Below are 230,686 nucleotides of genomic sequence, written 5' to 3' on the forward strand. Positions count from 1 at the left end.
ATTGCTGAATATCATAAATGGATATCATTTTATCACCCTCTATGCTCACTTACTATAAAAAAATTATAATAAGAAAACGTTCACATATTTTATTATAATCAAGAAGAAAAAGTCTCGTCAATTTTTATTTGTCTATACAAGCCCATTTATAACCATTGTTCCTTTTTCTGTAATAATTTTCTCTACATTTTTATCAAATGGCTCGACCGGAATATGTTTTACAATTTGAAAATCATAAGCTAATGATAGCGTTTTCCCTTTATAGTGCACGAGATAACGATCATAGTAGCCACCGCCATATCCAATCCGTTCTCCTCGCTGTGTATAAGCTACTCCTGGCACGATAAGAAGATCAATTTCACACGCATTTACTTCTTCCGTAAGCCCTGGAATCGGTTCACGTAAATTCATATATACTGTTTCTAATTGGTTAAAATCACTAATTCGTCGGAAAGACATCGTTCTTGCCCCTTTATTACACTTCGGAACAACAATTTTCTTTCCTTCTTCCCAAGCTTTTTCGATAATAGGATATGTATTCACTTCTTGCTCCATCGAGAGAGTGATTCCAATTGTTTTAGCTTCAACCCACTCTTTTTGTCCATACGCCGAAACGGCAATTTGTTCCGATAAAGTTGTATACTGTTCTTCAGATAAAGAATTCATGTGTTCTATTATTTGTTTGCGTAAACGTATTTTCTCTTCTTTCACACACTTCTCCCCCTTGCAGTGACACTTTACTCTACGAGGATAGTGTATCACTTTTACGTAGGAATCGCCTAAAAAAAAAAGAAACAGTAGGAAAATATTCCTACTGCTTACTTTGTTTCACGGTGTAACGTAGACTTCTTGTCACGCTTGCAATACTTTTTAAGCTCGATACGCTCAGCGTTGTTACGTTTATTTTTCTTTGAGATATAGTTACGATCTCCGCATTCTGTACATGCTAGAGTAATATTCACACGCATTCTTATTTCCCTCCAGTCACTAATAACTTAAATCAGACTATACTATAATACCACTTTTAAAATAAAAATTCTACACCTTTTGATATTGTCTAATTTTTTCTATAAGATTTTTCATGTTTTCCCTTGCTATCACTGGGTTTCTAGCATGTGAATACACCAAAAATTTTGGTTGTTTTGTATCAGAAACGATATAAGACCACTCTTTTTCTGTATATTTGAACTGTATCCCTTCAAATATACCTTCTTCTTTTATTTCCATATCGGCCAATAATTTCCTCATTACTTTCCCTTTTTCCTTCCATGAACATACAACTTCATCATAAAGTAGATACAGTGGAGGTGATTGCTCTGCTATGCTAAGTAATGTTTTTCCTTGCAACGCTATTAATTCAAATAATTTTCCAATTCGATATAAAATATCTCGCTTCCATCTTATTTGAAAAGAGTTTTTTTCATTATGCATATAAAAGAGGAGATAACATTCCCCTAATTTCAAAGACATCGGGTAAACATTATCTGCTGATTCGAGTAATAAATCCGGAATATCTACTTCTTCAAAATCAGTTCCTTGGTAAATATTGCTGTGAGTGTCATATAATTCGAAGCGATTTCCATGTTCAGAAAACATAAGCGCCATATTTGCTTTACTCGATTTCATCAGAGCTTTCACATGATCTTTTTGTTCACTCGCATAAATCCATGTAACTGTACATCCAAGCCTTTGTAGAAAGAGCATAAGTAAATATTGTAACATATCATTTCTCTTATTAATAAGGAGATGAAACTTCTGTTTTTGTATCGTTTCAATATCAATACGCTCTAACACAGCTTCTACATAATTATTTACAGAAACGTGAACTAGCTTATTTCGTCCCATTTCTTTCTCACAAGCGTAATAAAACGACTCAGACATATATACTTGTTCTATCGCTTTTTGCTGCTTATACGTTAAAAGCGAGCCCTCCTTACCATATAGTTGTATAACAATCCCTCTTTCGCTTTCCACTTGAACGAAAACTCCACCTGCACATTGCAAATTATGAATCGCATACTGAAAAAGCGACTCATTCATTTCTTTACATTCCATCGTATGAATCCCGCTGCCATGAATGGCATGGAGGAATAAATTTTTAAAGGAAGTTGTTTCTATATTTTCCTGACTTCCAATCAATATACTCTCTCCTTTGGCAAAAAGAGATCCATAAGCCATTGCAACTTTCACAATAAATTGAGGAGTAATTTCAACATTACCCCTTCCTACAATCCGGCTTTTTTGTAACCACCCTGCACTCTTTTCACTCTCTTTAACACCGGCAGAACCTACTATCGAATGACTATCTATCTCCTTATATGGCCATATTTTTCCTTTTTGCTTAATTACTGTACTTTTCCCTATATGACAATGGTCCGCTACAATACTTTTTTGAAAAAGTGTAACATCATCTTCGACCATTGTATGATCTCCTATTGTTGTTTCTAACAACTCACAATTTTTTCCTATATGAGCGTTTGCAAAAATGATGCTTTTTTGAAGATGAGAATAACTTGAAACGATACTATTTTTCCCGATAATAGAGTACGGTTCAATTACAGCCCCCGCACCAATCATTACTCCTTCTCCAATAAAAGAAGGACCATGAATTTTCGTTCCTTTTCCTATCGTTACACCTTCTCCCATCCACACCATTGGTAATACTTCTGTATATGGAATAGGCACCTTCAATTTTTTCGTCAACAAATCGAATTGAGCTTGCCGATATTGATCAAATGTACCAATATCTAGCCAATAGTCTTCTGATAAATATGCAAATAAAGCATTTTTATTAGCTAATAACGGAAACACATCATGACTGAAATCCGAAAATTCCATGGATGGTATGTAAGAAAAGATTTCTGGCTCCATTATATAAATACCTGTATTCACAATATTAGAAACTACCTCATTCCAGCTCGGTTTTTCTATATATCGTATAATTTCTTGTTCTTTATTCATTACAACTAACCCAAATGAGAGTGGGTTTTCTACTTCTTTCGCAAACATCGTTACCATTCTCTTCTTCTGTTCATGAAATGCAATTCCTTCTGATAATTGAAAGTCAGTTAATGCATCCCCACTAATAACAACAAATGTTTCATCTAAAAAACTTTCCGCTTGCTTAATGCTCCCTGCTGTTCCAAGCGGAGGAGAATCTTCAAAATAATACAAGTTAACTCCCCACTTACTACCATCACCAAAGTATTGCTTAATGGCAGTACTCATATATTGAACTGTAATCGCAATTTCACGAATACCATGCTGACGTAATAATTCAATATTATATTCAAGAACTGGTTTTTCTAACAATGGTAACATCGGTTTTGGAGTATTACATGTTAATGGTCTAAGACGTCTCCCTTTTCCTCCAGCTAAAATAACCCCCTTCATATACTTCAGCCTCCACTTATATAATGTTCAAGAACTCCGTATATCATTTATCCCACATTAACTGCAGGAAAAGTCCGTTTTGGTAAATCTAACAATCAGTGAGAGACAGCCCCACTAATTAAAGCCTCACTTTATGAATAAATGTACCTTTTAACTCCCGATAAAAAAAGAAAGCGCTTACCATTAACTTAGTAAAATAATTAATAAGACGTAATTAACACATATGTACTTATTTTCCCATTAATTATGATACATCTTATCATCATAGACTAAAGGAAACAACGAGCTTTTTTTGTCATGTTTTGACTAAAAAAAGCAGGTGATTTCTCATCACCTACTTTTCCCCCTACTCATTCAATAAATAATGCTTTCCTTTTACTAAATAAAATACATTCTCAGCAATATTTGTAACATGGTCTGCTACACGCTCAATATATCTTGCAACAAAGGATAGTTGTGTAATTTGTGTAATCGCTTCTGGTTGTCCAGGGACAGAGGAAATAAATTCACGAATCGCCTTCCCATAAATTTCATCAACTGAATCATCCATTTCAGCAATTTGTTTAGCAAAAGTTAAATTTTCTTGCTCATATGCTTCTAATGCTAAATTTAACATCTTATGAGCAATCTCAAACATTTCCTCAAGATTACGCAAGCTAACGACCACTTCTTTTTCACCAAGACGAATTGTTGATTTCGCAATATTAACAGCATGGTCTGCAATACGTTCTAAATCTGTCGCTGTTTTAATTGAAATGAAAATCCTTCTTAAATCACTTGCTACAGGCTGCTGCTTTGTAATAAGCATAAGCGCAAGGTCATTTATTTCCTCTTCTAAATTATCCATGCGATAATCCCCATCAATGACTTCTAACGCTTTCTCTATATCCCTGTTGTGAAGACCTTCCATAGCAATCAATAAAGCTTCCCTTGCTAACTCACCAAGCTCGATCACCTTTTGCTGTAACGTTTTTAAATCATATTGAAACTGTTCTCTTACCATCGTTTCTTCCCCCTCAATATTATGTGCCATTTTATATAAATCCCCTACCCAGCCTCTTGTATGTTTATTAAGCCTTGAGAAAAGAGAAATATTACTCCCCTATTAGAATGAGGTGAAAGTGAGAAATGCCCTCTGTTAAGAGAGCATTTACTCTTAGCCTTACAGCAATATCAACCAAATCGTCCTGTAATGTAGTCTTCTGTACGCTTATCTGTAGGTGTTGTAAATAACTTGTTCGTATCTGTATATTCCACAACTTCTCCACTTAAGAAGAAAGCGGTTTTATCTGAAATACGTGCTGCTTGTTGCATATTGTGCGTCACGATAACAATACTAAAATCTTTCTTTAATTCCTGAATTAGCTCTTCTACTTTTGATGTTGAAATTGGATCTAGCGCCGACGTTGGCTCATCCATTAAAATTACGTCTGGCTCAATCGCTAAGCAGCGTGCAATACATAGGCGCTGTTGCTGTCCACCAGATAAACCGTATGCATTATCGTGCAAACGATCTTTTAACTCATCCCAAATAGCTGCTCCGCGTAAACTGTTCTCAACGATTTCATCAAGTGTTTTTTTGTCACGAACACCATGTATTTTCGGGCCATATGCTACATTTTCATAAATAGATTTTGGGAATGGATTTGGCTTTTGGAACACCATTCCCACATGCGTACGCAATTCTTCAACCGGATATGACTTTTCGAATATGTTTCGTTCTCTATATTCGATAACGCCCGTAGTTCGAACGATAGGCACTAACTCTACCATACGATTTAGTGTTTTTAAGTACGTTGATTTACCACAACCACTTGGACCGATAATCGCTGTTACTTCATTCTCATGAATACTTAAGTTGATATCTTTTAAAGCGTGGTCTTCTCCGTACCATAAATTTAAATTTTTCGTATCAAATACCACTTTTTTTGGTGCTGTCTCAATCTTTTTCTCGTTTTTCACCTGTACATTTACTACTGTTGCTACCATTTGAATTCCCCTTTCATCCACTTCCAACTTATTTTCGATTTCGTAACCATAAGACAAATATATTTATAAAGAGCAGTAACCCTAGCAAAACAATCATCCCAGCTGCTGCTACATGCTGAAATTCTTCTTGTGGTCTACTCATCCAATTAAAAATTTGAATTGGTAAAACCGTAAATCTATCAAACATACTGAACGGAACATAATTTGCAAAGGCAAGAGCCCCAATGACTAATAATGGTGCTGCCTCACCAATTGCTCTCGATACCGCTAACGTACATCCCGTTACAATCCCTGGTAAAGCTACTGGCAATACAATGTGATACATCGTTTGCCACTTCGTAGCACCTAATCCGTAAGAAGCCTCTAGTAATGAGCTCGGCACAGTTCGAATCGCTTCTTGACTAGCTACAACAACAGTTGGTAAGACGAGTAAACTCATCGTCAGTGCCGCTGCAATTATGCTCTCTCCTAAATGGAGAGCGTATACGAAAATAGTTAACCCGAGTAAACCAAACACAACGGAAGGTACCCCTGCTAATGTTTGATTATTTAATTCAATTAACTTTTTAAAAATGGACTCCTTCGCATAATGCTCTAAATAAAGAGCTGTTCCGACTCCAAATATAAAAGAGACCGGTATAACAATGCTCATAAATAGTATTGTTCCTGACAAAGCAGCAACAATCCCAGCTTCTCTCGGATTACGTGAGGCGAAGTTTGTAAAGAAATCTATTGAAAGATAACTTATACCTTTTTCAAAAATTTGAAAAAGCAATATAAAAAGTATTACTACCGAAAACAAAATTGCTATATAAAACAAACACTTGTAAATCCGATCCTTTAAAAAACGCGATGCCATATTTTCTTGTATTTTTTTATGGTTTAACATTCGCATATTATGTCACCCTCCTAAAACGGCGCATAATATATTGCGAAATGATATTCATAATAAAAGTAAACATAAATAACGTTGCACCTACAGCATACATGCTGTAATAAGTAATCGTTCCGTGCGGAGCATCACCTAAACTCACTTGTACAATATAGGCTGTTAATGTTTGAATAGAATGAGTCGGATCTATCGATACATTAGGTGTTGATCCAGCTGCAATAACAACAATCATCGTTTCACCAATTGCTCGAGAAGCTGCTAATATAATCGCTGCCATTATGCCCGTAAAAGCCGATGGAAACACCACTTGTTTTACCATCTCAAAACGAGTCGCTCCTAGCGCTAATGAGGCTTCTTTAATTCCTTTTTCTACAGCTCTCATCGCATCTTCAGAGAGAGACGCAATCGTCGGGATCATCATGAACCCTATAACAATACCCGGACTAATAGCATTAAAAAACTGCAAATCTGGTATAACGCGTTGTAAAAGTGGCGTGACAACTGTTAACGCGAAAAAACCATATACAATTGTCGGGATGCCTGCTAGTAGCTCTAACAACGGTTTTAATATTTTCCGAGCGCCATTCGAAGCGTATTCGCTTAAAAACACGGCACAACCTAAACCAATAGGAATTGCTACGAACATGGCAATTGCTGTTACAAGGATTGTTCCACATATAAGTGGTAATATACCGAATTTCGGATCTTCAAAAAAAGGTAACCATTCTTTCTCTGTCAAAAAAGAATACAATGATATCTTTTGAAAAAACATGATTGTTTCATTTGCCAACGTAATAATAATTCCAAGTGTCGTTACAATGGACACGCTAGCAATGACTTTTAGTATTAACGGAACAATTCGATTGATTCGCTGCGTTTTTTTTCTTCTATTTGTATTTCTCCCAATCAAATGTTGTACAGAAAATGTAATTTGACTTTTGTCATTATGAGCCAAAGATGAAAACCCCTTTCCACCCTGACATTACCTTTTTATTTCTGTTAACATTCGCAGCTGTTCATTATATTTTTCTTTTGGTAATTTTACATATCCGACCTCTTCAGCAAGGCTTCCAACATGCTTAATCATAAACTCAACATAATTTGCTACATTAATTTTATTTCTGATAGATGCATGATTCACATACGTAAATAGCGGCCTAGATAATGGCTTATACGTACCCGATTGAATGGTCTCTTTCGTTGGAAATACACCATCCACCTGTATTGCTTTTACCTTATCTCGATTGGCCATATAATAAGCATATCCTACAAAAGCAATGGCATTTTTATCATTCATTACCCCTTGCATAATAACTTGATCGTCTTCAGACAAAGAAACCGTTTTTACAAGGCGATTATTTTGTAAGACAACATTTTGGAAATAATCATAAGTACCAGAGTCTACGCCTGGCGCATAAAATTCAACTTGTTCACGTGGCCATGATGAATGAATTTGTGACCATCGTTTCAATCTTCCATTTTCACTCCATAATAGACGTAACTCGTCTATCGTCATATTGTTTATCCACGTATTTTGACGATTCACAACAATCGTTAGACCATCATAAGCAACCTCAAATGGTGTAAATTGAATGGAGTTTTTCTGCATTGCATTTTCTTCTACCGGTTTCATCAATCTCGAAGCATTGTTTATATCTACTTCTCCTTTACTGAAACGATTAAATCCTCCTCCTGTCCCAGAAATACTAATAGAAATTTTCACGTTTGGATGGGCCTTTGTATATTCCTCTGCCACTGCCTCTATAATAGGAAAAACCGTTGAGGATCCATCAACTCTCACTTCTCCCATTTCATTTGTAGCGAATGCAGTAGACATATTAAAACAAAGGAAACATGTCGATAATGTCCAAACTTTAATCGATGCGCTCATCCATTTCACGTGTTCTTCCTCCTAGAAGTAACCGGAAATAACAGGATTACAGATATAAGAATACTGCTAAACTATTAATTCGGTTTTAATTGTTTGTAAAAGTTTTGTAAAGTTCCACAAAAACAACTGTATACACAAACTTAATTGTCAATTTTGTACTTTAGATGCAGAAAATTTTCTAATCATCCATAAAGTGAAACTTTAATCAGTGGGGGTTTTGTTCATCCCCCACTGATTATTAGCCCTCACCAATCGGGCAGCATGGCTCCCCCCTAACTTCTTTGCTCCAGCTGAATTTTGAGGTGGGAGTTTTACTGCCCTCAAATAGCGGGATAAAACTGCTATCACCTATCACACAAGACAAACTTAGAGCGTATGCACTCATCTTGTTATGTTCATCGTTTTTGAAACTACATGTTTTTTTCAACATTTTACGCTTGTCCACATTTACTAAACCATATGCATAAAGCATAAAAAAAAGCACACTATCTTTTCAGATAGTGTGCTTTTTTTACAACTTTTTTATTCATCATCTTGTGCATTACTTTTTTTCTCTTTTTCATCTTTTGGAGCTTCACCAGTTAATGCTTGTTTTTTCAAATCAAAGTAAGCGTCCATTATTTCACGACCAATATATCCATTAATCCCTGTTTTATCATCATGTACCCATGGCACAACAACAGAAAATGCTACTTCTGGATCTTCAAGTGGCGCATAACCTACTAATGTTAAGTTATATGTTTCTTTACGCTCACCTTTTGCATTTCTACCAATCTCTTTATCTCCGCCATATACAGTTTGAGCTGTACCTGTTTTCCCAGCTGCTTTATATGGTGCACCTGCAAAGTATTTTGTAGCTGTACCACCTGTATCGTTAAACACTTGTCTAAATCCTTCTTGAACACGTTTAATTTGTGATTCAGGCATATCAACACGATTTAATACTTTCGGTTCCATGGATTGAACAACTTTTCCAACTTCCTCGGGCTTCGCCGATGGCTGACGAATTTCCTTTACAACTTGAGGTTGCATACGATATCCACCATTTGCAATCGTCGAAATATATTGCGCTAATTGAAGCGGTGTATACGTATCATACTGTCCGATTGATAAATCTAATAAGAAACCTGGTATCTGATCTGTTCTACCTCTTTGTCCAGCCGTTTCATTCGGTAAATCAATGCCAGTTTTTACACCAAGTCCAAATTGACCGAAATAGTAACGCATAGTATCATATGATTTTTGTGGTATATCTAACGTACCGCCTCGCACATATGGAACCCCAGCGATATTCATCGCTGTTTTAAACATATAAACGTTTGAAGACATTTTTAACGCTGTCAGGTCATTAATGTATCCCATCGTTTTCCATGATGATTTTGTTTGTGTACCTTTTAATTTAATTGGTTCATCTAACTGTACAGATCCAGGTTGAATCGCGCCAGTTTGATATCCCGTAAGTACTGTCGCACCTTTTACAGTTGAACCCATCGGATAAGAACTCGTCATCGTTCCTAATGCAAAATCTTCTACTTTCGTTTCGCCGTCTTTATCCACTAATTGTTTCCCCGCCATAGATAAAACTTCACCATTTTTCGGGTTCATCATTACAACGAATGCACGGTCTAAAAGAGGTTCGCTCCCTTTAAATCTCATTAAGTTTTTCGTAAGAATTTCTTCTACGCGCTTTTGTAATTCCATATCGATTGTTAAATTCAGATCGTTACCTCGTTGTCCTTGTGACACATTAATAGTTTCTAAAATATTACCATCTTTATCTGTAACATTTCTAACTTCAGCTTTTGTGCCGTGTAAACTATCTTCGTACTGTTGCTCAAGGTAACTTTTTCCTACGCGATCATTACGATTATAATCACGAACAAGATAGTAATCTAATCTTTCTCTCGGCAGCCCTTCATCAGAAGAAGTTACACCACCAAGTACACTTCGGAACATATCGTCATACTTATATTTTCGCTCCCAGTCAACATTTGTATCTACACCTGGTAATTTCGCTAAATTTTCACTAATAATCGCGTATTCTTCCGGTGTTGCATTTTTTTTAACGATTTGCGGCGTCATTGCATATCCGCTTTCCATCTTACTTTTGATCGCCAATATTTCTAAATCTTTTGCTGACAGTTGATTAATCTCTTCTTCTGTTACACGATTTCGTTGACGTTCATCCAGTTCTTTATCGTCAATTTTATTTGTTTTAAGCTCTTCACGATCTTTTTTTGTGATTTTTGTTTCTGCTTCTTCTTTATGTAAAGCAAGCCAATAATCTTTTTTATCGCGATCTGTTAACTTATCTGTTGGGACTTCAATTAAATCTGCTAACTTTTTCGCCGTTTCTAAGCGATCTGCTGCAGTTGATCCCTTCATTTTTGTAAATGTAATTGTACGAATAGGCTCATTATCTACGACTGCTTCTCCATTACGATCAAATATTTTCCCGCGTGGTACAGGATTACTTATCGTTGAATTTTCTTTTTTCTCAACTTCATTTTTATATTCCTCGCCACGAACAATTTGTACGTATCCAAGCCTTACAATAACCGCGGAGAACATTAAAAACACGCAAAAAAACAACACGTTTAACCGAAAGGGAACGTGGGTTTTTGTCTTTGTCTGGTTCTTTTTCTGCTTCTTGCTCATACAAACCCCCTCTACCAACAGCTATGTAATGTGAAAGGGACACCTTCATACAGGTGCCCTCACTGCTGTCTTACATCTTTTTCTATTCTAGCATAAAACAAACGATAAGTTAACCTTCTGGTTCAGTTTGATTCTGCGTGGTTCCTTGCGCTACAACGCTGGTTTTGTTCACATTCCCCTCATCATATTTGACATTTTTAACTGCAAAATAAATAAGAAAATGTCCAGCTCCTAAAATACATAGTAAGAAAGGTAAACTTTTTTCAGGAGGAAAGAATATGACAGCACATAAAAAACTTAAAATGGAACAAATTCTTCCGGCATTTAACCATAATTCCCTGACAACTACATATTCTACACGCCATTCTCTCGCCTGTTTTGCTCTACCAATTACATCGTATGTCATGGATCCGTACGGAACGAGTAAAATGGGATATGCAACCGCAATACATGCTGCATAAATAAGTAATTTCGTATATGTAACATTGAAAATAACTAAAAATACGACCGCATATAAAATAATGCCACCAAGTAAAATTGCTTTTTTTCGCCATTCTTTCTTTAACAGACGAGTAACTAAATAATAGCATACAAATGATACTGCAGAATTCACTAAACTATACTTCCCTAGTGCTAACTCGCTACCAGATGCTAAATAGACGTATACCGAAATAACGAAAATAAACGTTCCCTCTCTCAAGCCTTGGAAGAAATGAGCACGCGTAATTCTTCCCCAGTTTTCATCAACTTGCCGCTCTTTCAATACTTGCACAATTTCATAGCGTCCTTCACATTCCCTCTTCGATAAAAAAAAGCTTAGAACGACTGCAACCGCAAATAGCATTAACGAGAGGAAGAAAACGACAGTATAACCGCTCCATTTTTCCATACGTGAAATTGTATATCCTGCAGCTATCGGTCCAATCATTCCAGAGAAAGATGTAAGAAGTCCGAGAAAACCGTTAAAAAAATCTCTTGTTTCTGGTTCTGTAATCTCAAATGTCAACAAGTTAAAAGCGAGCCAATAGAAACCATAACCAACTCCTAAAAGGGCTCCCATTAGTAAAATATAGTGAGATGCACTTTTTCCCGCTACTAAAACGACGATAAAAAAAACAGCTAACGTGCCTACACCGATTCGCAATAAAATCGAGCGATCAATACGTTTCGCTAATTTCCCGCCCACAAGAAATGTTAGAGGCTGCAATACAACGCTGGCCAAATTATACAAGCCCAGATTTACATAATTTTGTGTTTGCTTCCATAAATAAATGTTTACAAACGTATTCGATAAAGAAATTGCGAGCGTGTATAAACCTCCTATAACGAGCAATAATACTAAATCCCGATTCACTTCAACATCACCAATTACATGTTTCCACTTCATACACAACTCTCCTTTACTTCATGTTCTAGTCTTCCAAAGACAAGCTCAATTATGTAAAAGGAGAGCATAGAAAAAAGCTAGGAGAAAACTCCTAGCTTTTTTCTAGCTGTATTAACTTCAATTATTTTGCTTCTTGGTAAAGTTTTTCAGCAACGTTCCAATCTACAACGTTCCAGAATGCACCGATGTAGTCAGGACGACGATTTTGGTAATTTAAGTAGTAAGCATGCTCCCAAACATCTAAACCGATAACTGGAGTTTTACCTTCAGTTAGAGGAGAATCTTGGTTTGGAGTGCTTGTTACTTCTAACTCACCATTGTTTACTACTAACCAAGCCCAACCAGAACCGAAGCGAGTTGCGCCAGCTTTTGCGAATTCTGCTTTGAATGCATCGAAGCTACCGAATTTCGCTTCAATCGCAGTTGCAAGTTCGCCTACTGGTTGTCCCCCGCCGTTTGGAGATAGGATTGTCCAGAAGAATGTATGGTTAGCATGTCCGCCACCATTGTTACGTACTGCTGTACGGATTGCTTCAGGTACTTCGTTTAAGTTTGCAACTAATTCTTCAACGCTTTTGTCTGCTAATTCTGCATGACCTTCTAAAGCAGCGTTTAAGTTTGTAATATACGTGTTGTGATGTTTTGTATGATGGATGTTCATTGTTTCTTTATCAAAGTGAGGTTCTAAAGCATCATACGCATAAGGTAAATTTGGTAATTCGTGTTTTGCCATTGTTATATTCCTCCCGGTTTATGTATTGTCACTACATATGTGACCTACAACTTCATTCTACCCTAATTGCCATAGGGTGCAAACAAATAAATCGCTTTGTCTTGCTATCATTAAAGTAGCAAAATTCCCACTTCTTTTCAATTAAAATGCTCATATATTCCGAAAAAAAGCTTCCTTCTACAAGGAAGCTTCCTGCTGACATAATAAACATATGAAATGGATATGGACCCTGTAGGACTCGAACCTACGACCGGACGGTTATGAGCCGTCTGCTCTAACCAACTGAGCTAAGGGTCCACGATTATGTATGTACCATTAAAAACAACTACATTCCCATCGGATATATCGTTTGAAAAATGTAAGATAAATTTACCATATACAAAAGAAAAGTGTCAATTGTATTTTTCTCTACTAAAAGAAGTAAATTAATAAAAAGAAATTTAGTCCTTTCTACTATATGTAAATATAATATATCTTGAGCTTCTCTAGATTCGTACGTTACAATGATTTTACACATACATAAAGGAAGTGAATCTATGTCCATTTTTACACAGCTAGCAAAAAGCGTATATTCGCCTAAAGATATGGCGCTTTTCCGTTTTCAAAAAATCGGTAAAACCATTTTGTATATTATGCTTCTTTGCCTAATCACTACTATTCCAAGAACTTTCTTGTACGGTAGCGTTATTCAAGATGGTGTTAACATGGTAAATAAAGTAATCGAAAAAGATTTACCTGATTTTAAAATTGAAAATGGTGAGCTAACAGCTGATATTGATCAACCTATCGAAAAAGAAGATGGAAATGCCCTTTTCGTATTTGATCCAAATTCAACAGACTTAGAAAAATATCAAAATAAAACAGGTTTATTTGTTTTAAAAGATAAAGTAGTCTCCATGGGGAATGGTCAAACACAAACATACTCCTATAATGACTTATTAGGCGCATCTCTTGAGAAAAAGGATTTACAAGATTTCATTTCGTTATTTGACAGTATTTATCCAATCTTATTATTCGTTATTGGGTTCTTACTGTACTTGTTCCAATTATTTATTACCTTTGTAGGAGTTACATTGCTTGCCTTCATCGGTTCTGCGATGAGCGGTCAACGCAAATTATCTTATAAACAAGTTTGGACATTAACTGCTTACAGCTACACAATTCCAACAATCTTCTTTATGATTATGGATTTATTCAAAATAAACGTACCTGGCGCAACATTCATTTACATTGCAGTTGTTTTAATCGTTCTATACTTAACAATTAAAGAAGTTCCAAAACCGAAAGAAAAACAAGAACTATAAAAAAATGCCTAAATAGGCATTTTTTTTTTGGACAAGCATATATTCCTAGCAAAGGAGTGAAGGATATGAAGAGATTAGGTGTACTCTTATTGGTGCTTGTCCTCGGTTATATATTTTATTACGACATAAAAATCGGTACTTTACCGATGTTAAGTTCATACAAAAAAACCTCTGCTGCCCAAACGATAAAACAAGAAAATACAGATACAAAACAAAATAAAGAGAAAGAAGCAGAAAAAGAAACGGATACAGCTTATAAAGCAATCGAAGTAAAAACTGGCGATACAGTTCTTTCTATTACAGAAGCGATTAATAAGAAAAAAATTCCTTCTATTGAAAAAGTAATTGATGATTTTAAGCAATTAAATAAAAATACATCTGCTACAAAAATCCAAGTTGGAAAGTCTTATAAATTCCCGTTATATCAATAAGCAATCACTTAATCCTTGTCAATTACATAAAGGCGCTGATACAATAGTAAAAGTGAAACCGAGTACTTTGGTTTCCATAGCCCTTTCTCACACATACTATCATTGATGTAAGGGACTAAAATAAGAAACTTCTTTTATAAGGAGAGCGATCAATTCGTGAATGAAATGACTCAACGTACAAAAACACGTCCAGTTAAAGTCGGTAATTTAACAATTGGCGGTAACAATGAATTAATTATACAAAGTATGACGACAACAAAAACACATGATGTTGAGGCTACAGTTGCTGAAATTAAACGTTTAGAAGAAGCTGGCTGTCAAGTTGTTCGTGTTGCTGTTCCAGACGAACGCGCAGCAAATGCTATTGCTGATATTAAAAAACAAATCAACATTCCACTTGTTGCTGATATTCATTTTGATTATCGCCTTGCTTTAAAAGCAATCGAAGGCGGCATTGATAAAGTACGTATCAATCCAGGTAACATTGGACGTCGCCATAAAGTAGAAGCTGTTGTAAATGCAGCGAAAGAGCGTGGCATTCCAATCCGTATCGGTGTAAATGCCGGTTCATTAGAACGTCATATTTTAGAAAAGTATGGATATCCAACTGCTGATGGTATGGTCGAGAGCGCACTGCACCATATTAAAATTTTAGAGGACTTAGATTTCCACGATATTATCGTATCAATGAAAGCCTCTGATGTTAACTTAGCAATTGAAGCATACGAAAAAGCTGCTCGCGCTTTTGATTATCCATTACATTTAGGTATTACAGAATCAGGAACATTGTTTGCTGGAACTGTAAAAAGCGCCGCTGGTCTTGGAGCAATTTTAAGTAAAGGTATCGGAAATACACTTCGTATTTCTTTAAGTGCTGATCCAGTTGAAGAAGTAAAGGTTGCACGTGAACTATTAAAGTCATTCGGTCTTGCATCTAATGCCGCAACACTTATTTCTTGTCCAACTTGTGGTCGTATTGAAATCGACCTAATTAGCATTGCTAATGAAGTCGAAGAATACATCTCTACACTTAAAGTTCCAATTAAGGTTGCAGTACTCGGCTGCGCCGTAAACGGTCCTGGTGAAGCTCGTGAAGCTGACATCGGTATTGCTGGTGCACGCGGAGAAGGTTTATTATTCCGTAAAGGGCAAGTCGTTCGTAAAGTACCAGAAGAAACAATGGTAGAAGAACTGAAAAAAGAAATTGATGTAATCGCTGCTGAAATGGCTGCCGAACGAGAAAAAGAAAAAGAAAAACAAGAACAATAAAAAAAGGTTGCCCACAATTTTTGTGAGCAACCTTTTTTACATTTAAATTAAAAACTCGTCAGTTATATAACCGACGAGTTCTCTTATTTTGCACATTTTGGACAACGACCATATATTTCGAACTTATGTCCCGTTACCTCATAACCTTTAAAATCTTTATTCATAAAATCCATTGGGCAAGAAGTGATTTCTTTCGTACCACCACAATCTAAACAAATGAAATGATGATGATGTTCCATAATAGAGCACATAAAACGAAAATGTTTTTCACCATTTAATTCCGTTTGCTCTAAAACACCAATTTCAGCAAAAACCGTTAAGTTACGATAAATCGTATCGAAACTAAGTCCTGGATAATCATCCTTCATATGTTCTAAAACATCTTTTGCGGTTAAATAACGATTATGCGCCGCAAATAATCTTAGCATCTCTTCCCTTTTCCCCGTATGTTTATATCCTTTTTCCTTCATTAGGCGTAAAGCTTCTGTTAGATTCATACCTATCCCTACTTTATGCAGTTTTTTTCTTCTTCCATAAAATCGCACCGATTAAAATAAGAACCGCTATCATAACAATTGTACCACCTGGTGCTAGATCAAGTTGATACGAAGCAAACATTCCACCAATTACTGCAATTTCACCAAATAAAATGGAAAAGAAAATTGTTTGTTTAAATCCTTTTGCAATACGAATACTTGCTGCAACTGGTAACGTCATTAAAGATGATACGAGAAGAACACCTACAACACGCATTGATACCGCAATTACAAGAGCAACTAATATAATGAAAATAAAGTGAATCCACTTTGCACTCAAACCGGTTGATACAGCGTATTCCTCATCAAATGATAGTAAAAACAACTCTTTGTATAATAAAACAATCGTTATAATAACTACAATTGCTACTATACCAATAATAATTAAATCTGCACTTGTCACAGCACTTACACTACCAAATAAATAACTAAATAAATCCGTATTAAATCCATTAGCAAGTGAAATGAAGATAACTCCAATCCCCATCCCTGCTGAAAGTATAATCGGAATTGCTAACTCTTGATAATGTTTATATACAGTACGTAATTTTTCAATTAGCAATGCTCCACCGATTGAAAAAAACATTCCCATATATAAAGGGTTTAAAAACCCTCCAGTAAAGATTGTCTTTTCAAGTAATAAACTGGCTGCAATTCCTGATAACGTCACATGACTTAATGCATCCGCAATAAGCGACATGCGGCGAATTACAACGAACACGCCGATAAGTGGTCCGACAAGCCCAATTAAAACACCAGCGTATAAAGAATTACGTAAAAAATCATATTGTAAAAAATCCTGTATCATTATATCCTCCCGTGATGCCCATGTTCATGTTCTAAGCGATGAACATGATGCCCATATAAAATCGACATTTCTGCATCTTCTAACTCTCGGAATTTCTCTACATTCCCATGGAAATGTAGATGCTGATTTAAACATGCAACATGCGTCACCTTCTCTGTTACAGCACCCATATCGTGCGTAACAAGAATTAACGTGATCCCTAGCCTTTTGTTTAAATCCTCTAGTATCTCATAGAAGCTTTCCACATTTTTCACATCGATTCCAACAGTAGGTTCGTCCAAAATAAGCAATTCCGGATTACTTACAAGTGCACGAGCAATAAATACACGCTGTTGTTGTCCACCAGAAAGTTCTCCAATGTTGCGACCTTGAAACTCACTCATACCTACATCAGCAATCGCTTTTTCTACTTTCGCATTATCGTCTTTCGTAAAAAAGCGAAAAAGCCCCTTTTTCGAAACGAGCCCCATTGAAACAACTTCAAAAACAGTTGCTGGGAAACCTGAGTTAAAACTACTTGCCTTTTGGGATACATAACCAACTTTATTCCACTCTTTAAATTTCTTACTATCAATGCCAAACAATCTAATACTTCCTTGCTTTGGTTTTAAAACACCCAATAAACATTTAAGTAAAGTCGATTTCCCTGAACCATTTGGTCCAACTAAACCTAAAAAAGCTCCCTTCGGAACTTGCAAATTAATATCTTCTAACACGTTGCGATCTTCATATCGAAACGTTAATCCTTCTATTTCCAATATATTATTCATATCATCTCACCTATTTTAATTCAGAATGATTCCGATTTATCTCTATTTGAATTATAGTACAGCTTATTATAGTTGTAAACCAATCTGCCTAAAATATATTCTTTATTTCAAGAAACCTTATTATTATAACAAAAAGCAGAGAAGAATTCTCTGCTTTCAAAAGATATTACAATTAACTTTTTAGTGAATTGCTGATTTAAACTTACCACCATTTGTCTCTTGTGTATTCATAATCGTAACAAATGCGTTTTCATCAATTTCATGCACAATTGATTTTAACTTCGTCACTTCCAGACGTGTTACAACTGCATAAATAACTTCTTTTTCTTTATCTGTATAGCCACCTTTAGCAACAAGTTTTGTTGTTCCACGACCAAGGCGGTGTAAAATTGCATTTGATACTTCCTCATATTGATCCGATACGATTAAAACTGCTTTCGTTTCGTCTAATCCTTGAATTACCGTATCAATTGTTTTGAATGCGATATAGTACGTCATAACAGAATACATCGCTTGTTCAACACCAAAAACAAATGCTGCCCATGCAAAAATGAATAAGTTCACAAACATTACGAATTCACCAACAGAAAATGGTAATTTCTTTGTTAATAGAATTCCCATAATCTCCGTCCCGTCTAACGATCCACCATGACGAATAACAAGTCCTACACCAATCCCTAAAATAAGACCGCCGAAAACTGTTGCTAAAATCGGCTCTGTTGTAAATGGCGGGATAGCGTGCAACGTTGATTCAATAAATGCTAAAGCTACAATTCCAAATGCTGAAGATAACATGAATGTTTTTCCAATTTGCTTATATCCGGAGTACATAAAAGGAATGTTGAGGATAACAACTAAAGTAGAAAAACTTAACCACCAAATATTAGGAGTAAGATAATCTAATATAAGAGAAATACCAATAATTCCACCATCAATAATTTTATTTGGCATTAAAAATAGTTCAATCGCTACCGCCGCACACGCTGCCCCAAAGACAATCATAACTAAACGATATACAAGATGAATAACACTTTCTTTTCGATGTTGCTTTTTCTCCATAAGTCCTCCTTATACTCTTTATCTATAGTTTCGTTCTTATATTATAACATAAGCTTCTTTTCCCCATTGAAAAAATGCACCTTGATACGAATATGTACAAGCTATGCTTACATATATTTCGATAGAAGAACGTGTGAAGGAGGACAACACGATGAACCTCATTAAACAAATTGTGAACAAAAAATTAAATCATATTTCTACAAAAGAGTTATTGAAATATAGTAAAGAATATGAAGTTTCAATTACGACTGCGCAAGCTGATCAAATTGTTTTACTTATGAAGGGAAAAAATATTAACATTTACGACAATAACGAACGACTAGAGCTCTTAAAACAAATAGCAAAAGTAACCTCCCCTGCTACTGCCCAACAAGTAAATACTTTATTTCAACAACTACTAAAATAAGGAGGGGAAAATCCCCTCCTTATTGCGCTTTAATTTTTTCAAGAATTCCTTCATCAAAAGTACCATTTTTCAGCATTTCAATTTCTAATTTATATGGTGGCTTCTTATCTTTTTTATCTTCACCTACATACGGCGTTTCAAGAATTTTTGGTACGTGCGTAAGTTGTGGGTGATGCACAATGTGATGCAATGCCTTATAGCCAATATGACCAAAACCAATATTCTCATGACGGTCTTTTCCAGCTCCGCGTACATTTTTGCTATCGTTAATATGAAGTACTTGTAAACGATTTATCCCAACAATTTTATCAAATTCGTTTAACACACCGTCAAAATCATTTACAAGGTCATAACCTGCATCATGCGTATGACACGTATCAAAACATACAGATAGTTTTTCATTATATTTCACACCATCAATAATTTTCGCAATTTCTTCAAAACTACGACCGCATTCTGTTCCCTTTCCTGCCATCGTTTCTAGCGCAATATTAACCGTCTGTTCTGGCGTTATTACTTCATTAAGCCCTTTAATAATTTGTTGAATACCAGCATCTGCTCCTGCACCAACGTGAGCTCCTGGGTGAAGAACAATTTGTGTTGCTACCCCTAACGCTGCCGTTCTTTCAATTTCCATACGCAGAAAATCAACACCTAATTGGAACGTCTCAGGTTTCGTCGTATTCCCAACATTAATAATATACGGAGCATGGACGATAATTTCCTCAATACCGTTTAGTTCCATATGTTTTCTTCCTGCTTCTATATTCAATTCTTCAATTGGTTTTCTTCGTGTATTTTGTGGCGCACCTGTATAAATCATAAACGTTGTTGCACCGTATGAAACAGCCTCTTCACTTGCTGCTAATAACATCTTCTTACCACTCATTGAAACATGAGATCCTATCTTTAACATACAATCACCTCTTCAATATACAATAGATATAATGATAGCATAATTTGTAGAAATATGTAGCGAATTGTTTGTTCACACAAAAGGCACTACATAAATTAAACTGACTATTTAAACAGTCTGCACTCTATACTTAAATTAACCCAATAAAGTGAAGCTTTAGTCAACGTTTTTTCTACCCCTCACTAATTATTAGTCTGCATTAATCGACTTTCTCTCAAGTAGTGAGATAAAAAAAAATAAGGGAAATCCCTTATCTTTTTTTATTGCTATATTTTTTCTTCACTTTGTCACGTTCTGTTGCAAGTTTTCGTTTATAGTTTGGTTTTACTTTTTTCGGCTTTTTAACAACTTTTGTTGCCATAACATCTAGTCCATCATTTGGTTTTTTACGGCTCTTACGACGACGACGGTCACCTAAATCCGCCCATTCATCTCCGCGTAAATCTACATGCTTAAACTCGATATGACGTTGTTTTTCCAAACTATCTAACGCTTCTTCATTTGCTGGATCATAAATCGTTACCGCAATACCTGAATGACCCGCACGTGCAGTTCTTCCAACGCGGTGAACGAAGAAGTCTAAATCTGATGGAAGTTCATAGTTAATAACATGGCTAATTCCTTCAATATCAATACCGCGTGCCGCCAAATCTGTTGCGACAATGTATTGGAACTCTAAATCACGAACTTGTTTCATCATTTTTCTACGATCACGTGGTGATAAATCACCGTGTATACGTCCTACTTTTAACCCACGTTCTGCTAATCCATCGGCTACTTCGTCAGCCTTCTTCTTTGTGTTTGTAAAGACAATTGCTAAATATGGTTTAAATTGAAGTAGCATATTTTTCACTAATTCAGTTTTATTACGGTGTCTTGAAGGCACAAGGTAATGATCAATATTTCCTGCTGCAACTTGCTTCGGATTAATATGAATATGTTCTGGATTCTCCATATATTTCTTCAAAAATGGTTTTAATTTTTGAGGAATTGTTGCAGAGAAAACTAACATTTGCAGATTTTTAGGCATACGTGCCGCAATTTTATCTACATCTTGAATGAATCCCATATCAAGCATTAAGTCCGCTTCATCGACAATAATAGTATCCGCTTTATAAACAAATAGCGCCTTTTCTTCTACTAAGTCTTTAATACGTCCTGGCGTTCCAACTACAATATGAGGTTGTTTTTTCAACTTTTCAATTGATCGTTGTTTATCAGTTCCACCAATTAAACAGCGTGCTGTAATCATTTGATCTTCTGCACAGAACTTTGTTAGTTTCACAATTTCTTCGTAAATTTGTTGTGCTAACTCACGAGTAGGCGCTGTAATAACAAGTTGTACTTCTTCACGACTTGCATCAATTCTGTTTAATGTAGGAAGTAAGTATGCATGTGTTTTCCCAGAACCAGTTTGGGATTGTCCAATTATACTCACACCTTTTTTCACGACCGGGAAAATTTTCTTTTGAATTCCTGTTGGCTCTGTAAAGCGTAGTTCACGAACTGCATCTATTAAAAATGGTTTAAAATCATACTGTGTAAAAGTTTGTAGTGTCATAAGTTACACCTTCTTTCTAAAATTTCTACTGCGCACAAATCAGTCAAGTCTACATTATATCGAAATCTACAAGTAAAATCCATCTTTAGTTTAGGTTTTTATCTCAAAAACTAACCTTCTTTCCTTCCATTGCATATTGTATGTGTATATACCTAACTGAAGAAAGGAGGATTTCTCATATGTATCCGAAATCCCCAATAGGGCAAATGCATCCTAATCAAGGACATCATTCTTATACACCATACCCAATTCCACAACTACCACCGATGGCACAAAAAAAGAAAAGTTTTCTTTCTAAACTCTTTAAAAAACACGATCCTACGGAGCCTTTCATGCAAATGGTCCCTCCCTATCGGCAAACAGATGGGCCACCGATGATGTACCAGCAACCGCAATACCAACAGCAATACTCACAGCAATATCAACCGTATATGCAGCAACATCCTCAACAAATGATACCACCTCAAATGTATGAATCCAATGACACGCGCGGCGTCGCAACAACTGCAGCTGCGGCAACATCTAGCAGCGGCATCGGAAGCTTTCTTTCGAATCTAATTTCGAATCCAACTAATATGATAAATAATATCGAAAAAGTATCCCAAGTTGTTCAATCTGTAGGACCTGTCGTCGAGCAATACGGTCCAATTATGCGTAGTCTACCAAATATCGTCAAAATCCTCACCTCTGGAAAAAGCACGGAGGAAAAACAAATTGAAGACCAACCTAGAGAAGTTGAAGTAGCCACTCCAACTCCTCCACCAAAAAAGAGAAAAAGAAAAAAAATTGTGATTGAACCCATAATAGAAAAAGAATTACCAGAAGAGCCTGTTCAACAAATAGCAACAAAACCAAAACTATATGTGTAACAATCCTTTGTTTTCTATCTCCTCCTCCTTTATAATGTAATGGACTATGCACAAAAGTATCCCTTGTTTAGAAGGAGAGGATTACTCACATGAAGATTGTTAAAATTTCCCCTCGTGGTTATTGCTACGGCGTTGTTGACGCGATGGTTATTGCACGTAACGCCGCATTAGATAAATCATTACCGAGACCCATTTATATTTTAGGTATGATTGTTCACAATAAGCATGTAACAGATGCTTTCGAAGAGGATGGCATCATTACATTAGACGGTCCAAGTCGATTAGAAATTTTAGATAAAATCGATTCTGGTACTGTTATTTTCACTGCACACGGTGTTTCTCCAGAAGTTAAACAACGTGCAAAAGCAAAAGGTTTAACGACAATTGATGCAACTTGCCCAGATGTTACAAAAACACATGACCTTATTGAAGCAAAGAAAGCTGAAGGATACCATGTCATTTATATCGGCAAAAAAAATCATCCAGAACCAGAAGGCGCAGTTGGTATTGCACCTGATATCGTTCATCTTATCGAAAGAGCTGACGATTTAAAAACATTAGAAATCCCAACGGATAAAATTTTAGTTACGAATCAAACGACAATGAGTCAATGGGATGTTCAACATTTAATGGAGGACATTCAGAAAAAATTCCCAACAGCAGAATTCCACAAGGAAATTTGTTTAGCAACTCAAGTTCGCCAAGAAGCTGTTGCTAAACAAGCTGATGTTGCAGATTTAACAATTGTTGTCGGCGATCCGAAAAGTAACAACTCAAACCGTTTAGCACAAGTATCACAAGAAATCGCTGGTACGAAAGCATACCGCGTTGCAGACGTAAGTGAAATCCAATTAGAGTGGCTACAAGGTATCGAAAACGTTGCAGTTACAGCGGGTGCTTCTACTCCAACGCCAATCACAAAAGAAGTTATTGCTTTCTTAGACCAATATGACCCGATGAATCCAGCTACATGGGATAGAACTCGAAATGTACCACTTCAAAAGATATTGCCACGTGTAAAAGTAAAAAAACAACAATAACAAAAAACCGTTGCCTACATGAGCAACGGTTTTTATTTTTCTTATACAAACGTGAATGGATCTGTATGTAACTGCGAAGCATGAATTTGTACATTGAATTTCTTTGCATCTACTTTTTCTTGCAATTGTTTTTGTACACCTTGCTTCATTACTTTTTCAACGTTATGCCCTGGATCGACTATATTTAAACCAAGCATCATCGCATCATGAGCAACATGATAATACATATCACCTGTTACATATACATCTGCCCCTTTAAATTTCGCTTGGTTTATATATTTATTACCGTCACCACCAAGTACAGCTACTTTACGCACTTTATCATCTAACTTTCCAACAACTCTTGCACCCTTCACATGTAATGATTGTTTCACATGCTCAGCAAACTGACCAAGTGTCATTTCCTCTTGTAAATACCCTATTTTACCAAGACCTAAAGTTTCCCCTTTATTATCAAGCGGATATACATCATATGCCACTTCTTCATATGGGTGGGCTGCCAACATCGCTTTAATAACTTTTCTTTGTAATGAAGCTGGAACAATCGTTTCGACACGTACCTCTTCCACACGTTCTAACTGTCCAGTTTCTCCGATATAAGGGTTTGTACCTTCTTTAGGGATAAACGTACCTACCCCTTCGCTACCGAACGTACAGTGGCTATAATTACCGATATGACCTGCATCCGCATCTCCAAGAGCTTTGCGCACTTCTTCTGCATGGGTTACTGGAACAAATACAACAATTTTTTTCATTTCTTCTGCATATGTAGGAGCTAATACTTCTGTATTTTGTAACCCTAACGCATCAGCAAGTAAATCATTTACCCCGCCCTTAGCAATATCTACATTTGTATGCGCTGCATACACCGCAATATCATTTTTAATACACGTTTCAATAATTCTTCCGTACACCTTATCCGTATGAATCGCTTTTAATGGATTAAAGATTAAAGGATGGTGCGCTATAATGATATTCGCTCCTAATTGGATCGCCTCGTTCACAACTTCCTCAGTTACATCTAACGCGATTAATACGTGCTGCACAGGTTTATTAAGCGCTCCAATCTGTAAGCCAACCTTATCCCCTTCCATCGCTAAATGCTTCGGATACATACCTTCAAACAAAGAAATAATTTCATGGCCATTCGGAATTTTACTCATGATAAAACCTCTCCTATCATTTTCATTTTCGCATCTATTTCTGCACGCTTCGCTTTTGTCTCTTCAGACTCTGCTGCACGCTCTAACTGTTTTAAAATATTTTGGAAGTTTTTCAATTCTCCTTCCCACTTTTCAACAAAAGCTTCACTTTTTTCTTTTATTAGAAATGGACCCATAAACAATTCAGCTTGTTTATTTTCAGAGTAAGGTACTGCTGTATCTCCTCGCTCTCCGACTAAAATCTCGTAAATCTTTCCGTCTTCTATTACAATTTTCTCACGGATAAGCTCCCATCCATTTTCAATAAACCATTCACGAATATGGTGTGCTGCAATATTCGGCTGTAAGATTAAACGTGTTACACCTTCTAATTTTTCTTTACCACTTTCTAAAATGTCACGAATTAACGCTCCACCCATACCAGCAATCGTAATAACATCTACTTCTCCTGGTGTAATAACAGCTAATCCATTCCCTTTACGAACGTCTACTTTATCTTGTAAGCCACTTTCAGCTACAGTTGCTTGTGCAGAGCGAAACGGTCCATCTACAACCTCTCCTGCAACTGCTTTTGTAGCAATATTATTTATAATTGTATAACACGGTAAATACGCATGATCCGATCCAATATCAGCTACTGTAGAGCCTACCGGAATCTCCCTCACAACTTCTTCTAATCGTTTCGAAAGCTTTACTTCATTCATGTATTTCCATTACTCCTTCTCTTGTCAGTCTGTCTCCATGATAATGAATTTATAGTAGTTGTTGCAAGTCCATAACAATACTTCAATTCTCTATTACTAATCGTATTTTAGATAGTATAGAAAAACAAGCCTTTTGCTTTTTGCAAAAGGCTTGTTTTTCTATACTTTATCCCGCATTAACGGGCAGTAAGACTCCCACCTCAAAATTCGGCTAGAACAAAGAAGTTAGGTGGGAGACCAACTGCCCGTAAACGCCCGATTGGTGAAGGCTAATAATCAATGGGGATGAACCCCCCACTGATTAAAGTTTCACTTTATTTTTTCTTCGATAACCAATCAGCTACTTTTGCCGCTTGATCAGCTGGAACTATATTTGGCGGCATATTTCCTTTTCCTTTTGAAATAACTTCTTTAATTTCATCTTTCGAAAGTTTCCCACCAATTTTTTGTAAATTAGGTCCTACCGCCCCTTGTAACTGATCACCATGACAGCTCGTACAGCTTTGCTTTACAATATCCTCTGGCTTTGATGCTGTTTGTGCTGGTTTCCCGCCATTTTTTGCATCAGCTAACTCTTTAGATTTATTTATCCCCTGAAATGAAAATACAAACATAACGATAATACCTAATGCTGCAATAAGAGCGAACGGAATCAACGGATTACGTTTCATATCTCTTCTCCCCCCTCTATAACCCTAAATAGTTAGATGATTCAGTCATTTATATTGTACTTGAAAACACTCTAGCAGAAAAGAGTAAACTACCATTTATTAAAAATATTCCGTAAATTCATTTTATTGATTTTCACTATTTTATCGCATATTATTTCGATAATTACTAACGTTTCTCATCATATTTTTTACTTTTCTACATATTATTTTGTAAAGAATAAACAAAATTAATCGAAAAATCGAAAAATGAGCATTTGCAAATCAAAAGACAATTCTGTAAAATAAATTACAAGAAATTGTAATCGTTGCCGATAGATAAAGTTTAACAAAAATTAACAAAAGAAAAAAGTTTACTTCACAATCGTGAAGTAAACTTAAAATAACCTATTCTAAGAAATCCTTAAGACGTTTACTACGGCTCGGATGTCTTAATTTGCGAAGTGCTTTCGCTTCAATTTGACGAATACGTTCTCTCGTTACGCCGAATACTTTCCCAACTTCTTCAAGTGTACGAGTTCGTCCATCATCTAAACCAAAACGAAGACGTAGAACATTTTCTTCACGATCTGTTAGTGTATCTAACACATCTTCTAATTGTTCTTTTAGCAATTCATACGCTGCATGGTCCGCAGGCGATGTTGCTTCTTGGTCTTCAATAAAGTCACCTAAATGGGAGTCGTCTTCTTCACCAATTGGTGTTTCAAGAGAAACTGGCTCCTGTGCAATCTTTAAGATTTCGCGTACTTTTTCTGGAGCAAGATCCATTTCTTCACCAATCTCTTCAGGAGATGGTTCGCGTCCTAAATCTTGTAATAATTGACGTTGTACACGAATTAACTTATTAATGGTTTCAACCATATGAACTGGAATACGAATTGTTCGCGCTTGGTCTGCAATCGCACGTGTAATAGCTTGGCGAATCCACCAAGTTGCATACGTACTAAATTTAAAACCTTTACGATAGTCGAACTTTTCAACCGCTTTAATTAGACCCATATTTCCTTCTTGGATTAAGTCTAAGAAAAGCATACCGCGGCCCACGTAGCGCTTTGCAATACTTACTACAAGACGTAAGTTTGCTTCTGCAAGACGGCGTTTCGCTTCTTCATCGCCTTCTTCAATACGCGTTGCAAGTCGAATTTCTTCTTCAGCGGATAGTAAGTCAACTCGACCAATTTCTTTTAAGTACATACGAACAGGGTCATTGATTTTCACACCTGGTGGCACACTTAAATCATTAAGGTCAAACTCTTCTTCCGTTTTTGTAATTTGGCGATTATTAGGACCTTCGTCGTTGTCATTGTCACCAACTAAGTCAATCCCTTGTTCACCTAAATATTCATAGTATTCATCCATTTGATCGGATTCAATTTCAAATCCATTCATGCGTTCTGCAATCTCTTCATATGTAAGAACGCCACGTTTTTTTCCAAGCTCAGTGAGTTGTTCTTTCACTTGCTCAAGGGTCATTTCAGTTTCAATTTGTTTAGAACGAGCTGGTTTATCAGCCATCTGTTCCCCTCCTTACGCGAGATACAAACATTCATTATACTAAAATTTTATCGAAAAAGCTATTTTCTTGCTTTTTGACTTTGTAAATATGCCACATAATATTTAGCAGCCTCTACAGGATCTGTTTTTTCCATTTGTTTTACTTTAAAGATAATTTCCATCTTTTCAAGTTTCTCTTTATGGCGTCTTAACGCCTCCAAATGACCTTGTAACGCTTCTTCTGTGTACTCTGGATTAATAAATTCATCCGTCGAAATATCAGTGATAATATTTTTCAACTTTTCATCAGAGAGCCAACTTAAAAATGTTCCGACTGAAGGTTCATTTCCCTTTTCATAATATGCGTATAGTTCATATAAAATCCCTTTATGTTCTTCTGTATAAAAATCTTCTATATGAGGTTCCATACGTACTGTCACTTCTGCACTTTGCAACATATGGTAGATAATTTCTCTTTCTGCCCTTTCAAAACCTGTTAACTTCGGCTTCGTTTGAACAATTTGAGATGGCTTAGAAACCTGCTTTATTTGTTTTTGCTGTACCTTTTGTTCTTTGCGATATTGGTGCAATTGATTCAAAAGTGTTTCCATTGAATACGAAAATTCTTGCGATAATGATTTTAAATATGATTCCGCCTGCATCGCATCCTGTAGCAATGATAACTCTTTTAAAACACTTTTTACATATTCTTCTTTGCCAGACTCATCTTGCAAATTTTTCCCTAAACGCAAATGATTTATTTTGAAACCAACAAAACTTATACTTGATTTCACAAGATTTTCAAAAGCGGTTGTCCCATATTGTTGCACATATTCATCAGGGTCAAGCTTATCTGGCAAGGATGTAACTTTCACTTGGCAACCAACTTGCAATAGTAATTGCCCTGCTTTCATCGTCGCTTCTCGCCCTGCTTTATCACCATCATAGCAAAGAACAACAGTTTCAACGTTACGTCGCAGAAGTTTCGCTTGTTCTTCAGTTAAGGCTGTTCCCATTGTCGCAACAGCTTCTTCCACACCACTTTTCACCGCAGCTAGTACATCGGCATAGCCTTCAAAAAGGACAACCTGCCCACGTTTTCTAATAAACGGCCTTGCTTGGTGGAAATTATACAACAGCTTACTTTTGTAAAAAATCGGTGTTTCAGGACTATTTAAATATTTCGGAGTGTCATCTCCTAACGCCCTTCCACTAAACGCTATCACCTTACCTTGTAAAGTATAAATCGGAAACATAACTCTTCCGCGGAAGCGGTCATAATGACTGCCATCCTTCTCACTTCTTACAAGAAGGCCAGCTTGTTCCATACTAGATAGCGACAAACCTCTTTTTTGTAAAATTTTCGTTGCTGCATCCCAAGCTTGTGATGCATAACCAATTTCAAATTTCTCAATCATCTCTTTTGTAATACCACGTTTTAATAAATATGAAAGTGCTTCATTTCCTTCTTCTGTATTTACTAATAAATGATGATAATACTTTTTCAAAAGTTCATGAGCCTGTTGCATGATGACAGTGTCATCAGATATGTCTTCTTGTTGTTGTTGTCCTTGCCCTGATGTATATTCTGCAACTGCAATTCCATTTCTTTCGCCAAGCTTTTGAACAGCCTCGGTGAAAGCAAGTCCTTCCATTTTCATAAGAAAAGAAAATACATTTCCACCTTCTCCACATCCGAAGCAATGAAAAATTTGCTTATCAGATGAAACAGAGAACGAAGGAGAATTCTCACCATGAAATGGACAAAGACCGAAATAGTTACGTCCCTGCTTTCTAAGTTGAACATACTCACCAATCACTTCTACAATATCAGATGATGTCCGAATCTGTTCAACAACTTCTTCGGGAATTCTGTTCCCCATAAATCCATCTCCGTGTCGTATTTTGTATTCGATATAAATTAAAAGATTCCTTTATAATTCGACAATATTTTTCTGAATTTGTTAGAAAGTACTGTCGATCACATTGTGTAAACGATTTTGGACCTTTCGTATAAGTCCCCAGTCTGCGTAAATTCGCAGATACATACTACTATATAAAATTGTATCCATTTGCTCATCTGTTACAAATGTATCTCTTGGAGACAATACATATACTCCTTTTTCACAAGAAGACTAGCAAGCACTATAACCTGTATGATCATGAGATCTGTAGCTTTTGCATGTTGATAAATATAACAATCCACTTCATCTTGCTCAGAATCTACATAGACCCAATTGCCTTGCTGTTTTCTTGAACGATGAGCATAGGATGCGACAAACAAAATTTCGACATAAAATTTTGTTCCAACTTGCACAATTACATTCTTCACGGGATACGCATCTGCATCAAATAATATCTTACTGATGTTTTGCATATTTCTGTATTCTACATCCCTTCTGTGAATCCTTCCATAATGTGCGTTTTCTTGTCTAGATTTTGTCGATTTAACGTAAATACATGTCTTTTTCGAAAATCCTATCCCTAGTTTATTCTGAAAAATTAAAGTCTAAACGTAAAATATAGGTTTTTATCACAATTTTTTATTATAATATATTTTCTTCAACTACGCTACATATCCCTTTAATTTTCATCTTACATTTAAAGATAACGAAATCGTTCCTTTAGCATAATAAAAAAAACAGAAGAATATAAGTATAACCATTCCGCTATATTCTATTACTAAGCCGAAAGTCCATGCTCTACTTCGCATCTTCCTCTACCGCCTTCTCACGAGCGAAAAAAGCACATTCACCTTTGGTAAATGTGCTAAAACATTTTTTGGTTTTGCACTGCATTCACAATAATATTTGCTGTTTCTTCAATCGCCTTATTTGATACATCAATCACTTGACAATTTATTTTATTAATTACTTCCTCAAAATGACCAAGTTCTTCTTGAATACGATTAATATTTGCATATGTTGCTCCATCACTTAATCCAAGTGATTTCAATCGTTCTTTTCGAATATGATTTAACTTATCCGGTATGATTTTCAAACCGAAACATTTCTCTTTTGCCACTTGATATAATTCCTCAGGTGGATCCACTTCCGGTACAAGTGGTACATTGGCAACTTTCAAACGTTTGTTATGCGCTAAATATTGTGAAAGTGGTGTTTTTGATGTACGTGAAATTCCAATCAACACGATATCAGCTTTTAAAATACCACGTGCATCTCTACCATCATCATACTTAACTGCAAATTCAATCGCTTCAATTTTTTTAAAGTACTCTTCATCTAATCTTCGAACGACACCTGGCTCATACCTTGGTACTTGCCCTGTAATTCCTTCAATTTGATCGATAAGAGGTCCGATAATATCGTATGCCTCTACTCCTTCTTTTGCCGCTTCTGTCAATAAATATTGACGCATATCAGGCTTTACTAACGTAAAACAAATAAGCGCTTGATTGCTCTTGGCAATCGAGATTACTTCTTTTAATGTCCCTGTATCTTCTACATACGGTACACGTCTAATATCAGGAGCGAATGGGAACTGTCCCATTGCCGCTCTAACAACCAAATCAGCCGTTTCTCCTACAGAGTCAGATACGACATATACGATTTTATTATCCATTACATTACCTCACTTTAAACAAATTACACTTATTCGTTATTTACTAAATTTACAAACGCACGTGTAATATTTGTTTTTGTAATTCGCCCAATCACTTCTAAACCTTGTTTCGTATCCTTCACAACCGGCATCGCATCAATCTGTCTTTCTATTAATTCCATCGCAATATCATATAAAGAATCCTCCCTGCGACACATCGCAATGTTTGGCATCCTTGTCATGATAATATTAACCGGAAGAGAGGTTAAATCCTGCTTTCCTAAGCTAGCTCGTAATAAATCTTTACGAGATACAACGCCAACTAATAAAGTAGATTGATCTACAACAAATAATGTACCAACGTCCTCTAGAAACATAGTACAGATTGCATCGTATACTGATACATTTTTATCAATTACAGCCGGTCTAGATTGATAATCTTGCACTTTAATTTTCTTAACAGCTTCAGATAATAGCTGTCCCCCGGTTTTACCCGTATAAAAATAACCTACACGTGGACGCGCTTCTAAATAACCAGCCATCGTTAAAATTGCTAAGTCTGGTCTTAGCGTTGCACGTGTTAAACCCAATTGCCCAGCAATTGACTCCCCTGTAATAGGACCGTGATCTTTTACAATCTGAATGATATGCTCTTGCCGTTTATTCAGCTCTATGATAATCACCACCTTTAATGCACAACGAAAAAAGTTATACTATCTCTTAAATATTATATACTAAATATGCTATTCGAAAAAGAAAGTATGTAAAAAGGACCGTATACGGCCCTTTTTATATTTGAAACTTATCAAGTTGTTCCAAGAAACGCCTTGTTTTCAAATAAATCCCACAATATTCATCATAATATGTATTCAATACTGTGCGCATTTGTTTTTTTGTACTATCCTTCACCGATACATTACCGAGCCGGTGTAGATCGAAGTGAAGAAAGAGACGTAATAATTTATGAACAGCCTCTCCCACCGGAATACGATACGGATCTTGTTCCGCATGACGCGAGCACAGAAAACCGCCTTCCCTGACAGAGAAGGCGACAAAATCTGTTTCTTGATGACAAATAGCACATGTATCAAAGTACGGGTGCATCCCTAATACCGGAAGCATTTTCGTTTGATAAATTAATGATAATGCTTCTGGGTCAACACCCTCACACATATAATGCAACGTTTGATATAACATTTCAAATAAATACGGATTATGCTTCTTATCTTCTGTTGCTTTATCAGTTAATTCGATAATAAATGATGCATAAGCAGTTAAAAATATATCCTCGCGAATTTCTTTCATAGATGAAATAATCTCGCCTTGTTGCAAAGTTCCAAGTCCAGATCCAATTTGAATAAGAAAATGACCATGTGTCATAAGTTGCGAAATAGCCGCTAACCGACTCTTCGGTTTTTTCGCCCCTCTTGCCATTGCACTTATCTTACCAAATTCCCGTGAGTATATTGTAACAATCTTATTTGTTTCTCCGTAATCTGTTGTACGGATGACAATGCCCTCAACTTTTTGAAACATGTTCGTCACCATCCAAGGTTTGAACAAAACGGGTCAAGAAATTGGAGAGTCTAGATGCGCTAACTCCTCTTCATGTTGATCCATCTCATCGTTTACGTCTTTTTCCATTTCTTTCAAAAGCAAATACGTTTCAATGCTTCCTGTTTTGGAGAAAAACTTCCAGGTAAAATCTAGCATAAGAATCCACCTTTCTCAATAAGCGTAGCCTATAAAGCAATTTCTTTTGTTGTTATTAAATTGACCCATTTTGTTCATTTTCATGTGAGAAAAATTTTTCCTAATTTATCAAGGTTCATAAAAACCAATAATCAGTGGATGAACAAAACACCCACTGATCACAACTTTACTTCATATTAATACTCGTCTTCACGGAAACCAAGGTCACGAAGCTGTGACATCTTATTACGCCAATCTTTTTGCACTTTCACCCATACTTCTAAAAATACTTTAGAACCAAGAAGTGCTTCAATGTCAAAGCGAGCTCGCTTACCGACTTCTTTTAACATCTTCCCTTGCTTACCTATAATAATTCCTTTTTGTGATGCACGTTCAACAACAATCGTTGCGTTTATATAAACAGCTCCGCCCTCACGCTTTTGAATTGCATCAATAACAACCGCTACAGAATGCGGTACTTCTTCACGTGTTAAATGTAATACTTTTTCACGAATAAGCTCTGAAATAATAAATCGCTCTGGATGATCCGTTACTTGATTATCCGGGTAATATTGCGGTCCTTCTGGTAAATACTTTTTAATTGCTCCGATTAACGCTTCAACGTTATTACCGTCCAATGCAGAAATTGGCACAATCTCCGCGAACTCATATAGTTTACGGTATTGATCAATTAACGCTAATAATTGCTCTGGATGAACTTGGTCAATTTTATTAATTACTAAAAATACCGGTTGTTTCGTTTCTTGTAATTTCTCAATAATAAATTCCTCACCACGACCATATCCTTCAGTTGCATTGACCATAAACAGAACAATATCAACTTCTTTTAATGTCGTTTGAGCCATCTTCACCATGAAATCGCCTAGTTTATGTTTAGGTTTATGTATTCCTGGTGTATCAATGAAAACTACTTGTGAATCATTTTCTGTATATACACCTTGAATTTTATTACGAGTTGTTTGTGGCTTATCGCTCATAATAGCAATTTTTTGGCCAATAATACGATTTAAAAATGTAGATTTCCCAACATTCGGTCTGCCAATAATAGAGACAAAACCTGATTTATAACCTTTTCTATTCATGTAAATCCTCCGCTAAAAATGCTCCTGGTAACAATTCTCCGACTGTTGTCTCTTGAACATCACCATGTAAGTTTGATAGGTATACTTTCGTATCCTGTTTACATAATTCTACCATAACTTGTCGACATGCTCCACAAGGAGGTACTGGACGCTTTGTATCTGCTACGACTGCAATAGCTACAAACTCGTTATCTCCTTCAGAAATCGCCTTAAATAACGCTGTTCTTTCTGCACAGTTACATAAACCATATGATGCATTTTCAACATTACATCCACGATATATTTTTCCATCCTGAGTTAGTAAAGCTGCACCTACTTGAAATTTAGAATATGGTACGTACGCGCGTTTACGCGCTTCGGTTGCTTCTTGAATTAATTGTTTACTATTCATATTCCCGCATCCTTTCCGTTCACAGATGTGAATAGATACACTCTTTCATTAAAGGCCTTCACGGCGCTCCCAAAGCTTAATAAAAGCTTCGGAATGCAACTATACCATATACGGTAAAAAGATAATAGCACCAATTACAACAGCTATAATTGCAAACAATAAAACTGCCCCCGCCGCAACATCCTTTGCAATTTTCGCAAACGGATGAATATCGGCGGTCGCTAAGTCTACTGTTTTTTCAATAGCCGTATTCACCATCTCTAAACCCATTACACTCCCTATCACAATAAGTAATACAATCCATTCCGTTGTTGTAATATGGAAATAAAAGCCGCAGCACATAACAATGACTGCGGCTAAAGAATGAATTTTCATATTTCGTTCATGACGAAGACAAAAGTATATACCAGCTATAGCATATCCAAAACTGTCTAAAAGTTTTCCTTTTTTCATCGCCCTAATCCAAAGGCCTCTAAAATTTCTTTTTGTCTTCCAAACATTTCTTTTTCATCTTCTTCTGTCATATGATCATAACCAAGCAAATGCAAAAAGCCATGTAGTGCTAAAAACCCAAGTTCTCGATCAAAAGAATGTCCATATTCTTCAGCTTGTTCTTTTGCTCTTGGAATAGAAATAATAAGATCTCCTAACATACGCGGCATCTCCGCACCGACAATTTCCATTTCGCCTTCTCCCATTTCTTCCATAGCGAAAGAAATAACGTCCGTAGGCTGATCCTTATCTCGGTAATCACGGTTTATTTCACGAATACGTTCATTATCTACAAACGTAACCGATAATTCTGCTCCTTCTTCTATCTTTTCCATTTGGGCTGCTTTCTCTACCAACCCTCGAATCAAGCTTATATACTCGTCTTTCACTTCTTCTGTTTCATCAATAAAATCAATTAATAAACTCATTCTTTCTCCTTTTCTTCCGGCGGTTCCGGATATGTAATACGGGAATGGAAAATACCATTTAACGTTTCACATAACGTTTTTCCAACGATTTGTAGTTCCTTAAATGTCAAATCACATTCACTAAATTGACCATCTTGTAAACGATCTCTAATGATACTTTGCACTAAATTATTGATTTGATCTGGCGTTGGATGATTCATTGAACGTACCGCCGCTTCTACACTATCAGCAATACCAACGATTGCCGACTCTTTAGAAGTTGCTTTTGACCCTGGATAGCGGAACATTTCCTCAGTATATTTCTCTTTATCTTCTTTAATCGCCTTATAGTAAAAATATTTAAGTAACGTTGTACCATGATGCTGTCCAGCAATATCAATAATTTCTTGAGGAATATGATATTCCTCTAACATCCTCACCCCATCAGTTACGTGAGCGATTATAATATCTTTACTCGTTACAGGGTCTAATCTATCATGCGGGTTTTCAATCCCCATCTGGTTTTCAATAAAAAACTGTGGTTGTACTGTTTTTCCCACATCATGATAATACGCCCCTACACGAGCCAACACTCCATTTGCTCCAACCGCTTCACAAGCAGCTTCAGAAAGATTCGCTACCATTACACTATGGTGATACGTACCCGGTGCTTCTAATAAGATTTTGCGCAAGAGCGGGTGATTCGGACTTGAAAGTTCCATTAATTTCATACTCGATACAATTCCGAGCCCACTTTCTAAATACGGTAAAATCCCCATAGCTAGAACAGAAGAGATAATCCCCGAAACTGCTGCCATTAATAATTGCGTACCAATTTCAAGAGGTGAAAAGTTCCCATTTCGTAATAGTAGCAATGCCGCCAATACGACTACATTTAATACGGAAACGAGTATACCAGCTTGCAAAATCATCGTACGACGATTTTTTTCTCTCAAGAAGATGCTAACCGATAATGAACTTAACAAAACATAAATCCCTACACTATAATTCAGTGTACTCGTTACACCTTCATTAAACATAATACTTCCGCAAACAGAAAAAATCATACTTGTTAAAAATACAAATCGGTCACCAATCATTAATTTCACAAGTATTGTCCCCATCGCGACCGGAACAACATACGCAATTCCTGCATATTCAAGCTTTTGGAATAAACTAATGATTTTCATTAAAACAATCGTGATAGACAGAATTGTGATGTATGCTAAAACATACGGCCTATCTTCTCTTTTTCGCTGTAAAAATACTTCAAACTGCTTATGCATAAAGTATAGCAACACACAAATGAGCACCGCCAAACCAACATAAGGTTGGAAGCTATTACCTTTCTCTAGCAACCCAACTAATTTCAACTGATTATACATATCACTTGAAATCGTTTCTCCTTCTCTCACAAGAACTTGCCCTTGAAGGATATAAACAGGCGGCACTAAATCTTCCTCTGCTTTTCTCTTCTCTTTTGTTAAAGTCGGATCATAAAAATAATTTGCTGAAATTGCATATTTCCCTAGTGCCTTAATAGCTTCTTTTAAACCACTATCGACATTAACATTATTCATCTCACTTACATACCGCTCTTTAGCGTCCTTCAATTCGTCCATTTTAATATGCATAGCCATTATACTATTAACGGCTGTGACTGCTGCATCTTTTGCTAATACCAATTGGCTTGAATCCGCGTTAATCAAGTTTAGTAAGTTTGAATCCGATAAATCTTTTGTTAAATCGACAGGTAGTTTCTTTTTCAACTTGTCCACTTTATCAGCATCGGTAATCTTTTTTTGCTCATCTGGTCCAACAGCTTTAATCTCTTGCACCACTTCATCTACCTTAGCAAAAACATCATTAACAATATCCACTTTATTTTGTTTAAGCTCACTTCTATATGTATACTGATCTTCAACTTTGGTAGCGGCTTCTTTTTTCTTTTTTTCCGTTGTAACTTTATCTTCAATTTTAATAGGAGAGTGGATTGTTTTTTTAGCAATAGAGTATATTTCAACATCTAATTGCTCTGGTTTTACATTATTCATAAGTGCAAAAAACAGTACTGCTCCTAATAAAACGTAAGAAATCCAACTTAGTTTTTTCGAATGTTGTAAATTACGAAACCACTTAGAAATTTCTTGAGATCTTGACATGATTTCAATACCTTCTCCTCTCCAGAAATAAAGTGAAACTATTTATAGCTTTCATTTCTTCCAGCCAACGATGCTTTTTAGGACCATATTTTTATAGACCATCACCTATAGTTTATTTCCCTCGTCTTTAATGATAGTAAAAAATATGTCCTTCGCCAACCTTATCATACAAAAAGAAATGATCCTGACAAATAGGATCATTCCATTTTATCATATGCCTCAATAATACGTTGCACTAACTGGTGTCTCACAACGTCCGTTTGTTCCAATGTAATGAACGAAAGACCTGATACACCAGATAAAATATTAGCAGCAATAGAAAGACCTGACTTTACCCCTTTTGGCAAGTCTACCTGTGAGGGATCCCCCGTAATAACCATTTTAGAACTAAAACCTAATCGTGTTAAAAACATTTTTATTTGAACACCAGTTGTATTTTGCGCCTCATCTAATATAACAAATGAATCATCAAGAGTACGCCCTCTCATATAAGCAAGAGGTGCAATTTCAATTACACCACGTTCCATCATACGTTGTGTATATTCTTGTCCAAGAATATCATGTAACGCATCATATAGTGGACGTAAATACGGATCTACTTTTTCTTTCAAATCACCTGGTAAAAACCCTAAGCTCTCTCCAGCTTCTACAGCAGGTCTTGTTAAAATAATTTTCTTTACATACCCTTGCTTTAAAGCTCTCACAGCCATTACTACGGCTAAGTATGTTTTTCCTGTCCCAGCAGGCCCTATCCCAAATACAATATCATTCTTTTTCATTGCATGAATATATCGTCTTTGCCCCATCGTTTTCACACGAATGGATTTACCTTTTGCCGTTTTAAAAATTTCCTCTTCATATAACTCTTCGAATTGAGCAATTTTCCCTTGTTGCCCAAGCTGAATCGCATACGCAACATCTCTTTCCGAAATTGATACACCTTTACGGATAACAACAAGTAACTGTTGTAAGATTTTTTCTACGAGCACCACAGTTTCATCTGCCCCAGATACACGAACAGATTCTCCTCTAGTCACAATCGATACACTAAGTTCTCGTTCAATTACTTTTAAATGAGCATCATTTACCCCAAAAAGAGCGATTGCTTCGTTAGGGTTTTCCAATTGTTGGTTCATTTCTACTAATTGTTCTGCCATTACTCAGTCTCCTTGAATATCGAATTCAGATATTGGTTGTGGCTCTGCAATATTTTCAATCACTGTATAATGTAATGTGACCTTTAGGTGATCCGCCTCAACCTCTTTACTCAAAATGTTATCACTTACAATCATAGCATGTTCATCCAATTTTTTCTTCAGTTCTTTTTCTGCCATCTCTTTCGCTACTTTCATCGCTTGTTTTTCGGTATATTCTCGGTTCGCTTCTTCCTCTTCTCGTACAATATCTTTTTCATATGCAACTGGTAATGTGAATCCAAATAATTTCACATCATGTTTTACACTTTCAGTACGAGAGCGTTTATACTTATCCTGTTGAAATCCCCATATTTTTATTTTAGCACTCCCAAATTTAAGAAAATATTCATTATACGAATTACCAGTATACACTTGAAATTGCGTCTTTAACGGAACATCCACCTCAGATTTGTACCACGTTTCTCCATATACAATCCCTTTAGCCGAAACAATTGTCGGATTCTCCTCATTACCATACATCCCCGAGACGAGAAGTTGCCCCTTTTCTACATGGTCATTTTTCATGACAACAGGCTTCCCAACTTCCACAAATGTTTTTGTAATAATCCCTTCTTTTTTCGCTACTAAGTTTTGTGGCTGTTGTTCACTTTCTTTTTTCGGTTCATTTTTTTCAACAATCTTAAAATGATATGTTGTCCCTCTTATTTCTAATCCCGCCCAAGTAATCGCATTAATATTGTCTGTCAAATGACGTTGAACATCTTCTACACTCGGCATTTGGAACTGTAATTTCCCTTTTTTTATACCCATTTTGTCCAATTCTTTCATCAAGATATATTCCGTTTCAGGTTTTGCTCCTGTAATTTCAATTTTCCACACCATATTTGACAATGCGATCATTCCGAAAAAAAATATTAAAAACCCAATTAAAAATCCACTATTTTTAATTAAACGCTTATTCCAAAACGGAAAACCGTAACGTCCAATAAAATATAATTTACATTCATTTTTTCTATAAATTGGTTTTATCTTTTTCACATCTCGTAATAACATACAAAAAACTAACGTTTCATCAGCTATCTTCTTTACATCCCAAACGAGTAATTTCCTCCGCACACACTCGTTAACAAAGCGTTCCGCTCCTCTACCTTCAATTCGCACCTTTACATACCCAAGCCATTTTATAAACCATTTATTTTTCATCGACTATCTCCACTACCTTTCTAAAAGTAGATACACTACTTTTCAATTCGATTATCAAACTAGCTCGTACTAAATTAGCAGATTCCTTGATCCTCACTAATTATTAACCTTCACGAGCCAGTTTTTTTACGTGGAACTCAATTCCCACCTATCCTCTTTGTACGAACCGAATATTGAGGCCAGAACGTTATCACCTGTTAATACAAGGTAACGAAGAAAAACTTCACAAACGGAAGTTTCTCCTCACTCCTCTTTCTTTTCATTTTCTAAAAACGTCACTTGTTCAATAATCCCTTCAAGTAACAGTTCTTCTGGAAGGATTGTTTTAATAACAAAGGATTGACCTTTAATTAATAATTGACCATGTTTCAATAGCAATCTTACCTCTTTATCTGAAAACACTAATAATCCTCGATGATTTTCTATATAGATATGTACTTGCCCAACAAGCGTGATCCGAGGTAGATCCATTAACACATCCACTGGCAGGTCTATTTGCTTCGTTAACCAATTCTTCATTTGTTCTAATTTCTTCATCTCAAAAGACCCCCTCTCATCCCATATGTATGAAAAAAGAGCTTGTAATATCACGTCCAAACTGAAAAAAGCATAAAAAAACGTCTCATACGAAATGAGACGCTTTTTTATGCTAATAGCTGGATAACCAGCTTATTCACAAGTGATCCGTCTGTTTTACCTTTTACTTTCGGCATAACAGCAGTCATCACTTTACCCATATCTGCTTTAGATGTAGCACCAACTTCAGAAATAACTTGCTTAATTATATCCGCTAGTTCTTCTTCTGTTAATTGCTCCGGCAAATATGCGCTTAAAATCTGAATTTCACTTTGCAGTTTATCAACAAGGTCTTCACGACCAGCTTTTTTAAATTCAAGGAGGGAGTCCTTATACTGTTTTACTTCACGAGCTAAAACTGTTAATTCCTCTTCTTCAGTAAGAGTATGTTGCAGTTTAATACCTTCATTTTGTAAAGCAGCCTTAACCATACGAATAACGGTTAATTTTTCTTTTTGTTTATTCTTCATCGCTTGTTTCATATCATCGTTTAAACGACCGAGAAGACTCATAACTTACACCCTCTCTTAGAACTTACGCTTTCTTGCCGCTTCAGACTTCTTCTTACGTTTTACACTTGGCTTTTCATAAAACTCGCGCTTTCTTGCTTCAGCAAGTGTACCAGTTTTAGAAACCGACTTTTTAAAACGGCGAAGTGCATCCTCCAAAGACTCGTTTTTACGAACGACTGTTTTTGACATTCTCTTTCCCTCCCTCCGAAACATCACACTTACATACTAACTTCAGCATGCAAAAAGAAACACTTCTTCAGCATGTCTTTTACGATTATAATACATTTTATCACTTCAGGTCAACTATTTGGCAGAATAAAAGAAGAATTGATGCTCTTCCTTTTTCAAAAACTATGTTGATAGCCTTTATCTCTTCCCCTCAAAATAAATATATTTTTATTACTGGATCTTTTTTATACAAGGATACGCTCAAAAATCACTCATTTAACGAACAACCCACTGCATCTTCTTTCAATACTTAACTTCTCCATGAACGAAAAAAAAGCATTAACGGGCAGTAAAACTCCCATCTCAAAATTCGGCTGAAGCAAAGAAGTTAGGTGGGAGATCAACTGCCCGTAAACGCCCGATTGGTGAGGGCTAATAATCAGTGGGGATGAACAAACCCCCCCACTAATTAAAGTTTCACTTTATTATGCGCTTGCTGATTCTTTTTTTACATCATCTTCAAGAACACGAACAAACTGCGCTTCATTATATGGATAACCAGCTTTTGTAATTTTCACTTTTACTAGCTTACCAATCAATTCTTCAGATCCTTCAAACACAATTTTTAAGTAGTTATCTGTATAACCTACATATAAACCTTCACGGTCACCATCTTTAAATGTCTCTTCCGGAATGATTTCAAGTACTTCACCTTCAAATCCAGAAGCATACTCTTTCGCTAATTGATTTGATAGCTCAATTAAACGGTGAACACGATCGTTCTTCACGTCTTCAGGAATTTGATCTTCCATACGTGCTGCTGGAGTACCTGTACGTTTTGAATAAGGGAAAACGTGTAATTCAGAGAAACGATTCTCTTTAATGAAATTGTACGTTTCCATGAATTCTTCTTCTGTTTCACCTGGGAATCCAACAATTACGTCTGATGTAATCGCAAGACCTGGTAACGCTTCTTTCAAACGATCTAAACGCTCTTGGAAAAATTCCATCGTATACTTACGGCGCATACGTTTCAATACAGTATTAGATCCTGACTGTAATGGAATATGCAAGTGACGTACAACTACTTCTGATTTATCTAACACTTCAATTACTTCATCAGAAATTTGACTCGCCTCAATAGAAGAAATACGAAGGCGTTTCAATCCGCCTACTTTCGCTTCCATATCGCGCAGTAATCCCGCTAAGTTATACTCTTTTATATCTTCACCGTACCCACCTGTATGAATACCTGTTAATACGATTTCTTTATAGCCCGCATCTACTAATTGCTGCGCTTGTTTAATAACTTCTTTTCCATCACGAGAACGCATTAAACCACGCGCCCAAGGAATGATGCAAAATGTACAGAAGTTATTGCAACCTTCTTGTATTTTTAAAGATGCACGTGTACGGTCCGTGAAATATGGTACATCGAGCTCTTCATATACACGTGTTTTCATAATATTGCGGACAGCATTAATTGGTTGACGCTCTTTACGGAATTCTTCGATGTATCCTAACATCTTCTCACGATCTTGCGTACCAACAACAATATCTACACCTGGAATTGCCATAATTTCTGCTGGAGATGTTTGTGCATAACACCCAGTTACACAAATTACCGCATCTGGATTTTGACGTACAGCACGCCTAATTACTTGACGGCTTTTTTTATCTCCAGTATTTGTTACTGTACATGTGTTAATAACATATACATCAGATTTTTTTTCATATTCAGTTCTTTCATAACCACCTTGTTTAAACAATTGCCAAATCGCTTCTGTTTCATAGTGGTTTACTTTACAACCTAACGTGTGGAACGCAACAGTTGCCATTGATTATCACCCCATCAATTCAAAATGATAAGAAGCGGCACTTAACGCATAAAGCGGAGCCGTTTCTGTTCTTAAAATTCTTGGTCCTAAACTACATGGTACAAATTTATGTTCACGAAGTGCGGTTATCTCTTCCTCCGCTAAACCGCCTTCCGGCCCAAATACAATCAGCAGCTTTTGGCCTCGTTTAATCGTCGATAAAGCTTTCGCAAAATTAGATTTCTCACCTTGTTTCGCTTCTTCTTCATACGCAACAAGACAAACATCATACTCGCTACTCATCGACAGCAGTTGTTTAAATGATGAGGGAACGTGTACTTCTGGAATTTCACTTCTATGCGATTGTTCCGCAGCTTCTTTTACAATTTTTTTCAAACGCTCAACTTTTTTATCTGCTTTTTTCGCATCCCACTTTACAATAGATCGAGATGCTTGAAATGGTAAAAATGCAGCTGCCCCAAGCTCAGTTCCTTTTTGAAAAATTAACTCTAGCTTGTCTCCTTTCGGCAGTCCACTTGCAATCGTCACGAACACAGGAAGTTCGCTTGACGCCTCTACCCATTCTACAATAGTGGTATCCACAAATTCACTGGTAATTTCAGCAATTGAACACTCTGCTGTTTGACCATTTACACAGCAATAAATGTGGTCACCAGCTGACATACGCATCACTCTTGCGATGTGATGAACATCATCACCCATTATACGAATACTTGTCTCATTTACATATTTCTCTTCTACAAAATAACGTTGCATATAATCACCTTAGTAGAGTTTCGTTCCTTTCGTAAGTCAACACTTACGAAAAGAACGAAACGTTATCATTTTCATATAACAAACGGCAAGTCCCTCACCTTATACGGTGAGAGACTCCCCTGTTCTTTATAGACTAAAATCTATATTACGCATTTCGTGCAATAATTGCTACCCAATCTTCCATTCGAAGCACTTCTTCAATTGTAAATCCAGCTTTTTCTAACGCTTCAGAAATTACTTTTTCTTTCGCCCCAATAATACCAGATGTAATAAATAATCCACCTGGCTTCACAACTCTCGCTGCATCTTCAGGGAATAGAAGAATAATTTCCGCTAGTAAATTTGCTACGATTAAATCAACTGGACCTTCAATACCTTCTAATAGACTATTCTGTCCAACATTGACAATGTCATCTGTTTTATTTAAGCGCACATTCATTTCTGCACTTTCAACTGCAACTGGGTCTAAATCATACGCTTGAACAGAAGCCGCACCTAATTTTGCCGCAGCAATACTAAGTACCCCTGAACCTGTCCCCACATCAATCACAGTATCACCTGGCTGAACCGTTTTTTCTAACGCACGAATACACATCGTTGTTGTTGGATGTGTCCCTGTACCAAACGCCATACCTGGATCTAATTCAATAATTTTTTCATCTGGAGAAGACGGTGTATACTCTTCCCACGTCGGCACAATTGTGAATGTATCAGAAATTTGAACTGGATGATAATACTTCTTCCAAGCAGTAGCCCAATCTTCCTCATCGACTTCATTAATTGTAATATTTCCTGTACCAATTTCGATGTCGAAAGATGGTAGTGCATCAATAGATGATTTTACACCTGCAACCGTTTCGTGTAAAGAATCCGTTTGTGGGAAATATGCTTTTACCAAAACACCCTCACTTGGATATTCATCTGGGTTAAGTGCATAAATCTCACCGTATTGTTGCTCGCGCTCTTTCGTCAACTCCGCTGGGTCCTCAATCACAATCCCGCTAGCGCCTGCTTCATGCAAAATATGAGAGACAGCTTCTACTGCTTCTTCTGTTGTATGAATACTAATTTCTGACCATTTCACAATTTACCAACTCCATTTTTTATTTCCATTATTCCCCTTTGAAAGCACGTTTAAGCTTTCTGAATAAGCTATCATCCTGCTCTTCTTGCCCTGCAAATTCACGCAATAAATCTTTTTGATGTGAAGTTAATTTCGTCGGCACAACAACACGAACGACTACATATTGATCTCCTTGACCATATCCACGTACGTTCGGAGCACCTTTTCCTTTTAAGCGGAATTCTGTTCCTGTTTGTGTTCCTGCTGGAATTTTCAGCTTCACTTTGCCATGAACGGTAGGAACTTCTACTTCCGCACCAAGTGCCATTTGCGCAAATGTTAATGGCATTTCGCAAATAATGTGATCCCCTTCGCGCTCAAAGAATTCATGATTTCTCACATGAACAACAACATATAAGTCACCTGCCGGTCCGCCATTTACGCCTGCTTCACCTTTTCCAGATACACGAATTTGTTGACCATTATCGATACCCGCTGGAATTTTAACATTGATTTTTTTGCGTTTACGAACTTTACCAGAACCATGGCATGTCGTACATTTCTCTTTAATCATTTGACCTGTTCCTGAACAATGCCCACAAGCTTGACGGTTTACAATACGCCCAAATGGTGTATTTTGTTCTACACTTACTTGCCCTGATCCTGAACAATGTTTACATGTTTCTTTTGAAGTCCCTGGTTTTGCTCCGCTACCCTTACAAGTATCACATGGATCCTCCACTGGAATCTCAACATTTAATTCTTTACCAAAAATAGCTTCTTCAAACTCTAAAGTAACTTGATATTGTAAATCAGCACCTTGACGCGGAGCATTCGGATCACGACGTCTGCCGCCACCGCCACCAAAGAATGAACTGAAGATATCTTCAAATCCGAAACCACCGCCGAAGTCGCCTCCACCGAAACCTTGATTCGGACCCGCGTGACCAAACTGATCATACTGCGCGCGTTTTTGATCGTCACTTAATACTTCGTATGCTTCTTGTACTTCTTTAAACTTTTCAATTGCATTTTCTTCTTTACTTACGTCTGGATGGTACTTTTTAGCCAAACCACGATACGCTTTTTTTATTTCATCTTTAGAAGCACCCTTGCTAAGTCCAAGGACCTCATAATAGTCTCGTTTATTCATAAATTTGCAACCCCCGAATCTTTCACATAAACGTAATTTTAACACCGAAAGAAAGTGCTTTGCAACAAAGTTTCCTCACTTACAGTATGCAAAATAAAAAACTTAAGATCCTCACACATTTCTTCTTATTCGTGAAAAAAGCCAAAGCCAAGGCACGCTTGACTTTGACTTTTTGTCATCTTACTTATTTTATTTCACTGTATTACTTGTCTTCTTTTACTTCTTCAAACTCAGCGTCTACTACATTATCTTTTTTCGCGCCAGCGTCTTGTGCTCCTTGTGCACCTTCTGCTTGCCCTGCAGCTGCTTGAGCTTGCTCGTATAATTTAACAGTTAATTGTTGTACGATTTCTTGAAGAGCATCTTTTTTCACACGGATTTCTTCAAGTTCGTTTTTCTCGATTGCCGCTTGTAATGCTTCTTTCGCTTCCGTTGCTTTCGCTACTTCAGCTGCATCTACTTTACCTTCTAAATCTTTTACAACTTTGTCTGTTTGGAATACAAGTTGGTCAGCTTCGTTACGAAGTTCAACTTCTTCCTTACGTTTTTGGTCAGCGTCAGCATTTGATTCCGCTTCTTGTACCATACGATCTACTTCTTCATCAGAAAGACCTGAAGAAGATTGGATTGTAATAGTTTGCTCTTTACTTGTTCCTAAGTCTTTTGCACGTACGTTAACGATACCGTTCGCATCAATATCGAATGTTACTTCGATTTGTGGAATTCCACGTGGTGCTGGCGGAAGGTCTGTTAATTGGAAACGACCTAATGTTTTGTTGTCAGCTGACATTGGACGCTCACCTTGTAGTACGTGAATGTCTACCGCTGGTTGGTTATCAGCAGCTGTTGAGAATACTTGTGACTTACTTGTTGGAATTGTAGTGTTACGCTCGATTAATTTCGTGAACACACCACCCATAGTTTCGATACCTAAAGAAAGTGGAGTTACGTCTAATAATAGAACGCCCTCTACATCACCAGTAAGTACGCCACCTTGAACTGCAGCACCTAATGCTACAACTTCATCTGGGTTTACACCTTTGTATGGCTCTTTACCAGTTTCACGTTTAATTGCTTCTTGTACAGCTGGGATACGAGTAGAACCACCAACAAGGATAACTTTATCTAATTCGCTTGGAGAAAAACCAGCGTCTTTTAATGCACGACGAGTTGGCTCTAATGTTCTTTCAACAAGACCAGCTGAAATTTCTTCGAATTTAGCTCTTGTTAACGTTAATTCTAAGTGTAATGGACCAGCAGCTCCAGCACTAATGAATGGTAATGAAATTTGTGTTTGTGTTACACCAGAAAGATCTTTCTTCGCTTTTTCAGCTGCATCTTTCAAACGTTGAAGTGCCATTTTATCTTGGCTTAAATCAATGCTATTTTCTTTTTTGAATTCAGCTACTAAATGATCGATGATAACTTGGTCAAAGTCATCTCCACCAAGACGGTTGTCACCAGCAGTTGAAATAACTTCAAATGTTCCATCTGCTAACTCAAGGATAGATACGTCAAACGTACCGCCACCTAAGTCATATACTAGAATTTTTTGTTCTTCATCTTGTTTTTCTAAACCGTAAGCAAGTGCTGCTGCTGTTGGTTCGTTAATGATACGCTCTACTTCTAAACCAGCAATACGACCAGCATCTTTTGTCGCTTGGCGTTCTGCATCGTTGAAGTATGCTGGTACTGTAATAACAGCTTTCGTCACTGTTTCACCTAAGTACGCTTCAGCAGAAGCTTTTAAGTTTTGTAAAATGATTGCAGAAATTTCTTGAGGTGTATAATCTTTACCTTCAACTTCTACTTTATAGTCTGTACCCATATGACGTTTAACAGACATGATTGTATTTGGGTTTGTAATTGCTTGACGTTTCGCAACTTCCCCAACTTGACGCTCTTCATTTTTGAAAGCTACAACAGAAGGTGTTGTACGATTTCCTTCTGGATTTGGGATAACCTTTGGTTCTCCACCTTCCATAACAGCTACACAAGAGTTTGTTGTACCTAAGTCAATACCGATAATTTTACTCATAGCGAATCCTCCTACATTTATGTAAATTATTGATTTACTTTTACCATTGATGGGCGAATCACACGGTCTTTTAGTTTATAGCCTTTTTGGAATTCCTCCACAACCGCGTTTGATTCAAACTCACTGTCTTCTACTTGCATAACAGCTTGGTGCTCATGAGGATCGAACTGTTTACCAACAGCTTCAATCGCTTCAACACCTTCTTTAGTCAGCGCTTCTAACAATTGACGATGCACCATTTCCATACCTTGTAATAAGGACTTCATTTGATCATCAGTTGCTTCCACTTGCATTGCTCTTTCAAAATTATCAAGAGCTGGCAGAATATCTGACACAAGACTTTGTGCTCTATATTTTTCAGCAGCCTGTTTATCCATTTGAACGCGGCGCTTATGATTTTCAAAATCAGCTTGTAGACGTAGTGTGCGACCTTCCGTTTCCGTTAGTTTCGCTTGTAACTCATCCACTGTTTCTTGTAAAAGAGCAGCTTCACTTTTCTCTTCTACAGCTTCTTCACTGTTGTCTGTCGTGACAGCTTCTTCAACTTGCGCTTCTTTCACTTCTTCTACCACTTGTTCGTTACGCTCTTCCACAATTTTCACCTCCTTAAAAGGTATTAGGTATCACGCTTAGCACGATTACCTAAGCATTATATATTACACACAGCAATGAAATTTCCATCACTTGAGCGAATGTATTACTCTCATTTATTTTTTAAGTCCATCAGTAAATTGCCTTGTAAATAACTGCAACAAACTAATTACACGAGAGTATTGCATTCTCGTTGGACCTAAAATCGCAATTGTTCCAAGTTGCTCTTCTCCAATCGAATACGTTGCAGAAATTAAACTACAATCTTCCATAGCTATCGAAGAATTTTCCCTGCCAATTTTCACTTGAATACCTACTTGTTTATGACGCAAAATATCATAAAACTCAGCTTCGTTATCAATCATTGTCAGCAAGGATCTTACTTTTTGAATGTCATGGAACTCTGGCTGCGAAAGCATATTTGCTTTTCCTCCAAAGTATATCTTTTCCGATAAAGGAACTTGAAATGTACCATCCAACATTTTTATTGCACTATCGTAATTATGAACATACCCACGCAAGACTGTAACAATCTCTTTAAAGATTTTATTATGAAGTTCTGCCATAGGTATACCAGATAGCTTTTCATTTAAAATATTAACCATTTTTTCTAAATCTGATAAATCAACAGATTCCGGAACGGTAATCGTTTTACTTTGCACATGCCCTGTATCTGTTACAATAATAGCGACTGCTGTTTGACGATCAAGCGGTACAATCTGTACATTTTTAAGTTTATTTGTGCTCAATTTCGGACCAAGAACAATGGCCGTATAATTCGTAAGCTCTGATAAAATTTGAGCGGATTGTTGTGCAATTTTTTCTGCTTCAAAAATTCTTTCAGCAAATAAATCTTTAATTTGTACAATTTCATCAGTTGGTAAGTTTTGTGGCGCTAAAAGATGGTCTACATAAAAACGATACCCTTTTTCAGAAGGAACACGCCCAGAAGAACTATGCGTTTTTTCAATAAATCCTAGTTCCTCTAAATCAGCCATTTCATTTCGAATAGTAGCTGAACTAAACGTAATTTCATCTTTCTTAGCCAACGTCCTCGAACCAACTGGTTGCGCTGATCCAATAAAGTCATCAACAATTGTTTGTAAAATTAAGAGCTGACGTTCCGTAAGCATCTCATCATCACCTCTGTTAGCACTCTTTGTCTTTGAGTGCTAAATCTATTAATAACTTACCAAAATTGACATTCAATTGTCAACGGAAACGTCACGAAATAACGAAACTTTTTCACGCTTATGGCACATTTAATTAATCAATCAAAAATGACTGGAATACTTCATTCCCTAATAGTTTCCCTTTCCTCGTTAAACAAACATGTCCATCTCTGTTTTCAAGTAATCCTTGTTCTTGATTACTTTGTAACTGCTTTGCAAAAACATGATCCATCTCCACATTAAATTTCTTTTGGAATTCTAACTTAGAAACACCTTTTGTTTTTCGAAGTCCTAAGAACAACTCTTCTTCCATTTTTTCTTTCTCTGTCACTGCGTGAACATCTAAATATGGAAATCCTGTCTCATCAATTTTAGTGAAATATTGCTTGAGCGGACCTACATTTTGAATTCGTTCCCCGTTCACATAGCTATGCGCTCCAGCTCCAAATCCATAATACTCTTCATTATTCCAGTATGTGAGATTGTGTCTACTTTCATTATCACCTTTTGAGAAGTTACTAATCTCATACTGGTTATAACCATTTTTCTCCATTTCATCCATTACCATTTCGTACATTTTCGCTTCATGGTCTTCACCTGGAAGTCTTAATTTCCCTTTATTCATTAAGTTATAAAATACGGTTTTCGGTTCCACAATTAAGGAATATGCTGAGAAATGTTGTACACCAAGCGTAAAGGCAATGTCTAATGTTTCCTTTACATCTTCTATCGTCTGTCCTGGCAGAGCATAAATTAAATCTACATTAATATTTGTAAAACCGACTTCCTGCGCTTCTCGAATTGCTACGAATGCATCTTCTCTCGTATGCCTGCGTCCAATCTTCTCAAGTAGCTCATCACGAAACGTTTGCACACCAAAACTAATTCGGTTTACTCCACCTTCTAGCAATAAGTTCAACTTCTCTTTCGGTAAATCACCTGGATTCGCTTCAAATGTTAATTCACAATTCGGCGCAAATGGACGCAAACGACGGTTAATGATGTCGAGTAGCTGTTTTGTTTGCTCCATATTTAAAGCTGTCGGAGTTCCTCCGCCAACAAAAATCGTTTTCATACTTTCAAACGGTACTTTTTGAACCGTATTTATTATTTCTTTCTCTAAATATTGTAAGTATTGATCAACCGGTTGGCGTTCAATAAATACTTTATTAAAATCACAATAGTGACAAATATGCTGACAAAATGGAATATGAATATATGCAGCTTGTACCAAATATAACTCCTACCTTTCTAAAAAGAAAACCTCCGCGTTCCGGAGGGTCCTTTACTTTTATAAAGTGTTACGAATTTGTTCCATTCGCATTTTTCCCCAATCATACATCATTTCAACGATCGGTAAAAGCGACATACCTAATTCCGTCATATAGTACTCAACTCGCGGAGGAATTTCCGGGTATACTGTTCGATCAATAATCCCGTCCTCCATTAACTCTTTCAATTGATTTGACAACACTTTATGAGAAATGCTCGGGAACAGACGTTGTAATTCACTAAAACGATGCGGACCTTCCACACCTAAGTGCCACAATATCACAACTTTCCACTTCCCACTAATAATAGAAAGCGTCAGTTCCTTTTCGCAATTAAAATTACCTTTTTGTATTTTCTCTCGAATATCTTTTCGAATATTTTCGGACATTAATAGTCTCCTAACTCTATATCAATCACTAAAAAGCTCTCTCACTATTGTAAATGAGAGATGCTAAGATGTCTAAAAAGTAGCATATAAAAAAAGAAGCCGAACGAACGGCTTCTACTTTTATCACAATTGGTGCGGGCTAATAATTAGCGAAGAATAGAAAAATCCCCACTAATTATAGTTCACTCTATTAGTTATCATCCATTTTCAGTACAGCCATGAATGCTTCTTGCGGCACTTCTACAGAACCAACAGACTTCATACGTTTTTTACCTTCTTTTTGCTTATCAAGAAGTTTACGCTTACGAGAAATGTCACCACCGTAACATTTTGCAAGTACGTTTTTACGCATCGCCTTAATTGTAGAACGAGATACAACTTTATTTCCGATAGTCGCCTGAATTGGCACTTCAAACTGTTGTCTTGGAATTAATTTCTTTAATTTCTCTACAATTACTTTACCACGGTCATACGCTGAATCACGATGTACAATAAATGATAAAGCATCCACTTGTTCATTATTTAAAAGAATATCCATTTTCACAAGCTTAGATGGTTTATAACCAATTAACTCGTAGTCAAATGATGCATATCCTTTCGTATTTGATTTCAATTGATCGAAGAAATCATATACGATTTCTGATAACGGGATTTCATATGTCAATGTAACACGTGTTTCATCTAAATATTGCATATCAATAAACGTTCCACGTTTCCCTTGGCAAATTTCCATTACAGCTCCAACATAGTCATTCGGAACCATAATTGCAGCCTTCACAAACGGCTCTTCTACACGATCGATAGCCTGTGGATCTGGCATATTAGATGGATTATCAACAATAAGATCTTCACCGTTTGTTAAATACACTTTATAAATAACGCTTGGCGCTGTTGTAATTAAGTCAATCTTGAATTCACGTTCAATACGTTCTTGAATAATCTCCATGTGAAGCAGCCCTAAGAAGCCACAACGGAAACCAAAACCTAAAGCTTGAGATGTTTCAGGCTCAAATTCAAGAGCAGAATCATTCAATTCTAGTTTTTCTAAAGCATCACGTAAGTCGTTATAACGTGCAGAATCGATTGGATATAAACCACAGAATACCATTGGATTTAATTTACGATACCCTTTTAACGGCTCTACAGCCTGACGTTTCGCATGTGTAATCGTATCACCTACGCGTGTATCGCCTACGTTTTTAATAGATGCTGCTAAGAAACCTACATCACCTACTGTTAACTCGTCACGTTGCGTTGTTTTCGGTGTAAACACACCTACTTCTGTTACTTCAAATTCTTTTCCAGTTGCCATCATACGTACTTTATCGCCAACTTTTACCGTTCCATTTACAACACGGATATATGCAATTACACCACGGTACGGATCATATAAAGAATCAAAAATCATACATTGTAACGGCTCTTCTGAATCACCTGTTGGAGCTGGTACCTTTTCAACGATTTGTTCTAAAATATCTTCAATACCAATGCCAGCTTTCGCTGAAGCAAGTACAGCTTCCGATGCATCTAAACCAATTACATCTTCTACCTCTTGACGTACGCGTTCTGGGTCTGCACTTGGTAAGTCGATTTTATTAATAACTGGTAAGATTTCTAAATTATTATCAAGCGCTAAATATACGTTCGCTAATGTTTGCGCCTCAATTCCTTGCGCTGCATCCACAACAAGAATTGCACCTTCACAAGCCGCTAAACTACGAGATACTTCGTACGTAAAGTCGACGTGTCCTGGAGTATCGATTAAGTGAAGAATATACTCTTCACCGTCTTTCGCTTTATACGTTAGTTGTACTGCATTTAATTTAATTGTAATACCACGCTCACGCTCCAACTCCATAGAGTCAAGCAATTGCGCCTTCATTTCGCGCTGTGCCAACGCGTTTGTTTTCTCCAAAATACGGTCTGCCAACGTTGATTTCCCGTGGTCAATGTGAGCAATGATGGAGAAGTTACGAATTTTGGACTGTCTTTTTGCTCTTTCTTCTTTATTCATCTATGTTCTCAACTCCTAATAGTCTCGCCAATATACACTAGCACTGATTATATCAATAGAGCAGCAAAGATTCAATGAAAACTCGTGCTGCTTACAATACAAATCACTCTATCTATATCTTATGCGAACAAACCATAAGAGACAAACCTTTTTCAAATTAAAGGACGACTCTCTTACAAACCAATAAGACAACCGTCCTTCCTGCTATCCTTAACTAAAAATCCCTTTTATTGCCCCAACCACTATATCCGTCCCAAACTTTGTCATATCACGAGCAACACTTGCTATCGCCATACCGATACCTTCTACAACATTAAAACTTTTTAAACTTTCTAACTGTTTTTGTTTTTCAATAGCCGAAAACGTATCTCTCGAAATTTCTGATTCAGCCCCAGCGCCTTCTGTTCCTGTCATATGAGCAATTTGTTCATATGACAGCTGACGATACCCCTTCATACTTTTCAGACCATGATTAGCGAGTGCCACTCCAGCTATCATCATAAGCAAGCATAAGACTGTACCGCATATACATAACAGCGCAAATCGACTCAAACTATTTCTGCCTCTTTCCATCAATGTGTATAGGCCCCTGTGTTATCTTGATCAATCTGATGATGCAGTGCTGCATTTAAACCACTTGCTATTACATTTGCCATATCCTCAATAAACGCATCTACTTCTTTTGGGGTTACCATTAAATTATGACCAAGAGGAGATAACACTTCATAAATCAACTTTCTCTTTTCTTCTTCTTCTAACGTACCAATAGCCCCTAAAAACATATTTCGACTCTTTTCATCTGGCATATCTTCTTCTGTTAATTTTTTCTTTTCTCCAAATGTAAAACCAGCTGGTAATAAAGAGCGTGATGGTTTGTTTCCTTCTTTCAGTTCCCGGCCAAAATGTTTCAAAATAAAATCAATTGTATCACTCGTAATCGAAACAGCGTCTACCACAGTTGGCACACCAATTGCGATAACAGGAATACCTAATGTTTCTTTACTTAGTTCCTTACGCTTATTCCCAACACCAGATCCTGGATGAATTCCTGTATCAGAAATTTGTATCGTACTATTTACTCGTTCAATAGAACGCGCAGCTAATGCATCAATTGCGATGACAAAGTCTGGTTTTGTCTTTTCAATAATTCCGTAAATGACATCGCTCGTTTCGATTCCTGTAATCCCCATTACCCCTGGACGAATCGCACTAACAGGTCTAAAACCCTCTTCCACACTTTCAGGCTGCAATTTAAACAAATGTCTCGTCACCAGTACGTTCTCTACAACTATCGGTCCGAGTGCATCCGGCGTTACATTCCAATTCCCAAGCCCGACGATTAAACAACTCGCTTCTTTTGAAACACCAACCTCTTCTAAGAAATAAGAAAATTCTTTTGCAAAAATACGCTCTACTTTTTGCTGAAGTTCCGTATCTTGTTGTCGTATACCTTGCACCTCAAGAGTTAAATAATTCCCAGGTTTTTTCCCCATCGACTCCGATGCAATTTCATCAATAGTTACTTTTGTAATTGTAACGCCCTCTTCTTCCCTCTCTTTTACAATAACTCCCTGTATCCCTTTTTGTTCTTCTTGGCGCTCTTGCAGCATTTGGTGCGCCTCTACAGCAAGGTCAGTTCTAACACTATATTTACTTAAATCTAATGGTTCTTTCATCGTATCTCCTCCGTAATTCATAGTAAATATCGTTAGATTTCCCCAAGTTATATTAGGTCATTCTTTCCTTTACGTGAAATTTCATTGATATACTATTGCAATTCTCTTCACCGTTTGATAAAATATCACTTGTTCTATGTAAGAATCGAGTCATTCGATTGCACCAGGGAGGTGAAAAGTATGGCAAACATCAAATCTGCTATCAAACGCGCTAAACTTAGCGAAGAGCGTCGTTCACATAACGCTTCTATCAAGTCTGACATGCGTACTGCTGTTAAAACTGTAGAAACTTTAGTTACTAATAACGATCTTGAAAATGCTAAAGAAGCTTTCAAAACTGCTTCTAAAAAACTTGACAAAGCAGCTCGTAAAGGTCTTATCCACCAAAACGCTGCAGCTCGTCAAAAATCTCGCTTAGCGAAACAAGTAAACGCGTAAGGCGTTTAAAAAACGATCCATTCGGATCGTTTTTTATATACACAAAAAAGTTCACGTATTTAGTACGTGAACTTTTTTGTGTTACTACATATGATTTAACCGCATTAAGAAAAACTCAAGCACAAGTTTCTTATCCATCTTTCCAGTCTTCATACTATAATCAGCTTCCGCTAATTCTATAATAACTTTTTTTAATTCTTCAAAAGAGAAAAACTTTGTTTGATTCATCGCCAACTTTACCCGGTACGGGTGCACACCAATATGGGAAGCAATTTGATTTTGTCCGTAACCACGCTGTTGTAATTCTTTCACTTGATGGAGCAAGCGGAATTGACTTACTAATAACGCGAGCAGTTTAATTGGTTCTTCCTGCTGTGTAAATAATCCGTCTAAAATTTGCATCGCACCAGCGATATCTTTTTTCACCACTTTTTCTGTTAAAGCAAACACATTTTGCTCAACAGATTTCGGCACAAGTTCCGTGACAAGTTTTGGCGTAATTTCTCCGCCCATACCGACGTATAACGTTAACTTGTCCATTTCCTTCGCCAACATTGTTACATTACTTCCCACAAGCTCTAACAACAAACTAACAGCTGCATTATCAATATGCACATGCACCTCATCCGCACGAGAAACAATCCACTTCTGAACATCCTGCACTTGCATCGCATTTGCCTCTATTACATCCGCTGTTTTCTTTAATAGTTTTGTAATTTTTTTTCGTTCGTCTAATTTTTCATAAGGCGCAACAAAAACAAGAATAGAAAAAGGAGATGGCTCCCCAATATATTCTTCTAAAATTTTTATATTTTGTTCTAATTTTTCTTTTTGTGCCGTTAAAAATAGTGGTGATTTTATTAATATAACTTTACGCTCTCCAAAAAAAGGAAGCGTATGCGCATCCTCAACTACATCTTCTAAATACGCTTCTTCCAAATCGTATGTCACAACATTAAACTCTCGATCTTCCTCTTCAAGCGCTTCCGTTGTAATAAGCTTTATCGTTTCATTTATAAAATAGGCTTCCGTTCCATACAGTACATACAACGGAGCGAACTGTTTCTTTTTAATCTTCTTATGTATATCACTCATATTTTTTCCTACTCCCTAACTTGGCAATATATATTTATACTAATGCCCTAGCTTTTGTTTTACAAGTACAAAGGGACGGGCTTTATAACCCGCCCCTTTATTTATATAAAACGCCACGCAATAAGCCCCGGATTTCTTATTGGTGTGCGGTAATCACCTTCCCTTTATTATTTACAATAATAATCTTAGTATAAGTGCCAACTGTTAACATGATTGGAAATGAAAAATTCACGCTACTTAACTAACTAGAAAAGTATACAAATACTCTATTTCGCTTCATATGGAAATTGTAGATTTTTTTCTGACAATATTCTATACTAAAATGGAATGTTGGGGAGGGATTCTAAATGAATGATTTTGAACAAAACGTTCAAAGTAAACGCAATGACGCTATTGATTCAGGGGTAGGATTTATCGTCTCATTTGGTTTTTTCGCAACACTTTTCATTATTGCAACTGTTATTAAATTCATCGGTTCTTAAAGGCTGCTGCTTAACGGCAGTCTTCTTTTTTTCATCTTCTATGTGTTTCATCATATGTGATTTTACTTTGAAAGGTTCCTTTTTCTCCATTAAAAACATAGGAAATAGCACCTTGCTTATCCGTACGCCATATATCAATACCCATCTTCTTAAAACGCTCTATAACTTCCTTATGCGGGTGCCCATACCTATATTACGCTCTCCCACAGAAATAATCGCTACAGTAGGCTGTACAAGGCTTAAAAAAGGATCTGTAGACGATGTTTTACTCCCATGGTGGGCAACTTTTAAAATATTAGCCCGCAAATCAGGATATGTCGATACTATAAACTTTTCTCCTCCTTCTTCTTCTAAATCACCCGTAAATAGCCATGTTAGTCCCCCTAGTCTGGCCCATAGTACAATCGAAGAGTCATTTTCTCCCTTTTCTTTCCCCTTTGGAGCTAATACGAAAAATTCCGCTTCATTTACCCTCCAACCTTCCCCTTCTCCTACTACACTTATCTTCATGCTCTTTTCTAACGCCTTTTTCTTCACCACTTTTTCCAATACAGCATCTTGTTCCTTTCTCCCAAATACAACTTCTTTTACAATAATAGATGACAGCAAATCCAGCGCAGCACCTATATGATCCGCATCTCCATGCGTTACAATTAATTTATCAATCGTTTTTATACCTTCTTTTTGTAAGAAAGGAACCAGAATATCATGCCCGACAGAAAATTCATGCTTTTTCTGTTGCCACACTTCCTTCTTGACGGGAAGGGCTCCACCTGTATCAATAAGATAAACCTCTTTATCGTACGGAAGACGAATTAATATTGCATCTCCCTGTCCAACATCAAGAAATGTAACACTCCCACTTTCGCGAAAATATGGATATACATAATGACAAGTACTAATAAAAAGAAACACACCCACAACTATGCACAAAATTTTTTTCGTTATTACTCTTTCCCAAATCACAAATATACTAACGATACTAAAACAATATATAGCCACAAGAAATAAAGGAGTTTGACCAAAAGTAAGTCGGATGAAAGGGAAACTTTCACAGTAACTTAGAAAGTCATTAGAAATGGTTAAACATAATGAAAGTACATATGCAATTCCTTTTGCGAAAAATGGAATAACCGGCATACATATAAGAATAATAATGCTACACGGCAATACAATAATGGATAGAAAAGGAACATATATAAGATTGAGGAAAATGCTATAAGGAGAAAAATAACCAAAATGATATAACAAGATGGGGGTACTAGCGAGCTGTGATATTATAGAAATGTAAATAGAATTTCGAACTACTCCATTACTACGCCCTAATAATATCGGCGCAGATAGTAGTAAAGCAAAACTACCTACAAATGAGAATTGAAATCCAATGTTGAAAATAAGATATGGATCGTATATAAGCATACATATAGCTGTTATACTTAAGGCGTCTAGACTAGATAAGCGAATAGAGCACATGAAAGCTACCAACAATAAAACTCCTGTTATAGAAGCCCTCACAACAGATGGCGACGCCCCAGCTACGATCATATATAGAGGAATGCAAACTATAAGGCATACTGTTGCTGTCTCTTTCGTCACACCACTTCTTAGTAAAACAAAATACATTATAACCATTAATAATACGATATGCGATCCTGAAATTGCCAACAAATGTATAAGACCAAATTGTTGATATTGCTCTTCTACTTCAAACGTCATTTGTTGTCGATCTCCAAATAATAATGCGTTCATAAATGCACCTGATTGTTCTGGGAACATTTCTGTAACTTTCGAGATTGTTTGTTGCCTGAGAAGAAAAATCCATTGCACGAGTGACAACGATGTTTTTTGGCATTCAGAAATGTATGTCACATCAAATATAAAATGTATTTTTTGCTGATATAAATAATTACGATAATCAAAAACATGAAAATTCCGGGCAGTTTGTGGTTCTTTCACCTCCCCTTTAAATGTACACGATATACCTGCATGTAATTGTTGCAACTGCTTCTTTTCCGAAGCAGATTGTATTTTATAATTTAACTGCACTAAGTTTTTATTCTGATCCTCAATTTGAAAAGAGAGACGATCTCCATTAATTAGAGGTGTATTTTGCACGACCCCTCGTGTAACTTCGTAGGGCTCCCCTAGCGGCTTATTTAGACTCTGAACATATGTGGTGTACATAGCGCCAATAAAACACGCTATCATACAAAATATGAAGGTTTTACGCGAAGTACGATATAAACAAAATAAAACATAACAAACGAAACAACAAGCAGTCAACAAATGCGACGTGGAAAAGGTAATTGCAATCCCAATTATAAACGAGATTGCAACATAGCCCCATTGTCCATTCAACTCATACTCACTCCTTATAGCATCATTTTCGCTTTAGTGAATACACGCTGTAATTCTTCCATTGATAAATTATCTTTTTCTAAAGCTGCGAATAATTCCTTTAGCTGCAAATGACGCTCTTGTTCCTCTAGCGATGTAATATCATATTCTAGCGGAACGTGCTTCACTGTTACACTCGCCTGTTCAAATAACTCTACGGCGTACGGATGATTTTTATAATCCTGTGCATAATAAACTGCTGTAACACCACTTTGAATAATCGCCTTACAGCACTGCAAACAAGGAAAATGTGTGACATAAATTTCCGCTTCCTCTGTTTTTGCACCAAACTTCGCACATTGCAATAAAGCATTCATTTCCGCATGAATTGTACGAACACAATGATTATCAATGACATAGCAACCATCGTCTATACAATGCACACCACCTTTAATTGAACCGTTATATCCACCAGCAATAATTCGTTTATCACGAACGATTGTCGCTCCTACTGCAAGTCTTGTACATGTACTACGCAATGATAACAGATGGCTTTGCGTCATAAAATATTGATCCCATGAAATTCGTTCCATATTTTTCACCTACTTTTTTGTCTACTTGTAGTGTAGCGAAAAAAGAAAAACTTCGTCAATCTTTTATGGAATAATAATTTGATCTTTTATTTTTTCAAGTGACTTCGCACCAATCCCATCAATTTCTAATAAATCTTCTATTTTCTGAAACGGACCATGTTCTTCTCGGTATTTCAAAATACTTTCTGCCTTCCGAGAACCAATGCCTGTAATTTTTTCAAGTTGCTCTTTAGAAGCTGCGTTTATTTGAATCTTTGCCTCGCCCTTTGAAAAAGTGGCCACCTCTTGTACTTGCTCATTTTTATTCGGTACATAAAGGATCATTTGGTCTTGTACAATTTGCGCTAAATTCACCTTCTTCACATCTGCTTCTAGTAAAAAACCACCCGCCTTTTCAACGGCATCCTTCGCTCGGTCCCCCTCTTTCATTTCATACACACCTTCTCTTACAACCGCCCCTTTCACATCAATTATAATTATTTTTTTCTGTTCCTTTGTATCCAATACTTTCGGTTTACTTTTTTTCTCCACATCTTTCGCTTGAACTTCCGTTGTAATGAGCGATGGCTCCGTTTGCTGATTCGTTTTCCAGAAAAAAAGAAAAATCAAAGTGCCAATAATAACCACTAATCCCAACCATTTTTTCGGAAAATCCCACATCATTTTACACCTCTAATCATAAATTTATAACATCATTCATATTGTTTAGGAGAAAGCTGTTACGAAGGAGGGATGAAACATTGAACATAGGAATTATAGGGACAGGGAACATGGGGAATATACTAATCGATGCATTTTTAGAAACCCGTGCTGTCAAACCTTCGTGCCTTACTATTATTAATCGGACGCCTGCCAAAGCATATCATATAAAAGAAAAATACCCTTCTGTTCATATAGCCAAAACAATCCAAGAGGTAATCGAACAATCCCAGCTTATTTTCATTTGCGTAAAACCGATAGATATATACCCTATTCTAAAAAAATACGCTGACCATTTTTCAGACGAAGATTGCTTAGTTTCTATCACAAGCCCCATATCTCCATCACAATTAGAAACACTTATACCTTGCCACGTCGCTCGTATCATTCCAAGCATCACAAACCGCGCCTTATCCGGCGCATCACTATTTACATTTGGAAATAACTGCTCTGAAGAATGGCAACAAAAACTATTTCGTCTATTCAAAAACATTTCTACTCCCCTTGTTATAGAAGAAGATATAACGCGCGTTTCATCTGATATAGCAAGCTGCGGCCCTGCTTTTTTTAGTTATTTATTACAATGTTTCATTAACGCTGCTGTAGATAAAACAAATATTACACATGAAGAAGCCACTACTTTAGTAAGTGAAATGGTCATTGGAATGGGGAAATTACTTGAAAAAGAAATTTTCACATTACCTACTTTACAAGAAAAGGTATGCGTTAAAGGCGGTGTTACAGGAGAAGGTATTCGTATTTTAGAAGAGCATGTTGGGGATATGTTTCATAAATTAATCGAACGGACACATGAGAAATTCGATGAAGATTTAAAATGCGTTGAGCAGCAATTCAATAAACACACATAATAAATACGCCATCGTAATCCCAAACCCTTTTTATTAATACTTATCTTTTTCATGCTACATTTTCACTAAAACTAGCATTTTTACACTTTACACATATCATCTTTTTATTTTTCTAGAACTAAAACTACATCTTTTCTATAAAACAAAAGCAACCTTATCGGTTGCTTTTCTTTTATCCATTCTTCTTCGCCATAAAAAAGATGCGCTCTGTTTGTTCTGTCACTTCGATTCGTTCAAAGTCACCTGTGACGCGAAGTACTGTAAATCCAGCTTCTTCAAGCCATTTTGTTAACACTTCAACCGAATATGCACGCTGCACGTGACATTCGTCAAAACGATGGTACACATCTTCTTCTGAATCTTGTACAAAGAATGTCAAATCATGTTCCACACTATCTGATTCTTCTCCAGGGAAGCAGTTCCAAATAAGTGATATTTCTTCGCCGTTCACTGTATATGTTTCATTTTGAAATACGTGATGTATTTTATATAAAGAGTGTACATCGAATAAAAACAAGCCATCCTGACGTAAATGGTGGAAAACTCTTCTAAATGTTTCTTGCACTCCATCTTCTTGCAATACGTAATTTAATGAGTCACAAAAGATTGTCACACAATCAAATTCACCAGGAACATCGAGCTCTCTCATGTCTTGTTGGTAAAAAGGAATAAAATAACCTTCTCCCCCCAATTTTTGCTGTGCGACAGTTAACATTTCTTCCGAAAGATCTACACCAATTAAATCATAACCTTTTCGTACAAGCGGAAGTGTTACGTTACCAGTTCCACATGCTACGTCAAGAATTTTTGCCTCTTTCATAGATGCCTGTTGCAAACTTTCCTCTGTGAATTCCACCCATTTATCATAAGGGACATCATTCATCAGTTCGTCATACAGCAAAGCAAATTGTTCGTATTTCATTGATCTAGCTCATCTGCAATATCTTCACGCGGCACATCGCCCCATAGACGCTCTAAATTATAGTGATTACGCTCATCTTTATGGAATACATGAGCAACCACATCACCAAGGTCTACTAAAACCCAACGTGCTTCATCAAAGCCTTCCATACGTTGTACGTTAATTTCGAACTCATGTGCCTTCGCTTTAATTTCACGTGCAATTGCTTGTACTTGCTTGTCTGAATTTCCGTGACAAATAATAAAATAGTCTGCAATCGGTGAAATACCTTGCATATTTAGTACAACCATATCTTCTGCTCTCTTATCATCAGCTGCTTTTGCCGCTAATACTAATAACTCTTTATCTTTCATTTATTAATTTCCTCCTTGATAATTGCATTGTATGTTTGGAATGTTAATGGATAAATCGTTTGATCTTTTTCCATTAAAAATTGAATTGTTCGCTTTAAAGCAAACAGTAAAGCTTGATTTATATCTTTATATGCGAGTTTCCTCGCTTCTTCCACACCAGGAAACTTACGTCCTGGTTCAATGTAATCTGCTACATAAATAACTTTATCTAACATTGTCATTTTTTCATGACCACTTGTATGATATGTAATAGCTTGTAGAATTTCAAGATCAGTAATGCCTACTTCTTTTTCTACTAAGTATGCCCCAACAGGTGCATGCCATAACTCTTTGTTATAGTGCAATAAATCCTTTGGCAAAGCTTCTCTCTTAATAATCTCTTCCATTTCTGGAATCGCTCTACATTTTGCATAATCGTGAAATATAGCAGCCGTCTCTGCCTTTTTTTCATCTACACCATATAACCGGGCAAGTTCAATCGCTGTTTCCATTACACCAATCGTGTGTATATAACGTTTTTCATGCATTTGCTGTTTGACAATACTAAGTGCTTCCTCACGATTCATACAACCCATTCCTCTCGACATATACCTGTACTTTTTCGGGGAGTAAATATTTGCACGTTTTCTTCGTCATATATCTCTCCCGTAACAGAGAAGAAGAAACTGCAAACTCCGGAATTTCCACTTTTACGATATCATAAGGCGTATGTAATGTATAACCTGGTCTTGCAACTCCAACGAAAGTCACAAGCTTAAGTAACTTTTCAATGTTATACCACTTCGGCAAATACTCAACCATGTCTCCGCCAATAATAAAGTGAAACTGCACATCCGGATACTTCTCCGTTAATTGTACCATAGTGTCGTACGTATAAGATGGGCCTTCTCTGTCTAGCTCTTCTAAACAAATTGAAAAGTATGCTTCTTCCTCAGTCGCTATTTGCAGCATGTTTAATCGACTTTTCACACTCGTAATGTTACGTCCTTGCTTGTGCGGTGGAATCTGATTCGGCAAAAACCATACCTCTTCCAACCCTAAAGCATGATACACTTCATTTGCAATTAACAAATGCCCATTATGAGGCGGGTCAAACGTGCCACCAATAATGCCAATTTTTCTCAAAAGAAACGCTCCTTCCTTTTACATACAGCAACTCTCCCCATACACATTCGAAGAGAGCCACTGTTAATAAAAGTTCAATTGGTTTCGCTTTCTACATATCAAGCGTCCACTACGAAATAACTCACGTATATCTTTTATCGAGGAAGCTTAATCTGCTTATTTTCTCTTGATTCTTTGTATAAAACAATTGTGCTTCCGATTACTTGAACGATTTCAGCTCGTGCACCTTGTGCAAGCTCTTCTGCAACTTCACGACGATCAAATTCACAGTTTTGTAATACACTCACTTTAAATAGTTCACGAACTTCTAATGCTTCTCCAATTTGTTTCACCATATTTTCATTTACGCCACCTTTTCCAACTTGAAAAATCGGTGTTAAATGATGTACCTTTGCACGTAAAAATCTTTTTTGTTTTCCTGTTAACATATAATTAGCCTCCAAGCTCTCTCATTACTAATTGTTTCATTCTATCAATATTCGGCACACAACCTGTCCACATTTCAAATGCAAGTGCACCTTGATAAACGAACATATCGATTCCATTTTGAATTATTGCACCTTGTTCTTTCGCATCGCCTAAAATTTTCGTCTCAAATGGATTATAAATAATATCAGAAACAATCGTTCCTTGTTTCAATGAACGAATTTCCAGCGGCGTATACGCAACATGTGGATGCATACCTATCGTTGTTGTTTGGATGATAATATCATATTCCCCTTGATTTTCTGCTGCACATTCTAACGATAGAGCATGCGAATTAACATTTGCCATGCACCCAGCGATAAGATTTTCCGCCTTATCTCTCGTACGATTAGCAATATCAATTTCTTTCACACCTACATCTGCAAGCGAGAAGTAAATAGCTCGGCTAGCACCACCTGCACCGATTAATAAAATACGTTTCTCTTGAAGTGGATCTTCACTAATTGACTGCAGGGCACGAACAAAACCAATTCCATCTGTATTATACCCAATCAATTTTCCATTTCGATGAACTACTGTATTTACCGCACCGATTTGCCTTGCTAGCGGGGCAACCTCATCCAAGTACTCCATAACTGCAACTTTATGCGGAGTCGTTACATTAAATCCTGAAATACCTAATGCTTTCAAACCTTTTACTGCTTCCCCTAGCGCTTCTTCTTCTACAAGAAACGCATGATAATGGGCATCCATATTCAAGTGTTCAAATGCATCGTTATGCATAACGGGTGATAATGAATGTCCAATTGGATTTCCGATTACACCATATAATTGTTTCATAAATCCCTCTCCATATTAAATTAAAGATTTACGTAATGAAACACTTACTCCCTTTGGTACATGAGCAACAATTTTCGCTCCTGATTCATTTACAGTAACCCAGCCTAATCCAGAGAATACAACGTCCGTTTTTGGCTCACGAATATTAAATTCATATTTCACAAAATCCGGCATATTTTCTAATTCTTCTGGTGTCGGTGGATTCAACATTTCTCCAGCGTGTCTTTCGTACAATTCATCAGCCTTTTCAAGCTTTGTACGATGGATTGTTAAACTGTTTGAGAAATGACAAGTAAATGCACGACGACCTCCACTTACATAATCAAATCGTGCTAATCCACCAAAGAATAATGTTTGTTCTTCATTTAATTGGAATACCATCGGCTTAACCTCTGTAGTCGGTGTAATAAGCTTTAAGCTTTGTTTCCCAACATAATGCGCCATTTGATGATGATTAATAATACCTGGTGTATCGTATAAAGATGATGTTTCGTCTAATGGGATATCAATTAAATCAAGCGTTGTTCCTGGGAAATGTGATGTTGTAATTACATTCTCAGTCTCATCACTAAACTCTTTAATCATACGATTAATAAATGTTGATTTACCAACATTCGTACATCCAACAACATAAACATCTTTACCTTCGCGGTAATGCTCAATTGCATCAGCAAGTTCAGTGATTCCTTGTCCTTTAGCTGCACTAATCAAAAAGACATCTTCTGGTTTTAAACCAAGTTGCTTTGCACTATAGCGCATCCAATGTTTTACTTTATCATGCTTAACTGACTTTGGAATTAAGTCAGCCTTATTCCCTACAAGTAATACTTTATTGTTCCCTACAAAACGATGTAAACCCGGTAACCAACTACCATTGAAATCGAAAATATCTACGATTTTAACTACTAGTGCGTCTGATTGTCCAATTCCGTTCAAAATACGAAGGAAATCATCATCTGTTAAAGATACATCTTGAATTTCGTTATAATGTTTCAAACGAAAACAACGTTGGCAAATTACTTGTTCTTTTTCTAAAGATGATACAGGAGCGTATCCTACTTCATTTTTATTTTCTGTTTGAATTTCTACACCGCAACCAATACATTTAATTGTTTCAGTCAAACTTTATTCCTCCCAGTTAATTAAGCCTTTTTTCTTCATGTTTCTCATAATTCTTCGTTCAATTTTTCGATTAAAACGTGTCACCAATCCGTCCGTTTGCGCTACCGGTACAACTAAAATTGTATGAAGTCCCACACGATTCCCACCGAGCACATCCGTTAGTAACTGATCTCCAATTACTACAACTTCATCTGGCTGTAAATGCATCTCGTGTATCGCACGCTTAAATGCGCGGACAAACGGTTTGCGCGCACTATGAATAAACGGAATACCTAATGGATCAGCGAATTCTTTAACGCGTTGCTCGTTATTATTTGAAACAACCGTTACTTGAATATCATTTTCTTTCATTTTCAAAAACCACTCTTCAAGCTGTGGTGTTGCGTTCGGACGATCCCATTCAATTAAAGTGTTATCTAAATCGGTAATAACTCCTTTAATTCCACGTTTTTTCAAATCTTCCGGTTGAACATGATATACATTTTTCACATATTCATTTGGTAAAAATAACTTCAATTTCTTTCACCTCTTTGAGGATTTTTCATAAAATTTTTCGACAACATTTTTCGATAGATAACCTGTGGATAAACTTGTACACACTTTCCACATTAACTTTTCAGTTAATTCGGAATTTACTAACACTCTATGCACACTTTATCCACTGAGGTATGTGGATAACCTCTTGTTTGTGACTGTCATATTTTTTTGGTACATTAAATGCAACAACGAATCAATCCTTATATTATTAGGAGGTGACTCCCCTTGAAAACAAAACATATGGAACAGTTATCTACTGATTTACTCACTGAGTCTTATTATAAAGCAAAAGAACTAAAATTAAATCCCGACTTCATTTTACTTATAAAACAAGAAATTATTAGACGCTCGTTAGAGGACAAGCTCGTCAAATCTTCTTGAGTACATATAGATTGCTGATTGACCTGTAAAAAGAGCCATCCTGCGATGGCTCTCGAATAAACAAGTACTCCCATCTAGGGGATTTCTTCATTAAGCATCTTTGTCCACATTTCTTAATTAGAGCTTCATAAGTATATTATAAAATCTTTTCTTTACTTATGAGATACTCGGGTTGCAATTTTTTCACCAAGACGTAGCTCTTGCCCACTTGTCAATTCCTGCACTGCTTCAATCATATCTTTTTCAAATAATAAAACAACTGTTGAGCCAAATGTAAAGTATGCCATCTCTTCACCTTTTTGAACAGTACTTCTTTCATGAAGGAGCTCAATACTATTAACAAACATAGCACCTACTTTTACAAGCGCCATACGTTCACCTTCACTATTTACTTCTGTAACAGAGCGATAATTTTTTGACAATGGTTCTTTCCCATACTCCATACCCGCTGCATTTACCGGATATGATTTTCTGCCGAGTACAAATCTTTCAGTCACAGAGCCAGAGAGCGGACTATGAATACGATGATAATGACTTGGACTCAAATAAATTACCATATATGTACCGCCTGCATATCGCTTTGCACGCTCTTCATTACCTAGCATATCCACAATTGAATAACGCTTTCCTTTTATATCGAATGTTTTTGTATCCTCAATAGGACCTTGATCAGCAAAAACACCATCAACAGGACTAACGATACTCGATGCATCAGTATCAATACTACGCTTTCCTTCTTTTAGCCTACGTGTAAATAAATCATGCAATGTTCGATATTCCTTCAAACCCTTTTCCATCTCATCTTGATTAATTTGAAAAACTTTCGCATACGATGGAATAATGATAGAGCTCAAACGAGATTGTGCAAATTTACGTAATATATAAGAAGTAAAACGACCATTTGTAAGTTCGATCATAAGTCGATATAATGTCCGTCGCAAATTACGAAACCTCCTAATCAGCCTATAACTTTAGTTTCCCCTTCTTTTCTCTCTATATCATATGTAAAATTGGTTCTTATTCCCACATATAGAATGGAGCCGTCTCGTTATACACGATGAAAAACTAAGTATAATTTTTATTCTTAAATTGTTTAGCACCTTCTAATATTACAGATAGAATCCGCCATTTTCAACAGTGAACATGTATTTCTTCTTAGAACAGCTCGTTTTCTTTCCGTTTTCCCGAAAGAAAAGCAGCCACTTTTAAAGTGTAGCTGCCTACAATATACATTATTCTTTTGCTTTTTTCTCTTTCTCAGCCCGCACAAATTCGTGGAACATTTTCATTAAAGCACGCTTTTCAATTCGCGATACGTAGCTTCTTGAAATACCGAGTGCCTTCGCAATCTCCCTCTGTGTTTTCTCTTTATCAAGCCCAAGTCCAAAACGCTTCACAATTACTTCTTTCTCTCGTTCGTCTAAAATATCGATATACTCTTTAATTTTTTCTAACTCCATACTAAGCTGAATCATATCAATTACATCTTCTGATTCTGATTTTAATATATCAATAAGCGATATTTCATTACCCTCTTTATCTTGCCCGATTGGATCATGAAGTGAAACGTCTTTTTTCGTTTTCTTCAGCACACGTAAATGCATCAAAATTTCATTTTCGATACAGCGTGCTGCATATGTTGCAAGCTTAGTTCCTTTCCCTGCTGAATAGCTTTCAATCGCTTTAATAAGCCCAATGGTACCAATTGAAATTAAATCTTCTGCATCTTCACCAGTGTTTTCGAATTTCTTAACAATATGAGCTACAAGCCGTAAATTATGTTCAATTAAAAGATTTCTCGCTTGAGCATCACCTTGCTCCATTAACTCTAAGTACTTTCTCTCATCGTCTGATGATAACGGCTGCGGAAACGCATTATTCTTCACATAAGAAACAAAGACAAACACTTCTCGAACCATATATCCAATTGCGGCGAATAGACTCAAACCTTTCACCTCCGCCAAAATAGTGGTCTTTACTATGTGTATGTGGGCGTGAGGTTGTTTGTGTCTGTACGATATAAATATGGAATCCTTAGCTTTTTGTCGAACGAAATAAGTCTTTCATACCTTGAATATTTTTTCCAATTTATTACAATATGTTAAGTTCCAAAATTTTGAAAGAGGTGTTTTCATGCAATACTTTACTTCACAAATAACAAAACTAGTAGTACTCACACTATCTTTTTTCTTACTGTCAGCTTGCGGACAACAAACTTCGCCCACAAAAACTGAAACGACTAAACAGGATACTGCAGCATCAAAAGACAGCACAAAAAATGAGGATAGCCAAAAGACCGAAGACAGTGTAAAAACTGAGGACAATGAAAACAACATAAAAACTGAGAACAACTCAACAACTAAAAACGACACAAAAACTGAGAACAACTCAACAACTAAAAACAATACAAACGCTGAGAACAACTCAACAACTAAAAATAATACAAAAGCTGAGAACAACTCAACAACTAAAAACGACACAAAAGCTGAGAACAACACAAAAACTACAAACAATACAAAAGCTGAGAACAACTCAACAGCTACAAACAATACAAAAACTGAAGCAGAATCTAAAAACACACAGAAAGATCAACAACCAGCTAAGCAACCAAATAAACAAACCGATACGATTAAATTCACAAGTGACGATGCTGTGAGGATTCTAGAAAAAAGAATGGGTGCTCGATCAGATCAAATTCATTACGGATCTGGGGAAGACCAACTAATCGGCACAATAAATGGTGTTAAGCTATATGACGTTTTATACGCACGTGGTGACGGTGAAAACCAACGCGCTCTAAATTTCGCAGTAGGATCAGATGGTAATGTATATGACTGGTCGAAAGCTCAAGATGGTATTCTTCAACCTCTTAACAGCAATTAATAAATTATTCTATGAACATAGTAAAAGCCAATCGAAACGAATCGATTGGCTTTTACTAATACTCACTCCAAATTTTCTCGCCAGTATACGCATCTATGTAACGAATTTCTCGACTACATTCGAAGGATTCTTTATGATTTTCATTCATCGTTTGTTTATACAGTAGTTCGTATTTCGTTTCCTCTGCATCAACATCTATATGCCATTCTAATTTAACTCGGATGGCCTCTTTGTATATTTCTAGCGCTTTTTCTTTTGTCACTTTTGGTGTTGTTTCATATGTGAGCAATTCTTTTATAATGCTGCTAGATTCTCCTGAGTAGTGCATCACAGCACCATTTTCTGTATTGATGTTAATCGCATATAGTCTATTGGAATCCCATTCACATATACAGAAAAGGTAAATCTTTCAATCCCATCTTCTGCTTCTTCACGTTCTTCCCAAAGACGAAGATATTGTGTGCTATCTGGAATAACTCGTTCTAAAAATTGAAGTGCTTTTTGTAAACATTCCTCTCTAGACAGTATTTGTTTTACTTCTTTATCGTCTGTCAGTTTTATAAAACCAATTAATTCATTGGTTGATTTATCAATCGTAATGCAAACTAAATTATTATATTTTAACATCGGTAAATGCTTTTTAAAGAATTCATTCATTATCTTTTGGATTCATCATACTCTCTCCTTTATTACAATTTAAGGTAATTATAATAAACAAAACCAAAAGTCATTAGCAAAAAGACAAAAAGCTGAAACAATTAGTTCATACGAATTTCACATGAATCTATTACTATAAGAATTGTACATAGTGAAATTACTAACAATGACGTTTATTCATATATAATTTCATTTGAAAGGGGTTGAAAAGATGAAAACTAAATATCGCTTTATGATCTCATCATTTGCTGCTTGCGCCTACATGATTTGGTGTTTAGTATAATAACAACTTCACTTGTAAATAAGAAAAGGTGTGTATATAAATGGAATATAACCAATCAACCGTTAACTACTGGAAAGCTTTTGTATTACCTTATACATTTGCTTTAGAAGAGTTAAAAACTAAATTTGAAATTATGAACCGGGAAGCTCAATTTTTAGAAGACTACAACCCGTTTGAACATATAAAAACAAGACTTAAACAACCCGAAAGTATCATTAGGAAGCTTGAGCGTAAAAATTTATCACCAACAGTTGAAAATGCTCAAACACAATTACAAGATATTATTGGCATCCGTATTACATGTTGCTTTGTAGAAGATATTTACCATTTAAAAGGGGTTATTGAAAATCGTGGAGACATGGAAATTGTAGAAGTAAAAGATTATATTGCCAATCCAAAAGGAAATGGCTATAAAAGTTTGCATATGATTATTAAATATCCATTGTTACTAAATTCTGGTACGAAAGATGTATTTGCAGAAATTCAATTACGTACACTTGCGATGGACTTTTGGGCAAGTTTAGAACATAAACTTTACTACAAATATGAAGGAAATATACCTGATTATTTGAAGGATGAACTACATGACGCTGCTATGAAAGCTGAAGATCTCGATAATAAGATGGCAACAATCCGTCAAGATATTGATGACATTGAAGCATGTTCAAATCAAATTTTATTACCACTTTAAAAAGGTTCTCTCCTATGAGAACCTTTTTTTATTCCGCTATTTGCGGGCAGTAAGACTCCCACTGATTAAAGTTTCACTTTATTTCTTCTCTATCGTACGAACTTCTTCAATCTTCCACCCTTCGTCTTCTTTTCCAAGTGCATACTGCATTTTCTTTTGAAGAGTAACCCCTCCGTCTACTTCTTTTTCCTCCGTTTCAACAATAACAAGCCCACCTTTAAGAGCTTTCATATTCATATGTTCCAATTCTATTTTCTTATTTCCCTTTTGAAATGCCGCTTCCTTTTGTGTTTTTAAGTCTTCAGCACTAGGCATCTTCTTTGAAAATAACTCCATATGCTCAGCAAGATTTTTTTCATTCGTCGTCCGTACAAATGCCTCAATAACATCTTGAATGGATTTCTCTTCTTCTTTCGTTATATGTACCTTTTCCTCAGTTTTTCCAGCAGATTTTTGTTCTATATTATTCTCTTGAGATTGACATCCAACTAGCAATAATACAAATACTAGAAGGAATCTTAATTTCCCTAAAAAAACTCTCATCTTTCCATCTCCTAAAAAGAAAAGTGAGGCATTTCGCCTCACTTTCATTTATAATTAGCGTCTTCCTTTATTCGGGTCGCCGCCGCCAACAATGTCAAAGACACGTTTAGCTATATTTGTATTCTCTTGAACGCCAGAGAATAAGTATTTACCCGGTCCGAATGCATATACGTTTACATCTTCACCTGTATGTCCACCCGTTGTCCAACCTGTAACCGAACGCTTATTGAAGATATCTTCAATTGCATTATCAATCTTTGTTACATCTTTTGATGGAGCTATATCATTTACAGCTTTAATTTCTTCTGGTGTTAATTGTAGATCAATATACTTTTTCAATGTTTCTTCTACATTTGCACCTTTTACAATCTCACTTGCCATAAAGTCTGGCGTACGTTTCGCAGCTTTAATCGGATCTACTTTAAAGTTATACTCACCATTCGCACCTAAAGATAATCCGCCAGTAGCATGGTCTGCAGTTGCAACAACTAATGTGTTCTTATCTTTTTTCGCAAACTCAATTGCTGCTTTAAACGCTTTTTCGAAGTCTTCCATTTCACTCATTGCACCGACAATATCATTATCATGTCCAGCCCAATCAATTTGACTACCTTCGACCATTAAGAAGAAACCATTTTTATTTTTGTTCAAGCGCTCAATCGCGGTATTTGTCATCTCTTCTAATGAAGGTGTTTTGTCAGTACGGTCAATCATTTTGTCTAAACCACCTGGTGCAAATAAGCCAAGAACTTGATCGCTTTTATCATTTAATAATTGATTACGATCTGTTACATAACTATAACCAGACTTCTTAAATTCTTCTGTAAGATTGCGGTCTTTTCTAACAAAGTTATTTACGCCGCCGCCAAGCATAACATCTATTTTATGCTTACCTTTAATTTTCTCATCAAAGTAATCATTTGCAATTGCGTCCATATTTTTACGACTAATATCATGTGCACCGAATGCAGCTGGTGTTGCATGCGTAATTTCAGACGTTGCAACGAGTCCCGTTGACTTCCCTTTTTCTTTCGCTTGCTCAAGCACTGTTTTCACTTCAGCTTTATCATTATCTACTGCAATAGCTGCATTATATGTTTTTATACCTGCTGACATCGCAGTAGCTGCCGATGCAGAGTCTGTAATATTTTCATGTTCATCTTCTGGATATGTTTTTTGTGTTCCTACAAGATGCTTATCAAATTCTGTAGATTCCATCTCAAATGTTTTTGGATTATCTTTCATATAACGATGAGCTGTCATATATGAAGGCCCCATACCATCCCCAATTAATACAATGACATTTTTAATTTTTGCATTGTTTCCGTTCTCATCCGCATTAACCTCACTAGAACGCGTAAAATTCCATGTTGCTACCGAAGTAACTGCTAACGACGCCACAACTGCAAATGGCCATGCTTTTTTTACAAACTTTTTCACTGTCTTGTCCCCCTAATTAGGTTATTCATTTCCCACTATCAAATTTAATAGAAGACTGTTAAGAGAAAATGAGTTATATGTAAATTTTTTGTTAACTTATGTAAATTTCAGTTATAATTTGTATAAGTTTGTCTTGTCATATCAAACATACTTCCCTTTACAAAGAAAAATATAAACATGTTGGATTTTTTTAATACGAACCTATTATTTTACATTTCGTAATATTATTCTTATTTTTTCTAATTTAAATAGAAATATGGTGAACTTTATGAAAACAGTAAAACTAGACGAATCTTCCATTCCAGATTTACTCTCTCTTTGCAAATCAGTCGGGTGGTTACAGCATGAGATTTTTATGAAAGAGCAATTCCATATGTACCTTTCCATTGGCACAATTTTTGGCTATGTACATGAGAATAAACTTATTGCAGCGGGCGGGGTCTTTTCGTTTGCCCCTGGATTTTCTTCTATCGGTATGTTAATCGTGCATCCTGATTTTCAAAGAAAAGGAATTGGCCGTATTTTGTTAAACACTAGCTTAAAAGTAACTCATCCATCGCTCCCTATTACGCTCATTGCAACAAAAGCTGGCGAATCCTTATATGAATCTTATGGATTTCAATCAATAACAACAATTCATCGTTTCGAAAAACAAGCGGCTCATATAAGTACAAATTCTTTTCCCATAAAACAAATTCAGCAAGCCGATCTTCAATCTCTCATTTTTCTTGATCAAACTGCGACTGGTGCATATCGTTCTAAGCTTTTTTCATCGCTACTATCGAGAGCAACTTACTCCTTTAAAATAGAACGGGATAATCAAATAGATGCTTTTGCTTTATGCATACAAAAAGGAGATGTACTATGTATCACTCCGCTTATTTCAAAAAAAGAAAAAGACGCTATTCAGTTATTAAAAATGATTTGTAAATCGTGGAGTGGGACGATACGCATTGATGTTCCGCACTCACAATTCATATTCCGCCAATTTCTTCAAACAGCAGATTTCCAGGAAACGCTCCTTTCACCTCTTATGATAAAGAATGGTAATCAACTTCCTGGAAATCGTAATATGCTATTTGCTATGATAGATGCAGCGTTATGTTAGAAAGGGGACACCTAATTGAAGCGATTTAGCTATTTTATGGTAGGTTGTCTTACTCTTACACTATTAGTAGGATGTAGTGCAGCAGAAAAGCCAGTAGAACAAGTAAAACAAGTTAAAAATACAATTACAGCGAAACTAGCTACCGAGGAAAAAATGGTAGAGATAGATGGTCAAACGATTTACTTTAAAAAGATTGGTGATGAAAAACCACCTTTACTTATGATCCATGGATTTGGAGGATTATCCGATGGTTTTCAAAAGATTTACTCAGATTTAGCAAAAGATCATACGATTATTTCTGTTGATGCTTTAGGATTCGGACGTTCCTCTAAGCCGATGGATTTTTATTATTCTTTTCCAACTCATGCAAATTTGTATTATAAGTTAATGAAAAAACTAGGGTATGACTCATTCGCAATACTGGGACATTCGATGGGCGGAGAAATTTCTCTTAATTTAACATATTTATACCCTGAAGCGGTTACTCACCTTATTTTAACTGATGCTACAGGCGGCCCTCATACACTCGTTAATAAACAAGGTTCACCAAAACCAAAGGTGTCGACTGATTTAAGTGCCGTTTCTTCTATTGCAGATTATGATGAGAGCAAAGTTAAATTCAAGCGTAATGATGAAGAGCATTATAATAAAATGAAATTATGGCCTAGGCGTCTTCAAATCAATGCAAATGAAATTAAGCAACCAACTTTAATTATATGGGGAAGAAATGATAGTAGCGTTTCTTGGAAAGAAGGAGAAACTTATCATCAATTCTTAAAAAATAGCACTTTCCATATTATTGAAAAAGGTTATCATGCTCCATTTCGTCAAGAGCCACAAGAATTTGTAGGGTATGTAAAAGATTTCTTCGAGAAAAATCCTATAAGTGCTGAAAAATAAACGGGTATCTCATTTTGAGACACCCGTTTTCATATATTAAGCAGCTTGTCTTTGGCGTTTTTGAGTTTTTGATCCTAATACTTTCGGTATAACGAAGCCATCAATTCCAAGTTTTCCAGCATTCATACCAGAAACAAGAACGAACATGGATAAGATAACCATTTCAGGATTTACACCAATTGACCCACTAAACATATAGGAAAAGTTCATTACAAGACCGAAAAAGACCGCTGTTTTTGTTAAACAGCCCACAATTAAACCAATTCCGACTAAAATTTCTCCCCACGTCACAAGTGTATTAAATAAATCAACGTTTGGAATTGCAAAATCTTGTAAGAATGATGCCCACCAGGATTGAACAGCTGGTTGTGCTCCTTTAGATTTTTCAATTGCACCTTGTAAATAACCAGTTGCATCGAAGCCTTTTCCTTGTAGTTTACCGATTCCAGCCATTACCCATGTGTAACCAAGATACACTCGAATTATCGCTAATACAAAAGAAACTGTTTTGTTTTCTCTTAAAAATTGAATAATCATATCTTCCTCCTAAAGTTGTAATTAAGTCAGTTACAGATAATATAATAACATTAGTTACTTACTTTTAAAATGTTAATTGTGAATAATTCTTGACATACATACAAAACATTAAATACTAACGTATATATAGTAACTTTTATTACCTGTAAAAACTTGAACATATCATACCACAGGTGATAATCATTTTCATTGAAAAAGTGTAAAAAAAATGTGAGTTAAATGTGAAACACGTTTATTCGAATATAGAATAAACGTGTTTCACACTATTTATATAATCGAAATGTATGTGTCTCCTCATCGATTAATCTCGCTTCTTGAACACCTTCTTCTAACATTTTATCACGGTTAATAAGCCTGTAAAATACAGCGTATTGTAAACATAAGTGCTACATTTCCATCTACATAAGCTATCGATTTAACATGTGATTTTGTATCACTATGTAAAAAGGATTCTACTAGTTTCCCCCCCAAACTCATACCAACCATTTAAAATATGTGTAATATGCAATTTTGCATATTACTTAATTTCCGCTACGCCAAAGTATACTCTCTGCTCATTTAAGTCGTACACATTTCCCCCTAACTCTTCCATTACAAATCCCCCTCCTATAAGTCCATTTCATACATACCCGTTTCTTTCAAAAAATCAGCTCTAGTTAAAGCGACTTTCTGTAAATATTGCCTATACGCTGTAATTGTTCCATCATGTGAAACGATACAAACTTTTTCTGCTCTTAACTGATAGCACCAGTGCAGAAATTCATCTACTATTTGCTGAAATTCCTTCTCCGAGATAATATTGACTCCCTCATTCCATAACAATTCATTTCTACTTTCTTCTAATGAAAAATGTGGAAATAAATTTTCTATTATCTTTCGATCTAACAATTGATCGCACGGTAATGTTTTGGCGGATTCCCGATAAGGGAAAATACGCGGGGATATATATGGATGAACAATTTTTTGACAAGCAACTTCCGCACTCCATATTGTCGCAGTTTGTAAAGTTCGAAGTGTAGGACTAGCGATTAATATATCCTTTTCTTGTAATGGTACATCGCACTGAAGCAATTTAGCCTGCTTCTTTCCCACGCCCGTCAATGGCGGATTCACTGCTTGTAAACTTAATGGTAAATCTTTCGTATGCTCACCTTCACCATGCCGAACAAAGACAAGTTTCATTCTCCTCTTCCTCTCACTAGGAAATAGTCTCACATATTTCTTCCCTATTTTTTTCTTTACTCCTGCTATTTTAAAAAGCAGAATATAAAAAGCATTTGACATCAATATTTGGAAAACATTACAATTATATATGTAAAATACTTTTTACAAGAGGAGGAGGATTATACATATGAAATGGATTATCTTCTTTATCGGAATGATCATATGGGGATACATAAATGGCTTTTTTAGTAGTGATAAAACTGCTAATCCTTGGATTACAGATGATGAGCGTGAAACAAAAATTAAGCAAAAAGCAATTATCGCAAGCTGGTCTGGTGTTTTTATATTTTGTATCATTAACCTCTTAAACAAATGGTTAGGTTTAGGAACAGGTGGTACATCACCTTACTTACCAGATCCTGTCGCAACTATTTTAAAAGAAAATATAGAGTTACAAGTTTTACTTATGTTATTCATTACGTATGGACTATTTTACGTATACTACCGAAGAAAACTAAGCGCTTAACTTTTATCTCATGATTATCCTCCTAAATGGTTATAGTAACTAGGACGCAATGAAAAAAGGAGAGATATAAAAATGAGTAACTCAAATGACTTTTTAGATACATTACATGAAAAACAAGCAAAAGATGAACAAAATAGAAAGCGCCAAGGGAACGGAAACCCTGCGAAAAAAAAGCCAAATAAAACACATAAATAACATTGAAAAACCTGCCTAACAATTATATTTTAGGCAGGTTTTTTTACTCGTCTTTAACCGAAACGACATCTTCCCAATTCCATTTCTCATAATACCACTCTGGCACATCTATATTTTCAATCCACTTCTTTTCATATTTCCCATCGCTATGAGCAAGCCATACATCAGCTTTCTTACGATTTGAACGGATCCATAACAATTGGTTGCTCGTCTTAATAAAAATAGGATTATAATCGCCTTGGCTATTTGATGGCTTTGTAATTTGATGTTGTTCATCGCTTATACTATTTACTTCATATAAAGATGGTAGTGGTCTTTTTTCTGGCGGAGTTTCTATCCCTGCTTCTTTTGCTCGTGAAACGATAATTACATTATCGTTCTTCCATGTGAAATCCCAATCCACATAGCCTTTTGGAGTAAATGTATTTTGCTGGAGAACCGGCAATTCTTTTATTTTTAAATGTTTATTCTCTAAGGCAACTCTCCCGCTCCCTTCAATATAGGCTAATATATTTTTGGATGGCGCCCATTTGAACCATTGTGTGTTTAATAACATTTGATCTACTGTTTCAAAACGACTGCCATCTGATCGAATTAAGCACAGTGTATTACTATCCGCTGACAAAGAAGCTGTTGGTACTGCCAAAAACGAAATCCATTTTTGATCTGGTGACCACTTAAATCCACTTGCGACGAACGCTAAAAAATCATCGTGTTCATTTGGTAATGCATATATATGTTTCATTTTGTTCGGGTTCATATTTGCATCCTTTTGTATTTCATATAACTGAGCACCTGTCCATCCTGTTGGAAGCAAGAACGCTTCTGATGATACAAGAAACTTCTTACCATCAGGATGCCATGCATAGTCACCTACACCACTGGCTACATTGTCAAAATCTACTTTCTTTTTTTCAACATCAAATATATTTAATGTACGTGCAAATACAAATGCAATTATATTCTCTGTTGGTGACCATTGATAATTCGATGCTTCTGATTGAGATGGTGTAACTTTCTTTCCATCTTTCAGCCGATACAGTTCAAAATGATTTTGCTTCTTTCCTTTTGCATATGCAAGCCATTCTCCATTATGTGACCATTTCGGCCCTGTTATGTACTCTCCTTTTGTAATTTGTTTTTCTTTCTCACCGACTTTAATCCATAGATTATGATTACGAATAAAGGCAACTTTCACTCCATTGTTTTCTGCGCTAGTAATAGAACCTGAACAGAAAAAAAGGCACAGAATCACGATTCCACTTACTATAAACCTTTTCATATAGCACCCCCATTTCCCTCATAGCATTCCTCACTTTCCACTTACAATATGTGAAAAATATCCATTCGACATAATCCCAAAAAATTTCCCAAGAAATTTTCAATTCAAAGAGGATTGGTAGGAATTATGTCGAATGTATAGTTTAGCCAACATATGTTCCTATAATTAACGACAAAAATGTAATATTTATTTTCGGAAAATTGGCACTTTTTATTAGGGGGAGTTTCAATGAAGAAAACTACATCTACACTATTAAGTATGGCGCTCGTCTTTTCGAGTTTTGGAGCTTTAAGCGCCCATGCTGAGTCACTGCAAAAAGAGAAGCAATTTAGTCCACAGTTAAAAGCGAATATTGAACAATGGGGAGAAAACAAAATCGCGCAAAATGTTGAAACAAAAACATCAAAAGAAATTTCAGTCATTGTAGAATTGCAGCATGCTCCACTCGCTTCACAAAGTAACATTCAGCATGCTCCGGATCTAAAAAATAGCAATGTGCAATCATACCATGCGCAACTAAAAAAGGCACAAGAGGATACAACAAAGAAAATTAAAGAAAAAGCACCGAAGGCAACGATAAAAGAAACATATAGTACATTATTTTCTGGGTTTTCTATTTCTATCCCAGGAGATCAAATTGCTGCTTTAGCTTCTTTACCTGAAGTAAAAGCAATTTATCCGAACTTAACATATAAGTTACATGAAACATCAAAAAGCCCAGCAGATCAAGAAACACCAAATGTTGGCGGCCCTACAGTTGGTGCACCTGAAGCTTGGGATTTAAAAGATCCAACTGGCAAACCCCTTGATGGAAAAGGAATGAAAGTCGCTATTATCGATTCAGGTGTCGACTATACCCACCCTGATTTACAAGCAAATTATATCGGCGGCTATGATACAGTCGATGAAGATAATGATCCGATGGATGGAAACGTCCACGGTACCCATGTTGCTGGAATTATTGCTGGTAACGGAAAAATAAAGGGGATTGCTCCGAATGCTTCTATACTCGCTTACCGTGTCATGAATGATGGTGGTACTGGTACGACCGATGATATTATTCAAGGTATTGAGCGCGCTATTCAAGATGGTGCCGATGTTTTAAATCTATCTCTTGGTCAAGATTTGAATGTACCTGATCAGCCTGTAACATTAACGTTAGAACGTGCAGCAAAGCTTGGGGTTACTGCGGTCGTCTCAAATGGAAATGATGGACCAAAACCTTGGTCTGTTGACGCTCCTGGTAACGCAAGTAGTGTCATCTCTGTTGGAGCATCTACAGTTTCTATTCCATTTCCAACATTCCAAGTAGCTGGTTCCAATAAATCTTACCAAGGATTACCGTTATCAAAAGCAGATTTCCAAGTAGGAAACGATGCTCAGCTTGTATATGTTGGCTACGGTAATCCAAGCGATTACGCTAAACAAGATGTGAAAGGGAAGTTCGCCCTTGTTTTACAAGGAACTTCGAGCACGTTAGTAAAAGCAGAACAAGCGAAACAAGCTGGCGCTCTCGGCGTGCTACTAATTTCTAACGAAAAAGAAATTAATATTATGCCCGAATATTTTGGACGTGAAGATGTAGCTCTTCCAGTTATGCAACTATCAAATACAAATGGTGAAGAGTTGAAAAATTCAATTACAAAACGAAAGAAAAATATAAAAATTGGACAACCAAGCCAAACCGAACTTATTGGTAACTTCAGTTCAAGAGGACCATCACAAGGAAGTTGGCTCATAAAGCCTGATATAGTTGCACCTGGCGTGAAAATTACTAGTACAGTACCAAGAGGTGGCTATGAATCTCACAACGGAACAAGTATGGCTGCGCCACAAGTAGCGGGAGCCGTTGCTCTGCTGCGTCAAATGCATCCTGATTGGACGACAGAACAATTGAAAGCAGCTCTTGCCAACACTGCAAAAACATTAAAGGATGTCAATGAAAATACATATCCTGTCATGGCACAAGGTTCTGGTTTAATTAACATTCCAAAAGCAGCAAAAGCAGATGCATTAGTGAAACCAAACAATGTAAGTTTCGGTCTCATTAAACCTAATAGTGGCAAAGTGAAGTTAACACAAAATATTACGTTACAAAATCTTTCTAACAAAAAGAAAAACTTCTCAACTCGCATTGAATTACTAGATACAAAAACAAAAGTCCAGACTTCTTTCCCTTCTTCTATTAGCATTAAACCGAATAGTAACATCGAAAAGCCTTTTACTATTACTGTTGATAGCTCCTTACCACAAGGTGTATATACGGGAAATCTATATGTAAAAGAGCAAGGGAAGACTGAAGAAATGCGTATTCCATTTACATTTAGCATCGATCCGAAAGAATACAAGCGTATTGATGGCCTTGAAATCGTTAATTCTACTTTCAGTCCAAATAATGACAGAATACTAGATGACAACCTTATCAATTACTATTTAGTTACACCTGTTGAGGATGTAACGTTTCATGCTAATTTAATTACGAAAGACCGAGTAACATATAAAGGAATCGTTCATCAAGGTAAGAATGAAACACCAGGTTATAAATCTTTCAAATGGAATGGTACGAAAACTGATGGATCACCTCTACCTGATGGCTTATACCAAATTGAAGCTGTTGCTTCTAATTCTGGAGGAGAAACGAAACAAACAGGAGCTGTATTTGTCGACCGTACTGCACCGAAATTATCGCCTGAAGTAGATCAAGAAAACCTCGTAATTAGAGGGAAAGTAGATGATATACTTTTAGATTGGATGACAGAATCCGGATGGGTTGCTCCAGGACATCCAGTAACAATACAGTATGAAATTAATGGAAATGGCGTATGGGGAAATGCATTCTTGAACCATTGGGAGAAAAACTTTGAAATTTATTTCGATCGCAATCAATTACAACAAGGGAAAAATACAATCCACATTGCAGCAACTGATGCAGCCGGAAATACATCTAATTTAAACGTCGATTTAGAAATGAAATAATAAAATTATTGTTGACAATCTTTTAAATATAGTTTTATAATACAAAACATAGTTTAGTTGAACGAATTATATATCGGCTTTGAAGGAATACTAGTAGCGACTTATATCCCTGTCTCAGAGAACTGATGGTTGGTGCGAATCAGTACATATACAAGCGTGAATTACAATTCTGGAGCTTCTTTCCCGTAATGCTTTTTATGCATGAAGAGAAAGACGGATCTTTCCGTTATCTTAAAGTAAGTGGTAAACAATTAATTGTTTACAAATAGGGTGGTACCGCGATTTTTATCGTCCCTATCGGATTTTCCGATAGGGGCTTTTTTGCGTCCTTCCCTTTTAAATAACTTCATATTATACGCGTTGAAAGAATCGCAGTAGTATCTTATATCCCTGTTTCAGAGAGCTAATGGTCGGTGGAAATTAGCACATATATAAGTACGAATTACAATTCTGGAGCTTCTTTTTCGTAGTGCTTTTATGCATGAAGGAAAAGACGGAGTTTTTCCGTTATCATTAGTTGAGATGTAAGTACCTTTTCACTTACAAATAGGGTGGTACCGCGATTTTTTCGCCCCTATCGGATTTTCCGATAGGGGCTTTTTCTATTTCTCACACAAACAGTTGTTAAATAATTCCGAATCTTATGATAAGATTTTATAAGCGCTTACATTATTTAAGGGAGGTGGTGCAATCTATACGAACCGGTATTCATTTTTATAGAAAAAAAGGAGGATGTCTAAATGACAAAGAAAACAGAAATTCCATCACATTTAAAACCATTCGTATCCACACAGCATTATGATCAATACACACCGGTGAATCACGCTGTTTGGCGTTACATTATGAAACAAAACCATAACTTCTTAAAAGATGTTGCTCATCCCGCCTATGTTAATGGACTACAATCATCTGGTATTAATATAGATGCGATTCCAAAAGTAGAAGAAATGAATGACTGTTTAGCACCAAGCGGCTGGGGCGCCGTAACGATTGACGGACTTATTCCCGGCGTAGCATTCTTTGATTTTCAGGGGCACGGATTACTACCAATCGCAACAGATATTCGTAAAGTAGAAAATATCGAGTATACACCAGCTCCTGATATCGTTCATGAAGCAGCAGGACACGCACCGATTTTACTTGATTCTACATATGCAAAATATGTGAAACGCTTTGGGCAAATTGGAGCGAAAGCTTTCTCCACAAAAGAAGAACATGAGGCTTTTGAAGCTGTTCGTACATTAACGATCGTAAAAGAAAGCCCGACTTCTACACCTGAAGAAGTTGCAGCTGCTGAAAATGCTGTAATCGAAAAACAAAACTTAGTTTCTGGTTTATCAGAAGCAGAACAAATTTCACGTCTATTCTGGTGGACAGTGGAATACGGCTTAATCGGTAATATAGATGACCCAAAAATTTACGGTGCTGGTCTCCTTTCCTCTGTCGGTGAAAGTAAGCATTGCTTAACAGATGCTGTAAAGAAAGTTCCATTCTCAATTGAAGCTTGCACCGGGACAACTTATGACGTAACAAAAATGCAGCCACAGCTATTTGTTTGTGAATCATTTGAAGAGTTGACTGAGGCACTTGAGCAGTTCTCTACAACGATGGCATTTAAAACAGGTGGCACAGAAGGATTAGAAAAAGCAATCCGCTCCGAAAATCATGCTACAACTGAGCTAAGTAGTGGATTACAAATTACGGGTACATTTACAGAGACAATTAAAAATGATACTGGTGAAGTTATTTACACACGAACAAGCTCACCAACTGCATTAGCAATTCATAATAAACAACTAGCAAATCATTCTACATCTGTGCACAGCGATGGATTCGGGACACCAATCGGATTACTAGATGGTGATATTGCATTAGAAAATTGTACAGAAGAACAATTACAATCATTAGGCATTACAATTGGACATAGTGCAGAGTTTACTTTTGCAAGCGGCATTCATGTAAAAGGAACAGTAACAGACATTGTAAAGAATGATAAAAAAATTGCTCTTATCTCCTTTATAAATTGTACAGTTACTCATAAAGATCGCTTATTATTTGATCCTTCATGGGGAGCATTTGATATGGCTGTCGGCTCACAAATCACTTCTGTATTCCCAGGAGCGGCAGATGCGGCTGCATTTTTCCCGATGAATGAAGAAGTACAAGAAACTCCTGATCCACTTGTACTGAATGAGCTTGAACGTATGTATCAAACAGTTCGGGATATACGTAACGATAGTATTTTACACGATACTCATACTGATCAATTAATAGCTATTCAAGAAGTATTAAATAAATTTCATCCGAAAGAATGGTTGCTTCGTCTTGAAATTTTAGAATTGCTTTTAGAACATAATAAAGGCCACGAAGCATCAGCGGCATTATTGCAACAACTTTCTACTTTCACAACTGACGAATCTGTAACACGTCTTATTAACAACGGTCTTGCGTTACTACAGGTAAAGGATGTGAAAAATGATGCTACGACTAACTAATGAAGAGGTACAAGAAGAATTAGTTAAGCTGGATAAATGGACAGTGAAAGATGAAAAATGGATTGAAAGAAAATATATGTTTTCCGACTACTTAAAAGGAGTCGAATTTGTCTCTGAAGCCGCCAAACTATCAGAAGAACATAATCACCACCCATTTATCCTTATCCAGTATAAAGCAGTCATTATTACTTTGTCATCATGGAATGCAAAAGGTTTAACCAAACTAGATTTTGACCTTGCAAAGCAATTTGATGAACTGTTTTTACAAAATGAAAAAGCGATTATAAGAAAGTAAAAAAGAGAAGCCTTTAATTAGGCTTCTCCTTTTACTTTAAAATGTATACAATGTCCAAACGGATCCTTGGCCTGTAATATTCCATCTTTGTACGTAGCAACTACGCCAATATATTTTAAGCTTTCACACACTTGCTCTTTTTGTTTTTCATCTGCTAGTACAATGGTGAAATATTTCAAGCCGACGGAATTTGGCATTTGTGGTGGTATCCCTTCACCTTGCCACGTATTTAAACCGATATGATGATGATAACCACCTGCGGATACGAACAACGCTCCATTACGAGCTGGGATTGTTACTTCAAAACCAAGACCATCAACGTAGAAACGTTTCGCTTCTTCTAAGTCAGCTACATGTAAATGAATATGCCCCATCACAGTACCAGCCGGGAACCCATTCCATGCACTTCCTTGCTGCAATAATTCTTCACCGGCTAATGGGTTACTAACAAATGGTAGCTCTCCATTCTCATCACGCCAAACTTCTTTTTGGCGATCATGATAAATTTCAATCCCGTTTCCATCTGGATCAGCTAAATAAAGAGCTTCACTAAAGTAATGATCGGCTCCACCGTGCAGTGGATATACCATCTCTACAAGATGACGAAGAATGTTCGCTAAGTCCTGTCTGGTTGGTAATAAAATTGCGTAATGATATAACCCTGTTCTCCCTCTTTGCTTTGGTAAAGCTTCTTTCTTTTCTTCAATGATAAGGAGTGGTTCTTCATTTTCATTCCCAAATGTAACGACTGTTTTCTCTTCTTTTAGCACTTTCATACTTAATACTTCTGTATAAAACTCTAGTGATTTCTTTATATTTGATACGTATAGATGAACAACACCAAGTGTTGTTTCGGGATGAAGTTGAAAGCTCATCTTGTTATACCCCCATTTAAATTAGTTCTTCTTTGACATTTTCTCTTTTAAGAAATTATCTACAAAACCATCAGCTTTCGCAACAAATAAATAAGCACCCATTGCTAATAATGCAAGTTCTAATTCGAAGCCAGGATTTTTCCCATCTCCTAATAAACCAGCTGACCATTTTACTTTTACAATCGCCCCAACCATAACAAGTGCGAATAATAAACCAATATATCTTACACCTAAACCTAGAATTAACAATAGACCTCCAACTAATTCAACTGTTGCTACACCGTATGCAAGTCCTCCTGGTAAACCAATGCTTGTAAACCACCCTGCGATATTGTCAATTCCTGATTGGAATTTTGTTAAACCATGCATAAAGAATGTTACCCCTAACACGATACGAATAATTAAGTTACCAATATGTTGATTCATTTCATTCTCTCCTTTATAGTTTTCTTATACAAAACTTTTATTCACATTACAAAACATACACTAATTATTTTTATTCGTCAATTCATTTTTTATGAGAAAAAATATATTTTTTTTGCTATGATACAAATAGTTGTTTACAAAAAGGAGCTTGATTTTATGAATATCGGTTCTGCAATTCGTGAAATTCGTCAACGCAGAGGTATTACGATTGCCCAAATTTGTGAAGGAACAGGTCTTTCTAAAGGCTTTATGAGTCAGGTTGAAAACAATAAAACATCACCATCTATCTCAACTTTAGAAATGATCGCTAATTTTTTAAATGTTCCCCTTCCATATCTATTGTTAGAACAAAAAGATCGTTTGAAAATTATAAAAAAAGAAGAGCGTAAATACAGTGTGTATGGAAAAGATGAACAAAGAATTGAGCATGTTGCGGAGCAAGGTGGCCTTCGCCTAAATCTCGTAGAAATTTCTGCCGGATTCCCGAAAGAAAACTCGCCAAATGCTCATGAAGGCGAAGAGTGTCATCTTGTATTACGCGGAAAACTGGAAGTTCAACATGGTGAAGATATTGCAATTGTAGAAGAAGGTGATTCTTTCTCCTGGAATGCATGCGTTCCCCATATTGTTCGTAATATAGGTGAAGAATCTGCATTATTACTTATCTCTAGTCATGCGGAAAATCGAAAACGAGTTTACTAATTGATAAAAAAGAAGCCTGTTTCGTAACAGGCTTCTTTTTTATTCCCTTATAATTCCATAACTTGTCCCAACTAGTACGGTCTTTTCATGTTGATTGCGATAAACTGACTCAATTGAAACTTTTTTATATCCTTCCATTTGCTCAATATTTGTTAATGTTAATTCACAAGTAATCGTATCACCTGTAAAAACTGGTCTAATGAACTCACTTACTAATTCCCTCGCTATGTAATGTAACTCTTCTCCTACTTTCGTACCAATGCTAGCAGTCAATAGACCATGAACCATTAATCGTCCATTCTCATCATATTCCATATGATGTCTACCTTTATCGCCTGTAATATTTGCAAATTCAAAAACTTCTTCCTCAGTAAACCTTCTTTCGTATTTAAATACATCCCCAACTTTTACATTCATTTTTATCCCCCGTTTAATAAACTGAATTTTCTTTTATTTTATCACAAAATAAGTCTCAGTTCAGTTTATATTATTAAAATAGCGATCCTTTTTCTTCACTACCTTATAATTTTATCGATGCCCATCCTTTTTTGCCACTTGATACCCATAATACGCACATGTTCCATTTCTTGATAACTCTCTTACTTCAAAACCACAACTTCTATAAAAATCAAAATTGCTAGCGGATGTATGCGCAAACCAATCGCCATGCGGAAGCTTTTGTAAACAAAGAGCTACAAGTTTCTTACCTAATCCTTTTCCCCTATACTCACACTTCACAACTAAATTTACTATGTTAGCAACCATGATTTGATCAGAAATCACTCTAACCATCGCGACCATTTCTTCTTCATCCCAAATTGTGAAAGCCCATGTGGAATTTTCAAATGCTATCGTAAATTTTTCAATTTGCCAAGAAGGGATATTATCATTACTCCAACCGACATCTTCAAATAAAGTTTTAATTGCATATGCTGGTACACCGTTCGTTCCCTCACGAATAATAAGTCCATTATGGTAAATATACATGTAATCCCCCCTTTATTTTTATATACCATTCTCCAAAAAATGCAATTCACCTTTTTTCATCCAACCCGCTTAATGGAATAAACGAGAACATCCATCTCATGAAATGAAGTTGTTTTCTCATAACTAAGCCCTGTTTTTCTAGCAACAAATATTGAAGCTGGGTGGTTCGGATTAATAAGTGAAATTAATTTATTCATTTGTAATGCTTGAAAACCATAGTCTCGAAATGCTGCCGCAGCCTCTTTCGCATACCCTTTCCCCCAATACTTAGGAAGTAGCCAATAGCCAATCTCAATTTCCTCTTTTCCATCTACCTTCTGCTTGACAAGCCCTGCATGACCAATTCGTATCCCTGTTTCCTTTTCAATCATTACAAATAAACCGAGACCATTTTTATAATTTGGAAGTACCCACTCCTCCAAACTTTTTTTACATTGCATATATGTTTTTAACGTTCCATTTCCAATATAGCGCATTACCTTCTCATCCCCCCATAAAGAAGCATAAAACGGTAAATCATCCATTGTATATTTACGAAATTGTAAACGATCTGTATGAAACACTCTTTTATTCACTCCCATCATTTTGAACCTCATTACATAACAGCATATTTCAAACTACGTAAGTGTTGAATAATTCATATCAAGAAAGTTGCCGAAAAGAAAGAAAATTCAATCTTATAAAAGTGTATTATATTAAAAAAAAGCAGTAGACAAAAGAGTGTCTACTGCATCCATATCATAACTAGTATTAAGAAAACTACAATTGAGGGGGTGTAGGATTTTCAAATATACTAGATACTTATCCCGTTCTAACGGGCGGTAAACCTTCCAATCTTTTGAGTGGAAAGTTTACCGCACATAAGAACTTTGCGGTCATTAAGAAAGCACTGTTAAGTATTCAAATACACGCTGAGCTTTTTCTCCACCCATTCGTGCATGTTGAAGTAGCGAAATGCCATGCGGGCCAGGTGCAAATAATGCTTCTGGTTGTACTACTAAAATAGCTTGTACGACTTCAAGTTCACCAAGCATAGCCGCTGCAAAAATATCCATCCGAGCGCCCTTTGCCAGTAAATAAAGTGCAATATCTTTACGTCCTACATGGGCCGCTGCTCCTAAGGCACTTTCCCAATCTGAGCCGCCCCAATTATAAGAGGCATGAAGTAAGCTTGGCGATTCTGCCAATAGTTCCTGTACTTTTTCTAAATCTCCGTGAGCTGCCATAACAAATTCTCTTACTAATTCAATGGTAATACGTTCTTCTGTTTGCATCGCTCTGCTCCTTTTTTAGAAATTCGTTTCGGTGTAAAAAATGGCTTGTCGCTTCCTTGAAAAATATCTACTTCTATGCCAAATACATGTTGAAACATTTGTTGACATAATACTTCTTCTGGTACACCGTCATACTGAATCTTTCCTCGCTTTAATACGAGTAAACGATCACTATATTGAGCCGCTTGGTTAATGTCATGTAAGACCATTATAATTGTCATACCAAACTCCTCGTTTAATCGTTTCACAAGTTCCATTACTTCCAACTGGTGAACGATATCCAAAAAGGTTGTTGGTTCATCTAATAATAAGACATTTGTACGTTGTGCTAGCGTCATCGCAATCCAAGCACGTTGTCTTTCTCCTCCTGACAAAGACTGTAAAAGACGATATTCATACCCTTCAAGATTTGTAACAGACAATGCCCAATCAACAATTTCTTCATCTTCTTTATTTAAGCGACTACTCCATGATTTATGGGGACCTCTTCCGAACTGTATTAGTTCTTTCACTGTTAAATCTAATTGATGATCATGCATTTGTGGTAACATCGCTAATTGCTTCGCTACATCCGCACTCTTCATCGTATGAATATTTGTCCCATCTAAAATGATATCTCCTTCGCTTTGTTTAAGTAGCCGTGCTATTAAACGCAGCAAAGTAGATTTCCCAGATCCATTCGGACCGATTAAACTAACGATTTCTCCAGCTTTAATATGTACATTCATATTTTGCATTTGAAATCTTTCAGAATGTGCGTAAAACACTTTGTTAACCGAAATCACGTTGTTTTCCTCCTCTATGAATTAAATATAAGAAGAACGGACCACCTAAGAAGGACAATAAAATACCAACAGGCAATTCGATTGGGTCGAACCAACTTCGAGCTATCGCATCCGCGAAAACAAGTAATATCCCTCCGCCAAGGCATGATAATGGCAGTAAATACTTATAGTCATTTCCAACTAATAAACGTAACATATGCGGTACGACAAGACCTACAAATCCAATTAGACCAGAAACACTAACCGCAATTCCAGCTAACATTGTGCTTACTACTATTAAATAAAACCGACTTCTTTCCACGTTATGCCCTAATAATTTCGCCATTTCATCTCCAAGCATTAATACTCGAATATGTTTAATACCGAAGAAAGCTAATATAATAGCGAATATTGCATAGTAAATAATCATATTTAAATGTGCCCAGCTCACACCACCAATACCGCCAGCTAACCACGGTAACACGGATTGTACTTTGTCACTATGTAATAACATTAATGCTGACGTTGCTGCACCAATTAATGCATTGATTGACACACCTACTAAGACGATTCTTGAAGGCGGTGCCCCTTTTTGCCATGATAAAGCATAAATGACCATCGCTGTTATGAAAGCTCCTAAAAACGCTCCTAGCGGTAAAAAAGCCATGTGCTGAGGAAATAGAATCATAATTACAATTGCTACAAGACCCGCTCCAGATGAAACCCCGATAATTCCAGGGTCTGCAAGAGGGTTTCTCATAACCCCTTGCAGTAATGCTCCAGATGTAGCTAAACACGTTCCTACTATAAACCCAACGAGCACTCTCGGTATGCGAAGATCCCATACAATCCGATGAACTGTCGAACTTTCATCTTGTATCCCTGTTAGAATGTCTCGTAAAGAAAAAGATAAACTTCCTGCGAAAAGACCGTAAAAAAGACTTAGGAATGTTAATACGACTAAAGTAACTGCTATTATCCATCTTTTCTTTGCAAAAGGATGTTCCTTTTCTCTTACTATTTCACTACTCTCCATACTTATCATTTCCTTACATCTTGTATACTTTTATACATGAATTCCATCGCTTCTGTAACTTTTGTCCCAGGATTTGATCCAAATAAATCTGGTGGCAAAATAACTACGCGATTTTGTTTTACTGCATCTAAATTTTTCCATGCTTCATTTTTCATCATTTCGCCTTCAAATGCTTTTTTCACACTATTGGGATCTCCATGTGTAATTAAATAAATTACATCTGGATTCGCTTCAATAATACGTTCTACGCTTAGCTGTGCATATTGCGGATATTCTTTCATTTCTGGAAAACCAGCTGCGATATTTTTCCCGCCCGTTTTTTCTAAAATATCCCCTGATAGAGATGTTGGTAATGCTGCTAAATAAGTGCCTGGTGCCCCATACACTAGCAATGCTTTAACGTCACTCTTTTTCTCATATTTCTTCATTTGATCATTAATTTTTTGGTTAAGCTCTTTTGCTTTATCTTCTTTCTTCATTACTGTTCCATACATTTCAATACTCTTTTGAATATCTTTTACAGAGTTGGCTGAAGAAATGATTACTTTTGTTCCTTGCCCTTCAACCGTTGGAATATTTTTTTGGAATCCATTATTAGCAACAAGTACGTCTGGCTTTAAACTAGCAATTTGTTCAAAGTTTGGCTGATGTGCATTTCCAATTACTTGTGTTTTTTGCAAATCTTCTGGAAGGGGAATTTTTGCATCTGGACGCCCGACGATTTTTCCTCCTAAAGCGTGGATAACATTCATGTCACCCATACTTAACGTCGCAAAACTTTCAGGAACTTTATTGAATGTTATCTTTCTGTCTGAGAAATCGGTAATTTCGATTTTGTCTGTTCCTTTGTCTGTTTTTGTGGCGGATGCTTTTTCGTTTTCTTTTGCACTGCAACCTATTAATAAGAAAAAAATAGATAAGATCGCTGTGAACAGCGTAATGGATTTTTTCATTCTTTCACCTCTAATTGATAATGATAATCATTAACTACTATTCTACTTTAATTGATATAGATTATCATTGTCAATATAAACCGCATACATTTTCTTCAAAAACGAAAAAAACGCTACAAAAAGATTTCTTCTTCTCGTAGCGCCCTATTTAACAATTTTCTTCATATTCGCTCTCCTCTAATTGGTCACGCATCATTCTAACACGCTTAAAGAAGAAAAAAGCAAGAACTAAAAATACAATAATACTCCCCATCATAACAAAAGACTGCACCATATCTTTGACTCCACTTGGAATTAATAAACCGATCATTAAAAATGTACTTATAGACAAAAGCACTTGTCCGAAACGGGTATAATCTGCTATTTTTTCTTGTAATTCTTTCATCTCTTTATCACTCCCATCCTCACTTTATCACATTCTATCAATCTTAAAGACAAGTAAATAGAACCAAACTGGGAGATGTTTTCCAAAGTAAAAAAAAGCCGCTAAATGCGGCTCTTTTTTATCTATTATACGCCTTTATACGCTTCCATATAGACTTCTTTTAGCTCTGAAATGAGCGGCAATTTTGGATTAGCTGTTGTACACTGATCTTCAAACGCTCTTTCTGCTAATATTCCAACAACCGCTTCAAATTGTTCTTTAGCGACTCCTTGTCCTGCAATACTCATATTAATATTCAATTTTTTCCCAAGCGCAATAATTGATTGGATAAGTGATTCTACACCTTCTTCTGTTGAACTCGCTGGAAGCCCGAGCATTCTTGCAATATGTGCATAGCGTTCATCTGCCACAAAATGCTCGTATTTTGGGAACAATGCGTGTTTCCTTGGCTTAATCGCGTTATAGCGAACTACATGCGGCATAAGAATTGCATTTGCACGTCCGTGTGGAATATGGAATTCCGGTCCAATTTTATGTGCTAAACTATGATTAATACCAAGGAAAGCATTAGCAAATGCCATCCCTGCAATCGCAGAAGCGTTATGCATTTTTTCTCGGGCCTCTTCATCATTTCCATCTTTATATGCTCTCGGTAAATATTTAAACACGAGATCAATTGCTTTTAACGCTAAACCGTCAGTATAGTCATTTGCCATAACAGACACATATGCCTCAATTGCATGCGTTAATACGTCCATGCCAGTATCTGCTGTTACATGAGGTGGTACTGTCATTACAAATTGTGGATCAACAATCGCTACATCTGGTGTTAATTCATAATCCGCAAGCGGATATTTTATATTATTTTTCTTATCTGTAATAACCGCAAATGGCGTCACTTCTGAACCCGTCCCTGATGTTGTTGGAATGGCAACAAATTGCGCTTTATTTCCCAATTTCGGATACTTACATGTACGTTTTCTTATATCTAAAAACTTCTGTTTTATTCCATAGAATGTTGTTTCTGGGTGCTCATAGAAAAGCCACATCCCTTTTGCTGCATCCATAGCTGAACCACCACCAAGTGCGATAATTACATCTGGCTTAAAACTTTTCATCATGTCCGCACCTTTAAAAACAGTTTCATCTGATGGATCTGGCTCAACCTCGAAGAAAACTTCAACTTTCACATCATTTGCATGTTTACGTAAATAGTGCGTGACCGTATCTACATATCCATGCTCAACCATCCCTGGATCCGTTACAATAAATGCACGTGAAATATTAGGCATGTTTGCTAAATATGCTGTTGCATGTTTTTCAAAATAAATTTTTGGTGGTAATTTGAACCACTGCATATTCTTTTTTCTATTTGCCAGCCTTTTTATATTTAGTAAATGAGTAGCTGTTACATTTTGGGAAACTGAGTTTTTTCCGTAGGAACCACATCCAAGCGTAAGGGATGGAATAAATCCGTTATATATATCACCAATTCCCCCTTGTGATGAAGGTGCATTTACAATGAGACGGCAAGCTTTCATACGTAATCCAAATTGTTTTTGTACTTCTTTATTTGTAGAATGGATGACTGCTGAATGCCCTAAACCGCCAAGGTCTAGCATTTCTTCGCAATATGTAAATCCTTCTTCTAATGAATTTGCTTTTAAACAAGCTAATACTGGACTCAGTTTTTCACGCGATAGTGGATACGCCGATCCAATCCCTTTAATTTCAGCTACAAGCATTTTTGTATCTTCAGGCACAGTAATTCCTACTAATTCGGCAATATACTGTGCTGATTTCCCAACAATATCACTATTTACTGCACATGTATTTTCATTAATAACAAGCTTTTCTAATTTTTCTCTCTCTTCTTCTGTTACAAAATAACAATTATTTGCAATCATTTCTGTTTTAACATCATTATAGATTTCCTTATCTACAATGATAGCTTGTTCTGACGCACAAATCATACCGTTATCAAATGTTTTCGATAAAATCAAATCATTAACAGCTCGTTTTACATGTGCCGATTTCTCTATATAACATGGTACATTACCTGGACCTACACCTAACGCTGGTTTGCCAGTAGAATACGCTGATTTCACCATACCAGCTCCTCCAGTTGCTAGAACGAGCGCAACACCTTCATGATTCATTAATTGTTTCGTTGCTTCGACAGAAGGTCTGTCAATCCATTGAATGCAGTGCTTTGGTGCACCAGCCTTCACTGCAGCATCGTATACTGTTTTCGCTGCTGCAATAGAACATTTTTGTGCAGAAGGATGGAATGCGAAAATAATTGGATTTCTCGTTTTTATCGCGATTAATGCTTTAAACATCGTTGTCGACGTTGGGTTGGTTACTGGCGTTACTCCAGCTACTACACCAACCGGTTCCGCAATTTCTATTACTTCTTCATGAGGATCTTCATGAATAATTCCTACCGTCTTGTCTTTCTTTATACTATGCCAAATGTATTCAGTGGCAAAAATATTTTTAATGCATTTATCTTCATATACACCACGACCCGTTTCTTCAACAGCCAATTTTGCCAGTGGCATATGTTGATCAACACCTGCTAGTGCCATTTCATGAACAATGTTGTCAATCTGCTCTTGTGTAAAACTTTCTAATGCTTGTAAAGCTTCTTGACCGTTATTCACTAACGTATCAATCATCTCTTTTACCTCTTGCATTTCATTTACAACTTTCTCTTTGACTACCATGTGAATTTCCTCCTATTCTACTATTCCGGTCCTTATATGTCCCTATAGGTCAAAATAAGTCCCAATTATCGCAAAAAAAATAGAGTTGCCTGCCTACATGAATTTCATTGTTTGTGAAACATTTCACAAGTTTGTTCGTGAGTAACATTTCATGAATTCAATATACATGAAATTATTTCATTTGTGTATGTCTATTTTGTGAAACATTTCACAAAATGATGTAATAAAAATGCACTGCTCTATATTAGCAGTGCATTTTTATTATGCTAGCGCTTGTGCTAAATCTTCAATTAAATCTTCACCATCTTCAATACCGACTGAAATACGAATTAATGTATCTGTAATTCCTAACTCTTTGCGGCGATCTGCTGGGATTGATGCATGTGTCATTTGAGATGGGATAGAAATTAAACTTTCTACTGCTCCTAAGCTTTCAGCAAGTGTAAAGTATTGTAATTTCTCAAGTACTTTATTTAATGTTTCTTCACTATCTACATCAAATGAAATAATAGCCCCAAATCCATTTGCTTGTTCTGTTGCTAATTCATGATTTTGATGTGATGCAAGACCTGGGTAATATACTTTATTTACTTTTGGATGGTTATTTAAAAACTCAGCAATGGCGCGTGAATTCGTTTCATGTTCTTCCATACGAATTCCTAATGTTTTTAAACCGCGAAGTAGTAAGAAGCTATCTTGTGGGCCAAGAATACCTCCTGTTGAGTTTTGTACAAAGTGAAGGTCTTCTGCTAATTGCGGGCTATTTACAACTACTAGGCCTGCAACTACGTCACTATGTCCTCCTAAATATTTCGTTGCACTATGAAGTACAATATCTGCTCCTAAAGAGATTGGCGACTGCCAATATGGCGTCATGAATGTGTTATCAATAATTGTTAATACATCTTTCTCTTTAGCGAGAGTAGATATTTTCTTAATATCAGTAATTTTTAGTAATGGGTTCGTTGGTGTTTCCACATAAATCGCTTTCGTATTTGGACGAATCGCTTCTACAACTTCCTCTAGGTTTGTTGTATCTACAAATGTATGCTCAATACCGAAGCGGTTTAATACTTTCGTAATAACACGGTACGTTCCGCCATAAACATCATCTGTTAAAATGACATGATCACCTTTTGAGAACAACATAATTGTCGCTGTAATAGCAGCCATTCCTGAACCAAATGCAAATCCAGCATGACCATTTTCTAATACGGCAATCATTTCTTCTAAAGCTGCACGTGTTGGGTTACCTGTACGTGAATATTCATATCCTTGATGCTTACCAACTGCTTCTTGTTTGTACGTACTCGTTTGATAGATCGGTACGTTTACAGATCCAGTTGAAGGTTCTCCTATGTGAATACCATGAATTAACTTTGTCTTTGCTCTCATTTTTTATTCCCATCCTTTGTATATGTCTTTACTTAAATAGCGCTCACTACTATCAGGAAAAATCGTTACAATATTTGTACCTGGTGCTGCTTTCTCTGCCTCAAGTAAGCTTGCATGAAATGCTGCTCCTGAAGAGCTCCCAACGAGAAGGCCTTCCTTTTTCGCTAATTCTTTCACTCGTAAAAATGCATTTCGATCAGAAATTGTATGAATTTCATCAAAATAAGATGTTTTTAAAAATGGTGGGATGAATTCAAGACCAATACCTTCTGTTTCATGTGAACCAGCTTTGCCGCCATTTAAAATAGATCCTTCTGGTTCTACAATAACCGTTTTAATATCAATATTTTTTTCTTTTAAATAAGACGCAGTTCCCATAAACGTACCGCCAGTTCCTGCACCCGCAACAAATATGTTAATCTCTCCATTCAGTGCGTCCCAAAGTTCAGGACCTAGTGTTTTGAAATAAGCACGAGGGTTTGCTTCATTAGCAAACTGACTTGGAGAGTATGAATTTGGTATTTCCTTTACTAATTCTTTTGCCTTTGCAATTGCGCCGGTCATTCCTTGCTCAGTCGGTGTATGCACAACCTTTGCACCTAGCGCTTTCATTAATTCTTGTTTTTCAATACTAAATTTCTCTGGTACACAAACAATGACGCGTAAATCATGTTCTAACGCTGCAAGTGCCAGTCCAATGCCGGTATTTCCAGCCGTCGGTTCAATGATTGTTCCGCCCTCTGCAACAAGCCCTTTTTCTAACGCATCTTCGATTAATTCTCTTCCTAAACGATCCTTAACGCTTCCGCCTGGGTTGTAAAATTCAAGCTTTGCAAATAAACGGACTCCTTTCGGAAGTGAAAAACGAGTAATTTCTACGATTGGTGTATGGCCAATCAACTCATGAACTCCACGATATACATTCATCGTGTTCTCCCCCTTATTTGCCAATAAAGAAAAGGCAACTGTATGTATTTTCTTTATATGAGACAGTTGCCTTTTTGTTACATTACTTTAACTCTTCTAGTACTTTTACGATAAAGTTTGTAGAATGAAGAGCTGCTTGATCTAAAAATTGATCAAATGAAACATTTGATTCTTTACCAGCAATATCAGAAAGTGCACGAATAATAACAAATGGAACTTCATATTGGTGGCATACTTGCGCAACAGCTGCTGCTTCCATTTCTACTGCATAAAGATCTTCAAATTTATCACGAATTGCTGCAACACGGTTCGGATCACTCATAAATGAATCACCTGTTGCAATCATACCTTTTACAACTTGAATATTTTCTTCTGCCTGCATACATTTCTCAGCTAATGCAACTAATGCCTCATCAGCTTTAAATCCAGGTGGCATTCCTGGCACTTGACCATATTCGTAGTTAAATGCTGTTACATCTACGTCATGGTGACGAACTTCTGTTGAAATAACTACATCACCAACATTTAGAGAGTGATGGAATCCACCAGCTGAACCAGTATTAATTACTTTTTCAGGCTTATATTTTTCTAATAAAATTGTCGTTGACATCGCTGCATTTACTTTACCAATACCAGACTTTAGCAAGATTACTTCATGTCCTGCCAATAGCCCTTTCGTAAATTCACAACCTGCAACAGTTTCTGTTTCTGCTTGTTCTAGTTTGTCACGTAAAATACGTACTTCTTCTTCCATTGCTCCAATTACAGCAATTCTCAATCTAATCCCTCTTTCTATTGCTTAGTTGCCTCCATTACCCACACGAAATGATTTAATCTCGTAAACGTTACATGGAAGCCATTGTTTTCAAAAATAGATTGCATGATCGGAATACGTGTATAGTATTCTGTTTGCAAATCGTTTGCTAACTGATGAAAACCTCTTTGTTTTGCTACTTCGACAGTTTTATCATATGCCTCCTGATCTGCAAATATCGTATCAGCAAACACTATTTTACCACCTTTGTTTAGCAATTGACTATACTTCGCAATTGCTACGTCTTTTTCTTCATCTGTTAAATGATGAAATGCGTAAGTGCTCACGATAGTATCGATTGAATTCGGGACTTCAAATGATAGAAAATCACCTTCTGTAATTGAAAATTCTTTTGGTAATTTCTCTTTTGCAATTGTACGCATTTCGCGTGACGGTTCTATACCGTAAACTGTGCGACCAGCAAGTAATAATTTATTTGTTAAATTGCCAGTACCAACACCGAATTCTAATACGTTGCCAAATGACTTGTTAACTACATCCTCTAAAATGTCCTCATAATGGGCGAAAACTTCTTTATATTGTATATCTTCGCCTTGTACAAATGAGTCGTACGTATGAGCCCATTCATCAAATAAACCATTAAATTCTGTTCCCATAAAAATTCCCCTTTTTCTTATCGGTTTTATCAGTATGATATTCTCTCTTTCTAAAAATGTCAATTGAAATGTACGTAGTATTTCCTTCTTTTCTTTGTTACACTATAGGTGATTACATAGGAGAGGGGTCGTCTTCGTGTCATTTACCTTTGAAATGTTAGAAGATAAAGTAGAGTTTTTTGAAGCGGCGGACTTAGCTTCTTTAGAAAGAAAAATTAGTGAGCAAATTGATAATAATAAAGCACTTATGCTCGAAGTACATCACATCTCGCATCAAATGGTTATGGATCCTGAAAGCAAAAGACCTTATTATAGTGCGGTTGTTCATTTTAAATTAAAGAAATTACGCTAACTAAAAAAGAGAGGCTCATAAGAGCCTCTCTTTTTTAGTTTAGAGTTTGAACAAGTACTGGTTTCCAGCCCTCATTTTCTATCCAATCAATATTTACATAATATTTTTTACCTGATTGCTTATCTTGGACATTACCGTACGCTTTATTCTTACCGTTATTTCCGATTCTATGAATAACTAATTGCTCTACTGGAACGTCAATTGCAGTGGAAATCGCTTGATTCATTTCATTCCAATCTGCTGTACCTTTTTTAAACGTCATCGCAGGTGTTCCACCTTGTTCTGTACCTACTGGCTTCCAAGAGGATTTTGTATACGCATCTGTTGCCTTTGGCTGTGTTTTTTCAGCTGGTTCTTTCTCGTTAGCTTTCGCTTCTTCTTCAGCTTTTTTCTTTTCTTCTTCAGCCTTTAGCTTCTCTTCTTCCTTCTTCTTAGCCTCTGCTTTCTCTTGCTCGTTCTTCTTCGTCTCTTCTTTACCTTTAGCTTTCTCAACTTTATTCTCTTTCGTTGTTTGCTGAGTTACTTTTTTATCACTAGAAGACGCTTGCTCTTTTGTACCAGGAACAAACAATTGATATGCTACAATAGCTACTGCTACTAATACAATAGCAATCGCAATATTTAAAACACCGTTTTGACGACGTTTTTGTTGTTTCTGTTGAAATCTAGATCCTCCTGCCATTCTTCAAACCTCCATGCAGTTTTTCATACTTGCTATTGTAACATTAAATCTAGAAAGGTTGAACATTTACAATAATATTTTCACGAAATGAAAACATTTCATAAATAATTGCAAGATTACTTTTCAATTTCTAATTGATGAATTGCTTCTACCATTTCTGCAAAAGCTGGTGTAACTACATTTACGTTATCTGTTTCTATATCAACTACAACTAAAGCATATCTTGGGTTTTCATATGGAAAATAACCTGCAAACCAGCGATTCACCTTCTCTCCTTTTCCTGTTTGTGCCGTCCCAGATTTTCCAGCGACAGTTAGTGGCAACGAACGGAATGCGGTTCCCGTTCCTTTCTCCATCGTTACAACGCCTCTTAACAACTGTTGTAATTTTTTCATCGTTTCATAAGAAAGCTGTTTCCCATTTAATTTATGATTTTCAAATGTAAAAAAGTCGGTTCCATTTTTATACACTATTTTTTTCACAGCTTTCACTTCCATCTTCTCTCCACCTCTAGCAATTGTCGCCATCATATTCGCTATAGCTAGAGGTGACACACGTACATCTTTTTGTCCGACCATCGTTTGAGCAATCGCTTTTCTACTATCTTTATTTTCTTCGCTCCCCCAAATAACAGCACTGTTTTCTTCTGGCAATTGCTCAAATTCTGGTGTATGAAATACCGAACCTTTCCACCCTACCTTCTTACTTGCTCCTAAGGCCTCTAAATACGTTTCTAATACTTCCCTATCCTTTTGCATTAGTTCATCACCTAATACGGCAAACGTTCGATTACAGCTTCTAGCAAAGCTTTCCTTAAAGTTTAATGACCCCATCATAACTTGTGGAAGATTTTCACCGTATAAATCCGTATTACAGTTAAATGTACGATTAAACCGCACCAAATTCTCATCAATTACTGCTGCTGCAACTACTGTTTTAAAAACAGACCCCGGAAAATGAGGAGTTAACATTTGATTTTCAAGTGTAGCTTTATATATCCTCCTATCATTCATCTGTAAAGAAGGCCTACTTACCATTGCTAAAACTTCACTATTCTTTATGTCTAGTAATACTAACCCACCTTTTTTTATTCCATTTTCATCTATAATCTTTTCTGCTCGTCGTTGCAACGTTTTATGTATTGTTGTTTGAATAGTAACTGGATAAAACGGATTTCCTGGTGAAGTGTATTTCGCCTGTTTCCCGAAAATCGGTTCTCCCTGTCGATCCACTTGATATAGTACTTTCGCTTCTCCATCAGTCAGTAAAAATTCATCAAATGATTGTTGCAATCCAGAAATACCAATTGGCGTTTGTTTCGAAGTTTTTTTCATTTCTCCATAACGCTTTTGAAATTCCTGCTCATTCTCTCCCACATCACCAATTAAATGACTTGCCTCTCCTGTTTGCTTCAGTCGAACTTCTGCTGCTACAATACCTAAAATATCTAATTGATTTACCTTCTCCATCTGCTCGAGCGTTAATTGAAATGGGATATTCCCCCTTCGTAATATAAATGCTTGATTCTTATTTTTCATTTGCAGTCTTATTTCTTGTCTCGACACACCAATGATATGCGCAATTTTCTCTAACATGTCATTTTTTATTTGTAAAAATGGAAAAACAATTAAGACTGGATATTTCTCTTCACCAATTTCCTTACCATTTCGATCTGTAAAATGCCCTCTTCCATTATCTACTGTAAGTGATTGTGTTCGTTGCGTAACACTTTTTTCAATCAAATTGATATTTCGATCAGTAAAGGATTCCGTATCAATAATCTGTATTTGGATTAAACGACAAAGTAATAAAAAAATCACACCCATAAAACAAATTAAAACAATTATAATTCTCCGTTTCATTTTCATAAAAAACACCTCGTCTATTGTAGTTTAGACGAGGTGTTTCACCTTTTATACAAATAAAAAATCACTCGTTTTCACACGAGTGATTTTTACGTTATTTTACAGAGATAATCTCTACTTGCATTTCTCCACCTGGTGTTTGGATTGCTACCTTCTCACCAATTTGCTTACCTAATAAGCTTTTTGCGATTGGAGAATCGTTAGAAATTCTTCCTTCAAATGGATCAGCTTCTGCGCTACCTACGATTGTGTACGATTCTTCGTCTCCACCTGGTAACTCTTTAAATGTTACTGTTTTACCTAATGTTACAACTGTAGACTCTTCACCATTGTCTTCAATGATAACCGCATTACGGATCATATTTTCAAGTTGTGTAATGCGTCCTTCTACGAATGCTTGCTCATCTTTCGCTGCATCATACTCAGAGTTCTCAGAAAGATCTCCGAAGCTACGTGCGATCTTAATACGCTCTACAACTTCTTTACGTCTTACTGTTTTTAATTGTTCAACTTCGTTCTCTAGTTTTTGCTTACCCTCTTGCGTCATAGGATATGTTTTTTCTGTTGCCATGTTTTCCACTCCTTTTATATACCAATCCCCCGAAAAAAAGAGGAGTTCCATATGAAAACTCCTCCGCTTATATATAGCGGAGGTTTCTAGCACACATGGCACTAGTGGAGTTGTCACATACAACCCCTTATTCTCCAATTCTTCCTTATATAAAGAAGGTATGTATGGAAAGTTGATATAAATATGCCCTCACCTATTGGTAGGTGAGGTTTCATGTTTCATTGTATTCGATAAGAAGGGAAAAAATCCCTTCCTAACGTATATCTTTTACTATGCTATTACAAATTTACTTTTTGTTCAAGAATTGTTGCAATTTTTGTCACCATAATATCAATTGCAACATGGTTTTGTCCACCTTCAGGGATAATAATATCCGCAAATTTCTTAGAAGGCTCAATAAATTGATTATGCATTGGTCGTACAACGTTTACGTATTGGTCAATAACTGAATCCATTGTACGACCGCGCTCTTCAATATCGCGCTGCATGCGGCGTAAAATACGAAGGTCCGCATCTGTATCAACGAACACCTTAATATCCATTAACTCACAAAGACGTGGGTCTTCTAAAATAAGAATTCCTTCTAAAATAATTACATCTTTCGGCTCAACTGGAATAATTTTTTCTGAACGCGTATGCAATGTATAGTCATATATAGGCTTTTCCACTTGCTCATATGCAAGCAACTGCTGCAAATGGTCAATTAACAAATCATTATCAAACGCTAACGGATGATCGTAATTTGTTTTTAAACGTTCTTCCATTGGTAAATGGCTTTGATCTTTGTAATAATAATCTTGCTCCAAGATTAAAATGGAATGACCTTTAAAATGGTCAAAAATCGCTTTCGTTACACTTGTTTTTCCTGATCCTGAACCACCAGCGATTCCAATTACAACAGGCTTATTCGTCCCCATTCGACTACCACTCTTTCTTATTGAAGTATGTTTTTGCGCATCATATTATTCACATACACTGGTTGATCCACTTTGAATTTCACGATTTGCAACGGATGTCTCGCTGCATCTAATTCGTTTCCATCCTCATCCCAAATTTTCTCCACCGTCTGCGTAAAGTTTTCTATTTCTGGCCCAAAGAACTCCACTTCATGTCCTGGTTTGAAGTGATTACGTTGCTCAAGCGTTACGATGCCCGTTTCTTCATTATAATCTAACACTAAACCAGCAAAATCATACGTTGTTTTCTTACTATGATTTCCAAACATTTGCTCTTGATGTCCTGGAACCCCTTCAAAGAATGCAGGAGCTGTATCACGATTTGCACATTTATCAAGTTCATCTAACCATTCTTGTTTAAACTCAAAGTTATCCGGATCCGCACAATACGCATCAATTACTTTACGATATACAGTTGCTACAGTCGCTACGTAATGGATAGATTTCATACGTCCTTCAACTTTTAAGCTATCAATTCCAATTTCAATCATTTTCGGAATGGATAAGATTAAATTTAAATCTTTTGGGCTCATCGCAAAGTGAGCATCTTCTTCTTGGAATAGAGGAAGCTCTTTTGCATCTTTATGTTGTGATACCGTTTGAACTAAATCATAATCCCAGCGGCAAGATTGACAACAACCACCACGGTTAGAGTCACGCGCTGTCATATGGTTACTTAATGTACATCTCCCTGAATACGCGATACACATTGCACCATGGACGAATGCTTCAATTTCAATATCAACTTTTTCTTTAATTTCTTTCATTTCTTCATAGCTTGCTTCACGAGCTAATACAAGACGATGTAAACCTTCTTCTTTCCAATACTGTGCTGCTTTCCAGTTGGATAGTGATTGTTGTGTACTTAAATGCACCTCAACAGAAGGCGCTACACGTTTACATGTCTCAATAATAAGCGGATCGGCAACGATAATTCCCGTTACGCCAGCTTTTTCAATCCCTTTTAAATATTCCTCTAGCCCATCCATATTTTCATTATGTGCAAAAATATTTGTTGTTACGTATATTTTTGCTCCATATTTCTTTGCAAATTCAACGCCTTCTGCCATGTCTTCCAGCGTAAAGTTACCTGCATTAGAACGAAGACCAAATTCTTGTCCACCTAAATATACAGCATCTGCCCCATAATGGATAGCTACTTTTAATTTTTCTAAGTTACCCGCAGGGATTAACAGTTCAGGTTTTTTCACAATAACGCGTTTGCCATCGATCACCCGTGAAATTTCTTGTACAGTCATTTCCTACACCCTCCTCGTTTAGTAAACCGTTTCTTTAAAGAAGAATCCTGTATCTAACGGACGATTTACCGGTTGTATTTCTTCTATCTCTTTCAATAAATCATCTTTCACGTCATAATACGCATCACGATCTTCTACACATAAATCAATCGCCTTACGATATTTCTTCGTTACTTCAATAATGTATTCAGAACTTTTTAGGACACCATCAATTTTTAAGCTATCGACTTCAGCATCGATTAGTTCCTCTAACTCATCGATGAAACAAATATCATTTGGACTCATAATGTGAGTACCGTTTTCATCTTCATAAATTGGATATTTGTTATTACGTTCTGGGTCGTATAAGAACATATTCTCTTCATACTTTTTCTTTTCGATGTCGAGATTACGCCCTTGATACTCAAAGTAGTTTCCTACTAGTGAACGCTTCGATTGGAACATGCAAGTCATACCGTGAATTTGTACTTCAAGTTCCACTTCAGCATTTTCTTTTAATTCAGCAATTTCATCTAAGCTAAGCTCACGAGCTAATACAGCGCGTTTCGCGCCTCTTTGCCCCCAATAGTTACAAGTAAACCAGTTTGTCGCTGTCGTTTCTGTATTCCAGTGCAGTTGCATGTTTGGTGCAACTTCACGAACAGCCATTAATACCGCTGGATCTCCGAAAACAATCGCATCTACATTTACCTCATTTAAAAAGGCAACGTAGTCCGTTAATTCTTCCACTTTATCATTGTGGAACATCGCATTCATTGCAACGTATACTTTCACACCATTTTCATGTGCAATGTTTACAGCTTGTTTCACATCTTCACGTGAAAACTCTCCTGCCAAACGTAAACCAAACTTTTGTTCACCAACCATTACTGCATCTGCCCCTGCTTTCACAAGAGGTTCAATATCCGCCACCGCTCTAGGCGTTACTAACAATTCAGGTTTCTTCATACTTTTGTCACCCTCTCTTTTTACTTACAGCCACTCCATCGCCAATTGGGAAAATCGTTGTATCATATCCTTCATGGTTCATAAGCCATTCATTGTACGTCTTAATACGACGAATCAAACCACGCGTACGTCTATTTTCAATTTTCTCTTTTGTCGTCACAAGACCATGGTACATAACGTTATCTGAAATAATAACGCCACCAGGATTTAATAACGGTTCGTATAAGTCAAAAAAGCGACGATACTGCCCTTTCGCTGCATCAATAAAAATAACATCAAATGTTCCATGTTCTTTCACTTGTTCGCCCGTTTCTAAAGCATCACCGTAAATAACAGAAATACGGTCTGTTACTGAGGAACATTCTATATATTCAAGTGCCTTTTCATATCGTTCACGATTGCGCTCTACTGTCACAATGCGAGAGTTCGGAATAGCTTGCATCATACGAATACTAGAATAACCGATTGCTGTTCCAAGTTCTAAAATACTTTCCGGTCCAATTAAACGTAAAAATTGCAGCATAAATTCCATTCCAAGTCGATCCATAATCGGCACATGGTTTTCAGTTGCATACTCTTCCATTTCAAGAATTAATTTATCTTTTGGATCAATAAATGATAATAGGTACTCGTTAACTGCGTCCTCCATAATTGGTCCTCCTTATTTACATGGAGAAGTGCCTCTATGACGCGTCAACCTTTGTCTTTTCACACATAGAATGCAATAAAAATACAAGCCAGTTTCACCCTTAGCTTGTACGTCCCGTTTTGATATTAAAAACGATTCTTCTGCCAGTTTTTAACCCGATATATTTTACCACAAAAAAGAGGGATGTGCGACCTTTTTCGCTACCCCTCCCGATTTCATTGTTTTTTCGTAATGTATTTTTGCTTTAATGCATTATGTTCTTCTAATGTTTTCGCATAATACACTTCACCACTTGGTGCAGCTAAGAAATAATAATAATCTGTTTGCGCAGGATCTAACGCTGCTTCCACTGAATGTTTACCAGAGTTTGCAATCGGTCCAACTGGCAACCCTTTCACAACATACGTATTGTACGGTGAGTTTACTTTCAAGTCTTCGTATAATACACGTTGTTTATGCTTTCCAAGCGCGTATAGTACCGTCGGATCCGTTTGAAGCGGCATACCTTTCGCTAAACGATTATAGAAAACACTAGAGATTTTCTGGCGATTTGTAAAGCCAGTGGCCTCTTCTTCAATAAGTGAAGACAACGTGAGCAGTTGATGCACATCCCAGTTCTTCGCTTTCATTTTTGCCTCATTTTGAACAATGATTGCATTCGTTTTCTCAAGCATCGGAATTACGATTTCTTCTAATGTCGTATCTTTCTTATAGAACGAATACGTCGCAGGATATAAATAACCTTCTAATGGATATTTAATATTACTATCAAAAATTTTATCCGTTAATAGCTTCGGATACTTTTGCTGCATTTTTTGAATAAATGCTTTATCGTTTAATTGACGCACAACATCATCTTTATTCCACTTTAATTCTGTCGCAATCACTTCAGCAATTTCAGTTACTTGCGCTCCTTCTTTAATCGTCACTTTATAAAGAGCCGGACGATGTACGTTGCCAGATGACATTTGTTCAATGACATCGTTAGCATTCATCGAAGGATTTAATAAATATGTACCTGCTTGTAAGCTTTTCGACTTAACTTTCGTATAAAAACTAAAAACTGTACCGCTGTTCACAGCACCTTTTTCTTCTAAAATCTCACCGATTTTACTTGTAGATGACCCCTTTGGAATCTCTACTTCAATCTCTTTTTTATTTCCACTATCAACTGGTCCTAATGCAGATGAAATATACGCATAGACTGATCCACAAACTAAAAGCAGTGCGATAATCGAAAATAAAAAAATGCGTCTACGCTTCTTCTTCACTTGATTCTCTACCAAAATTCTTCCTCCTTATTTAATTGTAGACCATATACACTTCCTCTATACAATGCCCTACAAACATAAAGCAAAACCAATCATTTCTAAATAATTGGTGACAGCTACTCATTTAAAGCCTCATTTCATACAACCCGTCTTATTATACTATAAACAATTAAGTAGTTTCGACAAAAAATCTGTCATTTTGCATTTGAATAAAAAAAAGGCGAACTGTGTACACAGTCCACCTTTTTATACATTACTACTCTTCGTCTTGCTCATCAGCAAGAGTGTTAAACATTTCTTGTACCATTTCCCACTCTTCTTCAGATTCAATTGAAAGTAATGTTCCGCCCTCTTCTTCACTTTGCTCGTATGCCATTGCATCGAAGATTTGGTCTCCATCTTCGTCTACTTCACCGATTGGCGAGAAGACTACGTAAGATTTTTTGCCGAATTTTTCAGCATCAAAAGTGAAAATAATTTCACATAAATGTTCGTTTCCTTTTTCGTCTACAATTGTAATTTGATTTTCTTCCATTTTGGTCACCTCTTATTTACTATCTAGAAATCCTTGTAAGATTACGACTGCAGCCATCTTATCGATTACTTGCTTTCGCTTCTTACGGCTCACATCAGCTGAAATGAGCAGACGTTCCGCTGCCATCGTCGACAAACGCTCGTCCCACATTACAACTTCTAATTGTAACAGATTTCGCAGGTTTTCTGCAAATTGTTGGCACGCTTCACCACGCGGGCCAATTGTACCATTCATATTTTTAGGTAAACCTACTACTATTTTGTCCACATTGTACTGTTTTACCAACTCAGAAATACGGTCAAAACCAAAGTTGCCTCGTTCTTCGTTAATCCTGATTGTTTCCAGTCCTTGTGCTGTCCAGCCCATTTCATCGCTCATTGCAACACCGACTGTTTTAGTACCAACATCTAAACCTAATATCCGCATAAACTACTCCTCACGATGATGTTTCAAGTAAGACTTCACAAGCTCTTCAATTAACTCATCACGTTCAAGCTTGCGAATAATGCTTCGTGCATCTTTATGGCGAGGTATGTATGCTGGATCTCCACTTAATAAATAACCGACGATTTGGTTAATCGGATTATAACCTTTTTCTTGAAGTGCATTATACACAGTTAAAAGTACATCATTCACATGGACACTCTGCTTTTCATCTTGAATGCTAAACTTCATTGTTTTATCAAAACCGTCCATTTCAAGCACCTCACTTGTAAGTAGTAAGTATAGGGAGAAGAACTTCTCCTCTCCCTACCATTGTACACTACTATCTCTTTATTTTGAAACAGATTTAACGTACTCTTGTACAAATGCTAAAGCTTCCTCAACTTGCGCTGGGTTTTTACCACCTGCTTGAGCCATGTCAGGACGGCCACCACCACCGCCTCCACAACGAGAAGCTACTTCTTTCACAAGTTTACCTGCATGGTAACCTTGACTAATTAAATCTTTCGTTACGCCAGCTAAAATATTTACTTTATCGTCATTTACAGACACTAATACAACAACTGCAGACTCTAATTTATTTTTAAGATCATCCATCATTGTACGTAAATTGTTCATATCTGCAACATTTACTTTCGCCGCTAATACGTTCACACCATCAACTGTCATTACTGAATCAGTTAAGTTTCCAGCTTCGATATTGCTTAATTTCGCAGCAAGAGATTCGTTTTCTTTTTGAAGTTGTTTTACTTCAGCAAATAAACCATCAACTCTTGTTAAAATATCTTTCGGATTTGTTTTCATTTTCCCTGCTGCTTCTTTTAATAAACCTACTTGATCGTTCATTAATTCGTATGCAGATTTACCAGTTACCGCCTCAATACGACGTGTTCCTGCACCGATACCAGATTCAGCAACGATTTTGAAAATACCGATAGAAGCTGTGTTATCAACGTGACAACCACCGCAAAGCTCTAAGCTGTAATCGCCTACTTGTACAACGCGTACAACATCACCGTATTTTTCACCGAATAATGCCATTGCGCCCATTTCTTTCGCTTCTTCGATTGCTTTTTGAGAAATCGCAACATCAATACTTTGCCAAATTTTTTCGTTTACGATACGCTCAATTTTTTCTAATTCGTCAGCTTGCACTTGACCGAAGTGAGAGAAGTCAAAACGTAAACGTTCAGATGTTACAAGAGAACCCGCTTGGTTAACATGCGTTCCAAGTACATCTTTTAATGCTTGGTGCAGTAAGTGAGTTGCTGTATGGTTTTTCACAACGCTACTACGGTTTTTCGTATCGATAAGAGCTTTTACAGCCGCTTCTTTCGTTAATGTACCTTCTTCAACAACAACTTTGTGTAAGTTTTGACCATTTGGGGCTTTTTGTACGTCTTTTACAAGAACTTTCACGCCGTCAGCAAGAAGATAACCACGGTCTGCAATTTGCCCACCGCTCTCAGCGTAGAATGGCGTTACATCAAGCATTAATTGTCCTTCTTCACCTGCTTGTAGGCTATCTGTGTACTCGCCATTTTTTACAAGTGCAACAACGTTACTTTCTGTTGCAACTGTACCGTAACCAACGAATTCGCTCGCTACTTTAACTTCACCAAGTACACCGCCTTGAACTTGCATAGAATCAACGTCTTGACGAGCAGCACGTGCACGCTCACGTTGTTTCTCCATTTCATTCTCAAAGCCTGCTTGATCAACTGTCATACCAGCTTCTTCTGCATATTCTTCTGTTAATTCAATCGGGAAACCGTACGTGTCGTATAGACGGAAAGCATCTACGCCAGAAATAACAGTTATTTTTTCTTCTTTCGCTTTTGCAATTACTTCAGCTAAAATTGATTCACCATCATGAAGTGTTTCATGGAAACGCTCTTCTTCATTCTTCACAACTTTTGCGATGAAATCTTTCTTTTCAAGTACTTCTGGATAGAAGTCTTTCATTACTTCTCCAACAACCGGTACTAATTCAAACATGAATGGACGGTTGATATTTAATTTTTTCGAGTAACGAACAGCGCGGCGTAATAAACGACGTAATACATAACCACGGCCTTCGTTAGAAGGAAGTGCTCCATCACCAACCGCAAATGTTACTGTACGAATATGGTCAGCAATTACTTTAAATGCCATATCTTTTTCTAAGTCACCCTTACGATACTTCTCGCCAGAAATTGATTCTGTCGCCCCAATCATCGGCATGAATAGGTCTGTATCAAAATTCGTAGGTACATCTTGAACGATAGATGTCATACGCTCTAGACCCATCCCTGTATCGATGTTTTTCTTAGGAAGCGGCGTATATGAACCGTCTGGATTATGGTTAAATTGAGAGAATACAAGGTTCCATACTTCTAAGTAACGCTCGTTTTCTCCGCCCGGATATAATTCTGGGTCACTAAAGTCATTACCGTAAGCTTCACCGCGGTCATAGAAAATCTCTGTATTCGGTCCACTTGGTCCTTCACCGATATCCCAGAAGTTTTCTTCTAAACGGATGATGCGTTCTTTTGGAACACCCATTTTCTCATTCCAAATTGTGAATGCTTCTTCATCTTCCGGATGAATTGTAACAGATAGTAATTCTTTATCGAATCCGATCCACTTGTCGCTCGTTAGAAATTCCCAAGCCCAAGTAATTGCTTCTTCTTTGAAGTAATCACCGATTGAGAAGTTCCCTAACATTTCAAAGAATGTATGGTGACGAGCTGTTTTCCCAACGTTTTCAATATCGTTTGTACGAATTGATTTTTGTGCATTTGTAATACGTGGGTTTTGCGGGATTACACGTCCGTCAAAATATTTCTTTAATGTCGCTACACCACTATTAATCCATAGAAGAGATGGATCCTCGTGCGGAACTAGTGATGCACTTGGTTCTACTGCATGTCCTTTTTCTTGGAAAAAGTCTAAAAACATTTGACGAATTTGTGCGCCTGTTAGTTGTTTCATTGTATTTTCCTCCTTAAATATAAAAAACTCCCGCCCCTAATAAAAGGGACGAGAGTTAACTCGCGATACCACCCTAATTATGAATTGATTATTATAACAATCAATTCATCACCTCATGGTGCCGTAACGTGGCAAGACGGCAGTGATTAGCTGCTCTCAGGATTAGCTTTCTGTTACCCTTCATTTAAAGCTTCTTTCAGCCATTGGAAGCTTCTCTCTATAAATGGACTGTAACATACTTGTTCCGTCATTGATTTAATGTATTATATGACTAAATATAATAGAATTCTCTTAAGTTTGTCAATGTAGATAATAATAATTATATTGTACTACACACATTTTCGTTAGCTACATAAGCATCTACTTTTCATTTTAAATATCTTCTCTTTTCCAAAGAGGCCTCACATGAACGACCACTGTCCGAATGACCGCTAAAATAGGAACCGATATTAGTAATCCTACAATCCCCGCAACTTCTCCCCCTACTAGTAACGCAAACATAATAATCACAGGATGCATACGAAGCGACTTACCAACGATGTAAGGCGATAAAATGTTACTTTCCAAAAATTGCAAAATAGCAATCGTAATCCCCGCCTTAATGAGTAAACTCGTTGATACCGTTGCCGCAATCATCAACGTCGGAATCGCCCCTAAAATAGGACCAAAGTACGGGATTATATCCGTTACCCCAATAATAATACCGAGTAATAACGGATATTTCATACCGATAAACCAAAAAGAAAGAACAGATACTCCCCCTAATACTAAGCAAACAAATAACTGTCCTCGAATATAACTTCCGAGTGACTTATCAATTTCTTTCGCAAGCATTTGACCCGTACTACGCCACTTACTCGGAACTAGTTTCCAAAAAATATGATAAAACTCACCGTAATCTTTTAATATGTAAAATACAATGAACGGAATTAAGAAAATAATGAGCAATGAATCCAGTACACCACGTGCTGTGCTCATAACTTTATTTAAAAGCGTTTGTATCTTCATTTCTACACCAACGAAAATTTGCTTTACCTTTTCATGAATAAATGATGGGAAATTCGCTGTTTGTTCTGTAACTCCATCCATCCAAGAATCGTACATTTTTGTAAACTGCGGAAATTGTTCATTAATTTCTTGTAACTGTTTAATAACAACTGGCGTTCCTTTATAAATCCCATAGCCAATTCCGCCAAAGAAAAGAATATAAATGAGCAAAATAGCAAGTGTGCGTGGCATTCCTTCCTTATGGATTTTTTCAATTAAAGGGTGTAATAAATAAGCAATAAAACAAGCAATAAGAAACGGTGTGATCGCCACTTTAAATACAAAAATAATCGGTGCCCATAGTGGCTTAATTTTTAAAAAGACAAGCAAACAAAGAAAAACGAGTAACAATAATCCTAAACGATATATCCAAATGATTTTAAGATTCTTCACACGAAAAACCTCCTCCACCTTTATTTTGAAAATAAATAGGTTAGGTTATGTGCAAAAGTTTTAAAATCTTTTTATACAGACCATACTGTTTTTTAAAGACGTACATATATTTAACATAATAAGGACAACCACCCATGAAAATACAAAATGTCAAAATATAATCAGGAGGGCTCATAATGATCTTATTTATGCTTGCATTATCCGCACTTTTTATGCTTCTTGAATGGATTTGTATCGGGTTTGGTATTTGGAAAGGCTTCTTTATTCGTTCCTCGCGAAAAGAAAGAGCGAAGCACTTATGGCATTATGGAATGCTTGGCGTTGGATGTTACGGTTTATCTTATCTCTTCTCTGAAATCGGACTTTTATATTTGCATACAAGCACATAAAAAAACTCCCTTATCATGAAGGGAGTTTTTACGCCTTATAAATAAGACTTAATCATCTTACGTGCTTTTTTCACATTGCGTTTTGAGAATACATCTTGTTTGCGAGCATATTGATATGCTGCAGCTCCAACACCTAATGCGATTAATGAATTGCGTAGATTCAAAGTAAATCCCCCTTTTCGTTATCCGATCGTTCTTTCATTATCATCAAATAAATCATCAAGAGAGCTTAATGAACCATCTTCCTCTACTTGATGTGTATGGATTTTCCCCTTTGAAACCGATAATTCGATATAACAATTCCAGCAATAAAATTGGTTGACACCTATTTTTCCGATGTCTTTCCCTTTGCAATTTGGACAACTGAACATATGGCTTTCATCTCCTTACAGTCTCCCAGATTCTATTCGCCATTATGTCCAAACTGCATTCATTTATACATTGCTAAAGCCTTTCAACGTTATACGTTTGAAAGTTTCACTATATAATTTCACCTTGTTACATGAAATCATACGGTGAAATGTTTTCCACATCCATTTCTTCACCATTAACCGTCACCATTTGCACTTCGCCTTGTGATTCTTGCAATCGGCCAGCTAAAGTCGTTTGACGCATTGCATCATCAAGGCGATTCACACCGGATTGAAAAGCTGCTTCCTCCCCGCAAATAATAAGGAATTTCTTACTTCTTGTAATACCCGTGTAAATTAAATTACGACGTAACATACGGTTATAGCTTTTTACAATCGGCATAATAACAATCGGAAATTCACTACCTTGTGATTTATGAATCGAGCAGCAATATGCATGTGTAATTTGATTTAAATCTGGCTTTGTATACGTTACTTCAATCCCATCAAATGAAACGATAATCATATCTTGTTGCTCAACGTTTTCTTTCGCATAAAACACCGAAACGATTTCTCCGATATCACCATTAAATACTTGGCTTTCCGGCTGATTGACGAGTTGCAGTACTTTATCTCCTCTGCGGTATACAACGTCACCGTATGCAATTTCTTTACTTTTTTCCCTTTTCGGATTAAACACTTCTTGGAGAGCTTCATTTAACACATTAATACCTGCTGGTCCGCGGTACATAGGTGCCAACACTTGTACATCTCTTGCGCTAAATCCTTTTGTCTTGGCATTTTCACATACTTTTTTTACAACTTCAACGATTTGAGCGCCTGTACAAGAAATAAAGGAACGATCCTTTTTATTTTGTGCTAAATCTGGCGGAAGCGCACCACCTTTTATCGCATGGGCAAGCTGAATAACAGATGACCCTTCCGCTTGACGATAAATTTCTGTAAGCTTGACCGTTGGAACTGCACCTGCATTCAATAAGTCTTTTAGCACTTGTCCAGGTCCTACAGATGGCAACTGATCTTCATCACCTACAACGATAACTTGAATATTTGTCGGAAGCGACTTAAACAGCTGATTTGCAAGCCAAATGTCTACCATTGAAAACTCATCAATAATGAGTAACTTTCCTTGTACTGGATCGGTTTCATTACGCTGGAAAGATCCTTCTGGCGTCCAACCGAGTAGACGATGAATTGTGCACGCCGGAAGCCCCGTCGATTCACTCATTCGCTTCGCTGCTCTTCCAGTTGGAGCCGTTAATAAAATCGGAAATGGATTATCATCACTATATTCATTCGGATTTAATGATACTCCGTGAAGTGATGCATACATTTCAACAATCCCTTTAATAACTGTTGTTTTCCCTGTTCCTGGTCCACCTGTTAATAGCATCATCGGCTTATGAAGTGCAGTTTGAACTGCTTCTTGCTGAAGCGGCGCATACTGCACCTTTAGCTGTTCTTCAATTTCTCCTAATGTTTTTAACACTTCTGCTTCAGGGAATGCAGGGGTTTCTTCTTGATTCATAAGACGACGGATCGACTTTACAACGCCTTTCTCAGAATAGAATAAAGAAGCTAAATACACTCGCTCTTCTTCTATAATGACTTTCCCTTCGCTTTGCATCATTTCAACGCAGCCTACAATATCTTCCTCAGTCACTCTGCCTTCTTGATTATTTAAAAGTGACATCGTTTCTCTTACAAGCTGACCTTTTTCCATATACACGTGACCCAATTGTAATGAAATATTCTCTAACGTATAAAAACACCCTGCACGTACACGGTCGTTGTGATTGCCCGTTATTCCGATTGCACGCCCTATATCATCTGCTCTTCCAAATCCAATTCCGTCCACTTCTTCAATAAGTTTATACGGATTATTACGAATCACTTCTAATGTCATCTCTTTATATTGCTGATAAATTTTAATAGAAAGTTTTGTTCCAAAACCGTAACCATTTAAAAAACTCATCACTTTCTCGAGCCCTTGATGCTCAATAATCGTCTCATATATTTCCTGCGCTTTTTGCTTGTTTACAACACCACTTAACGCATCCGGATCATCCATAATTTTAGAAATCGCATGCTCACCAAGATGGTCCACGATTTTTTCGGCTGTACGCTTTCCAATCCCTTTAAATAAATCGCTCGCTAAATATTGCACCATACCTGCTTTTGTTTGTGGCAGTTCTTTTTTAAACGTTTCAACTAAATATTGTTTTCCATACTTTGGGTGGTCTTTAAAATGACCTGTTAATGTAAACACTTCATCTTCATGCATACGGGGAAAATGACCGTTTATCATTACTTTTTTTTCGTCGTATGTTTCATTCGTTTCAATGACTTTCATACTGACAACGGAATAGAGGTTTTCTTCGTTGTGGAAAATGGTATGAAGAACTTGCGCTTTTATAAATTTTTTCTCTTCCTCAAACAAATCCATTGCATGTTGATTTCCCATATTTCCTCTCCTTTCCGAGTTCTTTTCACTTTAATGAGCAGTACATCCCCCACCTCTTTCACAATCTTTAGATGAGGGGTAACTGCGCATTAAACTATAATTTCACTTTATTCAGCTTCTTGCTCTAATAAACGAATACCATTACCAGCTAAAAAGTGGTCTGCTTGAATTTCAGTCGCTTTCTTAAATAAAGTAAGAGCTTTCTCGTTATTTTCTTCGAATACGTACGCAACACCTAAATTATAATACGCATCCGCATGCTCTTCATCCATTTCTAATACCTTTTCAAAATAAGGTTTTGCCTCTTGAATATGTTCTAGTCGCGCGAAGCAAAGTCCGCATTGGAAAACAGCTTCTACATCATTTTCATCTAATTCAGTTGCTCTTTGTAAAAATGGCAGCGCAAGACGATCATTTCCAAGTTGCACATGTGTGATACCTAACATAAATGTTACGTCAGCTGATTGTAATCCCGCTTGCATCGCTTGTTCAAATACAGCCTTCGCCTCTGCAAATTGCTCTTGACCGTAATATACGTTTCCTAAGCCATAATAAGCAGCCGCAGATTTACCATCTAATTCTACTGCACGTTTATAAAATAAAATTGCTCGCTCACTATCACCTAATACATCTAATAAATTCGCAAAGTTAATGTATCCAAGCGCATCTTTCGGATTTTCTTCGATTGCTTCTGTGAAATTTTCAGCTGCTTCTTCCCAGTTTCCTTCTTGCATATATTTAATACCTGTTTCAAGTTTGTTTGACATATCCTTCACCTCTACAACAAATTATAACAAAGAATGTATTTTCCAAGCGAACAAAAATTCGCTTTATGTAAAAGAAACCTCTAACCGCTAATCGGCAGAGGCTTCTCGTGTTATCCTAAATAATCTAATTTCTTACCACTATGATATACTTCATCAATTGTAGCGCCGCCTAAGCACTCATCTCCATCATAGAAAACAACTGCTTGGCCTGGCGTAATCGCACGAATTGGCTCATCACAAAGAATACGAACTGTATTTTCATCAACGATTTGAACCGTTACTTTATTGTCTGCTTGACGATAACGGAATTTCGCTGTACACGTAAATTCTTTTTCCTTCTCTTTATTACTTACCCAGCCTACATTCGTAGCAATAACTTCATCACCATATAGAAGTTCGTTATGGAATCCTTGGTCAACATATAAAATGTTTTCTTTCAAGTTTTTCCCAACAGCAAACCATGGATCACCATTACCACCAATACCAAGGCCATGACGTTGTCCAATTGTATAGTACATTAAACCATCATGTTTCCCTTTCACTTCACCAGATAATGTTTGCATCACACCTGGTTGCGCCGGTAAATAGTTACTTAAGAAATCTTTAAAGTTACGCTCACCGATGAAGCAAATACCAGTACTATCTTTCTTCGCCGCTGTCGCTAAACCAGCTTCTGTCGCCATTTCGCGAATTTGTGGTTTCTTTAATTCACCTAATGGGAACATTGTTTTTGATAGTTGCTCTTGGCTTAATTGATTTAAGAAATATGTTTGATCTTTATTGTCATCAACGCCGCGAAGCATTTTATATTCGCCGTCCATATAAGCAACGCGTGCATAATGACCTGTTGCTACATAATCGGCACCAAGTGCAATTGCATGCTCTAAAAATGCTTTAAATTTAATTTCTTTGTTACACATTACATCTGGGTTTGGTGTACGACCAGCTCGGTACTCATCTAAAAAGTACGTAAATACTTTATCCCAGTATTGTTTTTCAAAGTTTACTGCATAATACGGAATGCCGATTTGGTTACACACTTCAATTACATCATTGTAATCTTCTGTTGCTGTGCAGACACCATTTGCATCTGTATCATCCCAGTTTTTCATAAAAATTCCGATTACATCATAACCTTGCTCTTTTAATAAAAGAGCTGCTACAGATGAATCGACGCCACCGGACATCCCGATGACAACGCGTGTTTCGTGAGGTAGTTTGTTCATCATGTCACCTCCCATGCTAATTTTGTGTTAATCGCTTCACGATTTTCACTGTTTCGTACGCCGCTTTTTCAATTTGCTCTTTCGTATTTCCAAGACCGAAACTAAAGCGTACGGATGAACGTATTTGATCGGAATCTTTTCCGAACATCGCCACTAATACATGTGATGGGTCAATCGAACCAGCTGTACAAGCAGAACCACTTGATACTGCAATGCCAGCTAAGTCTAAGTTTACAAGAAATGGTTCAATATTCATTCCTGTAAAACTTACATTAAACACATGTGGTAAGCGATATTCCAAGTTTCCGTTTACCTCGAAAGTAATGTCTTCATTCTTGAAGACAGATACCATTATATCTTTAAACTCTTCATATTGGGCATTTTTTTGCTCACGAGTTTTTTCAGCTAGCAAAATTGCTTGCTGAAGTCCAGCAATACTAGGTACATTTTCAGTACCCGCACGGCGTTTTCTTTCTTGCTCTCCGCCTATTAATAACGGTTCAAACTTCACATTTGCACCAGCATATAGGAAACCGACACCTTTTGGTCCGTTAATTTTGTGAGCTGAAATTGATAATAAATCAATTCCAAATTCTTTCACATCAATCGATAATAAACCGTAGGCTTGTACAGCATCTGTGTGGAAATAAGCTTGATGTTCTTTTAACAGCTTACCTATTTCCGCAATTGGTTGCATTGTCCCTACTTCATTATTCCCGAACATAATAGATACAAGAATCGTCTCTTCCGTTAGTGCCTTTTGTATGTCAGAAACTTGAACACGCCCTGTTTCATCAACAGGTAAATACGTCACTTCAAATCCTTCACGCTCTAACAATTCACACGTATGCAAAATCGCATGATGTTCAATTTGCGTTGTAATAATGTGGTTACCTTTGTGACGATTCGCGCGCGCTACACCTATAAGTGCTAAATTATCAGCTTCTGTACCACCGCTCGTGAATATAATTTCATTTGGACTCGCGTGAATGCTACGTGCACATACACGTCTCGCCTCATCTACCGCATGGCGCGTTTGACGCCCATAAAAGTGAATACTAGACGGGTTTCCAAATGTTTCTGTCATATATGGAATCATCTTTTCGACCACTTCTGGGTGAGTCGGAGATGTCGCAGCATGATCTAAGTAAATGCGTTCCATTAAATCTCCTTCTTTCCAAATCGTTTCACAAGGAATTAAATGTAAAACATATAGCCCCCGTGATTTTCTTCCTCATAACGTACTAAATCTTCTAAAGTTGTACTATCTAATACTTCTTGCACCGCATCACGAACACGCATCCATAATTGGCGTTGTGCTGGTTCTTCTTCTTCTATCATTTCTACAACACTAATTGGACCCTCTAGTACACGGATTACATCTCCAGCTGTAATGTTGACTGGCTGATCAGATAATACATATCCGCCATATGCACCTCGCGTACTCTTTACAAGACGAGCGTTACGAAGTGGTGAAATTAATTGCTCTAAATAATGCTCAGATAGGTCATGTGCCTGCGCAATTGATTTTAATGAAATTGGGCCTTCACCAAATTTTTTTGCAAGGTCGATCATAATTGTTAAGCCGTAGCGGCCTTTCGTTGAAATCTTCATCTATTTGCACCTCATTTCAAATTTTCACTTCTATTGGTTATATCTTATTTATAAAAGAACACAATTTAAAATCCTATGAAATTATAGCATAATATAGTATTATAAGAAATTTCAACTTGTGTATCAAAATGATAACATAAAATCACATTGAAAAACTCGGAAATTATTACAATTGAAAGAAAAATGAAAATATTCTCCTTCATTTTTCCCATAAAACAGCATCCTATTTCAAATTTCATAAAAAAAAATGATACGATAGAATGAGATTATACATTAAGGGAGAGGGTCAAATGAAACAACCACTCGCACATCGAATGCGCCCTACAAATATTCAAGAAATTATCGGACAACAGCATTTAGTTGGTGAAGGCAAGATTTTATGGCGAATGGTCCAAGCAAATCATTTTCAATCAATGATTTTATATGGTCCTCCAGGCACAGGAAAAACATCAATCGCTAGCGCAATTGCAGGAAGCACTGGAACCCCGTTTCGCCTCTTAAACGCTGTTACTCATAATAAAAAAGATATGGAAGTTGTCGTACAAGAAGCGAAGATGCATCGGCACCTCGTTTTAATTTTGGATGAAGTTCATAGGCTAGATAAAGCGAAGCAAGACTTTCTATTACCCCATTTAGAAAGCGGACTTCTTACTTTAATTGGTGCAACGACAAGCAATCCGTTCCATGCTATTAATTCTGCTATTCGAAGTCGTTGTCAAATCTTCGAATTACACGCATTAACAGAAGAGGATATTTTAATTGGCTTAAAACGAGCGCTTGAAGATAAAGAAAAAGGGCTTGGGGAATATGATGTAACTGTTACGGATGAAGCATTACATCACTTTGCAAATGCGTCAGGCGGAGATATGCGCTCAGCTTATAATGCACTTGAACTAGCTGTTTTATCTAGCTTTACAACTGACGACAAAGCCGCGGAAATTACACTTGAAATCGCAGAAGAATGCTTACAAAAAAAGAGTTTCGTTCACGACAAAGGTGGCGATGCTCACTATGACGTTTTATCTGCTTTTCAAAAATCAGTACGCGGAAGTGATGTGAACGCCGCACTTCATTATTTAGCACGTCTTATTGAAGCTGGTGACTTACAAAGCATCGGTAGACGTCTGCTTATTATGGCATATGAAGATATCGGACTTGCTAGCCCACAAGCTGGACAACGTACACTTGCAGCGATTGAATCAGCTGAACGGGTCGGCTTCCCAGAGGCACGCATACCACTTGCAAATGCTGTTATTGAACTTTGTCTATCACCGAAATCAAATTCGGCCTATAAAGCACTCGATGCCGCACTACACGATTTACGTAATGGCCAAACAGGCGATATTCCAAGTCATTTAAAAGATAGTCATTATAAAGGAGCCGAATCATTAGGAAGAGGCATCGGATACTTATATCCACACGATCACCCAAACGGTTGGGTACAACAACAATACTTACCTGATAAAATTAAAAACAAGCAATATTATAAACCGAAAACGACAGGGAAATTTGAACAAGCACTTTCTACTGTTTATGAAAGATTACAAAGTTCGCATAAAATGAAGAATAAAGGGTAATATAAGCGAAAACGTCACCATTACGGAGGCTTCGCTTATGAAAACACGTCAAGATGCATGGACAAAAGAAGACGATCTCCTTTTAGCAGAAACTGTTTTACGACATATTCGCAGCGGCAGTACACAAATAAAAGCATTCGATGAAGTTGGTGATACATTAAACCGAACTTCAGCAGCTTGTGGCTTTAGATGGAATGCTGAAGTAAGACCATATTATGAAGATGCGGTGCAAATTGCAAAAAAACAACGTAAAGAATTAAAGCGTTCGGAAGCTAAAATAGAAAAAGAGCAGTTCACACAAACTCGGCAGCTCGTAATCGATGCCGAGTTTTCAGAAGATATTGCCCCAAATAAACAAGATCTTACAATGCAAAATGTCATCTCATTTTTGCAAAACTTGGAGCACAATAACCCTTCACTCGCAAAGTTACAAACTGAAAATGACGTATTACAAGATCAGCTCACTTCCCTGCAAAAAACGAATAATGAACTTGAAGTAAAATTAGCTGTTCTCACAAAAAAACAACAAGCAATCGAAGAAGATTATGCAATGCTTGTTAGAATTATGGATCGTGCTCGAAAACTTGTTTCGGTCGAAGAACAAGAAGAGCAAATTGCTCCGATTTTCAAAACCGATCAAAATGGAAATTTAGATATTATATATTCAGCAGAAAATTGAAAATGGGGATGTCACTTTTTCAACTTAGTGACATCCCTGTTTATTACTACGGCAAACATCGCCTCGGTAAGTGAAATTATATTAACGATTTTCCGAATATATCTATCACAACTCGAAATATATCAACCATTTGACATAGAATATCGATTTACCGACAAAAATTGACATTAATAATATTTCTTTAAAACATACAAAAAGCATATACCCTAGGCGGATATATGCTTCCTTTTTATTCTTGCCCTACACGCTTCACTTCTACGTTTTTAATACGTTCACGTACAACGTGACTTGCCATAATTAAGCCTGCCACAGATGGTACGAATGCATTTGAAGAAGGTGGTAATTTCGCTTTACGAATTTTTGCATTTTCGTCTGGTACGATTTCTTTACGTACTTCTTCACGAATTACGATTGGGTTTTCGTCAGAGAAGACAACTTTTACACCTTTTTTAATACCATCTTTACGAAGCTTCGTACGAATTACTTTCGCAATTGGATCTGTATGTGTTTTTGAAATGTCCGCAATACGGAAACGAGTTGGGTCCATTTTATTTGCCGCACCCATACATGAGATAATTTTAATTTTACGACGTAAACATTGTTTAATTAAATGAATTTTGAACGTAATCGTATCAGATGCATCTACTACGAAATCTAAACCGTGTTTAAAGAACTCTTCATATGTTTCATCTGTATAAAACATCTCTAGTCCAATTACTTCACATTCCGGATTAATATCCGCAATACGCTCTTTCATTAATTCTACTTTTGAACGTCCTACAGTAGATACTAACGCGTGAATTTGACGGTTTACGTTTGTAATATCTACAACGTCTTTATCAACTAATACAAGACGTCCTACGCCAGAACGTGCTAGCGCTTCTGCCGAAAATGACCCTACGCCGCCAATTCCTAAAATACCGACTGTACTATTTTTTAATATTTCAAGGCCTTCTTTTCCAAAGGCTAATTCATTACGTGAAAATTGATGTAACATTCAGCTCTACACTCCTATTACAAAAATGGTCTACCATGTATTCTAGCGTTTTTCCGACTATTTGTATAGAAAAAGTTATAGAATTCCTAAAAATACGTACTTCAAACAAGGAAAACATAATGTAAACCGGACTTTTTAAACTTCCTCTTCAATATACGTTTAAAAAGGAGGATTTAGAGAACCGAGCAGATCGAGGCACTTATGCTAGGAGGAGCACAGTGTAGGGATACTACTCGAGCACCGGACTAGCATACGTAACGATGAGATGCGACGGTTATCTAAACCGGACTTTTTAAACAACCTCTATAAAAAAAGCCTAGACAGCTATAGTATAACCATCTAGACTCTATTCTTACTTCTCTTCTTTCACTTTCACGCTCAATTTTAAGCTTAGCTCTTCAAGCTGCGCTTCTGCAACTGGGCTTGGAGCTTCTGTTAATAAGCAGCTTGCGCTTGCTGTTTTCGGGAATGCAATTGTATCACGAAGGTTCGTACGACCTGCAAGTAACATAACAAGACGGTCTAAACCTAATGCGATTCCGCCATGTGGTGGTGTACCGTATTCGAATGCTTCTAATAAGAATCCGAATTGTTCTTGTGCTTCTTCTTGTGAGAATCCAAGTGCTTTGAACATTTTTTCTTGTACGTCACGCTCGTAAATACGAAGTGATCCACCACCAAGCTCATAACCGTTTAATACAAGGTCATATGCTTGTGCACGTGCTTTTTCTGGTGCTGTTTCTAATAGTTCAACATCTTCACGGAATGGCATTGTGAATGGATGATGAGCTGCGAAGTAACGATCTGCATCTTCATCGTACTCAAGAAGTGGCCAATCAGTTACCCATAGGAAGTTAAATTTTCTTTCGTCAATTAGCTCAAGTTCTTTACCTAAACGTAAACGAAGTGCACCTAAACTATCTGCAACAACGCTCTTCTTATCTGCTACGAATAGTAATAAGTCACCAGCATCCGCTTCTAATGTACTCATTAACACGTTTGCATCTTCTTCACCGAAGAATTTCGCAATCGGTCCTTTTAAGCCGTCTTCTTCAACTTTAAGCCAAGCTAGACCTTTTGCACCGTATACTTTTGCGAATTCAGTTAATGCATCGATGTCTTTACGAGAGTATTTGCTCGCTGCACCTTTTGCGTTAATCGCTTTTACTTGTCCGCCGTTTTCTACAGCACTTGTAAATACTTTAAATCCACAACCTACTGCAAATTCAGATAGGTCTTTTAGTTCCATTTCAAAGCGTGTATCCGGCTTATCAGAACCAAAGCGAGCCATTGCATCAGCATATTTCATACGAGGGAATGGTGCACTAACTTCTACACCTTTTGCATCCTTCATGACTTTCGTCATCATACGCTCCATCATTTCTAAAATTTCATCTTGTGTTAAGAATGATGCCTCGATATCAATTTGCGTGAATTCCGGTTGACGGTCCGCACGTAAATCTTCGTCACGGAAACAACGTGCTACTTGATAGTAACGCTCAAATCCACCGACCATAAGAAGCTGTTTAAATAGCTGCGGAGATTGAGGTAATGCATAAAATTCACCATCATGCACACGGCTTGGTACTAAATAGTCGCGAGCTCCTTCTGGCGTGCTCTTCGTTAAAATTGGTGTTTCAACTTCTAAGAACTCTTCTGTATCTAAGAAGTTACGAATTGTTTTCGTTACGTCATGACGCATTTTGAATGTGTTGAACATTGCAGGACGACGTAAGTCTAAGTAACGATATTTTAAACGCACATCTTCTGATGCATCTGTATCATCAGCAATAATGATTGGCGTTGTTTTCGCTGCGTTTAATACGTTTACTTTCGATGCTTGTACTTCAATACGACCAGTTGCCATATTATCATTAATTGCGCCTTCACCACGTTCAACAACTGTACCTTCTACGTGTAATACGTATTCGCTACGAATCGTTTCTGCTACTTCTAACGCTTCTTTTGATGTTTCTGGGTTAAATACAACTTGTACGATACCTGTACGGTCACGTAAGTCGATAAAGATTAATCCACCTAAATCACGGCGTTTTTGTACCCAACCTTTTAATTGAACTGTTTGTCCAACCGCTTCTACTGTTACTTTTCCGCATGCATGTGTTCTTTCAGCCACTTTAAGTTCCCCCTATATTAATTTCTCTGCTACATATGAAGCAAATACATCTAACGCTACTTCTTCTTGTCCGCCTGTTGCCATATCTTTTAAGTTAATGATGCCTTTATCTAGCTCATCTTCCCCTAATACAGCTACGTATTTCGCATTTAAACGATCTGCAGATTTAAATTGTGCTTTCATTTTGCGATCTAAATAATCTTTTTCAACTGCTAGTCCAGCTTTACGAAGATCAAACGCAATTTTCGCAGCTTGGTCTTTCGCTTTTTCACCAAGTGCTACAACGTAACAATCAATACTATGTTCAATTGGTAACTCAATATTTTCAGCCTTCAGCGCCATAATTAAACGCTCAATACTCATCGCAAAACCGATACCTGGCATTTCCGGTCCACCGATTTCTTGTACAAGTCCGTTATAACGGCCACCGCCACTTAATGTTGTGATAGCACCGAAACCTTCTGCCTCACTCATAATTTCAAAAACAGTGTGTTGGTAGTAGTCTAAACCACGTACTAAATTCGGATCTTTCTCAAATGGAACATCCATCATCGTTAGTAGTTCTTGTACTTTGTCGTAGTATACTGCTGAATCTTCGTTTAAGTATTCTGTAATAGATGGTGCCGTGCTCATTAATTCATGATTACGGTCCTTCTTACAGTCTAAAATACGAAGAGGGTTTTTTTCTAAGCGAGATTGGCAATCAGAACAGAATTCTCCGATGCGCGGCTCAAAGTGAGCAATTAACGCATCACGGTGTGCTTGACGACTCGCTGCATCACCTAAGCTATTTAATACAACTTTAATATTTTTCAAGCCCATACCGCGGTAAAACTCTACAGCAAGTGCAATTACTTCTGCATCAATTGCTGGATCGTTACTACCAATTGCTTCAATACCGAATTGTACGAATTGACGATAGCGACCTGCTTGTGGTCTTTCATAACGGAACATTTGGCCGATATAGTATAATTTTGTTGGTTGCGTTGCATCACCGAACATTTTGTTTTCAACATAAGAACGTACAACAGGTGCAGTACCTTCTGGACGTAATGTTAAACTACGCTCTCCACGGTCTTGGAATGAATACATTTCTTTTTGTACGATATCTGTCGTATCACCAACACCACGTAAAAATAGCTCTGTGTGCTCAAAAATTGGTGTACGAATTTCTTTATAATTGTAACGACGGCAAATGTCGCGCGCTTGCCCTTCGATATACTGCCATAACTCAACACTACCTGGAAGAATATCTTGCGTTCCGCGTGGGATTTGAATAGACATATTCAGTTCCTCCTCAAATTGTTTTAATCTTAATAAAAATAAAAAAACTCCCGCCTCTACTGTTTGAACAGTAGGGACGAGAGTATTATACCCGTGGTGCCACCCTAATTGAAGCACGTATGCTTCCACTTTTTTAATAACGCTTAAATTTGCGTTCATCTCTACTAAGCGTATAAGCCTTTCAAGTTGAAACCTACAGAGTGTCATTCAATCAGTCATCATGTAGAAATGTTTTCAGCCTAGGACATTTCTTCTCTTTCCATGTGTATCTCATTTACTCTCCTCTATCAACGGCTATATTCATATGTAAATATAAAATTACTATACGTTTGTTGAGTAGGATTGTCAAGTGCTCTAAGAGCGCTCAATTTGCTTCTTTAGGCGCTTTACATCTTGTAGTGAAATTCCAAACTCAGAAGCAAGCTCCATTGAAGTATTGTTTTGTTCTTTTGAAATAAAATCATGTAAATTTACGTTAAACAGTTGATTTGCACCATTTGTAACAGAATGCCCTTTTTCATTCATACGCATACGTATATCCCTCACATTCAATATGGATGTTTTACTTTTTATTGTTCCATATTGATGAGATAGTTATACATAGCCGAAACAGCTATTGATTCCAAATAACTAAACAAAACATACCACAATGTATGAAAAAAAGAGAGGATCCTATAATCCTCTCTTCCCCGGCAACACTATTTACTTTCTACAATTAAGGTCACCGGACCATCATTGATTAAAGAAACATCCATCATTGCTCCGAACTGCCCTGTCTCCACATGTAGTCCTTGTTTACGAACTTCTTCATTAAAGAAATCATATAAATGCTCTGCATAATCAGGTTTCGCAGCATCCATAAAGTTTGGACGTCTTCCTTTACGGCAATCTCCGTATAATGTAAATTGCGAAATAGATAGAACTTGTCCCTTCATATCAAGTACAGAGTGGTTCATCTTTCCGCTCTCATCTTCAAAAATACGTAGGTTTGCAATTTTTTCTGCGATATAAGTTGCATCTTTTTCTGTATCTTCATGCGTAATGCCAACTAGTAATGTTAAACCGAATGGAATTTGTCCTACAATCTCACCATCTACTGTGACAGACGCTTCCTTTGATCGTTGTAAAACAACTCTCATCTTTTCTACACTCCCTATTAATGCATCATGCGTCGTACGGCATAAATTTCTGGAACACGTTTAATGCGCTCCACTACTTTTTTCAAGTGTTGTAAGTTTCGAATAGAAATCGACATGTTAATCGTTGCCATCTTATTACGATCACTTCTACCAGAAACAGCTGAGATATACGTCTTCGTTTCTGTAACAGCTTGTAATACTTCATTCAATAAACCACGACGATCATAGCCTGAAATTTCAATATCAACATTGTATTCAATTTCTTTTTCAGGACTACCTTCCCAATCTACTTCTAGTAAACGCTCTACCGCTTCTTCTGTATGCACATTGACGCAATCACAACGATGAATTGATACGCCTCGACCTTTCGTAATATACCCAACGATATCATCGCCTGGAACTGGGTTACAGCATTTTGATAAACGAATTAACAAATTATCTGCACCACTTACCTTTACACCAGAATCCCATTTTCGAATTTTCATCGGTTTACGAACTTCTTTAACTTCAACGATTTCTTCTTCACGTTGTTTACGGAACTTGTCCGTTAGTCGCGTAACAATTTGTGCAGCTGTAATTCCGTTGTATCCAACTGCTGCAAACATATCTTCTTCATTTGCAAAGTTAAACTTCTCAGCAACACGTTTTAAATTATCAAGTGCTAATACTTCTTTCATTTCATACTCTAAGCCACGCACTTCTTTTTCAACAAGTTCACGGCCTTTTTCAATATTTTCATCTCTACGTTGCTTCTTAAAGAATTGACGTATTTTATTTTTCGCATGAGATGTTTGAGCTAGCTTTACCCAATCTTGACTTGGGCCATACGAATGTTTCGATGTTAAAATTTCAATGATGTCACCAGTTTTTAATTTATAATCAAGGGTCACCATTTTCCCATTTACTTTTGCACCAATTGTTTTATTCCCGATCTCTGAATGGACACGATACGAAAAGTCAATTGGAACAGATCCAAGTGGTAATTCCATTACATCGCCTTTGGGTGTGAAGACGAATACCATGTCAGAGAACAAATCAATTTTTAATGATTCCATAAACTCTTCTGCATTAGAAGCTTCATTTTGCCATTCTAATATTTGACGGAACCAAGTTAGTTTCTTCTCTAATGTACCAGTTGTTTCTGCTGTTTTCCCTTCTTTATACGCCCAGTGTGCCGCGATACCGAATTCTGCAATTTCGTGCATTTCTTTCGTACGAATTTGCACTTCTAGCGGGTCACCTTTCGGCCCAATTACAGTTGTATGAAGAGATTGATATAGATTTGCTTTTGGCATTGCAATATAATCTTTAAAACGACCCGGCATTGGCTTCCAGCACGTATGAATAATTCCAAGCACCGCGTAACAATCTTTAATACTATTTACAACGACACGTACAGCTAATAAATCGTAAATTTCATTGAACTGTTTATTTTGCAATGCCATTTTACGATAAATACTGTAAATATGTTTTGGTCTTCCAGAAATCTCAGGTTGAATTGAAACCTCTTTTAATTTCTCACGAATGCCAGTCATTACTTCATCTAAATATTCTTCACGCTCTGCACGTTTACGCTTCATTAAATTTACAATACGATAATATTGCTGCGGGTTTAAATAGCGAAGTGACGTATCCTCTAACTCCCATTTAATAGTACTAATTCCGAGTCTATGTGCTAAAGGTGCAAAGATTTCTAACGTTTCATTCGCAATGCGACGCTGCTTCTCTTGAGGCAAATGTTTCAATGTACGCATGTTATGAAGACGATCAGCTAGTTTAATTAAAATAACTCGAATATCTTGAGCCATTGCGATAAACATTTTGCGATGGTTTTCTGCTTGTTGCTGCTCATGGGATTTATATTTAATCTTTCCAAGCTTTGTAACACCATCGACAAGCATAGCGATTTCTTTATTAAATTCCCGTTCAATGTCTTCTAATGTAATTTCTGTATCTTCCACTACATCATGCAAGAAACCTGCCGATACTGTAGCCGGATCCATGTGTAAATCAACTAAAATACCTGCAACTTGAATTGGGTGAATAATATATGGTTCACCCGATTTTCTATATTGTTCGCTATGTGCATCACGCGCATATTCATAGGCACGTGCCACTAGCTCAATATCTTCATCCGCTAAATATTGACTTGCTTTCTCGAGTACCTGTTCAGCTGTTAGTACTTGCTCATTTGCCATCGAATCACCTTTTATTGAAAATTGACTTTATCTTTATTGAATAGAATAATTTATATTCTATCATTATAACCCAATGATTGTGAATTGTGAAAAGGAAAAGATTTTACTGACATTTCACCATGTTTTTTTGTGCAATTATACAAAAGTACCCGCTCCTCTCCAAGAGATTCACGGGTACTTTTTTATCACCGTAGTTTCACCTATATAATGATTAGTATTTTTCTAATACTAATACATCGTAACCATCTAACATTTTACGACCATCTAAGTAAGTAAGCTCTACTAAGAATGCAATTCCTGCTACAACTCCGCCAAGTTCTTCAACTAGTTTAATTGTCGCTTCGATTGTTCCACCTGTAGCTAATAGGTCATCTGTAATTAATACACGTTGACCTGGCTTAATTGCATCTTTATGGATTGTTAAAACATCTGTTCCATATTCTTTACCGTAGTCAACTGTAATTACTTCACGTGGTAATTTCCCTAATTTACGAACTGGTGCGAACCCTAATTCTAATGCATAAGAAACTGGGCAACCAATAATAAAACCACGCGCTTCTGGCCCTACTACAACATCAATGTCTCTTTTTTTTGCATAAGCAACGATTTCATCTGTTGCTGCTTTATATGCTTTTCCGTCGTTCATTAAAGGTGTAATGTCTTTAAACACAATACCTTCTTTCGGATAGTCTGGTACAATTGCGATATGTTGCTTGAAATCCATATTTCTGAATCCTCCTCAGATATAAAAGGTTTGTAAATACAAATCCTTTACCCTAACTGTTCTACTTATTTATGATTACGAATCGTTTCAAACCATGTATATAGTTGCTGATATGTGCTATAAACCAATTCTTTCTCTAATTGTAAGTGGTTCATTTTCTCACGATATGTGTTCGATTCAATTAAATCACGCTTTTGTTTTTTGTCTGCCATAAAAATGACACCGTCTTTTATTGTAACAAATTCTAACTCAAAAAACACCTGTGTCATGAAATTTACTGTATCTTTTGACCAACCTTTATGACGACACAGTTGTTCCCCATATTGCTTTAAAGAAAATGGTGTTTTTTGGTTTAAGAAAGAATAGTACCATTTAAAATGTTCCCTCGTTGGGACCGTACTAAATAAATGATTGTTCTCTTGATAAAATAGCGTGTAAATTCGAGATGGAAATCCTACTTTAAATAAATCACGCAATTCATCTGTTCCTTTCGGCAAATCGAGTAACACAATATATTGATCATCTAAATGTGTTACCTCTGATGCATGCACGAGCTGTTCTTTATAGCCTTCTAAAGAAAACTTATTCAATACCTCTTCAGAAAAATACACCATGGTTATTTTTTCTTTCGGAAGTTCTGCTAAATTTGCTTCTACATTACGCATACTACGCCAGTCAAATAATTGCCATGCCTCTACAGCAATATCTTGCACCATTAATTGCGGCTTTTTAAAGTTATTCCATTCATTAATGGACACTTCTCCTACTACAGAAACCTTCGCAACTGGAGAGATTTCTTTCGCATAAGCACCAAATCCAAATCCAATTGTATCCAGTGTTGCTTGTCCCTCACGAAGAGCCATTTTCAAATGAGATCCATCAGATCCAATTGCACGGATACTTTCTAAGTCAGCATCTTTCACCGCAATACGCGGTTTCGGATTTCCTACGCCAAATGGCGCTAACTTTTGCATCTCCTCAATCGCGGCAAGCGTTACATCCTCTACTTTACAAAATGCATCCACTGCTGTAATCGGAATAAAATCTTCTTCTGTTAAAACTACATCTGCTTGCTCATTTAACCTGCGTCTTAATTCATCCACATCATTCATATTAAGCGTCATTCCCGCCGCCATCGGATGACCTCCGAAATGCGGTAACAATTCACGGCAATCTGAAAGGTTTGCAAACAAATCAAATCCTGCAATACTACGAGCCGATCCCTTTGCTGTTTCTTTATGAGGATCAATGCTTAATACAATCGTCGGACGATAAAAACGTTCAACTAACTTAGAAGCGACAATTCCAATTACCCCTGGATTCCAACCTTCTTTTGCAAGGACTAATACTTTATTTTCTTCCGGCGGGAATTTATTTTCGACTTCAGCGATAGCTTCTTCTGTAATTTGCTTTACAATATCTTTTCGAAGTGTGTTCAGCTCATCAATTTCTTCAGCTAGCTCTTTCGCTTCCTCTGGATTTTCTGATAATAAAAGGTGTACAGCAGGTGTTGCATCTTCCAAACGACCAACTGCATTAATACGAGGTGCGAGTGAGAATCCGATGCTTTCTTCTGTAATTTCGCTTTGCGAAACGTTAGCAACTTTAAATAACGCCTTTAAACCGATATTTCGAGTCATTCGCATATGCTTCAGTCCACGCTGTACTAACAATCTATTTTCACCATGAAGCGATACTAAATCGGCTACCGTACCGATTACTGCAATTTCTAATAAATGCTCTGGTACACGGCCCAAAAGTGCATGTGCAACTTTAAATGCAACACCAACACCCGCTAAATAATGAAACGGATAAACACCGCCTTCTAATTTCGGATGAATAATCGCAAGTGCCTCTGGTAACTCTGGTGGCGGCTCATGATGATCTGTAATAATAAGATCTATCCCAAGTTCCTTCGCTACCTTCGCTTCATGTACCGCTGCGATACCAGTATCGACAGTAATAATTAGTGAGAACCCTGCACTGTGCGCCCAACGAAACGCTTCTTCATTTGGCCCATAGCCTTCAGTAAAACGATTTGGAATATAAAACTCTACTTCTGCACCTAATTCTTTGAGAGCAAGATATAACACAGTCGTACTACTTACTCCGTCCGCATCATAATCGCCAAATATTAATATTTGTTCTCCATTTTCAATGGCCTTTTTCACACGTTCTACAGTCCGATCCATTCCTTCAAGTAAAAATGGATCATGAAATTCTTGATCTGCTGTATTTAAAAAGTCTACAATCTTATCTTCTGTATTTAAGCCTCTACCGAGAAATAATGAAGTCACAAGAGGTGATAGTTGCAATTTATTTGCTAATTCACTCACTAGTTCCTCATTATATTCTTTTTCTTTCCAACGCGTCTTCGGTTGTAACACGAAATCACCCCTTAACCTATCCATTATACAAGACAGATTAAGGGGTGACAATATAATGCAAACTACGATTCGATATCTATATAATTAAATATCCGTTATGTTTAATTTGGAGAATACGGATTAATATGTACAAAAACATTTTGTACGTTATCTTGTTTCATAAGTTTTTCTTTTACATGTTTTCCGATGCGGTGACCTTCTTCTACAGTGATATATGGATCTACAGATACTTTAATATCAACAATAACATAGTGGCCATGTTCTCTTGCATATAAAGAGCCGATTTTTTTCACACCTTCCACTTGAAAAACTGCCTCCCTAAGCGGAACAACATCTTCTTCATGCAAAACATGATCAAGCGTTGCATGAATAGCTTCTGCTCCAATACTCCACGCCATCTTAGCAACGAGAATTGAGACAAATAATCCCGCAATTGGATCGGCATATACAAGCCAATCTATACCTAACTTACCGCCGATAATAGCTGCACAAATGCCGATTAAAGCTGCAATTGAAGAAAACACATCCGAACGATGTTCATATGCATTTGCAATAATTGCATCACTATTTATCCTCTTCCCTAATCGATATTTATACTGAAACATCCCTTCTTTCACTACAATCGAAAGAATAACTGCAAAAATCGTAATTCCTTTTGGTGGTTCTAAATCTTGTGAAAAAGCTTTTATAGACGAAATCGCTATCTCTAGTCCAACAATAAATAATAATACCGCAACAATAATCGCTGAAATCGATTCCGCTTTACCATGACCATACGGATGATCTTCATCAGGCGGTTGCTTTGCTGCCCGTAATCCAAAAAGTACAGCTAACGAGCCAATTACATCTGATCCAGAATGCACCGCATCCGCTAAAAGTGCCTTACTGTTTCCAATATAACCGATTACCGCTTTTACAATCGCTAATATAATATTACCAACGATTCCGACAATAGCACCAAACTCGGCCTGTTTAAAACGTTCATCTTTTTCCATAATTGAAATCCCTTCTTTTCTTAACCTCTCTTTTTATCCCGCTTTAACGAGCAGTAAGACTCCCACTCATTAAAGTTTCACTTTATTGTAACAAAAATAAAGATAACATCACCACTTTCTTCCATTTATCTCCCCTTTAAAAAGGCGCTACTTTATTGTGTCCGCAAACGAAAAAGAGATGCCTCATATAGAGACATCATCTTTTTATATGTTTTATTTTTTATACTTGTGGTTCAGATACTTCTTTCTCAACCTTCTTCTTGTTTTTGCCCCTTTTCAAACGACGGTTTTCAAGCATTAACCAAATTTGAGAAGCCACGAAAATAGAAGAGTACGTACCTACAACTAATCCAATTAATAATGCAAGTGAGAAGTTACGCAGTGATTCACTACCGAAAATAAGTAGTGTGATTACTGGGAATAACACTGTTAACACTGTATTAATTGAACGACCAATTGTTTGACGAATACTTGAGTTTACGATTTCTTCTAGGTCTTTTATGTCGCGAACTCGTTTTTTCTGTTTGTATAACTCACGGTTTCTATCAAACGTAACGATTGAGTCATTGATAGAGTAACCAATAATCGTTAATACCGCAGCGATAAACGTTAAGTCTACCTCTATCTGGAAAAGACTAAACACAACAATCATAACGAACGCATCATGTAACAATGCGATTACCGCAGATAATGCATATGTAAAGCGGAAACGAATACTTACGTATAAGATGATAACCAATGAAGCTATCAGAACTGCGATAAATGCATTTCGTGCAATCTCTTTACCGATTGTCGGCGAAACTGTACTTACGTTTGGATCTGTACCATATTTATCGTGGAAGAATGTTTTTGTTTTCGCAATTTCATCTTTCGATAGAACACCTACTGTACGAACTGCGAAACCTTTATTGTCATCTCCGGTCGGTACAATATCTTCTTCCTTCACATCGATGTTCAATTCTTTCAAATCTTTATGAACATTAGAAACAGTAGTTGCTTGTTTTGATTGCAAGTCGATACGTGTACCACTTGCAAAGTCAATACCAAGATTCATTTTGAAGATCGGTAATATAATTGCCCCAGCAATTACAACTACAATTGAGAATAAGAAGAATTTATGACCGATATTTACGAAATTAATACGATCAAATCTCGTCGGTGGATGTACTACACCTTTTGTTAATGGAATAATATCCTTTTCCTTAACACCAAAGTAAGATAGTTTCTTATCAAAGTAACGGCTCTTTACAAGTAAACCTAGTAAGAAACGAGTACCGAATACGTTCGTAATGAAACCAACTAAAATACTTACGATTAAACTTGTTGCGAATCCTTTTACAGAGCTATTACCGTAAGCGAATAATACACCAGCTGCTGCAATTGTTGTAACGTTCGCATCTAAAATTGTCGCTAATGAACGATGGTTACCAGCACGGAATGCTGACATCATCGACTTACCAATTTTAAGCTCTTCCTTCAATCTCTCGTACGTAATGATATTCGCATCAACTGCGATACCTACCCCGAGCACTAATGCCGCAATACCTGGTAACGTAAGAACTGCATGCATCCAGTTAAAGACAAGCAGTGTAACGAAAATGTATAACCCTAACATAATAACCGCTACAAGTCCTGGTAAACGGTAGAATACAAGCATGAATAAGAAGATAATAGCAATACCGATCGCACTAGCGAAAATCGTTTGCTCTAATGCTTGTTGACCAAATTTTGCTCCAACAGATGTTGAATACATTTCTTTTAAATCAACAGGGAGTGCACCTGCATTTAATAACGATGAAAGTTCTTTCGCACTTTCAACTGTAAAGTTTCCACCTACGATAGATACTTCAGCTTGGTTAAATACTTGGCTTACTGTTGCTGCTGATAAAAACTTCGGATTCGGTTTTGCAGATTCTGCTTTATATGAATCTTTTCCTTCTTCAAAATCAAGCCAAATTACCATTAAATTCGTTGGTGGTGGCATTTTTGAAATCTTTTCAGTTACTTCACGGAATTTTTCAGCGCTTTTTAGTGTAAGACCTACGCTCGCACGGCCTTGCTCATCAAATGTTTGCTTCGCTCCGCCGCCTTTTAAATCCGTTCCGTCCATAAGAAGGTTATCATCCACATCACGGAATGTTAATTTCGCTTGTGTTGATAACATTTCACGTGCTTTTTGCTGATCTTGTACACCAGCAAGCTGTACACGAATTCGATCTTCCCCTTCGATTTGAATGTTCGGCTCACTTACACCAAGAACATTGACACGATTTTCAAGAGCACCTACTGTACTTACAAGTGCATCACGATCGATTTTATCACCTTTTTTGGCTGGTTTTACTTCATACAGAATTTCAAAACCACCGCGAAGGTCTAGTCCTAGACTAATTCCTTTTGCTATGTCTTTTCCTGCCGCACCAATTACTCCACCAATTAATAAAACGATGAGGAAAAAGGCGGCAATTCTTGTACCACGCTTTGCCATATGTACCCTCTTTCTGCTACTAACACTTTCAATAAATCTCTTACGATTCATTTTTGCACGTGTGCATACGCCTAGTTAGTAGACTTACTTTCTATAAAATACATGTATTTCCGCTAGTTCATCACTAGCTGTGTCGGTAAGCTTTTCACAATACCTACACTTTCATTATTTATTTTTCCTCTTCACTACCTCCTTTATATATAATCTTAGACATAATTAATTCCTCTTTATCAATACCTATCATTATACTGCAAAAGGAAGAACAAACCAATTACAGTCGGTTATTTATTTTCATATTCATCAAACGACCAAAGTGGTGCTTGATATGCTTCAACAGTTAAATAATTCATATATTCATTAGTACTTACTCTTAATACATCATTTACTAATTCATATAACCTAACATCACTGTCTATCTTTTTCCACTTTTTCGCCTTGAGAAACTTCCAAATATCATTATCTGTCACTCGGTCGTAACCGAACAACTGAAACTCTTCTACTTTACTTTCTAAAACGACTTGTAACTGTCCGCGGTATGATTCTACCAAAGCCTCTTTATCCAACATATATAAACATCTCCTTCTTATTTCAGCACGAAAAGTCGCTTTTAATCCCGCTCTAATGGACAGTAATAACTTCTTTCAAGAGTACCATTCATACTTTACTCTCTTAAATGCTTGTCATTCTTGTCTCATACGTGCATATAAATTATTGTAAATCATTCCATTGATTTTGAGAAGGTAGGAGAAGAGTATGACGAGACAAAGCTTTTTAAAAGGTGCATTTATTTTAATGATAGCTGGCTTTATTACAAAAATTCTTGGATTTATTAACCGCATTGTAATGGCACGTATTTTAGGCGAAGAAGGCGTTGGCCTTTATATGATGGCTGTCCCCACCTTCATTTTAGCAATTACATTAACACAAATTGGTCTTCCTGTGGCAATCGCAAAATTTGTAGCAGAAGCGGAAGCAGTGAACGATAAACAAAGAGTTAAAAAAATATTAACTGTCTCGCTAGCCGTTACATCCATTATTAGTATCATTTTAACAATTGGGATTATGCTACTCACACCTATTTTAGCAAAAACATTATTAACAGATGAAAGAACTTACTATCCATTAATGGCTATTTTACCTGTCGTCCCTGTTATTGCAGTTTCTTCCGTTTTACGTGGTTATTTCCAAGGGAAACAAAATATGAAGCCGAGCGCTTACGCTCAAGTCATAGAACAAGTTGTCCGCATTACAATTATCGCTGTATGCATTCGGTTATTTTTACCTTACGGCGTAGAATATGCTGCAGCCGGTGCCATGCTATCAGCTGTTCTTGGTGAAGTTGCATCTTTATTATTTTTACTTACTTTATTCCAACGCGAAAAACATTTATCTATACGCTCTGAATTTTTCACTACTGTAAAGGAGAGCAAAAATACATTTTATTCCCTTATGGACATTGCTTTACCAACTACAGGAAGCCGTTTAATTGGTTCCGTTTCTTATTTCTTTGAACCTATCGTCGTTATGCAAAGCTTAGCGATCGCCGGCGTTGCTGCTTCTGTCGCCACTCAGCAATACGGTATATTAAACGGATATGCGTTCCCGCTTCTATCACTGCCAGCCTTTATTACATATGCCCTTTCTACAGCACTCGTCCCATCAATTAGCGAGGCAATGGCAAAGAGACAACACAAATTAGTGGAACACCGATTACAACAAGCGCTTCGAATTTCCTTAATAACCGGCGGATGGTCAGTCGTTATATTATATGTATTTGCTTCTCCAGTTTTAACTCTCATGTACGGATCAGACAACGCGGCCGCGTTCATCCAACTTCTTGCACCTTGCTTTTTATTTCATTATTTCCAAAGTCCCCTTACATCTGTGTTGCAAGCTTTAAACTTAGCACGCGCTGCTATGATGAACACCTTTATTGGCGCTATCGTAAAATTAATCGTTATTTTTGCACTCGCTTCACGCCCAGAGTTCCAAATGATGGGGGTTGCCCTCGCCATCGCAGCAAATATAGTAACCGTAACATTCCTTCACTACGCCACTGTTTTAAAGAAAATTGCATTTACCATTTACGCAAAAGACTATATTTTCGGCGGAATTGCTATCGGGATTGCTGGTACCTTCGGTTTTTATCTTCATAAGCATATCGTTTTTTCTCATTCACTTGGCGTACAAACATTATGGGAAATCACCTTAACAACAATCGTTTATATCGTTCTCCTCTTCGTTTTCAAACTCATTCGAAAAGAAGAATTAAGTCGTCTCCCTATCATTCGGAAACTTTCATTTTTGAAGTAAGCGGGCTTGCCATTCAAAATGGTAAGCCTCTAATTTTCTTTCAAATCAACAAAAAATTGTCCATTTTGAAAACTACAATATACAATCTGTTTCACATCTTTATAACCTAAGTTATTCAATTTCTCAACGAGCCACTCATTTGTATGCTCAATCATTTGCAAATGATTGTATTGAATTTCTCCATCAATAATTAGTGGGAGTGTAAAAATTGGTGTATCATTTTTGCTCTTTTTACTTTTTTGTTTTTGAAAGACAGATAACTTTCCAGATGGTTCTAAAATAGCGTATTCTACATCACGCACATCTCCGATTCCTTGCTCACGTAGTTGCATCAATAAATCATCTATGTTATATCGCTGCTTCCGCATCTTTTTTTCATCAATTTTACCTGCATTCACAAGAATCGCAGGCTCTCCTTCTATTAAATGCCGAAAACGCTGGAACTTTAAAGAAATGACCGACAAAATGATTTGTATACACATTAGAAAAATCATTGGAACTAATTGATGCCAAAGTGATTTATCTGTATTTTCAATTGCCACTACAGCCATTTCACCTAGCATAATGAATACAACCAAATCTAATACACTCAATTCTCCAATTTCACGTTTACCCATAAGACGAAAAATAATTAAAATGATTGTATACAAAAGCATTGTTCGTCCGATTATTGATACCCATTCCATTGCTACATCCCCTTTTTTTACTTATAGGCTCCCCTACAAAAAAGAAACTAGTCTAACTTAAACAAAATGAAAATATGCTTGTATTAAAAAGGGGGAATGCATAATGGATGGAACGAAAAAATTATCGGGTGCAATCGGCTTCGGTATTATTACCCTATTAATCCTCGCATCTATTACAAGTATGATCATGGCTCTTTTATTAAAATTTACGAATATTAATGAAGGGACATTAGTAATTACTATTTTTATACTAGCCCTTCTATCTATGCTTATGTCTGGATTTATTGCTGGTAAAAAGGCACAAGGAAAAGGTTGGTTAGTAGGTTTCACTACAGGGCTCACATTCACTCTTCTCGTCTTTCTCGTTAACTATTTAGGCTTCTCTCAAACTTTATCGAACTCACAGTTACTCTACCAATTAGCATTAATGGGCGCGAGTACACTCGGAGGTATTTTCGGTGTAAATATGTCAAAACAAAATAATTAAAAAAAGGCCCTGCACATTTCATGCAGGGCCTTCATCATTAGTTTTTCACAACTTCACGAATCGCATTGCGATCGAAAGTTAAGTGTGAACCACCAGATTTAACAACGATTTTCGTTTCGTCTACTGATTCGATTGTAGCGTGTAAACCACCGATTGTTACGATAGCATCACCTTTTTTGATTTCATTTTGCATTTGAGCAACTGCTTTTTGACGCTTTTGTTGCGGGCGAATTAATAAGAAATAGAAAATCGCAAACATCGCAACAATCATAACGATATTCATCATACCTGCATTCATCTTTTGTTCCTCCTTTTAAATTATGTATTAGAAGTTTTTAGCATTCGGTTTATTAAAGCCATACTGTTCAAAGAACTCTTCGCGGAAATCGCCAAGACGGTCTTCACGAATAGCTTGTCTCACCTGCTCCATTAAGTTTAACAGAAAATGAAGGTTGTGATAAGACGTTAAACGAATTCCGAACGTTTCATCGCATTTCATTAAGTGACGAATGTACGCACGAGAATAGTTTTTACATGTGTAGCAATCACAGTTCGGATCAAGCGGTCCGAAGTCTCTAGCAAATTTCGCATTTTTCACAACTAGACGCCCTTCACTTGTCATACATGTACCATTTCGAGCGATACGAGTTGGAAGTACACAGTCAAACATATCAACACCGCGAATCGCACCATCAATTAACGAGTCAGGAGAACCTACACCCATTAAGTAACGTGGCTTATCATCAGGAAGAAGTGGTGTTGTAAACTCAAGAACACGATTCATAATATCCTTCGGTTCACCAACAGATAGACCGCCTATAGCATAGCCAGGGAAGTCCATTGAAACAAGATCTTTCGCACTTTGGCGACGAAGTTCTTCAAACTCTCCGCCCTGTACTATACCGAATAAACCTTGATCCTGTGGACGTTCATGCGCCTTTAGACAACGCTCTGCCCAGCGGCTCGTACGCTCTACAGACTTCTTCATGTATTCAAAAGTAGCTGGGAACGGTGGGCACTCATCAAATGCCATCATGATATCTGAACCTAATGCATTTTGAATTTCCATCGCTTTTTCTGGTGATAAGAATAATTTATCTCCATTTAAGTGATTACGGAAATGAACACCTTCCTCTTCAATGCGGCGGAAGTCACTTAAGCTAAATACTTGGAATCCACCTGAATCCGTTAAAATTGCACGATCCCAGTTCATAAACTTATGCAAGCCACCTGCTTCACGAATAATTTCGTGGCCTGGACGTAGCCATAAATGATACGTATTGCTTAAAATAATGCCAGAATCCATTGCTTTTAATTCTTCTGGTGACATCGTTTTAACTGTTGCAAGTGTACCAACTGGCATAAATGTTGGTGTATCAAATGAACCGTGTGGCGTATGTACTCGACCTAAACGCGCACCCGTTTGTTTACAAGTTTTAATAAATTCATAACGAATTGCTGTCATAATTTACTCCTTTTATTTGTTTCTCATTTTAGCGTGAGATGCAACGAACATCGCATCACCGAAGCTAAAGAAACGATATTTTTCTTTTACTGCTTCATTATAAGCATGAAGTACATTATCTCTATTTGCAAATGCACTTACAAGCATAATTAATGTTGATTTCGGCAAATGGAAGTTTGTAATTAAACCATCAATTGCTTTAAATTCGTATCCTGGGTACATAAAAATATCTGTCCAGCCAGAAGCGGCGCAAAGCTTACCACTATGATCTGTCGCAATCGTCTCTAACGTACGAGTTGATGTCGTACCTACTGTAATAATACGTCCGCCATTCTCTTTCACGCGGTTTAATAACGCAGCTGTCTCTTCAGACATATGGTAATACTCTGCGTGCATATGATGCTCTTCAATCGTATCTGCAGAAACTGGTCTAAATGTTCCAAGTCCTACATGGAGTGTAATGAACGCTAACCCGACGCCTTTTTGCTTCAATTTCTCGAGTAACTCTTCTGTAAAATGAAGCCCAGCTGTCGGTGCTGCTGCTGAACCTATTTCCTTCGCATATACCGTTTGATAACGATCGCGATCTTCTAGCGTCTCTTTAATATATGGAGGAAGTGGCATTTCTCCAAGCTCGTCTAAAATTTCATAAAAGATGCCGTCATATGAAAACTCAAGTTGACGCCCACCTTGATCTGCTGTTCCAATGCAAGTTGCTTTTAACTTTCCTTCACCAAAAGAGATAACAGTTCCTTCTTTTACACGCTTCGCTGGCTTTATAAGCGTTTCCCACTTATCGCCCTCTTCTTGTTTTAAAAGAAGTACTTCAATGTGTGCACCTGTATCTTCTTTCACACCGTGCAAGCGAGCAGGCATAACTTTCGTTTCATTTAAAACTAAGCAATCCCCCTCATGTAAGTAAGAAAGAATGTCCGTAAAATGTTTGTGCTCAATATCTCCTGTTTCACGGTCTAACATCATCAATCTTGATGTTTCACGCTCTTCAAGCGGAATTTGTGCAATGAGCTCTTCTGGTAAATGAAAATCAAACAAATTAATATCCATAACTGTATCCACCTATTTCTTATTTGAATCGATTTATTATATACATAATAAAAGATAATACAATACTTAACACAATACATGTAATGATAGGAAAATAAAAGGTAACGTTACCTTTTTTCACAAAAATATCGCCTGGAAGCCTTCCTATGAACTTCCAAGCTAATCCAGCAACAATGAGCAAAATACCAGCTGTAATAAGCAGCTTTGGCATCTCCGTCATACTTTTGGCATCTCCATTCCGAAATGCTCATATGCGAGCGGCGTTACGATCCGGCCTCTTGGCGTTCTTTGTAAAAAGCCAATTTGTAATAAATACGGCTCATACACATCTTCAATCGTATGCGATTCTTCCCCTATCGTTGCTGAAACAGTTTCTAATCCAACTGGACCACCGCGGAACTTTTCAATAATACCAAGCAGTAATTTATGATCGATATGATCAAGTCCTAATTTATCTACTTGTAATAGTTCTAACGCCATTTGTGTAATTTCCATCGCAATGGTTCCGTCACTGCGAACTTGTGCGAAGTCACGTACACGTCGTAATAGACGATTCGCAATACGAGGTGTACCACGGGCACGCCTTGCAATTTCTAATGCAGCTAACGAATCTATTTCAACTTCAAACACTTCTGCTGTACGTTCTACAATCGCAGAAAGCTGATCTACTGTATAGTACTCTAATCGTGAAAGTACACCAAAACGGTCACGAAGTGGTGCTGATAATGCACCTGCACGCGTCGTTGCCCCAACTAGCGTAAATGGAGGTAAGTCTAGACGTACAGAACGAGCTGACGGTCCTTTCCCAATAACGATATCAAGGCAAAAGTCTTCCATCGCTGGGTATAACACTTCTTCAATAGATCTATGCAAACGATGAATTTCATCAATAAATAATACATCCCCAGGCTGAAGTGCTGTTAATACAGCCGCTAAATCTCCTGGTCTTTCAATTGCGGGACCTGACGTTGTTCGAATGTTAACACCCATTTCATTGGCAATAATATTCGCAAGCGTCGTTTTACCAAGTCCAGGTGGTCCATATAAAAGTACGTGATCTAACGTTTCTTCGCGCATTTTTGCCGCTTCAATAAACACTTCTAAATTATGTTTCGCTTTATCTTGGCCAATATACTGACGGAGCGTCTGTGGCCGTAATGAATACTCTAAATCCGCATCTTCATATCCAGATTCCCCTGAAAGGAGACGTTCGTCCATTATACTCACCTCTTACCATTTAGTAAAAGACTAAGTGCCTTTTTGATATACTGATCCGTTGTAAGTGATTCTTTTAATAGTTCTGGTACAACGCGAGAAACTTCTCTCTCCGCGTAACCAAGTGCTCGTAGTGCTTCAAGTGCCTCATCAAGCTCAGTTGATGAACCTTTCTTCTGATCAAAACTTTCGGCATCCGAGAACAGGTCAACAAACGCATCTGGCACGACATCTGCTAGTTTTCCTTTTAAGTCTAAAATCATTTGGCGTGCTGTTTTCTTTCCGACACCTGGGAATTTCACTAAAAACTTCTCATCTTCATGTTCAATCGCTTGCACGACCTGTCCTGTTTGACCAGAAGCTAGAATTGCAAGAGCACCTTTTGGTCCAATCCCCGATACACCTAACAATTTTGTAAATAATAAACGCTCTTCACGTGTTTTAAATCCGTAAAGTGCCATAATATCTTCTCTCACATAATGATATGTATAGACACGAATTTCTTGCTTACTTCTTTGAAATACATACGGATTCGGTGTAAAAATTTGATAACCAATTCCATTATGGTCAATTACGACATATTCCGGTCCAACATACTCCACGTAACCTGTAACATATTCAAACAAAATACGATCTCTCCCTCTTAAATCATGTATTCCATTTTAACATATTTAATGATAGAAAAGCGAGACTGCCCCAACAAATGTTCTCTATTTGAAACTGCTGTTATTTTCCATTGACATAAAGTATAAAGCCCCTTAATATACAGAAGTCGATAATGATTATCAATATTAATTAAAGGGGTTACATAGGGATGAAACGCAAATTATTTATTTTATTTACTATCATGCTAGTCGTTCTTTTAATCGTTGGCTGCTCTTCTCAAAAAGAAGAGTCAAAAGCAAAAGAACAACCGAAAACAAAAGTTGTAAAACATGCTAAAGGGGAAGCTACAATTCCAGTAAATCCAAAGAGAATTGTTGACTTATCTGGATCAACAGAAGAGTTATTACTTCTTGGTCATAAACCTGTTGGTACAGCAAACACATATAAAGATAAAATCCAAAATCATTTAACAGAAAAGCTAGACGGAGTAAAAGCAGTAGGTTGGTACTGGGCACCTAAAGTTGACCTAGAGGCTGTTACTGCTTTAAAACCAGACTTAATTATTTTAAACAATCGTCAATTGAAAATTTACGATCAACTAGAAAAAGTAGCACCGACAGTTGTTCTAGAAACAAATTTAGAAGACTGGCGCGGTAAGTTTAAAGAAGTAGGTAAACTATTTGATGAAGAGAAGAAAGCTGACAAATGGATTGCAGACTACGATAAAAAAGCCGACTCTTTATCTAAAAAAATTAAAGAAAAAACAAAAGATGAGAACTTTATGTTCGTTGCAGTAACACCACAAAACTTCCGTGTATACGGTAGCTTCGGATATGGTGACATACTCTTTAACGATTTAAAGCTTCCAGCAACAAAAGGTACAGATTTAAAACAAACGATGGCACAAGTATCACTAGAAGGTCTTGTTGCATTCCAGCCTGATCAAATGTTTATTGTAAACTTCGGCGGAGAAGCTGATAAAGTGTACGAAGACTATAAAAACAGTGCTGTTTGGAAAGATAATAACGCAGTAAAAAATAATCACGTATATGAAGTATCGAACGAAGCCTTCAATACGAAAGCCTTCAATCCAATCGGAAAAGATATGCTAATTGATGAAATCGCAAAAGAAATTTTAGCTAAAAATAAATAAGAAAAAAAGCAGCTCACCCTGAGCTGCTTTTTTTCTTATTTTGCACTGCGTACTGCTTCATTTTTTCGATTGTCTTTACAAAACCTTCTTTTGATTTTATGCGAATACCACGTTTCAATTCCGCACGCTCATAACTTTCAAGCTTTTTCATATCAATTTGAAAGAAGGAATGGATCGCGTTATCACTTTTCGGTACCCCTTTGAAAATTTGCAATATCCCTTCCTCTGAAACACCAAAATAACCGCTCGTTTTCAGTAAAGGAGAAATATCATCCACTTTCTTTTGTAATACGATTTGCACATCATCACGATCAACAAGTTGCCATTCTTTATATTGCTGCAAAAACTTTTCTAAATCCGCTACTTTTTCTGTCAGTATTTCCTCGCTTACTTCTCCATCAACATACATACACTCTAATAAAATTGTAACTGCAGGTTCTTTTTCTGTTATTTCTGCCCTCACATCGGATCCATAAGCTAAGCAAAACATCATAACGAAAGCTTGCACTGCAATTAGTATCCATTTCATTTCCGTTCACCTCTTCTAGGCAAAATCATACTTTCATTTGTAGCTTTTCCGGAAATGGGGGTTTTATCCATATAAAAAATCGCATTAAATTTCTAAGGAAAATAAAAAATGCAGATAAGAATTTATCCTATCTGCATGTATCATTTACTTTTATATAAAATGAAAGACGCCTGCAAAGCAGGCGTCTTGATGCGTTTACGGCGAGAAACCAGGCGACCACATTCGCGTGTTTAGCACTTAAGCATATCTCTCGACTTACGTAAATTAGCTCATCGCTTTGCTAATATAACATTAATAATGTATAACTGCAACATGTTTATAAAAATATTTCATTTCCTCTTCCATCCAAATAATTTTATGTAAATTATAAATTGATAATTGTAACATATATGTTACAATTAGTGTGACAGCGAAATCATAATAAACAGGAGATGGATATTGTGAAAAAAATAAAGGATGAACGTCTCATTCTTCAAACGTTAAAAAACATACGTATTGCCTTTCTTTTTCAATACATTGGTATAATTGGAATTTTAGGCTATATTGGATTCACTGAAGGAGCTAATCAAATTACGAAATCTCCATTATGGTTATTATTTATTCTTACAAGTATGTTATTTAGTTATTTACAGTTAAGTGTTTCAATAGATGTAGAAGAAAGTGAAAAGGAAATAAAGTTAACTCCTTATTACAAACTTGTCTTACGCTCTCTTATTGTTGGAATTATCATAGCTATTATTTATATCATTTTCAGTCCAGAAAGACCTCTGTTTGAAGCCATTCTAACAGGTAGTATTTTCTTCATATGCTTTTTAGTTTCTTACTCCGTTAGTTATTTTATTAAAAAACGTCGTTTACAAGACGAAGATGAATAAAGAGGAAGGGCTATCCCTTCCTCTTTGTTTTGTTATCGTACTGTACCAGTTAAGCCATAACGAATGTCTCGGAACATATTTGTTATGTCACGATTAAAATCATTTGTAACTGTGCCGTTACGTAGACGTGTACTCATTGCATCCACACGAGTAAACATGTCATTTCTTACAGAAACATAAACATTTCTATTTCCAACTTCATTCGCAACAGCTTGACGAATTTCGTTTGCCATTGCTGTTTCATCTGTCGCCGAATTACGTGGCTTTACCGCAATCGCTACATCGTTTCCATATACAACTGTAGAAACTCGATCTACGTTATTCATACGTTTTACACGATTCGTAATTTTCTCCGCAGTTTTACCATCATTGTTAATGTATGAATTGTTCATTGTAATATTACGGGTTGGATGCGGATTAGCAATTTGCCCATTGTAATTTACATCACGGTAATAATTATTATATCCTGTATCGTTACGACCGTTTCTATATGTTACATAATCTGTAGAACGATCGTTACGCGTTACATTATCATTATATCGGTGTGTGTCATTATAAGATGTACGCTCGTAATTATAGTTACGTCCATCCATCGCATTATTATCTTTTGGTGTACCACATGCAGCTAATGCACTGGTAACTAACAAAGAAGCAGCAATAACTTTTACTTTCGTATTCAATACAAAAACCCCCCTTGTTAGAATGAACTTCTCTTTCGAAAAGCTCCCCCTTATGATGAGTAACAGAGAGGTTTTTTACACTGTTAATATTTCACTAGGAATTTTCTAGCACTTAATGTAAATTCACCATATTCCTGACTATCATGAATACAAAAAAGGTGGGAATAACCCCACCTTTTTTAAACTTCCTCTTCATCCTCTTCTTCTGAAACTGGTTCACCAAATACATTTGGTGGGTCCGGCTGATAATACATCGTTCCTGGCTGCGGTGCATATGCTGGCTGAGTCGGTTGATAATATAAAGGATTGGCGTATTGTGGTCCACCCGGTTGCGGACTATATAACCTACTCTCTCCTCCGCATCCACAATCTTCTTCCCCTTGTACGAGTGGTGGCATATTATTATCCATTGGCATCATATTTGGATTTGGCATAGAAGTATATTGCGGTGCCATTTGTTGATACGGCATTTGATTGTATGGATTTTGTTGCTGATAATGCGGATATTGCGGCATCATTGGCTGTTGATATGGCATTTGATATGGCATCATATTTGGCGGTTGATTGTTATCCATTATCGGCATCATGTTTGGCATTTGATTGTTATCCATTATCGGCATCATGTTCGGCATTTGATTGTTATCCATTATCGGCATCATGTTCGGCATTTGATTGTTATCCATTATCGGCATCATGTTTGGCATTTGATTGTTATCCATTATCGGCATCATGTTTGGCATTTGGTTATTATCCATTATCGGCATTATATTTGGTGGTTGATTGTTATCCATTATCGGCATCATGTTCGGCATTTGATTGTTATCCATTATCGGCATCATGTTCGGCATTTGATTGTTATCCATTATCGGCATCATGTTTGGCATTTGATTGTTATCCATTATCGGCATCATGTTTGGCATTTGGTTATTATCCATTATCGGCATTATATTTGGTGGTTGATTGTTATCCATTATTGGCATTATATTTGGTGGTTGATTGTTATCCATTATTGGCATTATATTTGGTGGTTGATTGTTATCCATTATTGGCATTATATTTGGTGGTTGATTGTTATCCATTATTGGCATTATGTTCGGCACTTGAATATTAGGCGGTATTACTTGCGGGATAATAACACTTTCTTTTGATACGTTTGGTGAGACTATGTTCCCTACATTCTCTTTCTTCACTTGCGGCGACACTATGCTTCCTACATTTTCTTTTTTCACTTGCGGCGACACTATATTCCCTACATTCTCTTTCTTCACTTGCGGCGACACTATACTTCCTACATTTTCTTTTTTCACTTGCGGTGAGACTATGCTTCCTACATTTTCTTTCTTCACTTGCGGTGAGACTATATTCCCAACATTTTCTTTCTTCACTTGCGGTGACACTATGTTTCCTATATTTTCTTTTTTCACTTGCGGTGACACTATGTTTCCTATATTTTCTTTTTTCACTTGTGGCGATACATTTCCTATATTCTCTTTTTTCGTTTGCGGAGAAATGACGTTGTTAGGCTTCATTTTATTAATTTGAGGAGCAATTAACTCGCTTCCCTTTTTTATTACGTCTGAAATTTTATATTCTTTTTTCGATTTAATTGGCGGTTGCGGCGGCTGCGGTAATACATTGATAGAAAATTTAGTGTTTTCTTTCGTAGTAGGTTTTAGTTTTTCTACTTTCTCTACAACAGGTGGTTTTTGAATGACAGGCGGCTTTTCAACTGGCTTCTCTTTTTGAATCGGAATTTCTTTTTGCACTTCTTTTTGCGGCTGCACCTGTACTTCTTTTTGTGGTTTCACCTGTATTTCTTTTTGCGGTTTTACCTGCATTTCTTTTTGCGTTTGTTGCATAGCTGGCTGCTGTGTAATAGGTGCTGATTGATACGTAATCTCATCTTCATCTTCTATTCCGAGCGGGGTTGGTGTTGATGCAAACTCTTTTTGCTGTACCTCTTTTACATATTGTTTCGGGGGCGCTGAACCCGATCCAGTCTGTTGCTTCACATGAACGCTATTCGATGGCACTTTAATTTTCATCCCTGGCATAATTAGGTCTGGATTGCTAAGCTGTGTATTTGTTTTTTTTAGCGTCTCAAAATCCACTCCGTACTTTTTTGCAATTTTCCAAAGGGTCTCCCCTTTTTGCACGATATGAATTTTCAAATTTTCCCCCTCCTGTATAACTTATCTATAAGTAAAAAACACTTTGAAGTAACACTTTCTAAACAACATTAACTTCTTTTACTTTTATCACTTCTTCTATTTTCAATATGATTCGAAGTGGAATAAGCATAGAAAAATCGCAATGATTTCCTCAACACAATGTATGCCTCTTTCGTTCTTGTTATGATTATATGTACGAAAAAAAGCAACGAAAATTCCGCTGCTTTAAACACGCTCTAACATACGATTTAATGCAAGAACTGCCTCTTCTGTTACTTGTTTCTCCACACGAATAACGTTAATCTGTTCTCCTCTTTCTATGTTCTCAAGTGCCCATAATAGGTGAGGTAAGTCAATTCGGTTCATTGTTAAACAAGGACACATAAACGGATTTAGCGAAATAATTTCTTTATCAGGATGTTGCTGAATAATTCGGTTCACTAAATTCATCTCTGTACCAATCGCCCACTTACTTCCCGCTGGAGCAGCTTCAATCATATCAATGATATATTTCGTTGATCCTGCATAATCAGAAGCGGCAACAACTTCATAACAACATTCAGGGTGAACAATAATATTCATATCCGGATGATTTTTTCGCACATTTTCAATATTTTTCACAGTGAAATTTTGATGAACAGAACAATGGCCTTTCCATAAAATCACTTGAATTTCTTCTATATCTCCATCGTACTCTAACGAATCTGTATGCGGGTTCCACACTGCCATCTTTTCTAACGGAATACCTAAATCATACGCTGTATTTCTTCCTAAATGTTGGTCTGGTAAAAAGACGAGACGCTCTTTTTGTGTAAACGCCCAAGACACCATTTGTTTTGCATTAGAAGAGGTTACTGTTGCCCCTCCATTACGACCACAAAACGCTTTGATCGCAGCTGTTGAATTTACATACGTTAATGGAATCATCGTATCCCCAAATAATTTCGTGAGCTCTTTCCACGCTCTTTCTGTTTGTTCAATATCTGCCATATCTGCCATAGAACAGCCGGCACGCATATCTGGTAAGATGACAATTTGATCATCTTTCGTTAACATATCTGCCGTTTCTGCCATAAAGTGCACACCACAAAACACAATATATTTTGCCTCTTTATTATTCGCTGCAACTTGCGCGAGTTGAAGTGAGTCCCCTGCTGCATCTGAAAATTGCACCACTTCATCTTTTTGATAATGATGTCCTGGAATAAATAGTAATGCCCCCATTTTTTCTTTAATTTCACGGACACGCTCTTCCATCTCTAATGTAGACATCGTTTGATAACGCTCTGGTAACATGACTTCGATTGGCTGAACTTTCTCTAAAATACCCATTTATGATTCTCCCCCTCTAAACCACTCTCATTAGGCCTCAATATTAAAACTAATATCAAGTGCTTTCACTGAATGTGTTAACGCTCCAAGTGAAATATAATCTACCCCTGTTTTTCCGTATTTTGATAAATCTTCAATTGTAATACCACCTGAAGCCTCCGTAACGATGGCACTTGGTACAATTTTTGAAAACTCACGAATCTCTTCTGGCGTACGATTATCGAACATAATAACATCTGCGCCGGCCTCTACCGCTTCTCTTACTTGCGCCTCTGTCTCTGTTTCGACTTCTACTTTCACCATATGTCCCAATCTTTCTTTCACCGATGTAACAGCTTTTGTAATCGAGCCAGCAAAAGCGATATGATTATCTTTAATCATGACACCATCATATAAACCGAATCTGTGGTTAAATCCGCCCCCGCATACTACCGCATATTTATCAAACATACGTAGTCCTGGCATCGTTTTTCTCGTATCACAAATGCGTGTATGACTACTATCTAAAGCAAAAACCACCTTACGTGTCATCGTCGCTATCCCGCTCATACGCTGAATAACGTTTAATATAACGCGCTCTGCCGTTAATAATGACGCGATTGGGCCTTGCACAGTTGCAATTATTTCGCCTTTTTCTACAAGATCCCCATCTTTTTTATGAAGTTCAACTTCAATTCTCTGATCAATTAATTTAAATCCTTCTTCAATTACTAAGCGCCCTGCAAATACCCCTGTATCCTTTACAAGAAACGTTCCTTTCGCAAGTGCATTATCGGGAAAGATAAGCTGAGATGTTACATCTCTTTCTCCTATATCTTCTAGAAAAAATCGATTTAATGCTTCCTTAACTTTTAACGTATTCATAAAACCCCTCTTCCCCTTATTAAACAAGTTGTAGTTTTCTTCTCACTCGGATAATCTCTTTTTTTACGCTATTTCTTTCTGGATAATCAATGCGATAATGACCACCAATACTGTCTTCTCTTTGCAAAGCTGATACTGTTATAAGCTCACAAACTGTTAACATATTAATAAGCGTTATCTCTTCATTTGTAAGTGCATCATATTGTAAGATCATATTTAGCACACCGTACCTACTAAACCATCTCTTAACATATGATAAATTTTTCTCAGTTCGCACAATCCCAACATGCTTCATCATGTATTCTTGTATTTCTTCTTTCAGCGGTAAATCATTAAGAGCTATAAAACTTTTCCCTCTCTCTTCCGGCACATTTTTTCTTTCCTCTGCTGGTTTAGCTAAAATGTGTTTTCCTATTCGTCTTCCAAACACAAGACCTTCTAATAATGAATTACTCGCCAATCTATTCGCACCATGAACTCCATTACAAGCCACTTCACCGACCGCATATAAGTTTGAAATGGACGTCTCTCCGTCACAATTCGTCTTCACGCCGCCCATATGAAAATGAGCACCCGGTACGACCGGAATAAGGTTCCCTTTTAAATCAACGCCATTCTTTTTACATAATGATGAGACGGTTGGAAAACGTTGTTCAAAGTTTTGAATGGCTTCAATGTTTAAGTACACTGTTTCACCCGCAAGGAGTTGTTCATGAATAGCCCTTGCCACTACATCACGCGGTGCGAGATCTTTCCCGGGATGTATATCCATCATAAAACGCTGTCCTTTTCCATTTATAAGAACAGCTCCTTCACCACGGACTGCTTCAGAAACGAGACCACAACATCGCCCGTTCACGTATAACATCGTCGGATGAAATTGTACAAATTCTAAATCAACAAGTTCTCCCCCAGCTCGATATATCATCGCAAGTCCATCGCCTGTAATTGTCTCATCATTCGATGTAAAGGCGTACAAGCCACCAATTCCTCCTGATGCTAACACCGTATTATCAGCATAGTAACGCTTCAGCTTCCCTTCACTATTTCGCGTTAAAGCTCCTATGCATTTATTATTTTCTATAATAAAATCGAGCACCATTTCATGCTCAACGACAGTAACATTCGGAACTACTTCTTGTATTAAATGCTCTAATAGATTTTTACCAGTTGCATCTCCTCCCGCATGTAAAATACGCCGTTTTCGATGCGCTCCTTCTTTACCAAGCTGGAGCCCTTTTTCATCCCCATCAAATTTCATTCCATTTGTAATAAGCTTACTTATTTCTTTTGGCCCCTCTTCAACTAAATAACGAACTGCTTCTTCGTTGTTATAATGGCAACCTGCCACTAATGTATCTTCAAAATGCCCACTCGGATCGTCATATGTAGCAACAGCTGCTGCAATTCCTCCTTGAGCTAAATGTGTATTGTTATTACGTCCTGTTTTTTTTGTGATAATTATCACATTCTTTTCGTGACAAAGCTCTTTCGCAACACGAAGCGCTGCAACACCGCTTCCAATAATCAAGACATCTGCACTTGGCATAATTGTTGCCTCCTACTTTACACTTTTCAACTGTCTTGACACCTATATTTACATAGTTTTAAAATAATGACAAGAGTTTTTTTACAATTCTTATTTTCACTACCATTCTAAAAACGAAAACAAATGTCACTCTTACTGAAGAGAGGAAATTACATGATGATATATCTAGATTATGCAGCGACAACACCTATGAGCGAAGAAGCTTTAGAAACATATATAGCAGCGGCAAAAACATATTTCGGAAATGAACAAAGTTTACACGATATCGGCGGAAGCGCATCATCTTTATTACAAGTTTGTAGAGAAACATTTGCAGAAATGATTGGGGGTAAGGAACAAGGTGTATTCTTTACAAGCGGCGGTTCAGAATCTAACTACCTTGCGATTCAATCCCTTCTAAATGCTAGAAATGGAAAGCACATTATTACGACACCTATGGAACACGCATCGATTCGAAGTTATTTTCAATCCTTACAATCGCAAGGTTATACTATTACTGAGATTCCTGTTGATAAAAGTGGGATAATTCATTTAGTAGATTTAGAAGCAGCTATTACAGAAGATACTGCTCTAGCAAGTATACAGCACGGAAACTCTGAAATCGGGACCATTCAAAACATTGCAGAGATCGGAGCACTTTTAAAAAAATTTAATGTTTTATTTCATTCGGATTGTGTTCAAACGTTTGGTAAACTTCCAATAGACGTTACAGCGATGGAGATTGATAGTCTCTCTGTTTCAGCCCATAAAATATACGGACCAAAAGGAGTTGGAGCTTGCTATATAAATCCGCAAGTTCGCTGGGAACAAATATTCCCTGGAACTTCTCATGAAAAAGGCTTTCGCCCTGGTACAGTGAACGTTCCTGGAGTCGCTTCTTTTTTAACAGCCGCAGAGCATATATTAAAGAATCAAAAGGAAGAGAGCTTTCGTTTTAAACAATTACGATCTTATTTTTTAGAGCAATTGCAAACACTTCCTCTAGAAATTGAAGTGAAAGGACATTCTACAGCTTGTTTACCACATATTATTGGGGTTACAATAAAAGGAATAGAAGGTCAGTATACAATGTTAGAATGTAACCGGCATGGTATTGCCATTTCAACTGGAAGTGCTTGCCAAGTCGGTAAGCAAGAACCTTCAAAAACAATGCTCGCAATTGGAAAAACGTATGAAGAGGCAAAACAATATGTCCGCTTTTCTTTCGGACATCACACAACGAAAGAACAAATTGATACAACTATTCATGCACTACACACAATTGGAAATCAATTTTATAGAGGTGTTAAATCATTATGAAACAAAATGATCAAAAAAAGATTTTAGGCGAAGAAAGACGACAACTCATCCTCGAGTGGCTTCTTGCTGCAAATGAACCGTTATCGGGGAATGAGCTATCTAAAAAGACAAACGTAAGTAGGCAAGTTATCGTTCAAGACATTTCCTTACTAAAAGCACGAAATGAACCAATTATTGCAACTGCACAAGGGTATTTATATTTAAAACCACAAACAAGACAACAAGCTTTTGAACGCGTAATCGTATGCCAACATAAACCGGCAGAAGTACGTCAAGAACTTACCATGTTAGTTGACCACGGCGTTACGATTAAAGACGTAAAAGTTGAGCACCCTGTATACGGCGACTTAACAGCATCGATTATGGTAAGTAATCGCTTTGATGTAGAGCAATATTTACAAAAAATCGAAAACACAAACGCTTCCTATCTTTCGCAACTAACAGACGGTATTCACTTACATACAATTGAAGCAGATTCTAAGGAGAAATTAGATGCAGCTTGTGAGGCACTAGATAAAGCTGGATTTCTCGTTTATTAATGTAAAGCACAGAGGTTTTCATCATTCTCTGTGCTTTTATTTTGTAGATGATATAATATTGTAAACAATTGTAAAGGAGTATTAAATATGGGAATTGAACTCGTTCACTTTAGCACCGGTAAACCAAAACAAATGAAATATAACGAAGATAAAGAAATGATCACTGGTATATGTAAAGAGCCTACAGAAGAAGCTTTCCTCTCAAAAGATGGATTCCTTGGTGATGATGTAGCTGATTTAAAACATCACGGTGGACCTGACCGCGCTGTTTGTGTGTATTCATACGAACACTACGCACTATGGGAAGAAGAATTTCAAACAACACTTCCAGCTTCCACATTTGGCGAAAACATTACAGTAACAAATATGTTAGAACGTGAGGTTTGCATCGGAGATACTTATCAATTAGGCGACGCGATCATTCAAGTAACACAAGCTCGAGTACCTTGTAGTACGATTTCAAAACGTCTTGGTATTCCTGGCATATTACCACGCATTGTAGCAACTGGATATACTGGATACTTATGCCGAGTTCTACAAGAAGGTACTGTGCGTAAAGATTCTAAAATCACATTATTAGAGCGTCATCCAAGCAATGTATCTGTTCTTTTCTCTAACGAAATATATTTTCATAATAGAAAAGATAAAGATGGCCTTGAGAAGGTTCTTTCTGTACAAGAACTAGCTGATATTTGGCGTAGTCAGTTAGAGGATCGTCTTGCGAAGTTAAAATAAAAAATCCCACCTTTTATAGGTGGGATTTTATTAATCTATCAATATTGCATCTCTTGCTTCAATAGAATAGACAGCTTGCTCTGCCCCAAACCGATGATACGTTTCAAGCAAGTTTAACAGCCTCCTCACTTCTTACAACCAATAAGAAGAATAACTCCCAAGCACAGTAACAGAAAAGCCAAGTGCTTCAAGTTCCATCATTACGCCTGGCAATAATACGTCATCATATGCTTTATCTACGTCGATTAAGAAAAAGTAATTTCCAAGACCTGTTTTCATCGGGCGAGATTCGATTTTTGATAAGTTTAATTTTCTCCATGCGAAAGCTGATAACACTTGATACAGCGCTCCTGCATAATCCGCAGGTAACGTTATCATAAGCGTCGTTTTCTCACCGCGATTTTCTCCGTTGTTTGGGAGTACTGCTTTCTTTTTCTTATGCAAAACAAGGAAACGCGTATGGTTGTTTTTATGCGTATGAATGTCACGCCTTACAATTGTTAATCCGTATTTTTCTGCCGCTGCTTCATTTGCAATGGCGGCAACTTTTTCTTCAGAATGTTCTTTCACATATTGCGCAGCAGCGCTTGTTGATGTCATATCTCGAACAGTTACGCCTTTTAATTCCTCATTTAAAAATTTATGGCACTGTGCAATGGCATGCGGATGAGAATGTACAGCGTATACTTCTTTCCACACTTCTTCGTACTGCGGGTGTACGAGTAAATGTTGCTGAATTGGCACTGTAATTTCTCCTACAATGGAAAGTGGCTGCTCATGTACGAGATAATCAACCGTTATATTAACTGAACCTTCTATGGCGTTCTCTAACGGTACGACCGCATAATCTACATTTTCATTTGCAGCTGCATCAATACAATCCGGAATCGTTCGATACGGTACATGCTCTGCTTCCGGAAAAAAACGACTCACCGCCATATTTGTAAATGTCGCTTCTGGTCCTAAATATCCTACTCGAATCATCGTCTTTTCCCTCTTTTTCATTTTCTTACTGTTATACCATACTTTTTTATATTCTCCTATGAGAATTTCGAATATTAAAAAAAGACTAGCATTCGCTAGTCTAAATGTTTCTTGTATTCTCTTTGAGCGAAGAAGAAATAGATGATACATGCAGCAATGTAAAACAGAATAAACAAGCCCACTTTTCTTAATGATCCGTCCATAAAAAGAGTATTATGAAACGTATATAACGCAACTGCACTATGCATACTCCCTACTATAATTGGCGCAAAAAATAGCATACACAATTGCCAACGAGAAATCTTCCACACTTCTTCCTTCGTCATTCCAAGTTTAGAGAGCGCCCCGTACTGCTTTCGATCGGATGCAATATTATGAAACCATTTAAAATATACGATGCTACATGACGTAAGGAAGAATAATATGCTAATGAATGAGCCTATAAATAGAGTAATATCACCACCTTCTTTCATATTCACATATAATTCCATATTACTTCGAAACGCATCATTTGTATCATGTTTCATATGTTTCCGTAAATCTTCATTTAACCCCTTCGCACTTTCAATATTTGGTAATGTGTAGCCTCTATATATCATTTTTTCAGAATCCGGAATTGTATTTGCTATACTGTTAAAATCTTCATCATTCATGACGAAAAACAGACCATTAATGTATGAAGGATGATAGTTAAATTGTATCCCTTCTTTCTGACCGTTATATACAAATTGATATGTTTGATTCATAACTTGCAATTGAATCTCTTTTTGATTATATAGATTTGGATAATTACGTTTATTATAATAAACAAGTGTAACTGTTCCTTTTTTAGGATGATACATTTTCTGTTTTTGTTTTCTTGCCTCTTGATTGTATTCACTTTCCCTTATAAGCGGTGCTATTGTTGTTTCTCCCTTATTGGACTGAAAGGATGCATACACTCCAACAAAACTCATAGATTGAAAATCATCATATCCATATTGATGTAATAAGTTTTCAACCTTGTCTTTCTCGAAAACTTCATGAGCAGAAGTGCCTTTTTCTATGTATGAAAATGAGTGTACTCCTCCGCCACGCCACATATCTTGCATGCTAGAAAAATATAAGAACACCGTACCTGTCGCCGTAACGACAAACGTTGTTGCCATAGACAACAGAAAGAAAAAGCGACTATTTTCCTTCATTCGATGTGACAATTGATTCACTATAAATAAATACGGATATGTATACATAATCCTTTTATTTCTTTTTATCACTTCTAATATTTGTGTAGCGCCATGTGTAAATGAGAAATACGTCCCAAAAGAAATGAGTATAACAACCGGAAAAAAGTATAATGCTATCGTTGTCATCGTCACTTGTAGTGCTAACGCATATCCGCCCACTAAACAAGCAAAACCGAATAAACAAAGCCACTTTGATGTTTTCCTCTCCCGTTTATCTGTTCGAAATTCTTTTAATAACCGAATGATTTTTATATTCCATATACGTAAAGCACTTATAAAAGATAAGAAAATAAATACGACCATATATGTAACAAACGTTACACCAATCGCTCTCATGTCAAATATAACAGGAAGTTCTTTCGGAAGGCGAAGTAACATGCTAAACACCATAAAAAAGAGTTTCAAAAAGATCATGCCAAGCCCGATACCGAAAATATTAGCGAAAATCCCGATCAATATTTGCTCGACCATAATCACTCCTATTACGTTAGACTTCGTCGCCCCCATTAACATATATAGTCCTAATTCTTTCTTGCGTGCCTCTATGAAAATAGAAGTAGAATACAAAATAAATATAACGAAAAAAGAAATAATTATAACATTACATACGATAAGTCCCCAGCGTACATTTTGATACCACATTGTCTCTTGCATATACGGATGTACAATTACAGACATATATGCATAAGAAGCAAATATTGCAAAACAACTACTTAAGAAAAACACTTTATAATTACGCCAATTCCCCTTTATATTTTGCAGCGCTAGTTGCCTAATGTTCATCTACCGTCCTCCTGTAACTTACTACACACGTAAAAAGCTAGAGGTTTCCCTAGCTTTTTACGTGTTTTAAATATCCTCTTTGCGCGATCATAAAGTAAATGGCAGAAGCTAAAATATATGCTCCAATTACAATCGCACCTGATTTCCATAAATCGATATAAAGCATTTCCCCTAACGTATGAAGGGCAAATCCACTATGAATTGTACCGATTAAAATTGGGATAAAGAAGATAACACCCATTTGTCGAATTGCAATTTTACGAATTTCTTTATCTGTCATACCAATTCTTTTTAATGACTTAAATTGAATACGATCTTGTTCTTTATCATTAAACCATTTAAAGTATGTCATGCTACAAGCAAAGAAGAAGAACAGTACTGCTACGAAGAAGCCGATGAACATTGTAATTGCTCCTTGCTCCTTTATCGCTTTATACGTAAGGATAGAATTGTGGAAATTCTGTTGTTGTTCTTGTGCAATTTCTTTCTTTAAGTCTAGTACAAGATTTCCTGTTCCTTTCCAATCTTCAATATAATATCCATAATATTTCGTCTTTTCTTCATCTGCTACGAGCTGTGAATATTTCACAAAATCCTCATCATTCACAATCAAATAGCCACCATCATTAAAAACAGACTTTGATACTGGATCATTTAGCTTAATAGACTGTTTTTGTCCGTTCAATTTAAATTCAAATGGCTTCGTAAGATCCGGCTTGACAATATCATTCATCATATCAACTACAACCATCGTTGCACTTCCCGGCTTATTTTGCACTTCTGGCACGTTCTGTTTACGCGCTTCTTTATTATATTCCTTTTCAGAGATAATCCCTAACGGCATCTCATGTTCACCGTTAAACATCGTTACCTTTTGAGTTGCAGGAAGTTTTACATACGTTACTTTTCGCGCTTCTTCAAATCCGTGTTTTTTTATTAGTTCTTGTGCTTTCCCTTCACTGATGATGTTATGCGTATTTACCCCCTTTTCTTCATACGAAATAGCATGCGGAGCACTAGCTACTGTTTTATAACTCATATCCTCAAAGAACACGTACAGTGTACCAACTGCTGAAGAAACAACCGCCGTAATGATAGAAATTACAAATAGAAAACGAGCATTATCTTTCATTTTGTAAATAAGATTGCTAAGTACGAACATATTTGGATACGTATAAAAAGATTGTTTTCTTTTTTGCAGTGCTTTTAATACGACTGTACTACCTTGCGTAAACAGTAAATACGTTCCGCCTATTGTCAGCCCTACAATCGGTAAAAACAGCATTATAAAATTCATAAATGTCACTTGGAAGCTAAGCACATATGCGGCAATAATACATCCTATACCAGCTACACCTAACCATGTAAATGCAAAAGGCTCTACTTTTTGTTTTCTTGCCTCTCTTAATAAATCAATAATTTGCAAGCGTCCTACTGTCCAAACACTAAACAGTGATAGGATTAAAAAGAGGATAAAATATATGCCAGCTGTAATAAGAACTGCTTTTCCATTCCATACAAGCGGAAGTGTTTTATCTATTTTCAACAATACACTTAATGCTTGGAAGAAAAGTTTTGAACAAAGCATTCCAATCCCAATACCTACTACAATTGCAATACTACCTAACATCAGTTGCTCTAATATAATCATTCGGCCGAGCTGAGACTTCGTTCCACCTATTAATGTTAATAAACCGAATTCTTTTTTTCTTGCTCGTAAAAACGTTGAATTCGCATATAAAATAAAGAGTGCTGAGAAGATGACTACAATATAATTCATCGATTCTAATCCTTTTGTAATCATCGTCTTCATACTAATATTACCGCTTACGACATCTGGATGATAAATGAAGGAAGCATACATGAAAAATACGACAATCGATAAACAACTACTAATAAGGAACGCTTTATAATTACGCCAATTTCCTTTTACATTGTTAAGCGCGAGCTGGCGAAAGTTCATGATATTCCCCCCCTAGCATCGCAAGTACGTCCAAAATTTCTTGGAAAAAGGCTTGTTTCGTTCTTCCTTTATGTATTTCTGAGAAGATCTCTCCATCACGTATGAAGAGGATACGTTCACAATAACTAGCCGCTACCGGATCATGCGTTACCATTGCAATGGTTACTTTCTTTTGCTCATGTAAATCTTGAAGTGCTCCCATTAATGATTTCGCTGACTTAGAATCTAAGTTTCCCGTTGGCTCATCCGCTAAAATTAATGTTGGTTCATGAATAATCGCCCTTGCAGCAGCTGCACGTTGTTGCTGTCCTCCTGATACTTCGTATACTTTTTTATTTAAAATTTCTTCGATGTTTAAAAACCTCGCAATTTCAAGTACTTTCGTATCAATTTCTTTTACAGATTTCTTCGCCATTACAAGCGGCAAAATAATATTTTCTTTAATGGATAATGTATCAAGTAAGTTGAAATCTTGGAAAATGAATCCTAGATGTGTACGGCGAAATTCCGCCAATTTTGCAGCACGCATTTGATTAATTTCTTCACCATTTACAAGCACATGACCTGAAGTTTGCTTATCAATTGTCGCTAATAAATTTAAAAGCGTTGTTTTTCCGCTTCCTGAAGGCCCCATAATTCCTACAAATTCGCCTTCTTCAATTTTAAAATTTATATCATTTAAAGCAGTCGTCGCTACTGAACCTTTTGATTGATACACCTTTGTTAACCCTTTTACTTCAAGAACACTCATTTCTAATCCCCCTATGTGTTTTCTTCTTACATTTACTATAAGAAAAATAAGAAAAAGAAACGAGTGATTTTCCTTACAAAACGTTTTGTTATCTTACAGTTTTGTCATTTTTCTCATTAATGTATGATATTCTTCATCTTTTGCAAATTGGAACGTAAAAGTTGTCCCTTCTCCTTCAGCCGATTGAACATAAATTCTATGATGTAAATTATCGCAAATTTCTTTCGTAATATATAAGCCCATTCCAGTCGCTTCCCTCGTTTTACGGCCGTTTACCCCCGTAAAGAATGGGTCAAATATACGCTTTACATCTTGCTCTGGAATACCGATTCCATTGTCCTTAATATGTAATAGCACCTTTTGATCTTTCTCTTCAATTTGAAATTGAATTTCTTTTTTCCCTGCTTCTGAAATTTTTGTATACTTAATTGCATTCACAACAATTTGGCTCATAGCGATACTAAGCCACTTTCTATCAGACGCAATCATACAAGTCTCTTCTTCAAACATCATTTTCGGAAATACAGAAGATTGAATGAACGACTTTCGATTTTCATTAATAATATCTCGAATGACCTCTATAACATTTACTACTTCTACTTTATAATCTTTCGAAAACTGATCTAACCTTGCCATATGTAACGCTAAATCTAACCCATTTAAAATACGGTTATTTTCTTCACGAATACTTTCAATCGTTCCCCTTGCTTCACGGTGTTCCTTACCATATTTCTGTAACAATAATTCAATAACGGATACTGGTGTTTTCATTTGATGGATCCATTGATTCATGAAAATCATTTGCTGTTGCTCTTTTGCATGCTGTTTATGAACTTCATTCATATATTGCTGCCTTAGCAACGTAAACGCTTCAACAACCAGTTCTTGCTCTGACGTATAAGAAGTATCGATAAGTAAAGAGTCATGTAATGTATGTCCACCGGCAATATACTGTTCTATTCTCTTTAAAAACACACTTCGTTTTCGGTAATCGTAAATAAGGTATACACTAAACACAACTGTCCCTAATAACAGTCCGTATAGCCATGTACTCCAGTCCAGCGAACGCTTTTCTAAAAGACTTTGCAACTGCAATACGAGCCCAAATAAACAAAGGCTTATAATGTAAGAAAGGATTAAGGAAAAACGGTCTATGAGGTAGCTTTTAACCTTCATGCCCTTCGCCCCACTCAGTAAGAAGAGCATAACCGTACCCACGCTTTGTGACAATTGCATTTTTAATGCCTAACTCCTCAAGTTTCTTCCTTACACGCTTTACATTCACAGTTAATGTATTATCATCAACAAAAGCTACTTCATCCCATAAAGCCTCTAACAGCTCTTCACGTGTTACATATTGGTTCGCTTGTTTCATTAAACATTCTAATAAATAAAATTCATTTTTTGTAAGTTCAGTTTGTTGCCCTTTCCACTCTACTGTGTGCTGTGATGGAAATAATAACAATCCATTAACACCTAAACAATCACTTTCCGCGGCCAAAGCATACTCACCATACCCGCGGCGAAGTGCACTCTTCACCTTTGCCATTACGATATCTAAATGGAACGGCTTTGTAATATAATCATCCCCGCCATTCTCAATCGCCATCACTTGATCCATTTCCCCTGTCCTTGCAGAAACGAAAATAATTGGTGCATTCGATACAATGCGGATTTGGCGGCACCAGTAGAAGCCATCAAAGTATGGTAAATTAATATCAAGTAACACAAGATGAGGACTTACTTTTACAAACTCATCTTTTATATGACGTAAATCGCTTACTCTGAAAGATTGATATCCATACCTTTCTAAATGCTCCTCTAATATCTCTGCAATTTTTTCATCATCTTCTACAATTAATATTTTATACATGTTCCTTTTCTCCCCATAAAATATTTTTCTAAAACCACTCCTTTTTTCATTATAAATTGAAACTTTAATCAATGGGGATTTTTTCCTATATCGACTTATGGTTCGCCTATACGAATCGGATCCTTACTGGACTCAAATAGCGAAAAAAAAAGACCGCCATATTTCGGCAGTCTTAATCGATAAATTCAAATTGATATTCAAGAATTTTTACAATATCTCCGTCTGTTGCACCACGTGCACGAAGGGCTTCATCAATACCCATTCCACGCATTTGACGAGCAAATCGGCGTACAGATTCATCACGTGAGAAGTCTGTCATCTTGAATGTTTTCTCAATGTCATAACCAGAAATAACAAATGTGCCATCACTTTCGCGTGTAATTTCAAAATTAGATTCAGATTCAAATTTGTACATTACACTTGCTTCAGATTCTTCTACATCATCGTACATTGGGAATTCTGGTGTTGTTTCTAATAAGTTCGCTACTTCAAATAGTAAGTCACGAACACCTTGTTTCGTTACAGCTGAGATTGGGAAAATTTTCACTTCGTCTCCCAATTTCTCTTTAAATGCTTGTAAGTTTTCTTCTGCATCTGGCATATCCATTTTGTTTGCAACAACAACTTGTGGACGCTCAGTTAAACGCATATTGTATTCTTTTAGTTCATTATTGATTGTGACATAATCTTCATATGGCTCACGTCCTTCTAAACCAGACATATCGATAACGTGCACAATTACACGTGTACGTTCGATATGACGTAAGAATTGGTGTCCAAGTCCAACGCCGGAGTGTGCGCCTTCAATTAGTCCAGGAAGGTCAGCCATAACGAAGCTGCGGTTATCACCAGTTTCAACAACACCAAGATTCGGAACGATTGTTGTAAAGTGATATTCTGCAATTTTCGGACGCGCTGATGATACAACAGATAATAATGTAGATTTACCTACACTTGGGAATCCAACAAGTCCAACATCTGCTAGCACTTTAAGTTCTAGCGTGACATCACGTTCTTGACCTGGTTCCCCGTTCTCAGCGATTTCTGGCGCTGGGTTCGTCGCTGTTGCGAAACGTGAGTTACCACGGCCACCACGGCCACCTCTTGCGATTACAGCTGTTTGTTCATGCGTTACTAAATCGGCAAGAATTTCACCTGTTTTTTCATCTTTCACTATTGTTCCTGGTGGAACCTTTACGATTAAATCTTCAGATTTACGACCGTGCTGACCTTTACTCATTCCGTGCTGACCGCGATCAGCTTTGAAATGACGTTGGTAGCGGAAGTCCATTAATGTACGTAAGCCTTCCTCAACAACAAAAACAACATCTGCACCTTTACCACCGTCGCCACCTGCTGGGCCACCTTTAGGTACATACTTCTCACGACGATACGCAACCATTCCGTTACCACCGTCGCCGCCTTTTACATATATCTTGACCTGATCTACAAACATTATTTCACCACACTTTTTTCGATTAGTTGTAATATAACTGAGACTTCTTCGTCTCTTACTGTATAAGAAATGGAATACCATTTATTGTTTTGGTTCGCAAGCCACGTTTGTAGTTCTTCTACATTCGTTAGCTTTCCACGAAAATCAAAAAAGAAACGAGCATTCTCCGCGTCACATTCAATTGTGATACAAACATAATTTTCAACATATACGTCTAAACTATGCTGAAGCATCGAGAAAAACTGATTCGTCCATGTACATACAGTCTCATCTAGATGAGATAAGTTATGTAATTTCCCTAATACTTCGTACTCCAATAAGCACGGTTGCTGTTTCCAATTATATGTTAAAATCCACTCTGAAAATAAAGGCATTGATAGCCCTATCAGATTGGATTCTTGTCTCGCTTCTTGGACAAAACGATCGATGAGCCTATGAATCTCTTCCACTTTTCCAAGGGAAAGATTTCCTTTAACCATCTGCAAACGATTGAGCCAATCATGTCTTGAATGGCGCAATGCATCTATAATTGTCCATTTTTCATTCATTTAGATACCCCTTAATATAGAAAAACTCTAACCTGCACTCAGGTTAGAGTTTTCCGTGAGTTCTTATGCTTCTTGAGCAACAGGATATACGCTCACTTGTTTGCGGTCACGACCAAGACGCTCAAAGCGTACTACGCCGTCAACTTTCGCGTATAAAGTGTCATCGCCACCACGACCAACGTTAACACCTGGATAAATTTTTGTACCGCGTTGACGGTAAAGAATTGAACCACCTGAAACCGTTTGACCATCTGCGCGTTTAGCACCAAGACGTTTTGACTGAGAGTCACGACCGTTCTTTGTACTACCTACACCTTTCTTAGATGCGAAAAACTGAAGATCTAATCTTAACATACGTTACACCTCCTGCACTTTTTCTATTAAACGGATATATTTTCCGTAATCAAGTTCAATCGTCTTAAGTGAAACAACCAATCCTTCTAAAAGTATTTGTGCTTTTTCTGCTGTATGAGCGTCTAAATCATTAGGCAATTCATACGTCAAGAATCCGCCATCACTTCCGAGTTCAATAGTTGCCTGCACATTACAAAGTTCTTCCACTGCATTTATAGAACCAAACACAACCGCTGTAGTTCCAGCACAGACAAGATCTTGTCCATGTGGCGCATAATTGGCATGTCCAGTCATTTTAAATGATTGGATACTTCCTAGTTTCGTGCGACTTATCGTAATCTTAATCATCTTAACCAGAATTAAGCGTTGATAGCTTCAACTACTAGCTTAGTGTAAGGTTGACGATGACCTTGTTTCTTACGATTGTTCTTTTTCGCTTTGTATTTGAAAACGATGATTTTCTTAGCGCGACCTTGTTTTTCAACTTTCGCAGTAACTGTTGCACCTTCTACAACTGGGCTACCAACTTTCACGTTTTCGCCACCAACGAAAAGAACTTTGTCAAAAGTAACAGTTTCACCAGCTTCAACATCTAATTTTTCAATGTAGATTGCTTGACCAGCTTCAACTTTAATTTGTTTTCCACCTGTTTCGATAATTGCGTACATACTTGCACCTCCTCTTAATTACTAAGACTCGCCAAAAACGAGGTAGACATAAAATGTCTTTAGGGAACCTGTCTTGTGCGGTTGTAGCATATAGCAGTTTAGGTGCTATAAACTATAACATAAAAATATTACCATGACTCATTGACTATTGTCAATGAATGTTCTGCTAACTATTTTTTCCGTTCTACAATTTCTTTCTTACTTCCAAAACGGATAATAGCGTACTTTTCGATAATATCATCTTTGAAATAAATTTCAAATGGAATATTTTTTTGTAATTCTTTTTGTGAAAAATGTTTTTGCAAAATTTTTGGTGCAGCGATTAATACTGCTTCATCTTCTATATTGCCATATGTAATTAACTCTCTCTCTAGCTCATATGCGATTGTTTCATAAGACATAACATACCCCGTCGCTTTACAAGGTACACATTCTTCTAATAATACGTCACGTAACGAATGTTTCTTACGTTTTCGCGTCATCTCTAAAATACCTAGCTCTGTAAACCCAAGCACTCTTGTATATGTGCGATCATCTTGCATAGCAGCTATGAGGCGTTCTCTTACCTTCTCTTTATCTTCCCGTCTTTTCATATTAATAAAATCAATTAATATCATCCCGCCAATATCACGAAGTCTTAATTGACGAGCAATCTCTTCAGCAGCCATTTCATTTGTGCGAAATACGGTATCTTGTAAATTTTGTTTTCCAGTAAATTTACCTGTATTCACATCAATTACAGTCATCGTCTCCATTTGTTCTACAATTAGATAGGCACCATTTGGTAGCCACACAATTTGTTGAAGTGCTTTCTCGATTTCACGATCTATTCCAAAATGGTTAAACATCGAAGATTTTTCATTATAAAAGGATACTCTTTCTTTCCCTACTTTTTCTTCTAATTCTTTTACTATACTTCTCGTATCTACAACTATTTTTTCAATTGTTTCAATTGGGTTCTCCTGAAATACACGATCTAAAAACGTCGCTGGTTGATGAAGTAGTAAGGGCGCCTTCCCTTGATCTTCTTTTCTTTTTAACTCTTCATATAACTTCTGCAACCCCTGCATTTCAGCTTGTATTTCATCGATCGTTCCTTTTTCAGAAGCAGAACGGAAAATGTATCCACCCGTTCCTTCTACTTCAATTCCCAGTAACTGTTGTCTTCTTTTATTATTTTTTATTTTCCGAGAAACAGCGCGCATGTCATCATACGGCATGTAAACGACATATTTTCCGGTAAATTCTACCTTCGCCGTTAATTTTGGCCCCTTCGTATCAATTGCCTCTTTCACAACTTGTACAAGTATCGCCTGCCCTTCATGTATGCGATATGAAGATGGTACATCATCAAACGAAAGATATGCATGTTTTTCTAATCCGATATTTACAAAGGCTGCGTTCATTCCAGCAATTGTTCTTACGATACGCCCAACATAAATATGTCCGACAATCTCCTGCTCTTCATTCCGTTTCCATAAAAGCTCTACAATTTTTTGTTTCTCTTCTATCGCAACACGCTTTTCCGAACCAGTGTAGTTAATATATAACGTCTTCAAAATTCTTTCCTCACTTTTCATTTCTTTTCCTTACAATATAAAAGGTTAGTGTCGTCGTCAACACTAACCAATTAATTCTTCAACAGATGAGGTTGTTCGTTTTTCAGCAAAATACGCATACAACAATTCATTTTCGTCCAATGTGTAATGCTCTTTATATTTTCCATGGACGATAATAGAGTGTTTATATCCTCTGCGAAATTTTGTGAAAATCGTATATAAATGATCTTCCGTTTTCACCTCAATAGGTGCTATTTTTTCAATATCTCTTTTATTCCCATAATAACGCTCTAATAAAAAACGCATAAATGCGTACCGTCTTTGTTTCCATTCTTGATATAAAGAAATCGCTAGAAAAACGAGTAATACCCACATCATAATGTTATTACTATTCCAAAGTAACTGCCATCCTAATATTACACTAAAAAAAACACATGACAATTTCATCATCTTTTCATGTGCTTGTAAATAGGGAAAACGATATGATAATACATTAAATAATACTTTTCCGCCATCAAGTGGCCAAATAGGCAATAGATTAAACCCTAAAATAATGACATTATTCCATACAAAGAAATGGTACAAATCATCAGTTACCCAGCCCGCTTGATACAAAATGTAAGCGGCTGCAATCATCCATATATGCTGAATTGGCCCCGCCATAACGACAATTAATTCTTCTTTTAACGATTTATTCCCATGCTCTTCCATCTCAACTACGCCACCAAACGGCAAAAGCTGAATTTGTTTAATACGCCAATTATAATACGCTGCGGCAAAAGCATGCCCAAGTTCATGAATGAGAACGATACAAAATAACAATAGCAACTCTTTAAAACGCGCCGTAAAAATACCAATAACAATAATAACCCAAAACAACGGATGCACGGAAATTTTCGTGAAAACATCCCTATATTTAATCAAATGAAATCACCTGAATTGGATCAATAAATTTTTCATTCTTTTTTATTGCAAAATAAAATTTACCATTTTTATTATTTTCATCATTACTCACTGTTCCAATTTTTTGTTTCTTTGAAACGTAATCATATAATTTTACTGACATATCATTTAAATTTGCATACCATGACTCCGTACCATCAGCGTGCTGAATTTGAACTGTATTTCCAAGTTCCTCTTTCTTGCCTGCAAAAACAACTAGCCCTTCATTCACTGACTCAACTGTTGCATTTGTAGCTGTTTGGACAAATACACCTTGACCATTTTTTTGAAAACCTTGCATCACCTTTCCAGAGGCAGGAATTGCATAATCCTTTTGCTGAATCGTTCCTTCCTTTCTCTCATTAGGCGAATAGAATACGAGAGGTTTTCCAAACTGCTTTTCGTACCATTTCGCTACAGTGGCAAACTGAAACTCCTCTTTCATCACTTTTTCTGTAACAGCTTTAGCACTATCGAAAGAAGAAGGAGCATTCTTGTATAAAATAGCAACAGAAAGAACTAATATTGCTGATAGCAACATTTTGAAGAGAAAAACTTCTTTTCGAAATAGAGGATGAATTTCCTTCTCCCCCTCTTCAATAAAGACCGTTTCGCTATCAAAATCTCCTCCCGCAAAATACCGCTCTTCCTCCATCCTTTCTTGCTCTGCTTTCCTTTTCGCAATCCGCTTTTTAATTTCTTCCACACGTCTATTCTTCATACTGTCTCCTTTCTTTCGTTAGCCTTATTCAAATAGAAACAGTTATATACAGTTTGTACATATGTATGAGTTATAGAAGGAAGATATTCATGCGAAGAAAAAAGAAAGCACTCCGCATTTATGCGAAGTGCTTTTAACGGATTCCAAAGAAATTTTTCATCTTTGTAAATACCGATACTTTTTCTTGTTCAAATGCTTGTAATGGTACATTCTCACCTAACAAGCGTCTTGCAATATTACGATAAGCTATTGCTGCTTTCCCACTAGGTTGCAGTGCTACAGGTTCACCTGTATTCGTAGCACGAATAACTTCATCATCATCCTCGACAACTCCAAGAAGCTCGATTGACAGTGTACGTACGATTTCATCAACGTCTAACATATCCTGTTCATGAAGCATATGACTACGCACACGGTTAATGACAAGTTTCGGTGGTTCAATATCCTCTTTCTCTAAAAGCCCGATAATACGATCCGCATCACGCATTGAGGATACTTCTGGTGTTGTTACAACGATTGCTTTATCCGCACCTGCTACTGCATTTTTAAACCCCTGCTCAATCCCCGCAGGACAATCAATTAATATGTAATCATAATCTTGACGTAATACTTGTATTAATTCATCCATTTGTTCAGGTGTTACCGCCGATTTATCGCTCGTTTGTGCTGCAGGTAATAAATAAAGATCATCAAAACGCTTATCTTTAATAAGAGCCTGAGGTAAACGACAACGTCCTTCAACGACATCAACAAGATCAAATACAATACGATTTTCCAGCCCCATTACTACGTCTAAATTGCGTAAACCGATATCTGTATCAATTAAACATACTTTTTTTCCAGATAACGCAAGGGCTGTACCAATGTTCGCAGACGTTGTAGTTTTACCTACTCCGCCTTTTCCAGATGTAATTACTATTGCCTCTCCCACAGCTATACAATTCCCCTTTCTAACTTGGTTAAATTAGGTCTAAGATGAGTGAGAAGTTGCAGGCGATCGACAACAATGTGATTGTTCTCATTAATGTACGCACATTCTGCCGCCTCTGCTCCGTCTTCTTTCTCTTCCGGAGCCCGCATTGTCACATCACTAATTCGAAGTTGCATAGGGTTCATACTAGATGCAGCAATAACAGCTTCTGAATCTCCATCATACCCCGCGTGTGCAATTCCTCTTAATGATCCCAAGACAAAAATATTCCCCCCAGCGATAACCGTTCCGCCTGGATTAACATCTCCAATTAATAATAAATTGCCTTTTACATGTAACACTTGTCCAGAGCGAACAATTTTGGAAATAGGGACAATTTCTGTTTCTTCTTTCCAAGCTATTGCTTCTGCTTTTGTTATAACATCACTTTCGATTGATTCCACAACAAGGTTCTTCTTATTGCGAATTAACGTACGAATCTCTTCTTGTTGTACTTCTGTTAAATAGCGATTTCCTACTTTAACACGTACTTCAATTAAAGAACGTCCGTCACCCTCATAGTAATGTGTAGAAAGCTTTTCATCCAATTCTTTTAGTAGCTCAGAGAATGAACAGCAATCATCTAAATGAAGTGTTATTCCATCTTTTGTCCCTTTTATCGTTACATTTTGTTGCTTTTTTTCTTCCACTAAAGTTCACCCCACCGATTCAATTCGACATAAAATTAGAAAATCCTTTTTTCCTTTTCTTCTATCGCTTTTGAAAGACGCACTAAATATCGTCTCAGTGGGAAACAAACTATTAACAAGAAAATTCCATTTAGCAATAAAGTAGCAAGGAGACGATCTGTGAAAAAGACAGATGCTGACATGTGAGTACGTCCTAACAAAGTTAAAAACCCATACACATAATACTCTAATGCTGCAATGCCAGCCAGTACGATAGAAGCGACAATAAATAAATTCAATTGTAATACCTTCATCACACTATAAACTAAATAAGCTAAAATCGGATAAGCAAAAATATATATACCGACAAGTTCTGTGTATACGGTATCAAATAAGAAACCAAATAATAGTCCGTAGTAAATCCCTTGAATCGGACTATAGTACACTGTAATAAAACATAACACAATTATAAAGAAATGCGGTGCTGCTATACTGTTTTTCCAAAAGACGTCTGTTGGAACAACAGTAGAGAACATATTTTCAAATAAAAAAACAAAAAGGAGCAGAAGAGGAAGAGCTGCTCTTTTTAAAATCGTCATCATCTCTTCTCCCCCTCCTATTCTAACGACGCTGTAGGCATATCACGTTTTGCAACTATAATATGCTCTACATCATTCAAATCAGCGGATGGTTTTACATAAGCTGTTTTTGTTAAACCGTATGGATCTGGCTGAACATCAACAATTTTCCCAATCGCAAGACCTTTTGGGAAGATATCACCAAGTCCAGATGTTACAACTAGTTGATCTTTTTCTACTTTTGCATCAGAGCTAATCTTTGTGAAAAGAAGTAGTTGTTTTTCTTTATCGTAACCTTCAATCAATCCAAAGATATTTTCTTGTCCTTGTACAATAGCAGAAACACGGTTTGTTCGGCTCATAGAACTTAACAACTCTACTGACGATGTAAACTGAGATGCACTTTTTACGCGTCCAACTAAACCTTTCGGAGTTACAACAGCCATATCTTTTTTAATCCCTTGCTGTGCTCCTTTATCAATTGCAACTAAATCGTACCATTTATCGGGATTACGAGAAACCACACTAGCTTGTACTTCCGTATAATCACCACGGGACTTTTCTTTACCCGTTAATTCTCGTAGTTTTTTATTCTCATCCTCTAAATTTTTCACTACTACAGATAAATCTGCGGTAGTATCTAATTTTGCTTTCAGCTTTTTATTCTCTTCATACGTGCGCTTTACATCTTCTACGTTTTCGAAGAATCCGGCAACATAATTCGCTGGCTTTTGGAATACACGTTCTACAACACCGACAGTATCTTTAATAAACTGCTCTGGCCATGATAAACTGTTCCGTTCTTTCAATGAGATTCCAATCAATGCCACGAGAAGAATAATACTAACTAACAAAACAATTAATCTTTTGTTTAAGAAAAACTGTGGCACGTTCACACCCTCTTAATTTCATTGATTTTTATTTTGCAATATTATCGAGCAGCAGTTTTGAAAAGGTCGATATTGTCTAATGCTTTACCCGTTCCAATTGCTACGCAATCTAATGGATCCTCTGCAACAAGAACTGGCATATTTGTTTCTTCACTAATAACTTTATCTAAGTTACGTAGTAATGCCCCCCCACCTGTTAATACGATACCACGGTCCATAATATCCGCTGCTAATTCAGGTGGAGTTTTTTCTAACGTATTTTTAACTGATTCTACAATTGCATCTACTGTATCTTTTAATGCATCTGCAATTTCTTCTGGTTGAATTAGTACTGTTTTTGGTAAACCACTTACTAAATCACGACCGCGAATTTCCATAGGCTCGATACCCTCTGGCTCGCCTGCAGAACCGATTTCTAATTTTAGTGCTTCAGCTGTTCTTTCACCGATCATTAAGTTGTAGCTTTTCTTAATGTACTGAATGATTGAATCGTCCATATCATCACCAGCAACACGAACTGATTGACTTGTTACAATACCACCTAAAGAAATAATTGCAACTTCTGTTGTACCACCACCGATATCAACAACCATACTACCAGTCGGCTCCCAAACAGGTAAGTTTGCACCAATTGCTGCTGCAAATGGCTCTTCGATTGGATAAGCATCACGAGCACCAGCTTGACGAGTCGCATCGATTACCGCACGTCTTTCTACAGCTGTAATACCAGATGGTACACATACCATTACGTATGGTTTACGTGAGAAGAATCCATTTGATTTTTGAGCTTGTTGAATGTAGTATTTCATCATTATTGCTGTTGTTTCATAATCAGCAATTACACCATCTTTCATAGGGCGAAGTGCCACTACGTTTCCTGGTGTACGACCAATCATTTGTTTTGCATCGCTACCTACCGCAACGATTTGTTTCGTATCAGTTTGTAATGCTACTACTGAAGGTTCACGTAAAACTACACCTTTTCCTTTCACATATACAAGCGTGTTCGCTGTTCCTAAGTCAATTCCAAGATCGCGAGTAAATCCACCAAATCCAAACATATCATTTATCTTCCCTTCTTATTTTCACGGACTCATTTTTCTTACTTTATATTTATAAAAACAGTACGTTTTTTTATATCTGTATCCTTCTTGTAGATAATTTTCTACAAAAAACTCATAAATCACATTATAAAACAAAATAGGTAAAAAGAATAGTCTTAAATATGACCTTTTTCCTTTAAACTCACGAATTTATGGTCACCTATTATGATATGATCAAGCACTTCAATTCCAATAATTCGACCACATTCTACTAGTCGTTTTGTAACTTCAATATCTTCACGGCTCGGCGCCGGATCTCCTGAGGGATGGTTATGAAGACATATAATAGAGGCTGCTGCCCGACGGAACGCTTCTTTAAAAACTTCCCTTGGGTGCACAATCGACGTATTTAAACTTCCAATAAAAATAGTTTGCCTATGTATAACTTGATTTTTCGTATTCAAATATAAACAAACAAAATGCTCCTGTTGCAAAAAACGCATCTCTTCCATCATATAACTCGCACAATCTTCTGGACTTCGAATACTATATCTATTTTGATATTCTAAACGTACCATTCTTCTACCTAATTCAAAAGCAGCCATAAGCTGCGACGCCTTTGCAATCCCAACACCATGAATGCTCATCATCTCTTCTAACGTTGCATCCTTTAACATTCGTAGGCCGTCAAAATGATGTAGAATATTATCTGATAACGTTAACACCGTTTCTTCTTTAGAACCCGTTCTGAGTAAAACTGCAAGAAGTTCTCGATTCGATAAACTTCCTGCTCCTTCTAACAATAAACGCTCCCGTGGCTGTTCTTCTCTCACAACATCACGAATACCGTTCATCTCTCCACCCCTTTTTTTACGATTTCTCCTAAAGAAAACCCCATGCAATTTTACGCATGGGTTACATCGCTATCAAACTGTTTTAATTCACGGACAAGACGCGCAATTGGCAAGCCAACTACACTGTAGTAGTCCCCTTGAATATGTTGAACAAAAATAGACCCTTTACCTTGAATTCCATAGCTTCCTGCTTTATCAAGCGGTTCCTTCGATGCAACGTATACGTCTATTTCCTCTTCTGTTAATTCCCAAAATGTTACTTCTGTACGTTCATAAAAAGTTACCGTTTTTTCTTTCAATATAATTGCAACACCTGTGTATACTTCGTGTGTTTTCCCCGATAATAATCGTAACATTTCTTTCGCCTCAGCCTCATTAGACGGCTTTCCAAGAATACGTGAATCATATGTAACAATTGTATCTGCACCTAATACAACGTGATCACTATGATTTTCTGCCACAGCAGATGCTTTTTGCAAAGCAAGCGACATAACAATATCAGAAGGTGACAAATATGCACCAATCGTCTCTTCTACTTCACTAACAACGATTTCAAATGGCACATCAGCTAATTCAAGCAGTTCCTTCCTCCTAGGTGATCCTGAAGCTAAAATAATTTTCCTCATATTTTCTCCTTCCCTTCTCGCATGAAGCAGAATAATTCAAATCAATCGTATCAAAGGAATAGTTTCCCCACAAATTCTAGAAATATCATTTTCTCTAAACAAAATAATAGTTCTTTTTAAATACGATTATATTCTGCCCATACAGAAAGCACTTTGCTCTAAATTCAAAAGAAAAGAAAGAAGTATATGTACTTCTTTCTCCTTCATCTTATTATCTTATTATTTTACTTTTTGTGAAACCATTTTTTCGTACGAAAGTAATCCATCAATAATAACTTGATTTAATTTAGCCACAGATCCCTTATCGCTCTTCCCTTCCTTAATCGTTTGCACCGCTATTGACGTATACGTATAAAGCTTCTTCGCATCTTCACGCTTCATACTCTTCCCTTCCTTTTCAATAGCTTTCCACTCTTTTTCAATCGCCTCTATATCTTTTGGATTACTTTTTCCACTAGTTTGTACGCTGGACACATATTTTGTTAAATGAGTATATAATGGCTGCACTTTCGCTAAAAACATGCCTACTTCTTTATCATTTTTGAGCAATGCTGTATCTGTAATATCCCAATTTTTTTTCAAAACTGACACACCATCTTGCTTATACTGATCTATTAATTGATTAACACCCTGTTCATCGCTCGTAATACCAACAACTAACGCATACTTATCACCACTCGGTTTCAAAGTAGCCACGCCCCCATTGCCTTTCCACTCTTCAAGAGCGGCCTGTCCCTTTTCTTCGGAAGAATAAATCCCTCCTTGAACAAAAAATAATTTCATCGGGTCTAATGACGTTCCTACCTGCGCTTTTTGTTTTTCCTCTTTTGGTGCCGGTGTTTGTTCTGCCGTTCCACCCACCTTTGATTCTTCATTCCCCATCTGCTTCGAAGCTGTTACTTCGCTTTCCCCTGTCGTTCCTTGTCCTTTAAGTACATGCAGCATTCCCATTCCAAACGCCGTACCAATAACAATTGCAGTTGCAACGATTGCAATTATTGTATTACTCCACTTCTTTCGTTTTTTTTCCTTAGACACTAATTTCGCTTTTTGAAACGGAACAACGTTTTTTAGTCTTTCACTTTCTACTACCATCCAGTCAAACTCATCTTTCTTCTTTTCCTCATACTTCGCTTCTGTTCCATTTACTTTCACTGAGATCGTTCGTGATTGCTTGTCCATACACTCACACCTCACCTCTTATCGTTGTCCGCATCATATCATATTCACTTCGCAAAAAAACGAGATATTTGTCAGAGAAATTCGCCAAATAACCCTATATATTTATCTTATATGTATGCATTTGACTTCATTTGTAGAACAAAAAACTAGATAGCAAAGACTATCTAGTTTTTCTCGCGAATATATTTTCGAACTTCAGAAATGAAATAAAGAGAACCTGTTATGATAAAGACATCATTTTCTCCAATCATACCAACTTTTGTATCAATTGCCTCTTTCCAATCTTCAAAAACTAATTTTGACTCTTGTTGTGAATACGATGCAAGCTTGTCAGCAGAAATGGCACGATCAAAGGCAAACGTCGTAAATATTATTTCATCAGCAACTTTTTCTAATTGCCCTACCATGTTATGTAACTGTTTGTCACCAAGAGCAGTAAATAAAACTATTACATTCTTCTTTTTATAATGTGCCTCTACTGTTTTTACAAGACTTTCAATACCTTCTGGATTATGGGCACCATCTATTATAATATCTGGATTACTTTGTAACTTTTCAAATCGACCAATCCAGTATGCTTCTTGTAAGCCAGCTTTTATTTCCTCTTCATCAATTAAAAATGATAAATATGTTTTTAAATACATGACTGCCATAAGCGCTAGCGCTGCATTGCCTACTTGATGAATACCTTTCATTGAAATCCGAACATTTTCAAATGAGGCGAATGGACAAGCAAAATCAAAATGTTCCCCATCTTCATTAGAATGTTTATGTAATGTTGTAAACTGTTTTCCAAATTCATATAAGCTTGCATGATTTTCCTTAGCAACCTTTTGAATTACTTGTAATGCTTCTTCATTTTTCACACCAGTAATAACTGGAACACCAGACTTAATAATTCCTGCCTTTTCATATGCAATTTCTCCTAGTGTATTGCCTAAAATATGCATATGATCGTGACCGATATTCGTAATAATCGTGAGAACCGGATGAATAACATTTGTAGAATCAAATCTTCCCCCAAGCCCCGTTTCAAATAAAACAACATCACAGAAATTAACTTTACCGAAATAACAAATTGCCATTACTGTAATGATTTCAAATTCAGTCGCTTCTCCTAATTCCGTCTCATCTAATTTTTCAACGACTGGCTTTACCATATTTACAAGTTCCGCAATCTCTTCATCTGCAATCGGTATTCCGTTTATACTAATACGTTCATTGAATGTTTCTATGTAAGGCGATGTAAACGTTCCTACTTTATATTTCGCGCCTTCTAACATGTAGCGCATATATGTTAAAGTTGAACCTTTTCCATTTGTGCCGGCAAGATGAACACATTTTATATGACGCTCTGGATTTCCGAGTTCTTCTAACATCCATTGCATTCTTTCTAGTCCTGGTTTTATCCCAAATTTCAATCGGCTATGAATCCAGCTTATCGCTTCTTCGTATGTATGTATCACGTTTGCTATTCCCCTTTCAAAAGACAAACTTCATAATTCTATTATACGCAAAGAAAAGAGACTCACCAATATAGTGAGTCTCTGAAAAACATTTTATTTTTCAAGATCAGCTAGACGTTGACGAACCGCTTCGTGTTTTTCTAGATAATCTTGCTCTTTCGCACGCTCTCCGTCAATAACTTCTGCAGGAGCTTTCGCTACGAATCCTTGGTTTGAAAGTTTCTTCTGTACACGTTCTACTTCTTTACCGAACTTCTCAAGTTCTTTTTCAAGACGCGCTTTCTCTTCATCAAGATTGATAAGATCAGCTAACGGTAAGAATAACTCTGCACCTGATACAATTGCAGTCATCGCTTTTTCTGGCGCTTGTAAATCAATCTTAATTGTTAGTTCACTTGGGTTACAGAAACGCTCAATGTAAGAGCTGTTTTTCGTAAGCTGAGCTAGTACTGCCTCATCTTTTGCTTTAATTTGCATTTGAACTTTTTTGCTCATTGGCGTATTTACTTCCGCACGGATGTTACGAACAGAGCGAATGATATCAACTAGAAGGTGCATTTCTGCTGCCGCTTCTTTATCTTGTAAATCTTCGCGAACTGTTGGCCATGCTGCTACTGTAATAGACTCGCCTTCATGCGGTAAATGCTGCCAAATTTTCTCTGTTACAAATGGCATGAATGGATGTAATAGACGCATTGTTTGGTCTAATACGTAAGCTAAAATAGAACGAGTTGTTTTCTTAGCTGCTTCATCTTCACCGTATAGTGGAAGTTTCGCCATTTCAATGTACCAGTCACAGAAATCATCCCAAATGAAGTTGTATAATGAACGACCAGCTTCACCGAACTCATATTTATCCATGTTACGTGTTACACTTTCGATTGTTTCGTTTAAGCGAGTTAAAATCCACTTATCTGCAACTGATTTTTCACCAGTTAAATCGATTTCTTCATACTTCATGTCATCCATGTTCATTAATACGAAACGTGATGCGTTCCAAATTTTATTAATGAAGTTCCAAGTAGATTCTACTTTTTCCATGCTGAAACGTAAATCTTGACCTGGTGCACTTCCTGTTGATAAGAAATAGCGCATTGCATCTGCACCATACTTCTCGATAACATCCATCGGATCAATACCGTTACCAAGAGATTTACTCATTTTACGTCCTTGCTCATCACGAACTAAACCGTGAATTAATACATCTTTAAATGGACGCTCTCCTGTAAACTCTAAACCTTGGAAAATCATACGAGATACCCAGAAGAAGATAATGTCATAACCAGTTACTAAAGCATCTGTTGAATAGAACTTTTTAAAGTCTGCTGCATCTTCATTCGGCCAGCCAAGTGTTGAGAATGGCCATAGCGCTGAACTAAACCATGTATCAAGCACGTCATTATCTTGATTCCAGTTTTCAATATCCGCTGGCGCTTCTGTGCCTACGTATACTTCACCAGTTTCTCTATGATACCAAGCTGGAATACGGTGGCCCCACCATAATTGACGAGAAATACACCAGTCATGAATGTTTTCCATCCAGCGTAAGTATGTGTTTTCGAAACGCTCTGGTACGAACGTTACTTTTTCTTCTTCTTTTTGTTGAAGTTTTACCGCTTTTTCTGCAAGTGGAGCCATTTTTACGAACCATTGTGTTGATAAGTAAGGCTCAACAACTGCACCGCTACGCTCACTATGACCTACTGAGTGCATATGAGGCTCAATTTCTACTAATACGCCAGCTTCTTGTAAGTCTTTCACTAACTCTTTACGGCATTCGAAACGATCCATACCGTTGTACTTACCAGCTTTTTCGTTCATTGTTCCATCTTCGTTCATTACTAAAATACGTGGTAAGTCATGACGGTTACCTACTTCAAAGTCATTCGGGTCATGAGCTGGTGTAATTTTTACAACGCCTGTTCCGAAGTCTTTTTCTACGTATTCATCAGCAATAATCGGAATCTCACGGCCTACGATTGGAAGTGTTACTGTTTTTCCGATTAAATGTTTGTAACGATCATCTTCTGGATGAACTGCTACCGCTGTATCACCAAGCATTGTTTCTGGACGAGTAGTTGCAAGGCGAATGTGACCAGAACCGTCTGTTAACGGATAGTTCATATGGTAGAATGCACCTTGAACTTCTTTATGAATTACTTCAATATCAGAAAGAGCTGTGCGTGTTGCTGGATCCCAGTTGATGATATACTCACCGCGGTAAATTAAGCCTTTTTCATATAATTGAACGAATACTTTATTAACAGCGTTAGATAAACCTTCGTCTAATGTGAAGCGTTCACGAGAATAGTCTAGTCCTAAACCAACTTTCCCCCATTGTTGACGAATGTGAGAAGCGTATTCTTCTTTCCATTCCCAAGCTTTTTCAAGGAATTTCTCACGGCCAAGATCGTAACGTGAAATACCTTCTTCACGAAGTTTCCCTTCTACTTTCGCTTGCGTTGCGATACCAGCATGGTCCATTCCTGGAAGCCATAATACATCATAACCTTGCATACGCTTTGTACGAGTTAAAATATCTTGAAGAGTTGTATCCCAAGCATGACCTAAGTGTAACTTACCAGTTACGTTCGGAGGTGGGATTACAATTGTATATGGTTGTTTCTTCTCGTCTCCTGTTGCTTCGAAATATTTGCCTTCAAGCCACCACTTGTAAAGGCCTTCTTCAACGGACATATGATCATATTTAGTTGGTAAATTCTTTTCCGTGTTTGACATTATTTTCCCTCCTTAAAATAAAAAATGCCCCTCATCCAAAAAAGGACGAGGGACATCGCGGTACCACCTTTATTTACAAACAAATTCAGAATTTGCTTATACTCTTAATTTGATAACGGACAAATCCGTCTTTTCCTAATGAGAACCATTCCGTTCAGAAAAGATGCTCCAGGGCTACCTTCTAACATAACTATCTAGAGAACCTCCCAGCCAATGGTTCCCCTCTCTGAAGACGTTTCATGTTATACTCTTCCCCTTCGATGCATTTATGTGATTGTTAATTATTATATACAATAGTGTAAAAAACGAAACCTTATTCGTCAAGATAAATTTGAAACTACGGCTTTTATCTCTTTATGGAACTAATAAAAAAAGATAAGCAGGGTTCTCCCTACTTATCTTTTTTATCCGTTCCCTTGCTGGGCAGCTTGTAATTGCGAAAGGAAATATTCTGTATTACTAATGAGCCAATGCGATTGCTGCAGGCTTTTCACCCCGCGAAGCTCATTTTCTTCATTACGACTCTTTCTTCTTTTCGTATACGACTGAATTTGCCGAATAAAATGCGACGGGTACGTCATATACGCAAACATAAGGATCTGCTCCTCTTTCGTAAACGGAAAATTTTTTTGATACATTTGATACCATTCAAAGCGGTCACTCCGCGCAATTGGATATGTGTTTAAAGACCTTGAATAAAAGCTGACGATATCCTGTACCGGTGTAGCAAACTGAGACTTTTCTAAACTAATAAAATAACCGTTTCGTTCATAATCAAATAAAAAGTGATTAAGCGATACATTTCCATGAACGAAAGTAGTACGTGTCGTTTCCTTTTCTTTCATTGCATCATGCCATTCACTTAATTGTTTCGTTGCGAACTCACGTGCTCTCATAACATGGTGATAATACGTACAATATTGTAATTCAAATGGCGACATATACCACTTCGCTTCAGATTCTACAAGAAACTCTTCTAATATCTCACCATCATTTTCCCAACGTTCGGATATATTTGTATAATGTTTTTCTAAATCTTCTTCTGTATAAGTTTCCTCTTTCACCGTTTTTTGATGCAACGTCCCGAGCGTTTGAAACATCTTATGGTATTGATCATTATCTTCGCCATTTCCTTCCGCACGTTCTAACCAAGGCATTAAATAATAACTATACGTCCCATCACTTAAAACATAATTCCCGTCCGTCGCATGATAGATAGGTACATAATTCGAAAAACCTTTCTCCTTCAAATATTGAATATGGTGCAAAAAATTATTCCGCTCTAATTTTCTATCTTGTATTTTCTTTAACGCATACGGACCTTGATTCGTATAAATTTTCATTACACTTCCGTGCTCTTCCATATGTTGAGTGTCCAATCTATATTGCCTCACAATGGGTTCATAGCGATTTCGTAATTCAATATCCATACGAATAACCCTTTCTTATTCAAAACATAGCTTCTAGGAAAAGAAAAGAGGTGAGTGAAAAAACTCACTCACTTATTTCGCTGTTGCTTTTGAAACAGGAATATATATAATTTGCCCTGTAGTTAAATATATATCTTCTGATTGATTTACACGATATAAGCTTTGTACAGTCGTTTCATAACGTTCTGCAACCGATTCAATTGTGTCTCCTTCTTGTACGAAGTACATTCTTAACTTCGTAAATTCTTCTTCTGGTTCTTTCGTAAATAATTTCGTTAAATAAAGTGCATTTTCATCTCGCTGTGAATATGCTTCTTCCTCTGGCTCTTCCTGCTTTTTCGCTTTTTCTTTCTTGAAATTTTTCCGCCCAAACAATTCAAATTGTGGCGTCGTTTCTTGCTCCTCTTCACGCTCCACAAGTTCATGTTCTTCTAATTCCTCTTCTTCTATTTCTTGCTCTTTTCTTTCTTCTAACTGAAACGGTTCAAATGCATAATCTTCCCATCCATCTGATTCTTTATAGGCTGGTACCTCTTCGTGCGGCGCAGGTCTACTTTCATCATCTTCAGCTGAATCAGCTTCCAACTCGGCATACGCCGTCTCTTCCTCTTCATCCTCGGTTCTTTCTTCGTCACATAAACCTGTAATAGATATATCCGCTAATAGTTGTAAGCAACCATTTTCCTTTAATTCATAATCAAATTCCTCGATTGATACATATAATTCTTCAATTACTTTCACTCGATTTCTTGGAATTGATATTTCGAGCGGAAAGGAATGGACAAGCTCATTAACCCCATCTGCCCTTGTTTCTACATAATCAATTGCCTTTGCTGGTGATAGCTCTCTTAATGAATAAGCTGAATCATCTTGCCTTGCAACGTACTCTCCCGTTAAATCTAATTGCCCTCTCACGATAACTTCATGATCGAGCTCCTCTATCTCAACGTCTGGATCTAACGAAATTGACAAAAGTTCTTCGACTTCCTGTCCCTTCTGGAACCAAACAGATTCTTTTAATGAAAATCGTAATGAATGATCTGTTGCCACTTCTTTTCCCCCTCCCAAACTATAGGTCATTACAGATTTATGTTCCCTAAGGCTACTTTATGAATAAAAAAAATCGCTCCCCTAATGGAAAGCGATTTTCTCTAAGAAATTATGCTTTTAATTTTGACATTGCAATTTCGGCCGCCGCAATTGTCGCCTCAATATCTGCATCACTATGTGCTGTCGATAAGAATAAACCTTCAAATTGAGAAGGTGGTAAAAATACACCTTGTTCTACCATTTCACGATAGTAAGCTGCAAAGAATTCTAAGTTTGAAGATTTTGCTGTATCATAATTAATAACTTGCTCATCTGTAAAGAAAATACCAATCATAGAACCTGCACGATTAATGTGATGCGGGATATTATGCTTTTCAGCTGCCTTACGTAGTCCAGCCTCTAACATTTCTGCTTTACGCTCAAATTCCACATATGATTCTGGTGTTAACTGCACTAACGTTTCATAGCCTGCTGTCATTGCAAGTGGATTACCCGATAATGTTCCGGCTTGGTAAATCGGTCCGCTTGGTGCAACTTGACGCATAATCTCTGCCTTACCACCGTATGCTCCTACCGGTAGACCACCACCGATTACTTTACCTAAACAAGTTAAGTCAGGAGTTACGCCGTAGTAACCTTGTCCACAATTATAAGCAACACGGAATCCAGTCATTACTTCATCAAAAATAAGTAGTGCACCGTTTTGCTCTGTCACTTCACGAAGTCCTTCTAAAAATCCTGGTTGTGGGGGAACAACACCCATATTCCCTGCCACTGGTTCTACAATTATACAAGCGATGTCATCACCGAATTGTTCGAAAGCATATTTTACACTTTCTAAATCGTTGTACGCTACTGTAATCGTATTTTTCGCTACACCTTCTGGTACACCAGGGCTATCTGGTAAACCTAGCGTTGCTACACCAGAACCTGCTTTAATCAATAAAGAATCACCATGACCGTGATAACAACCAATGAATTTCAAAATTTTGTTACGCCCTGTATAACCTCGAGCTAAACGTAGTGCACTCATTGTCGCTTCTGTTCCAGAGTTAACCATACGTACAATCTCAATTGATGGCACGCGCTCAATAACAAGCTGCGCTAATTTATTTTCAATTTCTGTTGGGGCACCAAAGCTTGTTCCTTTTTCAGCAACAGCTTTTAAAGCCTCAACAACACGGTCGTTCGCATGACCATGAATTAAAGGTCCCCACGATAATACGTAATCGATGTATTCATTCCCATCGATATCATATACTTTAGAGCCTTTTCCGCGCTCCATAAACAGCGGATTCATACCAACAGACTTAAAGGCACGAACAGGGCTATTTACGCCTCCAGGCATTAAATTTTGTGCCTCTTCAAACGCCGCAATCGACTTATCGAACTTTTTCATTATTTAGCGCCTCCTTCTTGTAACCATCTTGCTGCATCTTTTGCATGATACGTAATAATCAAGTCTGCTCCTGCGCGTTTCATGCTAATTAATTTCTCAAGTACAACTTCTTTTTCATTAATCCAACCATTTTGCGCTGCTGCTTTAATCATCGAATATTCACCACTTACGTTATAAGCAACGACTGGTAAGTTAAAGCTATTTTTCACATCACGAACGATATCTAAATAAGAAAGAGCTGGCTTTACAATTAAGAAGTCTGCCCCTTCCATTACATCTGATTCTGCTTCACGGAATGCTTCCATACGATTCGCTGGGTCCATTTGATATGTTTTACGGTCACCGAACTGCGGTGCACCATGTGCTGCATCACGAAACGGTCCGTAAAATGCTGATGAATATTTCACAGCGTACGACATAACTGGTACATGCGCGAAACCATTTTCATCTAATGCATGACGAATTGCTGTTACGAATCCGTCCATCATATTTGATGGTGCAATAATGTCTGCGCCTGCTTTCGCTTGACTTACAGCTGTTTTTGCAAGAACTGCAAGAGACTCATCATTTAAAATAACGCCATCTTCTATAACACCGCAATGACCATGGCTTGTGAATTGACATAAACATGTATCTGCAACTACTACTAGCTCTGGGAACTCATCTTTAATTTGCTTAATTGCACGCTGTACAATTCCATGCTCACAATATGCCGATGATCCAACTTCGTCCTTTTCAGCAGGTAAACCAAATACAATAACAGAACGAATACCTAAATCAACGACCTCTTGCATTTCAGCTTGCAATAAGTCTAAAGACATTTGATATACGCCTGGCATAGAAGGAACTTCATTACGAGTATTTTCTCCTTCTAATACAAAAATAGGGTAAATAAAATCTTCTGTATGTAAAAATGTTTCACGCACAAGTGCACGCATGCCCCCGCTTTGTCTTAGACGACGATGACGATTAAATTGTAAAGAATTCATAGATTTCTATCCCCATTCTTTTATTTTATCCCGCATTAACGGGCAGTAAGACCCCCACCTCAAAATTCAGCTGGAACAAAGAAGTTAGGTGGGAGTCGGGCTGCCCGTTAATGCCCGATTGGTGAGGGCTAATAATCAGTGGGGGATGAACAAAACCCCCACTGATTAAAGTTTCACTTTATAGATTCACAAATGCATTGTAGTAATGCTTCTACAGTGTACTCTTTCGGCACAATAACATGTGGAAAATAAAGGAGCGCCTCTTTTTCCGTAATAGGCCCTATACAAGCAATTGTACATTTTTTCGTCCATTCTCTCCAGTTTGTACCCTCAAGTAAACGAACAAAACTATCAACAGTTGAAGGGCTCGTAAATGTAATAACATTTACTTCCCCTAATTTCAATGCTGTTATAAGTTCTTGTTTTTTCTCTACATTCACCTTCGTACCATATACGATTAGCTCATCTAGAAAAACACCAAATTCCCTAAGTTTAACCGGGATTACATCTCTTGCTAAATTCCCTTTCGGAAATAAAATGCACTCGTTTCCACTTAGTTTTCTTACAAACTCTTCTGCAAATACTTCTGCAACAAATGAGGTCGGAACAAAATGAACTTGATAGCCCCTTTTTTCTAACTCTAATTTTGTTTTCACGCCTACCGCAGCAATTTTAATAGTTAATGGTATTTTCTTTTTCAAACCATCTAGAAAAAAAGCTACACCATTTTTACTCGTAAAAATAACCCAGTCATACGAATGTAGTTGCCTTGTTATACGTTGAATTTGCCTATGAGATGTGCCTTCCATACGCAAAAGCGGAATTTCCAATGGAATTCCGCTCCTTTCTTTCACTGCTACACTCATTTGTTTCGCTTGATGCTGGGCACGTGTAACCAATACTATTTTGCCAGCGAGAGCATCCATATTTATTGTTGCTCCTTATTTGCAGCAAGAATGAGCTCTTTTGCTCCTTGTTTAATTAAACGGTCCGCAGCCTCTAATCCTACTTGCTTCGGATCAGTGCCTACTACTATTTCTTTCAATAAAACAGAACCGTCCATAGAACCGACAAGCGCTGTTAATTCGATTGCATCATTTTCTTTAAGAGTTGCATATCCAGCGATTGGAACTTGGCATCCACCTTCAAGTTTATGAAGAAATACTCGTTCAGCAGCCACTGTTCTTTCTGTTACTGCATCATTAATATGTGCTAACAACTGAAGTAAATCCTTATCATCCTCACGACATTCAATTGCTAACGCACCTTGTCCTACGGCTGGTACACATAACGTTTCATCTAAATGTTCTGTAATAACTTCTCCGTCCCAGCCCATTCTCTGTAATCCAGCTGTCGCTAAAATAATTGCATCGTAATCTTCATCTTTTAACTTACGTAAGCGTGTATCGATATTCCCACGAATCCATTTCACTTGTAAATCTGGTCTCGCAGCTAGTAATTGTGCACTACGTCTCAAACTACTCGTCCCTAAGATCGCGCCTTCTGCTAAGTCTTTAAACGATTCTCCGTTTTTAGAAATAAAAGCATCACGAGGGTCAACGCGCTTTGGCGTACAACCAATCGTTAATCCATCTGGAAGTACAGCTGGCATATCTTTCATACTATGTACAGCCATATCAATTTCTTTCGTAAGTAACGCATGTTCAATTTCCTTTACAAATAAACCTTTTCCGCCTACTTTTGAAAGAGTAACATCTAAAATAACATCACCTTTTGTGACGATTTCTTTCACTTCAAATTCATATGGTAAACCAAGCGCTTTTAATTGATCGATAAACCAATTTGTTTGTGTTAATGCTAGTTTACTCTTTCGTGAACCTACAATAATTTTGCGCATAATTCTCTCTCCTCATTATAAATACCAAAAGTGGAAATTAGATAAACTGCTTAATAGAAAAATGTTAACTAGCATTACGAGAAATGCCCCGATATTCCACAGCACAATTTTCTTACCCTGCAACACATCTGCCGCTCGTAAATATAAGCCCGCACAATATACAAATAGAACGACAAAAGACCCGATTACTTTCGTATCATACCAATGGAAATTATCCAATTTTGTATATCCCCATATGCATCCTAATATAATTGCTAATAAGAAAAACGGAACAGAAAATAAATTTAATCCGTAAGACATAGATTCAAGCTTCGGCAAATTCCCTAACCTTCTTAATCTCGCATTCCATTTTTTCTTTTTTAATAGCCGATATTGCAATAAATACATAATAGAAAAAATAAACGATACAGTAAACGTTGCATAAGAAATAATCGCCATACCGACATGCACGTATACAAGTTCTGAAACTAATTGCTCTGCAAGTACTGGCGACATCTTTCCGAGCGGTGTAAAAATAGAAAAAGCGCTTACGCCAAATGCTACAACATTTGTAAAAAAGACTAAAAAGTCAATGCGCATAAATCGATTAATGACTAATGACATCGTAATCAATAACCAAACATAAAAATAAATCCCTGACAATAAAGTTAAAATAGGATTCGTTTCTGAATCTGTAGCCCTAAGCAACATAAAGATAGACTGCAATACCCATACAATCGAAAGTAACCAAAAAGCAAATCGGTTCGCCTTTCGGTTACTTTGAAAATAATCTATAAAATATAAACTAATGCTACAAGCATATAAAATAATTGCAATATGATAAATAATACTGTTATTTAAAAAACTCATCCGATCATCCTTCCAAGTTATAAAGATGGAACGGATGGTGTCCACGCTCTTTTATGTTCTACTTCTTCCGTATTTCCCGCTTCTTCCACTTCTAAATCAAAAATCTTCGCAAATAAAGCTAATTTTTCGCCAGCTCCCTCTTCAGCAGCTAATTCTTTAGCTACTAAAATTGGGTCTTTTAACAATTGATTAATAATACTTTTCGTATGTTTACTAATTACTTTTTTCTCACGATTACTAAGGTTTGGTATTTTTCGCTCAAGACTTTCCATCGTGTCACTTTGAATTGCTAGCGCTTTATCACGAAGAGCCGATATTAACGGTACAACACCAAGCGTACTTAACCACGTTTTAAATAAAACCATTTCCTCTTCAATCATAAATTGAATTTTCTCTGCTTCTTTTAAACGTTCAGCACGGTTTGCTTCAACTACACCTTGCAGATCGTCGATATCATATAAGAAGGAGCCTTCTAATTCATCAATCGCAGGATCAATATCACGTGGTACTGCAATATCAACCATAAATAACGGACGACCAGAGCGCATTCTCTCTACTTTCGTCATCATCTCTTTCGTAATGACATATTCTGATGCACCCGTTGAACTAATTAAAATATCCGCTTCTAATAATGCACATTGCAATTCACTTAAAGGCTTTGCATGTCCCATATATTTCTCAGCCATCACTTCCGCTTTCGTAAGCGTCCTATTCATAACTGTTACTTTACGAGCACCGCTTCCGTATAAGTTTTGCAGTGCAAGTTCACCCATCTTACCAGCACCAAGAATAAGTACATGACAATCTGTTAAATCGCCAAATATTTTCTTTCCGAGCTCAACAGCAGCATAACTAACAGACATCGCACTTTCACCAATCGTTGTTTCTGAGTGCGCACGTTTTGCTAACGTAACCACTTGCTTAAACAACTCATTAAAAATTGTACCTGTCGCTTTTACTTGTTGCGCTTCTAAAAAGCTATCTTTTATTTGACCTAAAATTTGCGTTTCTCCAACAACCATAGAATCTAGACCGCACGTTACGCGGAATAAATGATCTATTGCGCCATCTTGTTCAAAAATAGACAAGTATGGTGCGACTTCTTCTATTTCAAGCTGAAACCAATCAGCTAAAAACTTCTTAATGTAATACCGTCCCGTGTGTAATTGATCGACAACAGCGTAAATCTCAGTGCGATTACAAGTTGATATAATGACATTTTCTAGTACGCTCTTTTGGTTTTGTAATGTAGTCATTGCTTGCTCTAGCTCTGCTGCCTGAAATGTGAGTTTCTCACGAAATTCTACAGGGGCTGTTCGATAATTTACACTAACAACAAGAATATGCACGCAGCATGTCCCCCTTCACCCGTTTTATCACTTTATCTACTATCATAATACAACTTTCCTCTTATGAATCTGACAATCGTGTGAACAACTGATTATTTTTTCTCCATATGTAATAAAGGAGCTTCAGTAAGATTAATAAAGAACTCTCTACTTTATAATGATTATAAAATAATAACTCTATTTGTACGTTACCAAAAAAAGTCCTCATAATCAAGTGATGGAAACTATTCCATATTAATTATAACATCATCTTTTCTATCTTCTTTCATCATGAAGGAAAATATGTATGATTGTTCCAAAATATAGTACTCACTTTCTCAATGCAATGCATTTGACATTGTATTTATTTTTCGTTATATTGATTTTACAAAATTAAATTGTGCACAATTTAAAAATATAAGGAGTTGCTTATGAAAGAAAATCCTCTACATCTAGATAACCAACTTTGTTTTTCTATTTACGCTTGTTCTAAAGAGGTTACTCGTTTTTACCGACCCTATTTAGAAGAAATGGGCATTACGTATCCCCAGTACATTACTTTACTCGTACTCTGGGAACGAGACGGACTAACAGTAAAAGAAATTGGAGAACGTCTATTTTTAGATTCTGGTACTTTAACACCTATGTTAAAACGGATGGAATCATTAAAACTTGTACAACGTGTTCGTTCAAAAGAAGACGAGCGAAAAGTTTGTATTGAATTAACAGAACAAGGTAAAGATTTAAAAGAAATAGCTTGTTCATTACCGACAACGATGGCTACAAATTTAGGAATTACAGAGCAAGAATATCATTCTTTATTAATCCAATTAAACACATTAATTGAAACAATGAAAAAAATTAATGATAGAAAAGGGGAATAAACATGGATAAATTATATACTGCTTCAGTAACAGCAACAGGTGGAAGAAACGGTAAGGTAATTTCAGATGATGGCATATTAAATCTTGATGTAAAAATGCCAAAAGCACTAGGTGGCGCAGGCGGAGAGGCAACAAATCCAGAACAATTATTTGCAGCTGGTTATGCAGCTTGCTTTGATAGCGCATTGCAACTTGTAATTCGTACAAAACGTGTGAAAGTGGAAAGTACAGAAGTGACTGCACACGTTTCTATCGGTAAAGATACAGATGGTGGTTTCGGACTGTCTGCTGTACTTGACATACATGTTGCTGGTGTTTCTCATACCGAAGCACAAGAACTTGTAGAAGCCGCTCACGGTGTATGTCCTTACTCTAAAGCAACAAGAGGAAATATTGAAGTTACATTAAACGTACGCTAAAAGTTTAGTAAATAAAAAAAACGCGCGACATTCGTCACGCGTTTTTTGTTTTTGTCATTTTATGAATTGCTTTCCATGCTTCTTCTTTTCCAAGACCTGTTTCAGAAGAGAATAGAACGATTTCATCGCCAATTTCAACAGCAAGCGTTTCTTTTACAACTTTTAAATGCTTTTGCCATTTCCCTTTCGGAATTTTATCGGCTTTCGTTGCAATAATAATTGTTGGGATTTCATAGTGCTTTAAGAAATCATACATCATAATGTCATCTTTTGTTGGTTGGTGACGTAAATCAACTACTAATACAGCTGCGTCTAATTGGGTACGTGTTGTAAAGTAAGTCTCAATCATTCTGCCCCATGCCGCGCGCTCTGTTTTAGATACTTTCGCATATCCATAACCTGGAACGTCAACAAAATGCATCATTTCATTGATTAAGAAAAAGTTCAGCGTTTGCGTTTTTCCTGGTTTAGAAGAAATACGTACTAACTTTTTACGATTTAAAATTTTATTAATAAAGGAAGACTTCCCGACATTAGAACGACCTGCTAAGGCAATTTCTGGTAAATCACTGTCTGGATATTGTTCCGGTTTAACGGCACTAATTACAATATCTGCTTTTGTTACTTTCATTGTTTCACTCCTACTAATGCGTGCTCCAATACTTCGTCTAAATGAGATGCAAGCACAAACGTAAGGTTTTCTTTTACGCTCTCTGGAATATCATCTAAATCTTTCTCATTTTCCGCCGGTAAAATAATTTTTGTTAATCCCGCGCGGTGAGCACTTAATGTTTTTTCTTTCAAACCACCAATTGGTAATACACGACCACGAAGTGTAATTTCACCTGTCATACCAACTTCTTTACTTACAGGAATACCTGTTAGTGCAGAAATAAGTGCCGTTGCCATCGTAATACCTGCTGACGGTCCATCTTTTGGAACTGCTCCTTCTGGAACATGAATATGAATATCGTTTTTCTCATGGAAATCCGGATCAATATGAAGTTCTTCTGCACGAGAACGAATATAGCTAAACGCGGCTTGTGCGGATTCTTTCATAACATCCCCAAGTTTCCCTGTTAAAATTAATTTCCCTTTTCCTGGCGCTACAGACACTTCAATTGCAAGTGTATCGCCGCCCGCTGCTGTGTAAGCTAAACCTGTTGCCATACCAACTTGGTCTGTTTTTTCAGCTTGACCATAACGGAATATATGCTTACCAAGTAAATCAACAATATTTTTCTCTGTTACAACAATGCGCTTGCGTTCTGCTGTAACGATAATTTTTGCTGCTTTACGGCAAACTTTTGCAATTTGACGCTCTAACGTACGAACACCAGCTTCGCGTGTATAATAACGAATAATTTCAAGAAGCGCTTCATCACGCACTTGCAAATTACCTTTTCGTAGGCCATGCTCTTTTAATTGTTTCGGCAATAAATGCTCACGAGCAATGTGCACCTTTTCAAGTTCTGTATAACCAGCAATCGAAATGATTTCCATACGGTCAAGCAATGGGCCAGGAACACTTGCAAGTGTATTAGCAGTTGCAACGAACATAACTTTCGATAAATCATATGGCTCTTCAATGTAATGATCACTGAAGTTATGGTTTTGCTCTGGATCTAACACTTCAAGTAACGCCGCTGATGGGTCTCCCCTGAAATCGTTAGACATTTTATCAATCTCATCTAATAAGAAGACTGGATTAACTGTTTTCGCCTTTTTCATACCTTGAATAATACGTCCTGGCATCGCTCCTACATATGTACGACGGTGACCACGAATTTCAGATTCATCGCGCACACCACCAAGAGAAACACGTACAAAATTACGATTTAACGATGTTGCAATAGAACGTGCTAACGAAGTTTTCCCAACCCCAGGAGGTCCTACTAGACAAAGAATTGGTCCTTTTAATGAATTCGTTAACTTCTGTACAGCTAAATATTCAAGTACTCGCTCTTTCACTTTTTCAAGACCGTAATGATCTTTATTTAAAATTTCTTCCGAATGAGTGAGGTCAATCATATCCTCTGTTGCTTCTGTCCACGGAAGCGCTAATAACCAATCAATATAATTACGAATTACACCGCTCTCAGCAGAACTTACAGGTAACTTTTCATAACGATCTAATTCTTTCAGTGCAGCCTGCATTGTTTCTTCAGGCATTCCCGACTGTTCAATTTTCTCACGAAGTTCTTCAACTTCCCCGCCCTTGCCTTCTTTATCACCAAGTTCAGTTTGAATCGCCTTCATTTGCTCACGTAAGAAATATTCTTTTTGCGTGCGCTCCATTGAACGTTTCACTTTTTGTCCAATTTTCTTTTCTAGGCTAAGTAACTCTTGTTCATCTTGAATAATTGAAATAAGTGTATGTAGTCGTTCTTTCACAGATACAATCTCTAAAATCTCTTGTTTCTGCTTCGTTTTAATCGGTAAGTGAGAAGCAATTAAATCAGCTAGTCTTCCGGGTTCTTCTACATCAGCTACCGTTGCAAATGTTTCATTTGAAACTTTTTTCGAAACTTTAATATATTGTTCGAAATGCTCCAGTAACGTACGCATAAGAGCCTTCTCTTCTAAATCATCTTCTACTTCTTCAGTTACTGTTCTAATAGAAACTTGTACCAGATTTTCTTCTTCGATAAACTCTACTACTTCTGCTCTATGTAAACCTTCTACAAGGACACGAAGCGTACCGTTCGGCAATTTTAACATTTGCTTCACTTTCGCCACTGTACCTACACTATATATGTCATCTTCTTTCGGATCGTCGATATTCATTTCTTTTTGCATTGCTAAAAAGATGATATTTTCATCCATTGCCGCCTGCTCTAGTGCTTGTATCGATTTATCACGTCCTACATCAAGATGCAGAACCATCGTTGGATATACGAGAATGCCTCTTAATGGTAGGAGGGGCACAATTCTTTCATTCGTATTCATACTAGACATAGCACCTCCATAATAAATTAAACTCCTGTTCAACTATTTTATATTACAATACATCTAGATGCAATTGCAGAGATTCTTCGCAATTGTAAATCCCCTGTTTTTTTGTGCCTCACGAAAAGAAAAAAGACTCCGCTTAAGCATACAAACTTAAACGAAGTCTGGCAAATTTTTATTATTGTATATTCTCACATTGATTGCGCATCTGTTTCGTCCAAAGCAGTATGTGCATCAAGCTCACGATGCATATTTTCCTGCATAAATGTTAATTCAAATACTTCTTTTAATTTGCGAACAGGAATGATCTCAATTCCCTTTATTGTATACAAAAATGGTTGCATGTTTTCAGCCGGAATGATGACTTTCTTAGCTCCCGCTTTTTTCGCAGCTTTTATTTTTGCGTACACACCACCAATAGGCTTCACTTCTCCGTGGATACTTATCTCACCTGTCATCGCTACTTCATTATTCACATACGTACGATGCACCGCTGAATAGACACCTGTTGCCATAGCAATACCTGCTGACGGACCATCAATCGGGATACCACCAGGAAAATTAATATGTATATCATACCCTTCTGGCAACACATCTAGAGAACGAAGGACTGTTAACACATTATCAACAGAACCTTTCGCCATACTTTTACGGCGGATTGATTTCGTTTGACTACCAATACTTTCCTCTTCTACAATTCCAGTGACATTCACTGACCCTTTATCTTTCGCAGGAATAGCTGTTACCTCAATTTCTAATAACGTACCTGTATTCGGCCCATATACAGCAAGCCCGTTCACAAGACCGATTCTCGGAATTGGATAAATACGTTTTTCGTACTTTGGTGTAAGCTGACTAGAATGAACAACCCACTCAATATCTTCATCTTTAATGAAAGGTCGTTCTTCATTTATCGCCATACCAGCAGAAATTTGCACGAGATTAATTGCTTCTCGTCCATTTCTTGCATACATTCCAATCATTTCGATACCGTTCTCACCTACTTGCATCTCCACTTTGTCAGCTGCATTTTTCGCTACTTTTTGAATTTCTTCTGTATCTAACTCACGGAAGAACACTTCTAAACAACGCGACCTAATTGCAGGAGGAATTTCCTCTGGTGAACGCGTCGTTGCACCAACTAAGCGAAAATCTGCAGGTAAACCTTTTTGAAAAATATCATGTATATACGTTGGAATCATCGAATTTTCTTCACTATAGTACGCACTTTCCAAAAATACTTTCCGATCTTCTAACACCTTTAGCATTTTATTCATTTGAATTGGATGTAATTCACCAATCTCATCAATGAACAAAATACCACCATGCGCATCTGTTACAGCCCCTTTTTTCGGTTGCGGAATACCCGCTTGCCCCATTGCACCTGCTCCTTGATAAATCGGGTCATGCACTGAACCAATTAATGGATCCGCAATACCACGCTCATCAAACCTAGCTGTCGTTGCATCAAGTTCGATAAATGTTGCATTTGTACGAAATGGAGATTTCGGATTTCGTTTCGCTTCTTCTAATACAAGGCGTGCTGCCGCTGTCTTTCCGACACCTGGCGGACCGTATATGATCACATGTTGCGGATTAGGACCACAAAGAGCCGCTTTTAACGACTTAATCCCGTCTTCTTGCCCTACAATATCTATAAAGGATGTAGGACGTACCTTTTCTGCAAGTGGCTCTGTTAAAGAAACCTCACGCATTTTACGAAGCTGCTCTAATTCTTTTTTCGATTCTCGATCAATTGAAACTTTTTGTGTTCGCTGATTTCGAAGTAAGTGCCAAAAATACAATCCGACAATTACGCCAAAAACAAGTTGAACAAGTAAAAATATATTTGTCCAGCTCATAATTCATTTCCTCCCGCTATGTTTTACCTTTTAGTATTTCCTGGGAGGAATAGTGCTAAACATAAAGAAAAACAGCAATTATAAAAATTGCTGTTTCTTCTTCGCATTATGCAGATGTTTTTGTATCAAGTACAGTGCCGTCTTGTAACACCAATTTCGGCGGTTCATTATCAGCTACTGTTTCTTTCGTAAGAATACACTTCTCGATATCTTTGCGAGATGGCAGTTCGAACATTACATCAAGCATCAAGCCTTCAATAATAGAACGAAGTCCACGAGCACCTGTTTTACGTTCAATTGCTTTTTTCGCAATCTCAACTAGTGCACCTTCTTCAAACTCTAACTCAACATCGTCAAGCTCCAATAGTTTTTGGAATTGCTTAACAAGTGCATTTTTCGGTTTAGTTAAAATATCTACAAGAGCATCTTCATCAAGCGGCTCTAGGTTCGCAATAACTGGAAGACGACCGATAAACTCCGGAATTAAACCGAATCTTAAAAGATCCTCTGGTAAAACGTGAGATAAAACATGCTTCTCAGTTACATCAGCATTTTTCTTCTCAGCACCAAATCCAATTACTTTCTCACCAAGGCGACGTTTAATAATAGGCTCGATGCCATCAAACGCTCCACCACAAATGAATAGGATGTTCGTTGTATCAATTTGAATAAACTCTTGATGCGGGTGCTTACGACCACCTTGAGGTGGAACGCTTGCTACAGTACCTTCTAAAATTTTCAGAAGTGCCTGCTGTACGCCTTCACCAGATACATCACGTGTAATCGATGGATTTTCGGACTTACGTGCCACTTTATCAATCTCATCAATATAAATGATTCCTTTTTCCGCTTTCTCTACATCATAATCAGCTGCTTGGATTAATTTTAGTAAGATGTTTTCTACATCTTCCCCTACATATCCAGCTTCCGTTAAAGATGTTGCGTCCGCGATCGCAAATGGAACATTTAAAATACGCGCTAATGTTTGTGCCAATAATGTTTTACCACTACCAGTTGGCCCAATAAGTGAAATATTACTCTTCGCCAATTCTACATCATCAATTTTGCTGTTAGAATTAATGCGTTTGTAATGGTTATATACCGCTACCGCTAGAGCTTTTTTCGCGTTATCTTGTCCGATGACATACTCATCTAAGATTTCACGAATTTCTACCGGTTTCGGTACATCTTTGAATTCTACTTCTTCGTCCTTCGCAAGCTCCTCTTGTACAATTTCAGTACAAAGCTCGATACACTCGTCACAAATGTAAACACCTGGACCTGCAACTAGCTTTCGAACTTGCGTTTGTGTTTTACCACAGAAAGAACATTTTAATTGACCTTTTTCATCATTAAATTTAAACATATTTTCACACCCCTTACAAAGTGCTAACCTCTTGCCTTCGTATGTACACGATAAATGTATCGTATGTAAATACATATTATGTCACTACGTGGCGAGAAATACAAATAATATGACTAGTTATGTACAAACAAAAAAATTTTAAAACTTTTGAAATATGTATATTCGACTTACAAAGGAACTTTTCCTTCTTCATCGAAAAGTTTTATAAATATATTTCTATATTTATAAAACAAGGCACGATTAAAATCGCGCCTTGTTATTTTATTATGCAGCGTTGTCTACTAAGAAGTCTACAGCTTTACGCACTTTAAGATCTTCAGATAAAGCGTCTACGCTTCCAAGAGCTTGCTTGATAGCGTCTACTGGCATACCGTACATTTCAGCCATTTTTTCAACTTCTGCAGTTACTTCTTCTTCAGTAACTTCGATGTTTTCAGCTTCAATGATTGCTTCAAGAACAAGATTGATTCTTACACGTTTTTGTGCATCCTCTTTCATTTGCTCTTTTAATTTGTCAGCGTCAGTACCTGTGAATTGGTAGTAAAGCTCAAGGTTCATACCTTGTTGGCTTAAACGTTGCTCGAATTCACGAACCATACGATCTAACTCAGTGTCGATCATAGCTTCTGGAATGTCGATTTCAGCGTTAGCAGCAGCTAATTCTACTACTTCGTCACGTACTTTGTGCTCAGCTTCGTGCTTTTTGCCTTCTTCTAAGTTTGTACGAAGTTTTGTTTTTAATTCATCAAGAGTTGCAACTTCTTCGTCAGCATCTTTAGCGAACTCGTCGTTTAACTCAGGAAGTTCTTTTGTTTTGATTTCGTGAATTGTTACTTTGAACGTTGCTGGTTTACCAGCTAATTCAGCAGCATGGTACTCTTCTGGGAATGATACTTCAACTTCTTTAGAATCACCAGATTTAAGACCAATTACTTGCTCTTCGAAACCTGGGATGAAAGTACCAGAACCGATTGCAAGAGAATAGTTTTCGCCTTTTCCACCTTCAAATGCTTCGCCATCAACGAAACCTTCGAAGTCGATTACAGCTGTATCACCATCTGCAACAGTTCCTTCTTCTTTAACAACTAGTTCAGCTTGACGCTCTTGTAAAGCTTTTACTTCGTTCTCTACATCCTCGTCAGTTACAGTTGTTTCAACTTTTTCTACTGCTAAACCTTTGTAATCACCTAATTTAACTTCAGGTTTTACAGTAACTTTTGCAGTGAAAATTAAGTTTTGGCCTTTTTCGAATTTCTCGATGTCAATCTCAGGATGAGCAACTGGGAAGATACCAGCTTCATCGATTGCTTCACCGTATGCTTTTGGTAAGATGATATCTAAAGCATCTTGGTATAAAGATTCAATACCAAAGCGTTGTTCGAATAATGGACGAGGCATTTTTCCTTTACGGAAACCTGGTACATTAATTGTTTTTACTACTTTTTTGAATGCAGCGTCGATAGAGTTATTTACTTCTTTAGCATCAACTTCGATTGTTAAAACGCCAACGTTACCTTCTAATTTTTCCCATTTTGTAGACATTTATTCTTTCCCTCCAACTATAATAATGTATGCACATACCTCTATAGATTAAGATTTTTATTATCTCTTTTTTGAAATAACAAATGTACAAATAATCCTCTAGCAAAAGCTTTCAGATACAATGTTCCAATCTACTAATTGCCTAAAAGACAACTACGGTATATTTTGTTCGAGACTAATATGAAACATATTAAGTAAGAGAATTATACTCCTCTTCTCTTACAAACAGGCAGATTTCTGCCTTTTGCAACCCTTACATTATAACATAGAATGTGCTCGTTTCAATAACTGAACGATTCTTTTTCATAATTATACGGGCAAATACCCTTCTCTTTCAATGCGCAGTAACCATTGATAGGCAATATGAAATTCCTCAAACTCAATATTGTATGCTGTCATAAGTTCTTCTTCATCAATAGCTAATCCGAAACGCTTTCTTCCAATTCTCTCTAAGACGGCAGCCCAAATTTCTACTTTGTCCATTAATAGAGGGAATGGGAAAATGCTAATTTGTAATTCTTTCCAGTATGTAACCATCGCATCAAATATATCTGGATAATTTTGCTCTAATCGGTTTGAGAATTTATGTATAATTTTATCGGATTGCTCCTCATTATGACCCGCAAACGCTGGAATCAGCTTTATCGTATTCCCAAACTTCTCTACTTCTATCTCTTCTTCTATTTGATTTTCTACCATTTTATACAAAATAGAAGTTTTTAAATAAGGGTGCTGATCTTCGTCTATTAAAAATTTCTTTAAAGTAGGAAGTGCGAGATCCAGGTCTTTTAACGAAAGTTTCTGGATCACTCTTAGCTTTTGACCAAAGTTTTCTCCAAAAAGCCCCTCGGTAAATTCTTCTAATTCAAAATTCGAATCCACTAGCGGTATATCTTCTTCATTCAGCATCCCTTGCGCAAACAAAGCAAGCTGCGCCAATTTTTCCTTTTGCTCAGGAATTATATCTTTCGTTTGCAAAACGTCCTCAACAGTTTCGATGACACCTTCATAATCATTTGTTTGAACTAAAATAGTTACATACGTTTCAAGAATATCACCAAATAATACAGCTCCTGTTTCAAGCAACTGCTCACATTTTTCTTTCGCTTCTTCCATACGTTTTAATTCTAGCAAACAAATAACTGAAGCTAATTCTGTTTGTTCCGTTTCTGCATTATACTGACGTAATATTTCAAAGCAGCGCAATGCATCTTCGAATTCCCGCTCTTTCAACGCTAAAAAACCTTTATCAATATAGCGTTCTGATAGTTGCGGAAACAATACGACCGTATTTTCTTTTTTATCCATACGTCCGCCTCTTTTTCTAGATTTTAATGATCTTCAAAGTAAATATATCAAATGCGTAATGAGAACACAACATTCCAAAATTATTTATTTGAAATATAGGAATATTCTATTTTCGTAACAAAAAAGCAACAAACTTTTAAATGAAATTCATTTTTCACAAACAAAAACCCTCAGCAACAGAAGCAGAGGATTCATCATTAATGGAAAGCTTTTATAATTGTGGGGTATATAACAAGGGTAATAATTTGGAGAAAAATAATTGCCATAACAATCATGCTAAAATAGAAGATCGGTTTACTTCGCTTCATTAAAAACATAATAATAAGCATCGTACAAGCAAACAAACTTAAAAAGAACAAACTTGTTGTCGAACTAAGTATACCACTCGGGACAAAGAACAATAAAACTACACTACAAGTACCTATAATTCCAAATAACCATTCCATTCATTCACTCATTCTCTTTCCCTCTCATGGCAGTTTTTTCTACGCTACTAAATGTTTTACAACATCAATTACATATGTTAACTTTTCATACGCCACAAACCCAAAAGCTACTGTTAAACCCGTTACGATTAATCCCTTCATCATCTCTTCCTCCTCATTTATCGTTGTTATCTTCATTATATAGGATTAGTAATTCGTTACCATCGAACTTCCTTACACTTACCTTACAGAGTTGTAAGATTTCAAAAATAAGTTTAAAATCATGTTAATATATTTTTGTACAATTAAGAATTTAATTTATAAGGGGGATTATATATGTTCAAAAAAATGGCTGCTGATGTTTTAGGATTAAGCGATGTAGGTTCTGTCATTACACCAAAAGATTATGATAAGGTTGATGCTGATGATTACGTGATGCATGAAGATGGGGAGAAAATTTACTTTCTTATTAAATCAAAATCCGATGAATATTGTTTCACAAACAAAGGATTAATTCATCTAGATGGTACAAGTGCCACAAGCAAAAAACGTACACTACGCCGATATAGCTATAGTAAATATCAAATTAAAAACGTCGCACTCGAAACTGCAGGCACAATTGATTTAGATGTAGAAATTAAATTTCATATGGGAGATGAGCATTACTCAATTGATGTTCATAAAAAACATATTGAAGAATTAAAAGATTTATATAAGGCTCTTCTTAAAATCGAAGAAATTTCATACGACAACGACATTACATTGCAGTATGCGCATAAAAGTTTAGATATGGCCTCTAACACTTTTAGCCGCATTACAAATGCACAAGTGAATTTAGCAGAACAATTTAAAGAGATGAATGAGATCGCCTTTAACTGGCTCGTTGATACGAAAAAGCAATATAACGTGAAAGATTACGGTTTTGTCTTTGAAAAATTTATTAATAACTAATTTAAAACAAACAAAAAACCTTGTTATCAAAAGATAACAAGGTTTTGTTAGCGTCCCAGGAGAGATTCGAACTCCCGACCGTACGCTTAGAAGGCGTATGCTCTATCCGGCTGAGCTACTGGGACATGGAGCGGGTGAAGAGAATCGAACTCTCGACCAGAGCTTGGAAGGCTCTTGTTTTACCACTAAACTACACCCGCATATGTTATTTTATTTTTCTTCGTTAGCGCCGTTGCCCTATCGACAATATTTATTATATTCATAACCACTTATAAAGTCAACACTTTTTTAAAAGAGGATAATTTTTCTTATCCTCTTTTAAAAATTGCTTGTTCCACCAGCTGTCCGTCTAATGTTTCAAAACGAACTTCTATATGATTTTCATCCATTTCTAATAAAGCGAAAGTTTTTTCCACACGAGAGCGCGGGAGCAAAATACTTCCTGGATTAATAAATAAAATCCCATCAATTAATTCTGCCCCTAATACATGAGAATGTCCAAAGCATGCTACTTGCGCTCCTACTTCTTCTGCATGATACGCTAACGTTTGTAACGTCATTTTCACATTATGACGATGACCGTGTACAACTAAGAAACGAATTCCATCTACATCAGTTACAATTTCATCTTGAAAGTTAGCATAATCACAATTCCCTTTTACAACATGGAAACCTTGCAGCTCTTCGTGAGCAGGCGTTAGCTCTGAATCACCACAATGAATCATGACATCTACTTTCCCTTCGTACTTCTCTTTTAACTGCTGTAATTCCTTCACAGAGCTATGACTATCGCTTACGATTAAAGCTTTCATCAATCTCTCTCCCTTATTCTTCTAAAAACCATTCTGGGATTTTTCCTTCTAATTTACGAAGAGCACGCCCGCGGTGACTAATCGTATTTTTCTCATCTGAGCTTAGCTCCGCCATCGCTTTTTTATATTCTTCTACATAAAAAATCGGATCGTATCCGAAACCATTTTCCCCGCGGCGCTGTTCTAAGATTTTCCCTTCGCACGTTCCGTTTACAATAACCGGCTCTTTATCAGCTTCAGGGAAAGCAACTGCTAGCGCACAGTAAAAACGAGCTGTACGTTTTTCTAAATCGACGTCAGTTAACCCTTGTAACACTTTATCTATATTCGCCTGATCATCTTTCGGCTCTCCAGCAAAACGAGCTGAATATACACCTGGCTTCCCGTTTAAGGCATCTACAATAAGACCAGAGTCATCCGCAATTACGATGGAATTCAACTGTCTACTAAGACTGTCCGCTTTTAAAATTGCGTTTTCTTCAAATGTTTCACCAGTTTCTTCGACTTCTTCAATATGAGGAAAATCGTGTAAAGATTTCACTTCTAAGTCAAATCTCTCAAATAACTCGGCAAACTCACGTACTTTCCCAAGATTTTTCGTCGCTACAACAACTTGCTTCATATTTTCCACCTCTACTCTATATGAGATACGATGTCACCTAATGCTTCTTTTTGCTTTTCAACAAGTTGGAAAATCCCTTGTTCAGCAGCATCAAGTAATTCATTTAATTCAGCTCTGCTAAACGTCGCTTCTTCTCCAGTTCCTTGTACTTCAACAAACTGACCTTTTCCAGTCATAATAACGTTCATATCAACGTCTGCTTTAGAATCTTCAGCATAATTTAAATCTAAAACGACACCTTGTTCTTCAACAACACCTACTGACGTTGCCGCTAAATAATCTTTCACCGGAATTTTAGATACTTTGTCTGCTTGCAATAATTTTTCAAAAGCTAATACCATCGCTACATAAGCACCTGTAATAGAAGCTGTTCTCGTTCCGCCATCCGCTTGAATTACATCACAGTCAATCCAAACCGTTCTTTCGCCAAGCGCTTCTAAATCAACAACCGCACGCAATGCTCGTCCAATTAAACGCTGGATCTCCATTGTGCGCCCTGTTACTTTCCCTTTACTTGACTCCCTGATTGTACGTTGCTCTGTCGCACGTGGAATCATTGAGTACTCTGCTGTTACCCAGCCTTTTCCTTCTCCACGCATAAACGGCGGTACACGCTCTTCAATTGTCGCTGAACAAATTACCTTTGTATCCCCAACTTCAATTAGCACCGATCCCTCTGGATGTTTTAAATAATTTGTATGAATATGTATATGGCGTAGCTCTGCTTGTCCTCTACCATCTACTCGCATAAAAATAACCCCCTCATAAATACTCTTATTAGTATAGCCAAATTTAAATGTACGATATGTATAACAATAAAAGAAGGGGAACTCAAAAAGCAATTCCCCTTTCTTACATAAGTATATCAAATTATTCACGATTAAAAACTACCTGTATTTACGTTTTGTGGACGATTGACAGGTTTTATTAACTTTTCACCTTTCTCGTCCGTAAGGTTCGCTTTCCCATTCACTTCAATAGAAACATTTTTCACACCTTGTTTTTCCGTTAAAGATAAGACCAACGATTTCAATACGTAATTTGAAATCATACTTTTGTCTTGGTTCACAAATATATTTTCATTAAAGTTTAATGTAATATTTCCGTTCTCCACTTTCGGATTCGTAATAAGCTTAACTCCCGGATTAAAATCATTTAGTAACGAACCGTGAATCGGACCTTTTACAAGCTCATTCACAATTGCCGAGTAATCATTTTCTTTTCCTTCTGCAACGCGTCTTGTTACCGGTACGTAATATTGCTGCTTATTATTATTTTGCGCCATATAGTAAAGTGTAACCGGTTTTGTATTCGTTACATCTGCTACTTGTTCATCATCAAAGTTAATTCCATTCGCACGACTTACACCTTCACCAAGCGGTGTACCCGCAACAGGCATCTTCGCTAACTTTTCACCATTTATTTGGAACTGCACTTGTTTTATTTCTGTAAATTGAGTCAAAGTCCACGCTACTGATTCAATAATTTGACGCTCTTCTTCTTTTGAATAATTTTTCATTTCTTTAGAGAAATCAATTACTGCTGTCCCGCCCTTTTTCAAATTTAAGGTCATCGTCGTATTCGCTGGAAGGACTGCTCGAAATCCATTCGGCAATAAATTTGTGACTGGTCCATCTTTCACAAGATACTCTAACGTTTGCTGTACAACTTCATTTGCTTTCGGAGTAGGCATTGCAATAGTTTGCGGTACGACATATCCATTTTTATCAACGAGGTATAACTCTCTATTTACTGTTTGCCCTTGTTTATCTTTTTTAGCTGTTTCTTTCTTTTCACCTTCTGTATACGTAACTTTTTTTGGCGGATCAATTTGTTCTGTCGCTTTCTCTTGATTTAACAAGCCACACCCTGATAATAAAATCGCACTCACAGTAGCACCAACAACCCATTTAAAAGTGGATTTAGGCATGCCATTCCCCCCTAAAATCTAAGTTTGTACTATTATGTATACGAGCTGTTTCATATTTTAGAACAAGCTATAGCCACTTACACAGAAAAAACCCCTGATTTCTCAGGAGTTCTCTTATATGAGTCTACTATTATTCTGTTTCTAAATTAATATGCTTCACATTTTCAATCGGCTGACCGAACCACTTTGATGCAATTTCTTTAAACAGACCTATTTTACCAGTCGTTAAGAAGAGGTGATCACTTTGTTCTTCTCCCTCATTTAACATCTTACTATGGTATAAAATCGTGCTTACCTCACGCGCTGTTTCATCACCCGAACTAATTAATTGTACTTGATCCCCCATTACCTTTTTAATAACAGGACCTAGAATCGGATAATGTGTACACCCTAAAATAAGTGTATCAATGTCAGTACTTTTCAACGGTTGCAATGTTTCTCTTACAACTTCATACGCCATTTCACTTTCGAAATTCCCACTCTCTACAAGCTCAACGAAAGGTGGACAAGCTAAACTTTCTACCATAACACGGTTATTAATAGACTTTAGCGCCTCTTCATAGGCACCACTTTTTACTGTTCCAATCGTTCCAATAATCCCAACATGATACGTATTTGTCACTTTTAAAGCTGTACGTGATCCTGGATGAATAACTCCAACTACTGGAATTGGTAATTGTTTCTGCATTTCTTCTAATACAACCGCAGTTGCTGTATTACACGCAATAACTAACATTTTGATATTTAAATCTAATAAATGCTCCGTCATTTCCCACGTAAATTGACGCACTTCTTCACGAGAACGCGGACCATAAGGGCAACGTGCTGTATCTCCTAAATATATAATACGCTCTTTCGGCAACTGACGAATTAATTCCTTCGCTACTGTTAAACCGCCCACTCCTGAATCAATAACACCGATCGCTCTATTCAACTTAATCACCCGTTTTCTCATTCATCATCTTATTTTATCCCGCGTTAACGGGCAGTAAAACTCCCACCTCAAAATTCGGCTGCAGCAAAGAAGTTCGGCGGGAGATCCACTGCCCGTAAACGCCCGATTGGTGAAGGCTAATAATCAGCGGGGGATGAACAAAACCCCCACTGATTAAAGTTTCACTTTATGTTTATCAGTATATTTTACACACTTTAAGTTCGCTAACTTAAAATGCCCCTGTATAAAATTTTTCATTTGTACCTGTATAGACCAGGACCTTTTTTTATTTTGCTCCTTTTTTTCATAATTTGCAAGACAGAAAAACAACCGACCTTCTATATGAAAGTCGGTTTCTTCTATATAAAATGCTCATTCAAAATAAAACTCCCGCTACCTTTATTAATAGCGGGAGTTTTATTTCTATAATTTATTCATAGCTCTTTTTATAGCCTTACCTATTTCCGCACTAGACTGCGGATTCTGTCCTGTAATCAAACGTCCATCTACAATTTCCCCAGCTTAAAATCACTTAGTAATTAACGCTTTCAATTCTTCAGGTGTTAAAAAGGAACCATTCATGCTTTTTCTATGGAGCATCGCATGGCAATTAGGACAAACTGGAATCAAATCATTCACATAATCCACCTCATACTCATTTCCTATTTCACTAAGTGGTATTTTATGATGAACATGAATGAACCCTTTCCCTAAAGCACCATATTGCTTTTCAAAATCCATATTACAAACATGACAATAACAACCATGGTGTTCAATACATTTCCTTCTTGCTACAGCACTACGTTCGTACTGATTAACGATTACTGTTTTTCGATGTCCTTCCACAATAGATAATTGTTCTGGCACTTCATCCGGATAAACTGATTTTGAACAATCTTCATTAAAGCACTGTTCAATATAGCTTAGTAAATCAACTTTTGACTCTAATTTCATTGGACCTTGAATATTACCTAACAATCCGTTTTCCCTTAACTTTTCAAAAGCTAAATCATCAGACTCAATCTGTTGCTGTAAACACAAGCGCATAAATCTTTTTGTTTTTGCCTTTTGATAATCTTCTTTATCCACCCAAAATCCATCATCATCGTTAACGTTTTCCCATGATATATTTACATCTTCCACAATACATTTAAACTTTATTTTCCCTATAAATGCCGAACAATAAATGTAAATAACATCCCCGATTTCGTGATTTGCACTTTGGCTCCAATCAATATAATCATATTGATTAAAAGCACTTACTACATCATATTTTTTCGGGTTTGCTGAAATTATCCACTTCATATCCTTGACCTCTTTTTATATTAACTATAACAAATAATAGTCAAGTTTGACTGATTTTTGATATAAACCACATCAAGACATTCAACCATCACTTCGGTTCTTCGAATATGTATGTTATATCAATCGTTCCTTTTATATATGAGACATTATTATCATTCATATAGAGCATGAAACAAACAGAAAAACAGCCGACCTTTTGTATAAAAGTCGGCTGCTTTCTTATAGTTCGAGCTCTCCCATGCGAAGAAGCTCAACAACTGCTTGTGAACGTCCTTTAACCCCTAGCTTTTGCATTGCGTTTGAGATGTGGTTGCGTACTGTTTTTTCACTTATAAAAAGTTCACCTGCAATTTCCTTCGTCGTTTTATCTTGAACGAGTAATTCAAATACTTCTCTTTCTCTCTTTGTGAGTAACGGTTTAGATTGATACGCTTTTTCCTTCAACTGGTATAACCCTCCTTGCTTAAGCCAGAGCTGTATATGTGTAAGTTGGGTGTTTATTTAGTCAAGATATTGTATGAACGAAATGTGCAGGTGGTGAATGAAAATGGGCTTTATTTCTTATGTTATTTTAGACTTTTATACAGTGCGCACACTCTTTTTATCCACTTATTTTCCAGTACGCCATATTTGTTCCAGCAATATACTTACAACAGTACCTACAAACAAACCATTACCAAATATATATTGCATAACAGAAGGCAATGATTGAAGTGCTCCAGACGGTAAAAACATAATGCCGCAGCCAAACAATACCGCAACTCCTAAGATCGTTACATTCCGTTCGCTAAGTGGCACTTGTTTTATATTATGAAATCCAATCCCAATAAGCTGCACGAACGAGGCCATTAATACCGCAGATGCGACCGCGGATGGCAGAGAGGCTAAGTAGCGGATAATACTTGGAAATAGCGACATAACGACTAATAGTACACATGCAAATAAGAATGAACGCATGTACTTTTGATTTGTTAAACGTATGAAACCTGCCGTTGCTGGTAATGGAACGACACCTACAGTTGAAAATACGGAGGAAATTATATGCGAAATCCCTCCGATCCACGTACCATCCTTCAACTGTTTTTGTTCAATAGCCGCTTTATGAATGGTAGCTTGATTAATCGCTATAATAGCTGCCACTGTATTTGAAACTAAAATACATACCATAACGAAACTTGATACAGCCATACCTGTATTCCATTTTGGAAGTCCCCAAGCAAATATATGTGGAAGTTGCACAAAATGAGTTACTTGAGATGGAATCGTCACTTTTCCTGCAATCAAAAAAATAATCCACCCACTAATTAGTCCTATTAAAACCGCATAACTTTTAACAAAACCTTTTCCAAAATTGGAGAGTATGACCACGAACAAAAAGATGCCAAAAGCGATCAACGCTGTAAATCCATCGATTTGAGAAACAGTAGCTGTAATTCCTAACATCCCTTTTAAAAACACACCACTTAATTGCAAACATAATAGAAGCAAGAAAGTCCCTGTAACGAGCGGCGTAAATAAAAATAAAATACGTTCTATAAAACCAGTTAGCCCTAATCCTATTAAAATAACTCCGGCAACCATCATCCCTAATTCTAAAATTTGCAACGTACTATGTAATTGATCTTGCCCTACAGTTGCATAAGCTAGTACGGTAAATACACCAACCCAAGATCCAGCTGGTCCATCAGCAATCGGAAGTTTATGTCCAATCCATCCTTGTAAAAAAGAAGATATACCAACTACGAAAAACGTACGCTGCATTAAATAAAATACTTCTTCCGTCGTAAGATGAAATAATCCGCCAACGACAATTGGTAGCGCGATTGAGTTTGCTAATAAAAAAATAAACCATTGCAAAGTTCCCATAATATGATTTTGATTATGTTGATTGTCCAAACTTTTCATCCCTTCTAGCTTCCTTATAAGGAAATATAGTGCTTCCCTGCTTCTACTGAATAAAAAAGAAGAGTTCTATTTTTACAATTAGAACCCTTCTCAAAACCTCTAAACGATTCTTCTATACGAGATTATCTAATTTCACTTGATTTAAATCCCCTGCAACAACATTTCCTTTATACATAACTACACTCTTCTCTGTTTGACGCGCTACCGCTTCAGCGGCGCATGTTGCATTCGTTAAAACAAAACTTGCCTCATCCCCTACATTCGGCCATACTCGTTTCCCTTCATTATTTAACGTTTCTTTCCCTCTAGTAATAAAACGAAGAGCTTTCCCTAAAGACCTTTCATCACTCCAACCAAATCGTTCTGCCAATCGATTTGCCTTTTGAAGCATATCACCTGTGCCGAACGGAGACCAATGATCTGTAATACTATCATTTCCTAATGAAACTTTAACACCTTTTTTATCTAGTAACGGAATTGGGATTACTTGTTTACCGATTGGAACGGTTGAAGTGATATCAATCTTTAATGCTGCTAGTCTTTCTGCCACTTCTTCAGCTTCTTTATCAGTAACACCACCAAGTCCAAGCGCATGACTAATTGTTACACGACCTTGCCATCCTGCTTCTTCCGTTAGACTTGCCAATCTCTTCATTGTAAACGTTCCAAGATTATTCGCATCGTGCAAATGAATATCAACATCCGCATTAAACTCTACCGCAATGTCCATAATCGTATGTAATGATTTTTCAATATCATTATCTACTGTAGCTGGGTCCACTCCGCCAACTAATTGTGCGCCCATACGCATCGCATCCTTCACAAGTTGCATAGAATTACTGCGCAATAATCCATGTTGCGGAAAAGCAACTATTCTACCAGACAACCGATCTTTATATGTTTCTAAAGCCGCTAACGTCTCCTCTAAATTACGAAGTCCAATAACCGGATCCACATTACAATGCGTTCTAATATTTGTTGCGCCATTTCGAAGCAATAACTCTAGCATATTTTCCGCCCTGTCTTGAGCAGTTGCTAATTGCTTTGGTAAAATCGTTTTTTCTTCGTTAAAACGTGTAAAAATATTTTCTGCTGGCATACAAGCTTTCCAAGGCCCACTATAATATGTTTTATCAATATGAATATGCATCTCTTCAAAAGCTGGTAAAACTAATAAACGATTAGCATCAAAAGTTAACGTTCCTTCCTCTTGGGCGATTCCCGATATAATTCTTTTAATTCTTCCATCTTCAATAAGAAGACTGCATATCTCAGTTTCCGTTTGTGAAATTTTCGCTTCTTCATATGTATAACCTGTTTCAAGCTTTACATTAGTCAACCAATACAATGTCATTACTATTTCCCCACCTTATAATAGAAAATACGTCACACCCTCATTTTCATTTTAATACCGACTGAAAATTAAGACAATTAATACACTATATTGTTCCTTCACAAAAAAATGTAATATAACCTAATGGTCTTCTCATAAATTTCCATATAGAATAAAAGTACACTGTATCACTCATACATAACAGCGGTGATATGAAAAGGAGAGGATCATTATATGTCGAAGAAATTATGCAAATCCGAAACTGACAAAATGTTATTTGGTATATGCGGTGGTTTAGGAGAATATTTTGATATTAGTTCTACTCTCATTCGTATTATTTGGGTCATTGCTATTTTATGTTTTGGAACGGGTTTTTTAGTTTATCTCATTTGTTTATTACTCATGCCACGTTCTTACTAATATTATCCTGATTAGCAATACTCTTTTCACTATACTTAAGCAGAACATACAAATTGAAAAAACGCCTATAGAATCTTTTTCTATAGGCGTTTTTTCATGAAGAATATTTCATCGTTAAATGTAATACCGCCACTTCATCCTCTTCATTTTTATAACTATGTTTCTTATTCGCTTCAAATTGAATGGAATCAAACTCATTTAGCACGTACACATCGTTCTCCACTTGAATAGAAACTTTCCCTTTCATTACTGTTACAAGCTCAATTGCTCCTTCATGATGAGCTTCAGGTTCATATATACTATTCGCTCTTAAACAAGCTCGGTGCATTTCCATCCCCGTTTCTTTCGTGTAACGGAACATCGTTTCTAAGTGCCACGCTTGTCCTACATCTACTGCAAAGCCTTCTCCGCAGCGCGCAACAGCTACAGGCTCTCCAACAACCATCAATCTCGATAAAGGGATTGATAACCCTTTCGTAATTTTCCAAATGACAGCTAATGTTGGATTCGTTTCACCTCTTTCGATCTTTCCTAGCGTTAATTTACTAACACCTGTCTTTTGGGCTAAATCTTCTAAACTTAATTTTTGTTCATTTCGAATTTGTCTTAATAACTGACCTACTTGCTGAATTACTTCTTTTGTTTGCATATCTTCATTTTCTTTCATATATAAAAACCACCTTAAAATATAAAATAGTTTACTTTTATTCAATTTAAGTATATTATACTATACATAAATACTCAATCCCGAAAGGAGTACCATACTTCATGCGCGCAATACTACTAGGTCTTTTATCATCGGCCTTTTTTTCTGCAACCTTTATTATTAACAGAGCAATGAATGTATCTGGAACAAGCTGGGCTTGGACTGCTTCCTTCCGTTTTCTATTTGCTCTCCCTATTTTATTCCTTATCGTTTTATTTCGCAAAAACTTAGGAGTTTTATGGGAAGAATTAAAAAAACATCCATTTGTATGGATCGGGTGGGGCTCGGTCGCTGGCATCGGCTTCTATTCTTTATTAAGTTTCGCAGCTGTTTTTTCTCCAGCTTGGCTCGTTGCTGGAACTTGGCAAGTTACGATATTAGCAGGTTTACTTTTATCACCATTATTTTTCGTTAAAATAGAAACGAAATCAGGTACAAAACTTGTACGTGGAAAAATTCCACTTCGCAGTTTATATGTAGCATTATTTATTTTACTTGGTGTAATTTGTATGCAAGCGACTGCAGCAGGTCATATTACAATGACTCAGTTCATCTCGGGATTTTTACCTGTCGTATTAGCAGCTTTCTTATATCCGTTCGGTAACCGAAAAATGATGGAACTTGTTGGCGGGCGTCTTGATACATTCCAACGTGTATTAGGAATGGCAATCGGAAGTCTCCCTATTACAATTCTACTTGCTATATATGGATTTTCCACTACTGGTATTCCATCGTCAAGTCAAATGCTTCAAGGATTTTTGTTAGCATTATGTTCCGGAGTTATTGCGACGATGACATTTTTCTTTGCTACCGACTTAGCAAAAGACAATCTTGCTTTACTTGGAGCTGTTGAAGCAACACAAGCTGGAACGATGGTCTTTACTGTGCTTGGTGAGATTATTTTCTTAAATGGTTCATTCCCTAGCGGTCTGTCACTGATTGGGATGATTATTATAATGTTAGGAATGATCGTAAATAGTGTTTTAAACCGCTCTGTTCCAGTCATTAAACAAAAAAAATCAGCATAAAAATAGATATGGTTCTTCTTCATAGAACCATATCTATTTTTATTGTCTCCCTATTTCGCCTTATCAGAATAGTATTTCATTGGCTATTTATACTAAAACCTATGTTATAATACGTTTCATGTGCATTATTAGGAGGTAAATTATGTTAAAAAAAGCAATTGCTGAATTTATTGGTACATTTGTACTTGTATTATTCGGAACTGGAGTAGCTGTCATTGGCGGCGGAATTGAAGGAATTGGAACATTAGGTGTCGCTATGGCTTTCGGATTATCTATCGTGGCTATGGCATATAGCATTGGAACAATTTCTGGATGTCATATTAACCCAGCGGTATCAATCGCTATGTTCATTAACAAAAGAATGAACGCTATGGAACTTAGCTATTATTTATTAGCTCAAATTTTAGGTGGTTTATTAGGAACTGCAACGCTAGTAACAATTTTACGATCTGCTAAATTACCTTTAGATAATTTAGGACAAAATAGTTTTGGAACTCTTGGTTTATCTGGAGCATTTTTAGTTGAATTCATTTTAACTTTCGTATTTGTTTTAGTTATCGTTGCTGTAACAGGTAAAAAGGGAAGTTCTTCTTTAGCTGGATTAGTAATTGGTTTCACATTAGTATTAATTCACTTATTAGGTATTCCGTTAACTGGAACATCTGTTAACCCAGCTCGTAGTATCGCACCAGCTCTATTCGCTGGCGGAGAAGCAATTTCTCAACTATGGGTGTTCATCGTTGCCCCAATTCTTGGTGGTATCGTAGCAGCTGTTGTAGGAAAGTTTATTTTAAATACTGAAAAATAGAATTTTCAATATTTCCGAATAAAAAAAGGCGAGCCCTCATCATGAGGAAGCTCGCTTTTTTATTCTTTAATTTTCGACTTTAAATTTGTAACTAACTGCTGCACCGTTACATTTGCAAGTACGTTTTCCATCGCTTCTTGCGATTGTATTAAAACAATCTCTAATACCGATTGAATATTAGCTCCTACTGGACATTCAATGTTGGGATTTTCATGGAAAGAAAATAGATGTCCTTCTTCTACAACTTCCACAGCTTTATATACATCAAGTAATGTAATTTCATCTAAATCACGAGCAAGTGTCGTACCACCTTTACCAGCTTGTACATCAACAAGTCCTGCTCTCTTCAACATTCCTGTAATGCGACGAATCACAACTGGATTTGTATTCACACTACCAGCAATCCATTCAGAGGTACAGCGAGAGTTTCGATCTATTGCAAGTAACGTTAACATATGAACACCTACTGTAAAACGACTACTAATTCCCATCTGCACACCCTCCTTTTTATTCATTCTATTAAAAGACGACTCTTGTTATTATATACTATTTTTAATTTATACATAAAGAAAAAGCATGATTCCACTATAAAATCATGCTTTTCTCCCATTATTGACGCTTTATAAATTTCGCTAAATCTTTAAACTTCACTTTGTCGGAGTAATTCATTACACCGTTTACGTAGATACGGCTTGTAAGCATATTGACGATAAAAATAGTTACCAATAAAATTACTAATGTTACACTAATTTCTACAGCTCCTGCTTCACCAGCCACAAGTCTTGAAAATGTAACCATCGGTGTAAAGAACGGAACATAAGAGCTAACTACAGCCAATGTACTATTTGGATCAAACAATGACTTAATACTAATAAAAAATGCTGCTATACCTAACATTGTAATTGGGAACGAAAGAGATTGCACATCCTCAATTTTTGATACAACAGCACCAACCGCCGCATATAACATTGCATATAGTAAGTAACCCGTAACAAAATATATAATGAACATACTAATTACTACAGCATCTAATTTAGAAAAGTCTAGTGTGAGTCCCATTAAAGCTGCGTTTTCTAAATCTACCCAACCTAATAAATATGGTACAAGAAAACCGCACGAAGCAATAACAAGTAATAGCAAAGCGCTAGAAACAATTGCTAAAATTTTGGCATGTAGCATTGTTAATGGTTTTACTTTCGGAAGCATTAACTCCATAACACGAGATGATTTTTCAGATGCTATCGTCATCCCAATTGAAGTTCCAAACACAATAATAAACATATATAAAGCGAACGAAAAAACATAGCCAATCCCAAATGAGGATGCATGATCCTTTACCGCCTCTTGCTTTAACGGAATTTCCATCTGTAATTGCTTTGCGACTTCTGCAGATACATTATTTTTTTCGATCATTACCGTCGTATATTGTTCTTTTAAATAACTCGCCATAAGTGTAGCCGTTGATTGGCTCGGAAAACCGCTGTACATATACGTCACTTCTGGAATATCGTTCTTTTCTGTAATACGGAATAGACCGTCTAAATCCCCATCTTCCACTTGCTTACGTAACTCATTAAATTTATCTTTATTTTCTACAGTTACTTTAGCAGAAGGAAGTAACTTTGTTAAATCACTTTCTTGTACTTTATAAGTATCGCTTTCGGTTACTACGACAAATTTATCTTTCCCTTTGTCGTTATCAGAAGTAAAATGTGTGAAAGCCATAATCCCAAACACAACCAAAAATAAAATCGCACTCGTAATTAATGATTTTTTAGATAAAAACGCTTCCCTAAAATAAAATGAAAATACATGATAAAATTTACGCATCTTTATTTCGCCCTCTCTACAAAGATTTCGTTCAACGTTGGCTCTAGCATTTTAAATTGTCGTAAGCTAATACCTTGTTCTTGCAATTGTTGCAAAATCTTTAGAGCTTCTGCATCGTCTTGTACTTTTACATAAAGAAGGCCTTGTTGTTTTTCATACGGGACATGTATAGCCTCTAATCCCTTTTCATTCTCTGCTATATCTTCAATCGTTAAATTACGAAAACCGTATTCTTTCTTAATATCACTTAACTGTCCTTCTACAACTGCTTCGCCTTTTTTCAAAATACATACATGTTGGCAAAACGCCTCTACTTGCTCCATACGGTGACTTGATAAAATAATTGTCTTTCCGCTCTGTACTTGTTCTCCAATAATACTAGCTAGCATTCCAGCATTAACTGGATCAAGTCCGCTAAATGGTTCATCCAAAATAAGGAGTTCTGGATCATGAAGAAGAGCAGCTATCAATTGAATTTTTTGCTGATTCCCTTTTGAAAGTTCTCCAGCCGTTTTAAATTTATATTTTGGAATTGCTAAGCGCTCTAACCAGTGATCAATTGCAAGATCGACTTCTTTTTTCGTCATTCCTTCTAATCTACCAAAATATCGCAACTGATCTATTACTCTACTTTTTGTATATAGTCCTCTTTCTTCTGGTAAATATCCAATTGTTACCCCGCTATGACCTAATGATTTTCCATCCCACGTAATAGAACCTTCATTTGGCGTTAATAAACCTAGTAACATTTTAATTGTCGTTGTTTTTCCTGCACCATTTCGGCCAAGTAACCCTAACACTTCACCTTTCGGTAACGAGATTTCCAAACCATTAACTGCTTTAGATTCTCCGAATATTTTTGTTAAGTTTTGAATTTGTAAACTCAATGTATAAAGCCTCCCCTTTAGTATCATTCGTACCCTCTGTTAAAGCCTATGATTGTTCAGAATGAAATATAGTACTATATTTCATTCTCTTATATGTATCACTACACCTAACCCATCATTTGTTTCATTTAGTTAAAATTGTAAATAAAAATCCTGTTTTTGTCAATTATAATTGTCATTACGACAATAAAACTTGTCAAAATAATTATTATTATTTAACTCATCTTTCTAATATAGGACAAACTACTACATATACAAAAGACAATATGCAAATGTTCATAAAAAAAATATCATATTTTAATATATAATATTAAATGATTTTCTAACATCGAGGAGGATACATATGAAGATGAAGAGGGGTATTACCACTTTATTATCTGTAGCCGTTCTTTCCACATCGCTTGTAGCATGTTCAGGAACAGCTGAGAAAACAGTGGCAAAAGAAGAGAAAGTACAATTAACAGACCAGCAATTAATGGCTGATTTATGGTATCAAACAGCTGGCGAAACGAAAGCACTATACTACCAAGGATACAATATTGGTCAATTGAAGCTTGATGCAGCTCTTGCAAAAGGGACAGGCAAAAAACCTGCTATCGTACTTGATTTAGATGAAACTGTTTTAGATAACAGTCCTCATCAAGCAATGAGTGTAAAAACAGGAAAAGGCTATCCTTATAAATGGGACGATTGGATTAATAAGGCTGAAGCTGAAGCTCTCCCAGGCGCTATTGATTTCTTAAAATACACAGAGTCTAAAGGTGTAGATATTTACTACATCTCAAATCGTAAAACGAATCAACTAGATGCAACAATTAAAAACCTTGAGCGCGTAGGGGCTCCTCAAGCGACGAAAGAACATATATTACTACAAGACCCGAAAGAAAAAGGAAAAGAAAAACGTCGTGAGCTTGTTTCGCAAACACATGACATCGTCCTATTCTTCGGTGACAACTTATCTGATTTCACTGGTTTTGATGGGAAATCTGTAAAAGATCGCAATGAAACAGTAGCAGAATCAAAAGCACAATTTGGTGAAAAATTCATCATTTTCCCTAATCCAATGTATGGTGACTGGGAAGGTGCTTTATACGATTATAATTTCAAAAAATCAGATGCAGAAAAAGACAAAATCCGTCATGAAAACTTAAAATCATTTGATGCAAAATAACAAAGAGGATGGCTTACGCCATCCTCTTTTATTGCATATTTCTTGTTAAAGGCAAGATAAACACTTCAACACGTCTATTTTTCGCTTTTCCTTCAGGCGTATCATTTGGTGCAATTGAATGATATTCTCCGTAACCAACTGCACTAAATTTTTCTGGTTGCAATTCTTTATTTTGGAGTAACACCTGCATAAAATTAACTGCACGCTGTGTACTTAACTCCCAGTTTGATGCAAACTGAGCATTTGCGATAGGAACTGTATCTGTATGACCCGACACTGTAATTTCACGAGGTGATGCCGACACAAGCAGGTTAGACATCTCTTTTGCAATCCCTAATGATTCCAACTTCACATCTGCTTTCCCTGAGTCAAATAATACATTTTCTAATATCGTCACCATTAATCCTTTTTCAGTTAAATCCGTTTTAAACGAAGAAGATAATTGCTTTTCCTCAATATACTTGTCAATACTTTGTTGTACTGCTTTTAATTCATTCATTTCTTGCTTTTTCACTTCAGCTTCAGCATCTTTTTTGATTTTCTCAGATTCCAAACCACTTGCCGATAGCTCTTTTTCTTCTTTTGGTTTTTGATCACTTAAAAACTCTTTATTTCCTGTTCCACCTGCTAGTTCACTTCGAAAAGCTACTGCCATCTGTTTAAATTTCGCAGCATCTATACTACTCATTGCAAATAAAACAATAAACAGCGCAAACAACAACGTTAGCATATCAGAATACGGGATTAACCAAGTTTCATCGATATGCTCGTCATGCTTTTTCCTTTTACTTCTTCTATTCTTCCTACTCCGCATTCTTTTCCGCTCCTTTTTCTAGCTTTTTACGCTCAGTTGCAGAAAGCGCACCTAAAATGCGGTTTTTCATAATAAATGGATATGTACCTTCTTGTAACATTAATAAACAATCAATAATTAAACGTTTCTTCTCTAATTCAGCAGCAGACTTTTGCTTTAATTTATTTGCAAATGGATGCCATAATACGTAACCTGAAAAAATACCGAAAATCGTTGCAATAAACGCACCTGAAATAGCATGTCCTAGCTTTTCAATATCAGTTAAATTTCCAAGTGCAGCTACAAGACCAATAACAGCACCTAAAACCCCTAATGTAGGTGCATATGTACCAGCTTGCGAAAAAATAGTAGCTCCTTTTGCATGTCTTTCTTCAATTGCTTCTAATTCGGCTTCTAAAATTTGTTCTAAGTCTTCTGCAGATACACCATCAATCACAAACTTCATACCACGCAAGAGAAATTCATCTTGAATTTTATCTAATTGTTGTTCTAAAGACAGAATACCGTATTTTCTACTCTCAGATGTCCAATGAACAAATAATTCTAGTAACTGTTCATAACTTAAATCTTTTTTATTTGAACCAAAAAGAACTTTAAATAATTTTGGAATCCTTTTTAGTTGATTCATTGGAAAGGCAATACATACTGCAGCAAATGTACCAACAAAAATAATTAATGCTGCTGCAGGATTAACTAAGGCCATTACGTCAGCGCCCTTGACGACCATTCCTACTACTACTGCCAACACTCCTAAAATGACTCCAATAATTGTTGCAAAATCCATTCCCATTCACTCCTAGTCTATACAAGAAGTCCTTTATTCTCCATAATCGTTACATCTCCTTATATGTATATATTACATAAAAAATGAATCACATGAAAGATAGGAAATGAATTATATAAAAAAAATACTACAATTTCACACATTTTCTGACATTTTCTTTGCATTTCTATTACGTTATGACTCTTATATTTCTTTTTCAATAAACTAGACTTATAATAAAAACGATACATATTTTATTAAGAAAGGACAGTGATTACAAGGTATCATGAAAAAGATAATACTTATTTCTGCCACTACTATTGTAATCGGTATCACATCTTTCGCTTACTTTGGTTCTAAATCACCACTGCAAAATGAGGCGAAAGCTGTCGAAAGTCAAAAACATAGTAACCATCCAAAAGAAGAGATTCCTGCTTTTCCAAAAGCTGATCATAATGCAAAGAAACTAGATGATAATTTTTCCGTTGTAACAAACCCAGATTCTGCTCTTGTATTAGTCAATAAACATCGTAAATTACCAGATGGGTACATTCCAGAAGATTTAACGAAACCGAACGTACCATTTACTAGTCCAAAAGATAAAGAGAAAACATTACTTCGCAAAGATGCTGCAGACGCTCTTGAAAAAATGTTCCAAGCAGCGAAAGAAGAAGGTTTAGAACTTACAGCAGTTTCAGGTTACCGTTCTTACAAACGCCAACAGTCATTACATAATACATATATTAAACGCCAAGGAAAAGCTGCGGCTGATTCGGTAAGTGCAATTCCTGGAACAAGCGAGCATCAAACTGGTCTAGCAATGGATATTAGCTCAAAATCTGCTAAATTCCAATTAGAACCAAGATTCGGAGAGACAGCAGAAGGAAAATGGGTTGCGGAACATGCCCATGAGTTCGGATTTGTCATTCGTTATTTAGAGGATAAAACAGAGACAACAGAGTATTCATACGAACCGTGGCACTTACGCTACGTTGGCAATCCATATGCCTCATACATATATAAGCACCACCTAACATTAGAAGAGGCAACGAAGGACAAAAAATAAGAGAGCGAATCGCTCTCTTATTTTTCTTTTATTCTATTATTGTAATAATTTCTTCCATTCCTCAGGCCACGGTTCGCCTCTTCCAGTTCTTTTCGATGCTTGGACCATCATACCGCGTCCAACTAAACAAACTTCCCCCTCTGCATTTTTGACCATATAGTGTAAATCTAAAGAGGAGTTCCCAACCGCTCCTGCCTTTACATATATTTTCAACTGCTCATCAAAATAAATTTGTTTAATAAAATTGCATTGTAAATCTGCAACAACGATCATCGTTTCTGAAGATTCATGTGTCCATTCTTGCATAAATCCAAGTTCTTTAAACAATGCGATACGAGCTTCTTCAAAATATGTAAAAGCAACGACATTATTTACATGTCCAAACATATCTACTTCACCAAAACGAACTTTGACAGGATTATAAAATGAAAAACCACTTTCCCATTGCTCAAAGTCTTCAATATAAGAAATTCTCTTCATCGTTCCCTCTCCTTTTCGCCCTTAAAATAAACAGAATAAACAGAAATATAAAGTTATAAATATTGCCTCTTCAACATGAAGAGGCAATATTTATTAATAGTTATTGTCGCTACCAAAGAAATCTTTGAACGATTGAATTGTTGTATCACGGTTTAATGCTGCAATTGAAGTTGTTAATGGAATACCTTTCGGACATGATTGCACACAGTTTTGAGAGTTACCACAGTTTGCAAGTCCTCCATCACCCATAATTGCACGCAAGCGATCTGCTTTATGCATTTCACCAGTTGGATGCGAGTTAAATAAACGCGCTTGTGAAAGCGGTGCTGGTCCAATAAAGTCAGACTTACTGTTTACGTTCGGACATGACTCTAAGCAAACGCCACATGTCATACATTTCGAAAGTTCATATGCCCATTGACGCTTTTTCTCTGGCATTCTTGGACCTGGTCCTAGGTCGTACGTACCGTCGATTGGAATCCAAGCTTTAACACGTTTTAACGCATTAAACATACGGCTACGGTCAACTTGTAAGTCACGTACAATCGGGAATGTCTTCATCGGCTTTAAGCGAATTGGTTGTTCTAACTGGTCAATAAGAGCTGTACATGATTGACGTGGTTTTCCGTTAATCACCATCGAACAAGCACCACATACTTCTTCTAAACAGTTCATATCCCATGCAATCGGAGTCGTCTGGTTTCCTTTTGAATCAACAGGATTACGACGAATTTCCATCAGTGCCGAAATAATATTCATATTTGGACGATATGGAATTTCAAACTCTTGGTCAAACTCTTGTGCATCTGGTCCATCTTGTCTCGTAATGATGAGGCGGATTGTTTTCTCAGACATGTTGCTTATCCCCCTTCTCTTCACCCTTAGCAGCTACATCATGTTTTGAGGAATAGTCACGTTTACGTGGTTTAATTAATGAAACATCCACTTCTTCGTAATGGAATGCTGGTGCTTTTCCTTCTCCCTCAAATTTCGCCATCGTAGTTTTTAAGAAGTTTGCATCATCACGATTTGGGAATTCTGGTTTGTAATGCGCTCCGCGGCTTTCATTACGGTTATATGCGCCAATTGTAATAACACGTGCTAACTCGAACATATTTGCAAGTTGGCGTGTAAATGAAGCACCTTGGTTACTCCATCTCGCTGTATCGTTAATGTTAATGCGTTTGTAACGCGCCATTAACTCTTCAATTTTCGCATCAGTTTCTATTAACTTTTTATTTTCACGAACTACTGTAACGTTATCTGTCATCCATTCTCCAAGCTCTTTATGAAGAACATATGCATTTTCGTTACCATCAAGCGTTAAAATATTGTTAAATTTCTCTGTTTCGATTAATTCATTTTGCTCATATACAGTAGATGAAACAGCATCAGATGATTTAGAAAGACCTTTCATATACTCAATCGCGTTCGGTCCTGCTACCATACCACCGTAAATTGCTGATAATAGTGAGTTCGCACCAAGGCGGTTACCACCGTGCATAGAATAATCACACTCACCTGCTGCAAATAAACCTGGGATACTTGTCATTTGTTTATAATCAACCCATAATCCGCCCATTGAATAGTGAACCGCTGGGAAGATTTTCATTGGTAGTTTACGAGGATCATCACCTGTAAATTTCTCATAGATTTCAATAATTCCACCAAGTTTAATATCTAGTTCTTTCGGATCTTTATGAGAAAGATCTAAGTACACCATGTTTTCACCGTTAATACCTCGTTTTTGCTCTACGCAAACATCAAAGATTTCACGCGTTGCAATATCACGAGGTACAAGGTTTCCGTAAGCTGGATATTTTTCTTCTAAGAAGTACCATGGCTTACCATCTTTATACGTCCAAACACGTCCACCTTCACCACGTGCAGATTCACTCATAAGACGTAACTTATCGTCTCCAGGAATTGCCGTTGGATGGATTTGAATGAACTCACCGTTCGCATAATATGCACCTTGTTGATATACAGCAGACGCTGCTGTACCTGTATTAATAATAGAGTTTGTTGATTTTCCAAAGATGATACCAGGGCCCCCTGTTGCCATAATCACGGCATCAGCTTGGAAACTTTTTATCTCCATAGTTTGTAAGTCTTGCGCGACGATTCCTCGGCACACACCTTCATCATCCACAACAGCTCGTAAGAAATCCCAACCTTCATATTTCGTTACAAGTCCTGCTACTTCATGACGACGCACTTGCTCATCTAATGCATATAGTAATTGTTGACCAGTTGTTGCGCCAGCAAATGCTGTACGATGATGTTGTGTTCCACCGAAACGACGGAAATCAAGAAGTCCTTCTTCCGTACGGTTGAACATAACACCCATGCGGTCCATTAAATGAATAATACCAGGTGCTGCATCACACATCGCTTTAACTGGTGGTTGGTTCGCTAAGAAGTCCCCACCATAAATTGTATCGTCAAAGTGGATCCATGGAGAATCCCCTTCACCTTTTGTATTTACGGCACCGTTAATTCCACCTTGGGCACATACAGAATGTGAACGTTTTACTGGTACTAAAGAAAATAGTTCAACATTCACTCCTGCTTCTGCCGCTTTAATCGTTGCCATTAAGCCGGCCAAGCCACCGCCGACTACTATAAGTTTCCCTTTCATGCTCTCCCACTCCTTACTGGTTTGCTAGCTGTGGATCGATGAACGCTAATAATGCACTCACACCTACATAAGATAGACCTAAGAAAATAGCTAATGTTACATAAGTAGAGATTCTTTGTGAACGTGGAGATACTGTAATTCCCCAGCTTATGCAGAATGTCCATAGTCCATTTGCAAAGTGGAAAATTGTTGAAACAACACCAACTAAATAGAAACCAAACATAAATGGGTTGTTTAAAATATCTGCCATCATATCATAGTTTACCTCTTTACCTAACAATGCTTGAATACGAGTTTCCCAGACGTGCCAAGAAATGAAGATCAGCGTAACGATACCTGAAATTCGTTGGAAGACGAACATCCAGTTACGGAAATAGCCGTAAGATACCGCATTGTTCTTAGCTGTAAATGCAATATATAAGCCATATATAGCATGGTACAGTATAGGTAAAAAGATGATGAAAATTTCTAGCGCATACCGGAATGGAAGGAGCTCCATAAAGCCTGCAGCTTTGTTAAAAGCCTCTGCTCCTCTTGTTGCAAAGTTGTTTACAATTAAATGTTGCGTCAAAAAGACACCAACCGGGATGACCCCCATTAATGAGTGCCACTTACGAAACGTATACTCGCGGCCTTTCATGTCCCCATTACCCCCTTGAATGTTTGACTGCTGTTTTCAGATTAATTTACAACAATAATGTTTTTTCACTATTGGCATAAGAAAAACTGAAAAAATTATTCAAAATATTTCAGCATAATTTGATTCCAAGTTCATTTTACCCCTATTTTTGTCGAAGCGTCAAGAAAACGTATACATAATTTGCATATAATTTGCCAATTCTTTTTTTTTCTTATATATTCAGATTTCCCCAAAGAAAAATCTGTTTTTATAAATGAAAAATGTTATATAATAATCCCTATAGAAAGAGGGGAATATTGTGAGCAAAAATACAATCGATATAACATCTTTAGAAGATGTTTCATTGAACGCCTTCGCTTATGAATTGCTACGTGAAGAATTACTACCTGATTTAATTGGTAACGATTTAGATGGTATTTTATACTGGGCCGGTAGAAACCTTGCGAGAAAATATCCACTAGAAACAATTGAAGAAGTCATTCAGTTTTTTGAAAAAGCTGGTTGGGGCACTTTAAGCATCATTGAACATAAACGTCGTGAAATGCAATTTCAACTTAAAGGTACACTTATTACTGAGCGTCAAAAACAAAAAAGACATTCATCTTATCAATTAGAAGCTGGATTTATCGCCGAGCAAATTCAAAGACAAAGAAACGTCGTTGCAGAGTCCTATGAGGAACAGAAAAAACGTTCAGACTCTATTACATTTCTTGTTAAATGGGATATAAAAGATCTCATTGAAGTGTAGCATCTACTTACAGTCAACTAGACATATAAGTTTAGTTGACTTTTTTGTATATTCATTTAGGTGTGTTTATTTTAAATCTTCAGAAATTATACCAAAAAACAGAAGACATTGTAAACTACAACGTCTTCTTACCTGTTAAATAAGTATAAATTGTCTCCGCTACATTTTTCGGCATACCCGCTTCGACAAATTCCGATACGGAAGCTTCTTTCATCTTTTTTAATGAACCAAAATGTTTTAGCAATACTTTTTTTCGTTTATCACCGATTCCCGGAATTTCATCTAACGCCGATTGAATAACAGATTTCCCGTGTAATTGACGATGGAATGTAATTGCAAATCGATGTACTTCATCTTGAATGCGCTGCAATAAATAAAATTCTTGGCTATTCCTCGCAAGCATAACAGGCTCAGGCGGATCCCCAATAATTAAATGTGATGTTTTATGTTTTTCATCTTTTACAAGCCCTGCCATTGGAATATATAATCCAAGCTCGTTTTCAAGAACATCACTTGTAGCCGCGAGATGTCCTTTTCCCCCATCGATAATTATTAAATCTGGCAAAGGTAAATTTTCCTTCAATGCTCTCGTATAACGGCGTCTCACAACTTCCCTCATAGACTCGTAATCATCTGGCCCTTGGACCGTTTTAATTTTATATTTCCGATATTCTTTCTTCGCTGGTTTCCCATCGATAAAAGCAATCATTGCTGATACAGGATTTGTCCCTTGAATATTTGAATTATCAAACGCTTCAATACGATAAGGTGTTTCAATACCGAGCTGCTTTCCTAAATGATCTACAGCTTTAATCGTTCGCTCTTCATCACGTTCAATTAAGTGAAATTTCTCTTCTAGTGCAATTTTTGCATTTTTATTTGCTAATTCCACAAGATCTTTTTTCTTCCCACGCTTCGGCTGTGTCGCTTCAACTTCTAAAAAGCGCTCTACTAATTCTGAATCGATACTTCCTGGAACAACAATTTCCTTCGGCTTGAAATGACTACTGTTTTCATAAAATTGACCGATAAAAGTTAAAAAACCCTCTTCAGGTTCATCATATATCGGGAACATGGAAACATCGCGCTCAATTAACTTTCCTTTTCGAACGAAGAAAACTTGAACACACATCCACCCTTTATCAACTGCATATCCAAACACATCCCGATCCACTAAATCACTCATAATCATCTTTTGCTTTTCCATAATTGCATCAATATGAGCAATTTGATCTCGCAACTCTTTCGCCCGTTCAAATTCTAGTTTCTCTGAAGCCTCGTACATCTTCGTTTCTAATTCTGAACGAATTTCTTTATGCCCACCATTTAAGAATTTAATAATTTCATCTACAATTTCTTTATTTTGCTCATCCGTTACTTCTTTCACACAAGGCGCTAAACATTGGCCCATATGATAATATAAGCAAACTTTATCTGGCATATTTGAACATTTACGAAGTGGATACATACGATCTAATAATTTCTTTGTTTCATGTGCCGATTGCGCATTTGGATAAGGGCCAAAATACTTTCCTTTATCCTTTTTTACGTTTCGCGTAATGAGTAAGCGCGGCTGTTTTTCAGCTGTAATTTTAATGAAAGGATATGTTTTATCATCTTTTAATTGAATATTATATTTCGGATTATATTTTTTTATTAAATTCAACTCTAAAATAAGAGCCTCCAAATTTGAGGAGGTCACAATATATTCAAAATCAACAATTTCTCCAACAAGCCGAAGTGTTTTCCCATCATGTGAACCAGTAAAGTACGAGCGCACACGATTTTTGAGTACCTTTGCTTTTCCGACATATATAACTGTTCCCTGCTTATCCTTCATTAAATAACAACCAGGTTGATCAGGCAAAATTGCTAACTTCTCTTTTAAATGCTCGTGCACTCGTCTCCCTCCATTTCTACATGCTTATCATTTTTATTTTCACATAAAAACATACTATGCCAAAACACCCAACATACGTTCTTTTATTGTAACGGAAAGGTTGTAAAAAAGAAAATAAAAAAAGCTACCAAATGGCAGCTTCTTTATTTTAGAAGTGTTTAGAAACTAATTCTACTAACGCTTCTTTCGGTTTATATCCTAACGCTTGATCAACCACTTTACCGTCTTTTAATACGAAAAGAGCTGGAATACTCATTACTTCGAATTGACGAGCAGTTTCTTGGTTTTCATCAACGTCCACTTTTACTACTTTTACTTTCTCGCCTAACTCTGAATCGATCTCCTCTAATACAGGAGCGATCATTTTACAAGGTCCGCACCAAGGCGCCCAGAAATCTAATAATACAACACCTTCGCTAGTTTCAGCTGCGAAGCTTTGGTCATTTGCATTTATAATTGCCATTTTATTTCCTCCTTCAAGTATATTCTACCAAGAGTATATCATTAACTTTTATACGTGGCGAATATTATGTATCGTTATGTATTGTAACAAAAAAATGTTCCTTTATACTATATAAAAATATGGATGAAATACTAAAAAGATGAGAGACAGGGGATCTCTCACCTTTTTCTATATATAGGGGTACTTCACTTGGAACTCAAGGGTACTCAAATCATGAATGTACTTTTAACTTTTTAAACTCTTCTGTTAAAAGAGGTAATACTTCAAATAGATCACCGACAATACCGTAGTCAGCTACTTTGAAGATACTTGCTTCTGGATCTTTATTAATCGCAACAATTATTTTTGAATTAGACATACCAGCTAAATGTTGAATCGCACCAGAAATTCCGCATGCAATGTATAGGTCTGGTGTAACAACTTTACCTGTTTGACCAATTTGTAATGAATAATCACAGTACTCAGCATCACAAGCACCACGAGATGCTCCAACAGCGCCGCCTAGTACGTCAGCTAATTCTTTTAACGGTTTAAATCCTTCTTCACTCTTCACACCACGTCCGCCAGCTATAATGACTTTCGCTTCAGAAAGATCAACACCTTCTGCAGTTTTACGGACAACATCTTGAATGATTGTACGTAGATCTTTCACATCAACTGTAATAGAAGACACATCACCGATGCGAGATTCATCTTTTTCAAGAGTTGCGATATTATTTGGACGTACTGTCGCAAATAATATACCATCTGTTACAATCTTCTTCTCAAATGCTTTACCAGAATAGATTGGACGAGTAAAGATAACATTGCCACCTTCAATTTCTAAAGCAGTTACGTCAGAAATTAAACCAGCTTCAAGCTTCGCTGCTAATTTTGGTGATAAATCTTTACCAAGTGCTGTATGTCCAAATACAATGCCTTCTGGATTTTCTTCAGCATATACAGCTAAAAATGCTTGTGCATAACCATCAGATGTATATGATTTTAATTTATCATTTTCAACTGTCACAACGCGATCTGCACCGTAATGAATCAATTCATTTGCAAAAGAGGCAACGCTGTCTCCAACTAGAAGACCTACCACTTCACCGCCTTCTGCAATTGTTTTTGCTGCTGCTACTGCTTCAAACGAAACGTTACGTAGCGATCCATCACGAACTTCACCCATTACTAATACTTTACGAGCCATAGATTTTCCCTCCTGCATATATAATTTCGTATTTTATTAGATTACTTTCGCTTCTGTGTGGAGCAACGATACAAGTTCTTTTACTTGATCTTGCAGCTCGCCTTGTAACACTTTTCCTGCATCTTTCTTAGGAGGCAAATAGATTTCAATTGTTTTTGTTTTTGCTTCCACATCATCTTCTTCTAAATCTAAATCATCTAATTCTACTTCTTCTAGTGGCTTCTTCTTCGCTTTCATAATACCTGGAAGTGATGGATAACGCGGTTCATTTAAACCTTGTTGCGCTGTTACTAGAATAGGTAATGATGATTCAATTACTTCTGTATCCCCTTCAACATCACGCTCAATCTTCACATTTGTACCATCAATTTCAAGCTTCGTAATCGTCGTTACGTATGGGATATTTAACGCTTCAGCTACTCGTGGACCAACTTGTCCAGATGCACCGTCAATCGCAACGTTCCCGCCTAAAATTAAATCAATTTCTTTATCTTTTAAATATTCAGCAAGCACTTTTGCTGTTGTAAATTGGTCACCATTCTCAACATCATCTTCAATGTTAATTAGTACCGCTTTATCGCAGCCCATCGCTAATGCTGTGCGAAGTTCTTTTTCACTATCCTCGCCACCAACTGTTATAACAGTAACTTCTCCACCTTGTGCATCTCTTACTTGAATCGCTTCTTCAATCGCATATTCATCGTAAGGGTTGATGATGAATTCCGCTTCGCCATCGTAAATTGCACCGTTTTTAATTACGATTTTTTCTTCTGTATCAAATGTTCGTTTCATGAGTACGTAGATGTTCATTCCATTTACCCCCTTATTTTTCAGAAAGATTCTATCAATTTTAAAATTCTGTTAATTTTTATTAAAAAAATAATTGGACTACCTACCACTAAATGAAGGCTTACGTTTTTCTAAAAACGCTGCTACGCCTTCTCTTCCATCTTCACTCGTAAATACTTCACCAAAAATCTGTGATTCACGCTGTACACCTTCATAATAATGAGACGATTTTGTCGTTTGTAATAACTCTAGCACAGCACGAGTTGTTGCTGGGCTTTTTCCAGCAATCTGTTTTGCAATTTTAAGCGTATCTTCTAAAATGGATTCTTCAGAAAACACTCCGTTAACAAGTCCCCATTGCAATGCTTCTGCACCAGTAATTGGTGTACTTGTTAACATCATTTCACAAGCTTTCGCTTTACCAACATAACGTGGTAAGCGCTGTGTACCTGCAAAACCAGGAATTAATCCAAGTGTTAATTCAGGTAAACCAAGCTTTGTACTTTCAGTTACAAAGCGCATGTGGCAAGACATAGCAAACTCAAGGCCACCGCCAAGTGCCGCTCCATGAATTGCCGCAATAACTGGTTTTGAGCATTTTTCAACACGCTCAAACGTAACTTGTCCAAGCTGTGCTAACTCTGTTGCTTGCTTCGCTTCAGTAACAGATGTAAATTCTTTAATATCTGCCCCCGCTGAGAAGAAGCGTCCTTCACCATGTAAAACAACAACACGAATGTTATCATCCTTTTCCACTTGATCGATTAATTCAGTAACGTCATGCATAACTTGTGAAGACATCGCATTAGCTGGAGCATGATTTAACGTCGCCACCGCGATATGATCTTCAACTTTTACAGATAGGAATTTCAACATGATCCCTCCCATTATTTACGATAACCACAAGCTGCAATAAGTAGCCCGTGTACCGTTTTTGAAAGTGCGACCAGATCATACTTATGATCGCTCATTACCCAATTGGTCACAACTTCATCTACTGTTCCAAAGATCATTTGTCTTGCCACGCGAACATTTAAATCCGCCTGAAACTCACCTTGCTTTATACCTGTCTCTAAAATCTCATCCATAACTTGTAAGTAGCCTTTTAATACTTCATTTATTTTAAGGCGCAAGTCTTGATTGGACTGCCTTAGTTCTAATTGCGTAACGATAGCAAGAGGATCATTTTGTGACAACAGCAAGAAGTGCGTTTCTACCAACATGAATAACTTCGCTACAGCGCTTTCAATTCCTGCTATTTTTTGACGAATTGTTTCAACAAATTCTCCCATCTTCTCTTGGAATAAGGATATTAATATATCTTCTTTATTTTTAAAATATAAATAAATCGTGCCATCAGCTACCCCAGCTTGCTTTGCAATTTTAGAAACTTGCGCTTGATGGTATCCATTCTCCGCAATCACAATGACTGCTGCATCAATAATTTGATTGTATTTCGGTCTATTTTTCTTCACTTTACTGTCCCCTTCAAGAAGATGACTGAATGAATAGTCATTCATATTCTTATAATACTGACTATTTAGAAAAGTGTCAATCCTATTTTTTCAAAAAGAAAGGGCCTTAGCCCGTTTGCTCATCCTCATTCTTTCTCTTCTCTTCATCTATTAGGACACGGCGTAAAATTTTTCCGACTGTCGTCTTCGGCAACTCACTTCTAAACTCATATACCTTTGGAACTTTGTAAGCTGCTAAATATTTACGTGCAAACTGATCTAATTCTTC

Annotated in this window: 231 protein-coding genes, 3 tRNA genes, 5 pseudogenes and 6 other annotated features (2 of these 245 cut by a window edge); of the genes and pseudogenes, 40 read left to right on the forward strand and 199 right to left on the reverse strand. The window is 36.8% G+C overall.

The window, feature by feature from the left end:
* The 13 genes from MHI07_RS20020 to MHI07_RS20080 all read right to left on the reverse strand — a co-directional run.
* Positions 1–28 carry the beginning of a YqgQ family protein gene (locus MHI07_RS20020; protein ID WP_002160470.1) on the reverse strand. The gene continues 173 nt to the left of window position 1, outside the view, so only the first 28 of its 201 coding nucleotides appear in the window; the start codon lies at positions 26–28; the stop codon falls past the left edge of the window.
* Positions 29–132: 104 nt separating this feature from the next.
* Positions 133–711 carry a 5-formyltetrahydrofolate cyclo-ligase gene (locus MHI07_RS20025; protein ID WP_078180597.1) on the reverse strand — a complete coding sequence of 193 codons (579 nt, stop codon included), beginning with the start codon at positions 709–711 and terminating at the stop codon, positions 133–135.
* Positions 712–818: 107 nt separating this feature from the next.
* A complete protein-coding gene (gene rpmG / locus MHI07_RS20030) occupies positions 819–968 on the reverse strand; it encodes a 50S ribosomal protein L33 (RefSeq protein WP_001265616.1) in 150 nt (49 codons plus the stop codon).
* A 70-nt stretch (positions 969–1,038) separates the two neighbouring features.
* Positions 1,039–3,393: a sugar phosphate nucleotidyltransferase gene (locus MHI07_RS20035; protein WP_340825851.1), complete on the reverse strand. Its 2,355-nt coding sequence runs from the start codon at positions 3,391–3,393 to the stop codon at positions 1,039–1,041.
* A gap of 346 nt (positions 3,394–3,739) precedes the next feature.
* Positions 3,740–4,396, reverse strand: coding sequence for a phosphate signaling complex protein PhoU (gene phoU, locus MHI07_RS20040; protein ID WP_033711012.1), 657 nt, complete (start codon positions 4,394–4,396; stop codon positions 3,740–3,742).
* Between the two features lie 170 nt (positions 4,397–4,566).
* Positions 4,567–5,382, reverse strand: a complete 816-nt coding sequence (gene pstB, locus MHI07_RS20045; protein WP_002160466.1) for a phosphate ABC transporter ATP-binding protein — start codon at positions 5,380–5,382, stop codon at positions 4,567–4,569.
* Between the two features lie 28 nt (positions 5,383–5,410).
* Entirely contained in the window at positions 5,411–6,277 is an 867-nt protein-coding gene (gene pstA, locus MHI07_RS20050; protein ID WP_002111858.1) for a phosphate ABC transporter permease PstA, read from the reverse strand.
* Between the two features lies 1 nt (position 6,278).
* Positions 6,279–7,229 (reverse strand): phosphate ABC transporter permease subunit PstC, encoded by a 951-nt coding sequence (gene pstC / locus MHI07_RS20055; protein WP_215579676.1) that lies wholly within the window; start codon positions 7,227–7,229, stop codon positions 6,279–6,281.
* Positions 7,230–7,256: 27 nt separating this feature from the next.
* Positions 7,257–8,174, reverse strand: coding sequence for a PstS family phosphate ABC transporter substrate-binding protein (locus MHI07_RS20060; protein WP_215579677.1), 918 nt, complete (start codon positions 8,172–8,174; stop codon positions 7,257–7,259).
* A 513-nt stretch (positions 8,175–8,687) separates the two neighbouring features.
* Positions 8,688–10,823 (reverse strand): peptidoglycan D,D-transpeptidase FtsI family protein, encoded by a 2,136-nt coding sequence (locus MHI07_RS20065; RefSeq protein ID WP_215579678.1) that lies wholly within the window; start codon positions 10,821–10,823, stop codon positions 8,688–8,690.
* Between the two features lie 109 nt (positions 10,824–10,932).
* Positions 10,933–12,210 carry an MFS transporter gene (locus tag MHI07_RS20070; protein ID WP_002160462.1) on the reverse strand — a complete coding sequence of 426 codons (1,278 nt, stop codon included), beginning with the start codon at positions 12,208–12,210 and terminating at the stop codon, positions 10,933–10,935.
* A 121-nt stretch (positions 12,211–12,331) separates the two neighbouring features.
* Positions 12,332–12,943, reverse strand: coding sequence for a superoxide dismutase [Mn] (sodA, locus tag MHI07_RS20075; RefSeq protein WP_001052029.1), 612 nt, complete (start codon positions 12,941–12,943; stop codon positions 12,332–12,334).
* Positions 12,944–13,166: 223 nt separating this feature from the next.
* A tRNA-Ile gene (locus tag MHI07_RS20080) sits at positions 13,167–13,240 on the reverse strand.
* A 239-nt stretch (positions 13,241–13,479) separates the two neighbouring features.
* Between MHI07_RS20080 and yqgB the strand changes: the two genes are divergently transcribed.
* The 3 genes from yqgB (at position 13,480) to ispG (ending at position 15,947) form a co-directional block, all read left to right on the forward strand.
* Positions 13,480–14,247 (forward strand): protein YqgB, encoded by a 768-nt coding sequence (gene yqgB, locus MHI07_RS20085; RefSeq protein WP_002034056.1) that lies wholly within the window; start codon positions 13,480–13,482, stop codon positions 14,245–14,247.
* A 65-nt stretch (positions 14,248–14,312) separates the two neighbouring features.
* Positions 14,313–14,678 carry a hypothetical protein gene (locus MHI07_RS20090; protein ID WP_215579679.1) on the forward strand — a complete coding sequence of 122 codons (366 nt, stop codon included), beginning with the start codon at positions 14,313–14,315 and terminating at the stop codon, positions 14,676–14,678.
* Between the two features lie 165 nt (positions 14,679–14,843).
* A complete protein-coding gene (ispG, locus tag MHI07_RS20095) occupies positions 14,844–15,947 on the forward strand; it encodes a flavodoxin-dependent (E)-4-hydroxy-3-methylbut-2-enyl-diphosphate synthase (protein WP_161793976.1) in 1,104 nt (367 codons plus the stop codon).
* Positions 15,948–16,030: 83 nt separating this feature from the next.
* Here the strand turns inward: ispG and MHI07_RS20100 are convergent, their stop codons facing one another.
* From MHI07_RS20100 to MHI07_RS20115, 4 genes are all read right to left on the reverse strand, one after another.
* Positions 16,031–16,444: a Fur family transcriptional regulator gene (locus tag MHI07_RS20100; RefSeq protein ID WP_002067192.1), complete on the reverse strand. Its 414-nt coding sequence runs from the start codon at positions 16,442–16,444 to the stop codon at positions 16,031–16,033.
* A 13-nt stretch (positions 16,445–16,457) separates the two neighbouring features.
* Complete coding sequence (locus MHI07_RS20105) at positions 16,458–17,291, reverse strand: metal ABC transporter permease (RefSeq protein WP_002160460.1); 834 nt, start codon at positions 17,289–17,291, stop codon at positions 16,458–16,460.
* Positions 17,291–18,061, reverse strand: coding sequence for a metal ABC transporter ATP-binding protein (locus tag MHI07_RS20110; protein WP_002111871.1), 771 nt, complete (start codon positions 18,059–18,061; stop codon positions 17,291–17,293). The genes MHI07_RS20105 and MHI07_RS20110 overlap by 1 nt, the downstream gene beginning before the upstream one ends.
* 180 nt (positions 18,062–18,241) lie before the next feature.
* Positions 18,242–19,120 carry a YitT family protein gene (locus MHI07_RS20115; protein WP_002015168.1) on the reverse strand — a complete coding sequence of 293 codons (879 nt, stop codon included), beginning with the start codon at positions 19,118–19,120 and terminating at the stop codon, positions 18,242–18,244.
* A gap of 151 nt (positions 19,121–19,271) precedes the next feature.
* Between MHI07_RS20115 and MHI07_RS20120 the strand changes: the two genes are divergently transcribed.
* The gene (locus MHI07_RS20120) at positions 19,272–19,526 is read left to right on the forward strand and encodes a DUF2624 domain-containing protein (protein WP_001048958.1); all 255 of its coding nucleotides are present in this window, start codon (positions 19,272–19,274) and stop codon (positions 19,524–19,526) included.
* Positions 19,527–19,545: 19 nt separating this feature from the next.
* On the opposite strand, the gene MHI07_RS20125 is transcribed toward MHI07_RS20120, so the two are convergent.
* Both MHI07_RS20125 and MHI07_RS20130 read right to left on the reverse strand, forming a co-directional pair.
* The gene (locus tag MHI07_RS20125) at positions 19,546–20,442 is read right to left on the reverse strand and encodes a deoxyribonuclease IV (protein ID WP_002138366.1); all 897 of its coding nucleotides are present in this window, start codon (positions 20,440–20,442) and stop codon (positions 19,546–19,548) included.
* A 250-nt stretch (positions 20,443–20,692) separates the two neighbouring features.
* Entirely contained in the window at positions 20,693–22,003 is a 1,311-nt protein-coding gene (locus tag MHI07_RS20130; protein WP_002111874.1) for a DEAD/DEAH box helicase, read from the reverse strand.
* Positions 22,004–22,182: 179 nt separating this feature from the next.
* Here MHI07_RS20130 and MHI07_RS20135 point away from each other — a divergent pair, with 179 nt between their 5' ends.
* Both MHI07_RS20135 and MHI07_RS20140 read left to right on the forward strand, forming a co-directional pair.
* Positions 22,183–22,872, forward strand: coding sequence for a YqfQ family protein (locus MHI07_RS20135; protein ID WP_215579680.1), 690 nt, complete (start codon positions 22,183–22,185; stop codon positions 22,870–22,872).
* Positions 22,873–22,961: 89 nt separating this feature from the next.
* Positions 22,962–23,912 carry a 4-hydroxy-3-methylbut-2-enyl diphosphate reductase gene (locus MHI07_RS20140; protein WP_002111876.1) on the forward strand — a complete coding sequence of 317 codons (951 nt, stop codon included), beginning with the start codon at positions 22,962–22,964 and terminating at the stop codon, positions 23,910–23,912.
* 41 nt (positions 23,913–23,953) lie between these two features.
* Here the strand turns inward: MHI07_RS20140 and MHI07_RS20145 are convergent, their stop codons facing one another.
* The 32 genes from MHI07_RS20145 to gpr all read right to left on the reverse strand — a co-directional run bounded on the left by MHI07_RS20145 (position 23,954) and on the right by gpr (position 55,326).
* On the reverse strand, positions 23,954–25,075 hold the full coding sequence (locus MHI07_RS20145; protein ID WP_088079381.1) for a Nif3-like dinuclear metal center hexameric protein: 1,122 nt from the start codon (positions 25,073–25,075) through the stop codon (positions 23,954–23,956).
* Entirely contained in the window at positions 25,072–25,779 is a 708-nt protein-coding gene (locus MHI07_RS20150; protein ID WP_016106174.1) for a tRNA (adenine(22)-N(1))-methyltransferase, read from the reverse strand. Before MHI07_RS20150 ends, MHI07_RS20145 begins: the two co-directional genes overlap by 4 nt.
* A 314-nt stretch (positions 25,780–26,093) precedes the next feature.
* The gene (gene cccA / locus MHI07_RS20155) at positions 26,094–26,450 is read right to left on the reverse strand and encodes a cytochrome c550 (RefSeq protein ID WP_002160454.1); all 357 of its coding nucleotides are present in this window, start codon (positions 26,448–26,450) and stop codon (positions 26,094–26,096) included.
* Positions 26,451–26,834: 384 nt separating this feature from the next.
* Positions 26,835–27,962 (reverse strand): RNA polymerase sigma factor RpoD, encoded by a 1,128-nt coding sequence (gene rpoD / locus MHI07_RS20160; protein WP_000764062.1) that lies wholly within the window; start codon positions 27,960–27,962, stop codon positions 26,835–26,837.
* A 59-nt stretch (positions 27,963–28,021) separates the two neighbouring features.
* Positions 28,022–29,824: a DNA primase gene (gene dnaG / locus MHI07_RS20165; RefSeq protein WP_002067179.1), complete on the reverse strand. Its 1,803-nt coding sequence runs from the start codon at positions 29,822–29,824 to the stop codon at positions 28,022–28,024.
* 200 nt (positions 29,825–30,024) lie between these two features.
* Positions 30,025–30,318, reverse strand: coding sequence for a DUF188 domain-containing protein (locus MHI07_RS20170; protein ID WP_002160453.1), 294 nt, complete (start codon positions 30,316–30,318; stop codon positions 30,025–30,027).
* A 392-nt stretch (positions 30,319–30,710) separates the two neighbouring features.
* Positions 30,711–31,523 carry a pyruvate, water dikinase regulatory protein gene (locus MHI07_RS20175; RefSeq protein ID WP_002160452.1) on the reverse strand — a complete coding sequence of 271 codons (813 nt, stop codon included), beginning with the start codon at positions 31,521–31,523 and terminating at the stop codon, positions 30,711–30,713.
* 29 nt (positions 31,524–31,552) lie between these two features.
* Positions 31,553–32,185 (reverse strand): helix-turn-helix transcriptional regulator, encoded by a 633-nt coding sequence (locus tag MHI07_RS20180; protein ID WP_087947415.1) that lies wholly within the window; start codon positions 32,183–32,185, stop codon positions 31,553–31,555.
* A gap of 106 nt (positions 32,186–32,291) precedes the next feature.
* Complete coding sequence (recO, locus tag MHI07_RS20185; protein WP_016106175.1) at positions 32,292–33,038, reverse strand: DNA repair protein RecO; 747 nt, start codon at positions 33,036–33,038, stop codon at positions 32,292–32,294.
* A gap of 33 nt (positions 33,039–33,071) precedes the next feature.
* A complete protein-coding gene (locus MHI07_RS20190; RefSeq protein WP_000883924.1) occupies positions 33,072–33,215 on the reverse strand; it encodes a YqzL family protein in 144 nt (47 codons plus the stop codon).
* Between the two features lie 176 nt (positions 33,216–33,391).
* Positions 33,392–34,297, reverse strand: coding sequence for a GTPase Era (gene era / locus MHI07_RS20195; RefSeq protein ID WP_002160449.1), 906 nt, complete (start codon positions 34,295–34,297; stop codon positions 33,392–33,394).
* Positions 34,290–34,688 carry a cytidine deaminase gene (locus tag MHI07_RS20200; protein WP_002111886.1) on the reverse strand — a complete coding sequence of 133 codons (399 nt, stop codon included), beginning with the start codon at positions 34,686–34,688 and terminating at the stop codon, positions 34,290–34,292. Before MHI07_RS20200 ends, era begins: the two co-directional genes overlap by 8 nt.
* Before the next feature lie 99 nt (positions 34,689–34,787).
* Complete coding sequence (locus MHI07_RS20205) at positions 34,788–35,141, reverse strand: diacylglycerol kinase family protein (protein ID WP_078180623.1); 354 nt, start codon at positions 35,139–35,141, stop codon at positions 34,788–34,790.
* Positions 35,138–35,608 (reverse strand): rRNA maturation RNase YbeY, encoded by a 471-nt coding sequence (ybeY, locus tag MHI07_RS20210; RefSeq protein ID WP_002111888.1) that lies wholly within the window; start codon positions 35,606–35,608, stop codon positions 35,138–35,140. Before ybeY ends, MHI07_RS20205 begins: the two co-directional genes overlap by 4 nt.
* On the reverse strand, positions 35,605–37,749 hold the full coding sequence (locus tag MHI07_RS20215; RefSeq protein WP_002160447.1) for an HD family phosphohydrolase: 2,145 nt from the start codon (positions 37,747–37,749) through the stop codon (positions 35,605–35,607). The genes ybeY and MHI07_RS20215 overlap by 4 nt, the downstream gene beginning before the upstream one ends.
* 197 nt (positions 37,750–37,946) lie before the next feature.
* Positions 37,947–38,906, reverse strand: a complete 960-nt coding sequence (locus MHI07_RS20220; protein ID WP_002160446.1) for a PhoH family protein — start codon at positions 38,904–38,906, stop codon at positions 37,947–37,949.
* Positions 38,907–38,909: 3 nt separating this feature from the next.
* The gene (gene yqfD, locus MHI07_RS20225) at positions 38,910–40,109 is read right to left on the reverse strand and encodes a sporulation protein YqfD (protein WP_002111891.1); all 1,200 of its coding nucleotides are present in this window, start codon (positions 40,107–40,109) and stop codon (positions 38,910–38,912) included.
* 243 nt (positions 40,110–40,352) lie between these two features.
* Entirely contained in the window at positions 40,353–40,646 is a 294-nt protein-coding gene (gene yqfC, locus MHI07_RS20230) for a sporulation protein YqfC (protein ID WP_002088680.1), read from the reverse strand.
* Between the two features lie 107 nt (positions 40,647–40,753).
* The gene (locus MHI07_RS20235) at positions 40,754–41,197 is read right to left on the reverse strand and encodes a GatB/YqeY domain-containing protein (RefSeq protein ID WP_000054578.1); all 444 of its coding nucleotides are present in this window, start codon (positions 41,195–41,197) and stop codon (positions 40,754–40,756) included.
* A gap of 15 nt (positions 41,198–41,212) precedes the next feature.
* The gene (rpsU, locus tag MHI07_RS20240; protein WP_002088683.1) at positions 41,213–41,386 is read right to left on the reverse strand and encodes a 30S ribosomal protein S21; all 174 of its coding nucleotides are present in this window, start codon (positions 41,384–41,386) and stop codon (positions 41,213–41,215) included.
* Positions 41,387–41,850: 464 nt separating this feature from the next.
* The gene (mtaB, locus tag MHI07_RS20245; RefSeq protein WP_002160445.1) at positions 41,851–43,203 is read right to left on the reverse strand and encodes a tRNA (N(6)-L-threonylcarbamoyladenosine(37)-C(2))-methylthiotransferase MtaB; all 1,353 of its coding nucleotides are present in this window, start codon (positions 43,201–43,203) and stop codon (positions 41,851–41,853) included.
* A gap of 6 nt (positions 43,204–43,209) precedes the next feature.
* Positions 43,210–43,959, reverse strand: coding sequence for a 16S rRNA (uracil(1498)-N(3))-methyltransferase (locus MHI07_RS20250; protein WP_002160444.1), 750 nt, complete (start codon positions 43,957–43,959; stop codon positions 43,210–43,212).
* 145 nt (positions 43,960–44,104) lie between these two features.
* Positions 44,105–45,043, reverse strand: coding sequence for a 50S ribosomal protein L11 methyltransferase (prmA, locus tag MHI07_RS20255; RefSeq protein ID WP_002111903.1), 939 nt, complete (start codon positions 45,041–45,043; stop codon positions 44,105–44,107).
* 28 nt (positions 45,044–45,071) lie between these two features.
* A complete protein-coding gene (gene dnaJ / locus MHI07_RS20260; RefSeq protein ID WP_002160443.1) occupies positions 45,072–46,175 on the reverse strand; it encodes a chaperone protein DnaJ in 1,104 nt (367 codons plus the stop codon).
* Between the two features lie 202 nt (positions 46,176–46,377).
* Positions 46,378–48,213, reverse strand: a complete 1,836-nt coding sequence (dnaK, locus tag MHI07_RS20265) for a chaperone protein DnaK (protein WP_002111905.1) — start codon at positions 48,211–48,213, stop codon at positions 46,378–46,380.
* A gap of 26 nt (positions 48,214–48,239) precedes the next feature.
* Positions 48,240–48,806: a nucleotide exchange factor GrpE gene (gene grpE / locus MHI07_RS20270; RefSeq protein ID WP_002111906.1), complete on the reverse strand. Its 567-nt coding sequence runs from the start codon at positions 48,804–48,806 to the stop codon at positions 48,240–48,242.
* A 114-nt stretch (positions 48,807–48,920) separates the two neighbouring features.
* Positions 48,921–49,937 (reverse strand): heat-inducible transcriptional repressor HrcA, encoded by a 1,017-nt coding sequence (gene hrcA, locus MHI07_RS20275; protein ID WP_002067157.1) that lies wholly within the window; start codon positions 49,935–49,937, stop codon positions 48,921–48,923.
* A 133-nt stretch (positions 49,938–50,070) separates the two neighbouring features.
* Positions 50,071–51,210, reverse strand: coding sequence for a radical SAM family heme chaperone HemW (gene hemW / locus MHI07_RS20280; protein ID WP_002160442.1), 1,140 nt, complete (start codon positions 51,208–51,210; stop codon positions 50,071–50,073).
* Positions 51,211–51,267: 57 nt separating this feature from the next.
* A complete protein-coding gene (locus MHI07_RS20285) occupies positions 51,268–51,636 on the reverse strand; it encodes a winged helix-turn-helix transcriptional regulator (RefSeq protein ID WP_002160441.1) in 369 nt (122 codons plus the stop codon).
* 190 nt (positions 51,637–51,826) lie between these two features.
* Positions 51,827–53,650, reverse strand: coding sequence for an elongation factor 4 (gene lepA, locus MHI07_RS20290; protein ID WP_002145694.1), 1,824 nt, complete (start codon positions 53,648–53,650; stop codon positions 51,827–51,829).
* 210 nt (positions 53,651–53,860) lie between these two features.
* A complete protein-coding gene (locus tag MHI07_RS20295; RefSeq protein ID WP_340825886.1) occupies positions 53,861–54,223 on the reverse strand; it encodes a YqxA family protein in 363 nt (120 codons plus the stop codon).
* Positions 54,223–55,326, reverse strand: a complete 1,104-nt coding sequence (gene gpr, locus MHI07_RS20300; RefSeq protein WP_002111912.1) for a GPR endopeptidase — start codon at positions 55,324–55,326, stop codon at positions 54,223–54,225. The genes MHI07_RS20295 and gpr overlap by 1 nt, the downstream gene beginning before the upstream one ends.
* A 180-nt stretch (positions 55,327–55,506) precedes the next feature.
* Here gpr and rpsT point away from each other — a divergent pair, with 180 nt between their 5' ends.
* Positions 55,507–55,764, forward strand: coding sequence for a 30S ribosomal protein S20 (gene rpsT, locus MHI07_RS20305; protein ID WP_002088694.1), 258 nt, complete (start codon positions 55,507–55,509; stop codon positions 55,762–55,764).
* 84 nt (positions 55,765–55,848) lie between these two features.
* On the opposite strand, the gene holA is transcribed toward rpsT, so the two are convergent.
* On the reverse strand, positions 55,849–56,859 hold the full coding sequence (gene holA / locus MHI07_RS20310; protein WP_002034073.1) for a DNA polymerase III subunit delta: 1,011 nt from the start codon (positions 56,857–56,859) through the stop codon (positions 55,849–55,851).
* A gap of 347 nt (positions 56,860–57,206) precedes the next feature.
* Here holA and MHI07_RS20315 point away from each other — a divergent pair, with 347 nt between their 5' ends.
* Positions 57,207–57,341 carry a YqzM family protein gene (locus tag MHI07_RS20315; RefSeq protein ID WP_000997609.1) on the forward strand — a complete coding sequence of 45 codons (135 nt, stop codon included), beginning with the start codon at positions 57,207–57,209 and terminating at the stop codon, positions 57,339–57,341.
* 31 nt (positions 57,342–57,372) lie between these two features.
* Here MHI07_RS20315 and MHI07_RS20320 read toward each other — a convergent pair.
* The 3 genes and pseudogenes from MHI07_RS20320 to MHI07_RS20330 form a co-directional block, all read right to left on the reverse strand.
* A pseudogene (locus MHI07_RS20320) lies at positions 57,373–59,699 on the reverse strand (DNA internalization-related competence protein ComEC/Rec2).
* Between the two features lie 14 nt (positions 59,700–59,713).
* The gene (locus MHI07_RS20325; RefSeq protein ID WP_002088698.1) at positions 59,714–60,271 is read right to left on the reverse strand and encodes a ComE operon protein 2; all 558 of its coding nucleotides are present in this window, start codon (positions 60,269–60,271) and stop codon (positions 59,714–59,716) included.
* A gap of 63 nt (positions 60,272–60,334) precedes the next feature.
* A complete protein-coding gene (locus MHI07_RS20330) occupies positions 60,335–60,934 on the reverse strand; it encodes a helix-hairpin-helix domain-containing protein (protein ID WP_340825888.1) in 600 nt (199 codons plus the stop codon).
* A 77-nt stretch (positions 60,935–61,011) separates the two neighbouring features.
* On the opposite strand from MHI07_RS20330, the gene comER reads away from it, so the two are divergent.
* Positions 61,012–61,839, forward strand: coding sequence for a late competence protein ComER (gene comER, locus MHI07_RS20335; protein ID WP_002160436.1), 828 nt, complete (start codon positions 61,012–61,014; stop codon positions 61,837–61,839).
* A gap of 172 nt (positions 61,840–62,011) precedes the next feature.
* On the opposite strand, the gene MHI07_RS20340 is transcribed toward comER, so the two are convergent.
* From MHI07_RS20340 to MHI07_RS20375, 8 genes are all read right to left on the reverse strand, one after another.
* Positions 62,012–62,761 carry a class I SAM-dependent DNA methyltransferase gene (locus MHI07_RS20340; protein ID WP_002111917.1) on the reverse strand — a complete coding sequence of 250 codons (750 nt, stop codon included), beginning with the start codon at positions 62,759–62,761 and terminating at the stop codon, positions 62,012–62,014.
* Positions 62,758–63,114, reverse strand: coding sequence for a ribosome silencing factor (rsfS, locus tag MHI07_RS20345; RefSeq protein ID WP_000653209.1), 357 nt, complete (start codon positions 63,112–63,114; stop codon positions 62,758–62,760). The genes MHI07_RS20340 and rsfS overlap by 4 nt, the downstream gene beginning before the upstream one ends.
* Entirely contained in the window at positions 63,111–63,680 is a 570-nt protein-coding gene (gene yqeK, locus MHI07_RS20350; protein WP_002160435.1) for a bis(5'-nucleosyl)-tetraphosphatase (symmetrical) YqeK, read from the reverse strand. The genes rsfS and yqeK overlap by 4 nt, the downstream gene beginning before the upstream one ends.
* A complete protein-coding gene (locus MHI07_RS20355) occupies positions 63,670–64,239 on the reverse strand; it encodes a nicotinate-nucleotide adenylyltransferase (RefSeq protein ID WP_002160434.1) in 570 nt (189 codons plus the stop codon). The genes yqeK and MHI07_RS20355 overlap by 11 nt, the downstream gene beginning before the upstream one ends.
* 134 nt (positions 64,240–64,373) lie before the next feature.
* On the reverse strand, positions 64,374–64,667 hold the full coding sequence (gene yhbY / locus MHI07_RS20360; RefSeq protein ID WP_204209116.1) for a ribosome assembly RNA-binding protein YhbY: 294 nt from the start codon (positions 64,665–64,667) through the stop codon (positions 64,374–64,376).
* 4 nt (positions 64,668–64,671) lie between these two features.
* On the reverse strand, positions 64,672–65,505 hold the full coding sequence (gene aroE, locus MHI07_RS20365) for a shikimate dehydrogenase (RefSeq protein WP_340825895.1): 834 nt from the start codon (positions 65,503–65,505) through the stop codon (positions 64,672–64,674).
* Positions 65,506–65,520: 15 nt separating this feature from the next.
* The gene (yqeH, locus tag MHI07_RS20370; protein ID WP_340825898.1) at positions 65,521–66,627 is read right to left on the reverse strand and encodes a ribosome biogenesis GTPase YqeH; all 1,107 of its coding nucleotides are present in this window, start codon (positions 66,625–66,627) and stop codon (positions 65,521–65,523) included.
* Between the two features lie 3 nt (positions 66,628–66,630).
* On the reverse strand, positions 66,631–67,143 hold the full coding sequence (locus MHI07_RS20375; RefSeq protein ID WP_002160431.1) for a YqeG family HAD IIIA-type phosphatase: 513 nt from the start codon (positions 67,141–67,143) through the stop codon (positions 66,631–66,633).
* A gap of 246 nt (positions 67,144–67,389) precedes the next feature.
* On the opposite strand from MHI07_RS20375, the gene MHI07_RS20380 reads away from it, so the two are divergent.
* Positions 67,390–67,545, forward strand: coding sequence for a sporulation histidine kinase inhibitor Sda (locus tag MHI07_RS20380; RefSeq protein ID WP_002015226.1), 156 nt, complete (start codon positions 67,390–67,392; stop codon positions 67,543–67,545).
* Positions 67,546–67,697: 152 nt separating this feature from the next.
* Here the strand turns inward: MHI07_RS20380 and MHI07_RS20385 are convergent, their stop codons facing one another.
* Both MHI07_RS20385 and sigK read right to left on the reverse strand, forming a co-directional pair.
* Positions 67,698–68,486, reverse strand: a complete 789-nt coding sequence (locus MHI07_RS20385) for a phosphatidylserine decarboxylase (protein WP_002160430.1) — start codon at positions 68,484–68,486, stop codon at positions 67,698–67,700.
* A 291-nt stretch (positions 68,487–68,777) separates the two neighbouring features.
* Entirely contained in the window at positions 68,778–69,491 is a 714-nt protein-coding gene (gene sigK / locus MHI07_RS20390) for an RNA polymerase sporulation sigma factor SigK (protein ID WP_000051382.1), read from the reverse strand.
* A gap of 187 nt (positions 69,492–69,678) precedes the next feature.
* Here sigK and MHI07_RS20395 point away from each other — a divergent pair, with 187 nt between their 5' ends.
* The gene (locus tag MHI07_RS20395) at positions 69,679–70,428 is read left to right on the forward strand and encodes a hypothetical protein (RefSeq protein ID WP_340825902.1); all 750 of its coding nucleotides are present in this window, start codon (positions 69,679–69,681) and stop codon (positions 70,426–70,428) included.
* Between the two features lie 55 nt (positions 70,429–70,483).
* Here MHI07_RS20395 and MHI07_RS20400 read toward each other — a convergent pair.
* Positions 70,484–71,088: pseudogene (locus MHI07_RS20400) on the reverse strand (YcdB/YcdC domain-containing protein); the annotation flags it as partial.
* Positions 71,089–71,408: 320 nt separating this feature from the next.
* Here MHI07_RS20400 and MHI07_RS20405 point away from each other — a divergent pair.
* On the forward strand, positions 71,409–72,059 hold the full coding sequence (locus MHI07_RS20405) for a GTP pyrophosphokinase (protein ID WP_002111928.1): 651 nt from the start codon (positions 71,409–71,411) through the stop codon (positions 72,057–72,059).
* A 78-nt stretch (positions 72,060–72,137) separates the two neighbouring features.
* Here the strand turns inward: MHI07_RS20405 and MHI07_RS20410 are convergent, their stop codons facing one another.
* Together MHI07_RS20410 and MHI07_RS20415 are read right to left on the reverse strand one after the other, a co-directional pair.
* Entirely contained in the window at positions 72,138–72,602 is a 465-nt protein-coding gene (locus MHI07_RS20410; RefSeq protein WP_016106190.1) for a hypothetical protein, read from the reverse strand.
* A 54-nt stretch (positions 72,603–72,656) separates the two neighbouring features.
* Complete coding sequence (locus MHI07_RS20415; protein WP_016106191.1) at positions 72,657–74,042, reverse strand: alkaline phosphatase; 1,386 nt, start codon at positions 74,040–74,042, stop codon at positions 72,657–72,659.
* Positions 74,043–74,310: 268 nt separating this feature from the next.
* Here MHI07_RS20415 and MHI07_RS20420 point away from each other — a divergent pair, with 268 nt between their 5' ends.
* Together MHI07_RS20420 and MHI07_RS20425 are read left to right on the forward strand one after the other, a co-directional pair.
* Positions 74,311–75,150, forward strand: coding sequence for a GNAT family N-acetyltransferase (locus MHI07_RS20420; RefSeq protein ID WP_340825907.1), 840 nt, complete (start codon positions 74,311–74,313; stop codon positions 75,148–75,150).
* Between the two features lie 15 nt (positions 75,151–75,165).
* Complete coding sequence (locus MHI07_RS20425; protein WP_340825909.1) at positions 75,166–76,050, forward strand: alpha/beta fold hydrolase; 885 nt, start codon at positions 75,166–75,168, stop codon at positions 76,048–76,050.
* Between the two features lie 36 nt (positions 76,051–76,086).
* Here the strand turns inward: MHI07_RS20425 and MHI07_RS20430 are convergent, their stop codons facing one another.
* From MHI07_RS20430 to MHI07_RS20440, 3 genes and pseudogenes are all read right to left on the reverse strand, one after another.
* Positions 76,087–76,587 (reverse strand): DoxX family protein, encoded by a 501-nt coding sequence (locus MHI07_RS20430; protein WP_002199313.1) that lies wholly within the window; start codon positions 76,585–76,587, stop codon positions 76,087–76,089.
* A 263-nt stretch (positions 76,588–76,850) separates the two neighbouring features.
* A pseudogene (locus MHI07_RS20435) lies at positions 76,851–77,191 on the reverse strand (delta-aminolevulinic acid dehydratase); the annotation flags it as partial.
* Between the two features lie 2 nt (positions 77,192–77,193).
* The gene (locus tag MHI07_RS20440; RefSeq protein ID WP_340825916.1) at positions 77,194–77,769 is read right to left on the reverse strand and encodes a histidine phosphatase family protein; all 576 of its coding nucleotides are present in this window, start codon (positions 77,767–77,769) and stop codon (positions 77,194–77,196) included.
* 169 nt (positions 77,770–77,938) lie between these two features.
* Here MHI07_RS20440 and MHI07_RS20445 point away from each other — a divergent pair, with 169 nt between their 5' ends.
* On the forward strand, positions 77,939–78,277 hold the full coding sequence (locus MHI07_RS20445) for a phosphoglycerate mutase (protein ID WP_340825919.1): 339 nt from the start codon (positions 77,939–77,941) through the stop codon (positions 78,275–78,277).
* Between the two features lie 72 nt (positions 78,278–78,349).
* Positions 78,350–78,472: a DUF4023 domain-containing protein gene (locus MHI07_RS20450; protein WP_000071861.1), complete on the forward strand. Its 123-nt coding sequence runs from the start codon at positions 78,350–78,352 to the stop codon at positions 78,470–78,472.
* Positions 78,473–78,515: 43 nt separating this feature from the next.
* On the opposite strand, the gene MHI07_RS20455 is transcribed toward MHI07_RS20450, so the two are convergent.
* A complete protein-coding gene (locus MHI07_RS20455) occupies positions 78,516–79,754 on the reverse strand; it encodes a TolB family protein (RefSeq protein ID WP_340825920.1) in 1,239 nt (412 codons plus the stop codon).
* 228 nt (positions 79,755–79,982) lie between these two features.
* On the opposite strand from MHI07_RS20455, the gene MHI07_RS20460 reads away from it, so the two are divergent.
* The 3 genes from MHI07_RS20460 (at position 79,983) to MHI07_RS20470 (ending at position 85,520) form a co-directional block, all read left to right on the forward strand.
* The gene (locus MHI07_RS20460) at positions 79,983–82,730 is read left to right on the forward strand and encodes a S8 family serine peptidase (RefSeq protein ID WP_340825921.1); all 2,748 of its coding nucleotides are present in this window, start codon (positions 79,983–79,985) and stop codon (positions 82,728–82,730) included.
* Between the two features lie 70 nt (positions 82,731–82,800).
* Positions 82,801–83,029, forward strand: a binding site (T-box leader).
* A gap of 52 nt (positions 83,030–83,081) precedes the next feature.
* Positions 83,082–83,309: a binding site (T-box leader), on the forward strand.
* A gap of 161 nt (positions 83,310–83,470) precedes the next feature.
* Positions 83,471–85,225 carry an aromatic amino acid hydroxylase gene (locus tag MHI07_RS20465; protein WP_340825924.1) on the forward strand — a complete coding sequence of 585 codons (1,755 nt, stop codon included), beginning with the start codon at positions 83,471–83,473 and terminating at the stop codon, positions 85,223–85,225.
* Positions 85,206–85,520, forward strand: coding sequence for a 4a-hydroxytetrahydrobiopterin dehydratase (locus MHI07_RS20470; protein ID WP_002199307.1), 315 nt, complete (start codon positions 85,206–85,208; stop codon positions 85,518–85,520). Before MHI07_RS20465 ends, MHI07_RS20470 begins: the two co-directional genes overlap by 20 nt.
* 17 nt (positions 85,521–85,537) lie before the next feature.
* On the opposite strand, the gene MHI07_RS20475 is transcribed toward MHI07_RS20470, so the two are convergent.
* Both MHI07_RS20475 and MHI07_RS20480 read right to left on the reverse strand, forming a co-directional pair.
* Complete coding sequence (locus tag MHI07_RS20475; RefSeq protein ID WP_215569201.1) at positions 85,538–86,395, reverse strand: VOC family protein; 858 nt, start codon at positions 86,393–86,395, stop codon at positions 85,538–85,540.
* A gap of 21 nt (positions 86,396–86,416) precedes the next feature.
* Positions 86,417–86,821, reverse strand: a complete 405-nt coding sequence (locus MHI07_RS20480) for a DoxX family protein (protein WP_001071557.1) — start codon at positions 86,819–86,821, stop codon at positions 86,417–86,419.
* A 156-nt stretch (positions 86,822–86,977) separates the two neighbouring features.
* Between MHI07_RS20480 and MHI07_RS20485 the strand changes: the two genes are divergently transcribed.
* On the forward strand, positions 86,978–87,523 hold the full coding sequence (locus tag MHI07_RS20485; RefSeq protein ID WP_088099534.1) for a helix-turn-helix domain-containing protein: 546 nt from the start codon (positions 86,978–86,980) through the stop codon (positions 87,521–87,523).
* A gap of 39 nt (positions 87,524–87,562) precedes the next feature.
* Here MHI07_RS20485 and MHI07_RS20490 read toward each other — a convergent pair whose 3' ends face one another.
* The 13 genes from MHI07_RS20490 to MHI07_RS20550 form a co-directional block, all read right to left on the reverse strand.
* Positions 87,563–87,940, reverse strand: coding sequence for a MaoC/PaaZ C-terminal domain-containing protein (locus tag MHI07_RS20490; protein ID WP_002160412.1), 378 nt, complete (start codon positions 87,938–87,940; stop codon positions 87,563–87,565).
* Positions 87,941–88,051: 111 nt separating this feature from the next.
* Positions 88,052–88,510 carry a GNAT family N-acetyltransferase gene (locus MHI07_RS20495; RefSeq protein WP_340825937.1) on the reverse strand — a complete coding sequence of 153 codons (459 nt, stop codon included), beginning with the start codon at positions 88,508–88,510 and terminating at the stop codon, positions 88,052–88,054.
* 56 nt (positions 88,511–88,566) lie between these two features.
* Positions 88,567–89,094 (reverse strand): GNAT family N-acetyltransferase, encoded by a 528-nt coding sequence (locus MHI07_RS20500; protein ID WP_340825939.1) that lies wholly within the window; start codon positions 89,092–89,094, stop codon positions 88,567–88,569.
* Between the two features lie 294 nt (positions 89,095–89,388).
* Complete coding sequence (locus MHI07_RS20505; protein WP_002160409.1) at positions 89,389–89,784, reverse strand: ankyrin repeat domain-containing protein; 396 nt, start codon at positions 89,782–89,784, stop codon at positions 89,389–89,391.
* Entirely contained in the window at positions 89,751–90,569 is an 819-nt protein-coding gene (locus MHI07_RS20510; RefSeq protein ID WP_078180809.1) for an ABC transporter ATP-binding protein, read from the reverse strand. The genes MHI07_RS20505 and MHI07_RS20510 overlap by 34 nt, the downstream gene beginning before the upstream one ends.
* A complete protein-coding gene (locus MHI07_RS20515) occupies positions 90,556–91,584 on the reverse strand; it encodes a FecCD family ABC transporter permease (protein ID WP_078180808.1) in 1,029 nt (342 codons plus the stop codon). Before MHI07_RS20515 ends, MHI07_RS20510 begins: the two co-directional genes overlap by 14 nt.
* Positions 91,585–91,589: 5 nt before the next feature.
* On the reverse strand, positions 91,590–92,537 hold the full coding sequence (locus tag MHI07_RS20520) for an ABC transporter substrate-binding protein (protein ID WP_340825944.1): 948 nt from the start codon (positions 92,535–92,537) through the stop codon (positions 91,590–91,592).
* Positions 92,538–92,685: 148 nt separating this feature from the next.
* The gene (locus MHI07_RS20525) at positions 92,686–92,922 is read right to left on the reverse strand and encodes a YrhC family protein (protein WP_070144942.1); all 237 of its coding nucleotides are present in this window, start codon (positions 92,920–92,922) and stop codon (positions 92,686–92,688) included.
* Between the two features lie 125 nt (positions 92,923–93,047).
* Complete coding sequence (gene adhE, locus MHI07_RS20530) at positions 93,048–95,651, reverse strand: bifunctional acetaldehyde-CoA/alcohol dehydrogenase (protein WP_340825947.1); 2,604 nt, start codon at positions 95,649–95,651, stop codon at positions 93,048–93,050.
* 261 nt (positions 95,652–95,912) lie between these two features.
* The gene (locus MHI07_RS20535; RefSeq protein ID WP_340825950.1) at positions 95,913–97,046 is read right to left on the reverse strand and encodes a bifunctional cystathionine gamma-lyase/homocysteine desulfhydrase; all 1,134 of its coding nucleotides are present in this window, start codon (positions 97,044–97,046) and stop codon (positions 95,913–95,915) included.
* 3 nt (positions 97,047–97,049) lie between these two features.
* Entirely contained in the window at positions 97,050–97,973 is a 924-nt protein-coding gene (locus MHI07_RS20540; RefSeq protein WP_002111959.1) for an O-acetylserine dependent cystathionine beta-synthase, read from the reverse strand.
* An 82-nt stretch (positions 97,974–98,055) separates the two neighbouring features.
* Complete coding sequence (gene mtnN / locus MHI07_RS20545; RefSeq protein WP_002015266.1) at positions 98,056–98,751, reverse strand: 5'-methylthioadenosine/S-adenosylhomocysteine nucleosidase; 696 nt, start codon at positions 98,749–98,751, stop codon at positions 98,056–98,058.
* Between the two features lie 14 nt (positions 98,752–98,765).
* The gene (locus MHI07_RS20550) at positions 98,766–99,404 is read right to left on the reverse strand and encodes a class I SAM-dependent DNA methyltransferase (protein WP_215579713.1); all 639 of its coding nucleotides are present in this window, start codon (positions 99,402–99,404) and stop codon (positions 98,766–98,768) included.
* Between the two features lie 136 nt (positions 99,405–99,540).
* Between MHI07_RS20550 and MHI07_RS20555 the strand changes: the two genes are divergently transcribed.
* Complete coding sequence (locus tag MHI07_RS20555) at positions 99,541–99,756, forward strand: YrzA family protein (RefSeq protein WP_002145646.1); 216 nt, start codon at positions 99,541–99,543, stop codon at positions 99,754–99,756.
* Between the two features lie 34 nt (positions 99,757–99,790).
* Here MHI07_RS20555 and MHI07_RS20560 read toward each other — a convergent pair whose 3' ends face one another.
* From MHI07_RS20560 to MHI07_RS20620, 13 genes are all read right to left on the reverse strand, one after another.
* Positions 99,791–100,438, reverse strand: a complete 648-nt coding sequence (locus tag MHI07_RS20560; RefSeq protein WP_340825955.1) for a YrrS family protein — start codon at positions 100,436–100,438, stop codon at positions 99,791–99,793.
* Positions 100,439–100,554: 116 nt separating this feature from the next.
* Complete coding sequence (locus tag MHI07_RS20565) at positions 100,555–102,306, reverse strand: peptidoglycan D,D-transpeptidase FtsI family protein (RefSeq protein WP_340825957.1); 1,752 nt, start codon at positions 102,304–102,306, stop codon at positions 100,555–100,557.
* Between the two features lie 91 nt (positions 102,307–102,397).
* The gene (greA, locus tag MHI07_RS20570) at positions 102,398–102,874 is read right to left on the reverse strand and encodes a transcription elongation factor GreA (RefSeq protein WP_070170580.1); all 477 of its coding nucleotides are present in this window, start codon (positions 102,872–102,874) and stop codon (positions 102,398–102,400) included.
* 278 nt (positions 102,875–103,152) lie between these two features.
* A complete protein-coding gene (gene udk / locus MHI07_RS20575; RefSeq protein WP_002015274.1) occupies positions 103,153–103,791 on the reverse strand; it encodes a uridine kinase in 639 nt (212 codons plus the stop codon).
* Between the two features lie 17 nt (positions 103,792–103,808).
* Positions 103,809–105,089, reverse strand: a complete 1,281-nt coding sequence (locus MHI07_RS20580; protein ID WP_002111968.1) for a peptidase U32 family protein — start codon at positions 105,087–105,089, stop codon at positions 103,809–103,811.
* Between the two features lie 18 nt (positions 105,090–105,107).
* Positions 105,108–106,037, reverse strand: coding sequence for a peptidase U32 family protein (locus tag MHI07_RS20585; protein ID WP_016106210.1), 930 nt, complete (start codon positions 106,035–106,037; stop codon positions 105,108–105,110).
* Between the two features lie 7 nt (positions 106,038–106,044).
* The gene (locus MHI07_RS20590) at positions 106,045–106,686 is read right to left on the reverse strand and encodes an O-methyltransferase (RefSeq protein ID WP_002034114.1); all 642 of its coding nucleotides are present in this window, start codon (positions 106,684–106,686) and stop codon (positions 106,045–106,047) included.
* 215 nt (positions 106,687–106,901) lie between these two features.
* The gene (mltG, locus tag MHI07_RS20595; RefSeq protein WP_340825964.1) at positions 106,902–107,972 is read right to left on the reverse strand and encodes an endolytic transglycosylase MltG; all 1,071 of its coding nucleotides are present in this window, start codon (positions 107,970–107,972) and stop codon (positions 106,902–106,904) included.
* A gap of 241 nt (positions 107,973–108,213) precedes the next feature.
* On the reverse strand, positions 108,214–108,492 hold the full coding sequence (locus tag MHI07_RS20600; protein WP_002111975.1) for a DUF1292 domain-containing protein: 279 nt from the start codon (positions 108,490–108,492) through the stop codon (positions 108,214–108,216).
* A gap of 12 nt (positions 108,493–108,504) precedes the next feature.
* Positions 108,505–108,918, reverse strand: coding sequence for a Holliday junction resolvase RuvX (gene ruvX / locus MHI07_RS20605; protein WP_002160397.1), 414 nt, complete (start codon positions 108,916–108,918; stop codon positions 108,505–108,507).
* Between the two features lie 3 nt (positions 108,919–108,921).
* Complete coding sequence (locus MHI07_RS20610; RefSeq protein WP_002111976.1) at positions 108,922–109,188, reverse strand: IreB family regulatory phosphoprotein; 267 nt, start codon at positions 109,186–109,188, stop codon at positions 108,922–108,924.
* Between the two features lie 78 nt (positions 109,189–109,266).
* Positions 109,267–111,909 carry an alanine--tRNA ligase gene (gene alaS / locus MHI07_RS20615; protein WP_002160396.1) on the reverse strand — a complete coding sequence of 881 codons (2,643 nt, stop codon included), beginning with the start codon at positions 111,907–111,909 and terminating at the stop codon, positions 109,267–109,269.
* Between the two features lie 41 nt (positions 111,910–111,950).
* Positions 111,951–112,169 (reverse strand) — a binding site (T-box leader).
* Positions 112,170–112,281: 112 nt separating this feature from the next.
* Positions 112,282–113,349: an AI-2E family transporter gene (locus tag MHI07_RS20620; RefSeq protein ID WP_002138436.1), complete on the reverse strand. Its 1,068-nt coding sequence runs from the start codon at positions 113,347–113,349 to the stop codon at positions 112,282–112,284.
* A 176-nt stretch (positions 113,350–113,525) separates the two neighbouring features.
* Here MHI07_RS20620 and MHI07_RS20625 point away from each other — a divergent pair, with 176 nt between their 5' ends.
* Positions 113,526–113,738 (forward strand): hypothetical protein, encoded by a 213-nt coding sequence (locus tag MHI07_RS20625; RefSeq protein ID WP_002160395.1) that lies wholly within the window; start codon positions 113,526–113,528, stop codon positions 113,736–113,738.
* A 35-nt stretch (positions 113,739–113,773) separates the two neighbouring features.
* Here the strand turns inward: MHI07_RS20625 and MHI07_RS20630 are convergent, their stop codons facing one another.
* From MHI07_RS20630 to cymR, 7 genes are all read right to left on the reverse strand, one after another.
* The gene (locus MHI07_RS20630) at positions 113,774–113,902 is read right to left on the reverse strand and encodes a YrzQ family protein (RefSeq protein WP_002015286.1); all 129 of its coding nucleotides are present in this window, start codon (positions 113,900–113,902) and stop codon (positions 113,774–113,776) included.
* Between the two features lie 18 nt (positions 113,903–113,920).
* Positions 113,921–114,109, reverse strand: coding sequence for a hypothetical protein (locus MHI07_RS20635; RefSeq protein ID WP_002015288.1), 189 nt, complete (start codon positions 114,107–114,109; stop codon positions 113,921–113,923).
* 127 nt (positions 114,110–114,236) lie between these two features.
* Complete coding sequence (recD2, locus tag MHI07_RS20640) at positions 114,237–116,573, reverse strand: SF1B family DNA helicase RecD2 (RefSeq protein ID WP_340825971.1); 2,337 nt, start codon at positions 116,571–116,573, stop codon at positions 114,237–114,239.
* 107 nt (positions 116,574–116,680) lie between these two features.
* Entirely contained in the window at positions 116,681–117,340 is a 660-nt protein-coding gene (locus MHI07_RS20645) for a tetratricopeptide repeat protein (RefSeq protein WP_002160393.1), read from the reverse strand.
* A 110-nt stretch (positions 117,341–117,450) separates the two neighbouring features.
* Positions 117,451–118,566, reverse strand: a complete 1,116-nt coding sequence (gene mnmA / locus MHI07_RS20650; protein ID WP_340825973.1) for a tRNA 2-thiouridine(34) synthase MnmA — start codon at positions 118,564–118,566, stop codon at positions 117,451–117,453.
* A gap of 16 nt (positions 118,567–118,582) precedes the next feature.
* Complete coding sequence (locus tag MHI07_RS20655) at positions 118,583–119,728, reverse strand: cysteine desulfurase family protein (protein ID WP_016106216.1); 1,146 nt, start codon at positions 119,726–119,728, stop codon at positions 118,583–118,585.
* Positions 119,729–119,763: 35 nt separating this feature from the next.
* Complete coding sequence (gene cymR / locus MHI07_RS20660; protein ID WP_000704117.1) at positions 119,764–120,180, reverse strand: cysteine metabolism transcriptional regulator CymR; 417 nt, start codon at positions 120,178–120,180, stop codon at positions 119,764–119,766.
* Between the two features lie 290 nt (positions 120,181–120,470).
* On the opposite strand from cymR, the gene MHI07_RS20665 reads away from it, so the two are divergent.
* Positions 120,471–121,757, forward strand: coding sequence for a replication-associated recombination protein A (locus MHI07_RS20665; RefSeq protein WP_002160389.1), 1,287 nt, complete (start codon positions 120,471–120,473; stop codon positions 121,755–121,757).
* Between the two features lie 37 nt (positions 121,758–121,794).
* Complete coding sequence (locus tag MHI07_RS20670; RefSeq protein ID WP_002160388.1) at positions 121,795–122,436, forward strand: RsfA family transcriptional regulator; 642 nt, start codon at positions 121,795–121,797, stop codon at positions 122,434–122,436.
* Positions 122,437–122,665: 229 nt separating this feature from the next.
* Here MHI07_RS20670 and MHI07_RS20675 read toward each other — a convergent pair whose 3' ends face one another.
* The 11 genes from MHI07_RS20675 to MHI07_RS20725 form a co-directional block, all read right to left on the reverse strand.
* Positions 122,666–123,433, reverse strand: a complete 768-nt coding sequence (locus MHI07_RS20675; RefSeq protein ID WP_000903181.1) for a tRNA threonylcarbamoyladenosine dehydratase — start codon at positions 123,431–123,433, stop codon at positions 122,666–122,668.
* Between the two features lie 352 nt (positions 123,434–123,785).
* Entirely contained in the window at positions 123,786–125,567 is a 1,782-nt protein-coding gene (gene aspS / locus MHI07_RS20680; protein ID WP_088079415.1) for an aspartate--tRNA ligase, read from the reverse strand.
* Between the two features lie 12 nt (positions 125,568–125,579).
* Positions 125,580–126,851: a histidine--tRNA ligase gene (hisS, locus tag MHI07_RS20685; protein ID WP_002145627.1), complete on the reverse strand. Its 1,272-nt coding sequence runs from the start codon at positions 126,849–126,851 to the stop codon at positions 125,580–125,582.
* A 69-nt stretch (positions 126,852–126,920) separates the two neighbouring features.
* Positions 126,921–127,151 (reverse strand) — a binding site (T-box leader).
* 54 nt (positions 127,152–127,205) lie between these two features.
* Complete coding sequence (locus MHI07_RS20690) at positions 127,206–127,382, reverse strand: hypothetical protein (RefSeq protein ID WP_002015300.1); 177 nt, start codon at positions 127,380–127,382, stop codon at positions 127,206–127,208.
* A 167-nt stretch (positions 127,383–127,549) separates the two neighbouring features.
* Entirely contained in the window at positions 127,550–127,990 is a 441-nt protein-coding gene (locus tag MHI07_RS20695) for a D-tyrosyl-tRNA(Tyr) deacylase (protein WP_002015302.1), read from the reverse strand.
* 17 nt (positions 127,991–128,007) lie between these two features.
* Complete coding sequence (gene relA / locus MHI07_RS20700; protein ID WP_340825980.1) at positions 128,008–130,188, reverse strand: GTP diphosphokinase; 2,181 nt, start codon at positions 130,186–130,188, stop codon at positions 128,008–128,010.
* Positions 130,189–130,399: 211 nt separating this feature from the next.
* On the reverse strand, positions 130,400–130,912 hold the full coding sequence (locus MHI07_RS20705; RefSeq protein WP_002111996.1) for an adenine phosphoribosyltransferase: 513 nt from the start codon (positions 130,910–130,912) through the stop codon (positions 130,400–130,402).
* A gap of 65 nt (positions 130,913–130,977) precedes the next feature.
* On the reverse strand, positions 130,978–133,299 hold the full coding sequence (gene recJ / locus MHI07_RS20710) for a single-stranded-DNA-specific exonuclease RecJ (RefSeq protein ID WP_016106220.1): 2,322 nt from the start codon (positions 133,297–133,299) through the stop codon (positions 130,978–130,980).
* Between the two features lie 101 nt (positions 133,300–133,400).
* Positions 133,401–134,294 carry a cation diffusion facilitator family transporter gene (locus MHI07_RS20715; protein ID WP_002111998.1) on the reverse strand — a complete coding sequence of 298 codons (894 nt, stop codon included), beginning with the start codon at positions 134,292–134,294 and terminating at the stop codon, positions 133,401–133,403.
* Positions 134,295–134,514: 220 nt separating this feature from the next.
* The gene (gene secDF / locus MHI07_RS20720) at positions 134,515–136,779 is read right to left on the reverse strand and encodes a protein translocase subunit SecDF (protein ID WP_002111999.1); all 2,265 of its coding nucleotides are present in this window, start codon (positions 136,777–136,779) and stop codon (positions 134,515–134,517) included.
* 281 nt (positions 136,780–137,060) lie between these two features.
* Positions 137,061–137,345, reverse strand: a complete 285-nt coding sequence (locus tag MHI07_RS20725) for a post-transcriptional regulator (RefSeq protein ID WP_002015311.1) — start codon at positions 137,343–137,345, stop codon at positions 137,061–137,063.
* Positions 137,346–137,532: 187 nt separating this feature from the next.
* On the opposite strand from MHI07_RS20725, the gene spoVB reads away from it, so the two are divergent.
* Positions 137,533–139,092 carry a stage V sporulation protein B gene (gene spoVB, locus MHI07_RS20730; RefSeq protein WP_070146906.1) on the forward strand — a complete coding sequence of 520 codons (1,560 nt, stop codon included), beginning with the start codon at positions 137,533–137,535 and terminating at the stop codon, positions 139,090–139,092.
* 29 nt (positions 139,093–139,121) lie between these two features.
* Here spoVB and MHI07_RS20735 read toward each other — a convergent pair whose 3' ends face one another.
* Positions 139,122–139,778: a DUF421 domain-containing protein gene (locus MHI07_RS20735; RefSeq protein WP_002112002.1), complete on the reverse strand. Its 657-nt coding sequence runs from the start codon at positions 139,776–139,778 to the stop codon at positions 139,122–139,124.
* A gap of 103 nt (positions 139,779–139,881) precedes the next feature.
* Between MHI07_RS20735 and MHI07_RS20740 the strand changes: the two genes are divergently transcribed.
* Positions 139,882–140,265 (forward strand): TIGR04086 family membrane protein, encoded by a 384-nt coding sequence (locus MHI07_RS20740; protein WP_002112005.1) that lies wholly within the window; start codon positions 139,882–139,884, stop codon positions 140,263–140,265.
* 37 nt (positions 140,266–140,302) lie between these two features.
* Here MHI07_RS20740 and yajC read toward each other — a convergent pair whose 3' ends face one another.
* From yajC to ruvA, 6 genes are read right to left on the reverse strand one after another with little or no spacing between them, the layout of a single operon-like run.
* Positions 140,303–140,563: a preprotein translocase subunit YajC gene (gene yajC, locus MHI07_RS20745; RefSeq protein WP_002034132.1), complete on the reverse strand. Its 261-nt coding sequence runs from the start codon at positions 140,561–140,563 to the stop codon at positions 140,303–140,305.
* A 27-nt stretch (positions 140,564–140,590) separates the two neighbouring features.
* A complete protein-coding gene (gene tgt / locus MHI07_RS20750; protein ID WP_002015319.1) occupies positions 140,591–141,730 on the reverse strand; it encodes a tRNA guanosine(34) transglycosylase Tgt in 1,140 nt (379 codons plus the stop codon).
* A gap of 12 nt (positions 141,731–141,742) precedes the next feature.
* On the reverse strand, positions 141,743–142,795 hold the full coding sequence (gene queA / locus MHI07_RS20755; protein ID WP_002160379.1) for a tRNA preQ1(34) S-adenosylmethionine ribosyltransferase-isomerase QueA: 1,053 nt from the start codon (positions 142,793–142,795) through the stop codon (positions 141,743–141,745).
* Positions 142,796–142,814: 19 nt separating this feature from the next.
* Complete coding sequence (locus MHI07_RS20760) at positions 142,815–143,015, reverse strand: DUF2905 domain-containing protein (protein WP_002112011.1); 201 nt, start codon at positions 143,013–143,015, stop codon at positions 142,815–142,817.
* Positions 143,012–144,013, reverse strand: a complete 1,002-nt coding sequence (gene ruvB / locus MHI07_RS20765; protein ID WP_000344470.1) for a Holliday junction branch migration DNA helicase RuvB — start codon at positions 144,011–144,013, stop codon at positions 143,012–143,014. The genes MHI07_RS20760 and ruvB overlap by 4 nt, the downstream gene beginning before the upstream one ends.
* Before the next feature lie 5 nt (positions 144,014–144,018).
* Positions 144,019–144,636 (reverse strand): Holliday junction DNA helicase RuvA, encoded by a 618-nt coding sequence (gene ruvA, locus MHI07_RS20770; protein ID WP_002112013.1) that lies wholly within the window; start codon positions 144,634–144,636, stop codon positions 144,019–144,021.
* Positions 144,637–144,824: 188 nt separating this feature from the next.
* Between ruvA and MHI07_RS20775 the strand changes: the two genes are divergently transcribed.
* The gene (locus MHI07_RS20775) at positions 144,825–145,769 is read left to right on the forward strand and encodes an iron-hydroxamate ABC transporter substrate-binding protein (protein ID WP_340825995.1); all 945 of its coding nucleotides are present in this window, start codon (positions 144,825–144,827) and stop codon (positions 145,767–145,769) included.
* A 13-nt stretch (positions 145,770–145,782) separates the two neighbouring features.
* Here MHI07_RS20775 and MHI07_RS20780 read toward each other — a convergent pair whose 3' ends face one another.
* Positions 145,783–146,298 (reverse strand): BofC C-terminal domain-containing protein, encoded by a 516-nt coding sequence (locus MHI07_RS20780; RefSeq protein WP_340825999.1) that lies wholly within the window; start codon positions 146,296–146,298, stop codon positions 145,783–145,785.
* A 431-nt stretch (positions 146,299–146,729) separates the two neighbouring features.
* Here MHI07_RS20780 and MHI07_RS20785 point away from each other — a divergent pair, with 431 nt between their 5' ends.
* On the forward strand, positions 146,730–147,173 hold the full coding sequence (locus tag MHI07_RS20785; RefSeq protein WP_078179603.1) for a branched-chain amino acid ABC transporter substrate-binding protein: 444 nt from the start codon (positions 146,730–146,732) through the stop codon (positions 147,171–147,173).
* 32 nt (positions 147,174–147,205) lie between these two features.
* Here MHI07_RS20785 and MHI07_RS20790 read toward each other — a convergent pair whose 3' ends face one another.
* The 5 genes and pseudogenes from MHI07_RS20790 to nadB all read right to left on the reverse strand — a co-directional run bounded on the left by MHI07_RS20790 (position 147,206) and on the right by nadB (position 153,769).
* The gene (locus MHI07_RS20790) at positions 147,206–147,853 is read right to left on the reverse strand and encodes a YhcN/YlaJ family sporulation lipoprotein (protein WP_002112018.1); all 648 of its coding nucleotides are present in this window, start codon (positions 147,851–147,853) and stop codon (positions 147,206–147,208) included.
* Positions 147,854–149,867: 2,014 nt separating this feature from the next.
* Positions 149,868–150,024 (reverse strand): annotated as a pseudogene (gene safA, locus MHI07_RS29410) (SafA/ExsA family spore coat assembly protein); the annotation flags it as partial.
* A gap of 225 nt (positions 150,025–150,249) precedes the next feature.
* Positions 150,250–151,356, reverse strand: coding sequence for a quinolinate synthase NadA (gene nadA / locus MHI07_RS20800; RefSeq protein WP_002112022.1), 1,107 nt, complete (start codon positions 151,354–151,356; stop codon positions 150,250–150,252).
* Between the two features lie 30 nt (positions 151,357–151,386).
* Positions 151,387–152,220: a carboxylating nicotinate-nucleotide diphosphorylase gene (nadC, locus tag MHI07_RS20805; RefSeq protein ID WP_340826010.1), complete on the reverse strand. Its 834-nt coding sequence runs from the start codon at positions 152,218–152,220 to the stop codon at positions 151,387–151,389.
* Between the two features lie 19 nt (positions 152,221–152,239).
* Positions 152,240–153,769: an L-aspartate oxidase gene (gene nadB / locus MHI07_RS20810; RefSeq protein WP_340826013.1), complete on the reverse strand. Its 1,530-nt coding sequence runs from the start codon at positions 153,767–153,769 to the stop codon at positions 152,240–152,242.
* Between the two features lie 153 nt (positions 153,770–153,922).
* Here nadB and MHI07_RS20815 point away from each other — a divergent pair, with 153 nt between their 5' ends.
* From MHI07_RS20815 to MHI07_RS20825, 3 genes are all read left to right on the forward strand, one after another.
* Positions 153,923–155,068 (forward strand): IscS subfamily cysteine desulfurase, encoded by a 1,146-nt coding sequence (locus MHI07_RS20815; protein ID WP_002160372.1) that lies wholly within the window; start codon positions 153,923–153,925, stop codon positions 155,066–155,068.
* The gene (locus tag MHI07_RS20820) at positions 155,065–155,607 is read left to right on the forward strand and encodes a transcription repressor NadR (protein WP_002160371.1); all 543 of its coding nucleotides are present in this window, start codon (positions 155,065–155,067) and stop codon (positions 155,605–155,607) included. Before MHI07_RS20815 ends, MHI07_RS20820 begins: the two co-directional genes overlap by 4 nt.
* Before the next feature lie 87 nt (positions 155,608–155,694).
* On the forward strand, positions 155,695–156,342 hold the full coding sequence (locus MHI07_RS20825) for an MOSC domain-containing protein (protein ID WP_340826017.1): 648 nt from the start codon (positions 155,695–155,697) through the stop codon (positions 156,340–156,342).
* Between the two features lie 132 nt (positions 156,343–156,474).
* Here MHI07_RS20825 and pheA read toward each other — a convergent pair whose 3' ends face one another.
* The 32 genes from pheA to hemA all read right to left on the reverse strand — a co-directional run bounded on the left by pheA (position 156,475) and on the right by hemA (position 190,071).
* On the reverse strand, positions 156,475–157,326 hold the full coding sequence (gene pheA, locus MHI07_RS20830; RefSeq protein WP_002160369.1) for a prephenate dehydratase: 852 nt from the start codon (positions 157,324–157,326) through the stop codon (positions 156,475–156,477).
* Positions 157,327–157,421: 95 nt separating this feature from the next.
* Positions 157,422–159,335, reverse strand: a complete 1,914-nt coding sequence (locus tag MHI07_RS20835; RefSeq protein WP_002160368.1) for an ABC transporter permease — start codon at positions 159,333–159,335, stop codon at positions 157,422–157,424.
* Positions 159,336–159,384: 49 nt separating this feature from the next.
* Positions 159,385–161,298: an ABC transporter permease gene (locus tag MHI07_RS20840; RefSeq protein ID WP_340826020.1), complete on the reverse strand. Its 1,914-nt coding sequence runs from the start codon at positions 161,296–161,298 to the stop codon at positions 159,385–159,387.
* On the reverse strand, positions 161,273–162,049 hold the full coding sequence (locus MHI07_RS20845; RefSeq protein ID WP_078172762.1) for an ABC transporter ATP-binding protein: 777 nt from the start codon (positions 162,047–162,049) through the stop codon (positions 161,273–161,275). Before MHI07_RS20845 ends, MHI07_RS20840 begins: the two co-directional genes overlap by 26 nt.
* 93 nt (positions 162,050–162,142) lie before the next feature.
* Entirely contained in the window at positions 162,143–163,225 is a 1,083-nt protein-coding gene (locus MHI07_RS20850; RefSeq protein WP_016100220.1) for a HAMP domain-containing histidine kinase, read from the reverse strand.
* A complete protein-coding gene (locus tag MHI07_RS20855; protein WP_002112034.1) occupies positions 163,215–163,922 on the reverse strand; it encodes a response regulator transcription factor in 708 nt (235 codons plus the stop codon). The genes MHI07_RS20850 and MHI07_RS20855 overlap by 11 nt, the downstream gene beginning before the upstream one ends.
* Before the next feature lie 172 nt (positions 163,923–164,094).
* On the reverse strand, positions 164,095–165,378 hold the full coding sequence (gene obgE, locus MHI07_RS20860) for a GTPase ObgE (RefSeq protein WP_002015378.1): 1,284 nt from the start codon (positions 165,376–165,378) through the stop codon (positions 164,095–164,097).
* Complete coding sequence (locus tag MHI07_RS20865; protein WP_002088812.1) at positions 165,378–165,926, reverse strand: sporulation initiation phosphotransferase B; 549 nt, start codon at positions 165,924–165,926, stop codon at positions 165,378–165,380. Before MHI07_RS20865 ends, obgE begins: the two co-directional genes overlap by 1 nt.
* 63 nt (positions 165,927–165,989) lie before the next feature.
* Positions 165,990–166,280: a 50S ribosomal protein L27 gene (rpmA, locus tag MHI07_RS20870; RefSeq protein WP_000944957.1), complete on the reverse strand. Its 291-nt coding sequence runs from the start codon at positions 166,278–166,280 to the stop codon at positions 165,990–165,992.
* Between the two features lie 3 nt (positions 166,281–166,283).
* The gene (locus tag MHI07_RS20875; RefSeq protein ID WP_002160364.1) at positions 166,284–166,628 is read right to left on the reverse strand and encodes a ribosomal-processing cysteine protease Prp; all 345 of its coding nucleotides are present in this window, start codon (positions 166,626–166,628) and stop codon (positions 166,284–166,286) included.
* Between the two features lie 11 nt (positions 166,629–166,639).
* Positions 166,640–166,948: a 50S ribosomal protein L21 gene (gene rplU, locus MHI07_RS20880; protein WP_000270907.1), complete on the reverse strand. Its 309-nt coding sequence runs from the start codon at positions 166,946–166,948 to the stop codon at positions 166,640–166,642.
* A gap of 14 nt (positions 166,949–166,962) precedes the next feature.
* Positions 166,963–167,041, reverse strand: a sequence feature (ribosomal protein L21 leader region).
* Between the two features lie 77 nt (positions 167,042–167,118).
* The gene (locus tag MHI07_RS20885) at positions 167,119–168,528 is read right to left on the reverse strand and encodes an Rne/Rng family ribonuclease (protein WP_002160363.1); all 1,410 of its coding nucleotides are present in this window, start codon (positions 168,526–168,528) and stop codon (positions 167,119–167,121) included.
* 42 nt (positions 168,529–168,570) lie between these two features.
* Positions 168,571–169,431, reverse strand: a complete 861-nt coding sequence (locus MHI07_RS20890; protein ID WP_002145592.1) for a M50 family metallopeptidase — start codon at positions 169,429–169,431, stop codon at positions 168,571–168,573.
* A complete protein-coding gene (gene spoIVFA / locus MHI07_RS20895) occupies positions 169,424–170,170 on the reverse strand; it encodes a stage IV sporulation protein SpoIVFA (protein WP_340826029.1) in 747 nt (248 codons plus the stop codon). The genes MHI07_RS20890 and spoIVFA overlap by 8 nt, the downstream gene beginning before the upstream one ends.
* A 133-nt stretch (positions 170,171–170,303) precedes the next feature.
* Positions 170,304–171,101 (reverse strand): septum site-determining protein MinD, encoded by a 798-nt coding sequence (gene minD, locus MHI07_RS20900; RefSeq protein ID WP_000503308.1) that lies wholly within the window; start codon positions 171,099–171,101, stop codon positions 170,304–170,306.
* A 2-nt stretch (positions 171,102–171,103) separates the two neighbouring features.
* Positions 171,104–171,790 (reverse strand): septum site-determining protein MinC, encoded by a 687-nt coding sequence (gene minC / locus MHI07_RS20905; RefSeq protein WP_002160361.1) that lies wholly within the window; start codon positions 171,788–171,790, stop codon positions 171,104–171,106.
* Between the two features lie 35 nt (positions 171,791–171,825).
* Positions 171,826–172,371, reverse strand: coding sequence for a rod shape-determining protein MreD (mreD, locus tag MHI07_RS20910; protein ID WP_002160360.1), 546 nt, complete (start codon positions 172,369–172,371; stop codon positions 171,826–171,828).
* A gap of 14 nt (positions 172,372–172,385) precedes the next feature.
* Positions 172,386–173,237, reverse strand: a complete 852-nt coding sequence (gene mreC, locus MHI07_RS20915; protein WP_002160359.1) for a rod shape-determining protein MreC — start codon at positions 173,235–173,237, stop codon at positions 172,386–172,388.
* 41 nt (positions 173,238–173,278) lie between these two features.
* On the reverse strand, positions 173,279–174,298 hold the full coding sequence (gene mreB / locus MHI07_RS20920; RefSeq protein ID WP_002015369.1) for a cell shape-determining protein MreB: 1,020 nt from the start codon (positions 174,296–174,298) through the stop codon (positions 173,279–173,281).
* 158 nt (positions 174,299–174,456) lie between these two features.
* Positions 174,457–175,134: a DNA repair protein RadC gene (gene radC, locus MHI07_RS20925; RefSeq protein WP_002015368.1), complete on the reverse strand. Its 678-nt coding sequence runs from the start codon at positions 175,132–175,134 to the stop codon at positions 174,457–174,459.
* A gap of 50 nt (positions 175,135–175,184) precedes the next feature.
* Positions 175,185–175,760, reverse strand: coding sequence for a Maf family protein (locus tag MHI07_RS20930; RefSeq protein WP_002112047.1), 576 nt, complete (start codon positions 175,758–175,760; stop codon positions 175,185–175,187).
* Between the two features lie 219 nt (positions 175,761–175,979).
* Positions 175,980–176,942: a stage II sporulation protein B gene (locus MHI07_RS20935; RefSeq protein WP_340826035.1), complete on the reverse strand. Its 963-nt coding sequence runs from the start codon at positions 176,940–176,942 to the stop codon at positions 175,980–175,982.
* Positions 176,943–177,106: 164 nt separating this feature from the next.
* Positions 177,107–178,408 (reverse strand): bifunctional folylpolyglutamate synthase/dihydrofolate synthase, encoded by a 1,302-nt coding sequence (locus tag MHI07_RS20940; protein ID WP_002160357.1) that lies wholly within the window; start codon positions 178,406–178,408, stop codon positions 177,107–177,109.
* Between the two features lie 93 nt (positions 178,409–178,501).
* A complete protein-coding gene (locus MHI07_RS20945; RefSeq protein ID WP_340826041.1) occupies positions 178,502–181,147 on the reverse strand; it encodes a valine--tRNA ligase in 2,646 nt (881 codons plus the stop codon).
* A 38-nt stretch (positions 181,148–181,185) separates the two neighbouring features.
* Positions 181,186–181,417: a binding site (T-box leader), on the reverse strand.
* Between the two features lie 134 nt (positions 181,418–181,551).
* Positions 181,552–182,577: a spore coat protein YsxE gene (gene ysxE / locus MHI07_RS20950; RefSeq protein ID WP_002112053.1), complete on the reverse strand. Its 1,026-nt coding sequence runs from the start codon at positions 182,575–182,577 to the stop codon at positions 181,552–181,554.
* 72 nt (positions 182,578–182,649) lie between these two features.
* Positions 182,650–183,657, reverse strand: a complete 1,008-nt coding sequence (gene spoVID / locus MHI07_RS20955; RefSeq protein WP_179117545.1) for a stage VI sporulation protein D — start codon at positions 183,655–183,657, stop codon at positions 182,650–182,652.
* Positions 183,658–183,736: 79 nt separating this feature from the next.
* Complete coding sequence (hemL, locus tag MHI07_RS20960; protein ID WP_002112056.1) at positions 183,737–185,026, reverse strand: glutamate-1-semialdehyde 2,1-aminomutase; 1,290 nt, start codon at positions 185,024–185,026, stop codon at positions 183,737–183,739.
* A complete protein-coding gene (gene hemB, locus MHI07_RS20965) occupies positions 185,026–186,015 on the reverse strand; it encodes a porphobilinogen synthase (RefSeq protein ID WP_002112058.1) in 990 nt (329 codons plus the stop codon). Before hemB ends, hemL begins: the two co-directional genes overlap by 1 nt.
* A 173-nt stretch (positions 186,016–186,188) precedes the next feature.
* On the reverse strand, positions 186,189–186,941 hold the full coding sequence (gene hemD / locus MHI07_RS20970) for a uroporphyrinogen-III synthase (RefSeq protein ID WP_002160354.1): 753 nt from the start codon (positions 186,939–186,941) through the stop codon (positions 186,189–186,191).
* A gap of 2 nt (positions 186,942–186,943) precedes the next feature.
* Positions 186,944–187,873: a hydroxymethylbilane synthase gene (gene hemC, locus MHI07_RS20975; RefSeq protein WP_002199254.1), complete on the reverse strand. Its 930-nt coding sequence runs from the start codon at positions 187,871–187,873 to the stop codon at positions 186,944–186,946.
* Between the two features lie 15 nt (positions 187,874–187,888).
* Positions 187,889–188,722 carry a cytochrome c biogenesis protein gene (locus tag MHI07_RS20980; RefSeq protein ID WP_002112062.1) on the reverse strand — a complete coding sequence of 278 codons (834 nt, stop codon included), beginning with the start codon at positions 188,720–188,722 and terminating at the stop codon, positions 187,889–187,891.
* Between the two features lie 17 nt (positions 188,723–188,739).
* Positions 188,740–190,071, reverse strand: a complete 1,332-nt coding sequence (gene hemA, locus MHI07_RS20985) for a glutamyl-tRNA reductase (protein WP_340826051.1) — start codon at positions 190,069–190,071, stop codon at positions 188,740–188,742.
* Positions 190,072–190,481: 410 nt separating this feature from the next.
* Here hemA and MHI07_RS20990 point away from each other — a divergent pair, with 410 nt between their 5' ends.
* A complete protein-coding gene (locus MHI07_RS20990; RefSeq protein ID WP_002112064.1) occupies positions 190,482–190,934 on the forward strand; it encodes a MarR family winged helix-turn-helix transcriptional regulator in 453 nt (150 codons plus the stop codon).
* 2 nt (positions 190,935–190,936) lie between these two features.
* Positions 190,937–191,353: an organic hydroperoxide resistance protein gene (locus MHI07_RS20995; protein ID WP_088099542.1), complete on the forward strand. Its 417-nt coding sequence runs from the start codon at positions 190,937–190,939 to the stop codon at positions 191,351–191,353.
* Between the two features lie 34 nt (positions 191,354–191,387).
* Here MHI07_RS20995 and yihA read toward each other — a convergent pair whose 3' ends face one another.
* The 7 genes from yihA to MHI07_RS21030 form a co-directional block, all read right to left on the reverse strand.
* Entirely contained in the window at positions 191,388–191,984 is a 597-nt protein-coding gene (gene yihA, locus MHI07_RS21000) for a ribosome biogenesis GTP-binding protein YihA/YsxC (protein WP_002088829.1), read from the reverse strand.
* A complete protein-coding gene (gene lon / locus MHI07_RS21005) occupies positions 191,981–194,311 on the reverse strand; it encodes an endopeptidase La (RefSeq protein ID WP_002112067.1) in 2,331 nt (776 codons plus the stop codon). Before lon ends, yihA begins: the two co-directional genes overlap by 4 nt.
* A gap of 185 nt (positions 194,312–194,496) precedes the next feature.
* A complete protein-coding gene (gene lonB / locus MHI07_RS21010) occupies positions 194,497–196,167 on the reverse strand; it encodes an ATP-dependent protease LonB (RefSeq protein ID WP_002112070.1) in 1,671 nt (556 codons plus the stop codon).
* Positions 196,168–196,273: 106 nt separating this feature from the next.
* Positions 196,274–197,533, reverse strand: a complete 1,260-nt coding sequence (gene clpX, locus MHI07_RS21015; RefSeq protein ID WP_340826058.1) for an ATP-dependent protease ATP-binding subunit ClpX — start codon at positions 197,531–197,533, stop codon at positions 196,274–196,276.
* A 264-nt stretch (positions 197,534–197,797) separates the two neighbouring features.
* Positions 197,798–199,075 (reverse strand): trigger factor, encoded by a 1,278-nt coding sequence (gene tig / locus MHI07_RS21020; RefSeq protein WP_002112071.1) that lies wholly within the window; start codon positions 199,073–199,075, stop codon positions 197,798–197,800.
* A gap of 309 nt (positions 199,076–199,384) precedes the next feature.
* A complete protein-coding gene (locus MHI07_RS21025; protein ID WP_002160348.1) occupies positions 199,385–200,383 on the reverse strand; it encodes a hypothetical protein in 999 nt (332 codons plus the stop codon).
* Between the two features lie 197 nt (positions 200,384–200,580).
* On the reverse strand, positions 200,581–200,829 hold the full coding sequence (locus tag MHI07_RS21030; RefSeq protein ID WP_002112074.1) for a hypothetical protein: 249 nt from the start codon (positions 200,827–200,829) through the stop codon (positions 200,581–200,583).
* Positions 200,830–201,144: 315 nt separating this feature from the next.
* On the opposite strand from MHI07_RS21030, the gene MHI07_RS21035 reads away from it, so the two are divergent.
* Positions 201,145–201,759 carry a PH domain-containing protein gene (locus tag MHI07_RS21035; protein ID WP_002160347.1) on the forward strand — a complete coding sequence of 205 codons (615 nt, stop codon included), beginning with the start codon at positions 201,145–201,147 and terminating at the stop codon, positions 201,757–201,759.
* Positions 201,760–201,810: 51 nt separating this feature from the next.
* Here the strand turns inward: MHI07_RS21035 and MHI07_RS21040 are convergent.
* From MHI07_RS21040 to MHI07_RS21095, 12 genes and pseudogenes are all read right to left on the reverse strand, one after another.
* Positions 201,811–201,884, reverse strand: a tRNA-Arg gene (locus MHI07_RS21040).
* A 1-nt stretch (position 201,885) separates the two neighbouring features.
* Positions 201,886–201,959: transfer RNA gene (locus MHI07_RS21045), tRNA-Gly, on the reverse strand.
* A gap of 108 nt (positions 201,960–202,067) precedes the next feature.
* A complete protein-coding gene (locus tag MHI07_RS21050) occupies positions 202,068–202,571 on the reverse strand; it encodes a metallophosphoesterase (protein WP_002160329.1) in 504 nt (167 codons plus the stop codon).
* A 13-nt stretch (positions 202,572–202,584) separates the two neighbouring features.
* Complete coding sequence (locus tag MHI07_RS21055) at positions 202,585–203,193, reverse strand: XTP/dITP diphosphatase (RefSeq protein ID WP_340826067.1); 609 nt, start codon at positions 203,191–203,193, stop codon at positions 202,585–202,587.
* Between the two features lie 11 nt (positions 203,194–203,204).
* Positions 203,205–203,942 (reverse strand): ribonuclease PH, encoded by a 738-nt coding sequence (rph, locus tag MHI07_RS21060; RefSeq protein WP_001261778.1) that lies wholly within the window; start codon positions 203,940–203,942, stop codon positions 203,205–203,207.
* Positions 203,943–204,073: 131 nt separating this feature from the next.
* Positions 204,074–205,123 (reverse strand): GerMN domain-containing protein, encoded by a 1,050-nt coding sequence (locus MHI07_RS21065; protein WP_340826070.1) that lies wholly within the window; start codon positions 205,121–205,123, stop codon positions 204,074–204,076.
* Positions 205,124–205,253: 130 nt separating this feature from the next.
* The gene (gene racE / locus MHI07_RS21070) at positions 205,254–206,066 is read right to left on the reverse strand and encodes a glutamate racemase (RefSeq protein ID WP_002015338.1); all 813 of its coding nucleotides are present in this window, start codon (positions 206,064–206,066) and stop codon (positions 205,254–205,256) included.
* Positions 206,067–206,480: 414 nt separating this feature from the next.
* Positions 206,481–206,570: pseudogene (locus tag MHI07_RS21075) on the reverse strand (type 1 glutamine amidotransferase domain-containing protein); the annotation flags it as partial.
* A 15-nt stretch (positions 206,571–206,585) separates the two neighbouring features.
* The gene (locus tag MHI07_RS21080) at positions 206,586–207,362 is read right to left on the reverse strand and encodes an HNH endonuclease (protein WP_016106275.1); all 777 of its coding nucleotides are present in this window, start codon (positions 207,360–207,362) and stop codon (positions 206,586–206,588) included.
* Positions 207,363–207,581: 219 nt separating this feature from the next.
* The gene (gene gerE / locus MHI07_RS21085) at positions 207,582–207,806 is read right to left on the reverse strand and encodes a spore germination transcription factor GerE (RefSeq protein WP_000659484.1); all 225 of its coding nucleotides are present in this window, start codon (positions 207,804–207,806) and stop codon (positions 207,582–207,584) included.
* Positions 207,807–207,971: 165 nt separating this feature from the next.
* Positions 207,972–209,267, reverse strand: a complete 1,296-nt coding sequence (locus MHI07_RS21090; protein WP_002199246.1) for a purine/pyrimidine permease — start codon at positions 209,265–209,267, stop codon at positions 207,972–207,974.
* Positions 209,268–209,379: 112 nt separating this feature from the next.
* The gene (locus tag MHI07_RS21095; RefSeq protein ID WP_340826073.1) at positions 209,380–210,621 is read right to left on the reverse strand and encodes an amidohydrolase family protein; all 1,242 of its coding nucleotides are present in this window, start codon (positions 210,619–210,621) and stop codon (positions 209,380–209,382) included.
* 213 nt (positions 210,622–210,834) lie between these two features.
* Between MHI07_RS21095 and MHI07_RS21100 the strand changes: the two genes are divergently transcribed.
* Positions 210,835–211,020, forward strand: coding sequence for a PspC domain-containing protein (locus MHI07_RS21100; RefSeq protein ID WP_002160323.1), 186 nt, complete (start codon positions 210,835–210,837; stop codon positions 211,018–211,020).
* Positions 211,021–211,114: 94 nt separating this feature from the next.
* On the opposite strand, the gene MHI07_RS21105 is transcribed toward MHI07_RS21100, so the two are convergent.
* Complete coding sequence (locus MHI07_RS21105; protein WP_002015333.1) at positions 211,115–211,687, reverse strand: helix-turn-helix domain-containing protein; 573 nt, start codon at positions 211,685–211,687, stop codon at positions 211,115–211,117.
* Between the two features lie 101 nt (positions 211,688–211,788).
* On the opposite strand from MHI07_RS21105, the gene MHI07_RS21110 reads away from it, so the two are divergent.
* A complete protein-coding gene (locus MHI07_RS21110; RefSeq protein WP_002160322.1) occupies positions 211,789–212,754 on the forward strand; it encodes a DMT family transporter in 966 nt (321 codons plus the stop codon).
* Between the two features lie 142 nt (positions 212,755–212,896).
* The gene (locus MHI07_RS21115; RefSeq protein WP_002160321.1) at positions 212,897–213,562 is read left to right on the forward strand and encodes an aquaporin; all 666 of its coding nucleotides are present in this window, start codon (positions 212,897–212,899) and stop codon (positions 213,560–213,562) included.
* Positions 213,563–213,621: 59 nt separating this feature from the next.
* On the opposite strand, the gene MHI07_RS21120 is transcribed toward MHI07_RS21115, so the two are convergent.
* The 3 genes from MHI07_RS21120 to MHI07_RS21130 form a co-directional block, all read right to left on the reverse strand.
* A complete protein-coding gene (locus tag MHI07_RS21120; RefSeq protein ID WP_002112095.1) occupies positions 213,622–214,053 on the reverse strand; it encodes an Rrf2 family transcriptional regulator in 432 nt (143 codons plus the stop codon).
* A gap of 118 nt (positions 214,054–214,171) precedes the next feature.
* Positions 214,172–215,392 carry an ABC transporter permease gene (locus MHI07_RS21125; RefSeq protein WP_002160320.1) on the reverse strand — a complete coding sequence of 407 codons (1,221 nt, stop codon included), beginning with the start codon at positions 215,390–215,392 and terminating at the stop codon, positions 214,172–214,174.
* 2 nt (positions 215,393–215,394) lie between these two features.
* Positions 215,395–216,279, reverse strand: a complete 885-nt coding sequence (locus MHI07_RS21130) for an ABC transporter ATP-binding protein (RefSeq protein WP_340826079.1) — start codon at positions 216,277–216,279, stop codon at positions 215,395–215,397.
* A 343-nt stretch (positions 216,280–216,622) separates the two neighbouring features.
* On the opposite strand from MHI07_RS21130, the gene MHI07_RS21135 reads away from it, so the two are divergent.
* Complete coding sequence (locus MHI07_RS21135; protein ID WP_002160318.1) at positions 216,623–217,450, forward strand: 5'-nucleotidase, lipoprotein e(P4) family; 828 nt, start codon at positions 216,623–216,625, stop codon at positions 217,448–217,450.
* A gap of 28 nt (positions 217,451–217,478) precedes the next feature.
* Here MHI07_RS21135 and motB read toward each other — a convergent pair whose 3' ends face one another.
* Both motB and motA read right to left on the reverse strand, forming a co-directional pair.
* A complete protein-coding gene (gene motB / locus MHI07_RS21140; protein ID WP_340826083.1) occupies positions 217,479–218,264 on the reverse strand; it encodes a flagellar motor protein MotB in 786 nt (261 codons plus the stop codon).
* On the reverse strand, positions 218,254–219,048 hold the full coding sequence (motA, locus tag MHI07_RS21145; protein WP_002112100.1) for a flagellar motor stator protein MotA: 795 nt from the start codon (positions 219,046–219,048) through the stop codon (positions 218,254–218,256). The genes motB and motA overlap by 11 nt, the downstream gene beginning before the upstream one ends.
* Before the next feature lie 265 nt (positions 219,049–219,313).
* Here motA and MHI07_RS21150 point away from each other — a divergent pair, with 265 nt between their 5' ends.
* Positions 219,314–220,093 (forward strand): M15 family metallopeptidase, encoded by a 780-nt coding sequence (locus tag MHI07_RS21150; RefSeq protein WP_002160316.1) that lies wholly within the window; start codon positions 219,314–219,316, stop codon positions 220,091–220,093.
* Positions 220,094–220,129: 36 nt separating this feature from the next.
* On the opposite strand, the gene MHI07_RS21155 is transcribed toward MHI07_RS21150, so the two are convergent.
* The 4 genes from MHI07_RS21155 to sdhC all read right to left on the reverse strand — a co-directional run bounded on the left by MHI07_RS21155 (position 220,130) and on the right by sdhC (position 223,854).
* On the reverse strand, positions 220,130–220,573 hold the full coding sequence (locus MHI07_RS21155; protein ID WP_002160315.1) for an acyl-CoA thioesterase: 444 nt from the start codon (positions 220,571–220,573) through the stop codon (positions 220,130–220,132).
* Between the two features lie 93 nt (positions 220,574–220,666).
* The gene (gene sdhB / locus MHI07_RS21160) at positions 220,667–221,428 is read right to left on the reverse strand and encodes a succinate dehydrogenase iron-sulfur subunit (RefSeq protein ID WP_002088861.1); all 762 of its coding nucleotides are present in this window, start codon (positions 221,426–221,428) and stop codon (positions 220,667–220,669) included.
* Positions 221,421–223,214 (reverse strand): succinate dehydrogenase flavoprotein subunit, encoded by a 1,794-nt coding sequence (gene sdhA, locus MHI07_RS21165; RefSeq protein WP_340826089.1) that lies wholly within the window; start codon positions 223,212–223,214, stop codon positions 221,421–221,423. The genes sdhB and sdhA overlap by 8 nt, the downstream gene beginning before the upstream one ends.
* Positions 223,215–223,227: 13 nt before the next feature.
* On the reverse strand, positions 223,228–223,854 hold the full coding sequence (gene sdhC, locus MHI07_RS21170; protein WP_002015407.1) for a succinate dehydrogenase cytochrome B558: 627 nt from the start codon (positions 223,852–223,854) through the stop codon (positions 223,228–223,230).
* A gap of 298 nt (positions 223,855–224,152) precedes the next feature.
* Between sdhC and MHI07_RS21175 the strand changes: the two genes are divergently transcribed.
* Complete coding sequence (locus tag MHI07_RS21175) at positions 224,153–224,602, forward strand: YslB family protein (RefSeq protein WP_002015405.1); 450 nt, start codon at positions 224,153–224,155, stop codon at positions 224,600–224,602.
* A 115-nt stretch (positions 224,603–224,717) separates the two neighbouring features.
* On the opposite strand, the gene uvrC is transcribed toward MHI07_RS21175, so the two are convergent.
* From uvrC to MHI07_RS21210, 7 genes are all read right to left on the reverse strand, one after another.
* Positions 224,718–226,502, reverse strand: coding sequence for an excinuclease ABC subunit C (gene uvrC / locus MHI07_RS21180; protein WP_340826091.1), 1,785 nt, complete (start codon positions 226,500–226,502; stop codon positions 224,718–224,720).
* A 148-nt stretch (positions 226,503–226,650) separates the two neighbouring features.
* Positions 226,651–226,965, reverse strand: coding sequence for a thioredoxin (gene trxA / locus MHI07_RS21185; RefSeq protein WP_000974757.1), 315 nt, complete (start codon positions 226,963–226,965; stop codon positions 226,651–226,653).
* 211 nt (positions 226,966–227,176) lie between these two features.
* Entirely contained in the window at positions 227,177–228,154 is a 978-nt protein-coding gene (gene etfA / locus MHI07_RS21190) for an electron transfer flavoprotein subunit alpha (protein WP_002160311.1), read from the reverse strand.
* 36 nt (positions 228,155–228,190) lie between these two features.
* The gene (etfB, locus tag MHI07_RS21195) at positions 228,191–228,964 is read right to left on the reverse strand and encodes an electron transfer flavoprotein subunit beta (RefSeq protein ID WP_002160310.1); all 774 of its coding nucleotides are present in this window, start codon (positions 228,962–228,964) and stop codon (positions 228,191–228,193) included.
* 78 nt (positions 228,965–229,042) lie between these two features.
* Positions 229,043–229,819, reverse strand: a complete 777-nt coding sequence (locus MHI07_RS21200) for an enoyl-CoA hydratase (protein ID WP_002088868.1) — start codon at positions 229,817–229,819, stop codon at positions 229,043–229,045.
* An 11-nt stretch (positions 229,820–229,830) separates the two neighbouring features.
* Positions 229,831–230,418 carry a TetR/AcrR family transcriptional regulator gene (locus MHI07_RS21205; RefSeq protein WP_087945806.1) on the reverse strand — a complete coding sequence of 196 codons (588 nt, stop codon included), beginning with the start codon at positions 230,416–230,418 and terminating at the stop codon, positions 229,831–229,833.
* A gap of 106 nt (positions 230,419–230,524) precedes the next feature.
* A protein-coding gene (locus MHI07_RS21210) for a long-chain-fatty-acid--CoA ligase (protein WP_340826094.1) crosses the window boundary here: on the reverse strand, positions 230,525–230,686 show its final stretch. 1,524 nt of this gene lie beyond the right edge of the window; 162 of the gene's 1,686 nt are visible here — the last part of the coding sequence; its start codon lies beyond the right edge, outside the window; the stop codon is at positions 230,525–230,527.

The sequence above is a fragment of the Bacillus sp. FSL H8-0545 genome (assembly GCF_038006105.1).
Lineage (GTDB): Bacteria > Bacillota > Bacilli > Bacillales > Bacillaceae_G > Bacillus_A > Bacillus_A cereus_U.

Excerpts from the sequence above, each read along its gene's own strand:
- rpmG (WP_001265616.1), bottom strand. The coding sequence starts at position 968 with ATGCGTGTGAATATTACTCTAGCATGTACAGAATGCGGAGATCGTAAC.
- MHI07_RS20035 (WP_340825851.1), bottom strand. The coding sequence starts at position 3,393 with ATGAAGGGGGTTATTTTAGCTGGAGGAAAAGGGAGACGTCTTAGACCA.
- phoU (WP_033711012.1), bottom strand. The coding sequence starts at position 4,396 with ATGGTAAGAGAACAGTTTCAATATGATTTAAAAACGTTACAGCAAAAG.
- pstB (WP_002160466.1), bottom strand. The coding sequence starts at position 5,382 with ATGGTAGCAACAGTAGTAAATGTACAGGTGAAAAACGAGAAAAAGATT.
- pstA (WP_002111858.1), bottom strand. The coding sequence starts at position 6,277 with ATGCGAATGTTAAACCATAAAAAAATACAAGAAAATATGGCATCGCGT.
- MHI07_RS20065 (WP_215579678.1), bottom strand. The coding sequence starts at position 10,823 with ATGAGCAAGAAGCAGAAAAAGAACCAGACAAAGACAAAAACCCACGTT.
- MHI07_RS20070 (WP_002160462.1), bottom strand. The coding sequence starts at position 12,210 with ATGAAGTGGAAACATGTAATTGGTGATGTTGAAGTGAATCGGGATTTA.
- sodA (WP_001052029.1), bottom strand. The coding sequence starts at position 12,943 with ATGGCAAAACACGAATTACCAAATTTACCTTATGCGTATGATGCTTTA.
- yqgB (WP_002034056.1), top strand. The coding sequence starts at position 13,480 with ATGTCCATTTTTACACAGCTAGCAAAAAGCGTATATTCGCCTAAAGAT.
- MHI07_RS20090 (WP_215579679.1), top strand. The coding sequence starts at position 14,313 with ATGAAGAGATTAGGTGTACTCTTATTGGTGCTTGTCCTCGGTTATATA.
- ispG (WP_161793976.1), top strand. The coding sequence starts at position 14,844 with ATGACTCAACGTACAAAAACACGTCCAGTTAAAGTCGGTAATTTAACA.
- MHI07_RS20100 (WP_002067192.1), bottom strand. The coding sequence starts at position 16,444 with ATGAATCTAACAGAAGCTTTACGCCTAATGAAGGAAAAAGGATATAAA.
- MHI07_RS20105 (WP_002160460.1), bottom strand. The coding sequence starts at position 17,291 with ATGATACAGGATTTTTTACAATATGATTTTTTACGTAATTCTTTATAC.
- MHI07_RS20110 (WP_002111871.1), bottom strand. The coding sequence starts at position 18,061 with ATGAATAATATATTGGAAATAGAAGGATTAACGTTTCGATATGAAGAT.
- MHI07_RS20115 (WP_002015168.1), bottom strand. The coding sequence starts at position 19,120 with ATGGAGAAAAAGCAACATCGAAAAGAAAGTGTTATTCATCTTGTATAT.
- MHI07_RS20120 (WP_001048958.1), top strand. The coding sequence starts at position 19,272 with ATGAACCTCATTAAACAAATTGTGAACAAAAAATTAAATCATATTTCT.
- MHI07_RS20125 (WP_002138366.1), bottom strand. The coding sequence starts at position 20,442 with ATGTTAAAGATAGGATCTCATGTTTCAATGAGTGGTAAGAAGATGTTA.
- MHI07_RS20130 (WP_002111874.1), bottom strand. The coding sequence starts at position 22,003 with ATGACACTACAAACTTTTACACAGTATGATTTTAAACCATTTTTAATA.
- MHI07_RS20135 (WP_215579680.1), top strand. The coding sequence starts at position 22,183 with ATGTATCCGAAATCCCCAATAGGGCAAATGCATCCTAATCAAGGACAT.
- MHI07_RS20140 (WP_002111876.1), top strand. The coding sequence starts at position 22,962 with ATGAAGATTGTTAAAATTTCCCCTCGTGGTTATTGCTACGGCGTTGTT.
- MHI07_RS20145 (WP_088079381.1), bottom strand. The coding sequence starts at position 25,075 with ATGAGTAAAATTCCGAATGGCCATGAAATTATTTCTTTGTTTGAAGGT.
- MHI07_RS20150 (WP_016106174.1), bottom strand. The coding sequence starts at position 25,779 with ATGAATGAAGTAAAGCTTTCGAAACGATTAGAAGAAGTTGTGAGGGAG.
- cccA (WP_002160454.1), bottom strand. The coding sequence starts at position 26,450 with ATGAAACGTAATCCGTTGATTCCGTTCGCTCTTATTGCAGCATTAGGT.
- rpoD (WP_000764062.1), bottom strand. The coding sequence starts at position 27,962 with ATGGCTGATAAACCAGCTCGTTCTAAACAAATTGAAACTGAAATGACC.
- dnaG (WP_002067179.1), bottom strand. The coding sequence starts at position 29,824 with ATGGGGAACAGAATTCCCGAAGAAGTTGTTGAACAGATTCGGACATCA.
- MHI07_RS20170 (WP_002160453.1), bottom strand. The coding sequence starts at position 30,318 with ATGCAAAACATCAGTAAGATATTATTTGATGCAGATGCGTATCCCGTG.
- MHI07_RS20175 (WP_002160452.1), bottom strand. The coding sequence starts at position 31,523 with ATGGATAATAAAATCGTATATGTCGTATCTGACTCTGTAGGAGAAACG.
- recO (WP_016106175.1), bottom strand. The coding sequence starts at position 33,038 with ATGTTTCAAAAAGTTGAGGGCATTGTCATCCGTACAACAGATTACGGA.
- MHI07_RS20190 (WP_000883924.1), bottom strand. The coding sequence starts at position 33,215 with ATGCTAGATTTTACCTGGAAGTTTTTCTCCAAAACAGGAAGCATTGAA.
- era (WP_002160449.1), bottom strand. The coding sequence starts at position 34,297 with ATGAATAGAAAAGGTTATAAATCAGGTTTTGTCTCTATTATTGGCAGA.
- MHI07_RS20200 (WP_002111886.1), bottom strand. The coding sequence starts at position 34,688 with ATGAATAGTAAACAATTAATTCAAGAAGCAACCGAAGCGCGTAAACGC.
- MHI07_RS20205 (WP_078180623.1), bottom strand. The coding sequence starts at position 35,141 with ATGAAAAAAGGAAAACTTTTAGACAGTTTTGGATATGCTATAGCTGGT.
- ybeY (WP_002111888.1), bottom strand. The coding sequence starts at position 35,608 with ATGAGTTTATTAATTGATTTTATTGATGAAACAGAAGAAGTGAAAGAC.
- MHI07_RS20215 (WP_002160447.1), bottom strand. The coding sequence starts at position 37,749 with ATGTCAAGATCTCAAGAAATTTCTAAGTGGTTTCGTAATTTACAACAT.
- MHI07_RS20220 (WP_002160446.1), bottom strand. The coding sequence starts at position 38,906 with ATGGCAGAACAATTAGTAGAAATGAACCAACAATTGGAAAACCCTAAC.
- yqfD (WP_002111891.1), bottom strand. The coding sequence starts at position 40,109 with ATGAAAAATAAATGGTTTATAAAATGGCTTGGGTATGTAAAGGTGCGA.
- yqfC (WP_002088680.1), bottom strand. The coding sequence starts at position 40,646 with ATGAAGAAATTAGAACAAATGAAGAATTGGTTAACGAAGCAAATAGAC.
- MHI07_RS20235 (WP_000054578.1), bottom strand. The coding sequence starts at position 41,197 with ATGAGTCTTCTCGGTCGTTTAAACGATGATATGAAACAAGCGATGAAG.
- rpsU (WP_002088683.1), bottom strand. The coding sequence starts at position 41,386 with ATGTCAAAAACAGTCGTTCGTAAAAACGAGTCTTTGGAGGATGCACTT.
- mtaB (WP_002160445.1), bottom strand. The coding sequence starts at position 43,203 with ATGGCAACTGTTGCGTTCCACACGTTAGGTTGTAAAGTAAACCACTAT.
- MHI07_RS20250 (WP_002160444.1), bottom strand. The coding sequence starts at position 43,959 with ATGCAACGTTATTTTGTAGAAGAGAAATATGTAAATGAGACAAGTATT.
- dnaJ (WP_002160443.1), bottom strand. The coding sequence starts at position 46,175 with ATGAATAAACGAGACTATTATGAGGTCCTTGGACTTAGCAAGGGTGCT.
- dnaK (WP_002111905.1), bottom strand. The coding sequence starts at position 48,213 with ATGAGTAAAATTATCGGTATTGACTTAGGTACAACAAACTCTTGTGTA.
- hrcA (WP_002067157.1), bottom strand. The coding sequence starts at position 49,937 with ATGCTTACGGAACGTCAGCTCTTAATTTTACAAACAATTGTTGATGAC.
- MHI07_RS20285 (WP_002160441.1), bottom strand. The coding sequence starts at position 51,636 with ATGTCCGAAAATATTCGAAAAGATATTCGAGAGAAAATACAAAAAGGT.
- lepA (WP_002145694.1), bottom strand. The coding sequence starts at position 53,650 with ATGAATAAAGAAGAAAGAGCAAAAAGACAGTCCAAAATTCGTAACTTC.
- MHI07_RS20295 (WP_340825886.1), bottom strand. The coding sequence starts at position 54,223 with ATGGAAAGAGGCAGAAATAGTTTGAGTCGATTTGCGCTGTTATGTATA.
- gpr (WP_002111912.1), bottom strand. The coding sequence starts at position 55,326 with ATGAAAGAACCATTAGATTTAAGTAAATATAGTGTTAGAACTGACCTT.
- rpsT (WP_002088694.1), top strand. The coding sequence starts at position 55,507 with ATGGCAAACATCAAATCTGCTATCAAACGCGCTAAACTTAGCGAAGAG.
- holA (WP_002034073.1), bottom strand. The coding sequence starts at position 56,859 with ATGAGTGATATACATAAGAAGATTAAAAAGAAACAGTTCGCTCCGTTG.
- MHI07_RS20315 (WP_000997609.1), top strand. The coding sequence starts at position 57,207 with ATGAATGATTTTGAACAAAACGTTCAAAGTAAACGCAATGACGCTATT.
- MHI07_RS20325 (WP_002088698.1), bottom strand. The coding sequence starts at position 60,271 with ATGGAACGAATTTCATGGGATCAATATTTTATGACGCAAAGCCATCTG.
- MHI07_RS20330 (WP_340825888.1), bottom strand. The coding sequence starts at position 60,934 with ATGATGTGGGATTTTCCGAAAAAATGGTTGGGATTAGTGGTTATTATT.
- MHI07_RS20340 (WP_002111917.1), bottom strand. The coding sequence starts at position 62,761 with ATGAAATACGAACAATTTGCTTTGCTGTATGACGAACTGATGAATGAT.
- rsfS (WP_000653209.1), bottom strand. The coding sequence starts at position 63,114 with ATGAAAGATAAAGAGTTATTAGTATTAGCGGCAAAAGCAGCTGATGAT.
- yqeK (WP_002160435.1), bottom strand. The coding sequence starts at position 63,680 with ATGAATCGTGAGGAAGCACTTAGTATTGTCAAACAGCAAATGCATGAA.
- yhbY (WP_204209116.1), bottom strand. The coding sequence starts at position 64,667 with ATGTTAACAGGAAAACAAAAAAGATTTTTACGTGCAAAGGTACATCAT.
- aroE (WP_340825895.1), bottom strand. The coding sequence starts at position 65,505 with ATGAAACAATTATATGGTGTAATCGGAAATCCAATTGGACATTCATTA.
- MHI07_RS20395 (WP_340825902.1), top strand. The coding sequence starts at position 69,679 with ATGCAATACTTTACTTCACAAATAACAAAACTAGTAGTACTCACACTA.
- MHI07_RS20405 (WP_002111928.1), top strand. The coding sequence starts at position 71,409 with ATGGAATATAACCAATCAACCGTTAACTACTGGAAAGCTTTTGTATTA.
- MHI07_RS20410 (WP_016106190.1), bottom strand. The coding sequence starts at position 72,602 with ATGAGAGTTTTTTTAGGGAAATTAAGATTCCTTCTAGTATTTGTATTA.
- MHI07_RS20420 (WP_340825907.1), top strand. The coding sequence starts at position 74,311 with ATGAAAACAGTAAAACTAGACGAATCTTCCATTCCAGATTTACTCTCT.
- MHI07_RS20430 (WP_002199313.1), bottom strand. The coding sequence starts at position 76,587 with ATGATTATTCAATTTTTAAGAGAAAACAAAACAGTTTCTTTTGTATTA.
- MHI07_RS20440 (WP_340825916.1), bottom strand. The coding sequence starts at position 77,769 with ATGAAACTTGTCTTTGTTCGGCATGGTGAAGGTGAGCATACGAAAGAT.
- MHI07_RS20445 (WP_340825919.1), top strand. The coding sequence starts at position 77,939 with ATGAAATGGATTATCTTCTTTATCGGAATGATCATATGGGGATACATA.
- MHI07_RS20450 (WP_000071861.1), top strand. The coding sequence starts at position 78,350 with ATGAGTAACTCAAATGACTTTTTAGATACATTACATGAAAAACAAGCA.
- MHI07_RS20455 (WP_340825920.1), bottom strand. The coding sequence starts at position 79,754 with ATGAAAAGGTTTATAGTAAGTGGAATCGTGATTCTGTGCCTTTTTTTC.
- MHI07_RS20460 (WP_340825921.1), top strand. The coding sequence starts at position 79,983 with ATGAAGAAAACTACATCTACACTATTAAGTATGGCGCTCGTCTTTTCG.
- MHI07_RS20465 (WP_340825924.1), top strand. The coding sequence starts at position 83,471 with ATGACAAAGAAAACAGAAATTCCATCACATTTAAAACCATTCGTATCC.
- MHI07_RS20470 (WP_002199307.1), top strand. The coding sequence starts at position 85,206 with ATGATGCTACGACTAACTAATGAAGAGGTACAAGAAGAATTAGTTAAG.
- MHI07_RS20475 (WP_215569201.1), bottom strand. The coding sequence starts at position 86,395 with ATGAGCTTTCAACTTCATCCCGAAACAACACTTGGTGTTGTTCATCTA.
- MHI07_RS20480 (WP_001071557.1), bottom strand. The coding sequence starts at position 86,821 with ATGAATCAACATATTGGTAACTTAATTATTCGTATCGTGTTAGGGGTA.
- MHI07_RS20485 (WP_088099534.1), top strand. The coding sequence starts at position 86,978 with ATGAATATCGGTTCTGCAATTCGTGAAATTCGTCAACGCAGAGGTATT.
- MHI07_RS20490 (WP_002160412.1), bottom strand. The coding sequence starts at position 87,940 with ATGAATGTAAAAGTTGGGGATGTATTTAAATACGAAAGAAGGTTTACT.
- MHI07_RS20495 (WP_340825937.1), bottom strand. The coding sequence starts at position 88,510 with ATGTATATTTACCATAATGGACTTATTATTCGTGAGGGAACGAACGGT.
- MHI07_RS20500 (WP_340825939.1), bottom strand. The coding sequence starts at position 89,094 with ATGATGGGAGTGAATAAAAGAGTGTTTCATACAGATCGTTTACAATTT.
- MHI07_RS20505 (WP_002160409.1), bottom strand. The coding sequence starts at position 89,784 with ATGCAAACAGAAGAACGTATTACCATTGAATTAGTAAGAGAATTTGTT.
- MHI07_RS20515 (WP_078180808.1), bottom strand. The coding sequence starts at position 91,584 with ATGGAGAGTAGTGAAATAGTAAGAGAAAAGGAACATCCTTTTGCAAAG.
- MHI07_RS20520 (WP_340825944.1), bottom strand. The coding sequence starts at position 92,537 with ATGAAAAAATCCATTACGCTGTTCACAGCGATCTTATCTATTTTTTTC.
- MHI07_RS20525 (WP_070144942.1), bottom strand. The coding sequence starts at position 92,922 with ATGAAAGAATTACAAGAAAAAATAGCAGATTATACCCGTTTCGGACAA.
- adhE (WP_340825947.1), bottom strand. The coding sequence starts at position 95,651 with ATGGTAGTCAAAGAGAAAGTTGTAAATGAAATGCAAGAGGTAAAAGAG.
- MHI07_RS20535 (WP_340825950.1), bottom strand. The coding sequence starts at position 97,046 with ATGAGAGCAAAGACAAAGTTAATTCATGGTATTCACATAGGAGAACCT.
- MHI07_RS20540 (WP_002111959.1), bottom strand. The coding sequence starts at position 97,973 with ATGAATGTATATCGTGGAGTTCATGAGTTGATTGGCCATACACCAATC.
- MHI07_RS20550 (WP_215579713.1), bottom strand. The coding sequence starts at position 99,404 with ATGGGAACAGAATTTAATGGTTTATTTGATGAATGGGCTCATACGTAC.
- MHI07_RS20560 (WP_340825955.1), bottom strand. The coding sequence starts at position 100,438 with ATGGCAGGAGGATCTAGATTTCAACAGAAACAACAAAAACGTCGTCAA.
- MHI07_RS20565 (WP_340825957.1), bottom strand. The coding sequence starts at position 102,306 with ATGAAAATGAAACGGAGAATTATAATTGTTTTAATTTGTTTTATGGGT.
- greA (WP_070170580.1), bottom strand. The coding sequence starts at position 102,874 with ATGGCAACAGAAAAAACATATCCTATGACGCAAGAGGGTAAGCAAAAA.
- udk (WP_002015274.1), bottom strand. The coding sequence starts at position 103,791 with ATGGGGACGAATAAGCCTGTTGTAATTGGAATCGCTGGTGGTTCAGGA.
- MHI07_RS20580 (WP_002111968.1), bottom strand. The coding sequence starts at position 105,089 with ATGACTGTACAAGAAATTTCACGGGTGATCGATGGCAAACGCGTTATT.
- MHI07_RS20585 (WP_016106210.1), bottom strand. The coding sequence starts at position 106,037 with ATGAAGAAACCTGAATTGTTAGTAACGCCTAGAGCGGTGGCGGATATT.
- MHI07_RS20590 (WP_002034114.1), bottom strand. The coding sequence starts at position 106,686 with ATGGAGGACGCAGTTAACGAGTACCTATTATCATTTATTGATCCAAAA.
- MHI07_RS20600 (WP_002111975.1), bottom strand. The coding sequence starts at position 108,492 with ATGGAAGAAAATCAAATTACAATTGTAGACGAAAAAGGAAACGAACAT.
- ruvX (WP_002160397.1), bottom strand. The coding sequence starts at position 108,918 with ATGCGGATATTAGGTTTAGATGTTGGTACTAAAACAGTCGGTGTTGCA.
- MHI07_RS20610 (WP_002111976.1), bottom strand. The coding sequence starts at position 109,188 with ATGGACGGTTTTGATAAAACAATGAAGTTTAGCATTCAAGATGAAAAG.
- alaS (WP_002160396.1), bottom strand. The coding sequence starts at position 111,909 with ATGAAACAACTAACAGGCGCACAAATTCGTCAAATGTTTTTAGACTTT.
- MHI07_RS20625 (WP_002160395.1), top strand. The coding sequence starts at position 113,526 with ATGATCTTATTTATGCTTGCATTATCCGCACTTTTTATGCTTCTTGAA.
- MHI07_RS20635 (WP_002015288.1), bottom strand. The coding sequence starts at position 114,109 with ATGTTCAGTTGTCCAAATTGCAAAGGGAAAGACATCGGAAAAATAGGT.
- recD2 (WP_340825971.1), bottom strand. The coding sequence starts at position 116,573 with ATGGGAAATCAACATGCAATGGATTTGTTTGAGGAAGAGAAAAAATTT.
- MHI07_RS20645 (WP_002160393.1), bottom strand. The coding sequence starts at position 117,340 with ATGTCAAACAAACTTGAAACAGGTATTAAATATATGCAAGAAGGAAAC.
- mnmA (WP_340825973.1), bottom strand. The coding sequence starts at position 118,566 with ATGAACAAACTACCTCACGAAACACGCGTTGTCATCGGGATGTCCGGT.
- MHI07_RS20655 (WP_016106216.1), bottom strand. The coding sequence starts at position 119,728 with ATGGAACGCATTTACTTAGATCATGCTGCGACATCTCCGACTCACCCA.
- cymR (WP_000704117.1), bottom strand. The coding sequence starts at position 120,180 with ATGAAGATTTCAACGAAAGGCCGCTACGGCTTAACAATTATGATCGAC.
- MHI07_RS20665 (WP_002160389.1), top strand. The coding sequence starts at position 120,471 with ATGAAACAACCACTCGCACATCGAATGCGCCCTACAAATATTCAAGAA.
- MHI07_RS20670 (WP_002160388.1), top strand. The coding sequence starts at position 121,795 with ATGAAAACACGTCAAGATGCATGGACAAAAGAAGACGATCTCCTTTTA.
- MHI07_RS20675 (WP_000903181.1), bottom strand. The coding sequence starts at position 123,433 with ATGTTACATCAATTTTCACGTAATGAATTAGCCTTTGGAAAAGAAGGC.
- hisS (WP_002145627.1), bottom strand. The coding sequence starts at position 126,851 with ATGTCTATTCAAATCCCACGCGGAACGCAAGATATTCTTCCAGGTAGT.
- MHI07_RS20690 (WP_002015300.1), bottom strand. The coding sequence starts at position 127,382 with ATGCGTATGAATGAAAAAGGGCATTCTGTTACAAATGGTGCAAATCAA.
- MHI07_RS20695 (WP_002015302.1), bottom strand. The coding sequence starts at position 127,990 with ATGAGAGTTGTTTTACAACGATCAAAGGAAGCGTCTGTCACAGTAGAT.
- relA (WP_340825980.1), bottom strand. The coding sequence starts at position 130,188 with ATGGCAAATGAGCAAGTACTAACAGCTGAACAGGTACTCGAGAAAGCA.
- MHI07_RS20705 (WP_002111996.1), bottom strand. The coding sequence starts at position 130,912 with ATGGATTTCAAGCAACATATCGCAATTGTACCAGACTATCCGAAAGAA.
- MHI07_RS20715 (WP_002111998.1), bottom strand. The coding sequence starts at position 134,294 with ATGGAAAAAGATGAACGTTTTAAACAGGCCGAGTTTGGTGCTATTGTC.
- secDF (WP_002111999.1), bottom strand. The coding sequence starts at position 136,779 with ATGGCAAAGCGTGGTACAAGAATTGCCGCCTTTTTCCTCATCGTTTTA.
- MHI07_RS20725 (WP_002015311.1), bottom strand. The coding sequence starts at position 137,345 with ATGTTGGATAAAGAGGCTTTGGTAGAATCATACCGCGGACAGTTACAA.
- spoVB (WP_070146906.1), top strand. The coding sequence starts at position 137,533 with ATGACGAGACAAAGCTTTTTAAAAGGTGCATTTATTTTAATGATAGCT.
- MHI07_RS20735 (WP_002112002.1), bottom strand. The coding sequence starts at position 139,778 with ATGGAATGGGTATCAATAATCGGACGAACAATGCTTTTGTATACAATC.
- MHI07_RS20740 (WP_002112005.1), top strand. The coding sequence starts at position 139,882 with ATGGATGGAACGAAAAAATTATCGGGTGCAATCGGCTTCGGTATTATT.
- yajC (WP_002034132.1), bottom strand. The coding sequence starts at position 140,563 with ATGAATGCAGGTATGATGAATATCGTTATGATTGTTGCGATGTTTGCG.
- tgt (WP_002015319.1), bottom strand. The coding sequence starts at position 141,730 with ATGACAGCAATTCGTTATGAATTTATTAAAACTTGTAAACAAACGGGT.
- queA (WP_002160379.1), bottom strand. The coding sequence starts at position 142,795 with ATGGATATTAATTTGTTTGATTTTCATTTACCAGAAGAGCTCATTGCA.
- MHI07_RS20760 (WP_002112011.1), bottom strand. The coding sequence starts at position 143,015 with ATGACGGAGATGCCAAAGCTGCTTATTACAGCTGGTATTTTGCTCATT.
- ruvB (WP_000344470.1), bottom strand. The coding sequence starts at position 144,013 with ATGGACGAACGTCTCCTTTCAGGGGAATCTGGATATGAAGATGCGGAT.
- MHI07_RS20775 (WP_340825995.1), top strand. The coding sequence starts at position 144,825 with ATGAAACGCAAATTATTTATTTTATTTACTATCATGCTAGTCGTTCTT.
- MHI07_RS20780 (WP_340825999.1), bottom strand. The coding sequence starts at position 146,298 with ATGAAATGGATACTAATTGCAGTGCAAGCTTTCGTTATGATGTTTTGC.
- MHI07_RS20785 (WP_078179603.1), top strand. The coding sequence starts at position 146,730 with ATGGATATTGTGAAAAAAATAAAGGATGAACGTCTCATTCTTCAAACG.
- nadA (WP_002112022.1), bottom strand. The coding sequence starts at position 151,356 with ATGGGTATTTTAGAGAAAGTTCAGCCAATCGAAGTCATGTTACCAGAG.
- nadC (WP_340826010.1), bottom strand. The coding sequence starts at position 152,220 with ATGAATACGTTAAAAGTTAAGGAAGCATTAAATCGATTTTTTCTAGAA.
- nadB (WP_340826013.1), bottom strand. The coding sequence starts at position 153,769 with ATGCCAAGTGCAGATGTCTTGATTATTGGAAGCGGTGTTGCAGCGCTT.
- MHI07_RS20815 (WP_002160372.1), top strand. The coding sequence starts at position 153,923 with ATGATGATATATCTAGATTATGCAGCGACAACACCTATGAGCGAAGAA.
- MHI07_RS20820 (WP_002160371.1), top strand. The coding sequence starts at position 155,065 with ATGAAACAAAATGATCAAAAAAAGATTTTAGGCGAAGAAAGACGACAA.
- MHI07_RS20825 (WP_340826017.1), top strand. The coding sequence starts at position 155,695 with ATGGGAATTGAACTCGTTCACTTTAGCACCGGTAAACCAAAACAAATG.
- pheA (WP_002160369.1), bottom strand. The coding sequence starts at position 157,326 with ATGATTCGAGTAGGATATTTAGGACCAGAAGCGACATTTACAAATATG.
- MHI07_RS20835 (WP_002160368.1), bottom strand. The coding sequence starts at position 159,335 with ATGAACATTAGGCAACTAGCGCTGCAAAATATAAAGGGGAATTGGCGT.
- MHI07_RS20840 (WP_340826020.1), bottom strand. The coding sequence starts at position 161,298 with ATGAACTTTCGCCAGCTCGCGCTTAACAATGTAAAAGGAAATTGGCGT.
- MHI07_RS20845 (WP_078172762.1), bottom strand. The coding sequence starts at position 162,049 with ATGAGTGTTCTTGAAGTAAAAGGGTTAACAAAGGTGTATCAATCAAAA.
- MHI07_RS20850 (WP_016100220.1), bottom strand. The coding sequence starts at position 163,225 with ATGAAGGTTAAAAGCTACCTCATAGACCGTTTTTCCTTAATCCTTTCT.
- MHI07_RS20855 (WP_002112034.1), bottom strand. The coding sequence starts at position 163,922 with ATGTATAAAATATTAATTGTAGAAGATGATGAAAAAATTGCAGAGATA.
- obgE (WP_002015378.1), bottom strand. The coding sequence starts at position 165,378 with ATGTTTGTAGATCAGGTCAAGATATATGTAAAAGGCGGCGACGGTGGT.
- MHI07_RS20865 (WP_002088812.1), bottom strand. The coding sequence starts at position 165,926 with ATGAATGAAAAATGGACAATTATAGATGCATTGCGCCATTCAAGACAT.
- rpmA (WP_000944957.1), bottom strand. The coding sequence starts at position 166,280 with ATGTTAAGATTAGATCTTCAGTTTTTCGCATCTAAGAAAGGTGTAGGT.
- MHI07_RS20875 (WP_002160364.1), bottom strand. The coding sequence starts at position 166,628 with ATGATTAAGATTACGATAAGTCGCACGAAACTAGGAAGTATCCAATCA.
- rplU (WP_000270907.1), bottom strand. The coding sequence starts at position 166,948 with ATGTACGCAATTATCGAAACAGGTGGAAAACAAATTAAAGTTGAAGCT.
- MHI07_RS20885 (WP_002160363.1), bottom strand. The coding sequence starts at position 168,528 with ATGAAAAGTGAGGAAAGAATTTTGAAGACGTTATATATTAACTACACT.
- spoIVFA (WP_340826029.1), bottom strand. The coding sequence starts at position 170,170 with ATGAAGAATAGACGTGTGGAAGAAATTAAAAAGCGGATTGCGAAAAGG.
- mreD (WP_002160360.1), bottom strand. The coding sequence starts at position 172,371 with ATGATGACGATTTTAAAAAGAGCAGCTCTTCCTCTTCTGCTCCTTTTT.
- mreB (WP_002015369.1), bottom strand. The coding sequence starts at position 174,298 with ATGTTTGGATTTGGTGGATTTACTCGCGATCTTGGAATTGACTTAGGA.
- radC (WP_002015368.1), bottom strand. The coding sequence starts at position 175,134 with ATGAACGGTATTCGTGATGTTGTGAGAGAAGAACAGCCACGGGAGCGT.
- MHI07_RS20930 (WP_002112047.1), bottom strand. The coding sequence starts at position 175,760 with ATGAGGAAAATTATTTTAGCTTCAGGATCACCTAGGAGGAAGGAACTG.
- MHI07_RS20935 (WP_340826035.1), bottom strand. The coding sequence starts at position 176,942 with ATGGACAAGCAATCACGAACGATCTCAGTGAAAGTAAATGGAACAGAA.
- MHI07_RS20945 (WP_340826041.1), bottom strand. The coding sequence starts at position 181,147 with ATGTCAAACACGGAAAAGAATTTACCAACTAAATATGATCATATGTCC.
- ysxE (WP_002112053.1), bottom strand. The coding sequence starts at position 182,577 with ATGGATATTGAATTACGAAATCGCTATGAACCCATTGTGAGGCAATAT.
- spoVID (WP_179117545.1), bottom strand. The coding sequence starts at position 183,657 with ATGACCTATAGTTTGGGAGGGGGAAAAGAAGTGGCAACAGATCATTCA.
- hemL (WP_002112056.1), bottom strand. The coding sequence starts at position 185,026 with ATGAAAAAGTTCGATAAGTCGATTGCGGCGTTTGAAGAGGCACAAAAT.
- hemB (WP_002112058.1), bottom strand. The coding sequence starts at position 186,015 with ATGAATTCTTTACAATTTAATCGTCATCGTCGTCTAAGACAAAGCGGG.
- hemD (WP_002160354.1), bottom strand. The coding sequence starts at position 186,941 with ATGGATGCTCTCGCTGGCAAAATAGTATTGGTTACACGTGCCCAGCAT.
- hemC (WP_002199254.1), bottom strand. The coding sequence starts at position 187,873 with ATGCGCAAAATTATTGTAGGTTCACGAAAGAGTAAACTAGCATTAACA.
- MHI07_RS20980 (WP_002112062.1), bottom strand. The coding sequence starts at position 188,722 with ATGAGTTTTTTAAATAACAGTATTATTTATCATATTGCAATTATTTTA.
- MHI07_RS20990 (WP_002112064.1), top strand. The coding sequence starts at position 190,482 with ATGAAAGAAAATCCTCTACATCTAGATAACCAACTTTGTTTTTCTATT.
- MHI07_RS20995 (WP_088099542.1), top strand. The coding sequence starts at position 190,937 with ATGGATAAATTATATACTGCTTCAGTAACAGCAACAGGTGGAAGAAAC.
- yihA (WP_002088829.1), bottom strand. The coding sequence starts at position 191,984 with ATGAAAGTAACAAAAGCAGATATTGTAATTAGTGCCGTTAAACCGGAA.
- lon (WP_002112067.1), bottom strand. The coding sequence starts at position 194,311 with ATGTCTAGTATGAATACGAATGAAAGAATTGTGCCCCTCCTACCATTA.
- lonB (WP_002112070.1), bottom strand. The coding sequence starts at position 196,167 with ATGAGCTGGACAAATATATTTTTACTTGTTCAACTTGTTTTTGGCGTA.
- clpX (WP_340826058.1), bottom strand. The coding sequence starts at position 197,533 with ATGTTTAAATTTAATGATGAAAAAGGTCAATTAAAATGTTCTTTCTGT.
- tig (WP_002112071.1), bottom strand. The coding sequence starts at position 199,075 with ATGTCTACAAAATGGGAAAAATTAGAAGGTAACGTTGGCGTTTTAACA.
- MHI07_RS21025 (WP_002160348.1), bottom strand. The coding sequence starts at position 200,383 with ATGGATAAAAAAGAAAATACGGTCGTATTGTTTCCGCAACTATCAGAA.
- MHI07_RS21030 (WP_002112074.1), bottom strand. The coding sequence starts at position 200,829 with ATGGAATGGTTATTTGGAATTATAGGTACTTGTAGTGTAGTTTTATTG.
- MHI07_RS21035 (WP_002160347.1), top strand. The coding sequence starts at position 201,145 with ATGTTCAAAAAAATGGCTGCTGATGTTTTAGGATTAAGCGATGTAGGT.
- MHI07_RS21050 (WP_002160329.1), bottom strand. The coding sequence starts at position 202,571 with ATGAAAGCTTTAATCGTAAGCGATAGTCATAGCTCTGTGAAGGAATTA.
- MHI07_RS21055 (WP_340826067.1), bottom strand. The coding sequence starts at position 203,193 with ATGAAGCAAGTTGTTGTAGCGACGAAAAATCTTGGGAAAGTACGTGAG.
- rph (WP_001261778.1), bottom strand. The coding sequence starts at position 203,942 with ATGCGAGTAGATGGTAGAGGACAAGCAGAGCTACGCCATATACATATT.
- MHI07_RS21065 (WP_340826070.1), bottom strand. The coding sequence starts at position 205,123 with ATGCCTAAATCCACTTTTAAATGGGTTGTTGGTGCTACTGTGAGTGCG.
- MHI07_RS21080 (WP_016106275.1), bottom strand. The coding sequence starts at position 207,362 with ATGAAGTGGATAATTTCAGCAAACCCGAAAAAATATGATGTAGTAAGT.
- MHI07_RS21090 (WP_002199246.1), bottom strand. The coding sequence starts at position 209,267 with ATGAAAAGTTTGGACAATCAACATAATCAAAATCATATTATGGGAACT.
- MHI07_RS21095 (WP_340826073.1), bottom strand. The coding sequence starts at position 210,621 with ATGACATTGTATTGGTTGACTAATGTAAAGCTTGAAACAGGTTATACA.
- MHI07_RS21100 (WP_002160323.1), top strand. The coding sequence starts at position 210,835 with ATGTCGAAGAAATTATGCAAATCCGAAACTGACAAAATGTTATTTGGT.
- MHI07_RS21105 (WP_002015333.1), bottom strand. The coding sequence starts at position 211,687 with ATGAAAGAAAATGAAGATATGCAAACAAAAGAAGTAATTCAGCAAGTA.
- MHI07_RS21110 (WP_002160322.1), top strand. The coding sequence starts at position 211,789 with ATGCGCGCAATACTACTAGGTCTTTTATCATCGGCCTTTTTTTCTGCA.
- MHI07_RS21115 (WP_002160321.1), top strand. The coding sequence starts at position 212,897 with ATGTTAAAAAAAGCAATTGCTGAATTTATTGGTACATTTGTACTTGTA.
- MHI07_RS21120 (WP_002112095.1), bottom strand. The coding sequence starts at position 214,053 with ATGGGAATTAGTAGTCGTTTTACAGTAGGTGTTCATATGTTAACGTTA.
- MHI07_RS21125 (WP_002160320.1), bottom strand. The coding sequence starts at position 215,392 with ATGCGTAAATTTTATCATGTATTTTCATTTTATTTTAGGGAAGCGTTT.
- MHI07_RS21135 (WP_002160318.1), top strand. The coding sequence starts at position 216,623 with ATGAAGATGAAGAGGGGTATTACCACTTTATTATCTGTAGCCGTTCTT.
- motB (WP_340826083.1), bottom strand. The coding sequence starts at position 218,264 with ATGCGGAGTAGGAAGAATAGAAGAAGTAAAAGGAAAAAGCATGACGAG.
- motA (WP_002112100.1), bottom strand. The coding sequence starts at position 219,048 with ATGGATTTTGCAACAATTATTGGAGTCATTTTAGGAGTGTTGGCAGTA.
- MHI07_RS21150 (WP_002160316.1), top strand. The coding sequence starts at position 219,314 with ATGAAAAAGATAATACTTATTTCTGCCACTACTATTGTAATCGGTATC.
- MHI07_RS21155 (WP_002160315.1), bottom strand. The coding sequence starts at position 220,573 with ATGAAGAGAATTTCTTATATTGAAGACTTTGAGCAATGGGAAAGTGGT.
- sdhB (WP_002088861.1), bottom strand. The coding sequence starts at position 221,428 with ATGTCTGAGAAAACAATCCGCCTCATCATTACGAGACAAGATGGACCA.
- sdhA (WP_340826089.1), bottom strand. The coding sequence starts at position 223,214 with ATGAAAGGGAAACTTATAGTAGTCGGCGGTGGCTTGGCCGGCTTAATG.
- sdhC (WP_002015407.1), bottom strand. The coding sequence starts at position 223,854 with ATGAAAGGCCGCGAGTATACGTTTCGTAAGTGGCACTCATTAATGGGG.
- trxA (WP_000974757.1), bottom strand. The coding sequence starts at position 226,965 with ATGGCAATTATAAATGCAAATGACCAAAGCTTCGCAGCTGAAACTAGC.
- etfA (WP_002160311.1), bottom strand. The coding sequence starts at position 228,154 with ATGGCTCGTAAAGTATTAGTAATGGGTGAAGTTCGTGATGGATCGCTA.
- etfB (WP_002160310.1), bottom strand. The coding sequence starts at position 228,964 with ATGAACATCTACGTACTCATGAAACGAACATTTGATACAGAAGAAAAA.
- MHI07_RS21200 (WP_002088868.1), bottom strand. The coding sequence starts at position 229,819 with ATGTTGAAATTCCTATCTGTAAAAGTTGAAGATCATATCGCGGTGGCG.